The following is a 229694-nucleotide window of genomic DNA, read 5'->3' on the forward strand; positions in this document are numbered from 1 at the left end:
AGCAGCCTAATTTTAAAAAAGCCCGGTTGGAAAATTGGTGGAGTCTGGCCTTTTTTGAAACTGGTTTTCATCTTCCATATTTTCCAGCGCCATTTCATAACTATTCTGGCATCACCACTGGAAACCCCCATCTAATTCCGAGAGGCTATGATAATTGAAAGCTCATTCGCGGAAAGGCTTTTAATGGCTGACCATTGTTTTTAGCATCCGTAGGATTTACCCCATGCAAGCTTTGAAAAGCACGTGTGAAAGAGTCCGGTGAGCTGTAACCGTATTTAATCGCAAGATCAATTATTCGAATGCTGCTGCTAGTCAGCTCGAGTGCTGCAAGAGTAAGACGTCTACGGCGAATATACTCCGATAGCGAGACACCCGCAAGGAATGAGAACATTCTCTTAAAATGGTATTCCGAACAATAAGCTCGCCTTGCCACTTCTTTAAAGTCAATCTCATAAGTGAGATTCGCTTCAATATAATTTAATGCTTCGTTCATGTTCTCAAGTGAATTCATCTAAAACCTCCCTCCCACACCCTTAGATTAGCATAAAGCTGCATCCATATATCCGACATTTGGTGCACAATAACGAAGGGTCATGATACGCATGACGGATGCTTCTATCAACCTGATTATTTACAATATATATGAAATCGTATATTTGAATTATTTCTTGTAAATGATACAATATGAAAGCGATATACCTATCAATACTAAACTATTGAGGAGTTGAAACAAATGGCTGTCGATCCGTATCTTAACTTTAATGGAAATTGTCGTGAAGCGGTTGAATTTTACGCTGAGGTTTTCGGAACAGAAGAACCAAATTTTATGACCTTTGGAGACACTCCGCCTAGCCCAGAATATCCTTTGCCAGAGGAAGCGAAAAGTTTAATTATGCATACACGCCTTAACATCGTAGGAAGCAATGTGATGTTTTCTGATGTTTTTCCAGGCATGCCTTTTGTTGAAGGAAATAACATTAGCCTCGCAATCGTCCACGAGGACGTAGAAGAACTCAAGTCTTTATTTCACAAGTTGAAAGAAGGCGGCAATGTAGTCATGGAGCTTCAAGAAACGTTTTGGAGCAAATGCTACGGCAGCTTAAAAGATAAATTCGGAATTGAATGGCAATTCAACTATGACAATGGTGAAATGAACTTCTAAATGTTTCCATACAGCTAGTTTCAAAAATAGGGTATAGTCCTTTTCTTTTTTTGAAAAGCGCTGTACTCTTTTTTATTTATCCGAACTCACTCCTCGTCATCCCTCATACATGCTTGAATGTCAAATCTGCAAAAGCTCTGCCAGCGTTCTCCAGCGCACTGGAATAACGTTGCATTGGCAAAAACATATCCGGACTTTTCCTGTAGGAACAACGTGCTGGGAACCGTGGCGCGCTCCCCGAGTCGTATTTAGATAACTTCACTGCTTGATAATGCTCCAACAATAAAAGAATAGGCATCGAATGCAAGTATGGCAAACTCTAAATGCAACTGCTTGTGGATTCATTGATTTTTTTGGGGAAAATAAAACGGTTTGCAAACAAGAAAAGGAACTGCACACCGGCAGCTCCTTTTATTTGCGATATATAGCCTAATAATGAAGCCTATTATCCAACGGTCAGCTCTTCAACATCAAATCCGGCTTCTTTCCAAGCAACTGTTCCGCCGTCGATATAAGCTACGTCTTGAAAGCCCATTTGCTTAAGCAGGTAGGCGCCTAAAGCTGCTTGTCCGCCAGCACCGCATGTCACTAGGATGGAGCGATTTCTGTCTGAAAGCCGTTGATCCCGCAGATGCTCCGGCACACTTAAGTCCGCGCGGATGGGCAGCATGCCTAAGGAAATATGTGCGCTGCTTGGAATGAGACCGCATGCCCCAGCATCTACAGCATCCTGTACATCAATGACCAAAGTCTCAGGGTTAGAAAGCATTTTTTCTCTTGCTAGCTTTGAAGAAACTCCTGGTACTTGCTCCCGCGCTTCCGTTACCATATCTTTAAATGTTTTTGCCATTTTGGTTGCAGCTCCTTTTTGTATAATTGGACGATACTCTTATGCAGGGTATCCTCCGCCTGGCGGCGGCCAAGCTCCATTTATTCGGCGAAGCAGTACAATTTCACCCAAATGATAGGAATTATGTGAGGCAATATTGCGCAAAATACCTGCCTTCGTTTCCGTAGGAAAATGTTCAATCTTCTCATCCAGCTGCGTCTCTCGAGCAATCTGGCAGGCTTTATCTACTCCATTTAGAAAATGCTGAACAACCGCTGCCCATTCCTCATCATTCTCCGGACGTTCCTCATTAGGCCAACTCTCCATGACATGCGATGGCAATTCAGGCTTGCCTCCCTCCAGGAAGGTTAACAAAAAGCTTTGCCAGTAGCTCATATGCTTTAATAGCTGATAGATGGTGTAAGGTGCTTCGCCCGTTCGTTTGCCTGCTAGCTCTGCAGTAATATCAGGCAATGCTCTAGCAATTGGAATATGACCGCGCTCTCCTATTAGTGATTTCACTAGCGCTTCACCAAAAGCTTGATTGGATTCATTAAACATCATCGTTGTTTTCCTCAACCTTCTGGCAGGAATTATTTTTGACTGCGACGAGCATGTGATTCTGAGTAAGCAAATCTACGGAATAGAAGAATAGGATCATCTGAGCATTCAATCCCTGCGGTAAGAGAAGTCGGGTCAAAAACTCGCGCCTCGCACTCTTCTTCTTGATTTTCCAGTTCTGCTGTGATGGATAAGCGGCCAACCATTATTTCTTTGCGATCATCCGGCCAAGCAACGGTTGAATCGTCGGTAGGATCTCCCTCTTCACCAATCTGCAGATACAAGGCGAATTCTACCGGTGATTTGCTTAAACGCTCAGACAGTTCTATATCCATATAGTTGGCAGCGCGCTCTGCAGCTTCTTCTTTGGTTAGTGTCGCTACACCCGCAGCCGGCTCCCAGCGATAGCGAACAGGTTGACGCTTTCCTTCACTGTTTATCAAGAAGAATGCATGAATGGCATGGTAGCGGATAGTTGCAAAGCTGGCAGGAGCAAGCACTGCTTTAGCTGTTACAAGGCCCGCTTGGCTCTCAGGATGCCTTTGCAAAAATGCTTTTAACTTCTCCTGATTTGGGGTGCCCGATTCAGGGTCGATCTCAATAGAACTAAGCAAGTCAATAAAGGCTTCAGCCGTTTTGGCAATGAAAATCGGTATCGTTGCTGATACCAGATCCGTCGTGCTTCCGTCAGGCAATTGGAACTTCACAGCCATTCCTTTAACTGGTGAAAGAGCGTCCGGTAAACCAGGAATTGGAGAACTATTGGACAAACGAACAACTGCAGGTACAGGTGTTGTTTGCAAATGTGCAGCAGTAGTTAGGGAACTGGCCTCGCCCGTAGGTGTGAAAACAGCTTCGTAGCATTTTCCTTTAGCGTGAGCGCGTCGATGGCGCGGATAGGTTCCAGCAACCTTCTCGATTGCATGGATTGCCTCTTCCGCTAATTTGGTTTGTGAATTTGTTGTTTTCTCCATCTCATCATCTCCTAAATCAACCATTAAAGTCATCTTCTTCTTAATGGATTGTGTAAAATTTAATTTAATAAAATCATATTACATCGTATTTATTCCAAATGTCAAGCAAATTACACTCATAGCTCCATTATCAATCAGGCAAAAAAGAAGCATGCCCTCAAGGTTAATAACCTTGCTAGTCAGCTCCAGCTTTTCTTCATCTATAAAGCAGCATTGCCTGTACAAAGGCCCTTTTCATAGATTCAGTACAAATGTACAAGCATAAATCTATCAATCTCCATAAGATGCTATTAATTCTAATTAAGGGAGATGATCGAATTGCCAAAGAACAAAAGTGGTGGCAACAGAACTGGCGGCAACCGTACTGGCGGTAACAGAACCGGTGGCAACCGTACTGGTGGTAACAGAACCGGCGGAAACAGAAGTGGTGGAAATGTTCAACGTATCTTGTCTCAAATTGGTGTTGGTACTCCTAATATCCGTATTCACTTTGATGGAACTTTCCACACAGGCACTTTCTTAGGATTTAGCAATGGATCCGTAGTCGTTCTTGATAACGGAGCTCCGCGCTATATCAAGGTTTCAGCTGTAACTGCCGTCGATGTTGGCGTGTAAATCATCTCTAAAGGAGTGCCTGAGCAAGGCGCTCTCTACATATGCTTCTCAGCGAGCCTCCACAGCAGCTGCCATAGCGGCTAGCTTGAGGACTGTTTTCCAATTGCGGGCCGTTGCAGGCAATAGCTTCTGAAATTTTTTGGGGAGATTAGAATCGAGCATGCTTCTGCTGTAAAAGAAATAAATGTCTCTTCCATCAATGAGGTATTCGTCTTGATTAAGCTCAACTTCAGGGAGATTATCGATCACTTCTTGGGCAGGAGCCTTCTTTAAAAAGGTAAGATGAATGCTCTGTCCTTCTGTCAGCGCTGCAAAATCGAATGGGCATCTGTCGATAATGCTTGCAACCTCTGAGGACGTACGGAGAATAACAGCGATATTGAATCCGAAGTTTTTGCTGATCTCGCTCTCAATTCTCTCTTCCAGAATGCCCTCTGCTTCCTCCGATTCGAACATCACGTTACCGCTATTTATGTAGGTTTGCACACGTTCGAACCCCATCGCTTCGAACATTTTTTTAAGCTCAGCCATCTTAATCATATTGTGACCGCTGACATTAATTCCTCGCAATAACGCAAAATAAATGGTCATGCCTGTGCTCCCTCTCTTCCTTATGGAGATGTATTGGAAATCATCCTTATTATAACCTGTACACAAACGAAAGTCCTGCGGCGTTATTCGTCAAATCCTCCTATAAAAAGCCACGATCGTTTGACAGTCTTTTTCGCCGAAATGCTATATTCTTGTTTTGTTCCTATGCAAGGCGCGGCGGAAATATTCCAATTATTTTTAGAAAGAAAGAGGAGATGGATGATGCTAATTAAAAAGAAAACGGACATTGCTTTTATTTTAGAAAACTTTAACTCCTTGGCACAATGGGATGCTTCCGGCGAAAAGTTTTACTTCGTGTTTGCCGATCGCAAACGCGGAGGACAATGGACGCTCATGAGCTACCCGGAGGACCGTTTCAGTATACATGGGTTTGGACAGGATTATGTGGACGATGCCGAGTACTTTTTTGAGGAGCAAAATCAAATTCATTCCTTTCTATGGGAACACCGAGCTGCATTCAATGCTGCCTTAAAACCATCAACGATGTGCAGCTAAATGTTTTGGCTCAAATGAAACAGAAAAACACACATCCATGACGTGTGTTTTTTGCTGTTTTATAATTAGACAGCAGTTGTCCCTTTATAGCTGAGTCTTTGCTGCAGCATGGAAGCCAATTCTTCCGTCGTATCCCACACAAAGGGTCGAATCCGATGAGCTTGGACGAGCTGATCATCGACGGCGCTGCGACTCACCGTCCATATGATCGGAATATTTTTACCTAGCGCATATCCTGCTGCAAAATAAACCTCTGCAGATTGATGAGTTAAATCGGCAATCATAAGCTTGCTATCCGAAATGTCCGAAATCGAATGATGCTCGCGATTATCCTGTTCGGATTGAACAAATAAACGCGGCAAATACCCGCATTGCTCGACTCTCGGGAAGATATTCTCCAGCCAATCGTTCCGCAGCTCGCTATCCTCTGGCAGAAGCACGAAGCAGGACTTTAATCTCCGGCCTCCAGCTCTAGCTGCTGCCTCGCTCCACCCTTTCTCCGTCAGCTTAAAGGTCATCCCTTCCCTAGCGACTAGCTGCGACTCTTTCAGCGTCTCAATGATGTATACGAGCTCCTGCAAATTCGGCGAATAGGTCAAGTTATAATTTTGCGATAACGGATGGATGACAACAGGCTCTAAAGGCCCATCCGAGCGCCTATATAAAAATTGAAGCAGACGACCAGCCTTTTCTTCAACGGTCACCGGTATTTTCGGAGAATTAACAATCGATTCTATATCATCGCTTGACAGTTTAACCAACTCGCCGCAATCGCTTTGTTCCCGAATATATGCGGATAAGACCGGAAATTGCTTGCTTTTCTTCTGATACGAAATTGAATTAATCGCAATATAGCTGCCCCTCAACAGACTATAACCGCCGTCCGGCGCGCAGTAACAGCCCAAATAATGATCAAGCTCACCCTTCGCCTCAATTGGCACGATCTCAGAACAGAACAAGCATCGTTTCTTTTCCATAATCGCAACTCACCCCTATACTGTATCTTTCGCACATCTTAACGGATATTAGGGGCAATGTGCGATTAATATTCTTTAATATGGGGTGGTAATATTTTCATTGCATGAGCACCTGCTCTCCATGCGATCACATTTGCAGCAATAATAGGGATAAAGCTCGAATTCATGATTTGGCACTGCTTCAACGATCATATTGTAAAGCACGTCGGCTTCCCCATGCTGAAGCTCCATATCACGATAGATGTCGCTTAAAGGCGGTGGATTCTGATTGTGAAAAGCAGATAAAGATACCGGTCCTATCTCCCAGCTGTTTGCAGCATATTTTTTCAATCGGCGCGGTGTAGGCTGGATTTCGCTATTTATTCGCACAATAATGATTAGAATTAACGATGATACAAGCATAACGGTTCCTGATTTCCAAGAATCCGTTAGTCCGAGTACAAGAACAGAGAAAATAATGGCTGGAAAAATAAACAGGAGCGAAAAAAGAGCGACAGTAAGCTTCACTAATATTCTCCCTATTTCGTCCATGGCTTACTCCTTTTTAATGAAACTAATGACTTTAACTCATAATATGCAGCAACAGGTTATCCCTATTTTCAGTTTTTGCATATGTCTTCTATGTGCTGAATCGAAACAAAACAGGCCACAGCGAATAAACCGCGGCAGCCTGCTTGAATCTTAATTCGCATCCAAATTTCAACCTATTGCTACCAATCCACGCCCCATGCTGACTCATATCCTTTATTCGCGGAAGTCTGCGGCCTGGAATGAGCGCTTGATTCTTTGACAACCCGATCCGTACCCATAAAGCTTGCAAAATGTTTGCTTTCCTGTCTGCGGATCCGTCTTGCCTCCTTACGCTCTGGCGCCGTTTCATACAATAATCGCTCCTCGTCCGATTCCGCGATTACTCCCGGCACCTCCGTCGGCTTGTCGTCTTCGCCTAGAGCGACAAAGGTCAAGAAAGAGGTTGCGCATACTTTGCGTCCGCCTGTTAACAAATCCTCGGTCACGACGCGCACAAATACTTCCATAGAGGTTTTATGCGACCAAGTGACGAATGCGTTCAAGCTTACGGCATCGCCTTTTTTAACGGGATAAAGAAAGTCTACCGAGTCGGTTGAAGCCGTAACGACAGGCCGACGAGCATGCTTAGTTGCGGCAATCGTAGCCACATCATCTATATAAGCCATTAGCTTGCCTCCAAAAATCGTACCGTGATGGTTCGTATCCGGAGGAAGCACGATAGCCTCTTTTATGGTGAGTGAAGCTGATGCAGGTCTTGTTTGCAAGGGTAAAGCTATTTTTTCCAACATGTTCATGGTAACACCTTTTTTCTTTATTAAATTTTTCGATAACGTTAAGTTTACACCCGAATCACATATAGGTAAAATACATATATCGAATAGTTTTCATTCCTTTTCATTATACTTCCTCATTCTGTTGCATATAAACGATTGCTGCCCACACTAAGGAGGCTGCCCCGATGGATCTTAAACATTTGAATTACTTTGTCGCCGTTGCTGAAGCCGGCAGCTTCACGCAAGCGGCACGCAAGCTGCATGTCACCCAGCCTTCTTTATCCAAGATGGTACGTCTACTGGAGGAAGACCTTGGGGTTCAACTAATCGACCGCTCCACCAAACAGATCGAATTGACGGATGCCGGCGTGACCATTCTTCGTTCTGCCAAGCATATCATCCAATCATTCGAGCGTATGTCCAGCGAGCTAGAGGAGGTCGTCAAATTAAAAAAAGGAATGCTTCGACTCGGCATTCCCCCAATGGTAGGCAGTTATTTTTTACCGTCCATTATTGAAAAGTTTTTGACCCATTATCCGCAAATTCGTCTGCAGGTCATTGAACAAGGCGGAAAAAGCTTAGAGCAGGATATTTTGCAAGGCGATCTCGATTTCAGCATGGTCATTCTCCCGGTCAAAGATGTGGAGAAATATCATGTCCTCCCCTGTATCAATGAAAATTTGCGGCTTGTCGTACATGCCGGGCATAAGCTGGCTTCTCTTCCATCCATCCGTATGAGTCAACTGAAGCAAGAGCCTTTTATTATGTTTCGAGAGGACTTTACGATCCATCACCTGATCAAAGACCAATGCGCTGCTGCTGGCTTTGAACCAAAAGTCGTATTTGAAAGCTCCCAGTGGGATTTTATGACGGAAATGATTGCTGCAAAATACGGCATAACGCTGCTGCCTGAACGAATATGCCTACAGCTTGATCCCAAACGGTTCGCATCCTTAGCCGTTGTTCAGCCATCAATTCCGTGGCAATTATCGATGATTTGGCGAAAAGACAAGTACATGAGCTTTGCCTCCAGAGAATGGATTCGCTTCATGGAATCGGAGCTGCCGAATACAAATAATGAACTGCCCGAATAGGCCTTTCTGCCTACTTTATCAGATTGCGCAACACGTTCACATGAAACCGATACCTTGTGTCTAAAATTGATATTAAAAAATTAAACTGTTGATAATTTGCAACACTTAAGTAAAATAGGTATGTAGACATATATATCCAATAAATTGAACCTCTTATCATAGGAATCAAAGGAGGCTTAAACCTATACAAGGCATATTTGGAGACAGATGATATTTTACAGACGAGGGAGTTTAGGTGATGAGTACTCGGCAAAATGTACAGCGTGCTGCAGAATTGATAGCTTTACTAGCTGCTTGTTGGTTAGCAGTGTATGCAAACAACGGAACAAGCGGTGTATGCGTGCATTTATTTTATTTTCCTACGATTTTGGCAGCAAGGTTCTGGGGTTGGCAAGGCGGTGTAGTTGTTGGTTTTTTTGGAGCGATTACAATAGGACCTTGGATGCAGCAAAATATTGATATGAACATAGATCAATTAACTTATAATTGGACGACTCGCATCTTTTTCTTTATCGCTTTTGGTGCGTTAACCGGGGTATTGTTTTCCTCATTAAAAAATAGCAGAAACAAAATTCTGCTCCAAAATGCCGAGCTGGAACAAATGAACAAGGAAATCGTCAGTCAAAAAAACGATATCCTTCAGCAGAAAAATGATATTGAGCTGCAGCGCAATGAAATTGAGACTACGAAAAACCAAATCAAACAGTTCGGCACGGAAATCATCAAAGCGCTGGCGCAGGCCATCGAAATTAGAGATCCATATACAAGCGGGCATTGTCAGCGTGTTGCGGAGCTTGCCTATATCATCGGTGAGCGTATGGGACTGAGTGAACGCGAGCTGCTGAGCTTAAAGTGGTCAGGCCTCGTACATGACGTTGGGAAAATAGGCATACCCGAGCATATTCTCAACAAAGATGGACGATTGACCGATGACGAATACGAAGCGATGAAACAGCATCCCGAGCTTGGCGTGCGCGTGCTCACCGGCATTCAATATGCTGAGGATGTGATAGATGGTGTTCTCCATCACCATGAGCGATTGGATGGCAGCGGTTATCCCGATGGGTTAAATGGCGATCAAATCACATTGCAAGCTCGCATTATCGGAGTGTGTGATGTTTGGGACGCGCTTACCTCCAACCGATCTTATCGGAAGGCAATGTCAAATGAAGAAGCAATGACGATTATGAATGCCGGAAGAAACATCCATTTCGATGCTGAAGCACTCGATATTTTGATGGATTTTGTTAGCGAACAAGCTGCAAGTTAAAATCGTATTTTATGTACATACCTATTGAAATGGGCTGCGGCCAGCAAGTCATACTTGCTGGCCGCATTTTATTGAAAAGGATTAGGTTGATCGAATAATCCGCTTCTCTTTCGCAGCCTTCAGCCAGCTTGGAAACTCATTTAACAGCTGATCATACAAGATTTCATCTGATACTGCAGCAATATCATCCAGATGAATGAAATTAGCATTATCTACGATTCGACCTTCCATACTATCAAGCTGCCTCAGGACTTCAAAGTCAGAATGGCCGATGCCAACGAACTGCCAGAAGATAGGTTGAACCGTTGCGTTGAAAATGACCTTCTTGATTGGCTTCACTACGCCGCCATCATTAATGAATATAATAAAAACGGGAGTATCACTATCCTCTTCCACCGTATATTTACGGATGACATCCTCCATAACCGGCGGCTCGTTATTGCGGCTAAACTTATGAATGGCATCGTTGTTCATAATCTGATTTTGAACATAGTTCCCAAAGTCCTGTTCCGTTACCGATGGCAGCCGGCTAAAATGTGTATCGTACACCCATACGTCCAATGTCCCATTATCATCAAATTTGCTGGCAACAGCCAAAATACGTTCGACCACTTCCTGAACGGTTCCATTTTTGTATAACGGCAGCATGGAACCTGTTATATCTAGCACGATTCCGACTCTCGCTGTGACGTTCGTAAGCTTCTTTTTCTCCAACGTCATTTGAACGAGCTTCTTTCGCAAATCGATCGGTGTTAGGACCGCCTCTTCAATCGCAGCGGCAGCTTCCGAGTTATCTGCTTCGATTTCTAGCCCGAAGCTTGTACATAACGCTGCTAAGCCGCCATAAAAGCCGCCGCCAATCGCATTAAACTTCCATTCACCGTTATATCGATACAGCTCGCCGACCACAACAGCCGTTTCCTTCGTAAATTCAGATCCGTAGTCGTACCGGAACAATTCTTCTCCCGTGCTGTTATTGATAAGGCAAACGTACAAGTCTGACACATCCTGCATAAAATAACCGTTGCGCTCCCCTTCATGAATCGTGACGGTAAAAGCGATTTTTGAAGTTTGCTGCGGCAATCGGTTCAAAGAGATCGTGACTGCTTCCTTTTCTATAGAGCTGGCATTCTCCACGTGCATCACAGACCCATCGCGCGCCATCGGATTGCCATAAAAAATAAAATCCTCATCTCTCTCGCAGCGGTTTTGATCCGATAATAGAAAGGCAGCCGCATCAATACTCATAGAGGATTGACTCGCCGTCCAACCAAAGCGCAGGCTAATCGTAGTTAGCGCTCGTCCTTTCGTAACGTCAATCTTTTGTCCTTTTAAAAGCAGCATACAGCCAGCCCCATTCATATGCTAGATTATTATTATTTGAAAGTCTCAGCTCAGATGAATACGAATCTACGAATTGATACCAAAAAATGACTCCTACTCCGATATTAATTCAATCCGTATGAGATATCAATATTATGCTTCTGAACGGACTTGGCGCTCACCTTTGGCTATCCAAAAAATCCTATCACCCAAGGTGTCGCAAGCAGCGTAACGAAGGCTGTGACCATCATCGCAATGCCTGCAACGGAGCCGGTAACCGCATCATATTCGAGCGCTTTGCTGATGCCGGCCGAATGAGCGCTTGTTCCAAACAGGACGCCTCGCGCAACCGTTCCACTCGTAGATCCGGTCATACCTTGGCGCCTTGCCATGGTTTGGAAGCGGACAGGCTATCTCTCTTTGGCCACAAGAGAATGGATTTCGTTTAATAAGGAGCGTTTTGCCAAGCTTTAGCTTTCTATTAATATCTTAAATCTATGGCTAAAGCCCCCCTCCTATATATCCAATTCTTTTTAAGATTTCGTTTACAAAAGGACTATTTTATTATAGAATTCTTAATAACGAACGATCGGTTCGTAATTGATTATTGTCCGGGGAGGTGTTGATGTCATGCCCAAATTCCACAAAATCTTATGTCTGACTCTGCTGATAAGCGTATGTATGTTCCCGGCTTCCGCATTCGCTTCATCAAATAATGCAGCTTCAGAAAATAAGAAAAGCTTTCTATCCAATATTTTATCCGTGTTCTCAGGGTCAAAGAGCAATAGCAGCAACAATCAAAATAATAATAATTATAAACAGAATAACAATCATTCCAATCGATCCAATAAGCATAAGGTCGATAAAGATTGGGACTCCAAAGGTTGGTATGATCGGTGGGATGATGATGACTGGTGGGATGACATCTGTTGGTGGGATAAGAACAAAGGCGATTCCTACAAGCTTTGGGAGCGATTTTATTGTTATTAAACCGTCATTGTAGGTGAAACCGTTGGCTAAGGCCAGCGGCTTTCTTTATTCCCAATGCATGGAAGGTTACAAAGAAAGCGGCATAAGCCCCCTAAGGCTATGCCGCTTTCTTTGTTCGGTATTAAACGAAGCTATTCTAATCGATAGGCTTTGCAGTGCAATCTAACACCTAAGACAGCCACCCAATCGTCAAAAGCCCTCATCATTCGTCCGGTCCGTTTCTCATTCTTATAGCCGCGGTAATCCTTTAATAATGGAACAAGCCAGCTGCTGAGCGGTGATGCTGCATTTCCAATTGAATATCGGACCAAACAGCCATTAGCATGCGGACTAAGCTCATAATCATTGCGGTACCACCAGCCTCCAAATACCGTAAAATGCCCGTTTGCAGCATCGATATCCATATACGCGATACGAATGGCAGTTGACTCGTCGCCTGTATAAATCGTAAATAGCTGAGGGCCTCCTTTTACCTGCAAAGCCCCCTCTCTTCCGCTAGCACCTGTCAAGATAAGCGGCAAATGATTTGCCGTTATCCGTCCTGTAGGCATCGTAGATAAATAGCTGACAACCTCGTCATATGGTTTCTCTATCATTCCCGTGTAACTTATTATTTCTTTCAATGCGATAGCCCCCCATATGCATATATATCCTCATTTTGACACATATGATTAAGCTTACACTCGCACCTCAGCTCGATTTTCACTCCGTCTAAAGACTGATCTATTCAAAAAAGAAAAAAACCGTCCGAGCTTTAGCGGTCCAATGGCAATAATCGTAACGATCGATATCGAGCGCAAAATGTTAATGATATTTGCCGTATTAAGAAAATTGTCCGTAGCAGTGCCAAAAAACACGACCAGCAGCAAAACGGTAAACAGCGTGCCATAACCGTCAATATAAAGATACCAACTTACATCCAAAAAAATGATAATATATAATGGGACAAACAGAAAGGCGGAGATTATATGGTACATAGCTTCATTATTGAGCCAATAACGTACATTGCCTTCGAAAACGAAGCAGAGCACATAGAAAAATGCAAGGAATGGGGCTTGCTGTCGGATAAGGCATCGAAGACCAAAGCTTTTTACTACAAAGGGAACGGGATGAACCTGCCCTGCACCATTATGGGTCATGTCGATAAGATGACTGCCGTTATCGCATTTGACAACGAGCAAAAGCATTGCATCCATCCTTCCTATCTGAAGGAAATGCAGGCATCGAATTATGGTCAGAAGAACGTGGCTGCCGCTGAGGAGATTTCGGGTACAGAACTAGAAGTGCAAGCAGTAATTGTGAGCAGTGAGGTTGAGCTCGTTTTGCCTGAATCAGAGCTAGAGCCGCTGACGGAGACAGCTTCTCCTGCGGAAGAAGCTAAACGCCAAGAGCCTGAACCAGAGCCTGCAGCTCCGCTAAAAGGAAAAGCAAAAAAAGAAAAAGCGCCTAAGCTGCAGCTTCCAGAGGAGAAGGTTAAAATGTCCGCTACGGTCAAAGATTTTACGACTGTTCCGAACAATTTCTCAGATACCGAGGATGAAGTGGTCATCTATGAAGCGGTATCGATCGCCGATCCTGCAGCCGATATAGGGGAAGCATGGTCCAGCCATAGCGCCACGCTCAAAAAATTAGAGCTTGAAATCGGGGATACGATCCATTTTGAAGGAAAAATAGTAGCTAAGAAGCTCACGAAGCACTCCATCCCTTACAAAATTAACAATCCTGCAAAAATACAAAAAGAAACATCCGAATCGTAAATGGGGCTGTCCCAAAAGCTGTATGCTCGCTCGGAAAATAGCTCGCTTTTGGAAGTGAAAAAATAGCGGTACAGGGGGCTATTCCTGTACCGCTATTTTTCTATTCAGGTCAATGGTTGCTTGGCTTCATGATATTGCGGGCAAGCGAAAGTCTCCCCATCTCCAGGCTCACCCATGGCAAGCCACGGAGCAGAAATCGGCGACAGCCCATCTTTTATCATCCAACGCCATAAGTGACTTTGCGGACTAAATAGTCTAATTTCTCATTCATACTTTCAATGCTATTGCCGATCGAATTGAGGGCCATCGGTATTCCGAGCTTGGTATGAGCTTAACGAATTCGGTAGCTAAGATCGTTCCAACGAAGCTCATTGCGAATTCCGCGAACCGTCGAATGCTTATCGATGACAACGGTTTCGATGCCAACTTGATCAGCCCAGTCCACAAGCTGCTCAGTTGTTACAACATACGAGAATACAGTATGGTGCGCGCCGCCGGCATAGATCCAGCTTTCAGCAGCATCGCGGAGCGATGGCTCCGGCTTCCATAATACACGAGCAACAGGAAGCTTCGGCATATTGTGAGTCGGTTTAACCGCATCTACTTGGTTAATGATCAAGCGGAAACGGTTGCCTAGATCAATGAGCGAAGCGTTAAGCGCTGAACCGAAGCGTCCGTCGAAAACGATACGCGCTGGGTCGGCCTTGCCGCCGATGCCAAGCGGGTGAACCTCGATTTTTGGACGGCTATCCGCAATCGTAGGACATACCTCAAGCATATGCGAGCCAAGAACAAGCTCATTGCCTTCCTCAAGGTGATACGTGTAGTCCTCCATGAAGGAAGTACCTTTGTTGCTTGCGATCAGCTTCATCAGACGGGTAAGCGCAGACGTTTTCCAGTCGCCTTCGCCGCCGAAGCCATAGCCTTGCTCCATCAAGCGTTGAACCGCAAGACCTGGAAGCTGCTTCATGCCGTGCAAATCTTCAAAGGAAGTTGTAAATGCAGAGAAGCCGCCCTCTTGCAGGAACCCTTTAAGACCAAGCTCAATACGAGCCTGCTCGCCGATCGATGCCCAAGATGCTGCATTGCCGCGCGTCTCCATTGAAATGTCGTACAGATCGCTGTACTCTTCCAGCAACTGCTTCACTTCTGTATCCGAAACCTCGTTCATGCGGGCAACGAGATCGCCAATGCCGTAGCCGTTGATCGACCAGCCGAATTTAATTTGCGCTTCGACCTTATCGCCTTCTGTTACGGAAACTTGACGCATGTTATCACCAAAGCGAGCAACCTTCAAATGGCGTCCTTCATTTACAGCAATAGCGGTACCCATCCAGCTTGCAATACGCGAGCGGGTAATGCCATCCTCCCAGTGGCCTGTTACTACTTTGCGCTCGAGGCCAAGGCGGGAGAAAATATGGCCATACTCGCGGTCGCCATGCGCCGATTGATTCGTATTCATGAAGTCCATGTCAATCGTTTCCCACGGAATATCGCGATTAAATTGCGTATGGAGGTGAATCAGCGGCTTGCGAAGCTCCGATAAGCCATGAATCCACATTTTAGCCGGGGAAAAGGTATGCATCCATGTGATAAGGCCCGCACAGCTCTCGTCCGCTTTCGCTTCTATACAAAGCTTATAAATTTCTTCAGGAGTTGTAACTACAGGTTTAAATACGATCTCGGACGTAAAAACAGAATCTTCATTCAATGCCGCCGTAATGATGCGTGCATGCTGTGCGACTTCCTCTAATGTTTCTGGACCGTACAAGTGTTGACTGCCGGTAACAAACCAAAATTGATATGGCTTAACTTGCAACATGGGATCGGTTCCTCCTTAAGTATACGCATAAATGCATAACGCACGCATTAACTTGTACGGACATTAGTGCTAGTTATCACGGGAATTACGGAGAACTTGTACATACAACTTGACGTACGTTTATCATATACCGAAAGGTTGAGGTTTTCAATATCATTCCTTATTAAAATTAAAATCCGTTCTTATATTTGCTCCAAACGATAGGTGTAGCCGCAGAAGGAACAGCGAAATAGAACGCTTTTGTCGCCAATCGTAAAGGTTAACCGCTCGTCGTCCTCAATCTCAATATACTCTCTTCCCTGCTCGTCCCGATCTCCGGTTGCAAACATTAACGTCTTATTTCCGCATTCGCATTCAAAGCTCATCATGATAAGGTTGCTCCTTTTTTGTTAGGGATGGCATTCAAAAAAATCATCATCATCAGGCTGATCACGGCAATTCCTGCCGTACCTTTCCATTGCTTAAGAATAAATACCAGGCTCCATTTGCTTCGGTTTCATTGCTTCATCGTGTTAGCTTCGATATAATTAGCGATGACATTATTATATTACAAAAACAACGTCAAGGAAGGGTTACGAAAAACATGTACATAGCAGATAAATGGGTCGATTACGAGGTAATAGATACAGGAGACGGAGATAAGCTTGAGCGCTGGGGCAACTATACCCTTAGGCGTCCTGATCCGCAAATTATTTGGCCAATTGCAAATGAAACAGGTCTTTGGAAAAAAGCAGACGGTCATTACCACCGCAGCAACTCCGGCGGTGGTCAATGGTCGTTGAGTCCCGCGCTTCCTGAACGTTGGACGATTTCATACGGCGAGCTTAACTTCCACATTAAACCGACAAACTTTAAGCATACCGGCTTATTTCCAGAGCAAGCCGTTAACTGGAGCTGGATGATGGACAAAATCAGATCGGCAGACCGTCCTATCCGCGTGCTGAATCTATTTGCATACTCAGGCGGAGCTACCGTTGCTGCTGCCGCAGCAGGCGCTGAAGTATGCCACGTAGACGCAGCAAAGGGAATGGTTCAGTGGGCTAAGGACAACGCTCAGCTGTCTGGGCTTGAATCCGCTCCCATCCGCTTTATAACAGACGATGTATTTAAATTTGTTCAGCGCGAGCAGCGCCGGGGCAAGCAATATGACGCGATTATTATGGACCCTCCTTCCTATGGACGCGGCCCGAACGGCGAGACGTGGAAGATTGAAGAAAACCTGTTTCCGTTTTTGCAGTCATGTACGTCTATTCTATCCGACAATCCTCTGTTTCTGCTCATCAACTCCTATACAACCGGCCTATCGCCTTCCGTGCTGCACAACCTGCTGCATATGACGATGAATGCCAAATACGGCGGCGAAATTAATTGCGGCGAGATCGGATTGCCGATTACAAAGTCCAGCTTAAACCTGCCTTGCGGTATATTGGGACGGTGGGAGTCTAAGTAATGGCCATTACCGTTTTATATGAAGATAATCATCTGCTGGCTGTCGTGAAACCACCAGGCATTCTCTCGCAAGAGGATGACACAGGCGATGCTGACATGCTGACGCTGCTTAAGCAGGATTTAAAGGAAAGACACAACAAGCCGGGAAATGTATTTCTCGGCCTCGTTCACCGTCTTGACCGCATGGTTGGCGGCGTAATGGTTTTTGCCAAAACCTCGAAAGCAGCCTCCAGATTGTCCGAATCCGTTCGCAGCCGCCATTTTGGCAAAACATATGTGTGTGTCGTTCAGGGTGTCCCAAGCAAGCCTCAAGCCCGTTTGAAGCATTATATTCGCAAGGATAATAAGCATAATCAGGTCACTGTCTATAACAAACCAGCGGATGAGGCGAAGGAAGCTGTATTAGATTATGAGGTCGCAGCAGTTAACGGTCGTTATGCCTTAATTGCAGTCAAGCTGCATACGGGAAGACCGCATCAAATACGAGCACAGATGGCGCATATCGGCTGTCCGCTCATAGGCGATCTGAAATATGGCGCAAAGCCAGCTGGCGGAATGAGCAACATCGCGTTGTGGTCAACCTCGGTATCCGCTCCACATCCAGTCACAAAGGAATGGATCAGCTTCCGTTCTATCCCAAGCGGATCGGATGCATGGACCTGGTGGTCTTCTGAGCAGCTTGAGACTGCCTCCAAAATGTTAAGCGATGCCTTACAGGAAGGACGATCGCCAGATGCACCGTAAAAGAAACCGAAAAATACAAGCCGTTTTATTGGCATTAAGCTTAATTGGTTTGCTCATTATTTTTTTGATGCCGTCCATTGCCGACAGAGCTTCTCCACCTGCTGTTCCGGAAGCGACCACTGAAACAGCGGAGGATGAGCAGGCTGATATCACGCCATCGCCTTTGCCTTCTCCATCCCCTTCCCCTTCCCCTTCCCCCATACCGACGGAGCCGCCAAAGCCCGTATTTGCAGACGCGGTGTGGATGGCAGTAGGCGATGTCATGATGCATACGCCGCAGCTTCCTGGCGCTTATGACAAAGTCTCAAATCGCTACAACTTTGATCCTTTTTTTGCAGAGGTTAAACCTATTTTGGAGCAAGGAGACTGGGTCATCGCCAATCTTGAGACGCCGATTGCCGGTGTATCGTATGGCTATACCGGTTACCCGTCCTTCAATGCACCGATTGAGCTGGGCGAAGCGCTTAAGAATGCTGGTTTTAACTTGATCACCAACGCCAATAATCATTCTCTCGATAAAGGCGAATCTGGCGTGCTGCGGACACTTGAGAACCTGAAGGCGCTTAATATTCCGTCTAAGGGAACAGCCTCATCGCAAGAGGAAGCGGAAAGTCTCTTATTATCGGAGAAAAACGGCATTGTTATGGGATTGCTTGCGTACACCTACGGAACGAACGGCATCCCTGTTCCTGAAGGAAAGCCCTATCTGGTCTCGCTCATCGATGAGCAAAAAATGAAAGCCGATATTTCCAAGCTTCGGGAAGCGGGTGCCGATCTCGTTACCGTCTCCCTTCACTTTGGCACCGAGTACCAGACTGCACCCAATGACGAGCAAAAACGTTTGGCAAGAGCGCTTGTCGCAGCGGGTGCGGATATTATTGCTGGCTCCCATCCCCATGTCGTACAGCCGTACGAGGTCGTAGAATCAGCAGAAGAGAATGGCCATGTAAGAAAAGGACTTATTATTTATTCTATGGGTAATTTCATTTCCAATCAGCGGGGCGAAACGAAGGATTACGGGGTTATTTTCAAAGTAAATGTTCGTAAAAATTTGACGGATGGTACCGTTGACCTTACCGAAATCGAATCGATTCCGACATGGGTGCATCGCTACAAGCCGGATCGTTCATTCCGCTATCGCATTTTGCCAATCGAAGAAACGATAGCCGCGGCAAGCGACACCTTGCTAACACAAGCCGATTACGATATGCTTCAAAAAAATTACGATTTGCTGCGCAATCGGCTTAATTCCATGAAAAAATAAATGAGTTAGCGGCAGACTTACAAATTCGCAACTTTGCCAAGCAAGTATACGAGCAGCTGTTGATTATGAGAAGAAATGCGGTCCAACGATTGTTCGATCATTTCGGTCCGAATCGTTGTACCGCGCTCCGCTTCCGCTTTGCCCTTCTCCGATACCGAGACCCAAACGATTCTTCGATCATTATCATCCCTTGTGCGTTCAATAAGCCCATTTTTCTCCATACGGTCAAGCAGCGTAGTGATCGCAGCAGGCGTGGTCGCTAAATACTGTAGCAAATCCGATGGTTTCATTGGCTGATTCTGCAGCAGCAGATCGAGCACATTCAGCTGCCCTTCCGTCAAAGGAGCAAGCGAATGCTCCAAATTGTTTTTCCAATCACGCGAAAGCTTCGTCCATAATCGTGTAAATTCTCCAGATACCATAGCTTCACACCCGCTCCCTGTCCATTTACATCTATTTGTTATTCATTATATCAGTCTTTAATGTCGAATTAAAGATTAACCCAATTAATAATTTGCGATATTAATCGATACAATAACGAACATTATGACAGCGTTAGACATACAATGTGGCGAAGGCCCAGAGCTATGTCTATTTTTGCTTAAACAGAAAGGAGCGTGAACCCAGTGGACGAAAGAAAAGCGATCATCATGCAAAAAATTAAAAGCTACGGCATCATAAAAGACCCACAATGGCTGGACCGCCCGGATGAGCTGGTACCATTGTGGGTCATGCTTGAAGCCATATTGGAAGTGATCGAGCGTTTTGACCCGCCTAATCGCCCTTTTGATTAGAATCTAACAGGGAGCGTGCTAGCGTATTCGTGATCACATCATTTTTCTCTACCGGGAACATGAGCTTGCCTATCGCTTTACGCTCTTCGATTGGCGCTTTGTCTGAGGTTGCAACCAGTCTCGCTCCAGATGTCGTAATCGCCACGATTTCCTTGTCTTCTTTGCAATAATAAGCTCCGACTAATGACGCGCCGTTTGGACGCACGCGCTTGCCTTCTTTGAACTCGAACGTTTGAACGCCTTTGCCGCCTCTTCCCTGAATAGGATAATCCAGCAGAAGCGACCGTTTGCCATATCCAATATCGGTAATGACGAGCACTTCGCCCTCATCCTCAGCAACTCGTTCCGCAGCAATAATCTCATCGCCATCCTTGAGCTGGATGCCTCTTACGCCTGTTGCCACTCTGCCCATCGGATTAATCTCGGATTCTGCAAAGCGGATGCACATGCCTTGCTTCGTAATGAGCATGATTTGCTTTGTTATATCGCTAAGCACGACGCGAATAACCTCGTCGCCCTCAGAAACCTTGCATGCTGCAATTGCAGTCGATCTCGTTGTCGCGTATTCCTTAAGCTCCGTTCGCTTCACTTGGCCTTTTTTGGTAATGAAGAACAACGAAGCGCTCGATGCTGCAATATCCTTAATTGGAATGACACTCACAATCGAATCGTCCTTCGGCATTGGAACGACGTTTACAATGGCCGTTCCCGTGTCCTTCCACTTAAATTCCGGAATTTGATGGACAGGCAATAAATAATATTGGCCTTTCTTCGTAAACAGCAGCAAATTGTCAATCGTATTGACCTCAAGCAGCTCTCGTACGAAGTCGCCTTCCTTCACTCCTGCGTTTTGCCGCTCCCCGCCTGATCTTGTGAAGGATAACATGCTTGTCCGTTTCACATAACCGTCTTGGCTAAGCGTAACGAGAACATCCTCTGCCGTAACTAGCACTTCAAGGTTGACCTTCAGCTCCTCGATTTCTCCGCGCAGATCGGAACGGCGTTCAATGCCATATTTGGTTTGAATTTCAAGCAGCTCGTCTTTAATTACGCCAATCAGCTTCTTTTCGCTTGCCAAAATCGATTTCAAGTAAGCGATCTTCTTCATCGCTTCCTTCAGCTCTTTCTCAAGCGTCGTAATTTCCAAATTCGTTAATCGATAAAGCTGTAAAGTAAGAATCGCATCCGCTTGGCGTTCGGTGAAGCCGAACTTCGCAATAAGGTTGGCCTGCGCATCCGCACGATTCTTGGACGCTTTGATCGCCGCGATGACCTCATCCAAAATATTGAGCGCCTTAACGAGGCCCTCGACCACATGGGCCCGATCCTCTGCCTTTTCAAGATCGTATTTGGTACGGAAGGTCACTACTTCCTTCTGATGCTCGATATAGGCCGACAATATTTGCTTCAGTCCAAGCTGCATTGGCGTTTTGTTCACGATTGCGACCATATTGAAGCTGTAAGCGACCTGCAGATCGGTTTTCTTGAACAAATAAGCGAGTATGCCCTGCGCATCGGCATCCTTCTTGAATTCCACTACGATGCGAAGACCGTTGCGCCCGCTCTCGTCACGCACCTCTGCGATGCCTTCGACCTTCTTCTCCAGGCGAATGTTTTCCATTGCGGTAACTAGTCTGGATTTTACGACCTGATACGGAATATCGGTGATGACAAGCTGCTGCTTGCCTCCGCGCATTTCCTCGATCGCGGTTTTGGAACGTATATAAATACGCCCTTTCCCGGTTGCGTAAGCGTCCCGGATGCCTTCTTCACCCATGATGATGCCGCCGGTAGGAAAATCCGGACCTTTCACGTAAGTCATAAGCTCCTCAAGCGTAAGCTCAGGGCTTCCCATAAGCGCGATACAAGCGTCTATAACCTCTCGCAGGTTATGGGGCGGTATTTCCGTGGCAAAGCCGGCAGAGATGCCGCTGGTCCCGTTAACGAGCAGGTTAGGGTACCGCGACGGCAGCACAACCGGCTCCTTCGTCGTATTATCGAAATTATCCTTGAATTGAACCGTTCTTTTCTCGATATCACGAAGCAGCTCCATCGCGATTGGCGATAAGCGTGCTTCCGTATAACGCATAGCCGCTGCAGGATCATCGTCCTGCGAGCCCCAGTTGCCGTGACCGTCAACGAGCGGATGACCCATCTTCCAAGGCTGCGCCATCCGAACCATACCCTCATAGATGGATGAATCGCCGTGCGGGTGATAGTTGCCCATAACATCGCCGACCGTTTTAGCCGACTTCCGGTACTGCTTATCCGGCGTGTTGCCTGAATCGTACATCGCATACAGAATACGGCGCTGCACAGGCTTTAGACCATCGCGAACGTCAGGAATGGCACGATCCTGAATAATATACTTTGAATAGCGTCCGAAGCGGTCTCCTACAACCTCCTCCAAAAACGCCGGTAAAAACTGTTCCAGCATACTCATGCAGAATTCCCCCTATTCCTCATACTCCATAAAGTCGACATTTTCAACGATCCAGCGCTTGCGCGGATCAACCTTATCACCCATAAGCGTAGATACCCTGCGCTCCGCTTTGGCTGCATCCTCGATTTGTACTTGCAATAGAGTCCGTTTCTCCGGGTCCATCGTTGTCTCCCACAGCTGATCGGGATTCATCTCGCCAAGTCCTTTATAACGCTGAAGCTCGTAATTTTTTCCGTATTCCTTCAAATAGTTTTGCAGCTGCTCGTCCGTCCAAGCGTAACGAATCGTTTCCAGCTTTCCTGATTTACGAGTAATTTTGTACAATGGCGGCTGAGCGATATATACGCGTCCCAAATCGATTAACGGCTTCATATAACGATAGAAAAAAGTGAGGAGCAGCACTTGAATATGGGCACCGTCTGTATCCGCATCCGTCATAATAATAATTTTATTATAGTTGCATTCCTCGGCCGCAAACTCCGAACCTACACCCGCGCCTATTGCCGAAATAATCGCTTTATATTCGTCGTTTTTCAATATATCGATCAGTTTCGCCTTCTCCGGGTTCATCGGCTTGCCTTTAAGCGGCAGCAGCGCCTGATATTTCGAATCGCGCCCCTGCTTGGCAGAACCGCCGGCCGAATCTCCTTCCACAATGAACAGCTCCGTGCGCGTATAGTCTTTTGACTGCGCAGGAGTCAGCTTGCCATTAAGATTCGAGCTCTCGCTTTTTTTCTTGCCGCTGCGAATTTCCTCGCGCGCTTTGCGTGCCGCTTCACGGGCTTTCGACGCTTGAAGTGATTTCTTCAGCAGCATTTGCGCGATTTGCGGGTTCTCCTCGAGAAAAACCTGCATTTTCTCGGACACAATCGCATCTACTGCGCTCCGAGCCGATGAGCTTCCAAGCTGATCCTTCGTCTGCCCGACAAATTCCACCTCGGACATTTTGATATTGATAACGACCATCATGCCCTCTCGCAAATCATTGCCCTCAAGGTTTTTGTCCTTTTCCTTGAGCATTGCCGCTTTGCGGGCATAGTCGTTCATCACGCGGGTATATGCTGTTTTAAAGCCGGTTTCATGCGTACCGCCGCCGCGCGTCGGAATCGAGTTGACGAATGAAGCGATCGTCTCGGTATAACCATCGTTATACTGAAGAGCGACCTCCACTTCAATCTCATCGCGCTCGCTCGCAAAATGAATCACATCATGCAGAACCGTCTTGTCCTCATTCAGAAACTGAACGAATTGACGTGCTCCCCCTTCATAATGAAACACATCCTGCTTGCCGTTGCGATCGTCTTTGATCGATACCTTTAGGCCAGAGTTCAAAAACGCGATTTCCTGCAGGCGTTCGGCAAGCGTATCGTAGCTTAGATTTGTACCGTTCTGGAAGACTCGTCCATCGGGCTTGAAGGTAACCTTCGTGCCTGTCCGATTCGTAGTCCCAATTACCTCGAGACCTCGAACCGGCTCCCCGACATGCTCCCGGCCAGCCTCATCCACCCAATATTCAAAGCGCTGCCGATGGATTTTTCCGTCGCGATAAATATCGACCTCAAGCCATTCCGACAAGGCATTCGTAACCGATGCGCCTACGCCGTGCAAGCCGCCGGATTTTTTGTATCCCCCGCCGCCAAACTTTCCGCCCGCATGCAAAATCGTAAATACGACCTGCGGCGTCGGTATACCGGTCTTATGCATGCCGGTTGGTATTCCCCGCCCATTATCATGAACGGTTACTGCGCCATTCTTGTGCAGCGTTACTTCTATTGCCGAACAAAATTTAGCCAAATGCTCATCAACCGCATTATCGACAATTTCCCATACAAGATGATGCAGTCCTGAACTGCTTGTACTGCCTATGTACATCCCTGGTCTTTTGCGTACAGCGGTTAAACCTTCAAGCACCTGTATATCATCGGCCTCGTAGTTCCTGTCTGCGGCCGCTGTATTTGCAAAGAGATCTGTTTGCTCTGACATGAGCGTCCCCCAATCTGTAATCACGTTTCCGTATCTTCAAGCTATTTTAATTCAAGATGTCCTGTTTCGTAAAGACGCCAAAGGACAAGACTACCGCAACAATGCCCCAAATCGCAAGCACCGCAAGGGAAAACGGCAATGACATTCCTTCTATGGGCGGCGGTGAACCATCCAGATAAGCGGTAAGCTTCAGATTCACGGCGAACAAATATTTGGCGCTTGTCCATGATGAAGTCATTCCTGATAAAATCGTACCCGTAATGACAGCTGCCATCATCGTGACCATGCTGGCAGTCGTGCTGCGAATGAGCACGGATGCCATAAAAGCCAGCAGCGCAACCGTCATCGCGGAAAACCACGCTAAACCCGATTGCATCCATATATAAATCCACTGGGGCACTGCATGCGCATAAGACGAATCAATTGTTGATCCAATCATTTGGAACCCGGTAAACACAGGCATCGTCCAGCCCGAGTAGCCAAAGAACAAGCCGGAGAGCAAATAACATAATAAAGCGGTTATGACGATCGTAAGCGATACATACAAGGTTAACACAATAAGCTTGCTTAGCAACACCTTCCACCTTTTAACGGGCCTTGTGAGAAGCATTTTAATCGTGCCCGACGTCCGTTCGCTCGATACGATATCGGCTCCGAGCGCCAAGACGAGCATCGGAATAAACAACGTAACCGCGTTATCGAGAAAGCTTCGAGTAAAGGTTGCACCGTTTGGAGCGCTTGGATTGACATCATGATCCAAATAATATTGCAGCTGCTGCACGGCAGCTCGTCTGCTCCGTTTCCACTCTTCCGGTATGCGGTCGCTTGAGAGCGTATTCTCCAAATCGGTTATTTGCTGCAGTACTTGATTGCGCCAATCTGCAAATTTTGCTTCGTTGTTTTGGACAACCTTCAGCTCAGCGTAAGTAAAAATCGGAATAAGCGCAAGCAAAATAAGGACGATTACGAAAAATCTTTTTTTCTTCCACACTTTCAGCATCTCGTTTTGGATGAGCGGCATTAGACTAACCACTTGCTTCACCCTCCGTCAACGTTAAAAAAAGCTCCTCCAGCGTAGGCGCTATTTGATGAACGGACATCACCCCAATATGCCGCTCAACAAGCTGCTCAACACTTCCTGGTATTTGATCCGCAGCCATAACAGTAATAAAGGCATTCGGCATATTTGCCAGCATACTCTCGTCAAGCAACTGGGAATCCCGCTTAATAAATACAATTTCCCGATTGCCCGCAAGCACCTGCTTGCCTAGCTCCGGCTTATCAAGCTGCCAGATCACATAGCTGCTCGCCTGCTCTACAAGATCGGCCACCTTGCCTTCGGCAAGCACAAGGCCTCCGTTGATAATAGCCACTCGATCGCATAAAAGCTGTATTTCGCTAAGCTGATGGCTGGAAATAAAAACGCTCATTCCTTGATCCGCAAGCATTCGGACAAATTCACGCAGCTCCTTCATTCCTTTTGGGTCAAGCCCATTCGTCGGTTCATCCAAAATAAGCAGCTTTGGCCTGCCCAGCAGCGCTTGCGCGATTCCAAGCCTTTGCCGCATGCCAAGGGAATAGGTTTTTACCTTTTCATGAATTCGCCCCTCCAGCCTAACGATACGAATGACCTCCCAAATGCGGGCCTCATCCACCCCTTTTATCATTCGCGCAAAATATTCAAGATTTTCGAAGCCGGTCAAATACGCATACACCTCTGGATTCTCAACGATGCAGCCAACAAGCGCCAACGCCTTCTCCGGTTCCTTCTGCACGTGATAACCGCCAATATACACCTCTCCCGCGGTTGGTTTTATGAGATCAACCAGCATCCGGATTGTAGTCGTTTTGCCGGAGCCGTTCGGTCCAAGGAAGCCAAATATTTCCCCTTCATTCACTTCGAAGCTTACGTCATGAATAATCGTTTTACCGCGAATTTTTTTGTGCAGCCGATTGACGGATAGAACGGGTTTCATCATGATCTCCTCCTGTTGGGGCATTTCGTACCAGCTATGTCCACTCTTGAGCGCAATAAAACCTTCTAATTCAAGGAATCCAAAATACGCGAAGCTATTTTCCCGTAACCTTGATGATTGGGATGAAAATGATCATTAGAAAGATAATCGCCGATTTTTCCCTCAAACAAATCATAGGTTGGAATCATGATCATATTCGGATAGCTGTGAAGCAGCGTATAGGCCTCTTCATTCCACTGTTGCACCTGAATGCTTCCGATACGCAGCTTCTCAATATCGTAGAACGGATTGTATAAGCCGACGTAAACGATTTTCGCAGTGCTGTTGATCTTGTGAAGCACCTTAATGACCCGCTCGAAGCGATTCAACACAGCAGGAAGCTCCTTCGTTCGATCAAGCATGGTGAAGGCCGTAAGCTTGCGTCCCGCATTCCTTGTACGCGCATGATGAAATAAATCGTTTCCTCCAATCGTCAATAGGATCAAGTTTGCACGCTTCAGCGCATAGGCAAAGCCGCTGTCACTTTCTAGACGTTCTGCAAGCTCATCGGCACGCAGCCCGTTTATGGCAAGATTGTTTACGATTGTTACCGGTTTATTCCACTCACTGCGAAGACCTTTGGCTACTTGCTTCACATACCCTTCGCCCGTATGATCGCCAGTTCCCTTTGTAAGCGAATCGCCAAGTGCAACTATTCGAATTTCCGCCGCATCTTTAAAGGAGTGAAATGCTGGAAGAGCGCCCTCTTGCTTCCACCCATTCGTATTCATCTCTTGCTTCAAATCAGGATAAAGGGTATCTTTGACTGCCCACCCGAAGCCAATGAACAGCAACGCTGTAGCGCATATCGACGATACGGCTAATAAACGCCATAGCATAGCAGCTTTCAAGTGAAACCTGCCTCCTCCCTTTAGCTGTGCAAGCATGCATGGCTCTAATAGTTGTTGTTAGCATGTTTTGCAGATAAATGGGATTTATGTATGCGTCGCTAAAATTTATTTTAAAAGTCGATGCTTTAGCGACTTCCTCTTTCTCGATCATTGTTAGAGTTTGACATATCTCGACTACCTTTTGTAATATGTATTACGATTAATAAACATAAAATGATATGATGAGGTAGCCAAATGAACGCAAATGAGCGTATAGATTGTATGAAATGCAGGCATTTCTACGTCACCTGGGACCCTGGCTCGCCCAAAGGCTGCAAGGCATTTGGCTTTAAGACGAAAATGCTTCCGAGTACAATCGTTCTACAATCCTCAGGCAAGCCTTGCTTGCATTTCGAGACTAAGCAACAGCAGCAATGTTAATGAACTTTTAATGTGACTCAAAAATGATGCCATTCCTCAAATTTCCAAGCAACTTTTCCCGTTAACAGGATTTACAGACAATAAAACAAAAAGCACCCAAAGGGTGCTTTTATAAAGCCATGCGCTCGAATAGGCAAGCTTATCCAACTGCTATTTGTGTTTAGACCAGTTCGGATCGCTATTTTCAAGCAAATACGAGAAATCATTTTCCAGACGTTTTTGCTCTTGTTTCTTCTTCTCTTCTTCCTGCTTGCGAAGATCCTCCTTGCGTGATGCTTCCGCTTGCTTCATCTCGTCCGCTTGGGCTTTGAGCTTGCTGAGCACGTCGCTGCCCAGTAAATCCTTAAGCGTCAGACCATTGTCAGCCTCTTTCTTTGGAGCTGCCTTTGGCGGTGCCGACGCTGCTTTCTTCTGTTTCTTGCCCATTGCGATTACACCTGCCTTAAGAATTCATACGGTTCGTCATTCATGCATACAGCATTATATGCTAAAAAATAATCGTTAATAATAATAGCTTTCATCTGCTCACCTTGCAAGTATCAACTGAATTTTATTCGATATCATGCTAGCAAAAAGGAGCTGTCCCAAAAGCGTTCGCACGGAATGGGAACATCTTATCACAGCATACAGCATTCATTGTTCTAACCCGTAAGTTTGAAATAAAAGGCTATCTCAAATCCAGTTTTTGTGGAACTAACAGGAAAAACTCCATCTATTTTCCTGATAAGACGTCAGTTCGTTCATTTAGCTGGAAAACCTCCCGTTAATCGGAGCACTTTCACCGAAATAGGGTCAAAAGCGAGATATTAACGGGAGAAAATCCATCTAAACCTGATTTTTGCAAAAAAACGCCTATAATAACGGGAGTTTTTCCCGTTCATGCTGCCTCATGAGGGCTCCGCCCCATGAATGATTGAACCCGAGACTACAGAAGAACGGGGGATTCCGCCGATTTCTGTTTCGTGGCTTGCCATAGGTAAACCTGGAGGTGGGGAGACTTTCGACTTTCGCCTGCCCATAATCTCATGAAGCAAGCAACCATAGACCTGAATAGAAAATAGCAGTACAGGAATAGCTCCCTGTACCGCTATTTGTTCATGTCTTCCAACATTCCATGCAAAGCGAGCTAGCTTCCCAGCGAGCATTCTACTTTTGGGACAGCCCCCTCTTATGGACTACTTATTCGTTGCCATACTCGATAAAGAGCGATTCAGCTGCTTTCCTTGCCAAATCACGCGCTTGCTCGACGTTTGAAGCAGAGCTAAGCGCGACCGCCATGCGCCGTCCAACCTTCGTTTCTGGCTTGCCGAATAGTCGTACCTGCGTGTTCGGTACCGACAAGGCCTCCTCAATGCCGCCTATGCGGAAAAAGCCGCTCTCCCGATCTGCTTTGAGCGTGTGCGAAGCGCCGGGCGTCAGCAGGCGAATCGTCGGAATCGGAAACCCTAGAATGGCTCTTACATGCAGCGCAAACTCAGATAAATCCTGAGTAGCCATCGTCACCATGCCCGTATCATGCGGACGAGGCGACACCTCGCTGAATAATACGCCGTCCTTCGTAATGAACAGCTCTACGCCGTAAATGCCGTAGCCGCCTAGCTCATCCGTAATTCGCAGAGCAATCGCTTCCGCTTGTGCGATTTGCTGCTCCGTCATTTCATGCGGCTGCCAGGATTCAATATAATCGCCGTCCTTCTGAACATGACCGATCGGCGGACAATAGCTCGTACCGGAGACAGATCGCACAGTGAGCAGCGTAATTTCGGATTCAAACGTAATGAAGCCCTCAACGATAATGCGCTGCTTCTTCGCACGTCCGCCCTCCATCGCATAGTTCCAGCAAGCTTCAAGCTCCGCTTCAGAGCGGCAAACGCTTTGCCCTTTGCCTGAAGAGCTCATGATCGGCTTAATGACGCATGGGAATCCAAGTGCTTCGGCCGCTTGTCGCAGCTCGTCCAGCGTGTCCGCAAACTGATAAGGTGCAGTCGGAAGCTCAAGGGTTTCAGCAGCAAGGCGGCGAATACCCTCGCGGTCCATCGTCAGCCATGCAGCCCGTGCCGTTGGAATGACGCGATGCCCTTCCTTCTCCAGCTCCAGCAGCGTTTCCGTCGCAATCGCCTCGATCTCAGGAACGATAAAGTCCGGCTGCTCCTTCTCGATAATACGGCGAAGCTCTGCTCCGTCAAGCATGTCGGTCGTATAGCTGCGATGAGCAACCTGCATTGCCGGCGCGTTTTCATAACGATCTACGGCAATCGTCTCGATACCAAGCCTTTGTGCCTCCAGCACAACCTCTTTGCCAAGCTCGCCTGAGCCAAGCAGCATTATTTTACGAGCATTCGATGATAACGGTGATCCATACATAAAGAAAAAGAACCTCCTGGAAGCAAATCGAATCGTTATCCGCAGCTGCAGCTGGTTTGGACAAGCGCTTCGGTTCGTTTTTTCTTCCATTGTGGAGGTTCCTCGGTTAAAAATCAACCATTTTATGTTGACGATTATAGAAAACGGTACTGTGCTTCTATCAAGCCGTTGTAAACACCGCGCTTAGCAATAAGCGTCTCATGATTGCCCTGTTCCACGATTTGGCCATGGTCAAGCACAATAATTTCGTCAGCGTGGCGAATCGTCGATAAACGGTGTGCGATCATGAAGGATGTGCGCCCCGCAAGCAGCGCTTTTAACGCTTCTTGAATCTTAAGCTCCGTTTCCGTATCGATGCTTGCTGTCGCTTCATCCAGAATCAAAATTTGCGGATCGGCTAGCAGCGCGCGCGCGAATGACAGCAGCTGTCGTTGTCCCATGGAGAGCACATTGCCTCGCTCCTCAACCTGCGTGTCATACCCGTCAGGCAGTCCCATAATGAAATCATGGGCATTGACCGCTTGTGCCGCCTTCACAACTTCCGCGTCTGTCGCGTTCAGACGACCGTACCGGATATTGTCGCGGATCGTGCCTGCAAAAATAAATGTATCCTGAAGCACGATGCCGACCTGGGAGCGCAGGCTCTCTATGGAGACATCACGGATATCGATGCCATCAATGAGCACGCGTCCTTCAACAGGATCATAGAAGCGGCATAGCAGATTGATGATCGTGCTTTTGCCAGAGCCGGTATGACCGACGAGCGCGATGGACTGACCCGCTTTTACGTCAATCGTTACGCCCTTCAATGCCGGTCTGCCCTTCTCATATTCGAACACGATGCGGTCAAACTTCACTTCGCCTTTAATTTTTGGCAGCGGCTTCGCTTCCGTCAATTCGGCTACAGTAGGCTCTTCGTCGATAAATTCGAAGATTCGCTCTGACGATGCCATCGCAATGAGCAACTGGGAATACATTTGGCCGAGACGGTTGATCGGGTCCCAAAAGTTGCCGATATAGTTGGCATATCCGACTAGCAAACCGACTGTGATCGCTTCCGTTTGAATGAGATGTGCGCCGTACCAGAACAAAATAAAAGTTCCGATTGCCGAAGTGATCTCGATTACAGGTCCAAAGGCTTGGTTTAGCGCAGAGGCTTTGTTCCAAGACTTCACATTGATTGTATTCATATGATCAAAGAAGCTCATATTGTCTTTTTCTTGGACATATGCCTGTGTTACTTTCATCCCTTGAATGCTTTCATTCAAGTGGGAGTTGATGCGGGATTGCTTCATCCGCACATCCTGCCAAGCAAAACGGATTCTTTTGCGCAGCGTCGTTGATACGAGGAACATAAGCGGCACTGTAATCATGACCGCAAGTCCCAGCTTAAAGTTCCATACTAGCAAAATGATGACGATACCAAACAGCTGGACACAGTCCATCAGCAGGTTGACGACCCCGTTCGTGAATAGGTCCTGCAGCGCATTGACGTCGTTCGTAACCCGAACGAGCACTGAACCTGCCGGTCGTTTGTCGTAGAAACGGAAGCTCAGCTTTTGAATATGCTGGAACAAATGATTTCTAAGATCGTAAATGACGCTTTGACCGATAATATTCGTATATTTGATCCGGTACGTATTGGATGCCCATTGGATAACATATAAAACGAGCATGATTCCAGCAAAGATGAGCAGCTTAGGTACGCTTGTAGCTCCATTCTCGGGAGCAATTGCTTCGTCGATTGCAAGGATGACGAGCGCAGGAACGCCTAGGCGTGTCATCGTACCTAAAATCATCATAAATATGACAGGCATTAATTGCTTGGAGTATGGCTTCATGTACATGAACAAACGGCGTAATTGTCCCCAGTTAAACGGTTTTTCAATAAGCTCGTCGTCTTGATAGATGAAGCGTTCGTTTTTATTGCTGGCCTTTGCTTTGACACTCGTGCTCATTATACGGTACTCCCTTTCCGATCATGCGCTTGCTCGACCAATGTAGAATCATCAAGCGGATAGTCAGCATATTGAATGTTGTAAGTATCGCGGTACGGCCCCTGCTGCTTGATCAGCTCTGCATGCGTACCCCTTTGAACGACATGACCATTATCCAGCACGACAATTTCATCGGCGTGTCTGAGCGAGGATATCCGGTGCGCGATAATAAAGGTAGTGCGGCCGGCCATCAGCTCCTTGAAGCCTGCTTGAATTTCGTGCTCCGTTTCCATATCAACGGCGCTTGTAGCATCGTCCAAAATAAGAATGCGCGGGTTTTTGATCAGCGCTCTTGCAATTGCGATCCGCTGCTTCTGGCCGCCGGATAAGCCCATCCCTCTCTCGCCGACGATCGTATCATAGCCAAGCGGCAGCTCCATAATGAAATCATGCGCTTTGGCAAGCGTTGCTGCATACTCGATTTGTTCCGGCGTTACATCCTTCACCCCGTAAGCGATGTTGTCACGGATCGAAGCCGAGAACAAGAACGTCTCTTGGAATACAGGTGCAATCAAGCGGCGCAGGCTTGCGACATCCAGGTCGCGAATATCGATGCCATCGAGCGTAATCGTACCGTTTTTGACGTTATAGGCTCTCATGAGCAATTGAATGATTGTTGATTTGCCTGAGCCCGTTGCACCAAGAAATCCGATAACAGAGCCTGCTGGCGCATCGATTACAAGATCGGTTACCGCAGGCGATTTGTCGGGATAGCTGAAGGTGACATGATTAAAGCGAACATCGCCTTTCACCGATTCATTCGTAACTTCAATGGCATGCTCCGTGTTTTTGACATGAACATGCTCGTTAAGCAAGCCAAGCACCCGCTCGCCTGATGCTTTGAACTGCGTGTAGTTGTTGATATGGAACCCAAGGCCCCACATCGGACCGATAATATACCAAATCAAGCTGAAAAATGCGACGAATTCGCCGAGCTTCAGTGAACCGTCAATAACAAGAATACCGCCAGTAACAAGCAGAATGACAGCGCTTAAGTTGGCGACAAGCTCCATAACGGGGAAAAATTTAGCCCAAATCTTGGCAGCGCCGACTTGGTTCGTCTGATAAGCTTCGCTGCGCAGTGAGAATTTCGACACCTCATGGGATTCGCGAGCAAACGATTTGACCGTTCGAACGCCTGTAATGTTCTCTTGAACCGCTGTCGTTAGGTTGCTCATCGCTTGACGCATTTCACGGAATGCAGGGTGAATGTTGCGTTCGAAACGAATGGCCGCAAAGCCGAGAAGCGGAATCGTCACGAGCGTGATGAGCGTGAGCTGCCAATGGATCGATAGCATCATTGCACCGCCAAACACGATCATAAGCACCATGTTCAAAATTTGCGCAAAGCCGAAGCCGATAAAGTTGCGGATCGCTTCCAGATCCGCTGTCAGGCGAGACATGAGATCTCCCGTCTTCGCTTTGTCATAATACTGAAAGGAGAGCGTTTGCAGCTTGTCATACAAAGCGTTTCTCATACGGAAAGCTACTTTGTTGCCAAGGCGTCCGCCAAAAAATCCGTGTAAAAACTGCATGCAGCCTTTAAAGCTGACTACTCCTACTACCGTAAATGCAAGCGCCGGAACTAATTCGAATTTCTCTGGCATGATGACATCATCAATGAGGTATCGCAGCAAATTCGGATAGACAAGTCCGAGCGCCGTAGCGCACATTAAGCATAAAATGGAGGAGAATAAAAATTTTCGCTCCGCCCAATAGAATGCTTTCAACTGCCTTAAAACGTCCAAGTAAATCCATCTCCCCGTATCTATTTTGTAAGTATGAATGAATATTATCAGCATCGTGAAATGCGAGCAAACAGTATAAATATGCATATATGTGATAGAACCCGCTTAAATCCGCATTATGGAAATTGGAAACGGTTAATGCTCCCAATTGGTCCTAAATCATGACAAATATGTGCCTATTGCTCACTTTTTGCACGGAAACACACTAAAATAAAAAATGCTTTTGCAGGCGCGATTAGCACCGGCAAAAGCATTCAGCTAGTAATGCGATAGAACGATCGACATTCATTGACGATTAGAGATGAATCAATTGATTATAGAGCAGCTTGAGTTCAGTCGTATCCGCGTTTCCAGTCAGCGAGCTGCGCTTGCCGCTTTCGTATGCCAGCATATCCTCCTGCAGCTTGCCCCCAGCTTGAACCGCAGCCTGCTGCCAAATTTGCTCGTAAAGCGATGTCCAAAGCGCCGTTTGCTCGGCCATCCATCCATTTAGCGAAGGAGCAAGCAGCGTCTCAAGCTCTTTGCGAAGCAAGGACTTGCCCTCGCCTTCAAAAAATTGCCGAGGCGATTTAAAGCGGCTCCAAAGAAGCTTCGAATCGATCGCGTCTGCTTCCCATGCAGCAGGCTGCTCCGGTGTTGGCAAAGCAGATGCAACATAAGGGATTGCGCTGTAAGCGGCGATTGACGCCTCCAAGCGCTGCGCTGTGCTGAAGTACAGCTTCTGAAGCAGCGAATGAACGCCTCGCTCCATCCGCAAGGACGTGGCCAGCATCTCCTGCGAGAGCTCCAGCTGGACAAGCCGCTGCAGCTCAAGCCACGATGTCCAAATCGCTTTGCGCAAATCACGCCCATCATCCTGCAGCGACGCAGGGTTGAACGCAAGATTGTAAAACTCGCCAAAGCGATATTGAATACGCTGCACGACATAATACAAGAGCTCGCTCAGCTCCTGCTTAAGCTGCTCAGGCATAGCTCCCGACTGCAGCGCTCCGATCTCGCTCGTCGCATCGTTAACAGCCTGTTTAAGCGTACTTAGCTCCGCTTCCCTCGCTGCCGCATCGCCCTCAGCGCTTTGAAGCCAGCCTGCAACGGTTGCAGCCGCACGTTTCAAATCCTGCTCTGCTGCATCGATAGCAAGTCGACCGAGGTCGTTCTGAATAAAGGAAAGGAATGATTGCTCGAATTCCTCCATGCCAGAGCGTCCGAGCAGCTCAGCGTCGCCGCTAAGCTTGCCGTCAAGCGCCTGCAGGCTTGATACAGGGAATAGGCGCGGCGAGCGAATCGCATGCTGCAGCAGATTCGTTTCCACGTGCTTCAATACGCCGTCAAGCTCCTCTTGATCCGCTGCCAAATCGGCCGCGTTCACGAGGAAAAACATTTTGTCGAGCTCGAACTGATCCTTTACCCTGCCAAGCTGCATCAGAAACTGACGGTCGGCTTGGGAGAAGGCATGGTTGTAATAGGTTACGAACAGAACGGCATCCGCGTTCTTGATATAGTTGAAGGCTACGCCCGTATGTCTGGCATTAACCGAATCCGCGCCAGGCGTATCAACGAGTACAATGCCTTGCGCCGTTAGCGCGCAATCGTAGTGAAGCTCGATCTCGCTGACGAAGCAGGAACGGGATTCCTCTGCGACGTAGCGCTCATACTCCGCTTGGTCGACCGATAGCTGCTGTCCAAGCAGCAGCTCATGCTCTGCCCAGCCTGCGCGGGCTGCGCGCAGGAAGCTAAAGTGCGGGCGGCCGCCAGCCCCGATGGAATCGGGGGTTAGCCGGTCAATCGCCCGCATTAGGGCTGCGGCATCCGGCAGATGCTCGGTGCCGGCCTTCTCGCCGAGCAGCGCCAAGGAATAGCGCAGGTCGTCTTCAATCGCGGCGCGCGTCTTCATGACGATGCGCGCTGTGCCGTGGCCGTGCTCCGCCGTAGGGGGCACGAGCCGGTTGATCGCGGCGGTCGTCGGATTAGGCGAAACCGGAAGCACCGGTTCGCCGATCAGCGCATTCGCCAGCGATGATTTGCCTGCGCTGAAGGCGCCGAACAAAGCGATGGTGAAGCGGCTGTCCTGCAGACGCTTCGCCTTATCGCGCATCGCATGCGCCGCAGAGGAAAGCGAAGCGTGCGGCGCCAGCAGCTCCGCTGCGCTCGTTAAGCGCGCAGCAGCGCTGTGCTGCTGCGCCAGCGCGGCTCCGCCAGCCAAGGCGCTCCGCCCTGCTGCCTCGCGCCTAGGCGCTGCTGCGCTGCCGCGTCCGCTTTCGCTCGCGAGCGCTTCCCGCGCCGCCGCCACAGCGCTGGCCGCGGACACACCCGCACCCGCACCAGCTGCGCGCGGTGCAGGCAAAGCCGGCCTAGCCGGCGCCTCAGGCATCGCTGCCGCCAGCCGCGACTCATGCTCATCAGCGCGCTTCGCAAGCGCAGACAGCGCACCAATAGCGCCAGCCTGCGCGCGAAGCGCTGCAAGCTGTGCCTGTGCCTCAGCGGCGGATGCTTCGCCTACCGCCGCCGCATGATCCGCCAGCGCATCGATCAGCTCAAGCGCCCGCTGGCGATAAACCGACTTCACATCCGCGGCTAGGTCGCGGCTATACGTCATCGTATACTCGTTCCCGACGACGGCTCCAGCTTTAACCCGCGCCAGCAGCCATTCCGAATCCGGCAGCCAAGCAAGTGTCCGTGCGAGCTCTGCTTCCAGCCGCTCGCTGTCAAACCCGATACGCTCTGCCTCCACGCGCAGCAGATGCTTCACATGCCAATCAATTGAAGCGCTGATTAAGCTGTTCAATTCGTCGCTGAACGCCTGCAGGCGCCTTTCCTGCTCCGCAGCCGTCTTCGCAGCCGCGAACAGCAGCCCCGCCTTAAAGCCGGGCTTGCGGCTCTCCAAAAACGTCTGAGCCAAATCACGCAGTCCAGCAGGCGTAATATTCGCATTATCGAGCAGCGTCTGCAGCTCTTTGCGAAGCTGCCCGCGATAGACTTCTTTTTCATTTGCTATTTTGCCAATAAGCTTCTGCAAGCGGTCCATTTCACTCGTTACAAGGGCAGCAGCCTCTTCGCCGCCTGCTTCCTCGAGCAGCCGTTCCCGCTCAGGCTCCCGCTGCAGCTCGCTCCACTTCAAATGGCCCGCCGCGACATGGCGCAAGGAGGCATCTACGCTGTATACGCTCAGCGGCCCCCGAATCGTTTGAAGCAGCTCCAGCAGCTCCAGCAACGACTCCCATTCCTGCTCCGGATGTTCTGGCTCGCGCAACGACAAATAAACGATCCCCGCTGGCTCCAAATGCCAAGCGTGAAACGCATCTTGTACGCTTTGCCGATAGCTGGCGAAGGAGAGCTCGCGATCGCGGTGCTTATCAATCTGATTCACGATAAAGTATAGAGGCTTGCCCCAATCCTTCAACTGCTTCGCAAACGAAAAATTGATTTCCGATTGCACATGATTATAGTCCATCACATAAAACACGACGTCTGCAAGATGCAGCGCCGATTCCGTAGCCATTCGATGCGCGTCGTCGGTCGAGTCGATGCCCGGAGTATCGAGCAGCACGGTATGATCGCCTAGCAGCTCGCTAGGGTAAACGATAGATACCGATGTGAACTGTTCTCCGTCTACGCAATAACGGTCCAGCTCATCGATTGGAACCTCCGCTTTTGTTGCTGCGCCGCCGCGAAGCGTCTCTACTGCCGCGTAAGCCCGATCGCCTCCGCGAATCGATACAACGTTGGCGCTGGTCGGAATGGGGCTTGACGGCAGCAGCTTCGCTGCGCATAAACGATTGATCAAGGTTGATTTGCCAGCCGAAAAATGTCCACAAAAAGCGACAGTAAGCCGACCGTCGGTCAGCTTACTGTTTAACTCCTGTGCTTGCTTGGCATGTATGGTATCTCCTGCAGCTCCCATTAAGCCTGCTGCCTCGGATATAGCTCTTGCTATGCTTTGCACCGTTGATTCTGTCATTTGCTTCTCCTTAAACGGCTTGCTCTTCTTCAGACGGCAGGCAAATTTCAAAAACGTTGCCATGCTGCAAAATCATAATGTTGCGCTCTTTATCTCTCATCACGACAACCTCTGGCTTTACGCGCATACGCTCGATGTACTGTTCAGGCACGTCGCCGGAGCCGCTCACTGTAATGCCTTCCACTACTAGATCTTCGTTCTCCTCTGGCGGAGACTCAAGCACCTGCTCGTAAATATCGGAAAAAAGCTCGAAATTGTTTGTGTAAACGGAAATACAGTTCATTTTCATCATCCTTCATTGGCTATTTTAGGTTTTATACTCTTATTTTTTGTTTTAAAGCCTGGCTTCATACGTTGTTTTCCTTCTTTGCACAAATCAAGCAGCGGACAAATCGGACACTGCGGGCTTTGCGCTTTGCAATGATAGCGGCCAAAGAAGATAAGCCTATGGTGAGTCAAGGTCCACTCCTCGCGCGGCACGAGCTTCATCAGCTTCTTCTCAACCTCCAGCACCGTATCCTCCTGCTTGGCGAACCCAAGCCTCTTCGACACGCGATCCACATGCGTATCAACGGCAATGGCTGGAACGCCAAAGGCGTTGGACATGACGACGTTAGCTGTCTTGCGGCCTACGCCTGGAAGCTCAGTCAAGCCCTCATGGCTCTCCGGCACTTCTCCGCCATACTTATCGATGACGATGCGGCATAGCTTTTGTATATTGGAAGCTTTGCTGCGAAACAAACCGATGCGGCGAATGTCTTGCTCAAGCTCCTCCAGCGGTACGCTCAAATAATCCTCAGGACTCTTATATTTCTCGAATAAAGACACCGTCACTTTATTGACCGTTTCATCCGTGCATTGCGCCGACAGCAGAACCGCTATCGTAAGCTCGAACGGATTGCTATGATTAAGCTCGCAGTGCGCATCTGGAAACATGTCCGCAATGATGTCCAGTACATGACGCATTTTCTGTTTCGCGCTCATCGTCCTCTCCCCTAATCAAACACTATCGTTCAAAGTGTAGCGAAATTTGTCACGCTTCGCAACCGTAATCAAGCATATTCTATAAAAAAACTGCCCCTAAGGGCAGTTTTTTCACAAAAAATAAATATCTCGGGCTGTTATCGCCGCATTTTTACGTATTTCTTTATTTGACGATTGCAATCACATTGTTTCTAAAGCTGTAAATCGTAATCTTATCTCCTGCTTTAAAAGCCGTTACCGCAGCCGCATTTCCGTTCACGATATATTTGGTGTTGCTCATGACATTAAAATAATTGCGGTTATCCGTCGTTGATGTAATTTCCGTCCAAATTTGAGCTGTAGTCGAATTGTAGCTTGTAAATACGCGGCTCTCGCCGATCGCAGCCGTAATTTGAGTTTTGACGCCATCCGGCTTCTGAATCTCAACATAATCACCTACAGCCAGCAGGCTTGTCGCATTGCCTTGAGAAGTTCCCTTGATGATCTGAAAGCCTGCATCGCCATTAAAAGCTAAGGTTTGACCTGCAAGATCCACGATCGTTACGCTGTTTGCTGTAATGGACTGTATCTTGCCAAAAGTAACAGGTACTACTCTTGCTGATATCGCTTGTTTTCCGATATAGCTTACAGTGATCATTGAGCCTGGGGCAACTTGATCCACAGTCAGCTTAGCGCCTACTTCGTTCACCAGCTCCGTACTGAGTACTGACAAATCAAAAGCTGGAGTCGCAGCATTTTTAATACGAAGTCTTTTGTATACCGTATCGATAGATAAAACCTCATACTGCGTATTCGAATGAACCTTAATCGTGGACACTCGATCCTGCGTGCTGCCTAATTCAAGCGTAAGCTTATCACCCGCTTTTAAATCACTATAGCCTGCATTATTAATAGCTGAATGTTCTACAGTTGCGGTGTTGTAAGGAACAGAAATTGAAGCACCGCCATCCAATTTCACCGTCATCAAATTGGAGTTGGCATTCAAAGAGACAAAAGCACCTACATACTTCGTTACGAATTGAAGCGATATAATCGAGTTGCCTGTGTAACTAATAACGATTTTACGGTTTTGCGTCAATAGGCTGCTTGCAGAAGCCAATGTTAACGTGCTGCCATTGTACTCAATCTTTGTCTTATCTGTAAAATACAACGCTTGGGCGTTGCTGCCTTCCGCGTCAAGGACGGTCAGCAGTTTTTTATCATAAAGAAAACCTGCTATTTGTGCTCCTGCAATCATTTTTACATTGCGCTTCGCAACTTTTACTTTCGTAACCTGATCCTTATCATCAAAGGTAACCTCAACTTCATCGGCTCCCTTGATCAGATCTTGAACGGACGCGCCTACTACACCATCTATTTCTACGGCAACCGTTTCAGCCATAAATTTAGATACAAGCTCGGTGTCTGTCTTAATCGTGATGAGCTCGCCGTCAGTCCCATAGAACGTGCCGCTCGCTTTTGTCGTTGACGCTTGCGGGGCAGCAACAATTTTAATGGCCAGCGGCGTTTCACGGAAATTGTCCTGGACGATGCTGATTTGACTGTCTCTCTTAATTGCGCTTAATGAGAGAGCATTGCCTTCCGTGTCAGCAACCGTTAGCGAGTCGTTATAAAAAACTTCAACCGGCTTATTGTCTATCCAAATAAATATTTTTTTCTCAGCTGCAATTAGTCGATCAAGCGTCCCCGTAATGGTTTTTGTATATTGCTTGTCACCTTTCACTTCCACGTATTTCGCTTTGCCGTCTTTGGCAATGACCGTTACATCGCCATACTCTACCAATTGCTGTTTCGTAATCGGTGTCTCTTTATCGGCATGATAGAATAGCGTATCTGCATCAATGGTGTAGCTTGTTTCCTTCTTATCGCTATAGATCGCAATTGATGAATCCGTAATATGGGAAGCGATTCCGGTTGCTTGTCCTTCATAAGCTACAGGAAATAGCTTTTCTGCGCGAGAGAACATCGTTGCAAGACTCGCCCGGTTCACATTCACTTTCGGTTCGAATTTTGCCGGCGTGACGCCTTTGACAAGATCAAGCTTTAAAGCCGCATTCACATATCCTTTATAAATCGAACTAATTTGTGAATGATCCGAGAAGGCAGAATCAGTATTCTGAAGCAGCACGGCTTCCTCATCCTTCTCAATCGCACGAACCAGCAGCTTCGTTACCCATTCGCGGGAAGCTGGCTTCGTGCCCCAAGCTGCTTTAGAATCCTGCGCAGCGAGCTCGAACTCCTCTTTCTGATCGAGCAAGCCTTCCTCGAAGGCAAGCGTCACATACGCTTTAAAGAAATTGCTTACTGCAAAGGAAGTCGGGAAGCCGATAATCGCGCTTTGATCCGCTTTTTTATCCAAGCCAGCAAAGCGCAGCGCCATGAGTACTGCTTCCTGTTGGCTTACATTTTCGCTTGGACGGAAGACGAAAGAGCCGCTGGTCGTTGTGTACCCTTCAATAATTCCTTGCAAAGCAAGCTTAGCGATATGCTTCTCAGCCCAGTGGCCGCTGCTGATGTCTTTAAATGGTGTTGAAAGTATGGAGGTCGCAGCATTAATCTGCGAAGGAATGATTACACCGCTGCCAACAACCAGCGAAAAAGCCAGTGCTCCGATTAAGATCTTTTTGCCTGCAAATTGCAATGTCATAGAACAATATTCCCCCTGAGCGTTTATAATGATTCATGCAGAAACGACTTCGCTAACCTTATGCAGGGGCGGAGCCGTTTCCGAAATAAATATAATGAGGTGAACAATCTGCTTTGTAACACATAAAGCTATTGGTTGCTTGCCGCTTCTTCTCGCTTCATTGGATGCTCTAATTCAACATGTCCCATAAGCGTTTCGATCTTCGCGCCATCAACCAGCAGCTCAATGGCTTGTACAAAATCGAATTGGAACAATGTTTTTTGGAGCGTCTCCAAAACCAACTGCTCGCCAGGAGCTCCAAGGCGTGCCTCGTCCGGCAAATGAATATCGAGCGTAACCAGTCCATCAGCTAGTTCTACGGATTTAATTTCAATAGGTTTCCATAATACCAGTTCATGCTCGCCTGCATCCTTTTGCAATTCAGCAAGCGTTGCCTTTACTAAATCAATATCCTCTTCATAAGACAGCTTAACGGAATGCTCAACTGTTTCACTAAGCTCAACATCGGTTAAGTAAATGGTAGCTTCGCGTTCGTTTAAAGCCGGTGTTGGCTCTGGAGAAGGCGATGCCGTTGGTGCTATTGTACTCCACGGGTTATTATCCGGCTTGTTTTCGGGGTTATTTTCTGGCTTGTCCTGTACACCACAGCCTACAATTGCAGCAGATAAAATGATGACAGCAAGCAGCCCGCGTGCTTTGAAATTTTTCATTACACTGAACACCTGCTTTCTATTTTACGTTTAAGTACTCTTTTATTCCTGCTACTAATTCTGCAGCGATACGGCTCTGAGCTGCATCGTTAAAAAGGATTTTTGCATCGGAGGTGTTGGATAAAAATCCGGCTTCAATTAATACGGCAGGCATAGTGGTTTGCTTAATCACTTTATAAGCTTCCTTCTTGACTCCGCGGTCTTTAATGCCAGTTCCCGCTATCAAATGCTTATGCATGACATTAGCAAGCGACTTGCTGTTTTCCCGGTAATAGTATGTTTCGGCGCCGGATGCTGAGCTTCCTCCGCTATTGGCATGAATGGACAAAAACAAATCTGCCTTCAGGTTCTCTGCAAACTTTATGCGGTCATCCAAGGAAGGATATGTATCGCCTGTTCTCGTAAAATGCACCTTGATTTTGCTTTCTTTCTCAAGCAGCGCCTTCATTTTCAAACCAACACTTAAATTAAATTCTTTCTCCCATTTGTTCAATACGCTTTTCGCGCCAGGGTCCGAGCCCCCATGACCAGGATCGATAACGACGTCAAATACGTCATTGGAAGCTGGCGGATTTACAATCGGAGCGTTAGGATCGGCTGGAACATCCGAAATGGCCATAAAGCTCATTTGGATTTTCCCTAAATCTTCTGTCAGGACATAGCCCGCGTTTTCACCGATTTCAATAACCAATCTTGCTGTTTCCGGCGAGCTTGAAAATAAGGAGTAACGGAACTTTTGCAAATAGGTGCTGTCTGATACATTAACCTCAATTTGACCGCTCAGAAGCTGTGTAGCCAAATCCGTAGAATATGCTGTGTTCGGAAAATCAAATACGACACGCTTAGGATTTTCGAGCAGCATCGGCTTGTTTGCTTTGACGACGCCTTCATAATTAATCGTCAAGCTGCCGCCGCCATCATAAGCTACCTGTGTAATCCAACCTGCAGTTTGGTCGTTTACAGGAGGCACTGTCGGATCTGTCGGATCTGTCGGATCTGTCGGATCTGTCGGACCTGTAGGCTCCGTCGACTGTTCATACATATGTACTTCCTTCTCGGTAGCTTTCCACTCAAAATTGAGGCCAAACTGCTCGCCTATAAATCGAAGCGGAACTAACGTCGTGCCTTTAATGATTGATGCAGTGGTATCCATTTGTACCATTTGGTCATTTACCATCGCCACTTTGTCATTCAGCTTTAGCTTTATAACATCATTGCCATGATTGACCGTCGCTGTTTTGGCCGTATTATCCCAAGAAATTTGAAAGCCTAAGCCCTCTGAAACCGTCCGCACAGGAACAACTGTCGCATTGTTTATGATTTGCGGATTGACATCAGTTTTTAACAGCTGGCCATTCAGAAAAAGCTTTGGGACGACCTCTGCAGCTTGTCCTACAGAAGCGAACATCGTGAATAAGACCGACATAAACAACAACATGGATACAGATTTCTTCATTTCCCACCTCGATGACTGGAATTGCCCGCATCGAATGAGTGCATTCGACTTTAACAGACTAAATTATAGACGCAGCTTGTCAGAAAAAGTTGCGTGAAAAGGAAAAAAGAGGACGATCCGCCTATACCGGCTGGATCGTCCTCTTTGCTTCATTAAATTAGCCTAAGCGAGCTGCATGCTTCTGCTCGTATGCCGTAATTTTGTCTTCATGTTGAAGAGTCAAGCCGATATCATCAAGGCCTTGCAGCAAAAATTGACGACGGTGCTCATCTAGGTCAAAGTCGATCGTTAAGCCATGCTCATCGGAAAGCTGTTTGTTTTCCAAATCAACAGCAAGCTTGTAGCCATCGTGCTTAGCCGTGCGCTGGAAGATCTCTTCCACTTGCTCTTCGCTTAGCTTGATTGGCAAAATGCCGTTTTTGAAGCAGTTGTTGTAGAAAATGTCCGCATAAGACGGAGCGATGATGACTTTGTAGCCATAGTCAAGAATGGCCCAAGGCGCATGCTCACGGGAAGATCCGCAGCCGAAGTTCGCACGGGATACGAGTACAGAAGCGCCCTCGTAGCGTGGTTTGTTCGGTTCGAACTCCGCGTTCACATCACCGTTCTCGTGAAAACGCCATTCAAAGAATAGAAACTGGCCGAAGCCGCTGCGCTCAATGCGCTTCAAAAATTGTTTAGGTATGATTGCATCAGTGTCGACATTGACCCGGTCGACCGGGGCGACGATGCCTGTAAGTTGTTTAAACGGTTCCATATCGGTTATACCCCTCTCTCGCGTTCAATTAGTTCAACACTTCGGATTTAATTTCCCAATCGCGTACGTCTGTGAAATGACCTTTAATCGCTGCAGCAACTGCCATAGCAGGAGAAACAAGGTGCGTACGTCCGCCGCGGCCTTGACGGCCTTCGAAGTTACGGTTGGAAGTCGATGCGCAGCGCTCGCCCGGTTTCAATACATCCGGATTCATCGCAAGGCACATGGAGCAGCCAGCGTCACGCCATTCAAAGCCTGCCTCTGAGAAAATTTTGTCCAAGCCCTCTTTCTCGGCTTGAATTTTTACGCGGCCTGAGCCTGGAACGACGATAGCCGTTACGCGGTCGTTAACTTTGTAGCCTCTAGCGATTTCAGCTGCTGCGCGCAAATCTTCAATACGGCCATTCGTACATGAACCGATAAATACATAATCAATTGCGATTTCGTTCATTGGCGTACCTGGCTTCAAATCCATGTACTCAAGAGCGGCTTCCGCAGCTTTACGCTCATTCTCTGTTGGAAGATCAGCAGGGAATGGAACTTTAGCTGTAATGTTTGTTCCCATACCCGGGCTAGTTCCCCAAGTCACTTGCGGGATTAGCGCATCTACATCGAAGTGAACGACAGTGTCGTACTCTGCGCCTTCGTCAGTAGTAAGCTGTTTCCAAGCTTCAACCGATTCGTCGTAGTTAGCTGGCGCATATTGACGACCGCGAAGATATTCAAAAGTTGTTTCGTCCGGAGCGATAAGGCCTGCGCGAGCGCCTGCTTCGATAGACATGTTGCAAACGGTCATACGCTCTTCCATCGTCAAGCTTGTGATCGCTTCGCCAGTAAACTCAATGACGTAGCCTGTTGCAAAATCCGTTCCATATTGCGCGATAACGCCAAGAATCAAATCCTTCGCCGTTACGCCCGGCTTGCGAGTGCCGTTGAAGCGAACCTCAAGCGTCTTCGCTTTCGATTGCTGCAAGCATTGCGTAGCCATAACGTGCTCAACCTCGCTCGTACCGATACCGAACGCCAAAGCGCCGAATGCACCGTGAGTAGAAGTATGGCTGTCGCCGCAAACAATCGTTTTGCCTGGGTGCGTAAGTCCGAGCTCAGGGCCCATAACGTGAACGACACCTTGGTCGATGCTGTCTAGATCAAATAGCTTTACGCCGAAATCTTTACAGTTTTGCGTGAGCGTGTCGATTTGCTGCTTCGAGATCGGATCTGTAATGTTGAAGCGATCCTTCGTTGGTACATTATGATCCATCGTAGCGAAAGTAAGGTCCGGACGACGTACTTTGCGCCCCGACAGGCGCAAGCCTTCAAACGCTTGCGGCGACGTTACTTCGTGAACGAGCTGCAAATCGATATAAATAACACTTGGCTTGCCTTCTTCTTGATGAATGACGTGATTTTCCCAAATCTTCTCAAACATTGTCTTTTTCGTCATTATATTCACCCCATCGTTTCATTAAATCTTCTGCTTTTCTTAACTGAACCTACTATAGCATTTCTTTCTTCATTGATCCAAGATATAATATCTATAACGACTATAGGTAATAACTATAATGGAATTTTCGTTGATCTCGAATAAGTATAGAAGGGAAATAAATATGGAATTAAGACAATTAAATTATGTCATCCAAATCGCCTTGGAGAAAAACTTTTCTCGCGCTGCGGAGAAGCTGCATATTGCACAGCCCTCTCTGAGCCAGCAGCTGTCTAAGCTGGAACAAGAAATTGGCGTGCTGCTCTTTCGCCGAACGACCAATTCCGTTGAGCTGACACAGGCCGGTCAAGTATTTGTCGACAAGTCGCAAGCTATTCTAGATGCCGTCGAGCAGCTCAAGCAAGAGATGGACGATATGGCGCAAATGCGGCGGGGTCGCCTTGTCGTAGGCACGCTGCCCATTACAGGCTCGCATATCCTGCCGTTAGTCCTTCCGGTCTTCGGCGCGCAATACCCGCAAATCGAGGTTGTACTTGTCGAGGATACGACAGCCAAGCTGGAGCAGCTTACAGCGAGCGGCGGAACGGATTTAAGCCTGCTGTCCCTGCCTCTCATCGACAGCTCGCTAAGCTATGAGCCTTTCTTGGAGGAAGAAATTTGCTTGGCCGTCCCTCCCCAGCATCCGCTTGCTAAGCGCGTGGATCCAATCGATATCTCAGAGCTGCAAGAGGAACCGTTCATAGGACTCAAGCGCGGTCAAGGCTTCCGCCAAATTACGGTTGATTTATGCGAGCAGTCAGGCTTTTCTCCGCAGATCGTGTTCGAGAGCAGCAACATTGAAACGATACAATCGCTTGTAGCCGGCGGTATGGGAATTGCCTTTGTCCCGCAAATGCTGACGCGAATCAAAGGCTCTGAATTTGCGCCCGCTTATTTGCCGTTAAAGTCAAAACCGACTAGGACGCTGGTGGTCGCTAGCCGGAAGGGACGCTATCTATCGAAAGCTGCCGATGCCTTTATCCGTACATTGAACAAGACGATCAGCAGCATCCATAATTAAGCCTCATATATAGAAGGTCTACGATCTTCAAATACCGGAATTTTCGAACGAACCGAATCAACTAATGACAGATCAATATCCGCATAAAGAATCGTTTCCTCTTCGCCGGCTTCCGCAATCGTCTCTCCCCATGGGTCAAGGACAAGCGAGTGTCCGAAGAAATGAGCATCGCCGCTTTTGCCCATTCGGTTGCAAGCAATAACGAACATTTGATTTTCGATGGCGCGTGCTGTAAGCAGAGTACGCCAGTGATGAAGGCGCGGATGCGGCCATTCTGCGGGTACGAACAGCAGCTTGGCTCCGCCCAGCGCAAGCTTCCTTGCAAGCTCCGGGAACCGAATATCGTAGCAAATCATCATCCCTGCGTCTGCGCCTTCGATTTCAAGCCTCCCCAGCTTTTCCCCTGCTGCCAAATATTTCTCTTCATCCATAAGACGGAATAAATGAATTTTGGAATAGTCGGCTACGACGTTGCCTTCGCGATCGAAGGCATAAATCGTATTAAGCACTTTATCTTTCTTCAGTTCCGCGATCGAGCCACCAATAATGTGAACGTTATGCTTTTTGCTGAATGCAGACAAAAAGGCTTTCGTTCTTTCTCCTTCATGATCTGCTATCGACTGGATTTCTATTAATGCATACCCCGTATTCCACATTTCCGGAAACATAATGATATCCGGCTTAGGCAATGCGCTAACTGCTTCCTCCAGCATGCTCGCCAGCTTCGCGAAGTTCGCTTCCGGATTTCCCGCCTCTATATGCATTTGCAGCAGTGCAAGCCGCAATTGATTACTCATCTGCCATTCCTCCAGTATACCTTTTTCATCTAAGATAATTGCTTATTTTCCCTAATGATACCCTGTCATGGTTCTGTGTCAAGATGGGAAACGTAACAACAAGCTCTTTACCACATTACAATAGAGAAGGAGAATGTCTGTTATGCTTCCAAAACGAATAGCCGCGATGCTTGTGGCATGCTGCTCGCTTTTTCTGTTTGCCCAAGTTGCTGCCGCCCATCCTGCCCATGTCGCACCCAGCTCTGAGGTTGGTCTCAAGCCTGTACAGGTATTCGATGTAGCTGCCGGCAAAGTGATCAAAACGATCCCGAATGATGCAGAGTATCAATCCTTAGCAGGTTCATGGATCGGTTCCATTACGGGACTCGCACCCCAATTGACAAGCGACGAAAGCTGCAGCTATGTATACCGGGTGCCGCTTGAGAAAGCAGTGACGATTAAATCGGGCAACATTACGGTTACTTCCGATGATCTGTTTTTATTTTACTGCAAAGACAAACCGCCGCTGCTGCTCGTATTTGACGAGAAGCGCAGACCGTATTTGTTCTTGTTCAAGGCAGATATCAAACCGTTTATTAAAAAGATCGGCGTTCCCGCTACTTAGGGCATAATGCTTCTCATCTCCCCACATTCGTGCTACATTAAAGCTATTGTCTAACTAGATAGCGATTTTTCATGTGGAGTGTGAGGGAATGGAAACACAAATCGGGCAACACCTTATTCAACCTGCAGATCGGATGAATGGACTTCCGACGCAATTTTTTGCCAAGCTGGTCGCCAAAGCGAATGCCCAAACGGCCAAGGGACGCGATGTCATCAATTTGGGACAAGGCAATCCGGATCAGCCGACCCCACCCCATATTGTTGCGAAGCTGCAGGAAGCTGCTGCTAATCCGCTTTACCATAAGTATCCGCCGTTTAGCGGCTACCCTTTTCTCAAGGAAGCTGTTGCTAAGCGTTACAAAGAAGATTATAACGTAGATGTAGATCCAACGACTGAAGTTGCCATTTTGTTTGGCGGCAAAACTGGACTTGTCGAAATAAGCCAGTGCCTTCTGAATCCCGGCGATGTATGTCTTGTGCCAGATCCCGGCTATCCGGATTATTGGTCGGGCGTCGCGCTTGCGGGAGCCGAAATGGCCTTTATGCCATTAACGGACAAAAACGACTATTTGCCGGATTACGATGCCATAAGTCCAGAGCTCGCTGAACGAGCCAAGCTGATGTTCATGAACTACCCGAACAATCCGACAGGCGCAGTCGCGAATGCTGCATTTTATGCGGAAACGGTGGAGTTCGCCAAAAAGCACGGCATTGTCGTAGCAAGCGATTTCGCTTACGGCGCTATTGGCTTCGATGGAAATAAGCCGTTAAGCTTTCTTCAAACGCCAGGCGCTAAGGAAGTTGGCGTAGAATTTTATACGCTATCCAAAACCTATAATATGGCTGGCTGGCGCGTAGGCTTTGCGATTGGCAATTCAGAAATCGTCAAGCTTATTAACTTAATACAGGATCATTACTACTGCAGCTTATTTGGCGGTATTCAAGAGGCTGCCGCACTTGCTTTGACCGGCCCGCAGCAATGCGTAACCGAGCTTAAAGCAATGTATGAACGCCGTCGCGATGCTTTATTCGCCGCGCTTGATCGTATTGGCTGGGAAGCCGCTCGTCCGGGAGGCTCTTTCTTCTGCTGGCTGCCCGTAGCCGAAGGCTTCACCTCTGAATCGTTTGCCGATTTGTTGCTGCAGGAGGCAGACGTCGTGGTTGCTCCAGGCGTAGGGTTCGGGACGCATGGCGAGGGGTTTGTTCGTCTCGGCTTGCTTACGAATGAAGCACGCTTAGAGGAAGCGGTCGAGCGGATCGGAAAGCTGAATTTATTTTAGTACAAATCGGCCATTTGACTTTCTTTACAGCGGCATTGGATCGTGATATGCTTGTAGGAATTGAACATGAAACGTGATGACGGGACAATTAAGCAAGATGGGTCGCGATCAGAGAGTAAATTCCATGGGCTGCGAGAATTTACCGAAGGCCGCTTGCTGAACCTACCTCCGAGCGGCCGGCGATGAGCCGGACAGCGCCTTCTGTTACAGGCTTAAGCTGGACGATCCTACTTGTAGAGATCGTCAACAAAGGTGGTACCGCGGAAGCTAAGACTTTCGTCCTTTATGGACGGAAGTCTTTTTTGTTGTCACGAAACAAGCATAGGATGGGATTAACAATGACAGAACGTATAGTCGTAAAAATTGGCAGCAGCTCGCTCACGTCTGAGGAAGGCGGCTTAAACCGCGAACGCATTCATTATTTCGCTTCGGAACTCGCGATGCTTCACCAAAGAGGCAGCAGCGTGATGCTCGTGACATCCGGCGCAGTCGCAGCAGGTTTTCGTCAAATCGGTTATAGCGTTAAGCCGAAGATAGTGCATGAGAAGCAAGCCGCGGCCGCAGTCGGTCAAGCGCTGCTTATGCAGGCATATCAGGAAGCTTTCGGCGGATACGGCATCGTAGCCGCACAGATATTGCTGACGCGGGCTGACTTCTCCAATCGCCGCCGCATCCAAAATGCGCTGATGACAATTGAAGAGCTTTTGCGTCTTGGCATCATCCCGATCATCAACGAAAATGATACGGTTGCAACAGACGAGCTTGTCCTTAAATTTGGAGACAACGACAACTTATCCGCACTAGTCGCGGCCATGACGAAAGCTGCCCAGCTTGTGATCATTACCGATATGGACGGCTTGTACACCGAAGATCCGCGCAAAAACCCGCAAGCGGTCAAAATCGAGCGCGTTGACCAAATTTCCGACGATATTATGAAGCTTGCTGGCGGCGCTGGCTCCTCAGTCGGCACAGGCGGCATGCGATCCAAAATCGAAGCTGCGCGGATTGCCATGCGAGGCGGCGTGCATGCCTTTATCGGAAAAGTGCAGAAGGAAGGTGATTTGGCACTCGCCGTTGAAGGAAATGGCCGCGGCACCTATTTCGATACGAAGCTGAACAGCCTGCCGATGAAGAAGCAGTGGCTTGGCTTTCATTCGATGCCGCAAGGCAAGGTTGCCGTCGACGATGGCGCAGTGAACGCTCTGCTTGAAGGCGGCAAGAGTCTCCTGCCCGCTGGCGTTACGGATGTTCAAGGCGAGTTTCTGCCTGGCGACGTTGTTGAAGTTACCAATCGCCATGGCGAAACGCTTGGCCGCGGCGTCGTGAATTACGCCGCTTGGCAAATTCAAGCGGTTGCCGGTCTGACCACGGAGGAAGTGAAGCGCAGGGTCGACGTTTCCCGTATCGAATTTATTCATCGCGACGAATGGATTACATTGAAATAATAAGGAGGCTTCCTATTATGACCAGCGAAGTTAGACAGAAAGCAATATTAGCACAGGATGCAGCAGCCATTATGAATCGATTGACAACAGAACAAAAAAATACAGCGCTTATACATATGGCTGACGCCCTGCTCGCCAAGCAAGCTGCCATTATTTCCGCAAATGAGCTTGATTTGCAGCGCGGACGCGAGCAAGGCACAAGCCCTTCCCTGCTCGACCGACTCGCGCTTAATAGCGACCGTGTAGCCGCAATTGCTGAAGGACTTAGGCAAATCGTAGAACTGCCAGACCCTGTCGGCGAGCTGCTTGAGCATTTTGACCGTCCAAATGGGCTGAAAGTTGAAAAAGTAAGAGTGCCGCTCGGCGTTATAGGCATGATCTATGAGGCGCGTCCGAACGTAACCGTCGATGCAGCAGGCCTTTGCCTGAAGACCGGAAACAGCGTTGTCCTTCGCGGCGGATCGGCGGCAATCGAATCGAATCGCAAAATTGTAGAGGTTCTCAAACATGCGCTTGCCGCAACAGCAATGCCAGCCGATGCCATTCAGCTTATCGAGGATTCAGATCGCGCTTCGGTTAACGAAATGCTGAAGCTCAACGGTCTGCTCGACGTTGTTATTCCGCGGGGCGGCGCTTCGCTTATTCGCAACGTAGTTGAAAATGCAACGGTCCCTGTCATCGAAACAGGCGCTGGCATTTGCCATACATTTGTGGATGCAAGCGCCGATTACAATATGGCTGTCGAAATTGCCTTTAATGCAAAGGTACAGCGCCCTTCTGTATGCAACTCCCTGGAAACTCTGCTTGTTGAGGAATCTTTTGCCGATAAGCATCTTTCACAGCTTGCTGATCGCTTCATTCAGGCTGGTGTTGAGCTTCGCGGCTGCGAGAGAACCGTTGCTCTGATTTCTGGCGCCAAGCCTGCTACGGATGAGGATTATAGCACAGAATATAATGACTATATTATGAATATACGTGTCGTTCCGCATCTTGACGCTGCTCTTGCTCATATCCGGCGGTTCGGCACCAAGCATTCCGAATGTATCGTAACGGAAAATGCGCAGCATGCTGACCGTTTTATTCAAGAAATTGATGCTGCAGCCGTTTATCATAATGCCTCCACCCGCTTCACCGACGGCTTCGAATTCGGCTTCGGTGCGGAAATCGGCATTAGCACGCAAAAGCTGCACGCACGCGGACCAATGGGCTTGCCTGCCCTGACTTCGACTAAATACCGGATTTATGGAACTGGTCAAATACGAGGTTAATGCTGCCTGCACAACGGCAAGCTAAATAAAATTCAAAATGAAATGACGGAGGTATACAACAATGACCCTACTGACACAAGCTGGCATTGCCAGTCTGCAAATCTGCTTCTATGGCGCCGGATCGATGGCCGAGGCGATCGCACGAGGATTAATAAACAAAAAGCTGGTTGAACCAAGCCGCATCTCCATGCTTAATCGGCAAAATGAAGAGCGACTTAACGAGCTTAATGAGACTTATGGCGTACAAACGATCGTTCAAGGCTCAAGCAACGAAGCTTACTTGCGTGAAGCGGATATTATCTTTTTGGCGATGAAGCCGAAGGATGCAGCCGCTGCTATCGCTTTTATTCAGCCTTTGGTTTCGCCAAAGCAGCTCATTATTTCGGTAATCGCAGGCTTGTCCATTAACGCAATCGAGAAGCTTCTTGGCGGGAAAGGTGCAGTTGTCCGGGCAATGCCGAACACTTCAAGCACGATAGGTCTTGGAGCTACCGGGATCAGCTACTCGAAGAGCGTAACTTCGCAGCAGCAAATCGTAACGGAGGCGATCTTCAGCTCCATCGGCATCAATGCCGTCGTTGATGAATCGCTGCAGCAGGCCATAACCGGCGTGTCCGGAAGCGGACCTGCCTATGTGTATTTTTTCATGGAATCCATGATTGCATCTGCTATCGAGCTTGGCATCTCCGAGGCTTCGGCTAAAGAGCTAGTCGTTCAAACTGTTCTTGGTGCGGCGGAGATGGTCCGATACACTGGCGAAGAGCCTGCAGAGCTGCGCCGTAAAGTATCATCGCCTAACGGCACGACGCAAGCTGCCATTGAGCTGATGGCCGAGAACCATTTCCTAGAAACGATCAATAAGGGCGTTAAACGCTCTGCCGAACGCGCAGGCGAGCTCGGAGCAGATATTGAGAGGAGCATTAAGGAATGAACGGAGTATGTATCGCAACCTATCGTTCCTATGACGATAAAGCCGATTTTAACAAAAAGGCGCTTTCGATAGCAGTCGGTTTGACGGTTGGCAGCTGGACAGAGCTTCCCGAAGCGCAAAAAGCGGATATGGAGAAGCATCTTGGCAAAGTGCTGTCCGTTAACGTGCATGAGCCGGAAAACGCATTGCCAGGCGAGCGTTATGCTGACATTCGGATCGCTTATCCTGACATTAACTTCAGCTGCGATCTGCCTGCCCTTCTCGTTACCGTGTTCGGTAAACTTTCGATGGATGGCAAAATCAAGCTGCTTGACCTTGATGTATCAGAGGATTTTGCTTCTGCTTTCCCTGGACCGAAATTCGGCCTAAACGGTGTTCGTGACCTGCTTGGCGTTGCGGAACGGCCGCTTCTGATGAGTATTTTCAAATCGGTTGTCGGCTACGATCTTGCAAACCTGCAGGATCAATTCTATAAACAAGCGCTTGGCGGAGTTGATCTGATCAAGGATGATGAGATTCTGTTTGAAAATCCGCTTACGCCGCTTGAGAAGCGTGTTGAAGCTTGTATGGACGCCGCACGCCGCGCGGAAGCGGAAACAGGCCAGAAGCTGCTCTATGCGGTTAATTTGACCGGACCTACGTCTCAGCTTGCCGCGAATGCACGCAAAGCAATAAATGCTGGAGCCAACGCGTTATTGTTCAACGTTCTTGCATATGGCTACGATGTGCTTCACGAGCTTAGCAGCGACAAAACGATAAATGTACCAATTGCAGCGCATCCCGCAATGGCAGGCGCTATGTACCCATCGCCGCATTACGGAATTAGCGCCTCGCTCCTGCTTGGGAAGCTCATGCGTCTAGCAGGTGCAGATCTCGTCTTGTTTCCGTCCCCTTACGGCTCAGTCGTAATGCCGAAGGAAGAAAATTTGGCAGTTAAGGATGCTTTGCTTGAGCCGCTTCATGGCCTGCGGGCCAGCTTCCCTGTACCGTCTGCTGGTATTCATCCCGGTCTTGTTCCGCTTATTCTAAAAGATTTCGGAACAGGTGTAGTCGTTAATGCCGGCGGCGGCATCCACGGCCACCCGATGGGCACGGCTGCAGGTGGACAAGCCTTCCGCCAAGCTATCGCAGCTGCATTAAACAATATGCCGCTTCGCGAAGCTGCAGCACAATCAGGCAATGAAGCGCTGCAAGCGGCTATAAACGCTTGGGGGATCAAAGAGTAATGAGTGACATCAATTCAACTAAGAAACGCATTGTGTTCTGTGATTTTGACGGCACGATTACTGTTAATGACAACATCATCGCTATCATTAAACATTTTAACCCAGAAGGCTGGGAGAAGATTGCTGAGCAAACGATTTCGCAGGAGCTGACGATCAAAGATGGTGTCGGACAATTATTCCGCCTTCTCCCTGCTTCCATGCAAAAGGAAGTCATTGCATTCAGTATATCCAACGCGCGGATTCGGGAAGGATTCCGTGATTTTCTTGCTTTTTGCAAAGAGCAGGAGATTGAATTTTTCGTTACGAGCGGCGGCATCGACTTTTTTGTTTATCCGATTCTTGAACAGTTCGGCATTCCAAGTGATCATATCTATTGCAATGGCAGCGACTTTAGCGGCGAGAGAATTGAGATATTGTGGCCAAATCCATGCGATGAGCACTGCAGCAACGATTGCGGCATGTGCAAAACGACCATTATGCGCCGCTTTCCGGCCGATCAATTCGAGCGTATTATTATCGGTGACAGCGTAACTGATTTTGAAGGTGCAAAGCTCGCTGATGTTGTGTTCTCACGTTCCCATCTGACCGTGAAATGCAAGGAGCTTGGGCTTGTGCATCATGAATATGAAAATTTCCATGACATTATCCAATTTATGAATGCTGAAAGGACGACTTCGAAATGAGCTTTCAACAAATCGCCTTAGAAGATAAACAACGTGCGCTTTCCGAGCTTCGCGACGTAAAGGAGTTATTCGCCTCGCGCGGCTGGTTTCCAGGAACAAGCGGCAATCTATCGATTCGTGTCGGTGATTTCAAGCCCGATGATTTTCAATTCGCAGTTACGGCAAGCGGCAAGGATAAAACCGTTCATACGCCAGAAGACTATTTGTTCGTTGACCAAGACGGCAAGCCTTGCGAGGCTACTCGCCTCAAGCCATCGGCAGAAACGCTTATCCATTGCGAAATCTACAAGCTGACTGGCGCAGGCGCCATTTTTCACGTTCATACTGTCTTCAACAGCGTTATCTCTGAATATTTCTGGGATCGCAAGTCAGTTCCGGTTGACGGCGTTGAGCTCATTAAAGGCTTTAACATCTGGGATGAGGAAGCGCATATCGATATTCCAATCGTCTCCAACTTCGCTCACATCCCTTCTATCGTACCTGAGGTTACGGACCGCATCATTCCTAACATCCCTGGCATCTTGCTGCGCAAGCACGGCATTTATGCTTGGGGCGCCAATGCTTTTGAAGCAAAACGCCACCTTGAAGCGTTTGAGTTTATTTTTGAATATGTATACCGTTTGGAGCTGCTGCAGCGCGGCAATCGCTAATTTTTCAGAACAATACTAGTAGTAAAACAGGCGTCTCATCAGCATGTTTGGTGATGGGACGCCTGTTTTTTTATAACTGCTGCAATCCAAATAACCCCTTCTGGCTGCAGAACAAAGTAACTCACCTGCTCAACAAAGCAACACACTGCACAAACTACAATAGAAACCTTACATGACTCACAAATTGAAGAGCTGCGTTGCAGAAACGGCAGAAACGCAGCAGAACCCGCTCATTAGTAGTATACGAGGCTGCATTAATGGATTCTGATGCACAAATTGCAACGTTTATCGAGCAGCTAAGATACCGTCCAAACATTGCATCATCGTCATCATCGCACTGTCGCTAGCCATTTTCACTCTTTTACAATTGAATCTTTGCTCTCTATTTCAACTATTTCAACAAATTGCTGCGGACAAGATCGAATATAGGAGGCGATTAGCTTCAACGAATGAGGAGCGGCCTCTAGGAAACGCTCAAATAAATTGTTTACAGCGCTTAGCAGTTCTTCATCACGATCCACATCGCTTAACGCGGCGGCACTCCATTGCAAGCCCAGCATGGCATTTCGCGCCCCAAGAACTTTTTTCGTGTCCTCAAGCAATTCAAGCATAGGTGCATCACCAAAGAATCGAAGCCCACCTGTCACTCCAGACCAGTAACTCGGCTTATCCAGCAAATACGATATCCAGGCATAATACTCACTTCTCGAATGTTTGGCATGATCATACATCACTCTGAACATGCACAACGCCTGCTGTCCCATAGTGAGCTGGGAAATTGCAGCCGTTTTAACTGAAGCATCTTTTCCACGAATTTGTTGAAAAGTAGGCTCCATGCATGCCCATCCCAATCTTTCATCATCCAATGAATCGAATTCCTTCTTTCCAATTGCAACTAATGTCATTCAATCTCTCCTTTTCCATTAACTAACTTCCTGACATCCTATGCATAATTGAGGTCTTACACCGATGTCACTCAAAAGAATACGACAGAAATAATCAGTTGTAAATAAAAGGATATTCATTATTAACCTCGCTCAGTATAATTACATATTGACTTTGACGTAACGGAAATGTTCATAATGGCATGAGGGGGTTGATCGGTTTGAAGGTGCATGAGGCTGCCAAGCAGCTCGGCGTTACGCCGCGCACGCTGCGGTTTTACGAAGAAAAAGGGCTAATTAGTCCTAACAAAGCTTTAGAAAATAATTATCGATCCTACTCCGATGGAGATCTTATTCGGCTTCGCTGGATTATTTCGCTGCGAGAGCTGGGGATGCCTATAGCGGCAATTCAAGAGGCGCTATCTGTCTTGCATCAGCCGGAAGCCTTTATACGCAAAGTTGACGGAGCACGTGCCCAATTGTATGAACAATGGATTACGACGACTAAATCGCTCCAAGCACTAGACGAAACGATCATGGCATGGCAGAGAGGCGGCGAAGCCATTCTTACGCAGGCGGAGTGCGCTGCCGAGGAAATGAAGCATAACCGCATTCTGCGAGCGTCCTGGAGCGATCAGTGGAATTATGATGAACTGGCGCTCAGCTACGGCTACAACGCGCCAATGGTGTCGCTTGAAGGTGTACTGTCAGAAGAGCAATATCACCAAACGCTCTTAAAAACAGTCGAATGGCTGGATCCTCGCGCAGAAGAGCTTGGCCTCGAATTAGGAGCAGGCAGCGGAAACCTATCCGTACTATTAGCTTCAGTCTGCTCAAGGCTAACCGTCGTAGAGCAATCAGCAGAAATGCTCGCGATACTGAGAGAGAGGCTGCCTCAAATCGATGCGAAGCAGGGCAATTTACTCGCCCTTCCATTAGCTGCTCAAAGCTATGCCTTTATTGGCTGCAGCTTCGCCATGCACCATTTGACTCCATCTCAGCAGCTGCTGGCTCTGGAAGAGATGGACAGAGTGCTTCTAAACGGTGGGCGTCTTGTCATTAGTGGACTAATGGCTCAGTACAATGAATGTCAGTCTGATTCGAACAATCAGCTCTCCGCTTTCCCTGCCAACTGGACGCAAATCTTTGCTCCAGCTCTTGTTCACTGGCTTGAAGAAAGAGGATATTCAACGGTTACCAACAGCATAAGTCCGAGTTCATGTCTCCTATATGCCAGCAAGCCATAATTCTGCTCATGAATCATTTATTCCAATAAAAAAGCTAAGCCTCATGGCTTAGCCTCTTCCTCCGCGAAACTTTTGCGCATGAGCGCGCGCCTCATCGGCATTCGTCACCCGATTGCGGCTCCATTCAATCAATATCCGGTCAATGTATCGCAAGCTTAGCTTGCCGGCGAAGACCGCTTCTTTGAGCGCAAAACGAATGATTTCATCGGTATAACGATCATGATCAAGCCAGCCGGAAATCGTCTCGCATTCAATTGGGGACAATAGTCTCCCAAACTCTTGCTCGAAAACGCTAAATAAATCCGATGATGACACGGCTTGCGGCTTCAAAGGCTGACGCTCAGCCTTCTTCGTCTCCCGCTTCTGCTCCGCTGTCAAAGCAGCAGCTTTCAGCAGCCAGCCCGTCCAATTGTAGCGCTCCGACTGCATGCCTGTCCCGATGTCGACATATTCATCAATCGTCAGAAAATCATCCTTCATGAGCCGCCCAAGCATTTGGCCAACCTCTCGGCCTGTCAGCCCCATCCGATCTGCCAGCTCCTCCGGCGTCGGAAAATCATTCCTATCCGCTTCCATATATACCATGATTTGAAGCAGCATCATCGCCTCAGAGTCCGACAAATCAAGCTGGCGGTATGTGCGCAGGAGCATCGCAGATACATGAACGCCGCCCTCCTGCAATGCAGCGGCCATTCCATGCGAATACGCCTTCCATATCTCGTTGTTCACTGCCGGCTGCCTCCTATACTAACCTTTATGACAAGTTCGCTTGGCGAACAAGATTGTACGTATCTCTCGCGATTAACAGCTCTTCGTTAGTAGGAACGACAAGCACTTTTACGCGTGAGCTGTCCTTTGTAATTTCACGCGCATCCTTGCGGCGTTCAGCGTTGCGTTCTTCATCAAGCTCAATTCCAAGGAATGAAATGCCTTCGCATATTTCTTTGCGCAAAGCTGCTGAATTCTCGCCGACGCCAGCTGTAAACACGATGGTGTCCACGCCGTTCATCGCGGCAGAGTAAGCGCCGATATATTTTTTCACCCGATAAGCATACATGTCGAAAGCGAGCCTCGCATTCTTATCACCGTCAAGCATCGCCTCGGTAACCTCGCGCATGTCGCTGCTTATACCGGAAATAGCCAGCATCCCGCTATGTTTGTTAAGCATAGAATTAACTTCATTTAATGTCAATTCTTCTTTATTCATCACGAATGGCACAATTGCCGGATCGATATCGCCGCTTCTCGTACCCATCATTAGCCCTTCCAATGGAGTCATGCCCATGCTCGTATCAAATGATTTTCCGTCTAAAATAGCCGCTAAGCTTGCGCCATTTCCGATATGGCAAGTAATCATTTTGAGCGATTCCAACGGTTTCTTTAAATAATCGGCAGCCTGAGCGCTTACATAAGAATGCGAGGTTCCATGAAAGCCATATCTCCGAATTTTGTGACGGCGGTACAATACCGTCGGGATCGGATACAAATAAGACGTGTTCGGCATCGTCTGGTGAAATGCCGTATCGAATACGACTGCTTGAGGAACATTAGGAAGATTCGTTTCTACCGCAGTAATCCCCATCATATGCGCAGGATTATGCAGCGGAGCAAGATCGAACAGCCTGCGAATTTCAAGCTTTACATCCTGCGTAACAAGCACCGAGTTGCTGAATACTTCACCGCCGTGAACGACGCGATGGCCAACGGCATCAATTTCATTCAAATGACTGATAGCACCAAACTCTGGATGCGTCAGCATATCCACTACGCGCTTAACCGCGGTAACATGATCCAATATTTCACTTACATGGCGCACCTCGGGCTTGTCGATTGGTTCATGCGTGACGATGGAGGAATCCATCCCGATGCGCTCTACTCGGCCGCTCGCAAGCACCGATTCATCCCGCATGTCGTAGAGCTGATATTTTAACGAGGAGCTTCCTGCATTGATGACTAATACTTTCATTAGATCCGATCCCCATCCTTATCGTATTTGAAGAAGCCGACGCCAGACTTGACGCCAAGATGCCCGGCACGGACCATTTTTTTCAGCACGATGGATGGACGGTATTTAAGCTCGCCATACTCGCGGAACATACGGTCCAGCGCTGCCAGCACAGAATCAAGGCCAAAGCGGTCGCACATTTCAAATGGACCATGCTGGAACGAATAGCCGATCCGCATTGCATTGTCAATATCCTCCGCAGATGCAACGCCCTCCTCAAGCACATGCAGCGCTTCATTAATGAATAAGCAGATGAGGCGCGACGTTACGAAGCCCGGGGATTCGAATACCATGACACCTTTTTTGTTAATAACCTCTTCTACAAAATGCTTCGTATGTATAAAGGTTTCCTCTGATGTCTTCAGACCTCGAACAATTTCAACCAGATCAATTTTGAATACCGGATAGATAAAGTGCATGCCAATAACACGTTCAGGGTGCTTCGTTACACTGGCAAGCTCCGTCAGGCTCAGCGTAGACGTATTGCTTGCAAGAATAACAGCAGGTCCGCATATATGGTCGATATGCTCGAATACCGCTTTCTTCAATTCCAAATCCTCTGTTATCGTTTCAATGACAAGCTCGCACTCGGCTAATCGATCATAGCTGGTTGTTGCCTCAATTTTATTCATGATCAGCTTCTTCTCGGATTTCGTGAGCGCCCACTTCTCGATTTGCTTATCCAGACTTAATTCTATCATTTGTTTACCATACTCAAGACGCTCATCCGAGTGCTCGATGATGATAACATCCAATCCTTTCGAAGCAAGCATCTCTGCAATGCCTTGCCCCATTGTTCCTACCCCAACCACGCCTACTGTTTTTATATGCAATGTAATAGCTCCTTTAAAATGGTGAGTTTGCCTCGTAAAGTAGAAGCATTCTCTGCAAATATAGTTCAACCTTATTATAACGGTTTTCATCAAAAAAAGAAGGCGGACAGACACTCCGCCTTCAAATTGTAATATTGTAAACGCTTTATGCTGCTGAGTTTGACTTAAAGAGGCTTCTAAACTCATCTCCGCTTAGTGTTTCCTCTCGAAGCAGCGTTTCTAGCGATTGTGTAAAGATAGCACGCTTCGACTCAAGCGTCGCTTTCGTTTGCAGCATCAGCTCATCTAGAATCTCGCGGTTGATGTTCGCATAAGCCTCCTTGGTTATCATCGATGCATCAATGATGCCAAGATCCGTTAATCCGGATTCAACCAGCGTTTTGACAATGCTCATCGATTGCTCAAAGTCGCCTCGCGAGCCTGTGCTTCGACCGCCGTAGAACATTTCCTCTGCAGCAGCTCCGCCTAGCGCAATCATAATTTGACCATTGAGGAACTGCTTCGTATAAAGATACTGATCCTGCTGCGGGTTGTGGCGTACATAACCTAGCGCTTGTCCGCGCGGCGATAACGCAACCTGCGATACGCTTCCTGGTCGAACAACCTCAGCCATAATGGCATGTCCAAGCTCATGGAGCGCGATGCGCTCACGTTCTTCCTTCGTAGCTTCCCGATCCGTCTTCTCGCCCATCATGACTTTATCTATGGCCATGGACAGATGGTTTTCGCCTATTTTGTCGCTGCTTTCCCGCATCGCATAAATCGCCGCTTCGTTCATCACGCTCTCAAGCTGAGCGCCCGAGAAACCAAATGATTCTTTTGCAATACGATCCAAGTCAACATTCTCGTCAATTGGTTTATTTTTTGCATGGATGTTCAAAATATGCAGCCTGCCCTTCTTATCCGGCAAATCGACTCCAATATGGCGGTCGAAACGGCCTGGACGCAAAAGCGCGCTGTCGAGCATTTCCTTGCGGTTGGTAGCCGCTATCAACAAAATACGTGGCGACTCATTTGCATAGATGCCGTCCATCTCCGTCAATAGCTGATTTAAGGTTTGGTCATATTCACGCTGCTGGCCGCCGTCTCTTTTGCCGCCAATAACCTCAATCTCATCGATAAATATGACCGCACTGCTTTTTTTCGCTTTATTCGCCTTCGTGCGGGCATCCTTGAACAAATCACGCACGCGTCCCGCACCTACGCCGACATACATCTCTACGAACTCACTGCCCGAGGCAGCCAAATAAATCGAATCCGTATACTGCGCAGCCGCCTTTGCAAGCAGAGTCTTGCCTGTTCCTGGAGGACCTGAAAGCAAAATGCCTTTCAGAGGCCGGATGCCGAGCTTAGCAATCTGCTCTTGATGGACAAGAAAATCAAGCGCCTCTACAAGCTCCTGCTTTGCCCGCTCCTGCCCTCCAATTTGATCGAAGGTTAGTGGTGTCGACTTCGCCTCAGTGCTTCGCTTTTGGCTCGACATAGCCGTTAGCTTGCCTTTGCCTCGCGCTGCATAGACTACCACAAAGCCCAATACGCCAAGCATCAGTATGGGAAAGACATTTTGGCCAATAAAAATTAAAAAAGCAATGAGTACAGGTACAATTCCGATTGCGATTTCCACTCCGTATTTTCTCATATTACCATGCCTCCAATTGAGCTGGCGTACGTGGAAGCACAACATATTTTACTGCTTCTTTATTCGTAATCGTTATATATACGTTGTTGTCATCCATCACTGTTGCAATTGTTACATCCTTCATCGCTTTTGCTGCTTTGTTCATTGCTTCTGGAATGCTCGAATACGTTTTTGTTTCCATCGCTTCTGCAACCTCGAACATCGAGGAATACCATAGATCATCCAGCTGCTTGCTGGATTTTTCTTTTATATCCAGCACTAGCTTGCGGTCACCAAACACGTTTTTGCCGTTTTCAGAAATATTCTCGTATATATCTCGGATGTTAGCATTTGGCGCCAACTCCACCTGAATAGTCACTTGTTCGCTGTCCATTACCGGTTTGCCAGACGATACTACGCCTTGCACTTCATTAACAACCTGCTCCAATGGCGCTGCTACAGCAACTTGATTATAAATGGCCCAGCCGCCAAACAAAACGGAAGCCGAAATTGCAGCGGTAATGATTACCGGCATCACACGTGGTTTTATCATAATGAAATTACCTCCCGCAACTATATATTGATCTTTCCGTATATCAATTCCGCTATACGAAAGTATATCATGTTAAGCTGCGAGATTCGTCCATCAATATAAGGAAACGGAGCCTTAGGGCTCCGTTTTGGCAGGCAATTTATAAGAATCAATGAAGGTTCCGTCATCAAAGCTATAGAAATCGTAAAAGGAATGCAGAGGCTTCTGGCCATCATCATAATAGACTTCCCAAATCGGTTTTCCACCAAACAGGCCAGGTTGAATTCGTTTAATATTCGCGTCTGGCTTCTCATTATTAAACGAACTTTTCAGCGTTTGCTCCGACACGGCATCATCCGCATTAATGATCTTGGGCAATTGATCTTCGGTCAGCCATACGAATACCTTATCATCCGCTTGATTTACGCCTTCAACAACCCAGCTCTCTTTGCTCCATATATGATGATATACATTATTAATAGAAGCTAGATCAGCCGCTTTTGTTGCTTGCTCCTTGGCATCCTTTATGGCTGACCACTCTGGACCTTGTATATCGCGAAAATAAATAAAGAAAAAGGTGATCAGCAGCAAAAGACTAGCGACGATCAAAAACAACCATTTCTGCAGCGTCATAAACGGCGGACGTTTTCTAGCGATTACGCGCATTAGGCTTGCAGCAAGCGATCGAAGCTCGCTTGCGCCTCGTAACGAATTTTCTGCTCATCGAGGAAGGTGCATTCGCCGTCTTTGAGTACTTGCCGCCCGTCAATCCATACATGCGCAACGTCGCGTCCGGATCCGGAGTAAACCAAATGCGAGATCATATCCGTCTTCGGATAGAAATGCGGCTGCTCGATGTTAATAGCGATAAAATCAGCCTTCATTCCTTCTTTCAAGCTGCCGATTTGATCCTGCTGCCAAATGGATTTGGCTCCGTAGACAGTACCCAGCTTTAATGCCTCAATTGCCGGAATTGCGGTTGGATCGCCTGACACGCCTTTGTGCAGCAGAGCAGAGAACCGAATTTCCTCAAACAAATCCAAATTATTGTTGCTTGCGACACTGTCCGTTCCAAGCGATACGGTCACGCCGGCACGAAGCAGGTCGGGTACGCGCGCGATGCCGCTCGCAAGCTTAAGATTGCTTACTGGGTTATGCGATACCGCTACCCCCTTGGCAGCAAGGATCTCGATCTCAGCATCGTTTAGATGCACGGCATGCGCAACGAGCGCTGGGCGCGAGAAGAAGCCAAGCCGCTCCAAATGCTCAACGGGACGAACGCCGTAATCCCTAACATTTTGCTCAACCTCAGCTAATGTTTCGGACATATGCGTATGCAGCGGCAAGTTGTAATCATGTGCTGCCTGGACAAACCGTTCAATATAATCCGGCGGACATGTATAAGGCGCATGCGGAGAAATCATCGTTGTAATGCGGCCATCCGCTTTGCCGTTCCAATCGCGCGCGAATGCGATTGCCTCAGCAAGCTTTGCCTCTTGAACGTCCGGCGGGCATAGGCCAATTACACCTCGTGTCAATACGCCGCGGATACCGCTCTGTTCTACCATTTGTGCAACCTGATCCATCCGATCATACATATCGACAAAAGCCGTTGTACCCGAGCGGAGCATTTCAACAATAGCAAGAGCGCTGCCGGCACGCGTATCCTGATCGACATATTTTCCTTCCATCGGCCACATTTTCTGCTCTAGCCATACTTGCAGATTCTGATCATCGGAGTATCCCCGCAGCAGGCTCATCGCCGCGTGGCCATGTGTGTTAATAAGGCCTGGCATAAATGCCAGCTTGCTTCCGTCGATTTTTTGGACGCCTTCTGAAAGCTGTACAGGCGCTTCCGTACCTATATAGGTAATCCGGTCATCCGTAACGACCATATGTCCCTTAAACGTTGGATTTGCATCATCCATCGTAACAAACAAACCATCTTCAATCCAAATCTGACTCATCCTTGGACTCTCCTTCTCTAACTAAATAGTAGGCTAAGCTAAGCAGCTCCTTCGTGAAATCCGCGTTATGTATTCGAATCTCATCCGGAACACGCAGGATGGCAGGCGCAAAGTTCAATATCCCCTCTACGCCTGCCTCCACGAATTGATTGGCGACATTTTGTGCTTCAAAAGCCGGCACCGTTATAATGCCAATTCTAATCTTTTGCTCCGAAACGGTATTCGCCAATTCGCTCATAGGCAGCACGATCAAATTGTTAATGCTCGTTCCGATTTTGCTTGGGTGCACGTCGAATACGGCCGTAATTTGCATGTTGTCCTTCGAGTATTTATTGTAATTGCATAAGGCATGTCCTAAATTGCCGGCTCCCACCAATGCAACCTTAATCGTCTGATCAACCTTCAAAATCTGCCGTATCTTTTCAATTAAATAAACGACGTCATAGCCGACACCCTTGCGCCCAAAATCACCGAAATAAGCAAGATCCTTACGGATTTGAGCAGGATTTAGATCAAGCTTCACGCCTAATTCTTGTGATGAAACGGTTTGAATTTCGCGATTATGCATTTCGTTCAATACTTGGAGATAAATCGGGAGCCTTCTGACTACGGCCTCCGATATTTTCGTTTGCTTCATCGCTTCTCCTCCTCAGCACTAGACGCAGCTTGACTCAACTGCGGAACTTCCTGCTTTTCTTCCGACAACCATTCCCGCATCCGTACAATCATTTGATCCGTATGCATCGTTTCGATTTTTGGACCCGGCAAGGAATATAAGAAATGCTTCCCATAGTACGTATCAATTACCCTCGTATCATATATGATTACAATACCCTTATCCTGCGATGTTCTTACAAGCCTTCCGAAGCCCTGTTTAAAGCGTATAACCGCTTGAGGAATAGACAGCTTCATAAATGGGTTTTGCTTTTGACGCTGCAGCATTTCAGCCTTGGCCTCTGCTAATGGATGATTCGGCGGCTGGAATGGCAATCGAACGATAGCCAGGCAAATCAAAGCTTCGCCAGGAATATCTACACCTTCCCAGAAGCTGCTCGTACCAAGAAGAACAGACTCAGGCGTCTGGCGGAATCGTCTAGTGAGCTTTGTACGGTTGCCGCTGTCGATGCCCTGTCCGAGTACTTGAATGCCTGCTGCGCTTAATTGATCCTTAAGCGGCTCATATACCTGCTTAAGCATCCGGTAGGACGTGAACAGCACGAGCATTCTGCCGTTCGTTTCCTTTGCAGCGTCAGCGAGCGATTTTACAAGCATATCCAAGTAAGAATCATCTACAGCAGCGCCTCGCAGCGCCGGAAAATTACGAGGTATGACAACGAGTGCCTGCTCCCTATAGTTGAAGGGCGAGGGAAGCTGTACGGTTTTAAGCTTTCCTTGCTCTTCATAGCCAGTCAGCCCGAGCTGCTCTGATGCATATTGAAATGATTTTTGCACCGATAACGTTGCTGACGTCAATACGATGCTCTCTTTTACATCAAAGAAGTACTTTTGAAGCTGCGCGCTTACATCTACAGGAACGCCATACAATTGTACAGACCGATGACGGTAAGTGCTGCTCGCCTCGATCCAAAATACCGAATCCGCAAGATCAAGCTTTATAAAGGTCCGCAGCTCATCCTTAAGACGCGATAAATCGCGAACGGCTCCGTTAAGATCGGTAATGATCGCCTGTACGCCAGAATCGTCTACTCGGTCTTTAATATCGGTAACCATCTTGTCGACAGTGCGAACTACACGGTTAAGCTCGGTATGTAAATTCTCTTCAACTGTAACGCCATCTTCCCAGCTTGCTGGAAGCTCGTTTTTCTTAAGGCGGCACACAGACTGCCCATTCTCGGTTGGACTATCCGAAGAGGTAGACGTAAAGCTATAAAGCATTTCAAATAGTTTATCCCAGTGCTCCTTAATCTCTTGAAAAATAGGAATAACCGTATCAATCGTCTCCAGCCAGGAAGCTTGGTGAGCGTCATCCTCGTACATAAGCTTCTGACGCAGCGCAGGCAAAAGCCCTGAACGATTGTCCTTGAACAAGCGAAGCACAGCCTGTGTCAAAGAAAAATAATTGATTTGCATGCCGAGATGCTTGCCAGCCACCTCTTCAACATGATGCGCTTCATCAATAATAAGATGAGAATAGGCCGGAAGCAAACGATGATCGGCTTGAACGTCCGTAAACAGCATCGAATGATTCGTTATCGTAACGTCCGCAATATTCGCTTCATGCTTAGCACGGTGATAGAAGCATCGCTTGAACCATGGACAAGCCCGATTCAAGCAAGAATCCGTGTCGCTTGCTACCGTTGACCAAAATTCGGCGCCTTTGTTGCCAAAGTTAAGCTCCTCCTGATCGCCTGTCTCCGTCTCGCCAAGCCAGACAACCATCTGTGCTGCAGTGACCGTGTCCTCAATTGGCGAAACAAGGTCTTTGGTATTTACTTTTCCTTCGAATTTGCGCAGACATAAGTAGTTGCCTCTGCCCTTGAAGATAGAAGCTCTAAATTCGAATGGCAAAATGTCCTCGAGAAGCGGCAAATCACGCTGTCTCAGCTGCTCCTGCAAGTTGATCGTATGCGTACTGACGACAACCTTCTTGCCGTTCTGAATGCCATAGTAAAGGGCAGGAATTAAATAACCGAGCGATTTTCCTGTACCTGTTCCCGCTTCGATAAGCAAATGCTGATTTTGATTGAGCGCGCCGAACACTTCTTTAAACATCGATACCTGCGCTTCACGCTCTTCATAATTTTCGAACTTTTGCTCAAAGCGCTGCCTGACGTCAGCCAAATAATTGTCGAAAGATACATCCGTTAATGGCAAAGCGTCGCTGCTGCCTGTACGGGCAGGCTGCTCATCGCTCCATTCTCTTACCTTCATCGCAAATTGATTGAAGTAATCGTATTCATTCGATTCAAAGACGGTACGATACTCCATCTGCTGCTGCGTATGCTTAATAAACCAGCACAAATCGCTGCCATCGTCTACAAGCGCAGATAGCCGCTGCAAAGTGAGCAGCGGCAGTTTGCGAAGCTTTGTAATCGTTTCGATAAGCAATAGCGCGGTTGCCCTTGCATCGCTATCGGCACGATGATGCTGATCATGCGGTATTCCGAAGAGCTCAGAAACGGCTCCGAGCTGATACGTATTTATTGTAGGATATAAAATGCGAAGCAATTCAATCGTATCCAGCCTTCGGCCGTTAAGGGCACGCATGCCGCAGCGGGCTAGCGCTTGATTCAAAAAGCCGGCATCGAAGCCGACATTATGAGCAACTAGCACTGCATCATCCAATAACGGAACAAGCTTGGCGATGACCTCTTTAAGCGTTGGCGCATCCGCAACGACCGTTTCATCAATGCCTGTTAATTGTGTAATGAAAGTCGGTATTGGGATGTTAGGCCGAACAAAGGAGCTAAACGTATCGATGATTTCAAGCTCATCAGAAACGATGACCAGCCCAACCTGCAAAATGTCATCCTCCGAGCCATTTCCCGTCGTTTCTAAGTCCAATACTGCAAATTTCATTCATTCCCCGATCCTCTCACAAACAGCACAGCTCCGTGCTTCCGAAATATAACGATAATTGCTTGGGTGTTTCTTGGCAAGACTTCAAATTGTTAAGCGGATCTTTGAAGCTTGGACATACATCGTAAGCCTTCATGAATAATTGCTCCGCTTGCGCCAAATTCATATGCACCGCTTGAATGCACCCTAGCGCATTATAGCCCATAGCCAGCCATTTGGGGAAGTCCGTCAACGCAATCAGCAATTGAAAATGGCGCTGTGCTTCACTCCAATTTTGAAGATGCATCTGGGTCATCCCCAAAAATAGTCTAGCCAAATTACATTCCGGCGATTGCAAAATAGCCGTTTGAAATTGTACCGCTGCGTGCGAGAACATAAATAACTTATAATAGCCTTGACCTTTGGATATAATTGCTGCAAGCTCATTTGGTATTTCTAATTCGGCTAAACTACAGGGTACTGCTGATGAAGCAGGCAGGCTTTGCTCTGCAGCTTCCATCTGTGGCTTCGGAGCTGTGGCAAGATCACTTTGCTGCTCCTTGAAGACAGCAAATTTCTCCTCGAATTCAAGCCACTGCTCAATAAATGTATCGCTAACTTTTTTCAATTGTACCATTTGTTCTTCATAATGCTGCTTTTCCTTTGCACCTGCACCCTCATACTGTTCAATAATTTGATCAAGCATGTCGTTCATGGATGAAAACATATGCTGGAACATACCGCATCCCGCCTTCGCCAGAGAATTTAGGAGTGTTATGTTCATTTTTTGTTTAAACGTCGCTTTTCATACGGTGTCCCAATCGTTACATAACGGAGGGATTAACGTTGCCATTTCGCAAATTACAGGATTGTCGCATGCAGTTCTTCATTCAAAATCTGCAGAGGATGATTATTGGCATCGAGAATGGTGACGATTGGCTTGTGCTGCTTAGCTTCTTCATCCGTCATCATCGCATAGGAAATAATAATAACCTGATCGCCTGGCTGTACCTGCCTTGCGGCTGCTCCATTCAAGCAAATAACGCCTGAGCCGCGTTCGCCGGTGATGACGTAAGTCTCGAAGCGCGCACCGTTGTTGTTGTTAACGATCTGGACCTTTTCATTTTCCCATAGGTTGGCTGCATCCATCAAATTTTCATCGATCGTAATGCTACCTACATAATTCAGGTTCGCTTCTGTAACGGTTGCCCGATGCAGCTTGGATTTCATCATCGTTCTGAACATGCTCATTCACCTCCGCTGCCTGTAGTAATTGATTATCTATAAGACGAGTTGCGCCAAATTTAACGGCAAGCGCCAATATTAAAGGCTGATTAATGGATGCGATAAGAGCAGATGCCACCGGTGCCTGCAAGGAAGGATAATAAAGCAGTTCCACATAATCGATTACCGCTTCGCTTGCTTTGCTCAATTGAACCTTTACCTTTGCCTGAAGGCGTTCAACCGTCAGATCCGGCTCCGCCATCCAATCAGAGGCTTCCTGTAGCGTTCTGGACAAAATAACGGCCTGACTGCGCTGCTCGGCGTTTAGGTAAACATTCCGAGAGCTTAGGGCAAGACCATCCGGCTCGCGCACGATTTGGCAAGGTACGATCTGGACTGGGAAGTTAAGATCATGGACCATTTGTTCAATAACCGCTACTTGCTGCGCATCCTTCATGCCAAAGTAAGCCCGATCTGGCGAAACCAAATGAAAGAGCTTGCTGACAACCGTTCCTACTCCATCAAAATGCCCTGGTCTTGACGCCCCGCATAAACGATCTGTAACATGATTGACGATGACCGTCGTGAGCGGCTTGTTAGGGTACATTTCCTCGACGGAAGGCATAAATACAATATCAACACCGCATTCCTCAGCAATAGCCAGATCCCGTTTCTCATCGCGCGGATAGCGATCCAAATCCTCATTTGGCCCGAATTGCAGCGGATTAACGAAAATACTCAGAACAGTAACATCACATTCAGATCGTGCTTGACGCAATAGCGAGGCATGACCCTCATGCAAAAAACCCATCGTTGGAACAAGCCCAACATTTTTATTCTCTTTGCGGAGGCTCGTCAATTGCTGCTTCAGCTCTGCTTTCGTTCGGCAAATGATCATGGCAGTGGAACCTCCTTCTTTGGCTGGCTGTTATCAGCTTGCCCATCGTTCTTCGCATTGGAGTCAGCACCGCCGTATAAAGAAGGTAGCGCTGCTGCAGGCTTTGCTGTGAACACATGCTCTTCTGCAGGGAAAGTACCCGTTTTTACTTCATCGACATAAGCTTGAATGGCATTTCTAATTGTGGTACCAATATCTGCATAAGTTTTCACGAATCTTTTCTCAAAGTATGGCGATGAATATTGCAAAATATCATGATATACGAGCACCTGGCCGTCACAGCCGCGTCCTGCCCCAATTCCGATAACCGGTATGGTGAGAATATCGCTGATCATGGTGGCCAGTGATTCGGTTACAAGCTCAATTACGATACTGAAAGCACCCGCTTGCTCCAGCGCCTTCGCATCCTTGATAAGCTGCTCGGCTTCCGAATCAAGCTTGCCTTGCACCTTATAGCCGCCCAGCTGATGGACGGATTGAGGCGTAAGACCAATATGGCCCATTACGGGAATGCCTGCTTTCACGAGCGCTGCTACGTCAGAAGCGATCTCTTCGCCGCCTTCAAGCTTTACCGCTTGAGCGCCGCCTTCTTGCATAATCTTTGCTGCATTGCGCAGCGTTGACTCGCGGCCGATGCCATAAGTCATAAACGGCATGTCGGCTACGATGAACGTTTGCTGGGCTCCCCTAGCAACCGCTCTTGTATGATAAACGATATCGTCGATCGTTACGGGTATGGTCGTATCATAGCCAAGCACGACATTCCCGAGCGAATCGCCAACCAAAATAACATCGATTCCTGCTTCTTCAGCAAGCTTGGCTGAAGGATAATCATAAGCTGTCAATACGGAAATCGCATTGCGGTCCTGCTTCATCTTCTTCAAATTCGTAATTGTCAGTCGTTTCCTCATCAGCTTTCATCCCCCGTTCAATGATAGGATAAACACAAAAAAACCTTTTAGCCGCTGCTAAAAAGGTCCCCAAACTGAAAAGGAAACGTTTGCTTGTTGTGCTTCCTTCTGTCTCGGTCCCTTCGGCTCAGAGCAGAGTGTGCATTCCCAACCATTTACTTATTTTTTTGTTCGTCATCAGTGCAGCTTCCATTGAATACCGCCTGATGAATATAGTTTACCAAACTTTTTGCAATTCGTAAACGTTCTGAAATCCACTATAGAGGTTCACCCATTTCTGCTGAGAATACAGGCTTCACCGTACCATCCGACAGTTCGATTCGAATAGCGCCGCTTTCATCAAGACCAATAGGAATGCCTGTAATATCCCCTTGCGGCGTTATGAGCCGTGCTGGCTTGCCAAGCGATACCGACAACGCTTCCCAAAGCGTGATAATTGGACTAAAGCCCTGCTCCTGGTAAAGAAAATAAAGCTGCTCCCACTCCTTCAGAAAATCGGCGATGACATCCTCACGTATCCACTTGTGCCCAGCATTAATGCGAAGAGACGTTGCCTTCTCCAGCAATTCCGCAGGATAATCGTCTTGCTCTAGATTAACGCTAATGCCGATGCCGGCGATTACGTATCGAAGCCGTTCATCCTCAGCAGCAGATTCAAGCAAAATTCCGCTAATTTTTTTGCCTTCGATGAGCAAATCGTTTGGCCATTTGATGCCGATAGGCAAGCTGGTAATCCGCTTAAGACTTCTGCATAGCGCAACAGCCGTCAACAAGGTTAGCTGCGGCGCAAAATGAATCGGCACGGATGGTCGCAGCACCATGCTCATCCAAACCCCTTTGCCGCGGGGCGATACCCAATTGCGTCCCATCCGGCCACGTCCGCTCAATTGCTGCTCAGCGAGGAACAGCGTCCCCTCTGCCGCTCCTTCTTCAGCTGCGGCACGCGCAAGATTTTGCGTTGACTCAACCGTTTCGAAATAATGAATCGTTTTACCAAAAACGCTTGTTTCCAAGCGATTAGTCAACTGCTCTACTGAAAGGTAATCCGGAACGCTAACAAGGCGATACCCAAGCCGTCTGGACGCTTCAAATTGATATCCCGCTGCTTCTAGCTTGCGGATCTGCTTCCAAATCGCGGTTCTGCTCACGCCGAGCTCTTGGCTCATGCTCTCTCCTGATATGTACTCACCCGGCCTGTCCTCAAACAATCGAAGCAAGGATTCATGATTCAAGTTATTCCACCTCCTATTGAATTCACAGCAGGACTGACTCCTTAGTCCCTCTCCTTATTCCACAGCGTTGCTTGCTGAAGAAGGGCTGCCTTATTATTATCAAGCTGTTCTAGAGCTGCCATAAGCAGCAATCGACCCAAATAATCGCTTACCCAAGGCCCAGCTTCCCTTTGCAAATGATTCGTTAAATCTCTACCGCTTATTTTAAGCTGTTTGAGCGTTGATACAGGAATTGCTTCAAGCCAGCCGTTCAAACGGCTTAGAAGGTCAATTGAGAAGGTCTGAGAAGCTGGATCGACCTTGCGCAGGATCTCAAGCCATTCACTCGCATGATGCTTCCCGTAACGGATAATGACATCCGACCAACGGGCATGCAGCTCGCGTTCATTTACTTGCTGTGAGATGCTTTGCATGGCCTTGTGGATCTCTACGATCGTTGAAATCACTTTGCTGCGCGTATTCGAGAATCGAAGCACTTGAAGTGCTTGCCTTGCAGCATCGATTGACAATCGCAAGCCAATAGCAATCGCAGCCCAGCGCAAATCGACCGACTGCAGCTCATGCAGCCTACTATACAGCCTCTTCGCTTCTGCTGTACGATCAGCTTCCTTCAATGCGAATGCTGTTTCATCGAGCAAAGGTTCCTTTATGTGAAAAAGCAATCCGCTAGCAGCCGCATAATGAAGCGCTCTCTGCGGAGCGGCTCCTGCGAGCATTTTATCAAGCTCGACCTGCACGCGTTCCATTGCGATAAATTTCAACAATTCGCGATGGCGTATGATGGCTCTCCATGTTCGAAAAGCAGGCGTAAGCCCATATACACCGATGAAACGAACGGCTCTAAGCATGCGCAGCGCATCCTCTTGGAAGCGAGCCTCCGGATCGCCCACCGAGCGGAGCGTTTTATTTTGCAAATCATAAATTCCGCCATACGGATCATAAAGCTCCCCGTCCTCGCCAAGCGCCATAGCGTTCATCGTAAAATCCCGCCTTAATAGATCGCCATCCAGCTCCGTAATATAAAGCACGCTCTCTGGTTTGCGATGCGCCTCATAAGCGGACTCCTGCCTAAACGTCGTGACTTCATACGGAATGTCGCCTTGGATAACCGTAATCGTACCATGCTGCAAGCCCGTCGGTATGCAGCGCTCAAAGAGCTCGAGCACCTGCTCCGGACGGGCTGAAGTAGCGATATCGACATCTTTAATGGTCAAGCCTAATACGGTATCCCGCACTGCGCCGCCGACAAAGACGGCTTCGAAATGTTGCTCTCGAAGCCGCTGAACGATGGGCAATGCGGATAAAATCGGTTCTGGAAACGAAAGCCGCATAACACTCACCTTCCTTGGCAGCAGCTTATCGATTAATCGCTGCACACAGCAATCGGCAAGTCTGCCTCAATGCCAAGCACCCGATAATAAATTTGCTCATATTGCGTAGTAATGACATCGTTGCAAAACTCATTTCTTGCTCGGAACATGCAGGCTTGTTTAAACTGCTTATGAAGCTTCTCGTCAGTAAGCAGCCGCTCGACATTTTTGGCCATATCCTCTACGTCGCCGATAGGCGACAAGAAACCGGTCTCCCCGTGCGTAATAAGCTCAGGAATGCCTCCTGCATCCGAACCGACCGTCGGAACGCCGCAGGCCATCGCTTCAAGCGCTACTAAGCCGAAGCTTTCCTTCTCTGAAGGAAGAAGCAGCACATCTGCCATCGAAATGACCTGTGCAACATCCTCCTGCTTCCCAAGGAAATGAACCCGATCTTCAAGGCCAAGCTGCATGATCCTGTGCTGAATTTTGGACAGCTCCGGACCTTCGCCTACGAGCAGCAGCTTTGACGGAACCTTCTCCGTTACGCGGGCGAAAATATCGACCACATCGCCAACACGCTTCACTGGGCGGAAGTTAGAAATATGCATTAAAATCTTCTCGTTTGGCGCCGCGTAGTTAGCACGAAGCGAAACCGCATCACGTGGATAATACACGCGCTTATCGACAAAATTATACGTTAAATCGATAGGCGTCGTAATATCGAGCAGCTGCCTTGTTTCATTGATTAGATCCTTCGACACGGCTGTAACAGCGTCGCTTTGATGAATGGCAAGGCGAATCAGATTTTTTAACGATTCATCCTGCGCCAGCACAGTTATATCGGTACCATGCAGCGTCGTCACCGTCTTAAGCCCATCCCCGTTCATTTGCTTCGCCAAATAGGCACAAACCGCATGGGGTACTGCATAATGTACATGAAGCAGATCAAGCTGCTGCATTTTTGCCACCTGCGCCATCTTGCTAGCCAAAGCTAAATCATACGGCGGATAACGGAACACATAATAATCATTGACCTCAACTTCATGGAAAAAAATATTTTTATTAAAGTGACCTAAACGAAAAGGAATACTGTGTGTTATAAAATGAATTTCATGGCCGCGTTCAGCCAGAAGCTTGCCTAATTCGGTAGCCACGACTCCCGAACCGCCCAAGGTGGGATAACAGGTTATGCCTATTTTTAATTTTCTCGCCACGGTTGTCGCGCCTCCTGTGTTCATCACGTATAACTATTGTATTACACAAGAGCTGTACGAATTGTCAAAAAAATTGTACGGCGTGAGGGCGTTTCAAAGCAAAGCCCTCGGCATACGCCCAGCCTCTTGCTTGTCCAAGCAGCGAATCACGCGCTTCCACACGCTCCACATAACGATTTGTGAGCGGCGTCGCCACACGATCTGATCCGGCTGCTGCATCAAATTGCGAACGATAAGCTAATAGCGCGTTACGCTTAGTTTCATGGAAATCACTAATATCAACGATTAAGGACACTTGGTCCGCGTCATTTATATAATAATAAATAAGCTGCGAGACTTGCACCGCAGGCAGCTCAGGCAAATACCGTCGAAGCTTAGCATTAAAGACGGCCTCCTCAATCAATTGGCTGGCTGCCATATGATCAGGGTGACGGTCCACCCAATATGGCGCAAATACGACACGCGGTTTAAGTGTACGAATTTCAGATACAATTAGCTCAATTTGATTTCTGGAAGGCTCTAAGCCTCGATCCGGCAGTCCAAGATTTGACCGCATGCTAAGCCCAAGTACGCTTGCGGCGGCAGCCGCTTCTTGCTTGCGCAGCTCCACCGTACCGTTGGAGGACATTTCGGCCTCCGTTAAGTCACACACGCCAACCTTGAAGCCAGCTTGTACATGCTTTGCGATTGTCCCGCCCATTCCAATCTCGGCATCGTCCGCATGAGCGCCAAAAACGAGAATATCAAGCGCTTCTGTCATTCTTCGATACCGGGTTTATATTTGTGAACAAGCTCGCGCCATCCGAAATCGCCGCGCTCAAGCGCCTTGACAAGCAATTCCGCTGTCGCAACGTTAGTCGCAACCGGAATGCCCTGTACGTCGCATAGACGAAGCAAAGCGATAATGTCCGGCTCATGAGGCTGAGCCATTAGAGGATCGCGCAAAAATATAATTAAATCCATCTCGTTCTGTGCCACTAACGCTCCGATCTGCTGGTCGCCGCCGAGCGGACCCGACATGAACCGATGGATGGACAAGCTTGTTTGCTCCATAATGCGAGAACCGGTCGTACCAGTCGAATAAAGCTTATGCGGCACAAATACTTTCTCATATGCGATTACAAAATTTACGATTTCCTCTTTCTTGCGATCATGTGCAATAAATGCAATGTTCAACATGCCGTTCCCCTCTCCTGCTGCCTGATAAAACTAATCCATAATATGTTCGAAGCCGTAGATTAAACCGCTGTAAGTCATAACCTTCTTCACCGCTACATTGACGCCTGGCATATATCCTGCGCGATCATATGAATCATGGCGGATCTTAAGTGTTTGACCGTTGCCGCCAAATACAACCTCCTGCTGTGCAAAAACACCTGGAAGCCTTACGCTATGTATACGGAATCCATTATAGTAGCCGCCGCGCGCGCCTTCTATTACTTCTTCCTCCTGTGGATTGCCTTGACGCAGCTCCTTGCGCACCTGCGAGATCAGCTCTGCTGTTTTGATGGAAGTGCCTGAAGGCGCATCCAGCTTCTGATCGCCGTGATACTCGATAATTTCCACATGCGGCAAATATTTTGAAGCCTCAGCCGCGAATTTCATCATTAATATTGCTCCGATAGAGAAATTTGGCGCGATTAAGCCGCCGATCCCTTTCTCTTGGCAAAGCTCGTCCAGCTCTTCGATTTGTTCAGGCGTAAATCCGGTTGTCCCGATAATTGGACGAACGCCAAATCCAATTGAAGTTTTAGTATTGCTGTAAGCTGCCTGCGGTACCGTAAAATCAACCAGCACATCGGCTTGCGCACTGCTGAGCGCTTCTTCAAGCGTAGCGCTTACGATAACTCCGGTATTAGCCTTTCCGGCAAACAAACCTGCATCAACAGGACCGGCTGAAGGAGCGACAGCCGCTACCAATTGAAGCGTCTCGTCCTCCAGCACCATTTTGACAACCTCGCGCCCCATTCTCCCGCTTGCGCCAGCTACTGCTACTCGTATTTTTTGTGTCGTCATGCTTATCACCTGTTTCTTTTTCTTTTTTGAACATTTATGCGCATATGCAGCATGCGCCGCTTTCGATTTACGTCGGCAAACAGCCTTCTAGCTGCCGAATGGCTTGGATCAAGCCGCATCGCTTCTCTTGCGTTGCTTGCCGCCTTATCATATTGATTAAGCGCAGCATATATCACACCAAGCGTATAGAACGCATCAAAGCTCAAGGGGTCAAGCGTACTTGCACGATCCAAAAGCTCCGCCGCTTCGACCAGCTTAGGCGGTACCTTCGCTAACAGAAGATCCGCTTCAGCAAGAAGGATTCTAGCTTCAACCGTTTGCAAATGATATTTGTATTCGGCATGCTCGGGATCGAGCCTTAATGCAGTCTCCGCGTACTGCATGGCTTTCGCCCATTTTCCGCTGCGCGCGCATGATACGGCGCATGTATGATAATAAAAAGCATTGTCTGGCTCAGCTTCTATCGCTTGCTCGAACCAATATATCGCTTGCTCGAAATCGCTGTTAAAGATGAATTCATAAGCTCTCTTGATGCAGCTCTCTCCATCCATCCGCCCATCCTCCTTGTACACAGGTTGATGGTACAGCATATGTTGGGAGCTTGTTTACAGTTCGGTTATTTTCTTCGTCCACCGATTTGCATCGCGAGTCGCAAATTTATGCATAACTTTATTATGCGCTTCCGTTAAATCAATATTGAGCGAATTTGCAAAGCAAGAAAGAATAAATAATATATCGCCCAGCTCCATCTCAACGGAATTATCCGCCTCATCGGCCTTTTTGGGCTTTTCCCCATAGAAGTGGTTCACTTCGCGAGCAAGCTCTCCTACTTCCTCTGACATTCTGGCCATCAGGGCAAGCGGGCTGAAGTAGCCTTCTTTAAATTGAGAAATGTAATCATCTACTTCTCGCTGAATATCTGACAATGTTTTTTCCGACATCGATACATTTCCTTTCTGTCGATAGCTATACTCCCTTATGTTAACGTAAAGACATATTTAAAATCAATGTTTTTCGAATGACGATATTAAGCCATACTACTTGTAAGTAAATGTTGACCAGTCGCTAATTGCATATGGTTACGATAAGGATTCATATCTGTACGGAATAGGAAGTGGTCCGGAATGGCTAAAATGCTGCAGCAATTGCGTTTGATAATACCCATAATGATCGGCACCGCAATCTATGCTTTCGGACTGCATTATTTTGTCATTCCGAATCAATTAATGGAGGGCGGCGTAACAGGCATTGCCATTCTGCTCAATTATGCGGCCGGCTTCCCTCTTTCCGTCTCGACACTAGTACTTAACATCCCCTTGTTCTTTCTCGGCTGGAAGGCGCTTGGACGCGGCCAAATGATGTATACTCTGATCGGGGTCGTCTCATTATCCTTCTTCCTCGCGCTCATTGAGCAGCTGATTAACCGCAACTGGATCGTTCCATTCCACAGCACAAATGATTATATGCTCGTTGCTCTCTATGCTGGCGTATCGCTGGGCATCGGCCTTGGAATCGTTTTTCGTTTTGGCGGAACGACAGGCGGCGTAGACATTATCGCTCGGATCATTTCACGGTCAAAGGGAATGAGCATGGGACAAATTATTTTGTCATTTGATGCTGTTATCATTGGTATTTCTTTGTTCTATATTACAATCGAGAAGGTCCTTTATACGCTTGTAACCGTGTTTATCGCATCAAAGCTGATTGACTTCATTCAAGACGGCGCATATGCAGCCAAAGCCTTTTCCATCATATCTGAGCACGGAGAAGCGATTTCCAAAAAAATTACGATAGAGCTGGATCGCGGCGTCACTCTTATTCCAGCAAAAGGCGCTTTCTCCGGCCAGCAAAAAGAGGTCGTCTATTGCGTCGTCCAGCGGCAGGAAATTCACCGTCTAAAAACGATTGTTCGCAATATCGACCCCAGAGCTTTTATCGTTATAAATGAAGTGCATGATGTGCTTGGCGAAGGGTTTAAAGAAGATTAACCTTCCCTACTTCGGTACCTTCTTTACGCCAAACGGATTTGCTTTATATTTCCTCCAACCTGAATAGGTGAGTATGGCGGATATAAGAGCACCTAAAAAAAGCGTCCAGCTAAGAGGATTGGAGGTTGGGATTGCTGCTACAGTCGGCAATGCATCCTCTCGCCCGCTCTGATCAAACAAGCGAATGAGCGATTCCTTTAGCGCCGTCAGGGAGCGGTCAATCATCGCTTCGTTTGTAATATTATGAATATTAGCTTCCAGCAGCTTATTTGTATATTGTATTCGTTCAGTCAGCTCTGTCTCCCGCTTGCTGCCATAAAGCATGTCCATCGCCGGTTCAATCCGCTTGGCATGCTCCTGTAAGCTTGAAAGTGTTGCGCGAGCCGCTATCGCTCCATCGTTCGATTGGCGTTTCCACGCTTTCTCTACTCGCGATAAATCATCCAACATGACTCGCTCGTATTGCAGCCATAAGGCATGCTCAGGCCGAATGAGCGCATCTGCAGCCAATCTTATGCGAGCCGCTTCCATTAACCAGCTTGTCCTGCCTGCACCGCTTACAAGCGTTTGCTCGATCGCGTTTAAATCCTGAGCGACAGCTGACCAGCCTTCTGGATTTCCTGCTGCTTGCTTTAGCCCGCCTTCAATAATGAGCTTGAGCTGCTGAACATATTGAAAGCTTGTCTGACGGTTATTTGTGTAAGCTGCTTCATATAATGAGCTTGCCATTTCATCCATTCGCTGCAGCTGCTTGTATGGACTTGATGATAACAGAGGCGCATTCAGGCTAATCGATGCGCTGCTGCCCCATACTGAACCGGCATAACCAATCGTCATGACGATACATATGACGAATGGAACAATAATTCGTATCTTCATGGACATCCCCCCATAGATCAATCTATGAGGGGATGTAGAGCGTTATACCTTCTTTCTAAAACGCCACACAAGCAAAGCAGCGCCTAGGCTAAAGAGGGATAAACCATATGTAAAAGCACGTACAGCTGGCAGATCATCATGCAATTGTTTCGCTAGATAGGGGAAGATATCAAACGTATAGTCCATCGTATCATTTAGAAGCAGCCAGCAAGCAGCCACGATTAGAGACAAAACCCCCGCTTTCATAAAACGGAAAAAGAGCAAAGCTTCGAAAGCCATACCCAAATGGGAGGCAATGAGCATGTAATGCTGCCAGTTCAGTTCAGCGCCCTGCCACGCTCCCGCTGCGATCATGGAGACAGCCCATATGCCGTATTTAACAGAGCATACGACAGCCAATGCTTCTATAATACTGCGGCCGATCCGTACAACACCATATGGCTTATGAGGCGGAAACAATAAATAGAGAAGAGCAATCGTGAAAAACAAGCTTGCCGTCGGGGAATCGGGAACGAACACAATTTGCCATAGCGGATGGTTATCCAGCGTATCTATAAGTTGAGCTTCGTACCATATGTATCCATAGATCGTCCCGCCTAAATTGACAAGAAAAAGCAGCCATAAAAAAGGACGGCTAAGCAAAAATTCGCGGCTCCAGAAATAACTGAGCAAGATGAACCACTACTCCTTCGACATAAGCTGGATTGATCAATTCGAGAAAAAAACCTGACCGTTTAATACGATCAGGTTTTTATAAACGGTTTATTCTGCAGCCGCTTTTTGTTTGGAAAGCCAAGTCGCTAGCTGGTCGATTTCTTCAGCAGACAACTTTTCTTTAAATGAAGGCATCGCGCCATTGCCGCGACCATTCGTAATCGTATCAACGAGCTGCTCTTTAGATAGTACATCGCCAACGCCAACTAAGCTTGGTGCATTGCCTTGACCTTTCAGATCAGGAGCGTGACAGCCAATGCATTGTGCTTGCTTAGCGATGTCCATTGCTGGATCATTCGCATCAACAAGTGAAGCTTCAACTGCTGGTTTCGTGTAGTTAGGACGCTCTTTACCTGCTTCTGCAGCTTCGCGAGCTTTCTCTTCACGTTCATGATGCTCTGGCACTTGACCGTTGATTTCCAGCTGGTGCTGGTAGTGGTCCCAAGAAATAACTGTCAAGTACACGCATGCGATAAGCGTTAGCCCCATTAATGAGGATGCTATTGGACGACGGTAGAAGCGACGCTCCTTGCCTGTGTCCAAAAACGGTGCAAGCAGCAATGCGCCGAACATAACACCCGGTATACCTACCGTACCAAGCAAAATGTAATCTTGCGATACATATGGGTATTTCAAAAATTGATACAAGAACAAGAAATACCAGTCCGGCATCGGTATGAAAGCCGCATTCGTTGGATCTGCTGGATAGCCAAGCGGAGCCGGCTCTGCAATAACCCATACTAGAAAGCCGACCAACACAACGCAGCCAACCATCCATTCCTTAAGCAGGAAGTTCGGAATAAATGCTTCCGATTTACCTGGGAACGATGTATAGTCCGGAGGAATATTCGGATGGTTGCTTTTCTTAACACGCGAGTCGCCTACAAAGACAACCTTCTCATTCGAATTATGACCATGCGCCATAAGTAAGCCTCCCTTCGCTTAAAGTGGTCCCGAAATACCTTGTTTCCGAATCATGATAAAGTGCGCTGCCAACATGGCAATCAACGCGCCAGGCAAGAAGAATACATGGATCGCGAAGAAACGAGTTAGCGTCTGCGCGCCTACGATATCGCCCCCGTATAGGAAGGAAGCGAGATATGGTCCGATTACCGGTACGGATTCAGCAATTTGGACACCAACTTTTGTTGCGTAGTAAGCTTTGTTATCCCAAGGCAGCAGGTAGCCTGTGAACCCAAGGCCTAACATAATGAAGAAGATCAGCATTCCGACAACCCAGTTCATCTCGCGCGGTGCCTTGTAAGAACCGGTAAAAAATACTCGAAGGGTATGTAGGAACATCATTACAATAACTAAGCTTGCCCCAAAATGGTGCATGCCTCGAACGATTTGACCGAATGCAACCTTGTGCTGCAGGTAATCAACGCTCGCATAAGCGTTAATGATGTCTGGAACATAATACATCGTCAAGAACATGCCGGACAAAATTTGAATAACTGTGATGAAAAACGTCAAGCCGCCGAAACAATAAACGAACGCAGAGAAATGATGCGCCGGGTTGACGTGCTCAGGCACTTCATGGTCAGCTACATCTCTCCATAGCGGCGTAATGTCAAGACGTTCGTCGATCCAGTTGTATACACTTTTAAACATCTGCAATACGCCCTCCTTACGTTCTTGTATTCGGCATTACTGGACCCAAGTATACGAATCCGTCTTCAACCTTCACTTCGTATTCATCCAATGGATTTGGTGCAACCGTAATGTTTTTCCCATCTTTCGTGTAGCGGGCATCGTGACAAGGACAATCGTATTCATTTTGACCCTTCGTGTTCCAGCCAATTGTACAGCCCAAGTGCTTACAAACTGGAGAAAGTGCAAAAATTTTACCATTAGCATCCTTTGAAATCCAAGCTGCAAGCTCAGGATCACTTACGTACCAACCATCGACCTGATGAATTTTAAATTTAAATTCTTGCGGTTCGTTCGTAATTTTGCTCTCTTCCACAACTTTTACGTAAGTACCCTCACCCTTCTTCACAAGGAGTGGGTCCACTGCAAAACGAACCATTGGCAATACCGCGCCACCCATCATAAATGCAGTTGTGCCGCCGAGCGTATATGACAAAAATTGACGCCGGGACATTTCTTTGCGCTGAACCGGTCGATGCGCGGTCTCGTGTTGTTCATGGTTACTCATCTTCTGTTCTAACCCCCTTTGCCAACCATATCTCGCGTCTTGCCGCAGGGCAAAAACACATGACGAACTAGGACATAACTTATAATAGCCTAGGTGCTTGGGAGCGTCAAGAATATGGCTTCATATTTGAACGTTTATCAATTTATCGTTCAATAATTTGTTATCATTTTGTCACATTTGACCTTGTCTGGCATTTGTTTTCCCCAAATTTTGATCATATTATACGGCAAATTCAAGAAGTTTATGTAGCTTGTCCGCTCCATAATGATCGAATACTATTCGATACATCCGCTTGAAGCGGCAATTGGCCTTCATCTGTCGGCCGAAAGCATAGATCAACAGACGGACTAACGACGACGAGCTCCATATTTGGCGTAACTACGATGACGTAACGGAAGCCTGCCTGCTTCACCGATGCGCACCACTGCTCGACATGAGCTGCAAAATTTTCGCTATCGCAAACGTAATGCCAGGCTGGATAAGTGACCACTCGTCCTTTAAACGGTATTTCAATTAAATCGAGCAAATCCCTAAGCCGCTCAAGCCGCTCTGTCGCCTCGTAAGGCTGCATAGGGTCAACCATTCCGGTTACCGGCAGCAGGCAGGTGTCCAAATAGGGACTAAGCTCCTCCCACTGCTCCTTCGAAATTTCACTGAACTTCATCCTTTAACACTCACTCCTTACATAATAACAGCATTCACCAACATGACTGCTTCTATGTTAACTTTATTTCTGTGGATTGCCAAATGCTATATTCCGAAAAAAAAGCTTTCCTGCCCATGAAGTGAACGAATACGTTCACTTAGGAAGGAAAGCTTATTGCGATCATCGCCAAAAAATAGTCTAGTACGACGAACGCTATTTTTTGAGAGCATTCAACTGTTTCGCGAGACGGTAAAACGTATCCTCGTCACCTGCGGCCAGTGCTTTGTCTATTGCCGTATAGATTTGATTGGTTTGAAATTTCAATACCGCATCGTCCAGCACAAATTCTGCGGCCAAACCTAGCATCGCTTCATACGCTACTTTCATTTTGTCCATAGGATACACCTCCAAACCGGCGTTAAGAGATCCTATATTCTATTCCCTTTGTCACGTAGCTCTCCATCGTCTTTCTCATGCGCTGTAGATCGTCCTCTGTCAATTCTCTTACGACTTTGGCGGGTGAACCGATAGATAGAGTATAGGGTGGTATTTTTTTATTCTCTGTAACAATCGAACCGGCTCCTATTAAAGCATATTCACCAATGTCTGCGCCGTTAAGTACGATTGCCCCCATTCCAATTAATGTGCCTTTGCCTATCGTGCAGCCGTGTATAATAGCGGCATGTCCGATAGATACCTCATTATCTAGTATTAAAGGCTGATTTGTATTCAAGTGACCGACGACACTATCTTGTATGTTGCAGCTGTGACCAATCTTTATAGGAGCGAGATCTCCCCGCAGCACCGCATTAAACCAAACGGTGCTTTTCTCCCCGATCGAAACATCGCCAATAATCTTGGCGCCTTCTGCTATGTACACATCATCATGAATGTTTGGCATTATGCCTTTGTAAGGTATCAACATCTTTTTATCCGCTCCTCTGCTCCTTCAAATATAAGTAGTACGCCAAGCTTTATCCTAAACTCTAGCTTATATTTGAGTGTACACCAAGAGCGGATAAAAAAGTCATCGCAGCGTTATCGGTCCGGATTCCTCTATGCTGACGCCAGACACGATGGCTCTGCCCGCTTTCGTCATTTTCACAACAGTCCCATAGACGGGATGCTCGCCAAGCCGCAGCAGTCCTAAATGAACCATCATCGTCATGACGCGCTGTTCCAGGATCGTATTTGCATCGTCATAATAGTAAGGCTTAATGAACGGAACGAGCACGCTTCGCAGCGATTCCACAGTCACCCATTCGTCTGCAAGTGCGTGGATCCAATGTACGAGTGATAGCAGATGCGTAATCGGTGACTTATATAGCTTCAGCCAAAACCGATAGATATGCTCTCCTTCGCCAGAAGGCTTGTTTAATATGCGTTCCTCTCCAGCACCGGTGACCGTCAGTATCGATTCATTCTCGCTAATATAATTAGCGTAATAGCAATAATCGTAGATGAAAGACATTCGATTCGGATACTGGTTGAAGTGCCTGCCATAGCCAAAGCGCCAAGCTCCTTTGGCCGGAAGCTCCTCCTGAACGCCGAACTGATCAAGCAGCTGAATCGTAAATCTTTTGTACATCGAGCCATCTGCCGTTAGCTGAACTTCATTGTGCCGTATGTAATGAAGCAATTGTGTCATATCTTCTTGAAGCAGCATTTGCTCATCCCGGTAAACAGGCGGCTCGTCGGTGTATTGCAGGTTCGCGGCAAATCGCTTTGCCAGCGTATTGCGAAACCTGGCTTTCATATCGATGGGCACTTGGAACAAATACCTGCTCGGACCACTGAATCCGTTAAACAACCAGCCCTGGTGCTTAAACTTTGCAATCATTTCCCTTGGACTAAGCGGTTTATCGACTGCTTCCGCCTGTTTTTTTGCTCGTTTGGATTTTTTGGGCGGCTCTGGCTCCGGTTTAACAGTTTCTTCCCCGAATCTGCTTTGCTGAACACGAGCGATCAAGTCCTCCAGACTAAAGGAGTTTCGCGCTTCGAACAGCAAGGAATTCAGGAAACGTAAATCCTCCAGCTTCATGCTGCTTATTTGCGCTTCAAAGACATCATTCCGACTTACGGTAGAGAGAATGGACTGTATCAAATCGTTTTTGGAATTTCCGTTGCACTCGCAACGGTAAACATCAGCAATTCTGCTAAGCTGTTGAATGTCTGCATAACCTAGCATATCCGATAAATTCATAGCTCTCTCCTTTCTGCAAAAGCCGCTTTATCTGCTGCTATTGGCCCGAATCGTAAGCGTAATGTGTAATGGATAAGCGTCAATTAATATCATTATGGGAAAATATCTATTTTTTTATAACCTAGTTTGCGCGGAGTTTGAACAAAAAAAAGAGTCTCGCCTTCATAGTGATGAAGTCGAAACTCTTTGACGATCCGTTTATGGATTTAAATGCAAGGTGCAGTTGTAGAGCTGCGGATGCCATTTCTCATTCCTATGCTCTAAAATCGAGTAAGAAAGGTTGGATAAATGCTGATCTTCAAGCTCTGTGCAAAGCTCTGCCAGCAATTGCGCAAGGAAGCTGCCATGAGATACAACGAGCAAGTTCCGGTCAGGTTGCTCAACCTGCCATTGTTGTAGTGCGCATATGCCGCGGGCTCTAACATCAGCATCCGGCTCAACACCCTCAGCTGCGTTTCGCCAATCCTTGCCCCAGCGAGCATGGCGCTCCTGCTCCTTCGTTCCTTCAACCTCACCAAAGTAACGTTCTCTAAGTCGCGGATCGCTATCCAGCAATGGCAGCTCCAGCTTCTCCGCTATGATCTGCGCGGTCGCGTATGCGCGCAATAGATCGCTGGACACGACAGCATCCCAAATTCGTTCTTCACCGCTAAGCCGCTCTGCTAATGCGATGGCTTGCGCTATTCCCTCTTTATTAAGCGGTATATCGGTCTGTCCTTGAATTTTCCCTTCGGCATTCCAATCCGTCTTGCCATGACGTACTAATCCAATCAACAATTCTATATCCAGCTCCTTATCATGATAGATACAACAAAAAGCTCCCGAAGGAGCTTTACGAAAAACACCATTAACTGCGTGTTCTTGACAGCCAATTTAAAATAAGCAGCGTCATAATAATGCCGAGCAATGACAATGCCACGTAGTATTGCGGAAAGGCGGGCATAACCTTTAGAACAAATGGATCACTGATGCTGGCAACTGGAACCTCAGCATAAAATCCAGCAGTCACTACCCCTTCGCCAGAAGCGTTCGCCGTATCCATCAACCCGCTTAGCTCGGCAACTTCCGCTAGAGAGCCTCCCTGGTTATCAAATATGAATACAAAAAATGCACTCGCAAACATAGCCATGCAAGCTGCAATGATTAACGCAAGATTTCGACGGAATGATTTGGAGAAATGATAGCTTTTGTGCGAAACAGGCATCAACCAGGATTCCTCCGCATAAATGCGATCCATTACGCTGCGATTTACATGCTCGGTCGGACCTAAAGTATCCTCTTCCTCCGAAAGAAAGCGGATCATATCTTCGCTCTCTTCCCAAAGACGGAACTGTTCCGCACATTCCGTGCATTCCTGCAGATGAGTGTCTATCGCCAGACGATCTTCATCATGCTCAGATAAATCCCAATATTCGCCGAATTTGTCTTGCGCATCGTTGCAATTCATCTCGTATTCATCCCTTCGAATTCTTCCATCATCGGCGTTTGTCCGAAATATGGCTCTAGCTGCGTCTTTACGCTTGCTCTGGCTCGGAAAAGCAATGATTTAACAGAACTGACCGTTTGCCCCAAAATATTAGCGATTTCTTGATAGTCCAGCTGGTCATATTCCCGAAGAATAAGTGCTGAGCGTTGTTTCTCTGGCAGATTGTTTATCGCTTCGCGTACCATTGCCATTCGTTCATTCCGCAAAACATGCTGCTCCGGTACCGCATCAAGCGCAGCAACAGGCTCGAATCCGGATTCATCGAGCGATACATGTGCTGATTTTTGCTTGCGGAGCTCGCTGAGCACCGTATTTCGAGCTATCGTATATAGCCATGTCGAAAAAGAAGCATCCAGCTCACGAAACGAATGTAGACTGCGATAGGCTTTATAAAAGGTTTCGGAGCACAAATCCTCAGCCAGCAGCTCAAGCTTCGCACTCTTCAGCATATGATATATAAAAGCTAATATTTTACGTTGATAGCGCCGCATAAGCTCGGAATACAGCTCGACATTGCCATCCTTTATCTCACGTATTAATTGGGAATCAGTCATGACAGGCGAACCTCCTCCACCTGCGGATTATTCCCGGACCGCCATATTACATTGTACCGGCCGGGGAACGAAAAGTTGCGGTCATTATCATAAAAAATTCTAAAAATACGAGTATACATATTATTCGTGTCTCAAAGGCAAATTCCTGCTTCATTCGACAAAAGGATAAAATACAATATTTTTACAAAAAACGATTAGCTTTTGTTCATTTCCTTCCCCCTCAGGCAGACGCATTACCCTTAAAAAGTATAATAGCCTTACAACCTATGTATGCCTTTGTAAAGATAAAAAAACGTTCATGAGGAGCTTGACGACCCTGAGACCTGTCAGTCGCCGCGGGATCAGCGATCATCCGAGCAATTCAAAATGTAAGGAATCATACCTAACGGATTACAAATCCTTACAAAGATGATTAATTATTTTGCATAAATTAGACGTAATAAATCAATAATACCAAGGAAATCTAATACATTTCTTTGGAGAGAAGGAAGATTACCATTATCCGTTTCTTTAAGAATAAACAAAAAAAAATGATCCCTCAGTCTGCCACAACATTAGATTTTGATAGCCCTGTTGAGTATTTAAGCCAAAATATTGTTGAGAATGAGACGCTCTTTAAAGATGTATTTCGCAATTGCTCCGACATCCAGCTCCGCCCTATTCAGATCCATGAACAGTTGAAGATCTTGATCATTTTTGTAGAAGGTCTAATTGACGTTCAGACTCTGGATAAAATCATTCAAAAACCGCATTTATTCCAAGATAAGATGCAAGGTGATATCGCTGAAGAAATAAAGAAGGAAGCGACCGCAATTGCTTCAACCAAAACAGCAGCAACGACATCCGAAATCATTAAAGCGATCTTAAAAGGAAATGTTGCCATTCTGATTGATGGTGAAGCAACCGCATTGCTTGCTGATATCGCAAGCTCTGAGAAGCGAGCTATTCAAGAGCCAAGCTCCGAGGTAACTCTCCGCGGACCGAGGGAGGGGTTTACAGAGTCACTGCGGGTGAACACAAGTCTTGTCCGAAGAAGAATTCAATCACCGCGCCTGAAATTGGAATCCATCATTATCGGAGAGCTATCCCAGACGGTTGTCTCAATCGCTTATATTGAGGGGATTGCCCAGGAATCAATCATTGATGAGGTGCGGGAAAGACTGTCTAAAATTGAAATTGATGCCCTTCTTGGGTCAGGATACATTGAAGAATTTATTGAGGATGCCCCTTTCTCCCCGTTCCCGCAGGTGCAAAATACGGAACGGCCCGATGTGACTGCGGCCGCCCTGCTGGAAGGTAAAGTTGCTATTATGGAGGATGGCTCTCCTTTTACGCTAATCGTTCCAATGACGTTCTGGGTGTCGCTGCAATCGGCTGACGATTACTATGAGCGGTTCTTCTATTCGACGGCCATTCGCTGGATCCGCTATGTTCTATTATTAATCTCGCTGTTATTGCCTTCAACTTATGTAGCGATCATTTCCTATCATCCGCAGCTGATGCCGACAAATCTACTGCTCAGCATCGCCGTCGCAAGGGAACCAAGTCCATTTCCAGCCGTTATTGAGGCGTTTATTATGGAATTTACATTCGAAGCCTTGCGTGAGGCAGGAGTTAGATTGCCAAGAGCTGCCGGCTCAGCAGTCAGCATAGTTGGTGCGCTGGTCATCGGGCAGGCTGCTGTACAAGCAGGCATCGTCTCTGCACCTATGGTTATCGTTGTAGCGGCTACTGGTATTGCATCATTTACAATTCCGCGCTACAACTTTGGAACCTCGTTCCGTTTGCTCCGTTTTCCGCTCCTGATTTTATCGGGAATGATGGGGTTTTTCGGCATTGCATTCGGAATACTTTTTGTGCTGATTCATCTTGTCAACTTAAATTCATACGGCGTACCGTACTTCTCTCCGGTTGCTCCCAGGTATAATGGCGATTTGAAGGATGTACTCGTTCGCGCGCCGCGCTGGGCTATGTTTAAACGTCCGGCATTCTCAAGAAAAAACAAAAAACGTCTTTCGCCAAGTCCGATGCCAAATACGAAGCCTGCTCAAGACAACGAATGATGCATCTCACTACAGGAGAGAAGGAATAAAAGTGAAGAATATGAGTTTATCTGGAAACCAGCTTTTTTGGTTGATCTTTACGATGCAAACGGGAATGTGTCTGCTGCTTAGCATCACACCGACCATCAGTCATGCTCATCAAGATGCTTGGATTTCCGTTTTGGTCGCAGGCTTAGGATCATTAATCGTAACCTGGATTACAGTCACGCTGTGCATGCGCTATCCGAATTTAACACTGATCGAATTTAGCCGCACCATACTCGGAAAGTGGTTAGGAAGCTTGATTGTCATTCCTTACTTGATCAAATGGTATTCTATTTTAGGCGCTATTTTGCGGCAATGTTCCGACTTCCTGCATTTGATGTTGTTTGATAGAACTCCCTTTTGGGTTTTGATCTTAATGATCGTAATACTGCTCGTATACGTTACGATCACAAGAGGTGTAGAAACCATCGCGAGATGTGCAGAAGTCATTGGGCCTCTCCTGATCGTAACCTTGTTAATTATTTTTATCCTTTCCTTCAAGTACATGGATTGGCACAAGCTGCTCCCGGTCTTGGTTGATAACAAGGCTATCGATATTTGGAAGGGATCGCTGCCTCCGATGAGTTTTTTTGCCGAGTCCACTATTCTGACCATGTTGATTGCATTTATGACCAAACCAGCTGCTTCTATGTCAAAAGCACTTCGTGGTTCAATTGTCGCCTTTATGATGATATGGATCATTACGATATCTGTTGTCATTTCATTTGCCCAATTGGCTGGAGGAATGAGGTATCCTTTTTTTGTAATGACCGGCTTTATTTCAACCATGGAGTTTATTCAAAATATTGACGCTTACGTTGTAATTATTTGGTTCTTCAGTGTATTTATTAAATTGGCCTTGTATGTTTTCGCTGCAAGCTACGGTACGGCGCAATGGCTGGGCATTAAAAATTGGAGAGCGGTAATATGGTTCGTCGTAGCGGTCGGCTATGTTATTGCGGTCTCTTTCAAAAATGTCGATCAATCCTCCATCGATTATCCGACTATGTACAGAATCCCATTTGATTTTCCAATTACGGCAATCGCCATCCCTGTTCTACTGCTTGTGGTGAGCCTTTTTCGCAAAAAAACGGCAAAAGAAGGAGGTTGACCTGCTTGAGAAAAGTCATGGGATTCGCCAAGCTGCTTCTCTGCATATCTATGATCTCTTTAACCGGCTGCTGGGATCGCAAGGAGCTTAACGATCGTGCAATCCTACTGGGATGGGGAATGGACTACAAGGATGGCAGTTACCATGCTACAGCTCAGCTAGCGACAACATCTCAATTCAGTGCAGAACAAGGAGGAGCAGGTAAAGGAAGCTCATTTGTCACTTCGGTTGGAAAAGGAAAAAATATTAGATCTGCCGCTGACGATATGGATTTAAGGCTGTCTCGTTCTTTGTTTGCGGGACATCGGAGATCGATCTTGATTGGTGAAGATCTTGCTAAGCATGGAATTGCTAAAGTTATCGACGAATATTCGCGCTATATTATCGTGCGCTTGCGTACCGATATATTTATCGTAAAGGGCGGAACCGCTAACGATATACTTAAACAGCAATATCCATTCGAACGGGTTCCTGTTTTAGGTATTTTCAAGATCCACTCTCATCTCGTCGCAGGAGCCGAAACCGCTTTGCGGGATTTTTTGATTGCCGCTTCATCGGAAGGAAGTACCCCGGTATTGCCGGTGCTCCAGATATTGAAAAATGTAGAAAAAGAAAATAAAAAAAATAAAGCGAATGAATCAACTATTCTTTTTGCCGGGATCGCAGCATTTGATGATGAGTTGAAATTAATCGGATATCTGGATGCTAAAACTAACGCAATGCGGCATTGGATTATGGGGAATATAAAGGATTTATCTTTGACGCCTGACGTTCCAGAACAAAATGGCAACATGTCCGTCGACTCTAGGCAATTAAAGAGTGATGTCTCAGTTGCACTTAATGGAGATAACGCTACCATCAAAATTCGGCTTTCTGGCAACGGAAATATACTCGAGAACAACACGGATCTGGATCTCGCTAAGTCTTCCAATATTTTGCTCATGCAAAAAGCTTTAAACAAAGATATCGAAAAGGAAGCGTTGAAGGCGGTCCAAAAAGCGCAAAAGTTAAATGCTGATGTTTTCGGGTTCGGTCAAATCGTACATCGAAAATACCCGCATCGCTGGAAAACGATGCAAAAAGATTGGAAACAAACGTTTGGCCGAGCAAAGATTGAGGTTACCGCGAATATAGTCATTAGGAAGACGGGGCAAATCGGCAAACCTCTTCGTTTGAAACCGGAGAAGCATTAATGCATGCTGACCGCTTATAAAATCCGACCATTCAGACGATTGGAATCACGCTGCCATTTCAATATAAACCGATAAAGGGCAGCTCCGCAAAATGAAACGGGCTGCCCTTTTTTAGTACAATTTCCATTTCGATTTACGAATGTTTACAATTTGAACGTATTTGCCTGAAGTCAGTTGAACTGTTAGCCTCCGTTGATGATAAGAACCGGACGCCGTGACGCTGTCGTATTCTCTTTAGAAGCGATATCAGCTCCCGCATCCTCGGTCAGTCCGATTATTCGGAACGATATAATAGTGCCTGATGAACTCTTAACGAAGGAGGTAACATCCAAATCGACATAAGTCCCTCCTGAGCTCGCTGTTGCTGATCCTAAGGCCGTACCTGACGTTGTTGGCTGATTCGAATAATTAATCGTTGATTCCGTCCAAGAATTCGTCGTTATTCCTATTGCCTGCAATGGGAACGAGCTAGTATTGCTATGAAGACTGTTCACATATACCCTCAATACAGCAGAGTTCACTGCACCTGTAATGGTTGATTTATTAAATTTCAAATACGCGTTTCGATCAAAGGATGCATTCGTTGTTCTTTTCTTAATGGTGAGGGTCGCTTGAGTGCCATAATTATCTCCGCTATATGTGCCGCCTCGTACAAAGCTATCTTCCGTCACCGCAAGGCTTGCGCCTGGATTGTTAGGACCTGGAGTAGTGGTTGGACTTGGTGTTGCAGTCGGTGTTGGTGTTGCGGTTGGTTTTGGAGTCGGTGTTGCCGTTGGGGTAGGTGTATTCGTTGGACTAGGCCCTCCGCTTCCTGGTTTCCACCAGTTGCCTGAGATATAGAGCAGGTTAAGCAAGTTAAAAGAATCGCTAAAATAGCTGGATTTCGCATTCTTCATCCAGTCCCAGCCTGCGTTGACCCATGCCTGATGACTTGTGCTCGTTGTCGCAGCAGAAATCAATGGCGCGGTAAATACGGCTTCACTATACGAGTTGAGAGCTGTACCGCTTAACGTATAGCCTGCTTTAACTCCTGATGGAGAACCGCCTGTCTTGCCTTTGATCCATACCGCCATTTTATTAGCGATTGTTTTGGACCTTGTGTCTCCATAAAGAGCGTAATCCATTACGATCCGCAGTGGTACGCGAGAAGCATTATAATAGAACTGATTCGTTTCTTTAAATTCATCCAAATAATTCTCAGGTGCCGGCTTAGCTGGATTACCTACAATAAAATCAGAAATCAAACCCGTAGACGGTGAATACGTATTGCTGACTTGCGAATAAGCCGTATACAAGCTGTTAATAACATTTATCCAGGTTTGATCGCCTGTAACATCATAAAATGCGCGAAGATGACTCAGCATCCAATCAGATGGTCTTGAATTTGTTGCGCTCTTCGTATCCCAATCACCAAGATTCAGCCGATTGCCGTTTGTAACGTTGCTGGATTTGATTGCATTAATCATTTTCTTGGCTTCATTCAAATAATGGACAGAGCCGCTTGAGCCCCATTGATTATGCGCCAAAACGAGTGAGTAAGCGATGTCCAAATCTCCATCCGTTGCGGAGCCGAAATGGCCTTGCGCATTTTTGCTGTCCGCAACTACCCAGCCCATTAAGCTTGAATTGCCAGAGCTTTTGAACGCTCTTGCAGTTTTGAACATTCCGTCAAAGATAGTCTTTGCATTTGAATCATGTCCTGCCATCAATACGGTGATAACCATTCCGAAGCCCTGACCCTCAGAGGTACCCAGCGGATTGAAGCCATCCGCACTGCCTGTAATGTCTCCTTTTACGTAATATCCACCAGGAAGAGATGACAAGTTGTTTTTGACGTACTTGCCTTTCCAGTAATTATAATACGATGAGACTGAAGAGTTCATTGATGATTGACTGACATGGTTAGGTTTGATAATACCTGGATAGCTGACCTGCTGTGGGAACGGTCTCAATTCTCCAGCAGCCCGTACGGTTTCTTTGAACGATGAAGGAACCTGAGACATCCCTGCCACGATGATCGTTGCAAGCCCGATTACTGCCGCCTTCTTAATCGTACTACCCAAACGAAAAACGTTTTTGTACATCATTTCGCCTCCTTCAATAATTTAAGCGCTTTAACTTTGGTTAAAAATAAAAGCATTCTTACTGTGCTTTTTTTCTCTTCCCATTCATTTAAGCGCTTTCGATACAAAGTGTATCACAAAGTAAACTGGTTGAAAATGTCTTTTTTAATGATATTTATGAATGACATCCAATGATGAAAATAGTCATCTATCCATTGTCGGTAACTATCATTACGAGACAAATATCTTCAATTGATACTCGCGCATTTTAATAGGAATAGGGACATTGGCCAGTACGAATGATCTGTCTTGTACGTATACATACATTATATTAATACTATTAAATACAACGATAGAGGAGGTTATGCCTATTCCCTAGCAAAGCAACTGGGACGGAAGTAAGCGTGATTAACTACCTAGAGAGAAAACTTCTATCCACGAAATGAGGTTTAAGCATGCACGATTTAATGATTATCATCACACTTTGTTCCTTCCTCTTAACGATTGGCTTTATATTTTGGCGTCCCCATGTTAACGAAGCGATTCCAGCAACGATTGGCGCTTTTTTTGTTCTTCTCAGCGGCAGTGTTTCTCTAGCAGATCTTGGACAAATTACAGAAACGATAAGCGGAGCCGCTATTACCATTATGGCAACCATTGTTATGGCTATTGTATTAGAGAGCTTTGGCTTCTTTTATTGGGCGGCAGAGCTTCTTACGAGAAAAGCAAAAGGGTCCGGCATTCGTCTGTTTTGGTTAACGAATCTATTTTGTTTTCTCATGACCCTCTTTGTCAACAATGACGGAAGCATATTAATTACAACACCTATTTTATTGCTTTTGCTTAAAAATATGGGACTAAAAAATGCGCAAAAAATACCTTATCTATTATCAGGCGCTTTAATTGCGACAGCATCAAGCGCTCCCATCGGCGTTAGTAATATCGTAAATTTGATCGCATTAAAAATCGTTCATATGGACCTTTACATGCACACAGCGATGATGTTTGTCCCAGCATCTTTAGGGCTTATCCTTTTGACCTTGCTGCTCTTTCTTACGTTTTACCGCATTCTCCCCAAAAAACTGCCAGAGGTTAAGAAATGGAATTTGATCCCTGGAAGCCATCCTTTAAAAGAAGTCGTCCAACTTGAGAACCGCAACAAATTTATGCGCAACATCCTCATTTTCGTATTTTGTGTTCGAATTAGCCTATTTGTTGCCTCCTATCTCCACTTCCCGATCTCGTTAATGGCAGTAGTCGGATCATCCTTGTTGTTAATATGGCGCTGGTACTATTTGAAAATCCCACCATCCGATATGCTGAAAAAAACACCATGGTATATTCTCCTCTTCGCCTTTAGCATGTATGTAATCATTTTCGGCTTAAACAATATCGGATTAACAGAGTGGCTTGTTGGGCTTTTACAGCCATTTGTATCAAGCAGTTTGCTGAATGCTAGTGTATTTATGGGTATTTTGTTAAGTATTCTATCGAATCTATTTAACAATCATCCTGCTTTAATGGTGGGAACGTTAACCTTGATGGATATGGGACTTGATCCATTAACGCTAAAAATCGCTTATTTAGCGAGTGTAGTGGGCAGCGATATCGGTTCACTTCTATTGCCAATCGGAACGCTTGCTACTTTAATGTGGATTCACATCGTTAGAAAAGGCGGAGTAAAAATAACCTGGGGTCAATATTTGAAGGTCACTGCGCTCGTCATCCCCATTACCGTCATTATCACTTTAGTCCTCTTGTCGTATTGGGTTTCATGGATGTTTTAATGAAGAAACTTAACGTAATAACCTTTGTTTCAGTACCCTCAAGCCATGCATCCTATTTTATAGATAAAAAAAAATGACCTCCCAATAAGGAAGAAGTCATCAAAAAGAGGTTCTATGCACATCTTATTTTATGCGAAAAGGAATGGAAGAGTATGGGTTCTTTGCGTGATTCAATAAATCAATTAAAAAAATACGATTGTATAGCTGATTCCAAACAACAGCCCGCCAAGCGCAAATGCACTTGACGGGCATATTCAACTTGCGAATATGCCGTATATAGGCTACGACTGGCATATATTCCCTATGCATTTTCTTGTGCAAATTTTCTTAATCGCATTCAACTCTTCGGATCTCAGCTTTTTCAAAGCCCCTGTGCACCAAGCCCAATTTTCTTGAGAAGTTGGATCAACTGAAGCTTCTCCTCGTTATCGATAAATGAAATGTTTTTGGATATAATCTCAACATGCTTGGGGAAAATCTCATTAAATAACGCTTCACCCTTCTCCGTAAGGGTGACATTTGAAGTCCTTCGATCCGTGGGACTTGGCAGTCGTTTTACAAAGTCGTTTTTTTCCAGCTTATCTACCACATAAGTAATACTTCCGCTTGGAATCGAGAAAATTTCACTAATTTTTTGGATAGGATGCGGCCCTTTGTTGTAGAGAAGTTCAAGTATCATAAAATGGTCAGGACTGATTCCGTGACTTTCAATATCCCGCTGTACATTATCAAATATTGCTTTGGATGCTTTAGTCCAAACCCGGAAGAGTCTTAAATCGAGCTCGCTTTGTTCGTCTCCTTGGTACATTAGAATACCTCCTTTAACCTATTCATCATCTGATCGGATAAGGAGAGATTAGTTGCTTAATCCTTATCCAAAAGATGCATTCCAATTCAAAATGAGGACAATTAAGGATAAAATCATCAAAATGATGGGCATACCCGTTTTGGCTATCGGATCCTTTACTCGTAAATGCGTAACAATAGCTCCAACCATAATAATGGCTAGCACTATTCCAGCGATAGCTGCCAGCATGTGATTCCAAATTCCTGCTATGATGAGTGCAGCACCGCCTATTTCGAGCAAGCCTGTTAACATTCTAAACCATTGAGGCAAGCCATAACGCTTAAATTCATCAACCATTTGCTTGGAACCGAGCTTAGAAGCTCCAAAAACCAAAAAACCTAAACCTAAAACAATTTGAAGCACAATCGATACCATATTCATTTTATCTCACTCCTTATTATTTTCCTACTAGTAGATATACTAATATTATATATCTTATGTTTAGGATAATATTTATCCTAACATTAGAGTAATTAGCTGTCAACTACTTTCGGATCTGACATCGATTTCCTCCCAAATCTTAATAGTGTTTTCTCAGACGAACCTGTAAAAATTTGTTTAATCGTCCAGTATCTTGGTAATATATTCCAGTTTTACCTATTCCGATTGGACAGATGGTTAGGGTACAAATATGTAATTTGTTCGATCACCGAATGAATATGTTATTTACGCTTTCAAAAAAGTTGTAATAATTCGATAAAAAATGCCCCCTGACCGCTATGGTCAAAGGACACACGTTTTCGCTCTGATAAGTCAGCAACAGCAGTTGATGTCTCTCCTTCCTCAAAGCTGAGCTCACGATACTGATGAAGCTTTCTTCGTAGATCGATTATCTCGTTCTCGATTGCTCTACCCGCATGAAGGAGATCATATTTAGCGTTAATAGCCATCATCCTTCTCCTTCATAACAGCATGAGAGTTCTTTCTATCCTTTGCCAGCTGTTCGATGATTTGTTTCCCAGTTGGCGTTTGTTCCAACCCTCCTCCAGCCGTTTCACGATGAATGTCCGGCATGGCGCTCCCTACTTCAAGCATAACTTGTATGACCTCGTCCGAGGGAATGACGCTTCTTACGCCTGCAAGCGCCATATCGGCGGCAGCTAGCGCATTCACTGCCCCAAACCCATTGCGGACAATACATGGGATTTCCACCAAGCCGCCAACCGGATCGCAAATCAGGCCAAGCGTGTTTTTTAAAGCGAGACCGACTGCGTGAACCGCTTGTGCTGGCGTCCCTCCTTTCAGCTCAACAAGAGCACCCGCTGCCATGCCGATTGCAGAGCCGATCTCTGCCTGGCATCCGCCTTCTGCTCCGGATATAAAAGAGTTGTTCGCGATGATATAGCCTATCGCTCCGGCACAAAACAATCCGTTCACCATATGATCGTCTTCCCAGCCAAACCGCTCCTGGCTGCTGACGAATACGCCGGGAATGACGCCGCAAGACCCGGCAGTCGGCGTGGCGACGATACGCCCCATTGAAGCATTCACTTCAGAGACCGCAAGGGCATATGCCATTGCTGATCCAGCGAACGGCTCCAAAGAAGCCACTGGCTTTCGTGTATATGCATACACCCGTTTCGCGTCTCCGCCAGTCAGACCGCTGCGGGACGTTTTTTCCGATGAGATTCCTTTCACTGCGGCATCCTTCATGATGCCGTAATACTTCATCATTTTGTCCCATTCCTGCTCCTCCGTCCGGCCGGATTCCTTCGCCTGGTCCTCCAGCATGATCCGGTAGATCGGCTTGCCTTCATTTTCGCATACGAGCGCCAGTTCCTTTAAGGTTCTGAATCTCAAAGCGGAACACCACCATTCAAATCGATGTAATTAAGGCTATTCACATAATCCAGACGGTTGATCCTCACAAGCAGATCCTCCCGCAATTCGCCATCTGTCTCGATAACGGTCGCGGCTTGCCCGAGCCTGCCTTTGCGGTCCACATCCATATAGCCTATATTGACATTGGCCTCGCTCAGCAGCCGCGTGATGTTCGCAAGCACACCGGAATGGTCGAGATGATAGATGATAAGTGTCGGATAATTAGCGGTAAATTTGAGATCAAAACCGTTAACTTCTACCACTTCAATATTTCCGCCGCCGATTGAGCAGCCTGTCATTTGAGAACATTTCGTTCCTGAAAGCAGCTTAATCGACAAGGTGTTCGGATGAACGGCAGGCCCGCTGCCCGTCTGAAAAGTGACCTTCATCCCAAGCGAATCGGCTAGCTCAAGCGAAACTGGAATCCGATCGTCATCCGTACTGAACTGAAGCAGTCCCGCAATTACCGCCAAATCCGTTCCGTGGCCGCTGTAAGTTGCTGCCAATGAGCCGTAGAATAATATATCTGCTTGCTCAGGCTGTTCATCAAACAGCCCGCGTGCCACTCTGCCCAATCGGACGGCACCCGCCGTATGCGAGCTAGAAGGTCCGATCATGCCAGGTCCAATGATGGAAAACACATCCTTAAAACGCATATCACATTCAATACCTCCTATGAAAGCCGGCTGGGGCGCCATCTTGATTGCTACGACAACGGGAATATCTGCGAATGACCGCCAGAAATCGAAGCTTCCTTTAGATTGATCTCATTCATTATCAGTCTTGCCAAAAAGAGCGAGCAATAGCATTTTTTTCATTTCATAACCCCTTCCTTATGCTTGAAGTTCGTAGCCGATTCCCTTTGTACGAGGCAAAACGGCTGCATGGGCATATGACCTTGATTAAATGTATAGGGTACAAACATCCAATCATCGCTAACCCATTCAGCATAATCTACAGGGTACTCAGTATCAGGGAGGTGAAAGTTTAATGTCTGGATTCGTTGGTGGTGCAAATAATAGTATTGGTTTTATCCTTGTCCTCTTCATCTTGCTTGTGATTATCGCTTGTAGCTGTGGAATTGGTGGGTTTGGTGGGTTTGGCGGTTGCTAATCGATAAATAAATATTAATCCCGCTTTGGGCTAATGACAGTAACCAAATATCTCTGTAACAAACACCCAATCCATTCGATACACTCATGCATAAGTTACAGAGTACCCAATACGTAAGGAGGTGCAATGAAATGTCCGGTCAAGTAGGTGGTGCTTTTACAAACCTTGGGGTTATTCTGGTGCTTTTCATATTATTGGTGATTATCGCTTGTAGCTGTGGAGTAGTTGGCGGCAGCAGCTGTGGCGGTTATGGCAACAACGTCGGCGGCGCAGGCGTTGGCCCATACGGCAAAGGCTACTAATTAAACCACTGAATGTCATCCGTGCATTCAGATTGCACAACTTCTTTTAAATAGAACGCAGAAAAAGACCCCTTGTCTGGGTCTTTTTCTTTTTAAAACTATTCAGAAGCTGTATGAAAAACATGCGATTTTCCCCTACATAAATAGTTCTAGCTTTGTTTCATGGATTACCTGCTTTTTTCGCATCCATATAATCATTCTAAACGGCTTCGTTGCTAACGATATGCGTTTTCCCATATATCCGATTTAGGATAAAGCCAAACAACATGCCAAGGAAAGAAATCGCAGATATCGTTAGATAAAGTGTTTTTGCACCAAAAGACCCGTAAATAAACCCTCCTAAGTAGGAAGCGAGTATTCCTGAAATTCCGAAGAACAGAAGCGCTAGCACCGTCTGGCCAGTGGCCCGCCATTCTATAGGAACGATGCGATAAAGGTATTGAATCGCCGCTGAATAGAAGATCGGGAAAGTAAGCACTTGCATGATTTGCAAATAAGCAAGCAGATGCGGATCAGTAATCCAGGCTGACAGAAAAAAGCGAATGAAAAAGAAAATGGACGCGAATGAAATGAGCAGCATTTCCTTGCCTTTGCGCAGCCACCAGAAGCTTAAAGCAAATACAATAATCTCACTGCCAGCCGCCAAAAAAAAGGATTGTCCGATCAGCTCAGGAGTCCCTCCAAGCTCGCGAATATATATGCCGAGAAACGTGTCGTTCATCCGAGCGGGTACCGAACAAACAAAAACAAGCAAAAGAAACATGTGTGTCTCCTTATTGCTTATAAAATGTTTGAGGCTGCTTAAAGAAACCGGCTTCCCTGTAACCGGTACATCCGACATTTTCCAGCTAATAAACAAACTGATGAGACCAATGCCTACAAAGAGCATTGATAAACTATGCGCGCCGAAATAAGACATAACGTATCCTGTGAGCAGTGAGGTGACAGCATAGCCTAATGCTCCATATGTACGGATTGATCCATAGCTCACACCAGAAGCTTCGGATATCGAGAAATTCAGGCTCTCCAGCAACGGGTCGATCGGCATAAGAAAGAAGTACAGAAGCATAGCGAATAAGATAAGCATAAAAAAAGTACTGGAGTTGTACAAAAAATAACCGGTCACGCTTGAGATTAATACCAATAGGAGAAGTATTTTACGAATGGTCCTCGTTTTATCGCTGATCATGCCCCATAAAGGCTGGGTAATAATAGTTATAAAACCACCGGTTCCAATAATGAAACCAATTTGTGAGGGCTGTAAGCCCTGTTCTGCAAGGTAAACGGGGAGAAATGTAATAAACATAGAGAGCAGTGCAAAGTACAAAAAGTTAAAGCTTCGCAACCATTTTAATGCATTCATGAAATATAAAGCACCTCAGATAATGTATAGTTTGTTTGGATATCTAATTAGTATATCAGATGACGCTCGCTATTTATCCTTGATTCATTCGGATTGGGATAATTAGAATAAATAAACCATTCCATGGAACACTAATTCGGATAATTCTATACTTAGGAGGGATTTATTAATGAACGTTACTGAAGAAAAACAGCAACAAACGGCAAACACGCTTCGTGTAAAAGATAAGGTTGCGATTATTACCGGGGCTGGTTCTGGCATCGGCCGAGCAGCTGCATTGCTCTTGGCCAAGCACGGAGCTAAAGTATGCCTTATCGATTTAAACAACAACCGCAGTGAATCAGTTGAGAATCAAATCAATGAACTCGGCGGAGAATCGTTATTTATTGATACCGATGTGTCAGACCCCGATCGCGTAAATCAGGCGATTCAGTCAGCAATGAAACAATGGGGCCGCATTGACATCGTATTTGCAAATGCAGGAATCAATGGCGTCGTCTCTCCTATTGAGGACCTAACGCCGGAAGCATGGGATCACACGCTGACGACCAATTTAAAAGGAACATTCCTGACCGTTAAATATGCCATTCCGCATATGAAAAAAAACGGTGGAAGCATCATCATTACCAGCTCAATTAACGGCAGCCGTAAATTTTCCGGGTTCGGCATGTCAGCTTACAGCTCCTCTAAAGCAGGCCAGATTGCTTTTGCCAAAATGGCTGCACTTGAATTAGCGAACTATAAAATTCGGGTTAATGTCATCTGTCCGGGAGCTATCCAAACCAATATCGGCGAAAGCACGAAAGAGACGCCACAATTGGATAAAATCAAAATTCCAGTTAAATATCCTGAAGGCAGCCAGCCGCTAGAGCATGGACCGGGACAGCCTGAGCAGGTTGCTGATTTGGTTTTATTCCTTGCATCGCAGGAATCGAGCCATATTTCAGGTACTGAGATATTTATTGATGGTGTAGAAACGCTTCTATAGTTGGAGGAATGTGAGATATGATCATCCAGGTCATAATCATCTGGATGGAATTATACGAAGAGCGCTTGGTTTGCGCTCTTTTTTGTTTTTATTGAAAAAATAATATCATTTATTACCGTGTCATTCTCATAAGGTCTTTTTTACTACCTCATCATCCTTAAATAGTTTTAAGCTTGGCAACTTGGACAAGATATTTTTCTCTCGAATGAATTAGAGTCGATATCGTTTAGATAATCCAACTAGAAAACTCTCATTACTTTCGGGACAACTTATCAATTGATTTGGATTTGAGGAAATCACTTTACCAGCGTCTATCCATTTAATAGATATTTCATTTGTCATTTAATATTACTCCTATGCTTTTTCCGCAAAACTAAATGCTGGTTACGTCACTAAAGCTCCCAAACTGCCTGAAACACCACTTGCTGATGAACTTGATTGTGCAACGTCTGATTGCCATCAGGATACTTGATGTACGACAACTGCTCATCATTTATTTCATTCCTCGTTTGAAGTAAACCAGTTTCCTTGATTAGAAATGTAACTGACTTACAGTTCTCCATGCTTAACAATGTATCTGATACAAGGTGCATCGGTCTTGCTTTTATCACAACCGCATCATACATTCAATTCCTTCATTCTGTTTTCTGGATGGTTTAATATTCTGGACCAAATAAACTAAGTTATAAAAAAAGACAAAATGTCTACGTCGTAATCACCTCACTTTAATCGTACTCGCCTTACTCTTTCATCCACAGTAAATCATGTTTTTTCAGAAGCTTAAACAATTCGTTATGAAAGCTTTCTTTCTCTTCGTCCCATACCGAAAATCCTGTAATACCCATGAAATACATCATGGAACACAATGCTTCAATACGCTTGTCATGCTTTCTTTCCCGTTGTAACTGCTGCTCAGCATCTAATTGATTTGGAACAGATTCATTTAACAGGTTAGATGTCCTTTCCAATATCTCATGTGCCTTATTTCCCTTATCAACAGCGTAGAGTTCCTGGTATAAAGCACCTTGCAGTGTAAGAATAGTCCTTTCCATTTTCAATTCATCATGCATTATTCGTTCCTCTTCTTGATAAGGAACAATTGACCTTGTGTATTCATGTTCATTTCCATCCGTATCGTTAAAATAGTCAGGTATTTCAAAAGAATCACGGTTAGAAATTCGATTCAGATAGTCTAGTCTCAGCCCAATCTCTTCTATTTTCGATAATCTTTTTGAAAGTATTCTGCATCCAGATTGAATATCTTAGACAGGGCTTCTAGCTTGGCTTTTAGGATGGGTCTACGCTTACTCAGCCAGTCCGTAACCGTAGATAGTGTAATCTCCATATCCTCAGCTAATTTTTTATACGTTCCGTTGTATAACTTTACGATGAATTCTAAACCGATCATAAATATCCCTCCAAAACAATGACTTATCATTACGTCTTGGTGTAAATACATCTTTGAAATTCCGATACGTCAATAGTTTGAATATAAATATTTCATTAAAAAAAGCCACATGGAGTGTATACTCTCATGTGGCAAAAGAAATGTTATAAATAAAATTTTCGGCTCTGCTTTAAGATCAATTTAGTTATAAACTTCTTATTTATTACAATTTCAATAGTGCTACTACTTCTTTATCTGATGTTTTACTTCAAATAAAAATACTTATATATTTAGACATATTCATTCCAGATTTGATAAATATCCAAAAGTGCGTTTGTATTTCTTTCTCCCTTTATTACTGATCGCATCATATTTGAAATAATCATAATTACATCCATATCATTTTTTTTATTAAATCCATTTAATAGTGGTCGATTTACACTAACATATGATTTTGGTTTATAGACAATCCCCCATTCAATTGTTTTATGACTTTCTTTCATTACTTCACCTAAATATATGGCAATATCAAATACTATGGCCAGTGATTTAATACTCGCTTTTTGAGGTGAAATATATTCTTGAAGCCACCCACTTTTAAGCAGATACTCATCCTCTAGTTCTTTTGTCGATTTATCCACAACTTCAATTTGGCTCAGATACCATGTCCAAATAGATATTAATGACGTAATACTGAAATCCAACTTGACTTCACTATATATATTTAGCACTTCACACCGCATAGGAATCTGTTCAATAAACCATTTAAAATGAAATTCTGCTTCCTTTTTACTCATTTCCCTGAAATCTTTGAATTCAATTGGTGGTATTAAAAGGGGATAATTCATAAAAGTAACCTCCTCATTTATAAACTGTCTCAATAATATATTTTATACCATTAGCTTCTAACATGTCTAAGACAGGCTGAGTCGCTGAGGGAACGGCAAACCATTCGTCTTCATCATCCCCCTCCTCATCGACATCATTATCTGGTAACGAAGTATCTGCTGGCGAAGGTGATACATTCACTTTCCAGGCGAACAACGGTGACATTCAAGTGCCGAAAAATTCTAAAAGAATTGTTGATACTACCGCTTTTTACGAGGCCACTGAAAAAGTCCCTTAAATACATCAAAGGTACAGCCCACTCAAAAAAATGAGGAAGCTGTACCTTTTTTTCGGTATGATTAGGGTATCAATCTTGAGTAGGTGAGTGTATTGATTCAACAACAGCAATCCATGACGTTTAGTCCATATATAGAGCTCTACAATATAATCATTCCTAAGGATAATATGTTGCGCCAAATCAATGAGTTGGTCGACTTCTCATTTGTGTTCGACGAACTAAAAGAACGCTACTGTTTGGAAAATGGCAGAAATGCTATTGACCCGATTCGAATGTTTAAATATCTGCTACTGAAAGCGATCTTTGAACTATCGGACGTGGATATCGTGGAGCGCTCCAGGTACGACATGTCGTTCAAATATTTTCTGGACATGGCTCCGGAAGATTCAGTCATCGATTCAAGTTCCCTAACCAAGTTTCGCAAGTTGCGGCTCAAAGATTTGAATGTACTGGACATGCTTATTGGGAAAACGGTCCCCAGAGAATCCAGGAAGCTTCTCTAAGGAAATAGAGGCCCAGCCCGTTACACTATCGATTGCTTCTTTCTGAGCATCCGCCGGTGCCTTCAAACCGAATTCACCATAAATGATTTCGCCCCCGCGGCCGTAATTGTGACCAAACACATACAGGCTCTTAGCATATGGGTTCAGAATAGAAACGGTTTTGTCACCGACTGCAGCTTGAATCTGAGGCTTTAACTCGTTAATTTTTTTCTCCCACTGTTTAACCCAAGCCTTTGCCTCATCTTCTTTTCCATTCAGTTTGCCGAAATCCAGCATCTGATCTTTATAGTTTTTCTTTCCGTAATCCGTAGCTACAACAGGCGCTATCTCTTCAAGCTTTTCAATTCCTTCAGTACCTGTGTACACGATCATTAAGTCTGGATTAAGTTCATGGATTTTCTCAGGTGACACTTCGTTACCTATGTTTTTGACTCCATCCAGCATGCCATCAAAATACGGGTTACTCATGGCACTATCTGAAATACCAATCGGCTTAGCTCCGAGTGCCAAAAAATACCCCGTGTAAAAAGGAGGCCACTGAAAAACTATTGTTTTTTCATCCCAGTTCAATGCTGTATAGAAAAAGACGACTTTACTCCACTTTTTTTGGGGGAGAAGTCGTCTTTTTTCTTTAGTCTAGGGGTTATCTTCACTTGTCCTTGGTCAAGTGATACCAGCGATCATAAAATCGTATATGATAACCCTATATGGCACGGCCTTCCTGCGGTTAAAGCAGGCAACGTGTTTCAGTTAAATCCAAAAGCAGATACGTACAATGACCCGGTATCATTACAAGCTCAGCTTAGTTACATCTCGGAAAGTCTACTATCCGTGAAATAAACCTAAATAAAAGCTCTGACAAGCTCCCAGCTTGAAGAGCTTTATTTGACTTTTATTATTTCGTTGGTTGAAATCATATTACACTTGAACATTTAACATCAATATTCGTTCTCCTATTCGCTTACTAGCATGATCGCTACACATTATAATATTTAACTTAAAAGTTATTAATAATCTATTACCCAGACTAAATGCAGCATGTTGACAACTATACAATCGTTTTCATATACTATTTTTGAATCAAAATCTTTAAATAAATCTAATATAGTTAACTTTTTAATTAATCATTTTCAGAGGAGGATTATAATGACAACAGCAAAACAGTCCATCCAACGTCCAGAATATCCGCGTCCGCAGATGGTTCGCTCCGAGTGGATGAACCTGAACGGGGAATGGGAATTTGAAATCGATCATGGAAAAAGCGGAAAGCATCGCAATTTGTTTGAGGCCTCAGCCTTAAAGGAGAAAATACTCGTTCCTTTCTGTCCGGAGAGCAAGCTATCCGGCATTGAGAACAAAGATTTCATGCCTGCGGTCTGGTATCGTAGGGAAATAGAAATTCCTGCCGAATGGCATGGCAGCCGTATCCTCGTACATTTTGGCGCAGTTGACTACGAAACGGAGGTTTGGATAAATGGTATTTCCGCAGGCACCCATCGCGGTGGTTATGCCTCCTTTTCGTTAGAAATCACTCACCTGCTTCAAGCCGGCATGAATGTATTGACTGTATGTGCTGAAGATGATCAACGATCCGGCTTGCAGCCTCGAGGCAAACAGTCTGGTTTGTATCATTCACACGGATGCGATTATACGAGAACGACAGGAATCTGGCAGACCGTATGGCTGGAATCCGTGCCCGAGCAGTATATTCAGTCCTTCAAATTGACACCGGATTCTGATAACCAGTCCCTCCATGTTGAGGGTGAATTCGTCGGAGCTGACGGATTAACTTTTTCTGTAGGAGCACAGTTCGGCGGCAAAAGGGTAGGTTTACAGACTGCTGTAGTGAATGGCAAACAAGGTCGATTGTCGGTGAAGCTCTCAGTAAGCCATTTATGGGAAATCGGATCGCCCAACCTTTACGACCTTACATTATCCTTACAGTATAACGGGAAAGCAATCGATTCCGTAGAAAGCTACTTTGGTCTTCGCTCCGTGAAATGGGATAACAATGCGATTCTCATTAACGGTAAACCCGTTTTCCAACGTTTGGTGCTGGATCAAGGCTTTTACCCGGAAGGAATTTATACCGCTCCTACTGACGAGGATTTAAAGCGGGACATTGAATTGTCTATGAGTCTTGGCTTCAACGGCGCACGTCTGCATGAGAAGGTGTTTGAAGCTCGTTTCTTGTATTGGGCTGACCAATTGGGGTACATCGTTTGGGGCGAACATGCGAACTGGGGACTCGATATTACAAACGCACGAGGGCTGCAGCAATTTTTGCCGGAGTGGATTGAAATTGTAAAACGAGATTATAATAGTCCTGCTTTAGTAGGCTGGTGCCCGTTCAATGAAACCTGGGATGGACCACAGGGAGCCCGCCAAAATGATGAGGTGCTGCGGATCACTTATCAGGTGACCAAGTCACTTGACGCAACTCGTCCTGTCATTGATACAAGCGGCAACTTCCATGTCATTACTGATATATTCGATGTACATGATTATGAGCAAAATCCAGAAAAATTCGCCCAAAATTACAAGGCTATGCGTACTGGCGGAGAACGGTTCGTCACCTTCCAAAACCGACAGAAATACGACGGTCAGCCCTACTTCGTTAGTGAATACGGCGGCATTTGGTGGAATCCAGGTCAAGCTGATCAGAAGAGCTGGGGCTATGGCGACCGTCCGAAATCAGAAGAAGAATTTCTTTCTCGCTATGAAGGCTTAACTTTAACGCTGTTAGAAAATCCATACATCTGCGCATTTTGCTACACACAGCTCTACGATGTCGAGCAGGAAGTAAACGGCCTCCTCACATACGATCGTCATCATAAATTCAATCCTGAATTGATCCGCCGTATTAATTCGACGATTGCGGCAATCGAGAAGCAGACTGTAGACACTGCTAAAATAAAATAGACTTGGATACGTACAACAAGCCATTCCCTAGGGAATGGCTTGTTGTACGAAATTCAATGTTCATGGCTGCCATTTAGATAACTTATGATTTCATGGTTAATGCGACTCGCTTGCTCATGATTAATGCCGTGCCCTGCATTTGGAATAATTTTATAAGAAATTTGGTTCATCTCCAGTTCCTTAATAGCTGCAGGGTAATAAGACAATCGGTCGTACTCTCCAATTAAAAAAAGAGCTTTTTTCTTCAAGATCAAAAGCTCATCCTTCGTGAAATTTCTATACTTATGATACATCATCGATCTATTGTTAAAATATTTTAGCAGGTAAGTCCAATGAACCATGATATCCTCATTATTTTCAAACACCATAGAAGTATTGGGAGCACTTAGCTTTCTGAGTAATTTTTTCGTTGTTTTTTCGGATACAGGAAACAGTGCTTCAGGCAGAAAAAGCAGAAGCATCCTGATCATATTTACTTTGACTCCCCCTGCCATCGCAACTATCCTATTAACCTTATTCGGATTAGTGATCGTATAATAACTGGCAAGATAGGACCATTGGAAACGCCTGCGATATGAATCATATCAAGACTAAAATACTGAAGTAATTCGTCAATCCATGTGGCTTGGTCAAAGCTGCTATTGTAGTTGTTGTTCGGTTGGCTTTTTCCAGGTCCTCCAATGGTATCAACTGCAAAAATATAAAAATGCTTAGACAATTCAGCGATATTATAAATCCACATCAAAGCAGAATTATCACCGACCCCATGAAATAATAAAAGCGGAGGTTTTTGTGATTCTCCTGCAATAATGACATGCGTCTGACCAAAGGTTGTCGGAACTTCTCTTCCTGATAAGAAACTCCCCATTGGTTAAGCAATCTTTGATAGGACTTCAATACAAGTTCCTTACCCGCTTCCTTTTTAAATGGGTTAACCATCTTCACACACCAACCTTTGAGGGAATCATAACCTATACCTATTCTCAACAAATTACAATCCATTAGGAGCAATCTACAACAATGAATCATAGTTAATATTTTACATAAATTACACTCAATATACTTGTAGTTTTCGGCATGACAGGTATGACATTCAAGTTAATGCATATACAAAGAGGCCCCTGCGCAATAGCAAAGGCCTCTCAAGTCATTCACAGTGTTCTAGAATACTCGCGGCTGCTCCTCGTACAAAACACCGGATAAATCAATGTGAACGCAAGCGCAACGACCGACAGCAGTGCAGCTGCTAATTGGAGCGTCAACAATACATAAATCAAATAACAGATTGGAGCAAACAGCAGCAAACCCGGCATCGCAAAAAATACCGCTCCCCATTTTCGCTCATCTGTCCTCATTCGGATAGAAAGATTTAACCCAATAAGGCTGGAAAGCAACGGCCAGAGGGTAAGATAGCTTCCTCCAGGCAGATATAGCGCCATGAAAATACTTATTAATGTCCATAGCAGAAGTATTCCGGCCCACATATTTTCCATTCGTATCTTTTTTGAAATCCACCGCACCAATAGACCGATAATCATCACCGTAGCTACAATGCATCCAAGCAAAATAGTTATACTCACTTGTGGATCAAGCAAAATGATCTTTAGCTGCTCGTAAGATACGGCGGAGCGCAATAAACGCCATGTCAGGGTGATTAATCCAAACACGATAAGCAAACTAATAAGCGTGATAAAAAAACCACCGATCGTCCCCTTAACCGTCACTCTTTTGCGTCGTATGCCATGCACCATTGTAGCAATAAAGAACAAAGCACCAACGATCATCAACCACATGCCCCAGGATTGGGGATAGCTGACCATATGACTGCCAAATAGGTTGAAATATATCCGATCCTCCTGCTGTACCTGTTTTAAATCCAACTGGCCAAAGTGCTGGGACAAGCTTAACATGTATTCCCCATGATGCTGCAAGCTCGACATATCGAGATTTTCCGGAGTATCAATAGGCTGATGATAGGCGTTAAACCCCATGCCAAATGCAAAATTTAATCCTGATAGTCCTTCCTCTCTGAACACCGTCAAATCCGTGTCATTGGGCATCAGTTTATATAAGTTATAAATGACGGAGTAAGCAACAGGATCAGGAGCAGCCTTGATGAACTCTTTGATCAGCCAGCCATTCTGGTCACTTGTCTCAAACATAAAGGATGGGCCTTTATTCCCCCTCGCTTCAAAGTTAAGGACAATTCCCACATCATGAGCCCAAGGGTGATCCTCCATAAAAGCTTTTGCTCCAAACAGCCCCGTTTCTTCGCCGTCTGTCATGAGAAAGATAAGATCATTTTTTAACGGACCCGATACTTTCAGCGCACGTATCGTCTCCAGCATCGCTGCAATTCCCGCTCCATCGTCTGCAGCCCCCGGAGTATTCGTTTCACTATCGTAATGTGCAGCAATCATGACTGCTTTACTATTAGCTGTACCTGGGATTCGCGTAATAATATTTTCAATTTCCCCCGATAGAGGTGAATCAACAGCTGCTTTTTGAAGTTCAGGATTTAAGCCGAGACCTTTAAGCTCCAAAATAAGATAATCACGTACTTCATGATGTGCCAGACTTCCGACTGGATGAGGCTCCTTTGCAATCACTTCCAGCTTCTTCATCGCCCTTTCAGACGAAAAAAGCTCAAGCGGGGCATCCGATTGAACGCTTCGGGGTGCTTGTATTTGCAGCAATCCAATCAGGATCGGAACAAGGATTAGCAAGCACAATACAACCCCCTTTTTCCAAAAAGGTGGACTTGCAGGCTTCGTTTCAGTTGAAAATTCGCTATTCATAGCTTTCATATGAACTCCCCCCTTTTTCCGACATTAGCATACCAAAATAATCCATATTTCGAGAATCGACTTTAGACTAGGTTTTTACCTAGACTAAGGTCGATATTGAAACATCTGATATTTCAGATGTCATCGCTAATTACAACAATAGGTTATTACATAACCGCAAAAGAAAAAAGGGCAAATAAGTTTGCCCCTTGCTGTAACCATATATTTTACAATTAATTAGTTAGCCTAATGACTCTAGGTTCCGCAAAAGGTTCGGTATGAACCGTTTGCTTGCGCAGGCAAGGTGGAATAATCAGCCTGCTCAGAGGAGTGAGCATAGGGGCACGAAAGAACATTAAGAAGCCGCTCCATCACGCTGTAGTCTTCATGTTTCACGGCTGCCTCTAGTGCCTCTTCTACCCTGTGGTTGCGCGGAATTAAGGCAGGATTGCTGCTTCGCATTAGCTGAAGCGAGGAGGCTTTTGCTTCCTGCTGTCTGTTCAACCTCGCTTGCCAGAGCTCGTACCATGGAGACCATTCCGGTGTACCGTACAGAACCGTATCCTCCTGCCTTTCAAAAGTTAGCGCGCGGAATGTATTTGTATAGTCTGCACCGTACTTCTGCATGATCGTGAGCAGCCCTTTAATAAGAGCTTCATCCTCAGCCTCTTCATTAAAGATTCCCAGCTTCCCCCTCATTCCCGAAATCCAGTTACGGTGAAATAATTCGATAAAATCGGATATCGCATCCTCTGCCAGGCTGACAGCCTGTGACTCGTCGTCATGCAGCAGCGGCAATAGCGTTTCAGCAAATCTCGCGAGATTCCACACAGCTATATTCGGCTGATTGCCATATGCATAGCGTCCATGAACATCAATTGAACTAAATACCGTTGCTGGATCGAAGTTATCCATGAAAGCGCAAGGACCGTAATCAATCGTTTCCCCGCTGAGTGCCATGTTATCGGTATTCATCACCCCATGTATAAAACCAACGAGCTGCCATTTGGCAATAAGCTCTGCCTGGCGCTTGATCACTTCTTGAAGCAGTGAAAGATAACGGTTCCCGCTATCAGCAGCTTCTGGGAAATGTCGTTGCAAAGTGTAATCAGCCAGTGCCTGAAGATCCTCGGTAGTGCCCCAACTTGAAACATATTGAAAGGTGCCCACTCGAATATGACTGGCAGCCACGCGTGTCAATATGGCACCAGGCTGCTCGGTTTCCCGGCGGATTGCCTCACCGGTTGTGACCACCGCTAAGCTTCGGGTGGAAGGAATGCCAAGCGCATGCATAGCTTCGCTGATGATGTATTCACGCAGCATCGGCCCAAGCGCAGCACGTCCATCGCCTCCGCGGGAATAAGGCGTTCTTCCTGAACCTTTGAGCTGAATATCTACCCGCTCGCCTTGAGGAGTAATCTGTTCACTAAGCAGCAGCGCGCGACCGTCCCCTAATCTGTTAAAATGTCCGAATTGATGCCCAGCGTATGCTTGAGCGAGCGGCAAAGCTCCTTGAGGAATCTGATTGCCAGCAAGCATTTCTACGCCATCCTGACTTTGCAGTGCGAGGGCGTTCAACCCCAACGATGCTGCCAATGAATCATTAAAAATGATCAGCTTCGGTGAGCGTACAGGGTTTAGAGCCATCCTTGCAAACATGATTTCAGGCAGACAAGCATAGCTATTGTCGAAATTCCATCCTGCTTCAGTTAGTGGTTTTTTCTCCGTCATCTTATCTCCTTTTTTCTTTCTGTTACATCGTATTTTTTGCATCAAAAGATAGTCATAGGCATGATGTTAAATTAGCTATCTACTTTATATATCAACTTATGGCAGCCCTTTTCGTGCTTGCTTCTGCCCATTCATTATATCCTTTCCATTGTTTTATTCTACCCATTCATTAAATTTAAATAAAAATGGCGGATTATTCAACTATGCTAACCGTAAAGTGAAAATTCATCTTTAATTATGTAAATCTTATTTAACAACAAGATAATGCCGACAACTCAAAAATAATAATTGTCGGCATCTCTCTCATAAAGTGATTAGTTTACGACAAATTCGATGACAATTGGCGTCCCAAGATCGAGCGTATCACCATCAGGAATGGTAATAGCCGTTGTTGTAACAGTTGAAGTGTCTGCTGTTTGAATCTGCCCATTAATATAAAGATTGTAGTAAGCTGGCGCAGTTGGAAAAGCTGTGGCAGCAACTCCGGCGTCATTGGTAGTAGCAGTGGCAAGAATATTAAATGCAACACCTACTCCCGTTCCGTCTGCAATAGTAGCACTAAATTTTCTGGATGCCATAAAGGGTTTTGTAATTGGCATTTATATCACCTCTCTTCTCTCAAGTAGCTTATGCAAATGATAGAGAAAGGGAAGGGCCATATTCAATTATTTACCATATTAATATGATCAAAGCTCGATTTTAGCGGAAAATGTGATGATTTCCACAATAATTGACGTCCCCGAAAATATAGTCTGATTGTTGGAATTAATATTCAAAGCATTTTCAGTTAAAAAATATACGCTGCCTTCTTGTAATATCCCATTAATATAAAGATTGCTATAGCTATTTTGACCCATGTCAGAAAATGCGGAAATGAACGATCCATCATCATTTGTAAAAACATCAGCTGGAATCGTTACTTGAGACTGAGCATCTGAGCTCGTAATATAAAAAAATCTTTGTGCAGCAGGTAAAATGATGATGTCAGGGATGATGACAGATCCCGCACTGCCAGGAGGTCCTTGCAGTCCTTGTATTCCTGGAAACCCTTGAATACCTTGTTCTCCTTGCGGCCCTTGTCTGCCTGAATGTCCTTGAATGCCCTCCGCTCCTTGTACACCTTGCGTACCTAGACCTTGCATTCCTTGCGGCCCTTGAGATCCCTGTACTCCTTGAGGATGTGAATCGCTAGTCTTCTTTTTGAAAATAATGATCTTTTTATGTTCTTTCTTTCTTTTTAGCGGACAAGCAGCCATTTTTTTCTTTTTAGATTTTTTTCTACGAACTGGAGTAGAGTATTTCCATTTGAGCCCGGAAGGTGCACATAATTTCTCTTTAAGTAGTTGATTTCTTGTCCGAATTTTCATCTTTGTAGACATTGTTCTACCCAAGCTAAATCAACCCCCATTAAAATAATCTATATATGATATGATACGATCTGTCTGAGGTATGGACTATAAATCAAGGAAAGTTAGGTTGGAAACTATTTTTAATAAAATTAGGTATGTGATATATAGTGAAGACCCACAGCACCGATTGCTGTGGGTCTCTTATTTCCAAATGAATGATTAGTTTACGTTATCGTTTCTAGCCATTTGCCTTATATGCCCGGCAAGCTCCTCGATTAATTCAGCGGGCTCTACAACCATAACATAGCTGCTATAGCTTAAAATACTGCGAACCGCCCGCTCCTTAGAGGAATAGTGGGCAACGACCGTTAAAGTGCCGTCTGGTTCGTCTGAAATCTCATCAAAGCCAAATTCATCTCTTACCCTCGTCTTCATTTCAGGCTGGAAGCGAAGTACTGCCCTCACCTTTTGAAAATTAGCTTTCCCCATAAATTGCTGTTCAACGTCCTGCAGGGTGTAGGGACGACGAATAAAGGTATCCGATAAGCTGCTTATATGAAGCATGCGGGAGAGCCGGAATACGCGAATATCGGATCTCGTGAGGCAATAACCGTATAAGTACCAGACATCCTGCATGGTATTTGCCCAGCGCGTATTCGTTAAACGATATTGGAGATCATCAAGCTGTGCCTGCGGTATATCGATATGAAATGGGCGAATTATGGTAGAATATATGTTATGAGTTAGGCAAATACGGCAATGTGATTGTCATAATGGTTCCTTCACCAAGTTCACTTTGAATGTCCATATGTCCATGATGAGCTTCAATAATTTTGAAACAAACCATCAAGCCTAGACCAGTACCTTTTTCTTTCGTGGTGAAAAATGGTTTTCCAATATTCGCTAGATGCTCTTCGTGGATGCCCGAGCCATCATCACTCAACACAATTTGCAAAAATGAAGCATCCTTGGCAATAACCTTCAAATTAATGGTTCCCCCGGATGACATTGCTTCGATTGAATTTTTGATCAGATTTATAAAAACTTGCTTAAGCTGATTGGGCTCGCAAAACACATGTGAATCCATCGTATCCATCTTGAAGTTCACTTGAACATTATATAATATGGCCTGAGGCTGCATCATAAATAAGACGTTTTCAATCAGCTCTTTTAGATCCGTTTCTACAAACTTATCAGCATGAGGCTTGGCCATACTCATAAATTCATTTACGATCTGATTTATTCGATCGATTTCCACTAGCATAATATCGACGTAAGCTATTTCTTTTGATCTCAAAAGCTGTAAAAACCCTTTTATCGCCGTTAATGGGTTGCGTATCTCGTGTGCTATTCCAGCAGCTAATTCACCCACAATTGAAAGTTTTTCTGCTCTACGAATAATGTCCTCGGACTTTTTACGTTCTGACATATCTCTAATGACGGTTTGGATGACGGGATCTCCAACATGTTTATGTATATAGATAGAAGAAACCTCGGCGTCTAATAATGTCCCGTCCAAGCGTTTCAGTTCAAGACTTGTAAACTCCATAAAGCCATCTGTTTCCATAACTAGATTTAATCTTCCCCTAAGCGTCTCATGGTAACTGGGACATATAAATTCGTAAATGGATCGTCCTACAAGATCATCTGTTGTTTGGCCGTTAAACAATTTTAATCCCATATCATTGACGAAAGTAATGATCGAGTTCCTATGCAGTACAATAGGCTCAGGAGATAGCTTCAGTACACGACTATATTCGCGCTCTCTTTGAGCAAGCTCAAAAACTGCTTTTTTTCTTTCTGTTATGTCTCGAAATAATAGCTGCACCGATCTATTGCCTTGAAATTGAAATGGTACGGCCTTGACTTCGATATGGATAATTTCTCCATCCAACTTTATTAGCCTTTTATCCAAAATTGAAGCGGCTTGATTTGATGTAAACAACTGATTCATTTCGCCAAGCAGCATATCTAAATCATCTGGATGAAAAAAACGAGCAACGTTTTCACCAATAAGTTCATCCGGCTTCGAAACGCCAATAAGAATCATGGCTGCAGGATTTACGAAAGTAATGATATGGTCCTGAAAAACCACAATAGGCTCTGGAGAGTTTTCGATCAATATTCGATAACGCTCCTCACTTTCTTTTAACTGCTCTACTGCCAGCTTCTTTTCGGTTATATCCCTCTCAACGCCAACGAATGCAACAACCTCTCCCCAATCATTCCTCATTGCAGAAATGGTTACATTTGCATAAAAAGTACTCCCATCCTTTCTTAGCTTTATAAGCTCACGACCGTTGTATTCTTCCCCTAGAATAATACGCTCATATAATTCAAATACCCCGGCCCTACGATTCTCTGGCGTCATCGGCAAAATTTTTCCAATGATTTCTTTCTCGGACCAGCCATGAAGTTCCTCGAATTTCTTGTTGATACCTAGGACCCTTCCTTCTCTATCAACAATAACTACACCGTCGGAGGTAATATTTAGGAAAGATAAAAATAGTCTGGATTTATTTATAGTTGAAAAAAAATCTTTAATAGATATCACCCTATTTCAATATTGTAACTAGCATATATTTCTTCTATTTTTGCATCATAGCTCAAATTAAAAATAAAATAAATGGGTGATCTGCGCTTTATCCAAAAAAATAGAAAACAAGGTTATTTTTTTACAAAAACGCGATTTTTATATGCATATTCGACAGGAATATCATCGATTTTCAATTTTAAAAAAAATCATGATGACTTAGGGTGGGGGCAATTACTCCCATTCAATTTCAATGTAAGAAGCCATCGGTTATGGAATATATCTCACCTTGAAGGGAATCATATTCTTCGTACACAAAATGGTTGAGGAGTAGAAATATGGACGGAAACCGAATGTTGGAACTTCTACCTTCTAGAACGCAGCGACCGTATAAGGGGGATTTTTTCGTATTAGGCTTTCATACCTTCGATAATAGCTTTATGGCCGGCTTGAACATCGAAGGTGAAGTTCATCCAATCGGAACCTTTATCCACGGTATGAACAAGGAAGAGCAACAATCATTGCTGGAAATTATTCAGTCCAATCCCCTGCGAACCCAACATCCGATGATTTGGGTCACCCCCGGCATTTGTGTCGAACTGACCTTTGATGCAATCATAAACGACCGACTTGTTAAACCTACCTTTCAAGCGTTCCGTTTCTCCATCGATTGGAAGGCGTGTACGTGGAGTAGATTGATAGTTGAGAATGCACCTGTTCCCGTTCAGGTCAAACTCACACATCCCGATAAAATCATTTGGGATTCGCCTAGAATCGATAAAGAAAGCTTCATTTCCTATTTGATACAAGTCTCAAAGTTTATGCTTCCCTTTTTGCAGGAAAGAACGTTAACGACGATTCGTTATCCAAAAGGCATAGCTGGAGAATCCTTCTACCAGCGTAATTGTCCGGATTATGCTCCGGATTTCATTAAAACTGTGGAGAGGAACGGGATTACTTATATCGTATGCGATGATTTGTCGACACTGATCTGGCTGGGCAACCAATTGGCAATCGAATATCATATCCCCTTCCAAACGGTTGAAACGGACCTGCCCCTGGAAGTTGTTATCGATCTGGACCCGCCAAGCCGGGATCATTTTCCGCTTGCCGTGAAGGCGGCTTTAGAATTGAAAGCTGTGTTCGATAGCTTCGGGATCGTTAGCTTCCCCAAGCTGTCTGGCGGAAAAGGTCTGCAAATCCATATCCCGATTCCAAAGGGCGCTTCATTAACCTACGACGACACAAAAATTTTGACGTCCTTTCTGGCCGAATTTTTGGTACAAAAGCATCCGGATGATTTTACGATTGAAAGGCTGAAAAAAAACCGAGGTGCAAGGCTCTACATCGACTACGTCCAGCATGCAGCCGGTAAAACGATCATCTGCCCTTACTCCACAAGAGGAAATCATGAAGCGACGGTAGCAGCCCCCTTGTATTGGCATGAAGTGAATGAACAATTAAGCGTCGAGAAATTCAACATTCCTTATGTATTAGATCGACTTGCAAACGGGGATTGCCCGATGAAGGATTTTTTTAGAATCGACAACAACTCGCTGCCCTCTGTCCTATCACTCCTGAAAGAGAAGAAACGACTGATGTGAAAAGCAAGCATCCATGACGTTAATCCAGATTCCATAAACCAACAAAAAAAAAACCACCCCGAAGGGTGGTCCGCACTCATGATGAGTACTATAGGATTTGGATAGGAGTGGAGAGAAACCATACTGTACCTTTATTATATGTATACGCTTCCAAATTGTCAATAAGCGTTTTCATTTTTGTTTTAATTAAATTGAAAGCGCTTATATATTAAAAAAAGAACACCCGGTTAAAGGTGAACGTCATAGCCTTTTGCCGAAAGCACGGCAATCGCCTGGTCCAAATACTCCTGGCTGCGGAACGAAAGCCGTAATACGCCCGGCACGTCTTCCCTGCTCTCGATAATATGGATATTGCTGAGGTTGATTAGGCTGTTCCCTAGCTCGCTCGTTATTTTACCGATAATACCTGGGTGATCCGGAATATCGACATAACAATCAAAGGCGGACTGAATCATCCCTTTGCGGCGCTCAGGCATCTTGCTGCGGAATTCGCCTGCTGTTTCGAAAGCAGCAGCTATCGCATCCCCATCGAGGCTCTCCAGCATCGCAACAAATTTATCCGTTTCCTTGCTCCAATCGCGGAGCAGCTCAAGCACGACCTTGCGATTATTAATTAATATGTCACGCCATATAATCGGATCGCCCGAAGCAATACGTGTAATATCACGGAAGCCCCCTGCAGCAAGCGATTCATAAAGCCCATTTTCCTCATTATAGCCGCGAATCTGGTTCACAAGCGAAACGGCAATGATATGCGGCAAATGACTGATTGCACCCGCAATTTCATCATGCTCCTTCGCGTCGACCTTTACAATGTTCGCTTTCGTATAGCTAAGAAGCTCTACTAATCGTCCAACAGCTTCCTCTGGCGTATCCTGATCTGGCGTCAATACGTAGAAGGCATTCTCATATAAATGCGAGGATGCAGCTTCAACGCCAGTACGCTCAGATCCGGCCATCGGATGCCCGCCAATAAATGTAGCTTCGCCAAAATCAAGCGATTTTGCACAGGCCATAACAGAAGCTTTCGTGCTGCCTGCATCCGTGACAATGCAGCCCGGCTTTAAATTGAAATTGCTCAGCTTCTCCATATATTCCTCGATATTTCCTACCGGTACGCATACAAAAATAAAGTCGGCTTGCTCCGCAGCCTCTTGCATTGAAGTAGTCGCATAGTCAACGACGCCGCGCTGCAAATACTTCTCAACCTGAGACTGCCGATTCGAATGGCCGATTACGGTTATATCTGGTTTTCCTTTAAAGCAGAGAGCGATCGAACCGCCGATCAGCCCTACCCCAAAAATCGCTACAGTAGTCATAACTTTATCCTTGCACCGCCGCTTCCTGCAAAACCTGCTCAAGCGCCGCGATAAACTTTGCATTTTGCTCCTGAGTGCCTACTGTAATCCGAATATGATTCGGATAATAAGTCCAGCGAGGTCTTGAAATAATTCCTTTGCGCAGCAATCCATCAAATACCTCTGGTGACGAGCGCTTCGTATCGACCATCATAAAGTTTCCGTATGCTGGGAAGTAGGTTAAGCCAAGGCGGTCGAATTGCTCGGACAAATACGCAATGCCTTGCTTGTTTTGCTCCCTGCAGTAGGAAATAAAAGATTTATCCGCTAGTGCTGCTTTCGCTGCTGCTTGCGCTGCACGTGAGGTGTTGAATGGCTCACGCACTTGATTCGTGAAGCGAATAACATCGGGATGACCGATTCCATAGCCAATCCGCAGTGCCGCCAAGCCATATATTTTCGAAAAAGTACGTAAAACGATCAGATTGCGGTGCTCTTTAAGCAGCTTGATGCCATCCGGGAAAGCAGGATCGTCAATGTATTCACCATAAGCTTCATCCAGCACAACCAGCACATTCGCAGGAACCTGCGTTAAAAATGCGGACAATTCCGGCAAGGTTACAATCGTTCCAGTCGGATTATTTGGATTGCAAATCCAAATGATTTTGGTACGGCTGTTCACTTTAGCCAGCATCGCAGGCAAATCATGCTTCCCCTCTTTTAGAGGAACCTCTACGATACGGGCATTCTCGATTTCTGCGTTATGCTTGTATTGAGGGAATGTTTCATTCGCCATAATCGTTTCATCGCCAGGAACGATAAACGCTCTATTAATCATAAGTATGATTTCGCTGGAGCCTGTACCAAAAATAATTTGATTCGACTCCACGCCAAGCTCTTCTGCTAGCGCAGCTGTAAGCTCAACGCTCGCGCCATCGGGATAAATATTTAAATGTGATAATTCTTCAATAATCGCAGTTTTAGCCTGTTCGGAGCAACCGAACGGATTTTCATTCGATGCAAGCTTAATAACTTCCTTTAATCCCAGCTCCCTCTTAACATCCTCAACCGGCTTTCCTGGTTGATAAACGGGAAGGTGGACGATATTACCTTTGGGCTGCATGAGCCGCTCACCTCTTTTATTATGGACTAGTCTAATTACTTGAACCATTGTCTCATATCTGTTTAAGGTTTTAAAGTTTTTTTACGTCAGAAAAGCCCCGCGCAAAATGCAAGAGGCTCTTCTTCTAATAGTCTTTCCCTCAGCCCTTAAGCTGAGCGACAAAATCACCGATTTGCTTAAGTCCTGCTTCACGTTTGTTTGGATCTTGCAGAAGCGGAATAGCTTCCTCAATCGTACGTACGATAGCGCTGCCTACGATCACGCCATCGCATTGCTTCTCGAAGCGTGATACCTGCTCGCGGTTTGAGATACCAAAACCAACCGCAATCGGCAAATCAGTCGCCTCACGAACCGTAGCAAGAAACTCATCAATGCCAGTATGAAAATCTGCTCTAACACCCGTTACGCCAAGCGATGAAACGCAATAAACGAAGCCTCTTGCTTTGCGCGATATGCGAGTAACGCGATCCTTCGAGGTTGGAGCCACCAGCGGGATGAGATGAACATCTGCTGCTTCCGCAAGCTGCCGCACTTCCTCATCCTCTTCGATCGGCAAATCAGGTATGATGAGACCGCTGATCCCTTTGCTTTGGACGAGCTCGAAGAAAGCCTTCAATCCAAACTGGAATACGGGATTATAGTAAGTAAACAATATAAAAGGAATGGTGACGCCGACTTCGCGAGCCCGCTCTGCAACGTGAATGCAGTCCTTTAATGTGATGCTGTTATGGAGCAAGGCGCGCTCGGATGCACGCTGAATAACAGGACCGTCTGCAAGCGGATCGGAATATGGAACGCCAAGCTCGATCATATCTGCGCCAGCTTTCTCCAGCGTTTGGATGATCGCGACGGACGTGTCCAGATCAGGGTCTCCCATCGTCAAAAAAGGAATAAGCGCCGTCTTGCCTTCTGCTTTCAAGCGTGCAAACGCCGTATCAATGTGATTCATGCTTCTCTACCCCCAGATAACCCATAATCGCCTCTACGTCCTTGTCGCCGCGGCCGGACAGGCTCACAACGACAACCTTGTCTTTATCAAGCGTTGGAGCAAGCTTAATCGTCTGAGCAATGGCGTGCGCAGATTCAAGAGCCGGAATAATGCCCTCGGTGCGTGACAGCAGTTGAAGCGCTTCGAGTGCCTCTGCATCGGTTATAGGCACATATTCGGCGCGTCCAGAATCTTTTAAGTAAGCATGCTCCGGTCCGATACCCGGATAATCAAGCCCAGCGGATATCGAATGTGCAGGCTGAACCTGTCCATGCTCGTCTTGCAGGACGTAGCTCATGGAGCCTTGGAATATGCCGTGACGTCCTTTAGTCATCGTTGCAGCGTGCTCAATCGTGTCGACACCGCGGCCTGCTGCTTCAACGCCAAGCAGCTTTACGCTGTCATCGTTAACGAAGGGATAGAAGATGCCCATCGCGTTGCTGCCGCCGCCTACTGCAGCTACAATGTAATCCGGCAATCTGCCTTCTTCAGTCAAAATCTGCTGACGAGCTTCATCCCCGATAATACGCTGGAAATCACGAACCATCATCGGATAAGGATGGGGACCTGTAACCGAGCCTAAAATATAATACGTATCGTCAACGTGACTAACCCAGTAGCGAAGCGTTTCATTGCAAGCATCCTTAAGCGTTCTTGTACCGGATAATACGGGTACTACCTCGGAGCCGAGAAGCTGCATGCGGAACACGTTGAGCTGCTGACGCTTCATGTCCTCCTCGCCCATAAAAACTTTGCATTCAAGGCCAAGCAAAGCAGCGATTGTAGCAGATGCTACACCATGCTGTCCAGCGCCGGTCTCTGCAATAATTTTAGGCTTGCCCATGCGTTTTGCAAGGACACCTTGTCCAATCGTATTGTTGATTTTATGTGCGCCCGTATGGTTCAGGTCTTCACGTTTTAAGTATATTTTGGCTCCGCCAAGATGCTCGGTTAGACGCTCTGCATAATACAGCGAAGTTGGTCTTCCCGAATATTTGTGCAATAAATAACGAACCTCGTCCTGAAAGGCTTGGTCCTTCGAATAATGAGCATAAGCTTCCTCCAGCTCAAGCAATGCTGTCATTAATGTTTCCGGTACATATCTTCCGCCAAAAGCTCCAAAGCGTCCATTTTTATCTGGTACATGTGTCATGCTTCCATCACCCTTCTTACAAATAATCGGATCTTGTCGATATCCTTGCGACCATCCGTCTCTACTCCGCTTGAAACATCAATTCCGCCAGGAGCGTAGGTTCTAAGCAGCTCCTGCACATTGCCCTCATGCAATCCGCCTGCTACATAAAGCGTTAAGCCAAGCTCTTCCGCTGCTTTATTATAGTCTTCTATCGCTTCCCAGTTGAACGTTTGGCCTGTTCCACCGCCTGGAGCATCAATAAGCGCCGCATCGACAGCTCCTTTGTAGGGTGATAAACGCTCTATCGCAGAATCAAGCTCATTTCCATCAGCATCCTGCTTTACGGAAAACACTTTCCATACTTGCACCTTCAGCTTATCGCGTACCGCCTTGCAAAACTCAGCCGATTCACTGCCGTGCAGCTGAACGACGTCAAGCGGAGCTTCTGCTATAATCTCTTGCAGATTCTCGAGCGTTTCATTGACGAACACGCCTACCGTCCTCGGGCGTACCCCGCCTGCAGCCTGCAAAGCAGCAACGGCTTCAATAAGCTGCGCTGCAGTCGCCTTATCTACCTGCCGCTTGCTCGGGGCAAACACGAAGCCGATTTCGTGAATGGGCAAGCCATCCATTGCTTCGATGGTTTGGACATCCTTTAGTCCGCATATCTTAATACGCGGCTGCAGCTTCATCGCGCCCCCACTGCGCCCATCAGGTCGTCTACTGCTTGGCCCACATTCTCATGGCGCATAAAATGCTCGCCAATCAGTACGCCGTGCGCGCCTATTGATTGCAGATAGTCCATATCGGATTTGCCGGCAATGCCGCTTTCGCTGATTACGGTCACATTTTTGGGTATATGTCCTATAAGCGACTCGGTAGTTTTCAAATCGGTAACGAATGATTTCAAGTCACGATTATTGATGCCGATCAGCGTAGCCTTATTAAGCGCAAGAACGCCTTCAAGCTCCTCAAGGTTATGAACCTCTACGAGCACATCCATTCCGATAGACTTAGCAAGATCATGAAACTCGCCAAGCTGTGCAGGCGTCAATATGGCAGCGATGAGCAAAATCGCATCGGCGCCGATCAAGCGTGCCTCATAAATTTGACGGTGATCGATCGTAAAATCCTTGCGCAAAAGAGGAGCCTTAACTGTCTCGCGTACGGCGCTCAAAAATTCATTCGATCCTTGGAAATAGTCACGGTCAGTCAATACAGAAATGCAATCGGCTCCAGCGGCCTCATAGGCTGCAGCAAGCGTAGTCGGCTCAAAATCGCTGCGGATCAAGCCTTTGGACGGCGATGCCTTCTTAACCTCCGCGATAAGACCCATGCTTCTGTTGCGGCCAGCGTCCGACAGTGCAAGCTCAAATCCCTTACAAGCTGCCATAGCTGCAATTTGCTTCTCAACCTCTGCCAGCTCAAAGCGAGCAGCGAGCTCTTCAACCTCTGCCCTTTTTGTTGCTACAATTTTATCTAGAAACATGTGCCAACTCTCCTGTCGTTTGAATAAGACGAACAAGCTTTTGCTGCGCCTCTCCAGAATCGATTACTTTGGCTGCTATCGTTACACCCTCGCTGAGCGAAGCTGCCAGCCCGCCTACATAGATGCAAGCACCCGCATTCGCGAGTACGATATCTCGATAAGCTCCTTGCTGTTCACCGGAGAAGATCGCACGAATCAGTGCTGCGTTCACTTCCGGTTCACCGCCCATCACGTCCGCGATCGGCCAGCGGTCAAGTCCCAGCTCTTCAGGCGTAATATCATAAGTGTGTACCTTGCCATTTAACAATTCTGAAATTTGCGTTGGAGCAGAAATACTTATTTCGTCGAGTCCGTCATGGCTGCTCACGACCAGCGCCCGCTTCAATCCGAGCTCCCTAAGCACCTCAGCTACGGTCGAGGTTCGGGCGCGGTCGTACAAGCCTAGAAGCTGTCTGTCTGCTCCTGCAGGATTTGTAAGCGGCCCAAGCATATTAAAAATAGTCCGAATGCCAAGCTCGCGGCGAGGGACGGCCGCATGGCGAAGCGATGGATGGTACAGCTGCGCGAACATAAAGCAAATTCCGATGTCATTCAAGCATTGCGCTGCTTGCTCCGGTGAGATCGTGATTTGAACGCCAAGCGCTTCCAGCACATCGGCACTGCCTGTTTTGCCCGACATGGCGCGATTGCCATGCTTGGCTACTCGAATGCCTGCTGCTGCTGCGATGATGGAGGATGCCGTAGAGATATTGAATTTATGAATACCCGATCCGCCGGTTCCGCATGTATCGAGCAATCCCTCCTGCTCCGTATGGAGATGGCTTGAATGTGTACGCATCGCCTCAGCGAATCCAGTTATTTCATCCTTTGTCTCGCCCTTCATTCGCATTGCGGTTACGACGCCGGCAATTTGAGCTTCTGTCGCTTCCCCGCTCATGATGATGTTCATGACCGCATTTGCTTGCTCTCTTGTGAGATCCGATCCGCCAATTAGCTGACTAAGCGCACGCTGCATCGTTATCGCTTCAATCGCTTGCATTATTGACCAAGCCCCTCTCCGGCCTTGACGTAATAATCCATATTAATGGAATTGAAACTTTCCTGCGGGCTCTTAGGCTGTCCGAAAATCGCTTCCGCCGCACGGATCGCTTTAAGCATCCCTTTGGCTTTGTTCACCGTCTCCAAATATTCGCTCTCCGGCACAGAATCCCAAACGATGCCCGCTCCAGCCTGTACATAAGCTTTGCCGTGTTTGAAAATAATCGTCCGAATCGTAATGCAAGTATCCATCGATCCACCGAAGCCTAAGTATCCGATTGCTCCCGCATACGCGCCGCGCGCTTCATTTTCCAGCTCCGCTATAATTTCCATCGCTCTGAGCTTCGGTGCGCCCGAGACGGTGCCGGCAGGCAGACAGGATACAAATGCATCAAAGAAGTCCTTGTCCTGATGGAGCTTGCCTGAAACGTTGGAAACGATATGCATAACATGCGAGTATCTTTCAATTTCCATAAACGAATCGCATTTAACGGTACCAAACTCCGATACGCGTCCTATATCATTACGGCCGAGGTCCACAAGCATCAAATGCTCTGCGCGCTCCTTCTCATCTGCAAGCAGCTCGAGCTCTAACGCTTTATCCTCTTCCGGGGTTTTGCCGCGAGGCCTTGTTCCAGCAATTGGCCGAGTCTCCACGCGATCGCCGTTAACCTTCACTAGCGCTTCAGGCGACGTGCCCACGATAACCTCTTCGCCCATTTTTAAATAATACATATAAGGTGATGGATTCATCGTGCGCAGCACTCGGTACACATGAAGCGGATCAATATCGGTATCGATGCTGAAGCGCTGGGACAGCACCACCTGGAAGATGTCGCCGGCACGAATATACTGCTTCGCCTGATCGATATTCGAGATGAACTGCTCCTTCGTTACATTCGATTGAATATCTCCAAGCTCTTGATCAAACGAGATGGATCCGCCTGCCGTTACTGGAATCGTTACAGGCTGCTGCAATCGCTCGATCGTCGCTTCAATTTTGGCAACTGTCGCTTCGTAGCTTCGTGCAATTTCTGCATCGGTTGCACCGTCAGCAATATGAACGTTGCCGACAATTTGCAGCTGCTGCTTAAAATGGTCAAATACGATAATTTGATCACAGAACATAAATTGCATGTCATTCATCTTCAAGTCGTCGATACGGTGTGCAGGAAGCTTCTCATAATATTGCAGCAAATCGTATCCGAAAAACCCGATTGCACCGCCTGTGAAGGGCGGAACCTCTGGAAGCGACGGACTGCGGAAGGAACGCAAATGAGCTTTGAGCAGCTCTATCGGCTTATCGTTAAGCACATGCTTCTCGCCTCTGTGCTCCAGCACCATCTCGCCATTTTTACCATAAAGCATCATAAAAGGATCTGTTCCGATGAACGAATATCTCGCCCATTTCGCGCCGCCCTCCACGCTCTCCAGCAGAAAGGCATGATCCTCCTTCGCAAAATGCTGAAACAGCCGGATTGGTGTTTCCGTGTCAGCCATCATGTGACGAACGATCGGAATTAAATTGTATTGACTGGCAAGACGCGTTACTTGCTGAAGCTCATCTGACATCCGCACAACCCCCTGTTTTATAGATATAGCCATTAATGTGCACAAAAAAAAGCTCCTGCATGAGCAGGAGCGTTGGTTTAGATGATGACGGAAGTGTGTAAGCGGAAAAAGATACAATTGTAGGTACGGCGAAACAGCACTTTTACAATTCTATGCGCCTATGCGCAAAGAACCATTCAGCTCTTTCCATCTTTCCGTACAAATAACTGCTCTACTCTGCTTCTCTCAACTAGTCTATACTCATCTCAACTAAACTCATTACTCAGCTCTGCTACTCTCACTTACGTTACTAAATATACAACAACGAACGGCCGTACGTCAACACAGAGATTTAATTGAATATGGGCATATGAGACCTTAAGCATTGGACAAGTCAGGACGAAGCGCTTTCGCGCCGCTTAAATAAACATGACGAATTTCCGCTTGTGTTTTGTCCGTGTTAATCAGTACCATCAGTCTGATGCAGCGCTCCAGACTGCCTTTAACCGGCACCTCCAGCGCGCACATAAGGGGCACGAGCTCCCAGCCGTTCATTTGACGAATCGCACGAGCCGGAAACGTCTCGTCAAGATCGCTTGTAACCGTCACGAAAACACTGCAAATATCGTCCGGCACGATCTCATTGTCAGCTACAATCGCATTCAACATCTCAATCGTCGCTGTCAAAATCGGCTGCTCTTCGTTTGCATCTACCGTAATCGCACCGCGAATTCCTCTTACACTCATTACAGCTCCGCCTCCTGTTTTAATTGCTCCACAATTTCTCGTACCCATTCCACGGGAACATTGGGTTTTATTTCGACAACGCCGATTGCAGTTGGCACTACAAAAACCATCGTACCCTCCGTGAATTTCTTATCATGCATCATCGCTTCCATAATCTTGTCTACGTCAATGTGCTCCGGTAAACGTACAGGCAGCCCGCATTTCGCAAGAACCCTCTTCGTTGCAGCATATACCTCTTCCGGAGCGCCATAGCGGAGGCCAAGCTTAGCTGAGCCAATCATTCCGATTGATATCGCTTCGCCATGCGTGAACTCGCCATAACCGGCAACCGCTTCGATCGCATGCCCAATCGTATGGCCTAAATTCAAGATCGCTCGCAGATCGTTTTCCCTCTCGTCCTTCGAAACGACAGCCGCCTTCACGCTGCAGCCTTTGTAAAGCCCATAGCCAAGCGCCTCTGGATCAAGCGCCAACAGCTTCTCCGCATTCTCCTCGCACCAAACTGCAAATGCTTCATCCCATATGAGTCCATGCTTAACCATCTCTGAAAGCCCGCCGCTTACATCTCTAGGTGGCAGCGTTTGGAGCGTATGCAAATCATATAAGACAAGCTCAGGCTGATGGAAAGCTCCGATAATATTTTTGGCAAGCGGATGATTAACAGCGACTTTGCCGCCCACGCTGCTGTCATGCGCCAGTATCGTAGTTGGAACCTGTACGAATTTTATGCCTCGCATGTACGATGCTGCTGCAAATCCGGCAAGGTCGCCAACAACGCCTCCGCCAAGAGCAACGATCGCCGATTTACGGTCCAGTCCTTCCTCCAATGCTTTGGTAACAAGCGACTCCAGCATCGTTAGCGATTTCGAGCTCTCCCCTGCGGGAACGACGATGCTCGATGTCTGGAAGCCTGCGCTTCTTAGCTCCGATTCAAGCGTATGCAAATGAAGATCGGCTACATGGCTATCCGTAATGATCAAGAGAGGAGATTTCTTGCTTATTCCATGCTTGACGAAATAGGAGGAAGCCTCCTTCAGAAGGCCTTCCCCGATATAAATAGGATAAGAGCGGTCACCTAATTCGACTGTAAGCTCACGCATCCTTAGTACCGGCCTAGCTGTTCAAGGTAATTGTTCAAGTTAGCGCGAATTTCCTCGATCGAATCGCCGCCGAACTTCTCAAGAAACGCTTTGGCAACTTCCCATGCGACAACATGCTCCATTACGACGCTGGCAGCAGGCACCGCACAGCTGTCTGAACGCTCAACCTGAGCGGTAAACGGTTCCTTCGTATCGATATCTACACTTCGAAGCGGCTTATAAAGCGTCGGAATCGGCTTCATTACGCCTCGAACGACAATTTGCTCGCCATTGGTCATACCGCCCTCAAAGCCGCCTAAACGATTCGTTGCCCGATGATAGCCGCGTTCAGCCTCATACATAATCTCATCATGCACCTGCGAGCCGCGGAGCTTAGCTGCTTCAAAGCCGATGCCGATCTCGCAGCCTTTGAATGCATTGATGGACACGACCGCCTGCGCAATCCGTCCATCCAGCTTGCGGTCCCACTGAACGTGGCTGCCAAGTCCGATCGGCACGCCCTCGATGATGCATTCCACGATCCCGCCGATGGAATCGCCCTCTGCTTTAATTTGATCGATATAATCTGTCATCTTCTGCTCGGTTTCCTTGTCTACGACACGAACGGAAGACTCCTCGGTCAATCGGATCAATTCATCAACTGGCAGCTGATTGGCAGGTGCTTCAATCTCGCCGATGCGAATAACTTGCCCAGCTACTTTAATGCCGAACTCCGCCAGCAATTGACGCGCAACTGCACCAACAGCTACACGCGCGGCCGTCTCGCGGGCGCTTGAGCGCTCCAATACATTGCGCAAATCCTTCAGATCATATTTCAAGCCGCCGTTCAGATCCGCATGACCTGGACGCGGGCGATGGACGCGGCGCTTCTCCTCATCGCTGCCTTCAATTGGCTCAATATTCATAACGGAAGTCCAATGCTTCCAGTCATTGTTCGCAACGATAAGCGCTACCGGAGCGCCAGTCGTTCTGCCGTGACGCACGCCGCCGACAATGTCAGCGGTGTCTTTCTCGATTTGCATCCGGCGTCCACGACCGTGACCCTTCTGGCGGCGGTGCAGCTGGAAATTCAGTTCCTCAAAATCAATAGTCAAATTACTTGGCAAACCTTCAATTATAGCGGTTAATTGGGGGCCATGTGTCTCGCCCGCTGTCAAATATCTTAAACTCAAGCAAAGCTCCTCCTTCTGGGGCAAGCCTATAAGCGGCCTGCTATGCTTTACAGCACTAAACATCTTTGCTCATTATAGTACAGCCCTACCGGTTTGACAAGAATTTGAACCCCGCGGATGTTGGATCCGCAACATAAAAACAGGCTGCAGCAATTGTCCTCATGAAAGACAATTCCTACAGCCTGTTCTGCATGCCGCCTGTTAACTATTAACTGATTTTTTCTCGAGCAGCGACGCACTATCATTCGTTAGCATCGGGTCTATAACGAGCCTTGCCATTTGTCCACTGTCTACTCCAATAATTTGCGCGCATTCTTGAATCGAAATAAAACCACGCTTGTAGGCGGCAATTACCTTACGCTTATCCATCTGTTGCTTCATCCTCCAAGTCGTACACATTACCATTAGTATAGGAGAAGATAGAAAACGGTATACATTCCGTTTAGACTTTGCGGTAAAAAAAGGTATCTGCAGTCTCAAAGCTGTATTGGGCTGGCGAGAAAATCTGCTCCGTGCTTCCAACAAAAAGCAATCCGCCAGTCTTTAGCGCCTTAGAAAATTTGTGATACAGCAAATGCTTGGCTTCTTCCGTAAAATAAATCATAACATTTCGGCATACGATTAAGTCAAATGAGCTGTCGAATGTATCATGTAGCAAATTTTGCTGCTTGAATTGTATAAATTGCTTTAATGTGTCCGAGATGAGATAAGCGCCGTCCTCTTGCTTAAAATATTTTCCCCGGCATGCCGGCGGAACGTCGCGCAGCGAGCGCTCCAAGTAACTGCCTTCCATTGCCTTCTGCAGCACATTTGAATCCAAATCCGTCGCGAGGAGCGAGGACCGCTGAAGTGCGCCAAGCTCCGATAAAATCATAGCTAGCGTATAAGGCTCTTCTCCAGTCGAGCAGGCTGCGCTCCACACTTTAAGGCGATTTGAGGCACTCAGCATCTCTGGAAAAAATCGTTTTTGCAGAACCTCCCACCTTGATGGGTTTCTCCAAAATTCGGATACATTGATTGTCATGCGATCCAAAAACTCATTCAGCATGCTGCGATTTTGCTCGATCGCTTTCCAATACTCCTCGAACGTTTGAAAACCGTGCTTCATTCGCAGTGTAATCAGCCTGCGCTTCATTTGGGCTTCCTTGTACTGCGACAAATCGATGTCGGTCTTTTGCTTTATCCGAGCTATAAACTGTGCAAAATCACGATCCTCAAGCATAGGTGCCTCCATCGTTAGGTGGTTAAATTAAACCCACCGTTGAATAGTATGTTCATAATTAACTAGCTCGGATGGCGAGAAGTATAGGCCGATCTCTCTTTCAGCGTTTGCTGCTGAATCCGAGCCATGAATCAAATTAAAATTCGTATGTACAGCAAAGTCTGAACGGATCGTACCTGGAAAGGCTTCGAGAGCATCGGTTTTGCCAATTAGCGCACGAGTGAGCGCGATAACGTTATCGCCTTGCCATACCATAGCAAATACTGGACCGGATGCAATGAATTCAAGAAGCGGCTCATAAAACACCTTGCCCTTATGCTCTTCATAGTGACGCTCCGCAAGCTCCTGATTGATCATCATAAATTTGGCTGCTGACAGCTGCAGTCCCTTTCTTTCAAACCTTGAGATGATTTCACCAATCAAGCCCCGTTGAACGCCATCCGGTTTAATCATTAGAAAAGTTCTTTCCATCTACATCCATTCCTTTCGAATTCGCATAATTAATAATTACGTTTGCCAATAAAGTGAGCGAGATCGATCAAGTTCTTTTTCGCTGCAACATTCGGTAAACCCTCTAATGCTTGTAGAGCTTTTTTAATATACCTATTTGCGAGCTGATCTGCAAGCTCTCCGCCATCGCTTTTCCGAATTAATTCAATGGCACGCCCCGCGTCCTTTTTGCCCCCATGCTCTCTGATGATTGCGATTTCCCTTAACAGAGGATCACGTATGCTAGTGTCCTGCAGAGCAAGCAGCACTGGAAGCGTAATGTTGCCTTGACGCATATCAGAGCCAGGCGGCTTTCCGATTTGCTTCTCGGTACCATAAAGATCAAGCAAATCGTCGCCAATCTGAAAAGCCATGCCAACATTATAGCCGTATCGGTACAAACGATTCGAGGTCTGGCTATCGGCGCTTGCGGCTACTGCCCCAAGCTGACAGCTGATTGCGATCAGCAAAGCCGTTTTGCGTCTTATACGAAGCAAATAGTTCCGAATCGTTTGCTCGGTATTAAAGAAATCGCGAATTTGCTCCATTTCACCGATACACATCTGTACGAGCGCATTTGACAAAATTTGATGAATCTGTGGATCGGGCAGCTGGGCTGCAATCGTTAATGCTTTGCCGTGAATGAAATCACCCGTGTACATCGCAATGCGATTGTCCCACTTGGATTTGACGGTTAGCTGACCGCGCCTAGTTTCCGCATCGTCAATGACATCATCGTGTACGAGTGAAGCCATATGTATAAGTTCAAGAGGTACTGCAACCCGCTTCATCACATCAAGTCGATAATCGCCAAACTTGCCGGCAAGCAGGACGAAAACGGGTCTGATCCGTTTCCCTCCAGCTTTGAGCAAGTGCAAAGAAGCCTCACCGAGCAGCAAGTGGTCATCTGACACGCTCCGCTCGAGCTCCTGCTCGATCTGATTTAGGTCGCCTTTCATCTTTGCATACAAGTCTAGTAGTTTCATTCTTTCACCTATTGGGCAGATTGGTCTTCAAAAAAAGTAAGCTCCACGTCATTCGACAGCAATCCTAACTGCTTTGAATAATCGAAATATAACTTAAGTCCTTCTTGCAGCTTGCTCCCAAAATCATATTGAAGCGAATGAAAGTACATCTCCCAGTATGTCGATACTCCCCCAAGCTGTGAACAGGCTTGTTCAATTAGTGGATCAAGATGAGCCTTATTATATTGTTTGCTCGCAATTAACGTCTTATATACAGCCTGAACGGCTTCTGGTGCTGATAAAGCTGCTTCCTTGCGTGCCGCAACTACGGCATAAGTCATTCCTAGTCCCGTCCACTCATTCCACAATTGCCCCAAGTCAATGACATGAAGCCCGTGTTCTCGCCAAGAGGCTTGGATAGCCTGGTCGCCAATAATAAGCGCGCCATCGGCTGTTTCCAGCATACGATCAAGCTCGGGTGCTGCGGTAAAATAAGTTGGATTGCACTCAAAATGCAAAGCCATCATGATTTTCAACAAATTGACTGAAGTAGCCGAAGTGGTCGTTACGGCAATTCGTTCAGGCCGTTTGCGCTCAATTGGCTCCTTCAAGAACAAAAGGATCGAGTTTACCGCTCCAACAGAGCCTACCGATAATTCCGGCAAAAGTACATAGTCATTCGCGTTTTGTCCATAAGAGAAGGACGATATTGCCGATATATCCAGTTCACCAACCTGAAGCATTCGGTTTAACTCAGAAGGTACGCGCTTTATCACTTCAAAGCTATCCCGATCAGCTCGTTCCTCGAACTGATGGAATAGCGGCCAAGCATTTGCGTAATCAATTCTTCCAATGGTGATTGGGCGATTACTCATGCCCATTATGCTCATCTCCCCATCTTCTGTACAAATCATGGTCGATTGCCATATTATCAAGCACCTTGCCGACCAAAAAATCAATCATTTCATCCATTGACTGCGGTTTGTAATAAAAAGCCGGCATTGCCGGAATCATTCGAACGCCAAGGCGCGCAAGCGTCAGCATGTTCTCAAGATGAATCGCGTGAAGCGGCGTTTCTCTAGGTACGATTAACAGCTTCCGATTCTCCTTTATCATCACATCCGCTGCTCGAGTCATCAAATCATCGGAAATGCCGTGCGAGATTGAGGCAAGCGTCCCCATCGAGCACGGCACAATAACCATTCCTTGTACGCGGTAAGAGCCGCTTGCAATGCTTGCGCCGATATCCGCATTCGGATGGAACACAAGCCTGTTAGTCGAAATAGCATCGCCAAAGCGTGCCTCTAGAGCCGCTGAGCGACGCGTTGTCTCCCAGCCAAGCTCTTCCTTCAGCACCCTCCAGCCTGCTTCTGTAACGACTAGATGAACCTCATAATCCATTTGAAGCAGCACCTCGATAAGCCTAATGCCATAAATCGAGCCGCTAGCTCCTGTGATGCCGACCACCCATCGATTCGTCCAATTCGATGGGCTGACAGCCAAGCTTCCTTCTACCATTCGTGAATGACCAACAAATCAACGATTGTAAATAAGAACAGCACGACACTCAGTGTGCCATTCATGCCAAAAAACGCGGTTTGGACACGTGACAGATCGTTTGGACGTACGAGCCAGTGCTGGTAGAACAATAAGGAAATCGATATTAACGTCCCAAGCAGATACATCCAGCTTAAGTCCGTGAGCCAGAACAATATAACAAAGCCGATTGCCGTCACGATATGCAGGGCACGCGCAATCCAAAGGGCGCCTGCGATGCCAAAGCGAGCCGGGATGGAATGCAAGCCGACATTTCGGTCATACTCGAAATCTTGCGTAGCGTAGATGATGTCAAAGCCAGCGATCCATAAAGCTACCGTTATATACAAAATCCATGCAGCCGGATCAAAGCCGCCGGTAATCGCAACCCAGCCGCCAAGCGGAGACAGTGCAATCGTAAAGCCAAGGAAAATATGGCATAACCATGTAAAGCGCTTCGTGTAAGAATATAGGACAAGCATGACTACGGCAATCGGCATTAATTTAAGCGAAATAGGCTCCAAATTCGCGGTTGCTATGAAGAGAAGAACGAATGAAACGATAATAAACAGTAAAACCTCAGCTGATTTTAGCAATCCAGCCGGCAGCGCCCGCTTCTCTGTTCTCGGGTTGCTCAGGTCAATCGCCTTATCGATAAGCCGGTTGAGGCTCATTGCCGCGCTGCGAGCGCCGAACATCGCAAGCGTAACCCATCCGATCTCGCTCCAAGAAGGCAAACGCTGCTCCATCATCACCGCTCCCAGAATTGACCCCATAAAGGCGAAGGGCAGTGCAAAGATGGTGTGCTCAAACTTAATCATTTCTAAAATAATACGTAATTTGCGAATCATTGCTATTTCTTCTCCTTTGTCCCCATATGCAGCGCAGCTACTCCGCCGGTCAGAGGATATGCCTTCACCTGATCAAGACCCGCATCTTCAAACAGCTCAGCAAGCTGCTGCCGACCGGGGAACATTTTAAGCGACTCCGGAAGCCATTTGTATTCTTGAAAGCTCTTCGCTACAAGCTTGCCCATTTGCGGCAAAATACGCTCGAAATATAAGTTGTACATCGCTTTAAACGGCTGCCAGGTAGGCTTGGATACCTCTAAGCATACGACAAGGCCGCCAGGCTTCACGACACGCTGCATTTCCTTAAGAACCTGCAAATAGTCGGGCACATTGCGAAGGCCGAAGCCGATCGTTACGAAATCGAAGGAGCTGTCCGCGAAGGGCAGGCTCATCGCATTGCCTTGGACTAATTTAATTTGCTTATTCAAGCCAAGCTTTTCAATTTTGAGGGCACCGACATCGAGCATGTTTTGGCTAAAATCAAGGCCAACAATTTCCCCGGTGCCGCTGGCGTCCGCCAGCGCGATCGTCCAATCACAGGTGCCGCAGCATAAATCCAGCGCAGTTTGCCCAGGTAATACGTTCATTTTCTTCATCGTAAATTTCCGCCAAGCTTTGTGCCTGCGAAAGCTGATCAGATCGTTCATCAAATCGTATTTTGGAGCTATCTTCTCAAATACGCCATGTACATGGCTTTTAGAATTCGTATCCATCCCTCAAGTCACCTCGTCTCGTTGAGTGCAGGCGTGTAACCGGGCATTTCGTTTAACAGAGCATCGACGATAGATGTCAATTCACCGAGCAACTTGTCCGATTCCAGCTTCCCAGCCAAAGCCTTTACGGCATCAGCCGACTGCTTCAGCTTAGTCATAAGCTTGCTGCGCACCTTATATTTTTCTGTCAAGCTCTGAACGAATGCAGGCTCCTGCATGCGCTGGGAGAGCTGCTGCCGTTCATCGTCGGTTCCCTCCTGCATGAGATGCCAGTAGGCCCAGCTCTTATCGAACCGAGCCGAACCTTCACTGCGTGCTATCTCATCCCGTACAACCTCGCAGCGGCTGATGCCCATCAAAATTTCTGACCAGGCCTTTGCGAGGGTCCCTTCCAGCACGTCAGTAAAAATGTAAAACAATGTGCTTCTAATCTGCACCGTGCTGCTCAATAATTCTTCTGCGGTCATTTTGAGCTGCCTCATCCGAACGTATAAATTCACTTTCAGTCTGTTAACCTCGGAAACCGCGCTGCTGATTTTGGATATCATATCAATTTGGCCGGCTTGCGAGAGCAATTGATAAAAAGTCGCGCTAAAGTAATCCCCTGCCAGCACCTTGAGCTGTCTTGACCGCATCTCCGGCTCAGTACGCTGCTCTACATCCGTATCGATTAAATCATGCGTATCCATTCCTAACTGAACCAGAGATATGACTAGTGTATAGAGCTCGCTGTTTGGCCTCAAGGACTGCTGCTCGTTTAGGAAAGCATGAAGCATTCGCAATCTTGCGTCCGATAAGTCAGGCAGCGCCGTATGCGCTTTAATCATGTCATAATCTACATACTTTTGAGCTATTTCAGGTATACGGTACGTTTTCATGGGGTAAGCCTCCGAACAGAGAAGCGCAAATCGCCGCTCAATAATCTAAACTATTATAGCACAACTTTTTCTAAAGAGCATACGATTCAACCTGCTTGTTCAACAAATTGCAACATCCATGCCATCTAATCTTGCGAAATAGACGAAGGCTTTACTGTAAAACCAGATACTGGTCCAAACCGATCTTCCCAAGCCGAGGTAAAGCTTACCCTTAGTCTTTTTCGCCATAGCTCGTCATGGATGGGATCAGCCTGAGCAAGCCCATCCATCTCGTGGATGAGCCATTCATCCGTCTTCCTCACATCGACAGCAGCAAGCAGAGCTTCGCCATCTTGCCTATCCTCAACCATTCGGATGAGCACCCGCTTCACATTTTCAAGCTGCAGGAACGATACGCGCACCAGCTTCTCTACATCTGCAAACCAGACGGTTGGCCTCCCCTTGCTTGTAATGATGCGCATGTCAACGGACAATATCCCGTTGCTCCACTCGGCCTTATTCATTCGTTCATTTAGCTGAGCAGCAATTAGTACATCCACTAAGTTGCTGTTTGTAAGCCGAACGGCCGGCGTTGTTCGAAACACGGCTATCTCATGGCCATCTGCTGAACGCTTCGATGCCAGATGAGGCAGCCAGGTCAATATTAATGTGACAGCTAGAGCAGTCACGCATGCGGTTAAGAGTGGTTTTCCGATTTTCACCCTGCACCTCCAAATAGTAGCCCATCCACAGAAAAGAGACTCATACTTCATTGTACGAGCGTTTGTGTATGTTTATTCGGAACGCAACAGGCAAAAAAAAAGCAGGCTTAGCCTGCCTTGCACGTTTGCTGCTACTGATCGGTTTCCATCGTCCCGTATTTCGTCATGACGACCGCTTTACCCCGTATTTTAATAGCTGAAGTATGATCAGTAAATTGGCAAATCAAGATTTCGTTTTTGTCCAATTTTTCCGTATGATGAAATTTTGTGTCCAGTCCGCGTGTTAAACCGATGACTTGAACGCCTTGGTCCTTTGCTTTTATAACAATATACTCGCTTTGTGTAGGCTCCACCATTATCCCTCCGCTTCCGAAATTCCAACTATCCATGTGAATTATAGTGGAAGTACGACATTTGTGCAATCTCTTCCCGCCTGCGGAGCAGCAAAAGACGCCCGAACGGTGGACCGTCCGAGCGTCTCATAATCAAAATATAACCATTTATAAGGTTGACCCTTATCTATTGCTTATATTTCGATGTGCAAATTGCCTTTGCCGCCGAAGTCCGTCAGCATCAGCCGTTTACGCTTTCCTATGCTTAATTGGATACGAGGTCCTTAAGTGATTTTCCTGGTTTAAAAGCAGGCGTTTTGCTAGCTGCAATCTCGATTGGATCTCCCGTTTGCGGGTTGCGGCCTTTACGGGCTTGACGCTCGCGAACTTCGAAGTTTCCAAATCCAACCAACTGCACTTTATCTCCGCTTTGCAAGGCATCGGAAATCGCATCAAAAACAGCATCAACCGCTTTTGTTGCATCTTTCTTCGAAAGATCAGTCAATTCAGCTACTTTGCTAATCAAATCTGTTTTGTTCATTGTTTCACCTCCTCCAAAGTGCTGTATAGCATCATTTTGTTATAAGCATATAAACTCTCATCTTATCCCTCTTATTAACGGAAATCTTCAAAAATATACCTTTTGACCGAACAAACCTATAGTAATACAGCCGTTTGCCAATTTCAAGTACTAACCGGCAATTCCTCCAAAACAAATAAGCCGCTCCCTGTTTGGCAGCGGCTTATTCGATATGCTAGATTCAATACTTACAGGATGATCGCAATCAACCCGCCTGAGCCCTCGTTGATAATGCGTCCAAGCGTCTCTTGGAGCTTGTAGCGCGCGTTGTCCGGCATCATCGCAATTTTCCCTTGAATGCCCTCTCGCACGATGGAATGAAGGGAGCGACCGAATATATCAGACTCCCAAATCTTGATTGGATCATTCTCGAAGTCTTGCATTAAGTATCTAACCAGCTCTTCGCTTTGCTTCTCCGTGCCGATTATCGGAGCAAATTCCGATTCCACATCGACGCGGATCATATGGATGGACGGTGCTGTAGCCTTCAGTCTGACCCCAAAGCGCGAGCCTTGGCGAATGAGTTCCGGCTCGTCGAGCGCCATTTCCGCAAGGGACGGTGCCGCGATGCCGTATCCGGTCGTTTTGACCATTTCCAGCGCCTCTGCAAAACGGTCATACTCTCTTTTGGCATGAGAGAAGTCCTGCATAAGCTGCAATAAATGGTCTTTGCCCCGAATTTCGACACCAACGACCTCCATAAGGATGCGGTCGTACAGCTCATCTGGAGCGTACAAGTCGATTTCTGCAACACCCTGCCCCATATTCATGCCGCTGAGTCCTGCCCGAGCAATGAAATCATATTCCATGAACTGGGTAACTACGCGATCGACGTCCCGCAGTCTTCGAATATCTTTAACCGTGTCGCGTACTGAGCTTTCATAGTTGCTGCGAAGCCAGTGATTGTCGTTCAGCACCATAACCCAGCTCGGCAAGTTGACATTCACCTCATGAACAGGGAACTCGTAGAGGACTTCCCGCAGAACGGAAATAACCTCCTCTTCCCCCATCGTCGCCACGCTTAGCGTCATAACTGGAATATCGTATTTCGCCTGAAGCTCGCTGCGCAATTGAAGCGCTTCTTCACTCTTAGGGCGAGTGGAGTTTATGACGAGCACAAATGGCTTGCCGACTTCCTTCAGCTCGTTGATGACACGCTCTTCAGCAACAACATAAGAGTTGCGCGGAATCTCAGCGATTGAGCCGTCTGTTGTGACTACAACACCGAGTGTAGAATGCTCTTGGATAACTTTACGCGTTCCAATCTCAGCCGCCTCTTGGAAAGGAATCGGCTCATCGAACCATGGAGTCGTAATCATGCGCGGACCGTTTTCGTCCTCATAGCCTTTCGCGCCTTCAACTGCATATCCTACGCAATCGACCAGTCTCACGTTTACCTCAAGTCCATCGGTAACCCTGAGCTGTACCGCTTGATTCGGAACGAATTTAGGCTCTGTTGTCATAATCGTCTTGCCTGCGGCACTTTGAGGAAGCTCGTCAATGGCTCTCACGCGGTCTGATTCGTTAGCGATGTTCGGAAGAACAACCGTCTCCATAAACCGTTTAATGAATGTTGATTTGCCCGTCCGGACAGCCCCGACAACCCCGAGGTAAATATCCCCGCCGGTTCTTTCGGCTATATCCTTGAAAATATCTACTTTCTCCACTGAATATCCCCTCCCAATTGATTTTTCCGGTTCGCCGCCATCCACCGGTCAATAGGGCAGGCCAGCGACGCAACTCGTACATGCTTTGTGGACTAGTAACATCTTATGTGCCGGCTTTCCGATTATGCCGATTCCTTCTGCGAAATCTTTTTTTGTTCGTCTGCGAGCTTCCCTTCCAAGATTGAAATATATGAGAATAAGAGCATATCTATGACCCCAATAGGCAAAAAAAAACCTCTCCAAGACGAATAGTCAAGGAAAGGAAACATGAAAAGGATAGATTTATTCTGGCTTGTCCTACTGCTTCACGGCCTGGGGCTCATTGTTCACCAAATGATAGGACGGCGCTTTAACGGGAACAAAATCCGATCCATCGACCAGCAATTTCCGCAAATCAAAATTCGCATCGTAATCGAATTTGCCGCTTTTTTGCACGAATTGCATAATATCTATACCATAATCGGAGTAGACAACGCCATTTTCATCCACTAAGGCTTGAATGGTTTGACCTGAGAACACGCTGCGGATAACCGGCGCTTCCTTCTTCATCGCCTTGTAATCGAGCTGATAAAAGCCTGGATACATTTGCTCCCCCTTCGGAAGCACGCTATTCGTTTGAACATAGGCCGTAACCCAGCTCTGGATATCGTTGATCTTCTGGAAGGCTAAGATGTCAAGCAGCTTTACGCTTGGCTTCGTCTCTTCATCGATGACAAGGAAACTAAAGTTTCCGCCGTTCTCAAATGCTGCGGTTGGAATATCGGTTAAATAGCCTGTCCGGCCGAGTTTAGCGAAATCAACGTAAAACTTTTCGTATCTCGGCGTTTCTGCTGTACTGTTTTTGATCGGAAGCATACCCGTCTCCGCTTGATATTGATCAATCGCGGCCTGAACATTGCGAACAGCCTCTTTGGGTACGACTTGGTTTTGCTTGAGCTGGTCCTTCGGATAAAGGCATCCAGACAAAGAAAGCAGCATGATGAATAAAGCAACAAACGCCGCCGTTTGGCGTGTATGACGGCGCAGCCCCCTCTTATTAAAGCGATTCATATCTTTCCTCCTCACGTTACCATAAACGATCGTCTTCCTCCGCTTGCCGTGCGAGCTGTCTCGCAACCGCCGCGCGAAGGGGATCAAGCGGAATCTCCACATCAACCTTGCCTGCCACTCTCGCTTGACAGGACAGCCTGATATGATCGCCGTCCAAGCCAGAGAGCTTATGTTTCTCATTGTCTCCAATTGGCTGCAGCTCGCTTCCAGGCATCACAGTGACCTTGCACATGAAGCAGGCTGCTTTGCCCCCGCAGCGCGTGCGAATCGGTATATTGGCGCGTCTGGCGGCGTCTAGCAGCGTCGTACCTGGTTTAACCTTAATTTTACGGCCAGAAGGCCAGAACGTAACCTCACCGTCCATTACAAGCCACCAGCCTCTCGAACCGACATCAAATGATGCAGGCTCCGCTTCGCTTCTAAAGTTAATGCATTGCTTGCTTCAATGGCTTGAAGCGCAGCTTCATGTCTTGCTGGCGCCTCCGCAAAAGCTTGAATAATAAGCTCTACCCGGTCCAATCGGCTGCGGAGAAAATTAAACCAAAGCTCGTGCGCGAGAGGAGCGATAAATGCTGGATTTGCCCGTTCAATCCATTGTATTTGCTCGGCATGCGGAATAAGCAGCTCGCGAACCATAGTCTCATAATGATTGCCGCGAGCATGCACATGAAATCCTCCGACCAGCTCAACTTGAACGTCATGTATGAGATAATGGCTCAAGTTAGAACGGTACATGTCCGTTATGCTTAACGTTGGCTCATCAATCGCAAAAGTCTTAAGCGATTCATATAGGGATGCAACATCCCGTTCATCGCAATAAATGTCCAAATCTCGCGGCTCTGCGGATAATGGAAGTCCTCGAAGCATTAAGCTTGCGCTCCCGCCGACAATCCATTTCGCCTTGCTTGATTCCGTGGCTTTCATGACGGCAGCCAGCGCCTTATGAATGCGATCATGTTCTGTCATCGCCGGCACATCCTTTTTATTCAAGCGTAATATTCCATTAAAAATAAGGCTTGTTAGCAGCTGCTATCTTTGCATCAGCCTGTTTGACAATCGCTTGGCAGCCGAGGCGATAGCCCTCTTCGAACTCCTCCGGCTCAAGCCGATCCCATTCCTCGTCCGTTATGCCTTCCAGCTGGTCTGCCCCTTCGGTTATCAAGCAGCGACAGCGGGCGCAGGTTCCCCGAGCGCATGAAAAGCTCCAATCGACGTTATGCTTCAGCGCAAGATCAAGCAGCGACAAGCCTGCTTCCCCTTCTACTACTGCTGTTTTTGTCCGACCTTTTAACTCAATCATTATATGTCAAAGTCTCCCTTTCTGTTAGCTTCTTTGTACCCTCGTATGTATGTTGGACTAAATAATGGAAATAAGGCCGCAAATAAATCCGATGATTAACACAATAAAGGCAATCAGCGAAAGGACAAATTTCAGTACACCCTTCGTTTTCAAGCGAGCAAACGTAATTAAAAGGGCCGCAACCGCCATCATCCCAATGCCGAATAGCGAAACCCACATTTTTGTCATTGCATCCATAGTAATTCCATTCTCCTAATCTATATCATAATGAATTCTCACCCATTATAACATCGCATAAAAAAAAGGACAAAAGCTGACAAGGTACATCACCGAATGCGAAAATTCGGAAGTACCCCTAGCTTTTGCCGATAAGCTTTATTTTTTGATCATCATTTTCATGAGAGTTTCCATGCTGTTTGCGCTCATGCCGCTGGCCTTGACTGCTTTGACAATATCGTTGACCGTCGATTCGGTAACCTTGACATTAGCCATATCCGATACCTGCTTGATCAGCTTGCGCAGCTCGGCTTCGTCTTTTATCGTTTCTGCAGTAACGCCGCTTGCCAGTTTTTTGACCGAGTTTTCCGTTATATTCTTGCCGGTTTTTTTGTTAATCGAATTAAGGATGTCTTTGGAAAAGTCCTTCGCCATGCCCTACACCTCCAGGATGCGCTAGTGTCTTGCTCCATGCATCATATGAGGTGGACGTAGGTTTGGTGTAGGCGCTGGTCCTTAGCCTATTTCTTCGATTTCATGCGTGCGAAGCCTTCCCATTAAATGCTCGACAGCCGTTCGCGGTGCTTTATTCGCGAATAAAACATCATAGAGCTCGAACGTGATCGGCATCTCTACCTCATACTGCTTCGCCAGATCAAATGCGGCGCGCGTCGTTCGAACGCCTTCGACAACCATTCCCATGCGGGTGAGCACCTCATCCAAAGGCGAACCGTCAGCCAGCATATAGCCCGCACGCCAATTACGGCTATGCTTGCTCGTGCACGTTACGACAAGGTCGCCAACGCCTGCTAGACCCGCAAAGGTAAGCGGATTCGCCCCCATTGCTGCACCTAGTCTGCCGATCTCGGCCAAACCTCGGGTAAGGAGGGCTGCCTTGGCATTATCGCCAAACTGAAGGCCGTCCGACAATCCCGCTCCAAGCGCAATGATGTTTTTGATCGCCCCAGCTACCTCTACGCCAACGACATCATTGTTCGTATAAACCCGGAAATGCGTATTCATGAGCGCATCCTGTGCTTGCTCCGCCGCTTGAATATCAGTTGAAGCAACAACGACTGTCGTAGGCTGCTTCAAAATCACTTCTTCCGCATGGCTTGGGCCTGACAGCACAACAAGCTGATCGAGCGGACGCCCTAACTCTTCTGAGAGTACGGTCGTCATCCTCTTCAGCGTATCCGTTTCAAAGCCCTTGGTTGCATGTACGACAAGCGTGTCGCTGTGCAGGAACGGTGCAGCTTGCTTCGCTACCTCGCGCATTGCACCCGATGGCGCAACGAACAAGGCGAGCTCAGCATCCTGCAGCGCATGCTTCAAATCCGTCGTAGCATGGATAAGCTCAGGCAGCTTTACGCCTGGCAAAAACTTGCTGTTCTCATGGTTTTGATTAATGCCTGCCGCCTGCTCCGCGCTTCGCGTCCAAAGCTTAACCTGATAGCCATTATTTGCGAGCACAGAAGCAAGCGCCGTTCCCCAGCTTCCCGCAACCAGCACAGCCGCAATTTTCGTTGTTGATGGGTTGCTCATTGTCATCCGACGCTCACTATCCTTTCTTAGCACCTAGCTTGTTTTCCGTTCCTTTGAACAGCTTTACGATATTCGTCCGATGACGTACGAAAGCAAAAATACAAATCAGAACACTTGCACAAAGTAAAGGTACGGAAAAATAAAAGATAGAGATGAATAATGGCGTTAGAGCAGCAAACAGCAATGAGCCGAGGGACACGTACCTCGTTAAAGCAATCGTCACAATAGCAATAATACCAGCGCATAGCGCCGGCAAAAATGCAAGCGTCGCCACAACGCCAACCGTTGTGGCAATTCCCTTGCCTCCCTTGAAGCGGAACCAAATGGGCCAATTATGTCCTATGATGGCCGCAAGACCGCATAGTACTGGAATCCATTCGTTATCGCCAAGAACGCGGCCGATTAATACGGCTGCGATGCCTTTGGCGATATCGAGTACAAATACGAGTATGCCCGGCCCTTTGCCGAGCACCCGCAATGTATTCGTCGCGCCAGCATTACCGCTGCCATGCTGGCGTATGTCGATACCCTTTACCCATTTTGCGATAACGATGCTGAATGAAACTGAACCTAACAAATAGCTTAAAGCAACCGCGATTACTCCGTATAACAAGCTACTTCTCCCCTAATCTTCTTCGGACTTACGACGTGAGAATATTCGTATCGGTGTCCCCTCAAAATTAAATGCAGCACGAATCTTATTTTCCAAATAGCGCTCATACGAGAAATGCATAATTTCCGGATCGTTAACAAAAACAACGATCGTCGGCGGTTTCGTAGCTACCTGTGTAACGTAGTTGATGCGCAGACGCTTGCCCTTGTCGGATGGAGGCGGATTGATCGCCACAGCATCGGAAACAACATCATTAAGCAGATGCGTCTGAATACGCATAGCATGCTGCTCGGATACATGCTTAACGACAGGCAGCAGCTTTTGTAAGCGCTGTTTCGTCAAGGCAGATAGATAAACGATTGGCGCGTAGGACATAAACAAGAAATGATCGCGGATATTTTGCGAGAAATTTTGCATCGTTTTCTCATCCTTATCGACGATATCCCATTTGTTCACAACAAATATCGATGCTTTTCCTGCTTCATGCGCATAACCTGCGATATGCTTGTCCTGCTCGATGATGCCCTCTTCTCCATTAATAAGAACAAGAACGACATCTGCGCGCTCGATCGCTTTCATCGCACGCATAACGCTGTACTTCTCAGTTGATTCATACACCTTGCCGCGTTTGCGCATGCCTGCCGTATCGATCAGAACATATCGCTGTCCATCGCGCTCGAAAGGCGTATCAATTGCATCGCGCGTCGTGCCTGCAACGTCGCTTACGATTACACGATCTTCGCCAAGCAAGGCATTGACTAGCGATGACTTTCCGACATTCGGACGTCCAATAAGGGCAACACGAATGACATCCTCGTCATAGCCGTCATCTGTCAGCTCCGGCAAAAGCTCGACAGCAGCATCAAGCAAATCGCCGATTCCAAGTCCATGCGAGCCGGATATTGCGATTGGCTGGCCAAAGCCAAGTCCATAGAACTCGTAAACCTCGTCCATACGGCCTTCATTATCCACTTTATTAACTGCCAGTACGACAGGCTTGCCAGAACGAAACAGCATTTGAGCAACTTCATCATCCGCATGCGTCAAGCCAGTTTTCGCATCGGCCATAAAGATAATCACGTCTGCCTCTTCAATGGCAAGCTCGGCCTGCATACGAACAGATTTCATAATTTCATCTTCGCCATCAATCTCGATACCACCGGTATCAATAATGCTGAACGATTTTCCATTCCATTCTCCGGTTCCGTAAAGCCTGTCACGAGTGACTCCCGGTTTATCCTCAACAATTGCTAGACGGTCGCCGATAACCCGATTGAATATGGTGGACTTACCCACATTCGGACGACCGACGATAGCGATAACGGGTCTTGCCATAGTTTGTTTTCCACTCCTTCAAAAATACTCACGATAACCATCATAGCAAAAAAGTACGTTCTTGGCTAACTTTTCATATTATCGATGATCGACCAGTATGATTGTGCCATTCTTTAAATCATGCGCGCTTGCATCCAAAATCTTCTCCAAAAGAAAGGAGGTTTCCTCTAATTTATTTTCATTTTCCGCAATAAAAATAGGCGCTCCACCCCCAACCGACTCAGCCCTCAAGGATACGACAGCTACGATTTTAGCCATTCTCGCCTGCCTCCTTCTTGTTTACGGATGCTTCAGACGGCATGCGAACGGCAGATTCCAATATCGGTACCCGCAAAATAACTTCTTTGCCTTTAACCGAATCAAGCTCCTGCGGCAAAATGAACACGGCTAACCGCCCATCCTTGATGTCAAGCTTGGCCATCGGTATTAGTGCAGGTTCCCCGTCGTCCCGGTATACGCCGAGAATAGTAGCCAAATCGTACAGGATCGCTTGACGCTGACCTAGATTGCTCAATGTAACCTTTCCGTTTGAATTGAAGGGAGTCAATATGTATCCCATTCCTCGCTCAGCAATAATTTCTTGATTTGATTTCAAGCCCACATTCATAATATAAACGTCTCCGACGAACAAATCCGGCCCGTCAATCTTAACCTGAGCCGCTTGCACAGCAGCTATATGAGATACGGCTTTTCCTGATTTTAGTTTCTCAACAATAACGAGCGACAAAATTCCGGCTAAAATTCCGATCCAAATATTCACTAATATAGCAAATAAGCTAGTAAGCAATGCTGTCATAATGACTAAGTAATTCCGTCCCTCGAACACCATGGCAATACCCTCAATATAAGTTGAGCCTCGCCCTACAAGCTCCATGCTGTCAATTTTGGTTAATGTCTCGCGCTCCATCTTCCGAACATCTCTAAACTGCTGCGCAGCGAGCGTTAAGAAAGTAATGGCCGTATAATCCTTATTGAATAAAGCAGGAACTGCAACGGCACCAAGTGCCGCTGCAATGACCCCTAAGGATATATGGATAATCTGGCCATGCGGGTAAGTCGGATACTGTCTATAATCCGTCCTCAGCATGAGCAATCGCGAAATGATGCCAAAGGCGATACCTAGCAGCACGCCAATCAAATATTTATTTTCGACCAGATAATGCTGCATTATGAAGGACGTCCTCCTTTAATTTGCCATAGCATAACGCTTAGCTTGGATGTGCCTATCCGAATCGCCTTGAGCATAAGGCTGAACGCTCTGGCTGCAGCCAAAGCAATCCAAAAGCTGTCCCACCAAGATAAAGAACCAAGATGGGCTGTATACGCCCCAGATTGCAGCAGTACATTCAGCGTCTCCCCAAGCACCGCTCCCCAAACGATCATTCCGAATTGATGCTTCACTTGGGAAGTAAATGCGCCGCAAAAAATGCCGGTAAGCAATGGACCATCCCAGCTTGGGTCTATCCAATAAAAGACTGGATCAAAGCTGTACATTTTCCGAATGAAACCCCAAATGGCGGCGATCATCAGCGTACACAAAATCAAATATCCGTAATAGCTCCATTCATCAGATCCTTTATAAGTTAGCAGGCTGGAAATGATAAGGAAGAAAACACTGACATGAATCTCGACCTGAATATGTTCTGAAAATGGTGACCACCAAATCGACATGGTTAGCAGCAAGCCCGTCACGATTCCAAAAATCGCCAGCGAACGACGGCTTATTTCTGGTACAAGATAAGACTTCCAGCCTGTTGCAATCAGGATGAATAAAATTAGAACAATCCACAACGAAATAAATCCAGGATTCATGATATCACCTCTTGTAACCCCTATTATGCACCAAAAAAAAGGAGCTATTCCTGCGATGATTCGCAGAAATAGCTCCTTTGAGTATGAAAGAAATTTATTTAAGGTTTTTAAGCTTATCGCCGAAACGCTCTGCAAGCGAGTAGCTCATGCTCTCGTTGCTCAAGCTTACGTTCGGGTTGTCGATTTTCTCGATTTTTGGCGAACGTGGAGCTCTTTCAGGTCTAGCGCTAGGAGCAGCTTGCTCAGGCGCTTCTTCTGTTTCTTTGATGCTTAGGCTAACGCGTTTCTCAGCCGGGTTAAAGTCAAGAACTTTCGCTTGAACCTCTTGCCCTTCTTGAAGAACTTCGTTAGGAGTCGCAATATGGCGGTGTGCGATTTGCGAGATGTGAACAAGACCTTCAACGCCAGGAGCGATTTCAACGAAAGCTCCGAAAGGAACGATACGGCGAACAGTACCTGTTACGATATCTCCAATTGCGAATTGGCTGCCAGCAGAATCCCAAGGACCTGGTTGAGCGGCTTTCAAGCTAAGGCTGATTTTGCCAGCTGCCGGATCAACTTTAAGTACTTTAACACGGACTGCTTGACCCTCAGCTACAACATCCTTCGGATGTGCAACATGCTGCCATGAAAGCTCCGATACGTGCACAAGGCCGTCAATGCCGCCGATATCAACGAAAGCGCCGAATGGTGTAAGGCGTTGAACTGTACCATCAAGCTCTTGACCAACTTCAAGCGCAGCGATTACTTGTTTCTTGCTTTGCTCGAAATCAGCGTCAAGCACTTCTTTTTGGGACAGGATCACTTTGTTGTTTTCACGGTCGATTTCTTTAACCTTCACGCGAAGCGTGCGGCCTTTGTAATCGGAGAAATCTTCAACAAAGTGGCGCTCAACCATAGATGCAGGAATAAATCCGCGTACGCCTACGTCAGCCACAAGTCCGCCTTTTACGACGTCAGCAACGGCAACTTCAAATACTTCGCCGCTCTCAAAACGTTGTTGAAGCGTATCCCAAGCTTTTTCGCCGTCGACTTGACGTTTGGAGAGAACAAGCTTCTCTTTCTCGTCGTCGATGCTTACTACTTTAAGCTCAACCTCTTGACCGATTTGAACAGCGTCCGTAGCGTTGTCGATCTGCACAGCAGAAAGCTCACGAATAGGAATAACACCGTCATATTTATATCCAAGGCTTACATAAGCTTGGTTATCTTCGATTTTGACGATCGTACCTTTAACGGAATCGCCTTTTTTCAAAGACACGAAATTATCCAAAGCGTCTTGGCTTACTTCTTCCGCCACGGATTCTTGCACATTAGTTTCTTCTGACATTGAAATAACCTCCTCAGTTCTAACCCCAACTTTATTTAAATCCGCAATCGCCTAGAGCGAAAGCAGCATTTAAAACATAAATTAACGATTGCTTGCAGCTAGTTCACGAATGCGAACCATAATAGCGTCTGTTACTTGTTCAAGCATATCTGGCGATGATTCTTCAATAATTGCGGTAAGATCAATAGGCTTGCCATAACAAACAACGATTTTGCTAAATGGCTTATACTTCCCGATTATCGCAACGGGAACGATCACCGCACCGCTTCGTATTGCAATCATTGCAGCGCCCTTCTTAGCCGCTCCAGATTGATTGTTGCGCGAGCCCTCCGGGAATATCCCCATCACATTGCCTTCCTTCAGCATCGTGATTGAAGACTTGATCGCATCCTTGCTCACACCGCCGCGCTTGACCGGAAATGCGCCAAACGAACGAAGGAGAGGACCGAAGACAGGAATTTTGAACAATTCCTCTTTTGCCATAAAATGCACCTTGCGCTTCACTTTGACACCTACAGTAGGCGGATCAAAGTTGCTCAAGTGATTCGAGGCGAGGACGACTGGACCAGTGGCTGGAATATTTTCCGTGCCTCTAGCTTCCAACCGGAATAAAAGCGTGTAAAGAACTCGCAGTATAAAACGGAAAAACACATATGACATAGTTTACTTCGCCTCCGCCATTTTGGTTCGGCTTAATTTCACAATTGATGCAATTACTTCGTCAATTGTCATGGCGGTGCTGTCGAGAACAACCGCGTCAGAAGCGCAGATCAGCGGTGAAATGTCGCGTTGCTCGTCCAAGCGATCACGTGCAGCAATCTCTGCTTCCAATTGGTCAAGCGTGATCGTCTGGCTGTCCACTATTTCACGGTAACGGCGAAGTGCCCGTTCCTTAACGGATGCGGTTAGAAAAATTTTCAATTCCGCGTTAGGCAGTACGTGTGAACCAATATCCCGGCCATCCATGACGACGCCCTTGCGCTCGGCAAGCTTGCGCTGCATGACTCCGAGTACTTCACGTACCGTTTCATTCGCTGCAAAATAAGACACCTGAAGCGTCACCTCGCGCGAGCGAATCAATGCGGTTACATTTTCTCCATTCACAAATACCGACTGACCTTGCTCGCCTGGTGCAAGCTCAATCTCTAAGGATCTTACAAGTTCAGCTAGTTTGGCAGTCTGCTCCACCGTTACGCCTGCTCTCTGCGCGCTCAGTGTTACTGCGCGATACATTGAGCCCGTATCGATATACACATATCCTAGCTGCTCGGCGACTTTTCGCGCGACCGTACTCTTGCCCGCGCCTGCCGGCCCGTCAATGGCAATGTTCATGCGGTCGCTGTCACCTTCGTGATGCACCACCTAAGGTCAACCCCCTTTTAGTAGAGACAGTTGGCCGAATGCACGTAAGAATGCGACGCAAACCTCTCAAGAAAAAAGCAGGCTTTGCCTGCGAACGTGAAAATTATACCACACTATAGAAGCAGATGCAAAAGCCGCGCGTCAGTTCAAGCGGGTTCCTTCCCACTGATCCACGCCCGTTAACCAATGCCGAACAGCATGATTTTGCAAAGCTGCTTGTGAAAATACTAATAAAATGATGAGCCCAATAATGATTTTCCGCAGCAACCGGCTGACTTCCTCCGTCAAATTCAGCATTTGCTTGCGGCTTCTTTTTTTACGTAACAACCGTTGCAGCACATGGCTCGCTCCCTTCCTGTTTCAGGGTAGTTTTCCATGTTTCCCAACAATTATTCATCGATTGCGAAATTCTAGCTGCTTCTCAAAGCAGTACCTTATAACCTTCTGCCGCTCAGAGTCATTGATGCTGGCATATTTGACCATCGCCTGCTTCTTTCCTGACTTAAGCTCGACAACCCGTACAATTTCTCCTTGAAAAAAAGCATGTTCAATCGCGCCGTTTTTATAGGGAACAAGAAGCCAGCAATCCAGTACCTGCTCAGGTGCCAGCTGCCATTTGCTATCGCAAATAAATGATATTCCTCCGCCGCCAACATCATCGGTTTCACAGACGAACCTTACGTGAGTAGACAATTTTACCGCGATTTCAAGCTCAGCCGATACGCGGAGGAAACTACGGCGCTGTACCTTCGTTATGCGGTCTAGTTCTGGTCTGCGGATTTTGATTAGCTTGATGCCATCCTCCATAAAACCGATAACATGCGAATCAAAATAATGTTTAATTCCATCTGCAGAAATAAAAAAAACAGAAAGCTCGTCACCTAGAAAAAGTCGTTTGTAGCGTCCAGATTTCTCATTGATCGGTATCTCTATAAGTAAGCCGTCCTCTTGCTCATCGGCTATCCGCGACTTATATTCAATCGCTGCTTCCTCTTCGTCCGAAGAAGCAATTTGATAATGCAGCATTTGATTCAATTTAGGCAACAAATTGGCTCCCCCCTATTTACATGCATTATAACACGTCGAATTGTGGGGAGCCATATCGTTATTTGTCGGATGCTGCCTTTGAATCGTAAGTAGACATTTCCTCGATCGATTCTTCTACGCCAGTCTGCGAATTTATATATACGCGGTAGAGTGAACCATTGATTTTGCCCATGTACTCGTAGCACAGCACTTCTTCGCCCAAATCATTGTCAATCAGCGCCAGTTGCTCATTTTGAACTTTCATCTCCGGGTTTAATGCTTTGCGCGCATCGGCTTTCGAGAGAATCGGACTTGGCAGCTTGCGCTTGTGATGCTCATAAACATAATCATTGGCCTGCAAGCCTACCGTTTCGCCATTATCGAGCGCGACCTTGACCGTTAGCTTATCGGGGTAAATCAGAACGCCGCTTTGCACATTGACATAGGTGAATGCACCCATATTTTTGAACAAATCGTAGCTGATCGCTTTCATACCGTTAAAGCCGTGTTTATTGAGGAAGGTATCCGCTGATGCTTGCGCCTTCGCCAAATCAACCTTTTTCTCTCCAATATCGCGTGGATTCATAAACCAAATGAGCTGTCCGCCTTTTTTCGTAAAATCCATTTGCAGCTTGTTGTTGCTGCCTATGTTTACGGTAGCGGAATACGAAGAATACTCTGTCCCTTTTCCGTTCTCCACGACGCGGATTTCCGCATCCTTTGCTTCCGTGAATTTTGCGGCAAGCTTTTTGATATCCTCTTCGGTTACCATTTTACCGCCCAGCATTTTGATTGTGCGCTTCTGGTACATGCTGCTGACCGATGGACCCCAGTTGATTTCAGGATACTCGCTGACCTTCTTGTCCACAGTCTTGAAGCCGTCAATGATGACATTGTCTTTGTTTGACTTCTCGGAGGCAAGCGCAATCTCGACGTCCATCCAGCGCAAATGGTTAGCCAGCACTTCTTTTTGCATGCCGGCCAAACTTTTTGATATTTGCTCGGAATTGGCATAGAGCGTCTTCATCGTCTTGAATTCATCTGGCGTAAGCGGCTGCTTCGTCAAATCGCGTACAGCCGTTTTGTACGAGAAGTTAGCGATTCTCGACAAGAAATCTCCCGCTTCATTGAAAGGAAGCAGCGTGAGCGGAAGCTGGTTGATTTCGTTTTGCGCCTCGCTAGTTAAACGCCAGACGTTAACAAGCCCTTTGCGATGATAGCTTTGCGAGGTGGAATTGACAGCAAGCGTATTGCCAAGCTGTTGATGCAGCTGCTCGACATGATAAGTTAAGTCGTGGAACGCACGTTGATACTGGTTTTCAGCTTTTATCAATATCGAGTTTTTTTCTTGATGCTCTTGATAGCCCCAGTAAATTGCGCCGAGAAAAAGCAGGGACATAACCGGAAACAGAATCGAGCTGAGTCGATGGTACATAATACAAAAGCTCCTTTCTTGTGCAAAACCTGGTTTTAGTTTGGTTTGCCCAAGGGAGCTTTATGCATCCATCTATTTAATTGTAATAGCAGCTTTCATTTTGATTAAAATGCATGCTCTTCGATTTCAAGATCGTTTGCGTTATTGCAAATGCATTGCTTGAAGCCAGTATCAATCGAGTCTTTGTCTCTGCGTCCGCGCAGAACAAATTTCTCTCCGCACACGTTGCACCGGATCGTAACCTTAATCCTTGCAGCCTCCATATGCCCCTCCTCAGCCATTATTCGAACGCCATCGTTTCAGGCATTTCTATATAATGTAAGTATGGACGGATCAGCTACAGTTTAATCTCATCCTCGCGTACAAGAAAACGAAAGGGAGAACGGGAATTCGCATGATTCATTTTGCGCAGTCCCCATATCCAAAGGACGATCATAAACGGAATGATGAACCACATCCAATTGGTGCGTACCGTTATCATAATCCAGTCATACGTGCCATGCAGCAATACCGGAAGCACAAGCGATATCGCTAAAAAATATTTGCTCAAATGCTTAGGAGCAAACTTCGCTTTGCCTAAGTAGTAGCCCATCATGATGCCGAACAAGGCATGGCCCGATACTGGAAGGAGCGCTCTTACGAGAAGCGTTCCGAAAGTAGCCGGCGAGTAAATCGCATATAGAACATTTTCGAGCGTAGCAAAGCCTAGCGAAATCGATGAGGCGTACACGATACCGTCATATGGCTCGTCAAACTCGGTATGGTTGTATATGACATGATACAGAACAAACCATTTCACAAATTCCTCGACCCCTGCCGATTCGCCAAATGCAAACCAAACCGAGTGGTCCCCCAGCCATAGCTGCAGACCGCGTTGAATAACCATAATTGGCACGACGACAAGTATGCCGAGCACAAACATTCTGGCAACCATATGGATTGGCTCCGCCTCGTAGCGGTCCCTCAAATATAAATAAGTAAGCAGCGAAACGCCAGGCGCAACGGCCGCAGTCAAAACGGAAAACAAAAGCATTGCGTCCCTACTTTCTTACACCCAGCCACGATAACGAACGGCCTCGGCCATTTTTCGCACGCCAGCCATATAAGCGGCAAGACGCATATCGACCTTTCGAGTGCGGTGTATTTCGTACACATGATTGAAGCCGCGGACCATCATAAGCTTCAGCTTATCATCCACCTCTTGCTCATCCCAGTAGTAGCCTTGATTATTTTGCACCCATTCAAAATAGGACACGATAACGCCGCCGCTGCTCGCGAGCACGTCCGGTATCAGCAGCACGCCTCTTTCGGACAAAATGCGCGTAGCTTCAAGCGTAGTAGGTCCATTCGCAGCCTCTACGATGATGGATGCTCGAATAAGAGAGGCATTTAGCTCCGTAATTTGATTCTCGATTGCCGCGGGCACAAGAACATCGCAATCAAGCTCCAACAGCTCTGAATTCGATATCGTCTTTGGAAATAAATTCGTCACATTGCCAAAGGAATCTCGTCGATCGAGCAAATATTCGATATCAAGCCCTTCTTCATTATACAATGCTCCGTTCACATCGGAAATACCTATTACCCTCGCACCGGCCTCATGCATGAATTTGGCAAGATAGCTTCCAGCATTTCCAAAGCCCTGAATCACGATGCGCGCATCTTTCAGTTCAATCCCTTTAAGGCGAAGCGCCTCGGAAATCATGATGACAACGCCGCGCGCCGTCGCGGTCTCTCTTCCCTTGGAGCCGCCAAGAACAAGCGGCTTTCCGGTAATAAAGCCGGGCGAGTCAAATTCACGGATGCGGCTGTACTCGTCCATCATCCAGGCCATAATCTGCGAATTCGTCATGACATCCGGTGCTGGTATATCTTTGCTTGGCCCAACAATTTGACTGACAGCTCGTACATAACCTCTGCTTAATCGTTCCACCTCGCGGAAGGACATCGTTCTTGGATCGCAAATGACGCCCCCCTTGCCGCCGCCGTAAGGCAGGTCAGCAATTCCGCATTTCAAGCTCATCCATATGGATAAAGCTTTAACTTCGTTTTCCGAGACGTTTGGATGAAAGCGCACGCCGCCCTTCGTTGGTCCAACGGCATCATTATGCTGAGAGCGATATCCAGTGAAAACTTTAGTTGTACCATCATCCATTCTTACTGGAATACGTACGGTCAGCAGCCTCATCGGCTCCTTTAATAGGTCAATCATATCTTGATCATAGCCAAGTCTTCGCAGCGCTTGCTCAATTACGATTTGAGTAGATTTCAGCACATCATTCGCTTCTTTATCACTCATTACATCCACCGCCTTTGTTTACATCTAATACATCTAATATGAACGCCTTTTCTCTACTGTATTCCCTTTTTCATTTAAGTCAATATACAAGAAGAGCATCGTGCAGACAAGATTCAGCCTGCAGATGCTCTTAACATGTTGTTCGCTTAAAATTTAAAATGATTACATATTTCCCGTACCGCTGACTCGGGCATAATCACTTTCCCATATTCTTCAAGCATCGCATAGGTTACTGAAGTCGCTTCACCATACTCTGCAAGCAATGCGATAACAGCATTGTGCCTGGAAACATCGATCAATGCTGGCTCTAACGCTAAAATATACTTGCCATTATAGGAATACAAACGTCCATCCTCGGTGAGAGTGGAGCTTTGCAATTGCTTGCATACCGAGATGACATCCTCAAATTCTCGAAAGGAATACATCACGACATCGCTTTGCTCAAGCGTAACTTCCATCTCATATATTTCATCTTCCGTGTCGTCATCTTCGGTTGCCCGATCAACTGCATGACTGTTCATTTTGCCACGGGTGACAATCACTACCATACCTTGAGCGGGGAGGGCAAACACTTCGACCGCTAATGGGCCGCTGGCATCGAATCCAAGTTCACTATATGCTTGATCCATCATTTCACTGAATAGTTCGTGTACTTTTGGAATTTCGCGCCACATGTCGTCCTTCTGGATCCCCCGTTCCAGCAGGTCGTCGAACGTCAGGAAAATCCGTATCTTATCCTGGCTCAGTCGTTCGATCTTCATGACAGGATCCTCCTCTGCAGCATCTGTTGTAATAACGTATGAATTTTTTAGAAAGATGTGATCAAATTGACCAAATCATACTATGTAACTACTTTATCATTTCTTTTCTTCGAATGCACTAATATTGAATGAAAAAAAAGAATCGTTTGGCCGTTTTGCATCACTGCTTAACGTCCAACGATTCAGCTATCTTGCTGTGTTTTTTAATGGGCAACTGCCGACGATTCCGCCTTGATTTTATCCGTTTCCCGCTTGAGGGCGGGGTCACTATTTACAATAGTTTCAATTTGTCCCCAAGCGGCATCTGATTTTTCGGCGGTATCGTCTGAATGCTTTGGGGCTAGATTTACCGCCTCTTCTTTAAACGATTTGCTCATTATTTTCGAGACCGATTTGCGGGCAACCGACGAGCAAGCATCCGATAATGTGTTTGCTGCCCATGCCACAGCTCCAGGCTTCCTGCGCGAGACATACACGGTAGCAGCCGCACCAATTAATCCACCGACCAAAAAACCACTCAACTTCATGATCACGAACACCTCTTTCCTAGATCATCTTGTGTATTCAGGTGTTAGTTTGACCGTCAGAACAGACCCTCATTCGATATAAAATAAGGAAATCATTCTAGCCCTTTGATTAGGCAAGTATGATACAATGATGTCGATTTAGCTTGAATGACAATTTGCCATGGAGGTCCATCACAATGAAGCGAATCACTCTAACGATCAGCATCCTGCTAATTGGTGCAATGCTGGCATCCTGCTCTGCACAGCAGCCTGACGAGAATTTTCCTGCTTCAGGAGAAGCCGAAGCGACGATGCAGCCTGCTGCTTCACCAGCTCCTGTAAGGCTAGAGGATAATGGAAATACGCCGGAAACGATACAGCCTGCTGAAACGAATGCTCCTGTCAGCAAGGATGAGACGCTGAATGCTCCTTTATATCGAATGAACGAAGCCTATCGCCTCGTACCGATCGAGGAAAGCACACCGAGCAAGGTCGTATTGCTGACCTTTGATGACGGACCGAAGGATGAAGCGGTACTGACAAGCATACTAGACACGCTTGATAAGCATAAGGCGAAAGCTATCTTTTTCGTTAACGGCTATCGGATCAAGCAAAACCCTGAGCTGCTCCAACTCATCAAAAATCGTGAACAGGCAATCGGGAACCATTCCTGGGACCATATTAATCTAAAAGATGAAAACAAATCGGTCGTTGAAAAACAAATCGGTGACGTTCAATCTGATATTGATAACTTAATCGGACAAAAACCTGTATTTTTTAGACCGCCCTACGGCTCAGGCGGAGAAGTCGTGAAGGAAACAGCAAAAAACCACGGCATGCTTTACATGACGTGGTCGAATGGTTCCCTTGATTGGGATAAAACGGCTAAAGATAAGCCGGATGTAGTCATCAAAAACGTGCTCGAGCAGCTCCATCCCGGAGCCAATATATTGATGCATGAGCTGCAATGGACAGCAGATGCGCTTGAGGAATTGTTGACGACACTAGAGAGTAAAGGCTACGGGTTTATTGACCCAGCTGCAATAGAGCTTATTCGCTAAATTTTAGGCCGTACCAGAACAAGCCCCCCACCAGACAAACGAACAATAAAAATAAAAGATTATAATACCATTTTGTTACTTTATTAATGCTGGAAGGATGTTTTCTCCGCCTTGGCGGCAGAGCCTCACCTTCATTGGAATCCGTTCCGATGATTGACGGCTCCGCCGTCATTTCTGGCTGCCTTGCCACCCTCGGGCTTCCAAATTTCTCTTTCCTGCTCATGACTCCCTCCTGAATCGTATAATTAACCCCATTATGAAATCAATTAGAAAATGCGCGATAATCGGTGCCAATATAGAACCAGATTGTATATAGATCCAACCCAAGCCGTAGCTAATCGAGAAAACGAGACCTGTTGGAATCCAGTGCTTTAAATACCTTACATGTATCGTAGCAAAAATAATGCTTGTCCAATAGGGACCAATGGCATGCTGCAGCGCCCCGCGAAATAGAAGCTCCTCGCATACCGCGACTACGAATGAAAGAACAGCAATATGCCAGATTGGTCGAGTTCGGAAAATTCGGTCGTTGACACCGCCGTCGTCAGCCGCTTCTTCTGGAACAAAACGGGAAATCAGTAGATCCACAACGATAACAGCGGCAGCGAGCCCAAGTCCCCAATATACAAATGCAAGCTCTTTAGGAGGCGTAAATAATCGGATCACATTTTGATGCTGAAATAAAACCCATATCAAACCGATAATAAAAGTAACAGCCTGTGTAGTATATAGATTGATAAGGAGCATACGGTCATCTAGATCATCCACGGACACCTTGCGAATGCGAATATTGCGAATATCAAATTTCTTCATAGCTTCCCGCCTGTCTGAATCATTCATATTTTCTTTTTCGACCTTTTCACCTATACTGGTAGAGCAATTCGACAGCATAATTTTTTTACATAGAAGGAGATAAAGGAAGAGATGGAAAAAAGATTAACGACCACCGCAATGCTATTTAGTATTGGATTTGTGTTTATGCTTATTTGTACGGTTGGAGCGTTCTTTTACGGCGTTCAAATCGGTACAGAAAAGACAGAAGCAAAATACGTGACCAAGGACGATGGCTCGAAGAAGGCGACTGCATCTGTAAACCCTTATCAGCAGCAAGATCTAGTTTCTTTCTATCATACTGTATTTTTGCCTTATCGTGAATTTCAAAACGAATGGTTCGCAGCCATGAATAAATTGTCGCAAGGAAAAACAAGCGAAGCAACTTCCATGTTCAAGGATTTGGCCAATCTTGCCAATGCGAAATCAAAGGATGTGAGCTCGGTTGACATGCAAAAGTCTCCTCTGCTTGGACAATCACAGGTTAGCTACATTCGCAGCCTAAAGCTGTTTGAAGAAGCAGCAGACAAAGCGGCGATCAGCGCAAAAACATTGTCGTTCAACGAGCTTAAGAAAAATGTTGAGCAGGAGAAAACCTATCTCTCCGCCTCTCAGTTTGCGCTTAGCGCGCAGCAAGCCTATTATTCAGCTATGCTGAAGTGGTCAGCAACGGTTGATCTTAATATTCCTGGGGATTTCAAATCTCCCGCGCTGCTAGAGCTAAAGACGTGGAAAAGCCTTCCTATTACGATAAAAAACAAGCTGATAGCCGATCAGCTCATGACGCGCAAAAAGCTGACTCCCTACTATCCGCAGGATTTGACCAGCCGTGTTGACGAATTCGTCCTATCCGGACAAGCTGCAAAAATGAAGATGCGTACCTTGTCAGCGGTCGTTGATCTCCTCATTAATACGGAGGCCGTGCGCACTGGCGATTTTATGGAGAGCAAATCACGACTATACCAGAAGGCCCTTCTGCCTCAGCTTCCGTTTTTCTATCCAGAAACCAAATAGCCATTCTAAAGGATGCAACGATTAATCGTATTGAAATCCTTTTAACGAGGCTATAGCTGCCATCCCGCCTTCAACGTTGTGGAGGCCGCTGTAGCCTTGTTCTTCTAAGTAATTGCAAACCGCAGCACTGCGAACCCCATGTGCGCAAACGATGTAAATAGGCTTTGAATCATCAATTTCGCCTATGCGTGCCGGGATCGAATTCATCGGGATCAACACCGAAGGCTCCAAATGATAAATATCCCATTCAAACGCTTCTCTCACATCTATGATTTGTTTCCCGTCAACTTGTCCATTCTCCAGCAAATCAAGCAGATGTTGAGGAGTCATATTTTGCCAATTATTCATGCATAATGGCCCCCTATGTCATATTATGTTGTTAATGATGCTTGAATCATAACGAAATTTTCACAATTCAGCAAGTTTGAGGATTGCTTTTGTCCACTGCCTTGCATTAAAATAGTAAAGTCTGAGATCGATGATCAAACTCTCGTCCCGCTGCTGCATATCGGTGCCGGTAAGAGGGTTTTTCTGTTCATATTCAGCGAGGCGTCATAGCTTCGCCCCAATTAGGAGGCATACTTCACATGTTTAAAGTGTTAGTTTCCGATCCAATCAGCGATTTGGGCATTCAGCAGCTTGTTGATGCGTCTGATGTCGCAGTCGACAAAAAACCTGGACTAAGCGAAGACGAATTGGTTGCCATTATCGGCGAATACGATGCATTGCTTGTTCGCAGCCAAACGCGCGTAACACCAAAAATTATGGAGGCCGGCAAGCAGCTCAAAGTTGTTGGACGTGCAGGCGTCGGCGTTGATAACATCGACCTTGAAGCCGCAACTCAGCGCGGTATCATCGTAATCAATGCACCAGACGGCAATACCATTACGACTTGTGAGCATACTTTTGCGATGATGATGGCGGTTGCTAGGCATATCCCGCAAGCGTACATGAAAACCGTTAATGGGACATGGGATCGCAAATCGTTCCTAGGCGTTGAGCTTCGCGGCAAAACGCTTGGCGTACTTGGCATGGGCCGTATCGGAAGCGAAGTTGCTAAACGCGCTAAAGCTTTCGGCATGGAAATTATGGGCTACGACCCGTTTATGACGGAAGAAAGAGCGGAGAAAATCGGCGTTAAGCTAGCTAGCGTGGACGAGATCGTTCGCAATGCTGATTTCATGACGGTACATACGCCGCTCACTCCTGAAACTCGTCATATGATCGGCAAAGCACAATTTGAAGTAATGAAGCCTGGCATGCGTATCGTAAACTGCGCACGTGGCGGCATCATTGATGAAATCGCATTGGTTGACGCTGTAGATGCTGGAATTGTAGCTGGCGCAGCATTTGACGTATTTGAGGTAGAGCCTCCTGCAGAGGATCATCCTTTCCTTACTCATCCTAAAATTATCGTAACACCGCATCTTGGCGCATCTACTGTTGAAGCGCAAGAGAACGTAGCGATCGATGTATCGGAGCAAGTGCTTCACATCCTTCGCAACGAGCCGTTTATCAATGCGGTTAACATGCCTCCGATTCCGGCAAATCTGCAAAGCATCCTTCAGCCTTACTTTACGCTTGGCGAGAAGCTTGGCAGCTTCATTTCACAATCGACAGAAGACGCAGTAATCGAAATCGTAGTTGGGTATGCAGGTGAGCTTGCAGAGGTTGATACTCAGCCGCTTACACGCCATATCGTTCGCGGTGTTCTTGCTCATCACCTTGGCTCAGAGAATGTCAATGTGGTTAACTCCTTGCACCTTGCGAAAGTACGCGACGTGAATATCGTTATTCAAAAGTCGCATGCTTCGAAGGACTTCACAAACCTTGTAACGGTAGCCCTTCGCACGAAGAGGGAAGAGCGCGTTGTATCGGGTACATTGCTGACGGGCTACGGTCCTCGCATCGTACAGATCGACAAGTTCCCTGTCGACGTTACACCAGAAGGAAACCTGATTCTTATCTCGCATAACGATAAGCCTGGTATTATCGGACGCGTAGGAACGCTGCTTGGCAATAATGACGTTAACATCGCTACGATGCAAGTAGGTCGTCAGCTTGTTGGCGGATCTGCCATTATGGTGCTGAGAGTCGATAAGGCTACGCCTAAAAATGTGCTTGAGCAGCTTACGAGCATGCCTGAGCTGAATACAGCTAAAGAAATTACACTATTTTAGTAGTAGGTAACAAAATGCTTAAAAGAGCCAATCGGGTGACCGATTGGCTCTTTTTGTTTCACGAACAACAAGAATTATCTGCTGTATTCTACAAAAAAAGCGTTCCCGAAGGAACGCCGTGACAACTATTGATGCGCTTCGACAGGAAGCAGAAGCGTAAACGATGTTCCCGAACCGGAACTGCTTTCGACAACGATACGTCCATGATGGAGATCAATTAAGTTTTTGACGATGGCTAGTCCTAGTCCAGTCCCGCTCGAAGCTCCCCGTTTGCGTGCTTTATCTGCCTTGTAGAAGCGTTCAAATATATAAGGAACGTCTTCGCTAGGGATGCCTTGTCCTTCGTCTCTAACACTCAGCTGAACATATAAGCTGTCATTTACATTTTCAAGCTGTCCAGCTAGTGTAATGGACTTTCCTGAAGGCGTATGCCTTAAGGCGTTATCAAGCAAATTTGTCAACACCTGCTCAAGCCGATCTTCGTCAGCTTCCTTGACGATAAGAGGCTCTAGCGGCAGCTCTGCCACCAGTTTAACCTCGCGCTCCTTCGCATACACTTGGAACTTCCGATGCACTCGCTTTAAGACATGCTTCAAATCAACCTCTTGAAAATTCATGCCCACATGTCCAGCTTCCATACGAGCGATATCCAGAAAATCATTGACAAGCCTGCCCATTCGAAGCGATTCATCATAAATGACTTGAACGAGCTCCTTGCGGTCTTCCTCGGATACAACGATATCGTCAAGAAGCGCTTCGCTGTAGCCTTGCAGCATAGACAGAGGCGTCCTAATCTCATGCGAGATGTTCGCGACAAAGTCACGCCTAAGCTTCTCCAGCTTATGCTCCTCCGTCACGTTCCGAATAACGGCAACCGCTCCCCGAACAACGCCTTTGGATTGCAATGGCGCCATAACAACGGACCATACATTGCTGAGCACATGAATCTTATCCGTCGCGTCGCGCCCCTCTTCCATGACGCTCTGAAACAAATCGCGCAGCGGCATCGGAACTTCAGAATTGGATGAATAGCTGTCATACATATCCTCTTGCCAAGCAAGCTCTACACCAGACCATTGATTAATTAGCAAATGTCCGCTTGGATTCGTAAGAATCACCTTGCCATTCGCATCGAACGTCATAACCGAATCACCCATACTCCGTAAAATGCTGGCAAGATGGTTTTTCTCATGATTCAAGTCATGAATAAGCTTATCCAGCTGCTCTGTCATATGGTTAAACGTATTTGCAAGCTCTCCGATCTCATCGCTGGAGCGAATATTCACTCTGGTCGAATAATTTCCTTGAGAGATCGAAACAGCGGCATCCTTAAGCTGCAACAGCGGCTGTTGAATCTTTTTGGATAAGAAGAAAGCAAAGAATGTCGATAATAAAAAACCAACAATCGCCGTAAGGACAAATAACACTTTTACTTGATGAGAGCTGCCATGCGATTTATCATCAAACCAAATATCGACATACTGGAGAAGAAAAACACCTACAATAAGCAATACGACTGCAACGAGCAGCATAATCGTCGCCCAAAGCTTCCCGACTACACTGCGCCACAGCTTTCCGATCAAGCGATGCCACCACTTCATTTACTTAGGCACCTCAAGCTTGTAGCCGACACCCCAAACCGTCGTTATCATCGATGCAGCATCGGGCGATACTTTGTTCAGCTTCTCGCGAAGACGCTTCACATGCGTGTCGACCGTTCGCAAATCGCCAAAAAACTCATAGTTCCAAACATCCTTAAGCAGCTCCTCGCGCGAGAAAACCTTATCTGGCGATACGGCCAAGTAATGAAGCAGCTCATACTCCTTAGGTGTTAAGCTTACTTCCTGACCGCCTGCTGTTACGCGGTGCGCATCATGCTCAATCACAAGATGCGGAAATACGATGTTGTTGCTCGAATTAATTTCTTTCGTAAGAAACGCTGTAGCCGATGAACGTCTCAATATCGCTTTTACGCGGTAAATGACCTCGCGAGGGCTGAACGGCTTTACGACATAATCATCCGCTCCAACCTCAAAGCCTTGCACTCGGTTCATCTCTTCGCCTTTTGCGGTTAGCATAATGACAGGAGTTGCCTTCACTTGGCGCAGACGCGAGCACACTTCAACCCCATCGATTCCCGGAAGCATCACATCCAGCAAGATGAGCGCATAATCGGTATTCGAGGCAAGCCTTAGCGCGGTTTCACCGTCTTCCGCCTCGTCGATTGTGTAGCCTTCCTTCTCTAAATACATTTTGAGCAAACGACGAATGCGTTCTTCATCATCTACGACCAAAATACGGCTTGAATAATCAGACATAGGGCACTACTCCTCTCAATCTATATTCTAAACACCCGAATATGAATGTAAACCCGCTATAACGAGGTTGACCCCGACAAGCGTGAACAATACCACAACAAAACCGATTACCGCAAGCCAAGCGGAGCGATGGCCCTGCCAGCCGCGCGATAGGCGGAAATGCAAATATGCACTGTAATACAGCCAAGTAATGAGCGCCCATACTTCCTTCGGATCCCAGCCCCAGAAGCGGCCCCAAGCTATATTGGCCCAGATCATCGCGAATATTAAGGCGCCCAGCGTAAAGATCGGGAAGCCAATAGCAATCGAGCGATAGCTGATTTCATCCAAATCCTCCGGATCGATGCCTTCCATTACGGGGTGAATGACTGCGCCCAGCGGCTTGCGGAATACGAGACGCATCAAGCCATAAAGCAAGGTGCCTGCAATGATGGACCATACGACCGTATTTAGCTTTCGGCCGGAATTCGCGCCCGTCATCCAATATGGAGCTTCGAAGATTGGTTCCTTCATGCCAAGAAACGAATCAAATTTCACAATTTCGCTGTTATAGGGCTTAACGATTGCCGGCAGCGTATAAATGACTGTCTCCGTCGTTGTTGACTCAACGCCCTTTGCGTCAATGTTCGATTTTTCTTGAATAAATTGCGCTTCGTAGCCCATACCGCGGAACGCAAACACGGCTACGATAAAACCTACGATAAGGATAATGGAGTATAACGAAAATTCGACCCAGAACTGCGATCTTTTCGCTTCCTTCGTTTTCCCTTTAAAATCCACTACGCGCAAAAGGTACATAAGTCCAGCAGCAAATCCAACTGCAAAGAAGGCTTCGCCTAGAGCAGCTGTCGTAACATGCACTTTGAGCCAATAGTTGTTGAGAGCCGGTATTAACGGCTGCACCTCCTGTGGAAATACAGATGCGTATGCAACGATAATAACGGTGAGCGGCAATGAGAACATGCCGAGCAATGGTTTTCTATAGATGCTGTAAACGATTGTGAATGCGATCATAATCGCCATACCGAGGAAAGTCATAAATTCATACATATTGCTTGTTGGAATTTGACCGCTTCCTGCCCAGCGGGTGAAGAAGAAGGTCATATGCGATGCTAATCCTAGGCTGGATGTGATGAACGCGATCCGACCCCATCGTTTCTCATGCTGCTTGGGGTCACGATTGCTCCATTTCTTGCCCGCAATCGCGATCACATAAAACATAAATGCAAAACAGTAAAGGAAAAATGCGACGATAAATGCGTCGCTGCTAAAATCGACTAAACTCACGCGTTGTTCCCTCCGTTATCAAGCGACTTCGGATCTACGGTTATCCCTATTTTTTGAAGCGCTCCCGCAACATCTGAACGCATACCGTACCAGTTTTTATTCGTATGTGCGCCTAATGAAAGCTCATTGCCATCAACACGCAGCCATATGCGGCGGTGCTGCCAATACGATCCCATTAACAGGCCGACCATAGAGAAGGCTGCTCCAACCCATACATAAGGCAGCGCTTTATCCATACGGACATTCAAGTAAGTGGATGCTTCGGAAAAGTCTACGTTTTCCATCCCGTCGACCCGGATTTCAATTTTATCCGCAATGCCATGATTAATGGCGTCCTGCGAAAATTTCACCTTGTCCTTCTGCATCGGGAAATACATATACGGCTCGCCGTCTGCCGCGAGTCCCGGTCCTTTAACCGTAAATACAAACGCCGGAGCAATCGGATCACGAGATAAGGTAGTCGGCTCGCCGTTGTCGCCAATCGCAAATTCCATGTAATTGGCATATAAGTCTAGTGTGTATGGTCCAAGCTTATGCTGAAGCGCCGAGTCCTTCATCGGAAGATCAAACGGACCATATTTTTCACCTGTTTGTTTATTTACAAGAACGGGATGAACCGCATTCAAACGAGGTGTCGTATCAAAATCGAATTGGTATAGCTTTAGCCCCTTGTAATCTAGCGGCTCGTTTACGATAATATCGTGACGCTTCACTTCCTTGAGCTCCGGCTTCTTCGATTGATCGCTGCAGTTGCTTACGCATTCATATAATACCGCTTTCGTTTCGAAGAGCTTGGCTCGAGCTGTTCCCTTAAGCTTATCAGGCAATTCCTCATCCTTGTAATACTCAACGGTAAACTTTTCATTTTTGACAAAATAATGAGTATCCGCAATTTGTACGGTGTCGCCATCGGGAACCGTAATGTAGCTATCCATCTGCCAGCTTGGTATGCTTCTAGCCAATATCGCCAGCAGAAACAGGATAAGACCGATATGATTGATATAAGGTCCCCAGCGGCTGAAACGATTCTTCTCGGCAAGAAGCGCCGAGCCGTCGCGATGAATACGATAGCCCTTGCGCTTAAGCTGTGCGCCGAATTTTTCTACCCATTCCTCAGAGTCGCCATCAATCGTATGCTTGTACACCGTTTTTTGGCGATGAATGAACTGCAAATGCTTCCGAATTTGCTGCTTGCTTAGTGCCCGGTAAAGCGGCAGCACCCGATCAAGACTGCAAATAACGAGCGACGTGCCGATCATCACGAGCAAGCCGATAAACCACCAGGTTTCGTAGGTGTGCGACAAGCCGAACAAATAATATAATTTGCCGGGCAAGCCGTAGGTTTCCTCATAATAAACGGATGGATCAAAGTTATTTACAAACGTGTTTTCTTGGGGATATATCGTTCCCAGCATCGCAGTCAAAAATGTGATAACGATCAAGTAAATAGCGATTTTGACGGACGAGAAAAAATTCCAAATTTTATCGATGTAGTTCGGATTGCTCTTTTGCGATCTGCGGGCTACCCCGTCATATCGCATTTCAAGCGGCAGATCCGAAATATCATTGTATTCGAGCGGCTTGCCGCAGCTCTCGCAAAGCACGGTGCCGACTGAGTTTTGATGTCCGCACTCGCATTTTGTGTTTTCAACTACCAACACAGTAAAACCTCCTACATTTGAAGAAGCCGTTCAATCCGTTCGTCAATTTCCACCTCAGTCATACCGCCTACTTTTATTTCCATTATCGAACCGTCCGGTTTTATGAAAAAAGTAGTAGGATATGACTTTAGCCCATAACTGCGTTCTGTTTTGCGGTTCACGTCGCGCAATATGGGATAATTCAAATCAAAGCGGCGAACAAAATTGTTCACGGTTAACGTGTCCTCGCTTAAATTAATCGCCAAGATTACGAGGCCTTGATCTTTCCATTTCGCATATTGTCGTTCAAATTCCGGCATCTCCTTCACGCAAGGCGGACAGAACGTGCCCCAAAAATTGACGACGACAGCTTTACCCTCATAATCGGTTAATTGCTGCGTTTTTCCTTCCAAATCAACAAGCTCAAACACCGGCGGCTTGCTGCCTTCCTTCAGAGGGCCTTTATCATCCGCGGCAAATAAGGTAGATCCTATCGCATATCCGCCAATTATCAAGACAGCAATCAATATGACGATTTGTACCGTCTTGCGCGATTTTCCCATCATTTAATTCACCACCAGCTTCTTTCTATACAGCCACGAATATTACCATTATAACGAAAAGTCGACGGCAATTACTGCCGCCGTCGATTACTTTTTATGAACTTTATGTGTCTTGTTTTGCGCTATTGCCAGCAGCTCTTTGATTTCCTGAGGCGTCAAATGGCGATACTTTCCTCTGCCTAGATTCTCTAGTCCAACCTCGCCAAATCGAATGCGCTTCAGCCTGATTACCTTATGTCCAATCGCTTCAAACATACGGCGAACCTGACGGTTGCGGCCTTCAAAAATCGTAATTGTAATCGTCGCTTCATTACCTTCCGTATCCACATCATGATACTCTACCTCGGCAGGAGCGGTCATGCCATCCTCCAGCTTGATCCCCTTCTGAAGCTGCTCAAGCGCAGTTCCATGAGGAACACCTTTGACGGTAGCGCGATAGGTTTTCGGTACGTGATGGCTCGGATGTGTCAACAAATTGGCGAACTCGCCGTCATTTGTTAGAATGAGAAGTCCTTCCGTATCGTAATCCAATCGACCGACGGGATATACTCTCTCTTTGATGCCTGGCAAGAAATCAGAAACCACTTTGCGTCCTTGCGGGTCTTTGGCGCTTGTGATGACTCCTTTGGACTTGTTAAGCATGAGATAGAGCTTCTTCTCGCTCCGGATCGCTTTGCCGTTAACCGTTATGGCATCGACAGCAGGATCTGCTTTGACGCCAAGCGTCGTAACCTTCTCACCATTAACCTCAACCATGCCGGCCAAAATCATTTCTTCACATTTGCGACGGGATGCAACTCCCGCAGCGGCTAATATCTTCTGTAAACGTTCCAATGCTTTCACCTCAATCTCCATCATAACGATATGAAGAACAAAGTACAAGCTTCACTATCCGAATATGTATAAGCAAATGAAAATCGCGGCAAAAAAACCGACCAAATCCGAAAATAATCCTACTTTTAAAGCATAACGCGTTCGACGAATGCCTATAGCGCCAAAATAAACGGTGAGCACATACAAGGTAGTATCCGTGCTGCCTTGTATGGTTGATGCGATTCTGCCAATCATGGAATCCGGACCGAACGTCTGGATGAGATCGGTCGTGAATGCAAGTGAGCCTGCGCCTGTAAGCGGGCGAAGAATGCCGAGCGGTAACACTTCGCTTGGAATGCCCACATAATCAAATAAAGGCCTGACTGCTGAAAGCATCAAATCTAATGCACCCGATGCGCGGAACATGCTGATGGCGACCATCATGCCAACCAAATGCGGAATAATGTTGATCGCTGTCCCAAAGCCGTCCTTGGCGCCTTCAACAAACGTTTCATATACCGGCACCTTGCGCCTAAGCGCTGCATAAAGCGGAATAAATACAATTATGGCTGGAATCATCCACGCAGATAAGCTTGTGAACATACTATACAACCGGCTCACCTCCAGCAGCAGGGAGTGCCCCCTTCATTTTCGCGGGTCCTGAGAGTGTCGGAGTTATTGGCGGCGGGGGAGATTTTCTTCTGTACCAACGATCGGCAAGTATAGCTGCGGTAGTTGCAACAAATGTTGCTGCCAGCGTCGTGCCGATAATCTCTGCTGGATTAGCTGAACCATAATTCATCCGTATCGCTATAAGCGTGGTCGGAATAATCGTTATACTCGATGTATTAAGTGCTAACAGCGTACACATCGCTGGAGTTGCAGTGGAGGGATCCGGATTCAGCTTTTGCAGCTCTTGCATCGCTTTTATCCCCATTGGCGTGGCTGCATTCCCGAGCCCAAATAAATTAGCGCTCAAATTACTCATGATGTAGCCAATTGCCGGATGATTGCGGGGAACGTCAGGAAACAGCATGCGCACAACCGGCCCCAGCATGCGAGCCAATTTTTGCAGCAATCCAGCGTCCTCCGCAATTCTCATCATCCCCAGCCAAAATACCATAATGCTGATTAAGCCAAAGCTCACGGTGACGCCTGATTTGGCTCCCTCGAAGGCAGCTTGCGTCACCGCATCCATCTTGCCGGTTGCCGCAGCCACAATTACGCTCGCTACGATGAAAAACAACCAAATCCAGTTAACCATCTATGCCGCCTCCCCATTTGCAACATCCCTTTTATTAACATTAAAGCGTCTCCCGCGCTCCTCATGCCCTAATGATCAAATAATGCATCCAATACCTTCGATAAGGACTCAGTCAACTTTCCGCGATCATCCAGCGAAGAAGCTTTTTTAAATTCCTCTAACGATTGCATCGCATTTAAAGATTTTGTCGGCAGCTGAAGCCTGCTGCTAGAGACTTCATACACCGGAACAGCACCAATGCGATTGTCATTCATGTACCACTCCATAATACCCCGCTCGCCTAGCATGTAGCGTGTCGTATCCGCATTGTACAGCACCAATCGCGATTGAATCGCATCAGTCTCATTCTCAGCAACAGGATACTTGAACGATTGGCCAATTGCATAAGGATAACCTGCGATCGATTGGCCTTTAGATGCAATTTCCTGAAGCGGATAATGGCCAAAGCCCCAATCGAGCATTTTTCGATGATCTGACCAATCATCGCTGTCATTGATCGTTACGGCAGCAAGCTGCTGGCCATTCCTTGTTGCCGAGCTTACTAAGCAGCGCAGCGATTTTTTTGTATAGCCCGTCTTTACGCCGTCTGCACCTTCATACATCGTAAGCATTTTATTTTTGTTCGTATAGCTGTACTCCCACTTCTCATGAGGGTTTGGCACCTTTTTCACTTTTGTGCTGACGATTTCTGCGAATACATCATTTTTCAAAGCATAAGCTGTCAGCTTGGCCAAATCATTTGCAGAGGAAAAATGCCCGTCCTCATCAAGTCCATGCGGATTTTTAAATTGCGTTTGTTTCAGGCCAAGAAAGGTCGCCTTTTCATTCATTAAATGAACGAAGCCATCCTCAGAGCCGCCTACATGTTCAGCTATTGCGGTCGCTGCATCGTTGCCGGATCTTAACATAAGACCGTAAAGCATGTTAAGAAGACTCATTTCCTCGCCAAGCTGAAGATAGATCGAGGACCCTTCCTTGCCTACCGCACGCTTGCTTGTTTTCACCATATCCGTCAGCTTCCCATGATCAATAGCCACGATTGCTGTCATTATTTTTGTTAAGCTTGCAATTCTCATCGATGTATCGCCGTTGCTGCTATACAGCAGTCTTCCCGACTCAACATCAATTAGCGCAGAAGCTCTCGCATTCGTATGCAACGGACTGGGATTGGCGCTTGCAGCAGTCATTCGGCTTGTCCCAACCACTAAGATCGCCAATAAACCAATCATGGCAAACCGTTGTAGCTTTTTGAAATACATGTGATAACTTTCCCCTCTCGCAGCGTTAGTAGATAAATCATCTTGTATATTCCAGTATATGCCTGTACACGTTGCTCTAGACGAAATTCAGCTAACTAAAAATGAAAAACTGCCCTCTCGGGCAGTTCTGTCATAAGAGGTGATCGTTTGCTTCTACTCGTCCGCTGATAATAGTGGAATTCGGATCGTTGTATGCTGCTGTGCTTGATGGCTGCTTCATCATCGATTGAAGCTTCTCGAAGACATGCGGAGCAGAATCGATAACCCGCTCGAGCAGATGCGTTTGATTATCGAGCGGAACAATTTTCACTCCGTGAGTGCCTACGACCAAAAACGCGATTGGCGTAATCGATACGCCGCCGCCGCTGCCGCCGCCAAATGGCATCGATACGGAAGCATGCTGCGCATCAGAATTTGCCCCATGCTTATGATCGGCATCATCCAATCGAATGTCGCTGCCCCCTGCCACAAATCCGAAGCCCACCTTAGAGATCGGCATAATAATGCTGCCGTCCGGCGTTTGAACAGGGTCGCCCACGATTGTATTGACGTCAACCATTTCTTTAATATTTTCCATTGCGGTTTGCATTAAGCCTTGAATAGGATGTTCTGCCATGCTTTGACGCCTCCTTTCCATATCCTCATCCGAACTGAAAGCTGCAGCCCGGCAAGAATAGCATAACCGAAGCGGATTTGAGCTATGCATGACCACTCTGTTCGAAAGGCAGATCCGATGTAAATGGGCTGAACAATCAATTTGGGCTCAGCCTTTAGCTTAACCATTTGAGAAAGCACGCCAATAATCGATGTCTTCACTGACCATACCGCACCCGTTGCCATGGCTGTCCACATTGCGTCACCCGTCCCGACTGACGTTGACCAATTCCATTCAATAAGTCTAACCTTCGATAGCGTTTGCCTTACCCAACCCTTTAGATTTCGAGTTATTTCCAATATGTACTTGAATTTATCGATGCCTTTCATGATTTTATCTGCGTCAATATCCTCGTAATACTGCGACCAAGTGTTCTCTGATATGTTCGTTTTTGAAACCTGTTCCTTCAGTTGGACAGAAGTACCGGTAAATTGAATAATAGGCACCTTTAATTTGTATCGGATTATTCCGTATAGTGCTTTTATATTCAACTCAACATCATCATTGTCTCCCAGCCTCCGCAGATGTCCTGCTACAACAACCTGAGAGCTTAGGATAACTATTAAAATGAGCAAAAAAAAGAGACCGGCCGCCGTAATCCAACCGTAAGGGTAACTGAGCACCATCATGCTTCCTCCGTTTCCCTCATATGGGTTGAATATAGTATGACCCGGCGGTCAAATCTCATTCTTTAATTTCTTCAATTGTCATCTGCCGACCGTCTAAACGCTCGAACAGCAGCTGCGTTTGTTCCTCAAGAGCATCGTCCAAATCAACATTCCCTGGCTCTGGGAGCTCCTTGATCGAAGGCAAGCCGAAATAATCTAAAAATGATTTCGTTGTACCGTACAAAATCGGCCGACCGATCTGCTCGGCGCGTCCGACCTCCTCGATCAAATCCTTGGATACGAGCGATTGTATCGCTCTATCGCTCTTCACACCGCGAATTTCTTCGATCGATATTCTTGTAATAGGCTGACGATATGCCACAATGGACAACGTCTCGAGCGCTGCCTGCGAGAGCTGTGAACGGGTTGGCGTATAAGCCATTCTCTCAAAATAAGGCGCATGCTCCAAATGCGTCGTCAGCCGAAAGGATCCGGCGACCTCGGCGATTTGAATGCCGCGTTCCTCGCGCTCCAAGTCACGCTGCAAATCATAAACCAAATCAGAGGCAAGCTCGGCATCCAGCTCCAAAATATCGGCAAGCTGCCGCTTCGTCAGCCCCTCATCGCCTGCCATGAACAGCAGGCCCTCAATAATCGTCTTCAACTTCTGATAATCCAATTTCTGACGACTCTCCTTTCCAGTGAATGACGATGTCGTCAAACAGCTGATGCTGGAAGCAACGAATATGCTTCATCTTCATTAGCTCCAGTATCGCTAGAAAAGTGACCACGATTTCATGCCTGTCCATATTTTCACGGATAAGCTTCGAGAAACGAACCGTTTCAAATTGCTTCAACACAACGACAATATCCCGTATCCGGTCCTTGACCGAAATCTCATCGCGCTGTACCGTCGCAACTACATTTCGCCGTGAGGCTCTGCGAAGCGCCTTTTGGAAGGCAACGATTAAATCCGATAAATGCAAGCCCTCCACCGGATTAACCTTTTCTTCCTTCAAGAAAGGCGACATATCCTCAGGCTCTCTTGAATAGACGAGGCTGCGCTCGAATTCCTTCTCGCGCAGCTGCTCGGCAATTTGTTTGAATTTCCGGTATTCGACGAGCTTCTGGATGAGCTCATCGCGCGGATCCAGTCCGTCATCTGGCCAATCCTCGTAATCATCCTCAAATACCGGAGGCTTAGGGAGAAGCTGCTTGCTTTTTATCGCCAAAAGGGTAGCCGCCATGACCAGAAACTCACTCGTAACCTCAAGCTCCAGCTCCTTCATCGCATGCAAGTAATCCATATATTGAATCGTAATCTCGCTGATAGACACTTCATGGATATCGATCTCGGCCTTGTCGATCAAGTGAAGCAATAGATCAAGCGGTCCCTCAAATGAATCCAGCTTATAAAGCACCGACACTTACATTTCCTCCCGCCTAGCCTTAAACTTTGCTGCTTAGCCTTGCAATTGCTTTGTCAAATTCGCCATTTCAATTGCGCTAGTTGCAGCTTCATAGCCTTTGTTGCCTGCTTTCGTACCGGCACGCTCAATGGCTTGCTCAATCGAATCAACCGTCAGTACGCCGAAAATAGTCGGAATACCTGTTTTTAATGCAATTGCCGCTACGCCTTTAGCTGCTTCGTTGCATACAAAATCAAAATGCGGAGTTGAACCGCGAATGACGGCGCCAAGCGTGATAACAGCGTCATACTTGCCGCTTTCAGCCATTTTTTGCGCGATTAACGGAATTTCGAAAGCTCCTGGTACCCAAGCTACTTCAACTTCGGAATCCTGCGCGCCGTGACGCTTGAACGCATCAAGCGCTCCGCCAAGCAGCTTGCTTGAAATAAACTCATTGAAACGACCAACTACTACTCCATATTTTAAACCTTCTGATACTAAATGTCCCTCATAAATTCGTGTCATTTGTCATCTTCCTTCCGATATTTTAAATGATATAGTCAATATCTTCAAAGCTTAACAAGTGGCCAAGCTTCGTTTTCTTCGTGCGGAGATAACTTTTGTTATCTTCATTTTCGTCCATTTGAATGGGAACACGCTCTACCACCTCGAGTCCGTAACCCTCTAGTCCTTTAATTTTGCGGGGATTATTCGTTAGCAGGCGCATTTGGCGGACACCAAGATCCTTCAAAATTTGCGCTCCTATCCCATACTCGCGCAAATCGGCCGGAAAGCCAAGCTTTAAATTCGCATCAACCGTATCAAGGCCTTGCTCCTGCAGCTCATAGGCTTTTAACTTGTTGATCAAGCCAATGCCTCTTCCCTCTTGCCGCATGTAGAGAAGGACGCCGCTGCCCGCTTCCTCAATCTGCTTTAGCGCGGCTTCAAGCTGCGGACCGCAATCGCAGCGATGCGAATGGAATACATCGCCGGTAAGGCATTCGGAATGTACGCGCACAAGCAGCGGACGCTCAGGATCGATGTCGCCTTTAACGAGTGCGATATGTTCTTTATTGTCCACGATGTTCGTGTAAGCTATTGCGCGGAAGGTGCCAAAATCAGTTGGCAGCTTCACATCAACCGCACGCTCAACGAGCTTTTCCTTTGCATTGCGGTACTGAATCATCTCTTGAATGGTAATCAGCTTCAGATTGTGCTTTTCCTTAAAGACAAGCAAATCCGGCAAGCGAGCCATCGTACCGTCTTCGTTAATGATTTCACATATAGCTGCACCTGGAGCAGAACCGCACATGACTGCAAGATCGATCGCTGCCTCCGTATGACCAGCGCGACGCAGCACGCCGCCCGACCTTGCTATAAGCGGGAAAATGTGTCCCGGCCGGCGGAAATCCGCTGCCTTTGTCGTTGGGTCGACAAGCGCTTTGACCGTTTCCGAACGCTCATACGCCGAAATACCGGTCGTCGTTCCGATATAATCTACCGATACGGTAAAAGCCGTGCCATGGTAATCGGTATTATGCGACACCATAGGAGGCAGATCCAGCTGTTCCGCACGTTCCTGCGTAATCGGAACACATACAAGGCCGCGAGCCTCCGTTATCATGAAATTGATGACTTCCGGCGTTGTTTTATCTGCGAGCGCGATGAGGTCGCCCTCGTTTTCCCGATCCTCGTCATCAACGACTATGATCGGCTTGCCGAGTTTAAGGTCTTCGAGCGCTTCCTCGATTTTATCAAATGTAATTTTATCTGTTTGTTCCATATGAGTTTCCCTCCTTTGTGACAACCAAACCATCGTAAACAACCAAACCTTTGTAAGGCTTCTACCTAACCTTCAAAAGCTTTCTACCAAACCTTTAAAGGCAGGCTTTTAACCAAACCCTTAAAGGCTTTAAAACCAATACCAAACCTTAAAGGCTTTTAACCAAACCTTAAAAGGCTTTAATTCCAAACCTTAAAGGCTTTTCGAACCCGCCCAAACCCTCCCTTCCAAGGGAGGGCCCCAAGGACTGCGTCCTCTGGACACCTGCAAGTGGACTAACGTTGAAGGGAATCAGTCGGTTGTATGCTGCTTTTTCTGTAGGAACGCTACCGTCCCTGCGGGACACGCTTTACTTTTAATTCTACTACCAAGCCTTCAAACATTTTATATAAAACCTTCAAAGGCTTTAATTCCATACCTTCAAAGGCTTTAGTTCCATACCTTCAAAAGCTTTAGTTCCAAACCTTTAAAGGCTTTTCGAACCCGCCCAAACCCTCCCTTCCAAGGGAGGGCCCCAAGGACTGCGTCCTCTGGACACCTGCAAGTGGACTAACGTTGAAGGGAATCAGTCGGTTGTATGCTGCTTTTTCTGTAGGAACGCTACCGTCCCTGCAGGACACGCTTTCTGGTTGAGCGCTTATGTCACTTAAGTGACTTAACACCTGAATAACTTTTGAGTTAATGAGTTGATATGCTGCTAAGTTTACCCTTGGCTCGCTTTCGTCCCTGCGGGACACGCTTTCTGCTTGCTCAAGATATTGGTTACTGGAAAATCTTCATCTAATTAGCTTGTTCATTAGCTTATTTACAGTATAGATGGAACTTCTCCAGCTAATTTGCTTGTTCACTAGCTTTTTTACAGTTTAGATGGAATTTCTCCTTCTAATTCGGGCATTCCACCTGAAACAAGCTAATTTCTTATTATTACATGGAGCTTTTCCTGTTAAATGCATTTGGTTAAGACATTTTCATTAATTAACGTGAGTTTTTACCGTTATGATTAAAGTAGTGACAAAAAATACTCTTTTTTGAATTAACTGCATATCGTCCTTAAAGATGCAAACTCACTCACCATATTATTATAAGAATCCATTTTCCATTAAAAATGATGTGGTGAGCTTGGTGCTTGCTTTTGCAGCTTCAGGCTGCTTGAAATGGAGCAGGTGATCGACGTATTTGCCGATTACATCGCACTCTATATTGACGGAGTCGCCCGCGTGTTTGTGCTGCAGTGCTGTTTCGCCAAGGGTGTGCGGGATGATCGATACGGTAAACGAACCGGAGCCTGTATCAACCACCGTAAGACTTATTCCGTCTATCGTAATGGATCCTTTCGGAATGACGTAACGCAGCATATCAGCATCATCTAGCTGTACTTTGTACACTACTGCATTCGCATCTGTTTCACGATTGAGTATCTTTCCGGTTCCATCGATATGTCCTTGTACGATATGACCGCCAAACCGTCCGCCCGCCTGCATCGCGCGTTCTAAATTCACACGCTCACCGGCACGAAGCTGGTGGAGGTTCGATTTGCGATATGTTTCAGGCATCACATCTGCCGAGAATGAAGACCCGTCAAAGGACGTTACCGTAAGACATACGCCGTTAACCGAAATACTGTCTCCAAGCATGACGCCATTCGTCACATGAGTGGCCCCGATGACAAGGCGCATCGCTTCACCCTGCTTCGTGATCCCTTTCATCTTTCCCACTTCTTCCACTAATCCGGTAAACATGGGGTTCCTCCTCAAACACCTTAATAAACGGGATAACCCGAGACGCAAATGTCTTCGCCGGCCATTTCCACGCTCACATGCTCAAGCTGTATGGCATCTGCCATTTTCTCGATTCCAGCGAAGGTGAAGGTGCCAGGAGCATCTGCTCCTCCGATAATTTTGGCTGCATAGTAGAGTATAATTTTATCGATAAGGCCTGCCTCAAGCATCGCACCGTTTAATTGACCGCCGCCCTCGAGCAGGATCGAGCCGATCTCAAGCTCTCCGAGCTTCTTCATCGCTTCGACTAAATCCACCTTTGGCCCTGTTCCGCAAATGACAACTTCAATACCAGCGGCCTCTAAAGCTTGTCGGTTTTCCCCGTTTGCCTCGCTCGAAGTCAATACGATGGTCCTGATAGACCGATCGGTTACTACGCGTGCATCTAGCGGCAAACGCAGCTTTGAATCTACGATGATGCGTACCGGGTCGATAGCTGGGACGGAAGCGCGTGTATTCAATAAAGGATCGTCCGCAAGCACTGTACCGATTCCGACCATAATCGCTTCATGCTGATGACGAAGGGTATGAACCTGCTCGCGTGCCGCAGCTCCCGTCACCCATCTGCTGTCGCCTGTACGCGATGCAATTTTGCCATCAAGCGTGCTAGCTGTTTTCAAAGTGACGAATGGCAGCCTTGTCGTAATATACTTATTGAACTTTTCGTTCATTTGCTGAGATTGCTGCTCCATGACGCCAACGGTAACATCAATTCCTTCTTCACGCAGCCTGGCGATGCCGCGGCCCGATACCTCGGGATTGGGATCACCGCTGGCGACCACAACCCTCGCCGCTTTCGCAGCGATGATGCGCTCGCAGCAAGGAGGCGTTTTGCCAAAATGACTGCATGGCTCCAGCGTTACATAAACAGTGGCGCCCTCTGCCTCATCTCCTGCCATCTGAAGGGCATGCACCTCAGCATGGCCGGTACCTCGCTTAAGATGCGTTCCGATTCCGATAATGCGACCATTCTTCACGACAACACATCCGACAACAGGATTAATCCCCGTTTGGCCTGAAGCTTTTGACGCCATGTCGAGCGCTAAACCCATATAATATTCATCATTTAACACGTCCATATACAAAAATCACCCCTATCGGCAAACGATCCGACAGGGGTGATGAGTGAGTGATCCGAGAACTACGACAAAACCAATAGGCGTTGTCGGCTTTAATATCCGACTCCATCCTATTCCGCAAAAATTGCGAAAACGGTTTGTAAAATACGCTAAAAAAACAAACCTACTTTGTACGTGAAATAAAACACACATACAAATAAGCTGATATTATAGCTGTCGAAGCATCCCCTTCTCCCATCCAGACTATACTGTCGGTCCCGGATTTGCACCAGGTCCACCGTTCCAATCACCTTTGCATCTCAATAAATCAGAAAACAAAGTTTCTTAGACCGGGTCACGGACTGACGACAAGCACAGAAGTTCGGTTAACCGATCCTCCTGTACCTGCCGATCACCGCCGGTTAGGAATTTCACCCTACCCCGAAGGAAAGCTGCACTTACATAATTATAGTTAGTATCTTATCACTAAATCGTTTCAACTTCAACCTTTTCCATTTTGTCTCCGCCTTTGAAAGCATCAACAAACTCCATACCCTTCGAAACTTTGCCGAATACAGTATGACCGCCATCCAAATGCGGCTGTGGAGCGTAACCGATATAGAATTGGCTGCCGCCAGTGTTACGGCCAGCATGTGCCATAGCTAAAGTGCCGCGTTCATGCTTGTTCGGGTTGATTTCACAATTAATTGTGTAGCCAGGACCGCCTGTACCAGTTCCGTTCGGGCATCCGCCTTGTGCAACGAAACCTGGGATAACACGGTGGAACGTAAGACCATTGTAGAAGCCTTCTTTAGCAAGCTTCTCGAAGTTTGCTACTGTGTTCGGCGCGTCTTGATCGAATAGATCGATTAGAACTTCTCCGCCGTTTGCTAGTGTGATTTTTGCTTGTTTTGCCATTGCTGCATCTACCTTTCTTTTATCCAGATAAGACTACGTTACCAATATCGCCCTTATTTCGCAAGCGGTGATTTTTGCAGTCTTGCCGGAATGACGTCATTGCATACGATATTTTCAAGCGATTCGCGCTTAACAGCAAGGTCAGCCTGACCGTCTTTTACAAAAACGACTGCCGGACGACGGATGCGGTTATAGTTGCTCGCCATTGCATAATTATAAGCACCTGTGCAGAAAACAGCAAGCAGGTCGCCATTTTCGGCTTTAGGCAATTCCAAATCCCAAATCAGCATATCGCCGCTCTCGCAGCATTTGCCGGCAACAGAAACCGTTTCTTCTGCTGCATCATTCGCACGATTTGCAAGCACTGCCTCGTATTTCGATTGATAAAGCGCTGGGCGAGGGTTGTCCGTCATTCCGCCGTCAACAGCGATATATTTGCGAACACCAGGAATGTTCTTGCTCGTACCTACCGTGTACAAAGTCGTTCCTGCATCGCCAACCATGCTGCGGCCTGGCTCAACCCAAATTTCAGGAAGCGGGAACTCGGCATTTGTGAAATTTGTAATAATTGCGCCAGTAATAGCTGCTACATATTCACTGATTGGAAGCGGAGTATCGCCCTCAACATAACGAATGCCGAAGCCGCCGCCAAGATTGATGACTTTAAACGCAAGGCCAAGCTCGTTGCGAATCGAAACCGCGAAATCAGCAACCTTGTCCACAGCCATGCGGAAGCCTTCCACTTCAAAAATTTGCGATCCAATATGGGAGTGAACGCCCAAAATAACAAGGTTTGACAAAGCAAGCGCTTCTTGAATAGCTTGTTTCGCTGCGCCATTGCCAAGGTCAAAGCCGAACTTTGAATCCTGTTGGCCAGTTGAGATGTAATCATGCGTATGTGCTTCTACGCCTGGCGTAATACGAAGCAAAATATTCACTTTCTTGCCCTTGTCGCCTGCAAGTGCATTCAACAGCTGAAGCTCCATGAAATTGTCTACTACGAAGCAGCCGATGCCTGCATCAAGCGCCATGTTGATTTCTTCAGGCGTTTTGTTGTTGCCGTGGAAGTGAATGCGCTCCGCCGGGAAACCGGCTTGCATAGCTGTATACAGCTCGCCGTCGGACACAACATCAAGCGATAGTCCCTCTTGCTCCGCAATCGCACACATTGCCATTACGCTGAACGCTTTGCTTGCGTAAGCGACTTGGAAACGAAGTCCGGAAGCTTTGAAAGCTTCAACATACTCGCTCGCGCGCTGACGTACGAGAGCCTCGTCCACAATATATAGCGGCGTTCCAAACTGTGCTGCCAAATCAGCTACATCGCAGCCGCCAATTTCCAAATGTCCTTGAGTGTTAATTTTACTAGTTCCATGCAGGTACATAATTTCCCCTCAGCTTTCTTCTATCTGCATGCAGATAGAACGGATAGAATTTGCATCAATAGCATCAGTATAACGCAATCTACCCGCGCTGCGAAATGGATAAATCCACATTTCATTTGCATTTTATGAATTTACTCGGTGCTTGGCATCTTATCGCGCTGCTGCGCTCTTAGATTATTTGGACGCGTCCGATTGTACAGCACCGGCTGGCGGATGATAATGCTCCATAGCGCCCTCATGTCAAAGGGGATGAATGGCCACATATATGGACGGTTGAACGAACGCTCCATCGTCAGCATCAGTATTATGGCTGTCGTCGCAATGACGAAGCCGGGCACACTGAAGGCAGACACCGATATGATTAGGACAAGCCGTACGATTCGGTTCGCAAGTCCAAGCTCGTAGCTTGGCGTTGCGAACATGCCGATAGCCGCTACGGCCATGTACAAAATAACCTCATTGACGAAGATGCCTGTCTGCACCGCAATATCGCCGATCAAAATCGCAGCAACCAGCGACATGGCCGTCGCAAGCGAGGTCGGCGTATGCACGGATGCCATCCGAAGCAGGTCGACGCCTATTTCAGCTAGAAGAAACTGTACGACTAACGGCAGCTTGGCTGTTTTATTGGGACCGAGAAATTCAAGAGCAGGCGGCTTTAATTCAGGATGCATAACGAACAGCAGCCAAAGCGGCAGCATGAACAACGAAGCGAATATGCCAATGAATCTTACCCATCTCAAATAAGTACCGATAAATGGGGTTTGACGATTTTCCTCCGCATGCTGCATGAGATCCGCATAAGTGGTCGGAAGAGTCATAACGCTTGGCGAAGTATCAACGAAAACCGCAACATAGCCTTCAAGCAAGTGAGCAGCAACCGTATCGGGCCTCTCCGAATATCGAACCATTGGAAAAGGATTCCATCCTCGCTTTACAGTTGCCTCCTCAAGCTGCTTGTCCGCAAGCGGCAAGCCGTCTATCTTCACCATGGAAATTTTGTCTTTAATCGATTTGAGAAGCTCCTTGTCGACTAAATCATCGATATAAGCGATACACACATCCGTTTGCGTTCTTTCGCCTACTCTTACGATCTCATAACGCAGCTGTGGGTCGCGCAATCGTCTGCGAACAAGTGAAACGTTAACCATCAGCGTCTCTACAAAGCCGTCCCTGCTGCCGCGAACAACCTTCTCAAGCGAAGGCTCCTCGGGTCCCCGTGCCGGGAAAGCCTTCGCGTCTATCATGATGACACATTGTTCACCGTCGATAAAAAAAGCAGTGCCGCCGGACATCACGCCGGTCAGCATGTTGTTCCAATCCTCCTCCTTCGTCGCCTGCGCAGCAGGCACGTACAAATCAAGAAAAGAATGAAAGGCATGAACCGACAGATCCTCAGGCTGCAGATAGGTCAACCGTTTCAGCACTTCTGTCAGTACGGTGTCCTTCACCAATCCGTTCATGCAAAGCATAGCCGTTCGCCGTTCGCCAAACGTCATCTCTCTTACGACTACATCAAAGCTTGTTTTATACCCAATCTCATGTTCCAAACGAGACAGCACTTCATCCAGCTGATCTGGAATCGGCGTTTTTTCCTTTTCCCCAGCTTGATGCGAAGCTGAGCTCCCTATCCTTGGCCTCTTTCTTGCATGTGAGATGGAAGCCTCATCTAGTGCTAACCCCGACTCCTCCTGCTGCTGCTGTTCTCCGGCATTCACTGCGTTAGACGCCACATGGTTATCCTGATCTTCATGACCCTGCTCTGAATGATGATCCTTCATATACCCTCACCTCGTCGTTAATAAGCTACCATTGAAAAACCAGCCAATCGAATAATGAGCCAAGTGTTTTCCCCAGCACCATCGCCATTACGAGCCCAACCATATACGCCGATAGATTCATTCTCTTGGCCAAAATAGGCAGCACGTTCATAACCTCCGTCAATGCGGCGGCCAACATGCCGATGAACATGCCATCAATCAAACCCGCGGCGCTCAATAATAAGCCCGAAGGCAGCATTAATCGCCAATTCATAAAATCAGCGAACGTCCAGTACAACGAGCCGCATATGACAGCAGACTCAAACCATGCAGACAAGCGATATGCATTGGCAACCTGTGCCAGACGCGGAATAAGGTCAAGCACGATAAGCAGAGCTACCAATCCGCTGCCTACCGCAAGCCCGCCCGCCAAGCCTAGCAGCGCTACAAAAACATTTGCTAGCGAATTAATCATGCTTGTTACCGTTTGTCTGGTCGAAATCCGACTTTTTGCGCATTTCATCGGCGATGACGTAGGCATTCACATTTTCCTGATACATATATAGCTCAACCTCAAGCGGGTTCGGCTCCTCATTGAACCGTTTGCGGAATAAGTGATTGAAGAACAATACCATTCCAAGCCCGATTCCGAGCGAATAAGGGATTTGAAACCAAAGCGGATGCTCCGTTCGCTTTCCCGTAATCAGCTCAACAATCCGAATATGAACCTCCTTCATGCTGACATCTGTATGAAAGTTCATAATGGCGAGACCCGCTCCAAAAAACAAAAGCAGCCATGCCAGGATGAGTACCGAAATGCGCGGCTTAACCGGTTTCTCCGCAACCATAACCAGCACCTGAGGATCTCCATAGGCTTCTACTGCCATATCCGGCTCCTGCTGCCGTATGGCTTTGACGATCTGCAACAGATCGATGACGACGCGATTGCCGTCCGCACTCTTGTGCTCGTACAGGACAAGCTCCTTCAGCCGCCTCTCAAGCACATCATCCTCAGCTAGCAGCCTCGCAGCTTGCCCCAGAGTGACCCGTTGATTCGGCTTCGTGTAAATTCGTTTTTTCAAACGCAGATAGAGGACCGAATGCTTGGATGCTGCCATCTGTCAGCTTCCCTTCTGCTTATGCTTTGGTGTTTGTTTCCCTTTTAGTATGAGAAAAGGAGGATTCGGATACTCATGCAAAATGAGGTAAAAAATAGAAAAAAACCAAATCGCCTCAAAGGGCGATTTGGTCTCTAATCGATTGCAATATTTTTTTCTCAAGCCGTGATACTTGCACTTGTGAGATTCCCAGCCTGCTGGCCACCTCGGATTGCGTCTTGTCTCGATAATAACGCAGATATACGATTAACCGCTCGCGCTCACTCAATCCTTCAATGGCTTCAACCAGCGCTAGCTTGTCAAACCACCGATCCTGAGATTCATCCGCTATTTGATCCATCAGTGTGATGGGGTCGCCGTCATTCTCAAACACCGTTTCGTGAATGGATGTCGGAGGCTTATTCGCTTCCTGAGCGAAAACAACATCCTCAGGGGTAATGCCAAGCCGCTCCGCAACCTCGCTAATGGTGGGCAAGCGTCCTAACGTTTTGGAAAGCTCATCCTTCATTTTACGCACCTTATTGGCGGTTTCCTTAAGGGATCTGCTAACCTTCAACGTACCATCATCGCGCAAAAATCGTTGGATTTCCCCAATGATCATCGGTACTGCATAAGTGGAAAACTTCACATCATAGGACAAGTCGAATTTGTCTACTGACTTTAGCAATCCGATGCAGCCGATTTGGAACAAATCCTCGGGCTCATAACCACGATTGATAAATCGCTGCACGACCGACCAGACAAGCCGGATATTGCACTGAACGAGTGTATCCCTTGCAAGCGTATCGCCTGACTGACTTAACGCAATGAGCCGCTTTACTTCTGCGTCATCCAAATATGGCTGGGCCGTCTGCTTTAGATTGACATCCATGAGGTTCAACCCCTATACGCTAATTGTAGAGCGCTTTTTTCGATTCGATTCGTTTCAGCATCGCCACGCGAGTTCCGCCATCTACCATACTTGTAACCTCAAAATGGTCCATAAAATTTTCCATGATCGTAAAGCCCATGCCTGAGCGCTCTAGCTCCGGCTTCGACGTATAGAGCGGCTGCCGCGCCAGCTCAAGATCTTCAATGCCCTTGCCGTTATCCGATACGGTGATGGAGACGGAATCGCCCTCGATTTTCGCCTCGATCGTGACCTTGCAGGAAGAATCGCTTTCATAGCCATGTATGATCGCGTTAGTAACCGCCTCGGACACAGCCGTCTTCAAATCGTTCAGCTCCTCGAGCGTCGGATCAAGCTGTGACACAAATGCAGCGACCGCAATTCGTGCGAAGGCTTCGTTCTCCGATCGGGCGCTGAAGGAAAGCGCCATTTCATTCGATCCGTTCATGACACCACCTCCAAACTGGAAATTGCAGAACGTTCATTCTCGTGAATGGTCAATATTTTGAAAAGGCCCGACATCTCGAATAAGCGATGAACATTCGGATTTACGTCGCAGACGACCATTTTACCGCCCTTGCTCTTTACTTGCTTGTACCTGCCCAGGATAACGCCAAGACCGGAGCTGTCCATAAACTGCAGCTCCTTCAAGCTGAGGATGACATGCTCGCTGCTGCCTCGAAGGAGCGCCTCCTCCATCTTATAGCGCACGACATCGGCTGTATGGTGATCCAGCTCTCCCCTTAGCCTTACGATCAGCACATTGCGGTATTGCTCCAATTCTGCTTGCAGACTCATTATGCTGTTCATCTCCTTCAGGTTTTTTCAAACATAAGAAAGAATAAGCGAAGCCAGTATCCTTTCCTTACATTTTCACCGTGTAACGTACGATGATCAACAGACGATCATAATCAAACGTTTACACTTGCCGAGATAGAACTAGCAATTCTCCGCTCCGGCGACCATTTCCTGCATGCCGACAAAACTAGAAGCATACCGCTAACAGCTGACAAAATACGAGCAAGAAAACAGATGCAAACGCGCTGTATATTGCTCTATGCAAACAATCCTGAGAACGACCGCTTCAGCAATTTCCACCAGCCTGCCCGTTCAACCGAGAGCGGCGCATCTACATCGAACTCCTTCAGCACCTGATCGCCTTGATAGACGACAAGCTTGCCGATAGGCTGACCAATTTGAACAGGCGCCTTTAGGGGACCGTCAATTTTCAGCTCGTAGCGAATATCCTTCGTTTGGCTTCCTTTTTTGAGCAGCACGCTATAAGCATGCTTGGCGACAAGCGGAAGCTCAGGCGCAGTGCCCTTCTCAATTTTGAGCGTACCCATCGATTCGCCTTCTTTGATAATCGAGTGGTTCATGTATTGCGCGAACGTGTAGTCAAACATTTGTGATACTTCAGCATTTCTCGTTTTCGTATCCGGCTCACCCATTACGACGGCGATGACTCGCATGTTATCTCGCTTCGCTGTAGCCGATAAGCAGTATTTCGCTTCACTCGTAAAGCCCGTTTTCAGACCGTCCGCCCCGCTGTAGAAACGCACCAGCTTGTTCGTATTTACGAGCCAAAATGGCTTCTCTGACGTTTTGCGCAAATAATCCTGATACAGCCCTGTATATTTCGTAACTTCCGAATGCTTGAGCAGCTCTCTTGACATCACTGCAATGTCATGTGCCGATGAGAAATGATTGGCTACGGGCAAGCCGTTCGGATTGGAAAACTGCGTGTCGTTCATGCCCAGCTGCTGCGCGCGCTCATTCATCATCGCTACGAATTGCTGCTCCGTGCCTGCCAGCTTCTCTGCCATCGCCACTGAAGCATCGTTGCCTGAAGCGAGCGCAATCCCTTTGATCATATCGTCAACGCTCATCTCTTCTCCCGGTTCAAGGAAGATTTGGGACCCGCCCATTGAAGCAGCATACTCGCTTGTCTGCACTTTATCTTCCAGCTTGATCTTGCCGTCATCAAGCGCCTCCATGATGAGCAGCAGGGTCATAATTTTGGTAATGCTTGCAGGGGGGAGCTTATCATGGCTATTTTTTTCATAAATAACCGTTCCGCTATCTGCATCCATTAAAATGGCGGAACGAGCCGAAGTTGCCAAGTTGGGAGCTGGCGTTTGATTAGGAGCCTGCTTCTGATCGGGAGCAGGTGTTGGCTCCACTGCGGCAAACGCTGCAGCAGGCAGCGCAATCACTAATGCGAGAATAAATAAACATAGCTTGATAGAACGATTTTTCAACTAGATCTCCTCCTGAAAGTTTATTGCGGCATCATTCGCTTATATTTCTCTTTTCAGTGTTGACTCTTAAGTTGGAAATTATTCCATTAGCTAGAGCTAATTGCGCAACAAAAAAATCCGCCCCTTCGTTCGGGACGGATTTCGAATTGCTTATTCATTAATTGTAGCGTGTAATCCCATCTGCCGTAATGACGGAGAGCAATAACGGACGAGGCTCAGGCCGATCCGCACGAATCGTATACGCTAGACGCACTCGTTCAGCAACTTCTTGTGCCGATGCGTTTGCCTCTCGAACATGAAGAAGCGCAAGCGTCTCGCCTGCATCCACTGAATCGCCAACCTTCTTGCGAAGCGTGACGCCAACCGCATAATCAATCGATGCGTCTTTTGTGGCTCTTCCCGCTCCAAGCAGCATGGCTGCAAGACCTAGCTGCTCAGCTTCAATCGCATTTACAAAGCCGGAAGCAGTGGCCGTCACCTCAACGATGGCTGGTGCTTGCGGAAGTTTGGAATAATCCTCGACAACAGCTGCGTCTGCGCCTTGTGCGGCAAGAAATGCTTTGAACTTCGCCAAGGCTGCACCGTTTGCAATCTGATCTCGCAGAAGCTGCTTCGCTTCGTCAACAGTGTCAGATTTCCCGCCTAATACAACCATATGAGCGCCTAAGGTCAAGCAAAGCTCTGTAAGATCGTCTGGCCCATTGCCCTTGAGTGTTTCAATCGATTCCTGAACCTCTAGCGCGTTCCCAATTGCGAAGCCTAAAAGCTGATCCATATCGCTAATGACTGCGGCCGTATTTCGGCCGACTTCAGTTCCAATATTAACCATGGCCTGCGCGAGCTGCTCTGAATGCTCCAGCGTCTTCATAAAGGCGCCGCTGCCCGTTTTGACATCAAGCACGATCGCATCCGCGCCCGCTGCAATCTTCTTACTCATTACAGAGCTTGCAATAAGCGGAATGGACTCTACAGTAGCTGTAACGTCGCGAAGAGCATAGAGCTTCTTATCCGCTGGCGCGAGATTTCCGCTTTGGCCGATAACGGCAAGTCCAATTTCGTTTACTTGGGTCATAAACTTCTCGCGCGAGAGCTCCGTACGGAAGCCTTCGATCGATTCAAGCTTATCGATTGTACCGCCGGTGTGGCCTAAGCCGCGACCGGACATTTTCGCAACGGGGATACCGACTGAAGCCACTAAAGGCGCAAGAATTAACGTCGTTTTGTCGCCTACGCCGCCTGTACTATGTTTATCTACTTTAATTCCGCTGATAGGACCAAGATCAACCTGGTCGCCAGAGTTGGCCATTGCAAGCGTCAGAGCCGCTGTCTCCCTAGGACTCATTCCTTGGAAAAACACAGCCATCGCCCATGCAGACAGCTGATAATCGGGTATATCACCACGAGAGTATCCGTCAATCAAAAATGTTAACTCCGACGCGGTCAGCTCGCCGCCATCTCTCTTCTTCTGTATAAGATCTACCGACCGCATAGTTCTCTCTCCATTCGCCAAACCGTTATTGATCTGTTTATAACGCACGTCGTTCTCTTTGCACCTGAACAATAATCTCATCAAGCGATTGGCTTAGCACGAGCACGTCCAAATGCTGAAGGCTTTCATTCAACAGAGCTGTTTCAATCATCTTTTTACGCAACTGCTCCATCTGCGTGAGTAATTGCTTGTCCATGTTTTTGTCCACTCCATCTTTCTTTAATCATGGACATTATACGACGAAACGTAAAAAAAACACTGTCATATTGAGTCGACGCAAATATTACAATTGTGTTACAAAAAACATTACACAGCAGCAATTAATGAGGTAACTAGTCCCAAAAATTGGGACTTGACGCGTTCCGTCGTTTCCATAACTTCAGCATGCGACAACGGTTGATCCAAAATACCCGCGGCCATATTGCTAATACAGGAAATGCCAACAACTTCGATTCCCGAATGACGAGCTGCTATTACTTCGGCAACAGTCGACATTCCGACAGCATCGGCGCCAATTACTCTCAGCATTCGAATTTCTGCAGGTGTCTCATATGTTGGTCCAAGCAGACCCGCATATACGCCTTCACGAAGCGTAATTCCTTGTGCTTCTGCAATATCGCGAGCGATGGCGCGAAGACGCTTGCTGTAAGCTTCCGACATATCGGGGAATCGCACGCCAAGCTCATTGTCGTTTGGACCAATCAGCGGATTTTTACCGGTCATATTCAGATGATCGGAGATCAGCATCAAATTGCCCGCTTCATAATCGGTATTCACGCCGCCAGCTGCGTTTGTAACTAGCAATGTTTTTACGCCCAGCGCCTTCATCACGCGAACCGGAAATGCAGTCAGCTCCGGACCATAGCCTTCATACATATGAAAACGTCCGCGCATCAGGATGACCGTTTTGCCCGATAATGTTCCGATCAGCAGCTCACCTGCGTGGCCTTCGACCGTAGAGATGGGAAAGTGCGGAATGTCATGATACTGAATCGTAACCGCATTTTCCAAATAATCTCCCAGTACACCTAGTCCCGAACCCATAATCAATCCGATTTCCGGTCTTTGCTCCGTTTGTGACTCAATAAATTTTGCCGCTTCTTTAATATAAGCTGCTGTTAGTCCTGCTGCTGTTATCGTACTCATCGTAATTCCTCCTAAAGTGAACTAATAAACGTAATTTAATCTTATGAAAGACTGCTCTTCATTAAAGCTCAGACAGAAAGCTTGTACCATTCGGAGGCGCTTGAATCCCGAAATTATCGGCGATTGTCGCTCCAAGATCAGAGAAGGTCGAACGTGTGCTCAGCTGTCTAGGCTGCTTAAATGATGGGCTATACAATAAAATAGGGACATATTCACGGGTATGATCAGTTCCAGGATGAACGGGATCATTCCCGTGATCTGCGGTAATAATCAACAAGTCCCTCTCGCCAAGCTGTCGCTCCAAATCGGGAACAGCACGATCAAACTCCTCCAATGCAGCTGCATAGCCTACAGGATCACGGCGGTGGCCGTAGAGTGAATCAAACTCGACGAGATTAGTGAACAACAATCCTTTAAATGGCTGCTTTAGCTGCTCAAGCGTTTTTTCGATACCGTCTGCGTTGCTTTTTGTAGGCAAGGAGGCTGTAATTCCTTCTCCATCGAATATATCGTTGATTTTTCCTACAGCAATCGAATCAAAGCCTGCGTCCTTCAATGCATTCAAGACGGTTGGCTGAGGCGGCTTCACCGCATAATCATGACGATTCGGCGTACGCTTGAAATCGCCTGGCTGGCCGAGATACGGCCGTGCAATAACGCGGCCTACGGTAAATCGCTCATCCATCGTAAGCTCTCTCGCAATTTCACAAGCACGGTACAGCTCCTCAAGCGGAATAACATCCTCATGCGCCGCGATTTGAAATACGCTATCTGCGGACGTATAAACGATCCATGCGCCTGTTTCCATTTGCTCTGCTCCGAGCTCATCCAAAATGTCGGTGCCGCTAGCGGGCTTATTGCCGATTACTTTGCGGCCTGTACGCTCTTCGAATGGACCGAGAAGCTCTGGCGGGAAGCCCTCGGGAAACGTTTGGAACGGTACGGTCAGCTCCAAACCCATCAGCTCCCAATGGCCCGTCATTGTATCCTTGCCAACGGATACCTCGGCCATTTTACCATAATAAGCTGCTGGAGCTTCCTTAGGCGGCTGCCAATCATGAATAGCCGCTATACGATCAAGACCCCATCTTCGCAAATGGGGAAGCTTTGTTCCAGGCACTCTCTCCACAATATGTCCAAGCGTGTGCGAGCCTGCATCACCAAATGCTGCTGCATCAGGCAGCTCGCCTATTCCAACGCTGTCCAAGACGATAACGGCAATACGATCAAATTTCATATGTATAACTCCCTCCTTTAGCATTGGATGCGCCTCGTATGCCGATCAGGCACGCGGATGCGCGCGGTTGTAAGCTTCCTTCATGCGCGTTTTGGGAACCTGTGTATATTTGAGCGTTGTCGAAATGTCCGCATGCCCAAGCAGCTCCTGAACGGCACGAATATCCGCGCCATTATCCAATAAATGCGCCGCAACCGAATGCCTAAGCGTGTGAGGCGTAATCTCCTCAGCAATCCCGGCTTCCTTTGCGTACTTCTTTATCGTCTTCCAAAATCCTTGCCTTGTCAATCGCGTCCCCAAATGATTTAGAAATAACGCCGATTGCGACTCTCTGAGCGTCATCAATTCATCTCTGCCCGAATGCAAATAATCTGTCAATGCTTCTGCAGCAAGCCGCCCGAAAGGAACGAGCCTTTCCTTCTGATTAGATCCGATGCATTGCACAAAACCCAGCTGCATATTGATATGTTCCACATTAAGCGATACTAGCTCCGTAACTCGTATGCCTGTAGCATAAATAAGCTCCAGCATCGCTCTATCTCGCTTGCCGGCAGCATTTTCAATGTTTGGCATTTCAAGCAGCGTGCTTGTGGCATCGACGCTCAATATGCTTGGCGGCTTCTTCTCTTGTTTCGGCGCTTCCATATAAATAGAAGGATTATTCGCAATAATCCCTTCTGTTAGCAAATAGTGAAATAAGGCACGAACAGAAACGATATGACGCGACAGCGTTGCAGCCTTCCTTCCCTGTTCCTTCAAGTGCAGCATATACCTTGAAATATGATGCCTTTGCACTTCGGCAAACTCCGATTGGCCATGATCTTGCATATATAGGATGAATTGATTTAAGTCCCTTTCGTACGATGAAAGTGTATTTGCCGACAACCCTCGTTCCAAGCGTAAATATTGAATATAACGAATTAAATGAGCTTTCATTGGACTTCCTTTCACATTTGACACGTTTCTGACTGGCTTATCTACAAAACCATTCAACATTCGACGCTAAAAATCCTGCTTGCACCCATTTTCTGTGCAGTCTGCATCATGCAAGCGCTACTCTCCGTACCAGTAAAACCAGCGCAATCGATCAGCAGCATTTTTGCTGTCAGGCGAATTTGGATCGGTAACAAAAACTTTTAGGGCAGCACCTTTAGGCTCCCTATAAGGATGGATTGGAGATATGGCATCAGCTAGCCAGCGATAGCCGCCTGTAACGACAAGCAGCAATACGGTAAAAACAACAATAAAAACGATGCGGCTCGTCCATCTCCGAATCGAGAAAACCATACAAACCAGCCTCCTTATGATGTCAATACGATTGTCCATCCGTATCACCATATGAGGAGGCTTATCCGAATATGCCATCAACTCTGAAGACTGTCTTAAGATACACTGTTCAACCATATCTCAAGCGATGTGTATGGCAATTGCACAGCGCTCGCGACCGGCTCGTAGGTCACGTTGCCAGCATGCGTATTGACTCCTTTTTGCAAAGGGATGCTTTTGCGTACAGCTTCCATGCCATGATTGGCCAGCTCTAATGCATAAGGAATCGTAACATTGGTTAACGCGAATGTTGAGGTGCGCGGCACGGCACCTGGAATATTGGCTACTGCATAGTGAACGACTCCGTGCTTCACATAGATCGGGTCTGTATGGGTAGTCGGACGGTCTACGGTAGCGATTGAACCGCCTTGATCAACGGCAACGTCTACGATGACCGATCCTTTCTTCATATTTTGCACCATTTGCTCTGTCACCAAATGAGGGGCTCGCGCGCCTGGTATGAGAACAGCTCCGATCAGCAAATCCGCTCTGGAGACGGCTTCGGCTATGTGATAAGGACTTGACATTAGCGTCCGGACTCTTCCTCCGAAAATATCATCCAAATACCTCATACGATCCGCGCTTCTCTCTAATATGATGACATTGGCTCCCATGCCAAGCGCAATTTTTGCCGCATTCGTACCGACTATGCCCCCGCCAATAATAACAACCTCCGCAGGCGGAACGCCCGGCACACCGCCAAGCAGGACACCTCTTCCACCTTTAAACGCTTCTAGAAATTGTGAGCCTACCTGTACAGACATTCTGCCCGCAACCTCGCTCATCGGGGTAAGCAGCGGCAGACTCCCATTTGCGAGTTGAATCGTTTCGTAAGCAATGCCTGTTACTCCTTTATCAACCAAGGCCTTCGTCAAATCAGGCGCTGCTGCCAAATGCAGATACGTAAACAGCAGCAAGCCTTCGCGAAAATAGCCAAACTCCTCGGAAAGCGGCTCCTTAACCTTCATAATCATTTCCGCCCTAGCCCATACCTCTGCAGCCGTGCTGATTAGCTCAGCACCCTCGCGCTCATAATCACTATCCTCGAAGCCGCTCCCGTTCCCTGCTCCCGACTCAACGAGCACCTTATGGCCTGCCGCTGCCAGCATCGTAACACCTGCAGGGGTTAAAGCAACGCGGTATTCGCTTTGTTTAATTTCCTTCGGCACTCCTACGATCATGACCATTTCCTCCTCCATCGCATTTTTCGCTTTCGCTCACTAATATTCTCTTTCTATGTTGTATGAACGATCGCCTTGGAATGATCGTCCTTTTTTGTATCTTTTTGCGGAGAAAAACAACTCCATTGCAGCCATCCTTTTTATGGTTTGTTATATTTCAAAAAATATGTGCGATTCTGGCTATCACCCATACGGAAACGCAGTTTCTGCCATAAACTGGTTAAGGAAAATGCCGGAATAGGGGGTTCTTTGTCCATTGTCTAATCTTAGAGCCATATTAAAAAGTTGTGCGACATGCAAACCTTCTAAGCATACTTATCGAAAGCTCATTACGTTTCGCTCAGCGAATGCCTATAAGCGCTGCCTAAAGCAACTGAATGCAATTGGAATCAAACCATTCAAAACCGTTTCACGCAGCCGGATCATTGGTTGCCATTTTCATAAGAGCCTTTCATGGCAAGCCTTAGCGAGCCATCCTGAGGTCAAGCTAATAGAAAAAGACTTCAAAATCCGCGCTCATGGCGCATTGCGAAGCAAGCCTGTCAAGCTGGGCGGCATGTCGATCCCATTGCTGATGCCCGCAGCGTCGCCTGCCTATGTTACTTGGAATATAAGACGCGTTAAAGCGCCTGAAGCGTGGGCAACTGCGAGAGGCAAATCAATAAAAGTCGCCATCATCGATTCCGGGATCGCCAATCATCCGGATTTGCAAATAGCAGGAGGAATCAACACCATTAACGGGGGCTCATACGCGGATGATAATGGACATGGTACCCATGTAGCGGGAATCATAGCTGCTGCTGGCAAAGGAGGAAAAGTAATAGGCACTGCCCCAGAGGTAAATTTGTATGCGGTCAAAGCGTTGGATCAATACGGAGATGGATTTGTATCTGACATTATCGATGGCATCAACTGGTGCATCACAAACCGAATGCATGTCATAAACATGAGCTTTGGCATTCTCGACTCGAATAGCAGCGGTACTTTGCATGAAGCAATCAAGCGTGCAGCAAAGCAAGGCATAGTCTTAGTTGCCTCAGCCGGTAATTCCGGAAAATCATGCAAGCAAATAGATGTTCCAGCTTCATTTAAGGAGACAATCGCCGTTGCCGCTTCCACTAAAGCGAATAAAGTGACTGACTTTAGCAGCAGAGGCAAAGGAATAGGACTTACAGCACCAGGTGATCGTATTTTGTCTACATGGTTGAACGGTAAGTATGAGAGGCTCTCCGGTACAAGCATGGCAGCTCCGCATGTTGCAGGCGGTGTCGCCTTGCTGCTGGCAGCAAAATCAGGCTTAAGCGCAAGAGCGGTCAAAAGAAGGCTGAAGTCGCGGGCGCTCAAGCTGAAAAAATTCAAATCACGAGCGCAAGGTGCAGGTCTGATGCAGTTGGATCACATTTTTAAAGCCAAATAGTATCTTATAAAATGCCAAAACGGCTTTGCCGTCCAGTTATGCTGGGCAGCCAAGCCGTTTAAGATTGATTTTCAGTTGGTGGGTTTGCGATATCGTTCTTCTCTTTGCAGCGGCGACAAATGCCTTGGAAATCAAGGCGATGATCGACTACAAAAAATCCATATTCCTGCTCTAGCCGCTCTTCTAAGGGCAAAAGCCAGTCTTCCTTGATCTCATCCATCGATCCGCATTGCACACATATTAAGTGATGATGATGATGCTTGTTGCTGTCCGTACGCAAATCGTAACGTGCTACACCGTCGCCGAAATTCAATTTTTCGACAACATGCATTTCACTTAGCAATTCCAATGTCCGATAAACCGTTGCAAGTCCGATTTCTGGAGCTTTATCCTTAACTAGCATAAATACATCTTCTGCGCTCAGGTGGTCGTCTTCATTCTCTAGCAAAACACGTACCGTTGCTTCCCGCTGCGGGGTTAATTTGTAGCCCTGCGACTGCAACTGTTGTTTAATCTTCTCAATCCGGGCTTCCATGATTTCCCCCCTACCACATGTCTGCGCCTTTTTCAGGAAACGTTTGCTTTCATTATAGGTGTTAACCTGTAATAAAGTCAAACATTTTGGTGTCATATTGTGGCGTTAGCAGACGAAAGAAGAGGGGAAACCCAAGCGATTAGAGACGGCGAAATATAAGCTTCAAACAGCGCTGCGCCTGCAAAAAGAATCAGCATCAGCATGGCGGTCGACGTGAAGGAACCAAGCTGAGGAGCTAGCTCTCCTGTCTGCCGAAGCAGCCTGTTTTTGATCACAAAAATGGAGAAGGAAATGGCAGCAGCACTCGCTATGATCATCGCTGGTACTGCTATGATGTTTTGAGGTGCGATAGACACCAGCGAGAAAAGCACTCCCTTCCATGCATATTGATTGATCAGCGTTCCTACTGAAAAGCCGACCAACGCTCCCTTTAAGAAATTAAGCGCAAGCACCCCCGGTATTCCAACTACCGTAATGCCAAGCAGCCATAAAACGAGCAGCCATTTGCTATGGAAAAAAAACCGCTCCCAGAACGAATGCGCTTCTCCAGTGCCAATTCCCTCGCTCATCAGCTGAACATATTGATCCACGTCCAGTGCGAGCTCCTGCTGCTGCTCAAGCGTAAGAGCGTTGACCATGAGTGCCCCGAATATGGCGCCCACCACAAACAATACTGAGACGAATACATATAGCGATAATTGATTTTTGATCATCGTCACCGATCCTTTCAGTTGCTGCAACCCTGTAACCCTTGATTGAAGGGTTTCTACCTTGCCTTCAAAGGGTTTTATTTTAATGGCAACTTCTTTAAAGCTACTTTCTTCAAACAATAACCTCTGAACCCTAGACCCTTAAGGGATTTTCGAACCCGCCCAAACCCTCCCTTCCAAGGGAGGGCCCCAAGGGTTGCACCCTCTGGACACCCGCAACTGGACTAACGTAACAGGAATGGAGATGGTTGTGAGGAGGATATTGTTTAGGAGCGCTTTCGTCCCTTCGGGACACGCTGGAAGTCTGTGCTCCCGGGTTACCTCCTAAATATCCGAGAAACGTTGGCTTTCTAGAGTCGGTAATTGTTTAGTTTGTGTCGGAGCGCTTTCGTCCCTTCAGGACACGCTGGAAGCCTGCGCTCCCGGGTTACCTCCTAAATATCCGGGAAACGTTGGTGTTCTAGCTTCGGTACTGATATGACCGCGAATAGCTCTTCGGACTGACAAATTGATCCAATAATTAGATTTATTTATCAAGGATGTTTGAATGGTGACAATATAGGTTTAAAAATGAGATCAATACAAATAAGAATTATCTAAATTGATCAACTCAATAAGTTGGATTATTTATCCAGAGAATAGTGAGTGGCGCTTCCATAATTAGGGTTGTCTTACTCTTGTATTGTATGAGGGGTTTCAATGAGGTATGACGGGTATGTTGAGGAAGACAGGGCCGGCTAAAGCCGACCTGTCAGAATATAAAGTTTCCATGCGTAGACAGCTAGAATGGTTTTGGCATCGCTGATACGGCCTTCCTGTATGTAGGCTTCAGCCTGCTCTAAGGTAATCGCTTCCACCTTCAGATCCTCATCCTCATCTGGATTCTGGACGCCTTGCTCGACCTTGTCGGTGAAATAGATGTAGAGCTTCTCGTCGGCAAAACCAGGTGAGGTATAGAATGCGCTAAGAAGCTTCAGATCGTTTGAACGATAACCTGTCTCTTCCTCCAGCTCGCGAGCTGCTGCGGTGAGCGGGTCTTCGCCGGGATCAAGCTTGCCTGCCGGAATTTCAATTTGAAATTTTTCGAGCGGCTTGCGGAATTGCTCAACGACAAGCAGCTTGCCATCTAGCAATGCCATAACTGCAGCTGCACCCGGATGCTTCACTATTTCTCTAGTAGCGGTTCTACCATCTGCCAGAGCAACCGTGTCTACCTGCAGCGTTATCATTTTACCTTCAAAAATCGGTTCGGTCTTAATGGTTTCCTCACGCCATAGCGCAGCTGGTTGTTGTTCTTCCAATCTTGATCGCTCCTTTTAATATTGCATGTATACACTCGCATAACTTGTCCTGCACCTGCATAACTATCATTATATCAAAACGACAGGGGCGAATAATATGAAACAATATGTTGCGGTTAATCATTTGCGTTTAGTAGGAAAAGGCTGGGAAATTCGTCATCAGCTGCGCAAGCTGTCTGCTTCTTCCCTTTCCAGAACACCAATGTCCGAATATACAAACGTCATCAGCGTCCGCCGACTTCCCCTGGATAAAACGAATTAATCGCGTGCACATAATCGTCAATATTTAGACAAAAAACCCTCCATCCACCTTCAGCTTAAGCTGAGCGCTCGGATTGAAGGGCTTTCTGTCATGCAGCGGCATTTCATGCCGTCACAGCATCGACTTGTTACTCTACTGTCGCCGCTTGTTTGATGATTTCAACGACGAGCTCGGTCGTTTTAACCAGATCCTCAACTTTTATCTGTTCTTTGGTCGTATGAATATGCTCATAGCCAACAGCCAAATTGACGGTAGGAATGCCTAAGCCGTTAAAAATATTCGCATCGCTGCCGCCGCCGGAATGGAATGTGCGAGGCGTGCGACCGATCGCGACGATCGCTTTTTTCGCCAGCTGTACGACGTGATCCTCATCGTCATACTGATAGGCTGGGTAAATAACTTCGCTTTCCAGCTCGCCGCGTGCTCCAAATTCCTCTGCTGCGCTTTCCACTGCCTTGCGCATCGCCTCGATTTGACTGTCCAGCTTATGCTGAACGATACTTCTTGCTTCTGCATCCAGCTTCACAAAATCGCAAACGATATTGGTGGCGCCGCCGCCCTCGAACCGGCCGATATTGGCAGTCGTTTCATTATCAATGCGTCCAAGCGGCATTCTCGCGATCGCTTTGGCTGCTACCTGAATCGCACTAATGCCATCCTCCGGATTGACGCCTGCATGCGCGGAACGACCGTACATTTTGATCGATACCTTCGCTTGCGTTGGTGCTGCTACCGCAATATCGCCGATCGCTCCGTTTGAATCCAGCGCATAGCCGAATTCCGCCTCCAGCTTCGACGCATCAAGCGATCGCGCCCCAAGAAGACCCGATTCCTCGCCAACCGTGATGACGAATTGGATGCGTCCATGCGGAATAGATTGCTCCTTAACGACACGTATTGCTTCAAAAATAGCTGAAATCCCTGCTTTGTCGTCGGCGCCAAGAATAGTCGTGCCGTCGCTTCTAATATAGCCGTCCGCATCAAGCTGCGGCTTAATGCCAACGCCTGGCGTTACGGTGTCCATATGGCAAGTAAAAAAAATCGTCGGCGCTGCAGCGTCCGCACCCTCTGCTTCCCAAATGGCAAACAGATTGCCTGCTCCATGCCCCGTCTTAGCTGCGGCATCATCCTCGCTGATTTCCAAGCCAAGCGCTTCGAATTTTTGCTTTAGCACACGGCTAATTTCCTGCTCATGCTTCGTTTCGCTATCTATCTTCACCAATTCCATAAATTCATTTACTAAACGATCTTTTTCAATCATTACGTTTCCTCCGTACATTACTTTCGTATACAATAGAATAAATGACAAGCTCTAATTGAGCTGTGATGTTCCAAATCATGAAAGGGGTTTTCCTTATGCGCAGACAACGATTGATTCGAATTGTTGCCATTTTACTCGTATCCGCACTTGTTTTATCGTCATTGGTGGCTGGACTTGGTTCGCTCTTTCTATACTAGGTCCGTCTCACACTTAAATTCTTTCACAAAATGAGGGAGCAGTTCTTTAGCCGCTTCCTCAACCGATAGCTCGAGCCCTGTCAAATCATTAAAGGAGGTCACGCCGAATTGCTGAATGCCGCAAGGTACAATTCCGCTAAAGCCTTCCGCAGCTATCCCTGATTTGATGTTAAGCGCAAATCCATGACTTGTTATAAAGCCCCGGCGTTGCCGGGCTTTATTAAATTTCACCCCGATGGCTGCAATCTTCAGATCGCCTGCCCATACTCCAGTATATTCTGGTTTTCTGCCCGCTTCTATCCCATACTCGGCTAGCCAATTAATAATGACTTGCTCCAAGCTGCGCAAATAAGCATGCAAATCAAGTCCCTCCGCTTCCAGATAAAGCAGCGGATAGCCCACGAGCTGCCCCGGTCCATGATAGGTAATATCACCGCCGCGGTCGATTTGGAACAAAGTAATGCCACGTTCCTTAAGCTCCGCTTCATCCAACAGCAAATGCTCAGGATGCTTGTCAGAGCCCATCGTATAAGTAGGCGGATGCTGAAGAAGGAGAAGCGACTGCATGCGCTCCTCCTGATCAATCTGCTTTACATATGCTTTTTGCAGCTCCCACGCCTGCGCGTAGTCGAGCATGCCTATATAGTGGGCATCCAGCCGTCTTAAGCCATTTGCGTTAGCCGCTTCAGCCATGATGGTGTTCCCCTTTTCTAATACAATTTGCTTTCCAGATTAAAGCTCTCCAAATTATCCTTCACACGCTGCAAGAAACGTCCGCATATAACGCCGTCCAAAATCCGGTGATCAAGCGATAGGCATAAATTCGCCATCGAGCGAACAGCGATCATGTCGTTAATAACAACGGGACGCTTCACGATGGATTCAAATGTGAGAATAGCTGCTTGCGGGTAGTTAATAATCGGATACGACAAAATCGAACCAAAGGACCCGGTATTGTTGACAGTGAAGGTTCCGCCCTGCATATCGGACAGCGTCAGCTTGCCTTCTCTTGTCTTGCGGGCAAGCTCTTCGATTTCTTTGGCAAGACCGGCAACGTTTTTGTGGTCGGCGTTCTTGATGACAGGTGTATGGACTGAGTCTTCCGTACCGACGGCAAGCGCGATGTTAATATCCCGCTTCACGATAATTTTATCAACCGCCCACATGGAATTCATAATCGGCACATCTTTGATCGCATTGACGACTGCTTTGAGCAGGAAGGCCAGATAGGTCAAATTGATGCCTTCGCGCTTCATGAAATCATCCTTAAGCTTGTTGCGAAGTAGAACTAGATTCGTTACATCCACTTCAATCATCGTCCATGCATGCGGAATTTCACTAACGCTCTGCCTCATATTGCGGGCAATTGTATTCCGAATTGGCGTTACATCAATAAAGCTGTCTCCTCGGCCGGCTCCTGTAGCGCCTTCCACCTCGATTTTTGGAAATCTAGGCGTTTCGGTCAAATGAAGACCGGAGGAACGAACCTGCGCAGCCGCATCAACCTTGTGAGCCGCTGGTGCTGCCGCGTTGCCGCCAGACGTGATGCCAGCTTTAGCCGCACCTGATGCAACGTAAGCGAGCACGTCCTTGCGTGTAATGCGTCCGCCAAGCCCTGTTCCCGGAACATCGGTCAAGCGAATCGCATGCTCTGCTGCTAGCTGCTGTACGGCCGGCGAGAAACGATTGCGCATAGGAGCGTCTTCCGATTCGACCTCGACTGCCGGTGCTGCAGCTGCTGCTGACGGGGTTTTTGCCGTTGCGTCTGCGGAAGGCGCAGCCGAGCCTTCGACTTCGATGATGCAGACTGGCGTGCCAACTGGAACGGTCTCACCATTGCCAACTAAAATTTGCACTAGCTTGCCTGCTACCGTTGATGGCAATTCCGCATTAACTTTATCCGTAATAATTTCACAGACAGGCTCGTAAATATCAACCCAATCACCTGGCTGCTTCAGCCATTTTTCTATTGTGGCCGATACGAGCGATTCCGCAAGCTGCGGCACGACGATTTCCGTCATTGTTTTCATAGATCACATCTCCCTACTGGCCCAAGGCGTAAACGGCTACCGCCGTCCTCTGGCGGCGCAGCATACGTTTCGCGGTAAATATAAGCCTCGTATAAAATCAACTCTTATACTTTCTTATATTCTAATAAAGTGCTAATTGCCGCATGGCTTCTTTCACTTTTTCTTTGTTTAGCATAAAAAATTTCTCGCCTGGCGGGTTAATCGGCATTGCCGGTACATCCGGCCCGCAAAGACGCATGATCGGTGCATCAAGCTCATAAAGCAGCTCTTCTGCAATAATTGCCGACACTTCGGCGCCTACGCCGCCCGTCTTATTGTCCTCATGGATAATAAGCACCTTTCCCGTTTTGCGAACAGCTTCAAGAATACCCTCTTTATCAAGCGGTTGAAGCGTCCGCAAGTCGAGAATATGCGTGCTAATGCCCTCACCTGCAAGCTCGGCAGCAGCCTGCTCGACAAAATGCAGCGGAAGGCTATAGCTGATAACGGTAATGTCTTCGCCCTCGCGCAGAACGTTCGCAACGCCGATCGGAACGATATAATCATCATCCGGAACTTCGCCCGTAACGAGCTTATAGCATTTTTTATTTTCAAAATAAAGGACAGGATCTGGATCGCGAACGGCCGCCTTGAGCAAGCCCTTCGCGTCGTAAGCCCGGTATGGAGCAACGATCTTTACGCCTGGCGTGCCGAAAAAAACGGATTCCGGACATTGCGAATGATATAAACCGCCAAATACACCGCCGCCGATTGGAGCGCGGATAACGAGTGGACAAGTCCAGTCATTGTTCGAGCGGTAACGAATCTTGGCAGCTTCGCTGATGATTTGATTGGTCGCCGGGAACATAAAGTCGGAATATTGCATTTCTGCGATCGGTTTCATGCCATACATTGCTGCACCAATCGCTACGCCGGCAATTGCAGACTCCGCAAGGGGCGTATCAAGTACGCGCGACTCGCCGAATTGTTCCTGCAGACCCTTCGTTGTCGTGAAGACGCCGCCTTTGAGACCTACGTCCTCGCCAAGCACAAAAACGTCCTCGTCCCGTTCCATTTCTTCCTTCATCGCCTTGCGAATAGCATCAATATATTCGATTACCGCCATTATTCCGTTCCTCCTTGCTCAGCATCATCCGCATATACGTGCAGCAATGTTGATTCCGGCGTCGGGAATGGCGCTTTATCGCCATATTCGGTAGCCTCGTCAAGCAGCTTGCGTATTTTAGCTTGCAGCTCCACTTCGAGCTCTTCGGACCATATACCGCAATCGATCAGGTACTGCTTATATTTAGGTATGCCGTCTTTCGCACGATTGAGATCAACCTCTTCCTTCGTACGATAAGCGAGATCGTTATCGGATGTCGAGTGAGGCGAAATGCGGTACATTAGCGCTTCAATAAGCGTTGGACCATCGCCTGCGATTGCGCGCTCGCGCGCTTCCTTTACCACTCGGAACACTTCAAGCGCATCGTTGCCGTCTACCTGATAGCCAGGAAAGCCATAGCCTTGCGCACGATCAGCGACCGTACCTCCTAATTGCTTGTGAATAGGCACGGAAATTGCATATTGATTGTTTTCACACATAAAAATGACTGGCAGCTTATGTACGCCCGCAAAGTTGCAGCCCTCATGGAAGTCTCCCTGATTGCTCGATCCTTCTCCGAACGTGACAAAGCTGACTAGCGGCTTATTTTTCATTCGCGCCGCAAGCGCAATGCCAACCGCATGTGGAACCTGCGTCGTTACCGGGCTTGAGCCCGTAACGATCCGAAGCTTCTTCGAGCCGAAATGGCCCGGCATTTGGCGTCCGCCCGAATTCGGGTCCTCCGCCTTCGCGAACACCGACAACAGCAAGTCGCGCAGCGTCATGCCTACTGAGAGCACAAAGCCGTAGTCCCGATAATAAGGCAGGAAATAATCGTTATCGCGATCAAGCGCATAAGCTGCCGCTACCTGAGCGACCTCTTGGCCCACACCGGAGACGTGGAAGTTGATTTTGCCAGCACGCTGCAGAAGCAGCATACGCTCGTCAAACTTGCGTGCAGTCACCATTGTTGCATACATATCGATTGCTTGCTCGTTGCTAAGCCCGAGTTCCAAATGACGAACATTTTGCCCAGTAGAAGCAGGTTGGGTCACAAGGTGTTCCTCCTTTTTTTAAGCATGATTATAACCTGGTACTAAGACTTGATCATATACATTATAACTCCATTTGTTCCAAAAAGAAAACTCTCTTGCTCAGAACGAAATGGCTTTGCCGTCAACAGCCAGCATTGCTTCTCCGAGCGCCTCTGCAAGCGTCGGATGCGGATGGATCATTTGTCCGACTTCCCAAGGTGTTGCGTTAAGCACGCCTGCCAGCGCAGCTTCAGAAATAAGATCCGTCGCATGCGCCCCAATCATATGAACGCCAACGATATCATTTGTCTTCCGATCGGCAATAACCTTCACGAAGCCGTCCTTCTCTCCTAGCACGAGCGCTTTGCCAATCGCTTGGAACGGAATTTTTCCCGTCTTGATGTCATGTCCCCTCGAGCGTGCTCCGTCCTCAGTCAACCCGTATGAAGCAATCTCAGGACGTGAATAGATACATCTAGGAATCAAATGCGGCTCAATAGCAGCAGGCTTCTTGCCGCTAATATGCTCAGCTGCGATTAACCCTTCATGTGCGGCTGCATGCGCGAGCTGAACACCGCCGATTACATCGCCAATCGCATAAATATGAGGCTCGCTCGTTTGGCCGAATGCATTCACTTCAATTGCACCGTTAATTGTACGAATATCTGTATTTTCAAGACCGATGCCTTCCACGTTCGGCTCGCGTCCTACTGAAACGAGCAGCTTCTCCGCTGTCAGAACGACATCACCGTCGGTCGTTACGGCAACGATAGAAACCTCACCATTTTCTCCCTTATATTGATCCGTTTGCAGCTGAATGCCTGTCAGAACGCGTACTCCGCGCCCTCTCAGTATTCTTGTCAACTCAGCGGAAACCTCAGTGTCTTCGCCAGGCAGCAAGCGGGAGCCCGCTTCCACCAGCGTCACCTGAACGCCAAAATCATGCAGCAGCGATGCCCACTCAACACCAATTACGCCGCCGCCTACAATAAGGATAGAGGTTGGCAGCTTGTCCATCACAAGCGCTTCATCGCTAGTCAAAATATATTCGCCATCTGGCGTCAAGCCCGGCAGCAGGCGAGGTCTCGATCCAGTAGCAATAATCAGATTGGTCGAAACCACTGACTCCATTTCCCCATCTGGAAGTTCAACAGCAAGAGAGCCGCTTCTCGGTGAGAAAATCGAAGGACCGATCACTCTGCCCTTGCCTTGAATGATCTGAATGCCATTTTTTTTCATTAAGCCTTGGAGCCCCCGGTAAAGCTGATCTACCGTTTGATCCTTGCGCTCTTGTACTTTATCATAATCGAGCGAAATAGCCCCTTCAGCAACCTGAATGCCGTAGGAGCTTGCTTGAAGAAGCGTCGAGTATACCTCTGCGCTGCGAAGCAGCGATTTGCTTGGAATGCAGCCTTTGTGCAAGCATGTGCCGCCGAGCTTGTCCATTTCGATAATCGCAACCGTCTTGCCGAGCTGAGCAGCCCGTATAGCTGCCGTATAGCCGCCAGGGCCGCCCCCGAGTACCGCTACGTCCACCTGTATAGCCATAAATATCATCCTTCCGTAATAGCCCTCAATATATGCTGGTAAAGCCTATTCGTTCGAGTCTCAAGCTTGCCCATTCGCATTGTAACATGACATTCATTCCTATTGTACCTGTTTTTACCGATCATAGCATCGTCCTTTTACGAAATAGACACTCTACTTCTAAAAAGGTATGATAGAGCTAACTGTATATTTTGACCGATAAGGAGACACCGTATTTATGAAATTAGTTGCTGCCCGTTTTATCGCGATCCTCATGCTCGTTATTCCAGGCCTGCTCGCATGCTTCGGCTTTCTCAAAATGAAGGATTCCGTCTTTGTCTATTTCTCCGATTTTGGAAATGAAACGATTACTCCCGACTTCGAATGGTTGAAATTTCTGCTCGGATTTATTATGTTCGCCGCTGGCGCAGGCTTCATTGCCGGTTGGACCTTTTTCCGCGACCGCAAGCGTAATTATGTAGCGCCTCGGTTTAAAGAGAAACGTCCGCGCCCGCCAAAACCGCAAAGCTAGTCAGAACCTATCAATTAAAGTACGCTCGCAGCTCAGCATACATAACCGCAGTGCAGCGGATCAAATCCGATTCATGCACTGCGGTTTTTTTGCATTCTCTCCTATGCGTGCATGCAGCTTATTCCACGTAATCGAGCATTTGCATATACGCCCTCGGCACCATATAAGAAGCAGCCAGCTCTGTCTTATCGGACATCAAAAACATTCTTACAAGTGAGCTGCTTGTTTGCATATAATGCGTATAAGGAGATAAATAGACCGTATCGGCCATCGTCGTATTGCGAATATATTGCTCAAGCTGAAGCTCGTATTCAAGATCCGTTGCATTACGAATTCCCCGAATGACAACATTGATATCATGCTCATTAATATAATCCGCAACGATACCCCCATAAGGAATGATCTGAATTTTTTCATCCTGCTGAATCGATAAAGCGACAAGCTCCGTTCGTTGTTCTATCGTAAAATGGTGCTTCTTTGATCGATTATTGGCGACGATAATATGTACCTCGTTAAACAAATGGAACGCTCTCTCGATAACAGATACATGTCCAAGCGTAATGGGGTCAAAGCTGCCTGCATATACGGCTTTCATCCTGTCACCTCAACTCAATTATTTTACATTGCGATAATGCTTTTGATATAAAATTACATTCATCCTGATTTTATTTTATCATTCCATAATACAATTTCACTATGATTAAAACATCAAAAGAAAAGAGGTGAGCACTTGAAAATTGTTTTTGACGTTACCGTAGACGGAAAAGTAAAAGAGACGATCCAACCGAAAAGCCAACGCTTAAAGGAAATCCGCAGCTTTATACAAACAGAAGCTTCCGGATTAATCGAGAAATATGGAAGCAACGTCTATTTAAACCGCAGAGTCGTTTACAACTGAGGCATCCAATGATGGCCTTTTTTTTTTTCGATAAACAATCAAACCTCCTCCCTTCTTGCCCTCCTCCTTCTACTGGACAAACGAGCGAGCTCCAATCGGACGCGGAAAAAAATACCACCCCATTTCCGGCATTTAATCACCGATAACGAAGTGGTATTATGAAAAATACTTTAAGAAAAGATTTGCTACTCGATCAGTAATTTAGCTACGATCGCAAGATCCTCCAGGCCAATGCTGCCGTTGCCCGATACATCTGCTGCTTTTATTTGCTCCCAATCTGGGCTGGCATTAGTCTTCCCGTAATTAGCGGCAATGATCGCCAGATCACCAATTGATATTTTGCCATCCTGATTGATATCGCCTGATACGCCAGGCCCTATTTTTATCAATAATGTGCTCTAATCGTTAAATAATTGACTCCTGTCTATGATCGCATATTCTTGTCTATAGCTAGTCCCTATACGCAGTGAGGTGAATCATTTGAAACCGTTGTCGTCATTAGAGTTCTCGTATAGCACGCTTTCCCATTCCCCTAGTTCAGTTGCGATTAAATTTATGTTTTTTGTACAAGATGTTGGCTGGTATGTATGTAAACCTGATTATTCCATTAACCGTTCATTATCCCATTATCAAATCAAATATGTTGTCAGAGGCTCAGGGTATTTGGAGTTGAATGGCAGAACCTGCAAGGTGAACGCAACCGAGTTGTTCATTTTGGACTTAAGTCAGATGCACCGATATTACGCTGATCCGGACGATCCATGGGAATTGCTTTGGGTTCGTTTCGGCGGCTTTCAGACTCCTTATTATTTTGACTTGCTTCAAGCAGCAGAACACCCCGTCATCCAAACGAGCAACTCCGAGCTTTTAAACCAACTTTTCCAACAACTTTATGATTTGTTTCGTCTCCGCCCGCCCGGACTTGAATTCATGGCATCGTCTCTGGTAACACAAGTTCTGACAGAGCTGATCATGGCACGCCAAGATATGAATAAACCTGAAGCTGTGACTCAAAATCCAGCATATCCAGTGGAAATACAACTGGCTCTTGAATTTATCGAAACACATTATCACCTAGATATTAAAGTTGAAGATGTCGCTCAATTTGTTCATCTAAGCCCGTACTATTTCTCGCGTTTATTTAAACGACACACCTACCATACCATCATCGAATACATCATCAAATATCGACTGATTATCTCCAAACAGCTGCTTATCTCGACGTCCAAATCTATCGGGGAGATCGCTGATCATGTCGGCATGTGCAATCAAAGCTATTTTTCGATGATCTTTAAAAAACAGGAAGGAATTACGCCTAAAGAATACCGACAATATATTCGTTCCTCCACTGACATAACGAAAATTCATTGAAAAGCCAACTGATTTGTTCGCGTTCCAGCCGCATGGTAAACTATTGGAAATGTTCGAATAAATGGGGGTAGACATCCATGAGTCGCAGGAAATTGCAGGATAGACTCAAATTAAAAAACGTTGAAACTCAGCATGGCGAGCAATTCAACAATTTATTGCGTTATGTTTTTCAAGTAACCAATCGCGACTTGCAAACCTTTGGGTGGGAAAACAGGGAAATCGCAAAATCCAAGCTGCCGGTTCTCGTCCATGCCGACGTTCTAGGCTGGTTTGACGGCGAGAAGCTCATTTCTCAGCTTGCCGTTTACCCGTTTCAGGTAAATATTTTTGGACATATCTTTGAAATGGGCGGACTGACCGGAGTTGGGACCTACCCCGAATATGCTAATTTGGGATTGATGAACAAGCTGATGCTGACTGCTTTAAGTAAAATGAGGGATCGGAAGCAATCCATCTCGTACCTGTATCCATATTCGATCCCCTATTACAGACGAAAAGGCTGGGAGATCATATCCGATAAAATTTCTTTTGAAGTTCCTGATACCCAGCTGCCTAAGCTCAAGAACGTGTCGGGCAATGTGGAGAGAGTAACCATAGAGCATCCTGATATTAAAACGATCTATAAGCAATTTGCTTTGCTGCATCACGGGGCTATGCTTCGGAACGAGCTGGCATGGGAAGAGTATTTGCGCTGGGATTTGGATGATATGACCGTTGCTATCTATTATGACAGCAGCGATTCCCCAATGGGCTACTTGCTGTATTGGATCGCAGAGGAAGTATTTTATATAAAAGAGATGGTATACATCAATGAAGAGGCCCGGACTGGGTTATGGAACTTTGTCAGTGCCCATTTCTCCATGATTACGCTCGTCAAAGGTGATATCTATAAAGATGAGCCGCTAGCATTCATGTTAGACGATGGTGATATTAAGGAAACGATTGCCCCTTACTATATGGCACGAATTGTCGATATCGTTTTATTCATCGAGCAGTATCCGTTTCTAAGCCAAGAGAAAGAATGCCAGCTGGTTATTAATTTGCATGATCCGATGCTGGAGTGGAATCAAGGAATATTCACCTTAACGGTAGACGGATATGGAAAAGGAATCTTAAAGCAAGGGGGCATCGAGCCGAGTGTTGTGATTGACATTCCCACGCTCACGGCCATGTTAATGGGTTACAAACGTCCAGCTTATCTTGCTCGCATCGGCCGCATCCAATCGGACGACGATTCTATCCGTTTACTTGAACAAATGATCAATCAGGAGAAGCCGTATTTTTCGGATTATTTCTGAAAATAAAATACCACTTATTTTATGGTTTGAAGAAACCATTAAATAAGTGGTATGCATGGAGTGATTATACAGAACAGAAGTCAATCGGGTAGAAAAACGAATCCGTTAATCTCCCCCCTTTCAGCTAACTTTATGCTCGATACGCAGCTTGTCAGCCACCATCGCGATGAACTCGCTATTTGTAGGCTTCGATTTGCTGATATTGATTGTATAGCCAAACAGGTGAGAGATGCTGTCAATATTGCCGCGTGTCCATGCCACTTCAATTGCGTGACGAATTGCGCGTTCAACGCGGGAAGGCGTTGTTTTGAATTTTTCGGCAATGGCCGGATAAAGTGTTTTTGTAATTGCACCCAAAATTTCGATGTTGTTATACACCATTGTGATTGCCTCACGCAGGTATTGATAGCCTTTAATATGAGCAGGCACTCCAATTTCATGGATGATGCTCGTAATATTAGCATCCAGGTTTTTGCCTTTGGCAATCGGCACAACATTCGATTTGAGTGAAGAGGAACCCGATGTGAAGCTTCCCGTTGAAGAATAAGTCGGATTGCCAACAAGCTGACGAATGCGATTTGCTAAAATATCCATATCAAATGGTTTCAAAATATAATAAGAGGCGCCAAGTTGTACCGCTTTTTGAGTGATGTTTTCTTGGCCAAATGCGGTTAACATAATGATTTTGGGCATTGGCGACATGTTCATTTCTTTCAGACGCTCGAGAACACCTAGTCCGTCTAAATGAGGCATAATAATATCAAGGATAAGTACGTCTGGAACTTTTCTTGATTCTTCCAAATGTCTTAGAACCTCTTCTCCATTATACGCGACTCCACTTACACTCATATCACTTTGTTCGGATATGTATTCCGATAACAGGTTAGTAAATTCACGGTTGTCATCTGCTAATAATACTTCGATTTTATGCAAGTTGTTAGTCCTCCCTTAAATGTGTTGATGTTTTTCGCTCACTAGTTGTCTGCTTAAAGTTTTCGACATGTGGAGTTGAATTCCTTCTGTCGAAAATTATTTTTATAGATTTTTTTACAGGATTTCGATATAATTAAAAATTTATTACATGTAACGATTCCGTTCGTTCTTCTTCGACAAAATTCATCGCTCTTTACCTTGGCAACGCGTTTTTTAGTTTTTAGCGTGAAATTAAAAAACGTCTGCTCCAGCCTATGTTCAGCTTAAGCAGACGTCCACTAATGCAAATACACTAATGAAAAACTTTATGCAGCATCCCCTAGCCAGCCATTAGCCGATTTCAGTAATACGCCTGCATCCTGAAGCATCCACTCGATAAAGCATCCATATCCCGAAGATGGGTCGTTAACAAATACATGAGTGACTGCTCCGACCAATTTGCCATCTTGGATAATCGGACTTCCTGACATGCCTTGAACGATGCCTCCGGTTTTGCTAAGCAACCGCTTATCTGTAATTTTAATGACCATTCCCTTGGTTGCTGGACCGGATTGCTTCGATACATGAACAATCTCGATATCAAATTGCTCAACCTTTTGTCCATTCACAACAGTCAAAATTTGTGCAGGCCCTTCTTTGACATCTTCGGCAAATGCTACCGGCAAAGATTTTTCACTATAACTATGCGTAGGGACCTCATTCATTTTGCCAAAAATGCCAAAAGGAGTATTCCGCTCAACGTTGCCTAAAATTTTGCTTTCTTTCACAAAATGCGCTCTTTTTTCTCCCGGCTCACCATTTTGACTCTTGTTAATGGACGTTACGCTTGATTGCAGTATTTGCCCTTCGCCTACATCGATTGGAGTCTGGGTGTCCATGTCCGTAATAACATGCCCAAGTGCTCCATATACTCCTTGATCAGGAGCATAAAAGGTTAGTGTACCTACACCTGCCGCTGAATCGCGAATGTACAAGCCTAGCCGCCACGCTTTATCCTCTGCATCGAAGACAGGGTTTAGCTGCGTCTTGTTCAATTGTCCATCACGTTTATAAATGACTTCTAGCGGCTTCTTGTCGTTGCCAGCCTTCTCACTTAGCTCTGCAATCCTGTGTACTTGGTTGATCCTCGTCCCATTGATCTTGACAATCAAATCGCCTAGCCGCAGTCCTGCGGCCTCACCGGGCGATTGCTTCATGCCATTGCTGCCAGCAACCTGATGATGTCCGACAATTAAGATGCCTGATGATTTAACCTTGACTCCAATCGTTTGTCCACCTGGAATAACACGAAGATCAGGCACAACATTTACTTTAACTGTCTTGAATGGAATTTTACCAAATAATTTCACTTTCATCTTGGTTTGACCGCTTTGACTTGACTGCAGTGACAATGGTTCGTTCAAATTTACGGATAATGAATGACTTGTTGATCCGTTTATCTGAAGCATTTGAGGATCGACCGTAACTTCTGCATGAACGGGCACTCCATATTGTAGTCGTTTCAGTTGCCCGGAGAATAAACGAAGTTCATTCGGGATTGCGGCAAAGTGTTGAAACGGGGTGGAGCTTCCGATCATGCAAATGAAGAAAACGAGAACTAGGCCAAACCATCGCTTCCTTTTACTGGAGTTCAATGATTTCACGCTCCCTGTTATTCCATCGCTTGACGTAGAAGGCTATGTCGCCATTGGCGTACCTTTAAGTTACCCTCACCCGGTCGTTTTATGTCCGCAAAAACATTCCCTAATTGGCTTCCATTACGCTCCCTTTTGCCTGTGAGCCAAATCAAGCATTTCTTGTGCGTGATGCCTTGTTTTTTCTGTAACTTCCACTCCGCCAAGCATGCGTGCAAGCTCTTCGATCCGAACAGTTCCCATTAACTCAGATACAGATGTAGACGTCCTTGCTTCAATAACCTGCTTCCGAATCTCATAATGATGATCAGCCATGCATGCTACCTGTGGCAAATGCGTAATGGAGAATACTTGGCACTTCAAGGCCAGCTTGGACATTTTCTCTGCAATAGCTTGTGCTGCGCGGCCGCTTACGCCTGTATCGACCTCATCAAATATAAGGACAGGAACTTGATCGATTTCCGCGAAGATGCTTTTAAGCGCGAGCATGATCCGTGACATTTCTCCTCCGGAAGCAATTTTGCTAAGCGGCTTTAACGGTTCACCCGGATTGGTGGAGAGCATAAATACGGCTTCATCCATACCGTTTATGTGCAATCGAATTTGCTTATCGTTGTCGGCGCCTCCGACCGTTCTGTCGATTTGAACACAGAACTTGGCTGAAGGCATTTGAAGCTGAACTAGCTCATTCTCGATAGCTTCAGACAGCTTTGTAGCCGCATGCTCGCGCAGCTGGGATAGTTCCTGCGCTAATTGCAAAGCCTGATCATACAGTTGCAGTTCTTTATTTCGAAGCTCCTCGAGCAATTGATCGCGATTTTCAATTTTGTCTCGATCTGCAATCGTTCGATCCAGGTAAGCTAAAATATCAGGAATGGATTCCCCATATTTGCGCTTCAAGCCATTGATCAAATCCAGTCTGTCATCAACCTGTGAAAGCTGATCAGGATCTGACTCGATTCCGTCGCGGTAATCACGAAGCTGGAATGCTGCGTCTTCCGCTTGATAAAATGCAGATTGCAGCTGCTCCAGCAATGGACCTAGCTTAGCTGCATCGTAGGATTGGATATCGATCAGCTTTGCAACCGCTTTGCTGACCATATCAAGTCCTTTCCCACCGTATAAGAGCGAATATGCTTCAGACACGGCATCCATTCTTTTCCCAGCGAACATTAGCTTGCGCCGCTGTTCAGTCAGTAATTCATCCTCCATCGGCTTAAGCTGGGCGTTTGTAATTTCTTCAATTTGAAAACGGTACAAATCAAGCATTTGCACATTTTGCCTCGTTGAATTTTCCAGTTCGCGCAGCGACGTTCTTGCTTGCTGCAGCTCGCTAAATATCGAACGGTAATTTTGCTTGCGTTCAATTAACAGATCCCCGGCGAACAAGTCCAGCCATTCCAGATGCTGCTCCGTCCGAAGCAGAGATTGATGCTCATGCTGACCATGAATATTTACAAGGCATTCGCCGATTTCTCGAAGCATCGTCATCGTTACAAGCTGTCCGTTGACACGGCTGCTGCTCTTCCCATGCGAAGAAAGCTCGCGCCTTATGACGAGCATCTCCTCGGAGAAGGCATGTACACCAAGCCTGTTCAACACATGCCAGACGGGATGGCTGACGGAAAGATCGAACATAGCCTCCATCTCGGCTTTGTCACAACCGTACCGCACCATGTCTGCGGAGCCTCTGCCGCCAACCAGCAAGCTTAGCGCATCAATAAGTATTGATTTACCTGCACCTGTTTCTCCAGTCAAAACATGAAATCCATGATGAAATGTAACGTTTACTTCTTCGATTACCGCTAAATTCCTAATAGACAACTCACGCAGCATGGTTGAATACCCTCCCTAATTTAATAGCTCAAGCAATCGTTCTACAATTTCTCCGCTCTGCTTCTTCGTGCGACAGATCATTAGAATCGTATCATCACCGCAAATTGTTCCCATTACCTCTGACCATTCCATATTATCGACCAAAGCACAAATTGTATTAGCCGTTCCTGGAAAACATTTCATGACGACAAGATTATCGGTAAAATCGATATGTACAAAATGGTCAAGCAGCGCTCGCTTAAGCTTGTGGATCGGGTTAGGACGCTGTTGCTCTTGCGGAATCGAATATTTATATCTTCCTTCGCCAGCGGGCACCTTAATGAGCATCAGTTCCTTCATATCGCGCGATACCGTTGCCTGCGTTACTTGCATGCCGGAATCACGGAGCGCCTCTACAAGATCCTCTTGCGTCTCGATTACTCGGTTTGTAATAATTTCCTTGATTCGAAATTGGCGAATCCCTTTCATGAATAAACCTCCAATAGATATTAGTCTGAGATGTGAAAAGTAATTTTACGGATGATCTTTTCCCTTGCGTCTACAAACAATACGCCTTCGCACTCAGGCAAAAGCAGTGAATAGACGAGCAATCGATCTCTAACTCCGCTGGCCGTCCAATCCATTGGCATCCGATCACGTGCTGTTTTCACGATATACGTACTATTATCCATTACCGCAATATAATCAATATATAACCGACTTCCCTTGCCAAGCGGCACATCGTCCAGCTTGATCGGAATCGGTACCAAATGCTTTCCTGAGCTTACTTCATATCCCGCCTGCTCCAGCAATCGAATGTTCTCATCATCTGCAGCGAGCACGCCTCCTTTGCCAAGCTTTAGGCGATTTACGCTTGCCGGCTCATGCAGCCAACGATGAAACATCTTAAACATCCAGAATACAAGCAAACAAGCGGCAACCAGCATAATGAACCAGTCTCCGTACGTACCCACCAGCATCCCCCATTCGCAAATGGATTGTTTCTTTAATCGTTCGCTATGTTGGGGGCATATTCCTGTTTGTCTCTCCTACCGAACGTTTGTTTGCTTTTCTATAGTTTATCAAAACGAGCAGGCCGCTGTAAAGAAAAAAAGATGCCGGGCAGCTATATCTCTGCTCGACACCTTCCTGGTTTCATCAACTTACTTGCTTGTCGTAAACGTTTCGTTCGCTTGTTTGACCAATTCCGCCAACGCTGCGTCATCTGGAAATGCTGCATTCGGCTTCGCTGTCCATTTCCAATAAGCCAAAAATTCGATATTGCCTTCTCCGCCCGTAATCGGAGAGAATGTAATATCCTGCAGCAAATACCCAATCTCTGCTGCCGCACTCAGAACCGTCCTTAGCACTTCTCTATGCACGGCTGAATCACGAACAACGCCGGATTTGCCAACCTTCTCGCGGCCAGCTTCGAATTGCGGCTTTATGAGAGCTACAATTCCGGAGTCAACTGAAAGCAAATTAGATAATGCCGGCAAAATAAGCTTCAATGAAATGAACGATACGTCAATGGAAGCAAAGGTTGGCGAAGGCCCAGCCAAATCCGCCGGCTGCGTGTAGCGAAAGTTGGTACGCTCCATGACATGAACGCGCTCATCTTGCCTAAGCGACCAATCAAGCTGATTATAGCCGACATCAATCGCATATACATAGGATGCGCCGTTCTGAAGCGCGCAATCGGTAAAGCCGCCAGTTGACGCGCCAATATCGAGCATGACGCGTCCCTTCAAATCGATATCGAATTTCCGTATGGCTTTCTCAAGCTTTAAGCCGCCGCGGCTGACATAAGGATGCAGAGCTCCCTTTACTTTAATATCTGCCGTACGCGGTACTTTCATACCGCTTTTGTCGACAGGCTCGTCATTTACAAGCACTAACCCCGCCATCAAAGCTGCTTTTGCTTTTTCTCTGCTTTCATAAAACCCGCGCTCCACAAGCAGCACGTCTATCCGTTCCTTCGGTGTTGTTGTCATCTTTCTCCCTCAAAACGTTACTGTTTTCCAGTAACTCGTTTCATGCGCTTCGGCTGCATGGCTTTCATCTCGGCAGCCACTCTCTCCGATGTCAAACCAATTTCTTTTCGTTGCTCCTTGATCGTACCATGCTCCACAAATATGTCCGGCACGCCAATGATACGAATCGATAAGCCAAAAATACCTTTGAGTGAGAAGAACTCAAGCACAGAGCTTCCCAATCCGCCGAGCTCCGATCCTTCCTCCAGCACAATCATATGTTTCCCTTCAGAAGCGAGGGATAACAGCATCTGCTCGTCGAGCGGCTTAATAAACCGCGCGTTCACGATTTGAATGTTAAGACCTTCGCGCTTCAGCAGTTCAGCTGTTTCCTCAGCAACCTGAAGCATAGGGCCTATGGCCAAAATAACGCCCGAATCGCCTTCGCGAATCGTCTCCCATAAGCCGATTGGCAGAGCTTGCGGATTAGCTTCCATCTCAACGCCTAGACCAGCAATCCGCGGATATCGAACGGCAATAGGCCCGTCATCATAATCAACCGCAGTTTTAAGCATTTGCCGAAGCTCATTCTCATCCTTAGGCATCATAATAACCAAATTCGGAATATGTCTTAGGAATGCAATATCATAAACGCCATGATGGGTCTCGCCATCCGGGCCAACGAAGCCCGCACGGTCGATCGCAAAAATAACGTTCAAATTTTGACGGCAAATGTCGTGAACCACTTGGTCATACGCACGCTGCAGGAAGGTCGAGTAAACCGCAAAAACGGGTTTCATCCCTTCGATTGCAAGCGCTGCAGACATCGTTGCGGCATGCTGCTCGGCAATTCCCACATCGATCATACGGTTAGGGAACCTCGCAGCAAATTTAAGCAAACCGGATCCGCCCGGCATTGCAGGAGTGACGGCTACGATCCGATCATCCTTCTCTGCCAATTCAATCAGCGTTTCGCCGAATACATCCGTATAAACAGGAGGACCGACCGCTTTCAGCACTTGACCGGATTCAATCTTGTACGGCGTAATGCCATGCCATTTGAACGAATCCGCTTCAGCAGGCGAGTAGCCTTTCCCTTTCACCGTCAGTACATGAACGAGCACGGGACCCGGCATCGAATCCGCTTGACGCATAATATCAATTACCTGCTCGATATCATGGCCATCAACGGGACCAAGGTAAGTAAGTCCAAATTGCTCGAACAAAATGCCGCTTACGAGCAAATATTTCAAGCTATCCTTGAAGCGCTCAGCCGTCTTGGCAAGCTTTCCTCCGATAGCCGGTACTTTGTTCAACAATTGCTGAAGCTCGTCTTTAGCCTTATGATAATGACGATCTGTACGTATCTTCCCTAAATAATGATGCAAAGCGCCAACATTCGGTGCGATAGACATTTCATTGTCATTCAAGACGACAATCAAATCTTTCTTCTCGTGTCCGATATGATTAAGTGCTTCCAGTGCCATGCCGCCTGTTAGGGCGCCATCACCGATAACCGCTACTACACGATTATTCTCACCTTTAAGATCACGGGCAAGCGCCATGCCCATAGCAGCAGATAAGGAGGTGCTGCTATGTCCGGCTTCCCAGACGTCATGCTCGCTTTCCGCGCGTTTGACGAAACCGCACAGCCCTTTGTATTGCCTTAGCGAATCAAACCGGTCCATGCGGCCGGTTAAAATTTTGTGTACATATGATTGATGCCCGACGTCAAAAATAAATTTATCCTCGGGGCTGTTGAATAAATAATGCATGGCTAGGGTCAGTTCTACAACTCCTAAGTTTGGAGCGAGATGACCACCCGTAACGGAAAGCTTCTCAATAAGGAACTGACGGATTTCACCAGCCAGTTGCTCTAGCTGAGCGGTTGTCAAAGCTTTCAAATCTTGAGGTCCGTTAATCTGGTCAAGCAGCACGTTACTTTCCTCGCTTTCGCGGACAGCCTTAACTGCCGTCCCTTGTACATCTACATTTCACCTATTATAGCATACAGAGCTATGTTTCCCAACCAAAATGGAAAAAGCATTGCATTCTCAATGATCGCGACCAACGAGATAGTCCGCAATTTCAAGCAGTCGCTCTGGCGCAATAAACGCTGCTTCCAGCACGGCTGACTTTGCTTCCTGTGTCAATCGCTCGACCTGAGCCTTGCTCTCTTCTATTCCGATAAGGAAAGGATACGTTACTTTATTTTGCTCTACATCGCTATTTGTTTTCTTGCCAAGCTTTTGCTCATCGCCAATCAAGTCCAAAATATCATCCTGGATTTGAAAAGCAAGACCGATATTGCGGCCATAACGGGCCAAAAGCTCAAGCTGCCTATCGTTTGCACCACCGATTCTGCCGCCTGCTGTTACAGAGAAAACAATCAGATCACTTGTTTTGTGAAGGTGGATATATTCAAGCTCGGCGATGGAAGTAATCCCTTGTTCGCCAAGCATATCGGCAACCTGCCCGCCGACCATGCCAGGAGCGCCTGCAAGCTTTGCCAAATCCTCAACGATAGCAAGGGCGACCTCCGCTGAAATCCCCCCCTGACGAGCCGCCTGAGAAATCAAATGGAATGCGTGCGTGAGCAGCGCATCACCAGCTAATATAGCCATTGCCTCGCCAAAAACTTTATGGTTGGTAAGCTTGCCTCTGCGGTAATCGTCATTATCCATGGCGGGCAAATCATCATGAACTAATGAATAAGTGTGTATGAATTCGACTGCGCTGGCAACCGGCAAAGCAGCATCGAAGGCTGACGATTTGCCTAATACAGCTTCGGCAGCCGATAATACGAGCGCTGGTCTCAGACGCTTGCCGCCTGCTTCAAGCGAATACTGCATCGCTTCACGCAGTCGCACAGGAACATCCCATGAGCTCGGAAGCGATTGTTTAAGCGAAGCTTCGATAAGCCCCGCGCATTGCGATAAATACACTTTTATTGCCGCCCTCTCGTTCAAGCTTATTCCCCTTTATCTTCGTTCACATCCGCAAACGGTTTTTTCTGAAAGCCTTGCTCCGTTTCGATCAACAGTTCGATTTTGCGCTCGACTTGCTCTAGCTTGCCTCCGCATAGCTGGGACAGCTTCATGCCTTCCTGGAATAGCTCAATTGCCGTCTCAAGAGGCACATCACCATTTTCAAGCTTAGTCACGATAGAATCAAGCCGCTCCATCGCCTGTTCAAAAGTAAGCTCAGGCTCCGTTTTTTTTGTTGCTGCCATCGATTTGATCTCCTCTCAATGAATCTACATGACAGTCAAGTTGACCGTCAGCTACCTTCACCTTAACGATGTCGCCAATCGTCACATCGTGAATCGATTTAATTAATCGTTGTTCTTGCTCATCATATACAAGGCTGTAGCCGCGTGACATCACTTTTAATGGACTTAAAGCATCCAACTGCCTAATCATGCTGTGCAGCCTGTGCTTTCGTTCTTTGACATTCATATTCATCGCTTGCTCAAGCTGCTTATTAGCAGACTGCAGGCGCTTTGCCGCGAATGCCGCTCGATCGCCGGGATGATGGCCAGCTAGCGTCGTCTGCAATCTTGCAAGACGTGTATGCCCGCGTTCTGCAATTCGTTTTGTCCGCTGCTCAAGCTGCTCCGACAGCCGGTCAAGCCGCTCTGCTTGCTCCAGCAAGTATTTGCGCGGGTATAAGAAGAAAGGCGAGCGCCGAAGGCGTTGAAGCTTCTTGTTCTCATCCTGAACGCGGTAACGAATGCTTTGAACAAGGCGCTTTTGCTGGCGTTGCAGCTGTTGCTGTAACTCAGTTATGCTCGGAACAGCAAGCTCAGCCGCTGCAGTCGGTGTAGCAGCACGCAAATCAGCTGCAAAATCAGCAATCGTGAAATCCGTCTCATGACCGACTGCGCTTATTATCGGAATGCGAGAGGCAGCAATGCTTCGAGCGACCGCTTCTTCATTGAACGCCCATAGCTCCTCGAGTGATCCTCCGCCGCGCCCAACAATTAATACGTCGGCTTCGCCGAAACGATTCATTGCTTCAATCGCTTTCACAATCGCTGGCGCCGCCTGGGTTCCTTGTACGAGAACGGGGTAAACATAAACAGGGATTAAAGGGTAACGCCTCTGTAAGGTAATAATAATATCCCTAACCGCAGCTCCAGTTGGCGAAGTGATGACACCAATAGCTCGTGGAAAAATTGGTATTAGGCGTTTGCGAGACTCAGCGAACAGCCCCTCAGCACTCAGCTTGCTCTTTAGCTGCTCGAACGCAAGATATAAGCTCCCGATACCGTCAGGCTGCATGGAGTTGACATAAAACTGATAATTGCCATCTCGTTCGTAGACCGATATATTCCCTCTAGCTATTACTTTAGCGCCTTCTTTCGGAATGAATGGAAGGCGCTGGTTATGGGATGCAAACATAATCGACTTTATTCGGCTGTCGCTGTCCTTCAGCGTAAAGTACATATGCCCGCTGGAATGATGCGTGAAATTCGATATCTCGCCGCGCAGCCAAACATCGCCGAGCAGGGCATCCGACTCCATCTTCATTCTAATATATCGATTAAGTTCTTTTATGGAATAAATTCGAGGCTGATCCGCCATGCCTGTCCTCACTCCTTAATTCCGTTTGCCCTTTTTGCAGCTGTAATCGTATTTTTCATGAGCAGCGTAATCGTCATTGGTCCAACTCCGCCCGGTACCGGTGTAATGTAGCCAGCTGTATCCAAACAATCGTCAAAATCAACGTCTCCCGCTAGTTTGCCGTCAGGCAGACGGTTAATGCCTACATCAATGACTATAGCGCCTGGCTTAACGAATTTACTGTCAATCGCTTTTGCTTTTCCAATTGCAACAACAAGAATATCCGCTTGCTTCGCGATCTCTTCCATATTTGCAGTGCGGGAATGACAGATCGTAACCGTTGCATTCTCGCGCAAAAGCAGCATCGCTACCGGTTTGCCGACGATGTTGCTTCTGCCGATAACGACAGCATGCTTCCCGGATATATCAACACCGCTGCGCTTGATAAGCTCAATGACGCCAGCTGGCGTACATGGCAGCAGGCTGTCATCGCCAATAACCAAATTGCCTACGCTTTCCGGATGGAAGCCGTCCACATCTTTATCTACATGTATGGCATCAATAACCGCCTTCTCGTTAATGTGCTTAGGCAGCGGCAATTGCACGAGAATACCATTGATAGTCGCTTGCTTATTCAATCGGTTAATTACGGCAAGCAGTTCTTCTTCGCTTGTGTCTGCCGAAAGACGGTGAACCTCGGAGTAGAAGCCAAGCTGCTGGCACGCTTTTTCCTTAGAGCCTACATAAACTTTAGAAGCAGGATCCTCGCCTACGAGTACCACTGCCAGTCCTGGAACAATTCCTTTTTCTTTTAAGGCTGCAGTTTCCGTAATCATTTCCTCACGGATAAGGTCGGATATTTTCTTTCCTTCAATGATTTGTGCGCACATAGCTCCAGTCTCCTTTTGCATCGATGAATGTTTGGGTTGCTTATGATCTAAAGGCTATTAAGATTTCAACTCTTCAATTTCAAGCAGCAATTTCCCGAGCACGCCGTTAACAAATTTGCCGGATTCCTCTGTGCCAAAATGTTTGGCAAGCTCAATCGCTTCGTTAATGGTTGCTTTTGGCGGTACATCGTCACGGAATACCATCTCATAACAAGCCAGTCGCAGTACTTGACGATCGACCCGCGATAACCGATCGATATGCCAGCCTGTCAAAAACTGCTGCAGCATGCCATCAATGGCTTGCTTATGCTCCATAACGCCTGAAACAATCTCACGAACGAATTCGTCAGTGCTGCCGATCTCCGATGGGTCTGCACCAATTTCGTTTTCTTGACGAAGCTCGTCCATCAGCATATCAACCGCTTCTGCTGCCGAAACCTCATTCATTTCCATTTGGTATAAGCTTGATACCGCAATTTCTCGTGCTAATCTACGTTTCATGTGACCTCCGCGGCAGCTTTCTGCCGATAAAATGGTTAAATTCTTGTAAACTCGTCATTCCAAAAAAAACCTATGATCTCCTCCCTGCCCCGAATTAGCGGCTTTCCGAAATCCGGAGTACGGAGGAGACCACAGGATCATTTAAACGGTCGAAATCTTTCTAGCAATGCATACCAAAGCCGCTGCCAAGGAAAGATAGGCCCGTTGCTTGTTTCCTTCTGCAAGCCGATCCAATAACCAATTGAGACAAGCAGCCCTACAAAGAGCATGTCCCAAAAACCGACAAAACAATAAAGCAACCCGAAAAACAATCCTATCGCAGCGCCAGCAGCACGCTTCCCATAGATGGCTAAGAACTCCCTCCACATGAGCAAACCCACCTCTATTCCACGCGGCTCTTAAATGTCCCCGTTTGAATGATGTTCGCAACATAGACCGCAACATTCGTTACCGGAATGCCGGCAATATCCTCGACATGCTCTTTCACGGTGCGCTGAATTTCCTCAGTCAGCACAGGTATGGAGCTTTCACCGTCAACAACCGCGCGAATAACGATATCGAGCCCGGCATCCGTCGCACGTATGCGAGCGCGCAAATCTTTGACGCCGCGCTGGCGGGAAGCCGCCTTCAATGCCAAATTCTCGATCGTTTCAAGCGAAATGCGGATGTCGCCAAAATCCGTTCTTTGGTCAATAGACGGAGCGGAAGCCGAACCGCGATGAAGCGATACAATGACAAATCTTATGCTGAGAATGAAGAAGATGACAGCCGTAACGATAAGCGTGATTTGGAAAGGATCATTGCTGTATAATTCGCTAATCCAATCTCCCAATAGATCTTCTGTTATCCCGCCAAATCCAATGGCTAGCAGAAATATGGAAAAACAACCAATTACGATGCTGTACAAAAACAAAAGCAGCTTGTCCACGACTTTAACCAACGTAGCGCCTCCTCCTGCCAAGCCGAATGAAAACCCCCTTGCGCCGAGCGGCATGCCCATTCACGAGGGGGTTGTACGGAATTAGATTAATTAATCTTATATTTATTTTACGCGGTTTTGAATCTCTTCTTCTTCCGGTTTATCAGGCGTCTTGAAATGTACATCGTGAATATGTACGTTCACTTCAACAACGTGGAGTCCCGTCATCATTTCGATAGAACGTTTCACATTGCGTTGAATCTCCGAAGCGATCTCAGGAATACGGTTGCCGTACTCAACGATAATGGACACATCTACCGCAGCTTCTCGCTGACCGACTTCAACCTTGACACCTTTGGATAAATTTTTGCGGCCAAGAAGCTCAACGATGCCTCCTGCAAAACCGCCGCTCATTCCAGCGACTCCATCTACTTCAATCGTCGCTAGTCCAGCGATTACCTCAATAACTTCAGGTGCAATTTGAATCGTGCCAATATCCGTTCTCTCATACTCCGCAGCGATTGTACTCATGATGGCTGTACACCTCCTTAAAGTTGCGCGTACTTGACTTTTAAGCCAAGCAATAAACCGCATCTTGTTAATATACTATAACATTCGGCAAGAAATATGACAAACGATACTACTTGTTCACATCTTTGTCGTAAATCTATTCTGGAGCATTAATATCATGCTCTTCAAGGAACTTAATGTCGAAGTTTCCGCTTATGAATTTGGGATGATTCAGCAGCTTCAAATGGAATGGAATCGTCGTCCGAATACCCTCAATAGCAAACTCAGACAATGCCCGTTTCATTCTTGCGATCGCTTCCTCACGAGTTGCGCCCCATACGATAAGCTTCGCAATCATCGAATCATAGTGCGGTGAAATGGTATAACCCGGATATACCGCGCTATCTATACGAACACCCGCGCCGCCTGGCGGCAAGTAAAACGGAATGTTGCCTGGCGAAGGCATGAAGTTCCGCTCGGAATCCTCCGCATTAATTCGGCACTCAATGGACCAGCCATTGATCTTCAGGTCGCTTTGAGCGAAGGAAAGCGGATTGCCTTCTGCAACAGAAATCATTTCTTTAATTAAATCCACGTTCGTGATCATCTCGGTTACAGGATGCTCAACTTGAATGCGCGTATTCATTTCCATGAAATAAAAGTTCTCGTCAGGCCCTAGCAAAAACTCTAATGTTCCTGCGCCAGAGTAGTTGACGGCCAGCGCTGCACGGACAGCTGCCTGTCCCATTCTCTCGCGAAGCTCGGGAGTGAGGACCGAGCACGGTGCTTCTTCAACGAGCTTTTGGCGTCTGCGCTGAACCGAGCAGTCGCGTTCGAACAGATGAACCGCATTGCCGTGCTTGTCGGCCATAATTTGAATTTCAACGTGCTTCATGCCCGTCAAATATTTTTCTAGATATACGCCGGCATTGCCGAAAGCCTTCTGGGCTTCCTGCTGAGCGGTCGTAATTTGCGCGACAAGCGTCGACTCGTCATCCGCAATCCGGATGCCTTTGCCTCCGCCGCCTGCTGTCGCTTTAATAATGACGGGATAGCCGATTTCACGTGCAACGCTGATCGCTTCGTCCATGCTCTCGACAAGACCGTCGGAGCCCGGGATGATTGGCACGTCGGCCGTTCTCATCGTCAGCTTGGCAACCGCTTTGTCGCCCATCTTATTAATCGCTTCTGGAGATGGACCAATAAAAGTAATGTTGCATGACTCGCAAATTTCTGCAAAGTCGGCATTTTCAGCGAGAAACCCGTATCCCGGGTGTATCGCATCACATTCGGTTATTGTAGCCACGCTCATAATATTCGTTAAATTTAAATAGCTGTCTTTCGATGCAGTCGGTCCGATGCAATAAGCTTCATCGGCTAGCCGCACATGAAGCGAATCGCGATCCGCTTCCGAATAAACAGCGACAGTGCTAATACCAAGCTCGCGGCAAGCGCGAATAATTCGAACCGCAATTTCGCCGCGGTTTGCAATTAATATTTTGTGAAATTTCACGTAGGAACCCCTTTCAAGCGACAGTTTCCCTGTTCGGACGTTAACTCACTTCATTATTCAGGCTTAACAAGAAACAAAGGCTGGCCATACTCGACAAGCTGACCGTTGGAAACCAAAATTTCCACGATCTCGCCGCGTACTTCTGCCTCAAGCTCATTCATCAGCTTCATCGCTTCCAAAATGCATACGACGCTCTTATCGCTGACGCGATCTCCGATTTTGACGAATGCAGCTGCTTCCGGTGTTGGCGAGCTGTAGAATGTGCCGACCATAGGCGATACGATTTGGTGCAGATGATCTGTCGAAGGACGTGCTGGCGCCGTTTCTTGCACGGCTTGTGGCTGCGCTGCAGGAGCAGAAGGCTGAACTTGCTGTGGTGCAGGCGCGTATGTATGCGTAATTGGGGCTGCTTGCACATTGACCACTTCTGTTTTGCCAGGCTTGCGGATGAGCAGGCGAGTCCCTTCGTTTTCGATTTCCAGCTCATGAACGGAAGTTTGATCAACCAATTTGATCAACTCTTTGATCTCGCTCAATTTGAACATGAATATTTTCACTCCTTAAATTTGCGATAGCACGATGGCTTCCATAACGTGAAATCATAAATAGTTTCCATACTAATATAAACAATTCTTTCACATAACGTTTAACATTATATCATAAACAAGGCTGAACACGAATCATTTTTTGTTTAACCGAATGGTCAGGCACAAAAAAAGACCTTGCCGCCCCCCGCCATCATGCTGGGAACGACAAAGCCTAATTGAAGGGCTAACCCTTATTTATCCTTTAGGAATATAGCGAACGGATACTTGATCAGCGCCCACATCAAGCGTGCTCATCACCAATTTAATGATTTCTGCCGCTTGCTTCTTCTCCAGCTTTTCGCTTGATACGACGACATTGAACTTGTCGTTCGCCTCATCAATGACTACATTTTCAAATTGCTTCTGCAGCTCTGATTCAATGCCGGTTAGTTTCGAGTATTTCTCTTCCAGCATATCAAGCTCGGCAACCGCAGCCACGGATTCCTCTTCTTTTGTTGGCGTTTCAGCAATTTCCGCCATTATGCGATTCTCTTCCTCCGTATTTTTCATTTCCCGCTTCGCGAGCAGCTCGCTGAACAATCCGCCTGCCGCAAGCCCCTGCTCCTCAACGAGGTTCAGCGCCTCTTTATCAGCTTCGCTGAGAACAGCTCCATCAGTTGGCTGCTCCACTTCATTTACGACAAGCGCGTCACCATTTGTTGCCGCCTCAGTCGCATTTTGCGTTGCTTGCTCCGTTTTGGTGCCGTCAGTCAGCACTTCCGGCGTTTCCACATCCTGCGTAAATAAGTAATAGGCGGACAATACCACCATCAAGCTGAGCATTGATACGAGCCATACCGTTTGTCTTTTCGTGTTCATGTGAACACCCTCCCCAACAATTGAATTTGGTTTATTGCTTGCTTGGCACTACCGAAATTCGATTAACCGGCACATTGATGCCCTTCTCGACCGCGTTGACGATGAGACGCCTGACCGTCGCATTTTCAGCGCCTTTGGCGACAATTAGAATACCGCGTATGCGCGGGTTAATCGTTTTGGTCACGATGGGCTTCTGGTCTCCCGAAACCTCATACAGTACGACCCGTCCGTCTTTCGTTATCGAGGTAATATGCCGCCTGCCGCCATTAGGATCATTCTCGTCGGTTACCTGCTGCGAATCTTGACCTTCCTTCTCGACGACTATCTCTTCCGTAGAATCGACCGTGACGAGCACGTCAACCGTGCCTACCCCAACAATTTTCTCCAAAATCTCTTTCAGCCTAGTCTCCATCGTATGCTCGATCACGGCAAACACCGATCCTGACGATGAAACCGAACCGCTCCAAGCTTCTTCCGTCTGAGGCGGCGGATTCGGGTCCTGTGCCGAGGGTTCTACTTGCTTATAGGTTAAAAATGAATTCATTATCATTAGCGCCGCGCCAATCCCCCCAACGATTAGCAAAATTCGCAGCGTCCGCACACGCTTCGGACCACTGGGACCGCCGCCAACCGCTGATTCTATGCCTTCCAGCCATTTGGCCACCGCGCCTTACCTCCTCTCCATGCCTAGCCTCTCACCTCGCCGTCTTCTGCTGCGCCGGATGTCTTACGACAATCTGATCCGCATCAACACCCCATCCTTTCGTAATCAGACTGCTGATCGAGGAAGCTATGGCAGGGTCTGCTCTAGACCATTTGCCCTCCGCTTCCGCTGCTTCCTCAGCTTTTCCGGTGTCGCCTTTTGAATTCGAATCGTTGCCGCCCGGAGCTGAAATCTCGCCGTCAATCGGATCGATCTCTACATCAACGATAACCGGCTGAACCGCTTCTACAGCTGATCCTTTCGCTGATCCGCTTTTATCATCCACTGCATTGAGCGTGACTACAACTTGACTGATGTAAGGCGTTTGCTCCCCCGATACCGTTGCCCATTTCAGCACCGCGTCTACCTCTGCCACCTGCGCTTCCGTATGCTTGCTCAGCTCATTTTGGATTGATGCCTCGAGCGTTCTTTCGGTTAGTCTTGCAGCATCGAGGCTGCGCTTCTGACGCATCGCCTCAGCATCCCGCGTAATTTGGTTCAATCCGGTCATCTTCACTTCCTTCGACACAGCGGTTTCACTCCAGCTCTTCATTCCTTCATCCAGCTTCGTTCCTATATCGCTTTGAATGAGCTTCAATATCGGAGAGAGTATCGTCAGCAAGATGAACAAGCCGACCACGAGCCGCGCATAACGCTGCATCGCTTTGTTTGGGAGCAGCAGCTCGACGAACACCGCCAGCAAAATGATAGCGATGATGTCTCTCAGCCAGTCGCTTAACCAAGCCATCACAGCTCTCGTCCCCTTCCTTACCTCACCATCAAAGCCGCATTTCCTGCAGTCAAAATGATTGTAACCGCGAGGAAAAACATGAGACTGACAGCAGCCAAGGCTGCAAAAACATAGATCATCGTCTTGCCAATCGTCGTGAGACAGGTTACTATCGGCGAATCACCCAGCGGCTGCATGACTGCAGCGGCAATGTTGTAAATAAGCGCCAACGTCAATATTTTGATTGCAGGAAACGCGCTGATGAAGAGCAATATAATAACGCCAGCGAGGCCGATCGCGTTTTTGGCTAGCATGGATGCCGAGATGACCGTATCCGCCGCATCGGAGAACATCCGTCCTACGACGGGGACAAAATTGCCTGTAACAAACTTGGCCGTTCGCAGCGTTACACCGTCAGTGACCGCGCCAGTTGCCCCTTGTACCGATATCACTCCGAGAAAAACGGTCAGCAGAACACCCAGTACGCCAACGCCAATGTTGCGAAGCAGATTAGCCAGCTGCGTAACCTTGAATTTCTCCGACAACGCACTCGTAATATGGAGCACCGCCGAGAAAAACAGAAGCGGAAACACGAGCGTATAAATGAGCGTGCCGACAGCATGGATCATAAAAATGATAAGCGGATGCAGAACGGAAACCGTTACGACGTTGCCCATCGAGGCAAGCAGCGTAAGTAGCAGGGGCACCATCGCCAGCATGAACTGGATCATGCTCTCTATTGCTCCCTTGGCATACCCCATTGCGACGTGAAAGCTGTTGACCGCTATAATGATAAGCACCATATACGTGATAGAATAGGCAACCTTGCTGACTGCATTTCGCTCGAAAGCGTTTTGCATCGTCTCCAGCACCATGCTGAACACCGTCAGCATGACGATGGTAACGAGCAGCTTTCCATTGTAAAGCACCTCATGCCACAAGTACTTCACTAATCCTTGCGCCATATCGGTAAACTTTAACCCTTCACCGCCCGGAACGATCATCTCCATAAAACTAGGAATTCGCTCCTCCGGAAAGTAACCGCCATATTCGCTTTGAAGCTTGTTCCAATAAGACTCGACTGCTTCTGTCTCTAAGCCTCCCAATTGCTCGGTTGCCAGCTCCTTGGAAAGCTGATCGGCTCTAGCTTGATCGTCCGCTTGCGGTACTGTACTTTCTCCGTTTAACGCATAACCGAAAGTAGGAGCAAAGGAGAACAGAAATGTCGCTGCAAGGATGAAGAGCAGCAGCTTGGCCCGGTAACCAGCAGGAGTGAGCTTGATCATACGCTTCAGCCCCCCTCCGGCAGCAGCCCGATAACCGTCTCGACAATTACGCTAATAATCGGAACAGCCATGACGAGAATAAACACTTTTCCGGCAAATTCGATTTTTGATGCGATGCTCTCTTGGCCTGCGTCTCTGACAATTTGCGCTCCAAACTCCGCAATGTACGCTATCCCGATTATTTTCAAGATCGTCTTCAAGTAAATGGAAGGGATGCCCGATCGATTAGCTAGATCCTCAAGTACCGAAATGACGATTTCGATTTTGCCGATCAAATACAGGAAGATGAACAAGCCCGTAAATGCGGCGAGCAAAAAAGCGAACATCGGCTTTTGCTCCCGAACGACAAGTATGAGTATTGTAGCCATCAGACCTAGACCGACGATTTGAATCATTTCCATTTCGCTCACCTGCTTGCCTGCACGTCCGACTGAAGACGTCTACTGGAACAAAAAAATCGTTTTAATTTCCTGAAACAATTCATTCAGGAGCCGAACGACCATAAACAATACAACAACAAAGCCAATGACCGTAACCCAATGCGCCATATCTTCCTTTCCCATTTGCTTAAGCACCGAATGTATCATTGCGATAACAATTCCGATTCCGGCAATTTGGAAAATGGCGCTCACATCCATGTCCATCTATGCGGCACCCCACTACACCATCAAAATGACGACCAGCACAGCGATCAATATACCGAGACTTTTCCACATTTTCTCGTAACGCCCCTGATCGTCTCTCGCTGCGTCCTCCTCAGCCTTCAACTGCAATAACGCTAGATGTATGTGCTTCATTTGATCTTCCTTATCGCTGATTCCAAGTGTTGAGCCCAGCCTAATGAGGACGGCCTGTTCGTTTTTCCGCATCGAAGTCGCATCCCATTGCGATTGAATGGCCGACTCCCAGCTGTCACGGAAAGTAAAGCTCTCTGTCTCCCAAATGCCGCTTGCCGCTTTGCGAAAAATCGTTGCAAGCGGTTCAGGCGTTGCCGATGCGGTTCTCTCGAGCGCCTCCGGCAGCGGGGTGTGCCCGTAGCCAATTTCCGTCTCCAGCCGCTGCAGCGCATGCGCCAGCTGCCTTAGCTGCCTAGGCCGCTCTGCGAATTTCGCCGCTTGCTGGAAGCCGATCATCGTACCTGCAAACAAGACCAGTACAGCGCCCAACAGCTTGATCACGGGTCATCAACTCGATGCCGACCAGCGATGGCATGCGCCGTTTCCGAACGATGCGGGGAGGAGAGATCACGGGCGGTCCGTAAAGCAATCGTTTCAGCAGGCACAACACGGTGCATAATGCCCTGATCCGTGCGCTTTAGTTCAACAACGTACGTAAAAGCTCCCTCTTCCAGCAGCTTGAGCAGCACGGGCCTGCCTCTTGCATCCTGCAAATCGTAGGCATGCGCAGTGGCGACGACACTGATGCCAGCATGGCTAGCCTCGCGAATGGCTTCCCCGTCCTCCGGCCTGCCGATCTCATCGGCGATCAGCACCTCTGGCGACATCGATCGCAAAAGCATCATCATGCCCTCCGCCTTCGGGCAGGCATCCATTACATCCGTTCTCGGTCCTACGTCGAATGTCGGGATGCCGCGGACGCAAGCCGCAATCTCTGATCGCTCATCAACGATGCCTACCTTTCTTCCTTGCCAGCCGCTTGCTTCAAGCGTAGGCCACAAGCCATAGCTGACCGATCTTGCAATGTCACGCACAAGCGTTGTTTTACCCTGCTGCGGGGGAGCTAGTATTAGCGTCGAATGCAGCGTTTTTCTCGCCCTGTCAATCAGCTTGGGAAGCAAATGGGTGCTTGCGCCAATCACTTCTCTGGCTACCCGTATATTAAAGGCGCCAATATCGCGAATGCCGCGAACCACACCGCTGTCCAAGATTGTTCTGCCAGCCAGTCCAATCCGATGGCCTCCCGATACGGTTATAAATCCTCTGCGCAGCTCCTCCTCCATTGCGTACAACGAATAGTTGGTAATGCGCTCGAGAAGCTTGCGGCAAGTGTCTGCCGATGGCTTGTATGCTCCGTCGGCAGCTTGGTGCAG

The 229694-nt window shown here is 46.9% G+C and carries 244 protein-coding genes, 6 pseudogenes and 1 riboswitch (1 of these 251 running past the window's edge); of the genes and pseudogenes, 42 read left to right on the top strand and 208 right to left on the bottom strand.

Annotation, left to right across the window (positions count from 1 at the left end):
- Positions 1-148: 148 nt before the first annotated feature.
- Positions 149-511: pseudogene (locus AC2TDN_RS02770) on the bottom strand (helix-turn-helix transcriptional regulator); the annotation flags it as partial.
- A 222-nt stretch (positions 512-733) separates the two neighbouring features.
- Between AC2TDN_RS02770 and AC2TDN_RS02775 the strand changes: the two are divergent.
- On the top strand, positions 734-1162 hold the full coding sequence (locus tag AC2TDN_RS02775; protein ID WP_482065762.1) for a VOC family protein: 429 nt from the start codon (positions 734-736) through the stop codon (positions 1160-1162).
- 103 nt (positions 1163-1265) lie between these two features.
- Here AC2TDN_RS02775 and AC2TDN_RS02780 read toward each other — a convergent pair whose 3' ends face one another.
- The 4 genes from AC2TDN_RS02780 to AC2TDN_RS02795 form a co-directional block, all read right to left on the bottom strand.
- On the bottom strand, positions 1266-1460 hold the full coding sequence (locus AC2TDN_RS02780) for a DUF7002 family protein (RefSeq protein WP_484687178.1): 195 nt from the start codon (positions 1458-1460) through the stop codon (positions 1266-1268).
- Between the two features lie 147 nt (positions 1461-1607).
- Positions 1608-2012 carry a rhodanese-like domain-containing protein gene (locus tag AC2TDN_RS02785; RefSeq protein ID WP_484686947.1) on the bottom strand — a complete coding sequence of 135 codons (405 nt, stop codon included), beginning with the start codon at positions 2010-2012 and terminating at the stop codon, positions 1608-1610.
- A gap of 39 nt (positions 2013-2051) precedes the next feature.
- On the bottom strand, positions 2052-2552 hold the full coding sequence (locus AC2TDN_RS02790; protein ID WP_484687179.1) for a DinB family protein: 501 nt from the start codon (positions 2550-2552) through the stop codon (positions 2052-2054).
- Between the two features lie 32 nt (positions 2553-2584).
- On the bottom strand, positions 2585-3550 hold the full coding sequence (locus tag AC2TDN_RS02795; protein WP_484686948.1) for a catalase family peroxidase: 966 nt from the start codon (positions 3548-3550) through the stop codon (positions 2585-2587).
- Between the two features lie 294 nt (positions 3551-3844).
- Between AC2TDN_RS02795 and AC2TDN_RS02800 the strand changes: the two genes are divergently transcribed.
- Complete coding sequence (locus tag AC2TDN_RS02800) at positions 3845-4141, top strand: hypothetical protein (protein WP_484686949.1); 297 nt, start codon at positions 3845-3847, stop codon at positions 4139-4141.
- Positions 4142-4189: 48 nt separating this feature from the next.
- On the opposite strand, the gene AC2TDN_RS02805 is transcribed toward AC2TDN_RS02800, so the two are convergent.
- Positions 4190-4732 (bottom strand): DUF1697 domain-containing protein, encoded by a 543-nt coding sequence (locus AC2TDN_RS02805; RefSeq protein ID WP_484686950.1) that lies wholly within the window; start codon positions 4730-4732, stop codon positions 4190-4192.
- Between the two features lie 219 nt (positions 4733-4951).
- On the opposite strand from AC2TDN_RS02805, the gene AC2TDN_RS02810 reads away from it, so the two are divergent.
- Positions 4952-5248, top strand: a complete 297-nt coding sequence (locus AC2TDN_RS02810) for a hypothetical protein (RefSeq protein WP_484686951.1) — start codon at positions 4952-4954, stop codon at positions 5246-5248.
- A 65-nt stretch (positions 5249-5313) separates the two neighbouring features.
- Here the strand turns inward: AC2TDN_RS02810 and AC2TDN_RS02815 are convergent, their stop codons facing one another.
- The 3 genes from AC2TDN_RS02815 to AC2TDN_RS02825 all read right to left on the bottom strand — a co-directional run bounded on the left by AC2TDN_RS02815 (position 5314) and on the right by AC2TDN_RS02825 (position 7544).
- A complete protein-coding gene (locus tag AC2TDN_RS02815) occupies positions 5314-6225 on the bottom strand; it encodes a hypothetical protein (RefSeq protein ID WP_484686952.1) in 912 nt (303 codons plus the stop codon).
- 75 nt (positions 6226-6300) lie between these two features.
- Positions 6301-6756: a hypothetical protein gene (locus tag AC2TDN_RS02820; RefSeq protein ID WP_484686953.1), complete on the bottom strand. Its 456-nt coding sequence runs from the start codon at positions 6754-6756 to the stop codon at positions 6301-6303.
- A 179-nt stretch (positions 6757-6935) separates the two neighbouring features.
- Positions 6936-7544, bottom strand: coding sequence for an acyl-CoA thioesterase (locus tag AC2TDN_RS02825; protein ID WP_484686954.1), 609 nt, complete (start codon positions 7542-7544; stop codon positions 6936-6938).
- A gap of 170 nt (positions 7545-7714) precedes the next feature.
- Between AC2TDN_RS02825 and AC2TDN_RS02830 the strand changes: the two genes are divergently transcribed.
- Entirely contained in the window at positions 7715-8623 is a 909-nt protein-coding gene (locus tag AC2TDN_RS02830) for a LysR family transcriptional regulator (protein ID WP_484686955.1), read from the top strand.
- A gap of 238 nt (positions 8624-8861) precedes the next feature.
- Complete coding sequence (locus tag AC2TDN_RS02835; protein ID WP_484686956.1) at positions 8862-9893, top strand: HD-GYP domain-containing protein; 1032 nt, start codon at positions 8862-8864, stop codon at positions 9891-9893.
- An 81-nt stretch (positions 9894-9974) separates the two neighbouring features.
- Here AC2TDN_RS02835 and AC2TDN_RS02840 read toward each other — a convergent pair whose 3' ends face one another.
- The 3 genes and pseudogenes from AC2TDN_RS02840 to AC2TDN_RS02850 form a co-directional block, all read right to left on the bottom strand.
- Positions 9975-10613 (bottom strand): vWA domain-containing protein, encoded by a 639-nt coding sequence (locus AC2TDN_RS02840; RefSeq protein ID WP_484687180.1) that lies wholly within the window; start codon positions 10611-10613, stop codon positions 9975-9977.
- 105 nt (positions 10614-10718) lie between these two features.
- Positions 10719-11255, bottom strand: a pseudogene (locus AC2TDN_RS02845) (TerD family protein); the annotation flags it as partial.
- A 149-nt stretch (positions 11256-11404) separates the two neighbouring features.
- Positions 11405-11608, bottom strand: coding sequence for an LrgB family protein (locus AC2TDN_RS02850; RefSeq protein ID WP_484686957.1), 204 nt, complete (start codon positions 11606-11608; stop codon positions 11405-11407).
- Between AC2TDN_RS02850 and AC2TDN_RS02855 the strand changes: the two are divergent.
- Positions 11568-11690 (top strand): annotated as a pseudogene (locus tag AC2TDN_RS02855) (LysR family transcriptional regulator); the annotation flags it as partial. The gene AC2TDN_RS02850 and the pseudogene AC2TDN_RS02855 overlap by 41 nt on opposite strands.
- A gap of 156 nt (positions 11691-11846) precedes the next feature.
- Entirely contained in the window at positions 11847-12206 is a 360-nt protein-coding gene (locus AC2TDN_RS02860; protein ID WP_484686958.1) for a hypothetical protein, read from the top strand.
- A 131-nt stretch (positions 12207-12337) separates the two neighbouring features.
- Here AC2TDN_RS02860 and AC2TDN_RS02865 read toward each other — a convergent pair whose 3' ends face one another.
- Both AC2TDN_RS02865 and AC2TDN_RS02870 read right to left on the bottom strand, forming a co-directional pair.
- Positions 12338-12829, bottom strand: a complete 492-nt coding sequence (locus tag AC2TDN_RS02865; protein ID WP_484686959.1) for a hypothetical protein — start codon at positions 12827-12829, stop codon at positions 12338-12340.
- A 138-nt stretch (positions 12830-12967) separates the two neighbouring features.
- Positions 12968-13096, bottom strand: a pseudogene (locus tag AC2TDN_RS02870) (ABC transporter permease); the annotation flags it as partial.
- Positions 13097-13174: 78 nt separating this feature from the next.
- Between AC2TDN_RS02870 and AC2TDN_RS02875 the strand changes: the two are divergent.
- Positions 13175-13963, top strand: a complete 789-nt coding sequence (locus AC2TDN_RS02875; RefSeq protein WP_484686960.1) for a hypothetical protein — start codon at positions 13175-13177, stop codon at positions 13961-13963.
- Positions 13964-14294: 331 nt separating this feature from the next.
- Here the strand turns inward: AC2TDN_RS02875 and araA are convergent, their stop codons facing one another.
- Both araA and AC2TDN_RS02885 read right to left on the bottom strand, forming a co-directional pair.
- Positions 14295-15785, bottom strand: a complete 1491-nt coding sequence (gene araA / locus AC2TDN_RS02880; protein WP_484686961.1) for an L-arabinose isomerase — start codon at positions 15783-15785, stop codon at positions 14295-14297.
- A gap of 182 nt (positions 15786-15967) precedes the next feature.
- On the bottom strand, positions 15968-16153 hold the full coding sequence (locus tag AC2TDN_RS02885) for a hypothetical protein (protein ID WP_482065745.1): 186 nt from the start codon (positions 16151-16153) through the stop codon (positions 15968-15970).
- Between the two features lie 215 nt (positions 16154-16368).
- Between AC2TDN_RS02885 and AC2TDN_RS02890 the strand changes: the two genes are divergently transcribed.
- Genes AC2TDN_RS02890 through AC2TDN_RS02900 form a run of 3 tightly spaced genes read left to right on the top strand, consistent with a single transcriptional unit; the run spans position 16369 to position 19242 of the window.
- A complete protein-coding gene (locus AC2TDN_RS02890; RefSeq protein WP_484686962.1) occupies positions 16369-17235 on the top strand; it encodes a class I SAM-dependent methyltransferase in 867 nt (288 codons plus the stop codon).
- Positions 17235-17978, top strand: coding sequence for an RluA family pseudouridine synthase (locus AC2TDN_RS02895; protein WP_482065743.1), 744 nt, complete (start codon positions 17235-17237; stop codon positions 17976-17978). The genes AC2TDN_RS02890 and AC2TDN_RS02895 overlap by 1 nt, the downstream gene beginning before the upstream one ends.
- A complete protein-coding gene (locus AC2TDN_RS02900; protein WP_484686963.1) occupies positions 17968-19242 on the top strand; it encodes a CapA family protein in 1275 nt (424 codons plus the stop codon). The genes AC2TDN_RS02895 and AC2TDN_RS02900 overlap by 11 nt, the downstream gene beginning before the upstream one ends.
- Before the next feature lie 17 nt (positions 19243-19259).
- On the opposite strand, the gene AC2TDN_RS02905 is transcribed toward AC2TDN_RS02900, so the two are convergent.
- Positions 19260-19664 (bottom strand): MarR family winged helix-turn-helix transcriptional regulator, encoded by a 405-nt coding sequence (locus AC2TDN_RS02905; protein WP_482065741.1) that lies wholly within the window; start codon positions 19662-19664, stop codon positions 19260-19262.
- 204 nt (positions 19665-19868) lie between these two features.
- Here AC2TDN_RS02905 and AC2TDN_RS02910 point away from each other — a divergent pair, with 204 nt between their 5' ends.
- Positions 19869-20036: a hypothetical protein gene (locus AC2TDN_RS02910; RefSeq protein WP_482065740.1), complete on the top strand. Its 168-nt coding sequence runs from the start codon at positions 19869-19871 to the stop codon at positions 20034-20036.
- On the opposite strand, the gene gyrA is transcribed toward AC2TDN_RS02910, so the two are convergent.
- From gyrA to leuC, 17 genes are all read right to left on the bottom strand, one after another.
- The gene (gene gyrA / locus AC2TDN_RS02915) at positions 20017-22479 is read right to left on the bottom strand and encodes a DNA gyrase subunit A (RefSeq protein ID WP_484686964.1); all 2463 of its coding nucleotides are present in this window, start codon (positions 22477-22479) and stop codon (positions 20017-20019) included. The genes AC2TDN_RS02910 and gyrA overlap by 20 nt on opposite strands.
- 12 nt (positions 22480-22491) lie before the next feature.
- The gene (gene parE, locus AC2TDN_RS02920) at positions 22492-24462 is read right to left on the bottom strand and encodes a DNA topoisomerase IV subunit B (RefSeq protein ID WP_484686965.1); all 1971 of its coding nucleotides are present in this window, start codon (positions 24460-24462) and stop codon (positions 22492-22494) included.
- 46 nt (positions 24463-24508) lie between these two features.
- Positions 24509-25495, bottom strand: a complete 987-nt coding sequence (locus tag AC2TDN_RS02925; RefSeq protein WP_482065737.1) for an ABC transporter permease — start codon at positions 25493-25495, stop codon at positions 24509-24511.
- Positions 25488-26441: an ABC transporter ATP-binding protein gene (locus tag AC2TDN_RS02930; protein WP_484686966.1), complete on the bottom strand. Its 954-nt coding sequence runs from the start codon at positions 26439-26441 to the stop codon at positions 25488-25490. The genes AC2TDN_RS02925 and AC2TDN_RS02930 overlap by 8 nt, the downstream gene beginning before the upstream one ends.
- 62 nt (positions 26442-26503) lie before the next feature.
- On the bottom strand, positions 26504-27328 hold the full coding sequence (locus AC2TDN_RS02935; protein WP_482065735.1) for a GDSL-type esterase/lipase family protein: 825 nt from the start codon (positions 27326-27328) through the stop codon (positions 26504-26506).
- A 570-nt stretch (positions 27329-27898) separates the two neighbouring features.
- Positions 27899-28174, bottom strand: coding sequence for a YqkE family protein (locus AC2TDN_RS02940; RefSeq protein WP_482065734.1), 276 nt, complete (start codon positions 28172-28174; stop codon positions 27899-27901).
- A gap of 753 nt (positions 28175-28927) precedes the next feature.
- Positions 28928-30112, bottom strand: a complete 1185-nt coding sequence (gene purT, locus AC2TDN_RS02945; RefSeq protein ID WP_482065975.1) for a phosphoribosylglycinamide formyltransferase 2 — start codon at positions 30110-30112, stop codon at positions 28928-28930.
- A 134-nt stretch (positions 30113-30246) separates the two neighbouring features.
- Positions 30247-32070, bottom strand: coding sequence for an ABC transporter ATP-binding protein (locus AC2TDN_RS02950; protein WP_482065733.1), 1824 nt, complete (start codon positions 32068-32070; stop codon positions 30247-30249).
- Positions 32070-33857, bottom strand: coding sequence for an ABC transporter ATP-binding protein (locus AC2TDN_RS02955; protein ID WP_482065732.1), 1788 nt, complete (start codon positions 33855-33857; stop codon positions 32070-32072). The genes AC2TDN_RS02950 and AC2TDN_RS02955 overlap by 1 nt, the downstream gene beginning before the upstream one ends.
- A gap of 295 nt (positions 33858-34152) precedes the next feature.
- On the bottom strand, positions 34153-37812 hold the full coding sequence (locus AC2TDN_RS02960; RefSeq protein ID WP_484686967.1) for a dynamin family protein: 3660 nt from the start codon (positions 37810-37812) through the stop codon (positions 34153-34155).
- Positions 37813-37822: 10 nt separating this feature from the next.
- Positions 37823-38095, bottom strand: a complete 273-nt coding sequence (locus AC2TDN_RS02965) for a hypothetical protein (RefSeq protein ID WP_053376335.1) — start codon at positions 38093-38095, stop codon at positions 37823-37825.
- 5 nt (positions 38096-38100) lie between these two features.
- On the bottom strand, positions 38101-38796 hold the full coding sequence (gene nth, locus AC2TDN_RS02970; protein ID WP_482065730.1) for an endonuclease III: 696 nt from the start codon (positions 38794-38796) through the stop codon (positions 38101-38103).
- A gap of 163 nt (positions 38797-38959) precedes the next feature.
- The gene (locus AC2TDN_RS02975; protein ID WP_484686968.1) at positions 38960-41443 is read right to left on the bottom strand and encodes an S-layer homology domain-containing protein; all 2484 of its coding nucleotides are present in this window, start codon (positions 41441-41443) and stop codon (positions 38960-38962) included.
- Between the two features lie 128 nt (positions 41444-41571).
- Entirely contained in the window at positions 41572-42153 is a 582-nt protein-coding gene (locus tag AC2TDN_RS02980; RefSeq protein ID WP_484686969.1) for a GerMN domain-containing protein, read from the bottom strand.
- Between the two features lie 19 nt (positions 42154-42172).
- Positions 42173-43609 carry an N-acetylmuramoyl-L-alanine amidase gene (locus AC2TDN_RS02985; protein ID WP_484686970.1) on the bottom strand — a complete coding sequence of 479 codons (1437 nt, stop codon included), beginning with the start codon at positions 43607-43609 and terminating at the stop codon, positions 42173-42175.
- Positions 43610-43766: 157 nt separating this feature from the next.
- Positions 43767-44366, bottom strand: a complete 600-nt coding sequence (leuD, locus tag AC2TDN_RS02990; protein ID WP_482065726.1) for a 3-isopropylmalate dehydratase small subunit — start codon at positions 44364-44366, stop codon at positions 43767-43769.
- Between the two features lie 28 nt (positions 44367-44394).
- Complete coding sequence (leuC, locus tag AC2TDN_RS02995) at positions 44395-45810, bottom strand: 3-isopropylmalate dehydratase large subunit (protein WP_484686971.1); 1416 nt, start codon at positions 45808-45810, stop codon at positions 44395-44397.
- 163 nt (positions 45811-45973) lie between these two features.
- On the opposite strand from leuC, the gene AC2TDN_RS03000 reads away from it, so the two are divergent.
- Positions 45974-46870, top strand: a complete 897-nt coding sequence (locus AC2TDN_RS03000; RefSeq protein WP_484686972.1) for a LysR family transcriptional regulator — start codon at positions 45974-45976, stop codon at positions 46868-46870.
- Here the strand turns inward: AC2TDN_RS03000 and AC2TDN_RS03005 are convergent.
- Positions 46867-47667 (bottom strand): carbon-nitrogen family hydrolase, encoded by an 801-nt coding sequence (locus tag AC2TDN_RS03005; protein WP_484686973.1) that lies wholly within the window; start codon positions 47665-47667, stop codon positions 46867-46869. The genes AC2TDN_RS03000 and AC2TDN_RS03005 overlap by 4 nt on opposite strands.
- Before the next feature lie 142 nt (positions 47668-47809).
- On the opposite strand from AC2TDN_RS03005, the gene AC2TDN_RS03010 reads away from it, so the two are divergent.
- The 8 genes from AC2TDN_RS03010 to mtnB all read left to right on the top strand — a co-directional run bounded on the left by AC2TDN_RS03010 (position 47810) and on the right by mtnB (position 55753).
- A complete protein-coding gene (locus AC2TDN_RS03010; protein WP_484686974.1) occupies positions 47810-48271 on the top strand; it encodes a hypothetical protein in 462 nt (153 codons plus the stop codon).
- An 88-nt stretch (positions 48272-48359) separates the two neighbouring features.
- Complete coding sequence (locus AC2TDN_RS03015) at positions 48360-49550, top strand: aminotransferase class I/II-fold pyridoxal phosphate-dependent enzyme (protein WP_484686975.1); 1191 nt, start codon at positions 48360-48362, stop codon at positions 49548-49550.
- A 338-nt stretch (positions 49551-49888) separates the two neighbouring features.
- Entirely contained in the window at positions 49889-50995 is a 1107-nt protein-coding gene (proB, locus tag AC2TDN_RS03020) for a glutamate 5-kinase (protein ID WP_484686976.1), read from the top strand.
- A gap of 17 nt (positions 50996-51012) precedes the next feature.
- The gene (locus AC2TDN_RS03025) at positions 51013-52263 is read left to right on the top strand and encodes a glutamate-5-semialdehyde dehydrogenase (protein ID WP_484686977.1); all 1251 of its coding nucleotides are present in this window, start codon (positions 51013-51015) and stop codon (positions 52261-52263) included.
- Positions 52264-52324: 61 nt separating this feature from the next.
- Positions 52325-53194, top strand: coding sequence for a pyrroline-5-carboxylate reductase (gene proC, locus AC2TDN_RS03030; protein ID WP_484686978.1), 870 nt, complete (start codon positions 52325-52327; stop codon positions 53192-53194).
- Positions 53191-54420, top strand: coding sequence for a 2,3-diketo-5-methylthiopentyl-1-phosphate enolase (locus AC2TDN_RS03035; protein WP_484686979.1), 1230 nt, complete (start codon positions 53191-53193; stop codon positions 54418-54420). The genes proC and AC2TDN_RS03035 overlap by 4 nt, the downstream gene beginning before the upstream one ends.
- Complete coding sequence (locus AC2TDN_RS03040) at positions 54420-55103, top strand: 2-hydroxy-3-keto-5-methylthiopentenyl-1-phosphate phosphatase (protein WP_484686980.1); 684 nt, start codon at positions 54420-54422, stop codon at positions 55101-55103. Before AC2TDN_RS03035 ends, AC2TDN_RS03040 begins: the two co-directional genes overlap by 1 nt.
- The gene (gene mtnB / locus AC2TDN_RS03045; RefSeq protein WP_482065715.1) at positions 55100-55753 is read left to right on the top strand and encodes a methylthioribulose 1-phosphate dehydratase; all 654 of its coding nucleotides are present in this window, start codon (positions 55100-55102) and stop codon (positions 55751-55753) included. The genes AC2TDN_RS03040 and mtnB overlap by 4 nt, the downstream gene beginning before the upstream one ends.
- A 353-nt stretch (positions 55754-56106) precedes the next feature.
- Here mtnB and AC2TDN_RS03050 read toward each other — a convergent pair whose 3' ends face one another.
- A complete protein-coding gene (locus tag AC2TDN_RS03050) occupies positions 56107-56658 on the bottom strand; it encodes a hypothetical protein (RefSeq protein WP_484686981.1) in 552 nt (183 codons plus the stop codon).
- A gap of 206 nt (positions 56659-56864) precedes the next feature.
- Here AC2TDN_RS03050 and AC2TDN_RS03055 point away from each other — a divergent pair, with 206 nt between their 5' ends.
- A complete protein-coding gene (locus AC2TDN_RS03055) occupies positions 56865-57884 on the top strand; it encodes a MerR family transcriptional regulator (protein ID WP_484687181.1) in 1020 nt (339 codons plus the stop codon).
- Positions 57885-57932: 48 nt separating this feature from the next.
- Here AC2TDN_RS03055 and AC2TDN_RS03060 read toward each other — a convergent pair whose 3' ends face one another.
- From AC2TDN_RS03060 to AC2TDN_RS03160, 21 genes are all read right to left on the bottom strand, one after another.
- Positions 57933-58613, bottom strand: coding sequence for a DnaD domain protein (locus AC2TDN_RS03060; RefSeq protein WP_484686982.1), 681 nt, complete (start codon positions 58611-58613; stop codon positions 57933-57935).
- A 25-nt stretch (positions 58614-58638) separates the two neighbouring features.
- Entirely contained in the window at positions 58639-59850 is a 1212-nt protein-coding gene (locus tag AC2TDN_RS03065) for an acetate/propionate family kinase (protein ID WP_484686983.1), read from the bottom strand.
- Complete coding sequence (locus AC2TDN_RS03070; RefSeq protein ID WP_482065711.1) at positions 59850-60722, bottom strand: 3-hydroxyacyl-CoA dehydrogenase family protein; 873 nt, start codon at positions 60720-60722, stop codon at positions 59850-59852. Before AC2TDN_RS03070 ends, AC2TDN_RS03065 begins: the two co-directional genes overlap by 1 nt.
- A 145-nt stretch (positions 60723-60867) precedes the next feature.
- Positions 60868-62361 carry an AAA family ATPase gene (locus AC2TDN_RS03075; RefSeq protein ID WP_484686984.1) on the bottom strand — a complete coding sequence of 498 codons (1494 nt, stop codon included), beginning with the start codon at positions 62359-62361 and terminating at the stop codon, positions 60868-60870.
- A gap of 1 nt (position 62362) precedes the next feature.
- Positions 62363-62893 carry a hypothetical protein gene (locus tag AC2TDN_RS03080; RefSeq protein WP_484686985.1) on the bottom strand — a complete coding sequence of 177 codons (531 nt, stop codon included), beginning with the start codon at positions 62891-62893 and terminating at the stop codon, positions 62363-62365.
- Positions 62894-63007: 114 nt separating this feature from the next.
- Positions 63008-63538 carry a cell wall elongation regulator TseB-like domain-containing protein gene (locus AC2TDN_RS03085; protein ID WP_484686986.1) on the bottom strand — a complete coding sequence of 177 codons (531 nt, stop codon included), beginning with the start codon at positions 63536-63538 and terminating at the stop codon, positions 63008-63010.
- Positions 63538-64839: an amidohydrolase gene (locus AC2TDN_RS03090; protein WP_484686987.1), complete on the bottom strand. Its 1302-nt coding sequence runs from the start codon at positions 64837-64839 to the stop codon at positions 63538-63540. Before AC2TDN_RS03090 ends, AC2TDN_RS03085 begins: the two co-directional genes overlap by 1 nt.
- On the bottom strand, positions 64820-65476 hold the full coding sequence (locus tag AC2TDN_RS03095; protein WP_484686988.1) for a redox-sensing transcriptional repressor Rex: 657 nt from the start codon (positions 65474-65476) through the stop codon (positions 64820-64822). Before AC2TDN_RS03095 ends, AC2TDN_RS03090 begins: the two co-directional genes overlap by 20 nt.
- On the bottom strand, positions 65473-68379 hold the full coding sequence (gene dinG, locus AC2TDN_RS03100; RefSeq protein WP_484686989.1) for an ATP-dependent DNA helicase DinG: 2907 nt from the start codon (positions 68377-68379) through the stop codon (positions 65473-65475). Before dinG ends, AC2TDN_RS03095 begins: the two co-directional genes overlap by 4 nt.
- A gap of 16 nt (positions 68380-68395) precedes the next feature.
- A complete protein-coding gene (locus AC2TDN_RS03105) occupies positions 68396-69097 on the bottom strand; it encodes a hypothetical protein (RefSeq protein WP_484686990.1) in 702 nt (233 codons plus the stop codon).
- A 122-nt stretch (positions 69098-69219) separates the two neighbouring features.
- The gene (panD, locus tag AC2TDN_RS03110) at positions 69220-69603 is read right to left on the bottom strand and encodes an aspartate 1-decarboxylase (protein ID WP_482065703.1); all 384 of its coding nucleotides are present in this window, start codon (positions 69601-69603) and stop codon (positions 69220-69222) included.
- Positions 69530-70480, bottom strand: a complete 951-nt coding sequence (panC, locus tag AC2TDN_RS03115; protein WP_484686991.1) for a pantoate--beta-alanine ligase — start codon at positions 70478-70480, stop codon at positions 69530-69532. The genes panD and panC overlap by 74 nt, the downstream gene beginning before the upstream one ends.
- Entirely contained in the window at positions 70477-71391 is a 915-nt protein-coding gene (panB, locus tag AC2TDN_RS03120; protein WP_484686992.1) for a 3-methyl-2-oxobutanoate hydroxymethyltransferase, read from the bottom strand. The genes panC and panB overlap by 4 nt, the downstream gene beginning before the upstream one ends.
- 257 nt (positions 71392-71648) lie before the next feature.
- Entirely contained in the window at positions 71649-72623 is a 975-nt protein-coding gene (locus AC2TDN_RS03125; RefSeq protein ID WP_482065700.1) for a biotin--[acetyl-CoA-carboxylase] ligase, read from the bottom strand.
- Between the two features lie 41 nt (positions 72624-72664).
- Positions 72665-73954, bottom strand: coding sequence for a CCA tRNA nucleotidyltransferase (locus tag AC2TDN_RS03130; protein ID WP_484686993.1), 1290 nt, complete (start codon positions 73952-73954; stop codon positions 72665-72667).
- Positions 73955-73986: 32 nt separating this feature from the next.
- Positions 73987-75150: an N-acetyl-alpha-D-glucosaminyl L-malate synthase BshA gene (bshA, locus tag AC2TDN_RS03135; protein WP_482065698.1), complete on the bottom strand. Its 1164-nt coding sequence runs from the start codon at positions 75148-75150 to the stop codon at positions 73987-73989.
- A 64-nt stretch (positions 75151-75214) separates the two neighbouring features.
- On the bottom strand, positions 75215-75910 hold the full coding sequence (gene bshB1 / locus AC2TDN_RS03140) for a bacillithiol biosynthesis deacetylase BshB1 (RefSeq protein ID WP_482065697.1): 696 nt from the start codon (positions 75908-75910) through the stop codon (positions 75215-75217).
- Positions 75907-76329 (bottom strand): methylglyoxal synthase, encoded by a 423-nt coding sequence (gene mgsA / locus AC2TDN_RS03145; protein WP_482065696.1) that lies wholly within the window; start codon positions 76327-76329, stop codon positions 75907-75909. Before mgsA ends, bshB1 begins: the two co-directional genes overlap by 4 nt.
- Before the next feature lie 30 nt (positions 76330-76359).
- Entirely contained in the window at positions 76360-77166 is an 807-nt protein-coding gene (dapB, locus tag AC2TDN_RS03150; RefSeq protein WP_482065695.1) for a 4-hydroxy-tetrahydrodipicolinate reductase, read from the bottom strand.
- A 5-nt stretch (positions 77167-77171) separates the two neighbouring features.
- A complete protein-coding gene (locus tag AC2TDN_RS03155) occupies positions 77172-77717 on the bottom strand; it encodes a tetratricopeptide repeat protein (RefSeq protein WP_482065694.1) in 546 nt (181 codons plus the stop codon).
- Between the two features lie 54 nt (positions 77718-77771).
- Positions 77772-78107: a nucleotide pyrophosphohydrolase gene (locus tag AC2TDN_RS03160; protein ID WP_169081701.1), complete on the bottom strand. Its 336-nt coding sequence runs from the start codon at positions 78105-78107 to the stop codon at positions 77772-77774.
- A 183-nt stretch (positions 78108-78290) separates the two neighbouring features.
- Here AC2TDN_RS03160 and AC2TDN_RS03165 point away from each other — a divergent pair, with 183 nt between their 5' ends.
- Complete coding sequence (locus tag AC2TDN_RS03165) at positions 78291-79154, top strand: YitT family protein (protein WP_482065693.1); 864 nt, start codon at positions 78291-78293, stop codon at positions 79152-79154.
- A gap of 6 nt (positions 79155-79160) precedes the next feature.
- On the opposite strand, the gene AC2TDN_RS03170 is transcribed toward AC2TDN_RS03165, so the two are convergent.
- The 12 genes from AC2TDN_RS03170 to AC2TDN_RS03225 form a co-directional block, all read right to left on the bottom strand.
- Positions 79161-80033 (bottom strand): sporulation protein YpjB, encoded by an 873-nt coding sequence (locus tag AC2TDN_RS03170; protein WP_484686994.1) that lies wholly within the window; start codon positions 80031-80033, stop codon positions 79161-79163.
- A 42-nt stretch (positions 80034-80075) separates the two neighbouring features.
- On the bottom strand, positions 80076-80708 hold the full coding sequence (locus AC2TDN_RS03175; protein WP_484687182.1) for a DUF1405 domain-containing protein: 633 nt from the start codon (positions 80706-80708) through the stop codon (positions 80076-80078).
- Between the two features lie 87 nt (positions 80709-80795).
- The gene (locus AC2TDN_RS03180; RefSeq protein ID WP_484686995.1) at positions 80796-81671 is read right to left on the bottom strand and encodes a c-type cytochrome; all 876 of its coding nucleotides are present in this window, start codon (positions 81669-81671) and stop codon (positions 80796-80798) included.
- Positions 81672-81689: 18 nt separating this feature from the next.
- Complete coding sequence (gene qcrB, locus AC2TDN_RS03185) at positions 81690-82361, bottom strand: menaquinol-cytochrome c reductase cytochrome b subunit (RefSeq protein ID WP_053376377.1); 672 nt, start codon at positions 82359-82361, stop codon at positions 81690-81692.
- 16 nt (positions 82362-82377) lie between these two features.
- Positions 82378-82908 carry a Rieske 2Fe-2S domain-containing protein gene (locus tag AC2TDN_RS03190; RefSeq protein ID WP_482065690.1) on the bottom strand — a complete coding sequence of 177 codons (531 nt, stop codon included), beginning with the start codon at positions 82906-82908 and terminating at the stop codon, positions 82378-82380.
- A gap of 241 nt (positions 82909-83149) precedes the next feature.
- Positions 83150-83572, bottom strand: a complete 423-nt coding sequence (locus AC2TDN_RS03195; RefSeq protein WP_484686996.1) for a DUF2487 family protein — start codon at positions 83570-83572, stop codon at positions 83150-83152.
- 195 nt (positions 83573-83767) lie between these two features.
- On the bottom strand, positions 83768-83950 hold the full coding sequence (locus tag AC2TDN_RS03200) for an IDEAL domain-containing protein (RefSeq protein WP_169081707.1): 183 nt from the start codon (positions 83948-83950) through the stop codon (positions 83768-83770).
- 22 nt (positions 83951-83972) lie between these two features.
- Positions 83973-84479, bottom strand: coding sequence for a gamma carbonic anhydrase family protein (locus AC2TDN_RS03205; RefSeq protein ID WP_482065688.1), 507 nt, complete (start codon positions 84477-84479; stop codon positions 83973-83975).
- 102 nt (positions 84480-84581) lie between these two features.
- A complete protein-coding gene (locus tag AC2TDN_RS03210; protein WP_484686997.1) occupies positions 84582-85757 on the bottom strand; it encodes a hypothetical protein in 1176 nt (391 codons plus the stop codon).
- 198 nt (positions 85758-85955) lie between these two features.
- On the bottom strand, positions 85956-86534 hold the full coding sequence (locus AC2TDN_RS03215) for a histidine phosphatase family protein (protein ID WP_482065686.1): 579 nt from the start codon (positions 86532-86534) through the stop codon (positions 85956-85958).
- A gap of 70 nt (positions 86535-86604) precedes the next feature.
- Positions 86605-87204, bottom strand: a complete 600-nt coding sequence (locus AC2TDN_RS03220) for an anti-sigma factor (RefSeq protein WP_482065685.1) — start codon at positions 87202-87204, stop codon at positions 86605-86607.
- Positions 87201-87797, bottom strand: coding sequence for an RNA polymerase sigma factor (locus AC2TDN_RS03225; protein WP_169081711.1), 597 nt, complete (start codon positions 87795-87797; stop codon positions 87201-87203). The genes AC2TDN_RS03220 and AC2TDN_RS03225 overlap by 4 nt, the downstream gene beginning before the upstream one ends.
- A 530-nt stretch (positions 87798-88327) precedes the next feature.
- Between AC2TDN_RS03225 and AC2TDN_RS03230 the strand changes: the two genes are divergently transcribed.
- Genes AC2TDN_RS03230 through AC2TDN_RS03240 form a run of 3 tightly spaced genes read left to right on the top strand, consistent with a single transcriptional unit; the run spans position 88328 to position 92188 of the window.
- Entirely contained in the window at positions 88328-89860 is a 1533-nt protein-coding gene (locus tag AC2TDN_RS03230; protein WP_484686998.1) for a spore germination protein, read from the top strand.
- A 40-nt stretch (positions 89861-89900) separates the two neighbouring features.
- Positions 89901-90995 carry a GerAB/ArcD/ProY family transporter gene (locus AC2TDN_RS03235; protein ID WP_482065972.1) on the top strand — a complete coding sequence of 365 codons (1095 nt, stop codon included), beginning with the start codon at positions 89901-89903 and terminating at the stop codon, positions 90993-90995.
- Positions 90996-91000: 5 nt separating this feature from the next.
- A complete protein-coding gene (locus AC2TDN_RS03240; RefSeq protein ID WP_482065683.1) occupies positions 91001-92188 on the top strand; it encodes a Ger(x)C family spore germination protein in 1188 nt (395 codons plus the stop codon).
- A gap of 182 nt (positions 92189-92370) precedes the next feature.
- On the opposite strand, the gene AC2TDN_RS03245 is transcribed toward AC2TDN_RS03240, so the two are convergent.
- Positions 92371-92859: a CBM96 family carbohydrate-binding protein gene (locus tag AC2TDN_RS03245; protein WP_484687183.1), complete on the bottom strand. Its 489-nt coding sequence runs from the start codon at positions 92857-92859 to the stop codon at positions 92371-92373.
- 141 nt (positions 92860-93000) lie between these two features.
- Positions 93001-94164: pseudogene (locus AC2TDN_RS03250) on the bottom strand (family 8 glycosyl hydrolase); the annotation flags it as partial.
- Positions 94165-94706: 542 nt separating this feature from the next.
- Here AC2TDN_RS03250 and AC2TDN_RS03255 point away from each other — a divergent pair.
- The gene (locus AC2TDN_RS03255) at positions 94707-96038 is read left to right on the top strand and encodes an ArsB/NhaD family transporter (protein WP_484686999.1); all 1332 of its coding nucleotides are present in this window, start codon (positions 94707-94709) and stop codon (positions 96036-96038) included.
- A gap of 361 nt (positions 96039-96399) precedes the next feature.
- Here AC2TDN_RS03255 and AC2TDN_RS03260 read toward each other — a convergent pair whose 3' ends face one another.
- The 5 genes from AC2TDN_RS03260 to sdaAB form a co-directional block, all read right to left on the bottom strand.
- Complete coding sequence (locus tag AC2TDN_RS03260; RefSeq protein WP_482065681.1) at positions 96400-96846, bottom strand: MarR family winged helix-turn-helix transcriptional regulator; 447 nt, start codon at positions 96844-96846, stop codon at positions 96400-96402.
- 63 nt (positions 96847-96909) lie between these two features.
- On the bottom strand, positions 96910-97266 hold the full coding sequence (locus AC2TDN_RS03265; protein WP_484687000.1) for a DoxX family protein: 357 nt from the start codon (positions 97264-97266) through the stop codon (positions 96910-96912).
- Positions 97267-97559: 293 nt separating this feature from the next.
- Positions 97560-97778 carry a hypothetical protein gene (locus AC2TDN_RS03270; RefSeq protein ID WP_484687001.1) on the bottom strand — a complete coding sequence of 73 codons (219 nt, stop codon included), beginning with the start codon at positions 97776-97778 and terminating at the stop codon, positions 97560-97562.
- Positions 97765-98685, bottom strand: coding sequence for an L-serine ammonia-lyase, iron-sulfur-dependent, subunit alpha (sdaAA, locus tag AC2TDN_RS03275; RefSeq protein WP_484687002.1), 921 nt, complete (start codon positions 98683-98685; stop codon positions 97765-97767). The genes AC2TDN_RS03270 and sdaAA overlap by 14 nt, the downstream gene beginning before the upstream one ends.
- Positions 98682-99362 (bottom strand): L-serine ammonia-lyase, iron-sulfur-dependent subunit beta, encoded by a 681-nt coding sequence (sdaAB, locus tag AC2TDN_RS03280; protein WP_484687003.1) that lies wholly within the window; start codon positions 99360-99362, stop codon positions 98682-98684. The genes sdaAA and sdaAB overlap by 4 nt, the downstream gene beginning before the upstream one ends.
- A 334-nt stretch (positions 99363-99696) precedes the next feature.
- Here sdaAB and AC2TDN_RS03285 point away from each other — a divergent pair, with 334 nt between their 5' ends.
- Together AC2TDN_RS03285 and AC2TDN_RS03290 are read left to right on the top strand one after the other, a co-directional pair.
- On the top strand, positions 99697-99819 hold the full coding sequence (locus tag AC2TDN_RS03285) for a YjcZ family sporulation protein (protein ID WP_482065676.1): 123 nt from the start codon (positions 99697-99699) through the stop codon (positions 99817-99819).
- 131 nt (positions 99820-99950) lie between these two features.
- Positions 99951-100121, top strand: a complete 171-nt coding sequence (locus AC2TDN_RS03290) for a hypothetical protein (protein WP_482065675.1) — start codon at positions 99951-99953, stop codon at positions 100119-100121.
- A 199-nt stretch (positions 100122-100320) separates the two neighbouring features.
- Here AC2TDN_RS03290 and AC2TDN_RS03295 read toward each other — a convergent pair whose 3' ends face one another.
- Positions 100321-101484 (bottom strand): MFS transporter, encoded by a 1164-nt coding sequence (locus AC2TDN_RS03295; RefSeq protein WP_484687004.1) that lies wholly within the window; start codon positions 101482-101484, stop codon positions 100321-100323.
- Between the two features lie 169 nt (positions 101485-101653).
- On the opposite strand from AC2TDN_RS03295, the gene AC2TDN_RS03300 reads away from it, so the two are divergent.
- The gene (locus AC2TDN_RS03300; RefSeq protein ID WP_484687005.1) at positions 101654-102472 is read left to right on the top strand and encodes an SDR family oxidoreductase; all 819 of its coding nucleotides are present in this window, start codon (positions 101654-101656) and stop codon (positions 102470-102472) included.
- Between the two features lie 740 nt (positions 102473-103212).
- Here AC2TDN_RS03300 and AC2TDN_RS03305 read toward each other — a convergent pair.
- The 3 genes from AC2TDN_RS03305 to AC2TDN_RS03315 all read right to left on the bottom strand — a co-directional run bounded on the left by AC2TDN_RS03305 (position 103213) and on the right by AC2TDN_RS03315 (position 104707).
- Entirely contained in the window at positions 103213-103542 is a 330-nt protein-coding gene (locus AC2TDN_RS03305; protein ID WP_484687006.1) for a hypothetical protein, read from the bottom strand.
- Between the two features lie 143 nt (positions 103543-103685).
- Positions 103686-103880 carry a helix-turn-helix domain-containing protein gene (locus tag AC2TDN_RS03310; protein ID WP_484687007.1) on the bottom strand — a complete coding sequence of 65 codons (195 nt, stop codon included), beginning with the start codon at positions 103878-103880 and terminating at the stop codon, positions 103686-103688.
- A gap of 269 nt (positions 103881-104149) precedes the next feature.
- Positions 104150-104707, bottom strand: coding sequence for a hypothetical protein (locus tag AC2TDN_RS03315; protein ID WP_484687008.1), 558 nt, complete (start codon positions 104705-104707; stop codon positions 104150-104152).
- Between the two features lie 370 nt (positions 104708-105077).
- On the opposite strand from AC2TDN_RS03315, the pseudogene AC2TDN_RS03320 reads away from it, so the two are divergent.
- Positions 105078-105461, top strand: a pseudogene (locus tag AC2TDN_RS03320) (transposase); the annotation flags it as partial.
- Here AC2TDN_RS03320 and AC2TDN_RS03325 read toward each other — a convergent pair.
- Positions 105393-106058, bottom strand: a complete 666-nt coding sequence (locus AC2TDN_RS03325) for an ABC transporter substrate-binding protein (protein ID WP_484687009.1) — start codon at positions 106056-106058, stop codon at positions 105393-105395. The pseudogene AC2TDN_RS03320 and the gene AC2TDN_RS03325 overlap by 69 nt on opposite strands.
- 576 nt (positions 106059-106634) lie before the next feature.
- On the opposite strand from AC2TDN_RS03325, the gene AC2TDN_RS03330 reads away from it, so the two are divergent.
- Positions 106635-108410 carry a glycoside hydrolase family 2 protein gene (locus AC2TDN_RS03330; RefSeq protein WP_484687010.1) on the top strand — a complete coding sequence of 592 codons (1776 nt, stop codon included), beginning with the start codon at positions 106635-106637 and terminating at the stop codon, positions 108408-108410.
- A gap of 53 nt (positions 108411-108463) precedes the next feature.
- Here the strand turns inward: AC2TDN_RS03330 and AC2TDN_RS03335 are convergent, their stop codons facing one another.
- The 8 genes from AC2TDN_RS03335 to AC2TDN_RS03370 all read right to left on the bottom strand — a co-directional run bounded on the left by AC2TDN_RS03335 (position 108464) and on the right by AC2TDN_RS03370 (position 116830).
- Positions 108464-108880 (bottom strand): alpha/beta fold hydrolase, encoded by a 417-nt coding sequence (locus AC2TDN_RS03335; RefSeq protein ID WP_484687011.1) that lies wholly within the window; start codon positions 108878-108880, stop codon positions 108464-108466.
- 29 nt (positions 108881-108909) lie between these two features.
- Positions 108910-109278 (bottom strand): alpha/beta fold hydrolase, encoded by a 369-nt coding sequence (locus AC2TDN_RS03340; protein ID WP_484687012.1) that lies wholly within the window; start codon positions 109276-109278, stop codon positions 108910-108912.
- A 283-nt stretch (positions 109279-109561) separates the two neighbouring features.
- Entirely contained in the window at positions 109562-111217 is a 1656-nt protein-coding gene (locus AC2TDN_RS03345) for a M20/M25/M40 family metallo-hydrolase (RefSeq protein WP_484687013.1), read from the bottom strand.
- A gap of 234 nt (positions 111218-111451) precedes the next feature.
- The gene (locus AC2TDN_RS03350; RefSeq protein ID WP_484687014.1) at positions 111452-112927 is read right to left on the bottom strand and encodes a protein adenylyltransferase SelO; all 1476 of its coding nucleotides are present in this window, start codon (positions 112925-112927) and stop codon (positions 111452-111454) included.
- Positions 112928-113241: 314 nt separating this feature from the next.
- Positions 113242-113526 (bottom strand): DUF4183 domain-containing protein, encoded by a 285-nt coding sequence (locus AC2TDN_RS03355; protein WP_482067162.1) that lies wholly within the window; start codon positions 113524-113526, stop codon positions 113242-113244.
- Between the two features lie 87 nt (positions 113527-113613).
- Positions 113614-114318, bottom strand: a complete 705-nt coding sequence (locus tag AC2TDN_RS03360; RefSeq protein WP_482067161.1) for a DUF4183 domain-containing protein — start codon at positions 114316-114318, stop codon at positions 113614-113616.
- Positions 114319-114495: 177 nt separating this feature from the next.
- Positions 114496-114912 carry a helix-turn-helix transcriptional regulator gene (locus AC2TDN_RS03365; protein ID WP_484687015.1) on the bottom strand — a complete coding sequence of 139 codons (417 nt, stop codon included), beginning with the start codon at positions 114910-114912 and terminating at the stop codon, positions 114496-114498.
- 100 nt (positions 114913-115012) lie between these two features.
- Positions 115013-116830 carry a PAS domain S-box protein gene (locus AC2TDN_RS03370; protein WP_484687016.1) on the bottom strand — a complete coding sequence of 606 codons (1818 nt, stop codon included), beginning with the start codon at positions 116828-116830 and terminating at the stop codon, positions 115013-115015.
- Between the two features lie 317 nt (positions 116831-117147).
- Here AC2TDN_RS03370 and ligD point away from each other — a divergent pair, with 317 nt between their 5' ends.
- The gene (ligD, locus tag AC2TDN_RS03375) at positions 117148-118413 is read left to right on the top strand and encodes a DNA ligase D (RefSeq protein ID WP_482067159.1); all 1266 of its coding nucleotides are present in this window, start codon (positions 117148-117150) and stop codon (positions 118411-118413) included.
- Positions 118414-118640: 227 nt separating this feature from the next.
- Here the strand turns inward: ligD and AC2TDN_RS03380 are convergent, their stop codons facing one another.
- The 47 genes from AC2TDN_RS03380 to AC2TDN_RS03610 all read right to left on the bottom strand — a co-directional run bounded on the left by AC2TDN_RS03380 (position 118641) and on the right by AC2TDN_RS03610 (position 156599).
- Positions 118641-119732: a prephenate dehydrogenase gene (locus tag AC2TDN_RS03380; protein WP_482067158.1), complete on the bottom strand. Its 1092-nt coding sequence runs from the start codon at positions 119730-119732 to the stop codon at positions 118641-118643.
- Between the two features lie 4 nt (positions 119733-119736).
- Complete coding sequence (gene hisC / locus AC2TDN_RS03385) at positions 119737-120834, bottom strand: histidinol-phosphate transaminase (RefSeq protein WP_484687017.1); 1098 nt, start codon at positions 120832-120834, stop codon at positions 119737-119739.
- Between the two features lie 139 nt (positions 120835-120973).
- Positions 120974-121783, bottom strand: coding sequence for a tryptophan synthase subunit alpha (gene trpA, locus AC2TDN_RS03390; protein ID WP_484687018.1), 810 nt, complete (start codon positions 121781-121783; stop codon positions 120974-120976).
- A complete protein-coding gene (trpB, locus tag AC2TDN_RS03395; RefSeq protein WP_482067155.1) occupies positions 121770-122975 on the bottom strand; it encodes a tryptophan synthase subunit beta in 1206 nt (401 codons plus the stop codon). Before trpB ends, trpA begins: the two co-directional genes overlap by 14 nt.
- The gene (locus AC2TDN_RS03400) at positions 122972-123649 is read right to left on the bottom strand and encodes a phosphoribosylanthranilate isomerase (RefSeq protein WP_484687019.1); all 678 of its coding nucleotides are present in this window, start codon (positions 123647-123649) and stop codon (positions 122972-122974) included. The genes trpB and AC2TDN_RS03400 overlap by 4 nt, the downstream gene beginning before the upstream one ends.
- On the bottom strand, positions 123646-124446 hold the full coding sequence (trpC, locus tag AC2TDN_RS03405) for an indole-3-glycerol phosphate synthase TrpC (protein ID WP_484687020.1): 801 nt from the start codon (positions 124444-124446) through the stop codon (positions 123646-123648). Before trpC ends, AC2TDN_RS03400 begins: the two co-directional genes overlap by 4 nt.
- Positions 124433-125485 (bottom strand): anthranilate phosphoribosyltransferase, encoded by a 1053-nt coding sequence (gene trpD / locus AC2TDN_RS03410; protein ID WP_484687021.1) that lies wholly within the window; start codon positions 125483-125485, stop codon positions 124433-124435. Before trpD ends, trpC begins: the two co-directional genes overlap by 14 nt.
- Positions 125485-127056 carry an anthranilate synthase component I gene (gene trpE, locus AC2TDN_RS03415; protein WP_482067151.1) on the bottom strand — a complete coding sequence of 524 codons (1572 nt, stop codon included), beginning with the start codon at positions 127054-127056 and terminating at the stop codon, positions 125485-125487. Before trpE ends, trpD begins: the two co-directional genes overlap by 1 nt.
- Positions 127057-127413: 357 nt before the next feature.
- A complete protein-coding gene (gene aroH, locus AC2TDN_RS03420) occupies positions 127414-127782 on the bottom strand; it encodes a chorismate mutase (protein WP_484687022.1) in 369 nt (122 codons plus the stop codon).
- Positions 127782-128882, bottom strand: a complete 1101-nt coding sequence (gene aroB / locus AC2TDN_RS03425; RefSeq protein WP_484687023.1) for a 3-dehydroquinate synthase — start codon at positions 128880-128882, stop codon at positions 127782-127784. The genes aroH and aroB overlap by 1 nt, the downstream gene beginning before the upstream one ends.
- 2 nt (positions 128883-128884) lie before the next feature.
- Positions 128885-130054, bottom strand: coding sequence for a chorismate synthase (gene aroC, locus AC2TDN_RS03430; protein WP_484687024.1), 1170 nt, complete (start codon positions 130052-130054; stop codon positions 128885-128887).
- 201 nt (positions 130055-130255) lie between these two features.
- Positions 130256-130423 (bottom strand): hypothetical protein, encoded by a 168-nt coding sequence (locus AC2TDN_RS03435; RefSeq protein ID WP_482067147.1) that lies wholly within the window; start codon positions 130421-130423, stop codon positions 130256-130258.
- Between the two features lie 73 nt (positions 130424-130496).
- The gene (locus AC2TDN_RS03440; protein WP_482067146.1) at positions 130497-131276 is read right to left on the bottom strand and encodes a CheR family methyltransferase; all 780 of its coding nucleotides are present in this window, start codon (positions 131274-131276) and stop codon (positions 130497-130499) included.
- Between the two features lie 27 nt (positions 131277-131303).
- On the bottom strand, positions 131304-131747 hold the full coding sequence (gene ndk / locus AC2TDN_RS03445; RefSeq protein ID WP_484687025.1) for a nucleoside-diphosphate kinase: 444 nt from the start codon (positions 131745-131747) through the stop codon (positions 131304-131306).
- 29 nt (positions 131748-131776) lie between these two features.
- Positions 131777-132751, bottom strand: a complete 975-nt coding sequence (locus AC2TDN_RS03450; RefSeq protein ID WP_484687026.1) for a polyprenyl synthetase family protein — start codon at positions 132749-132751, stop codon at positions 131777-131779.
- Positions 132752-132759: 8 nt separating this feature from the next.
- The gene (locus AC2TDN_RS03455) at positions 132760-133611 is read right to left on the bottom strand and encodes a menaquinone biosynthetic enzyme MqnA/MqnD family protein (protein WP_484687027.1); all 852 of its coding nucleotides are present in this window, start codon (positions 133609-133611) and stop codon (positions 132760-132762) included.
- Positions 133598-134248, bottom strand: coding sequence for a UbiX family flavin prenyltransferase (locus AC2TDN_RS03460; protein ID WP_482067142.1), 651 nt, complete (start codon positions 134246-134248; stop codon positions 133598-133600). The genes AC2TDN_RS03455 and AC2TDN_RS03460 overlap by 14 nt, the downstream gene beginning before the upstream one ends.
- Positions 134242-135117 carry a UbiA-like polyprenyltransferase gene (locus AC2TDN_RS03465; protein WP_484687028.1) on the bottom strand — a complete coding sequence of 292 codons (876 nt, stop codon included), beginning with the start codon at positions 135115-135117 and terminating at the stop codon, positions 134242-134244. Before AC2TDN_RS03465 ends, AC2TDN_RS03460 begins: the two co-directional genes overlap by 7 nt.
- Before the next feature lie 2 nt (positions 135118-135119).
- A complete protein-coding gene (locus AC2TDN_RS03470; protein ID WP_484687029.1) occupies positions 135120-135830 on the bottom strand; it encodes a demethylmenaquinone methyltransferase in 711 nt (236 codons plus the stop codon).
- An 8-nt stretch (positions 135831-135838) separates the two neighbouring features.
- On the bottom strand, positions 135839-136708 hold the full coding sequence (locus AC2TDN_RS03475; RefSeq protein ID WP_484687030.1) for a heptaprenyl diphosphate synthase component 1: 870 nt from the start codon (positions 136706-136708) through the stop codon (positions 135839-135841).
- Between the two features lie 125 nt (positions 136709-136833).
- On the bottom strand, positions 136834-137409 hold the full coding sequence (locus AC2TDN_RS03480) for a hypothetical protein (protein WP_484687031.1): 576 nt from the start codon (positions 137407-137409) through the stop codon (positions 136834-136836).
- Between the two features lie 131 nt (positions 137410-137540).
- Complete coding sequence (gene mtrB / locus AC2TDN_RS03485; protein ID WP_482067137.1) at positions 137541-137765, bottom strand: trp RNA-binding attenuation protein MtrB; 225 nt, start codon at positions 137763-137765, stop codon at positions 137541-137543.
- A gap of 241 nt (positions 137766-138006) precedes the next feature.
- Positions 138007-138282 carry an HU family DNA-binding protein gene (locus AC2TDN_RS03490; protein WP_056627940.1) on the bottom strand — a complete coding sequence of 92 codons (276 nt, stop codon included), beginning with the start codon at positions 138280-138282 and terminating at the stop codon, positions 138007-138009.
- A gap of 227 nt (positions 138283-138509) precedes the next feature.
- Positions 138510-139988 carry a stage IV sporulation protein A gene (spoIVA, locus tag AC2TDN_RS03495; protein WP_169081824.1) on the bottom strand — a complete coding sequence of 493 codons (1479 nt, stop codon included), beginning with the start codon at positions 139986-139988 and terminating at the stop codon, positions 138510-138512.
- 297 nt (positions 139989-140285) lie between these two features.
- Positions 140286-141038 (bottom strand): hypothetical protein, encoded by a 753-nt coding sequence (locus AC2TDN_RS03500; protein WP_482067135.1) that lies wholly within the window; start codon positions 141036-141038, stop codon positions 140286-140288.
- 16 nt (positions 141039-141054) lie between these two features.
- Complete coding sequence (locus AC2TDN_RS03505; RefSeq protein ID WP_482067134.1) at positions 141055-141402, bottom strand: 2Fe-2S iron-sulfur cluster-binding protein; 348 nt, start codon at positions 141400-141402, stop codon at positions 141055-141057.
- Positions 141402-142004 (bottom strand): nucleotidyltransferase family protein, encoded by a 603-nt coding sequence (locus AC2TDN_RS03510; RefSeq protein WP_484687032.1) that lies wholly within the window; start codon positions 142002-142004, stop codon positions 141402-141404. The genes AC2TDN_RS03505 and AC2TDN_RS03510 overlap by 1 nt, the downstream gene beginning before the upstream one ends.
- A 37-nt stretch (positions 142005-142041) precedes the next feature.
- Positions 142042-142338, bottom strand: coding sequence for a 2Fe-2S iron-sulfur cluster-binding protein (locus tag AC2TDN_RS03515; RefSeq protein WP_484687033.1), 297 nt, complete (start codon positions 142336-142338; stop codon positions 142042-142044).
- A gap of 57 nt (positions 142339-142395) precedes the next feature.
- A complete protein-coding gene (locus AC2TDN_RS03520) occupies positions 142396-142575 on the bottom strand; it encodes a DUF2768 family protein (protein WP_482067131.1) in 180 nt (59 codons plus the stop codon).
- A 138-nt stretch (positions 142576-142713) separates the two neighbouring features.
- Positions 142714-142989, bottom strand: a complete 276-nt coding sequence (locus AC2TDN_RS03525) for a stage VI sporulation protein F (RefSeq protein ID WP_482067130.1) — start codon at positions 142987-142989, stop codon at positions 142714-142716.
- 81 nt (positions 142990-143070) lie between these two features.
- A complete protein-coding gene (locus AC2TDN_RS03530; protein ID WP_482067129.1) occupies positions 143071-144105 on the bottom strand; it encodes an NAD(P)H-dependent glycerol-3-phosphate dehydrogenase in 1035 nt (344 codons plus the stop codon).
- Between the two features lie 10 nt (positions 144106-144115).
- A complete protein-coding gene (gene plsY / locus AC2TDN_RS03535) occupies positions 144116-144712 on the bottom strand; it encodes a glycerol-3-phosphate 1-O-acyltransferase PlsY (protein ID WP_484687034.1) in 597 nt (198 codons plus the stop codon).
- A 12-nt stretch (positions 144713-144724) separates the two neighbouring features.
- Complete coding sequence (der, locus tag AC2TDN_RS03540) at positions 144725-146047, bottom strand: ribosome biogenesis GTPase Der (protein ID WP_482067127.1); 1323 nt, start codon at positions 146045-146047, stop codon at positions 144725-144727.
- A 78-nt stretch (positions 146048-146125) separates the two neighbouring features.
- Complete coding sequence (locus tag AC2TDN_RS03545; protein ID WP_482067126.1) at positions 146126-146305, bottom strand: capping complex subunit for YIEGIA; 180 nt, start codon at positions 146303-146305, stop codon at positions 146126-146128.
- Positions 146298-147215 (bottom strand): YIEGIA family protein, encoded by a 918-nt coding sequence (locus tag AC2TDN_RS03550; RefSeq protein WP_482067125.1) that lies wholly within the window; start codon positions 147213-147215, stop codon positions 146298-146300. The genes AC2TDN_RS03545 and AC2TDN_RS03550 overlap by 8 nt, the downstream gene beginning before the upstream one ends.
- On the bottom strand, positions 147215-147859 hold the full coding sequence (locus AC2TDN_RS03555) for a YphA family membrane protein (RefSeq protein WP_482067124.1): 645 nt from the start codon (positions 147857-147859) through the stop codon (positions 147215-147217). Before AC2TDN_RS03555 ends, AC2TDN_RS03550 begins: the two co-directional genes overlap by 1 nt.
- 94 nt (positions 147860-147953) lie before the next feature.
- Positions 147954-149189, bottom strand: coding sequence for a 30S ribosomal protein S1 (gene rpsA, locus AC2TDN_RS03560; protein WP_482067123.1), 1236 nt, complete (start codon positions 149187-149189; stop codon positions 147954-147956).
- 81 nt (positions 149190-149270) lie between these two features.
- Complete coding sequence (locus AC2TDN_RS03565) at positions 149271-149849, bottom strand: lysophospholipid acyltransferase family protein (RefSeq protein WP_482067122.1); 579 nt, start codon at positions 149847-149849, stop codon at positions 149271-149273.
- A gap of 3 nt (positions 149850-149852) precedes the next feature.
- The gene (gene cmk, locus AC2TDN_RS03570) at positions 149853-150521 is read right to left on the bottom strand and encodes a (d)CMP kinase (RefSeq protein ID WP_482067175.1); all 669 of its coding nucleotides are present in this window, start codon (positions 150519-150521) and stop codon (positions 149853-149855) included.
- Between the two features lie 171 nt (positions 150522-150692).
- Entirely contained in the window at positions 150693-150890 is a 198-nt protein-coding gene (locus AC2TDN_RS03575; protein WP_482067121.1) for a hypothetical protein, read from the bottom strand.
- A gap of 54 nt (positions 150891-150944) precedes the next feature.
- Positions 150945-151598, bottom strand: coding sequence for a flagellar brake protein (locus AC2TDN_RS03580; protein ID WP_482067120.1), 654 nt, complete (start codon positions 151596-151598; stop codon positions 150945-150947).
- 58 nt (positions 151599-151656) lie between these two features.
- Positions 151657-153012, bottom strand: a complete 1356-nt coding sequence (gene ypeB / locus AC2TDN_RS03585; RefSeq protein WP_484687035.1) for a germination protein YpeB — start codon at positions 153010-153012, stop codon at positions 151657-151659.
- 104 nt (positions 153013-153116) lie between these two features.
- On the bottom strand, positions 153117-153275 hold the full coding sequence (locus tag AC2TDN_RS03590) for a hypothetical protein (protein WP_482067118.1): 159 nt from the start codon (positions 153273-153275) through the stop codon (positions 153117-153119).
- A 74-nt stretch (positions 153276-153349) separates the two neighbouring features.
- Positions 153350-154045, bottom strand: a complete 696-nt coding sequence (prsW, locus tag AC2TDN_RS03595) for a glutamic-type intramembrane protease PrsW (protein WP_482067117.1) — start codon at positions 154043-154045, stop codon at positions 153350-153352.
- Positions 154046-154060: 15 nt separating this feature from the next.
- Positions 154061-155311 carry a Glu/Leu/Phe/Val family dehydrogenase gene (locus AC2TDN_RS03600; protein ID WP_482067116.1) on the bottom strand — a complete coding sequence of 417 codons (1251 nt, stop codon included), beginning with the start codon at positions 155309-155311 and terminating at the stop codon, positions 154061-154063.
- 146 nt (positions 155312-155457) lie between these two features.
- Positions 155458-156072: a genetic competence negative regulator gene (locus tag AC2TDN_RS03605; RefSeq protein ID WP_482067115.1), complete on the bottom strand. Its 615-nt coding sequence runs from the start codon at positions 156070-156072 to the stop codon at positions 155458-155460.
- Positions 156073-156275: 203 nt separating this feature from the next.
- Positions 156276-156599: a hypothetical protein gene (locus AC2TDN_RS03610; protein ID WP_484687036.1), complete on the bottom strand. Its 324-nt coding sequence runs from the start codon at positions 156597-156599 to the stop codon at positions 156276-156278.
- Positions 156600-156775: 176 nt separating this feature from the next.
- On the opposite strand from AC2TDN_RS03610, the gene AC2TDN_RS03615 reads away from it, so the two are divergent.
- On the top strand, positions 156776-157639 hold the full coding sequence (locus AC2TDN_RS03615) for a polysaccharide deacetylase family protein (protein ID WP_484687037.1): 864 nt from the start codon (positions 156776-156778) through the stop codon (positions 157637-157639).
- Here AC2TDN_RS03615 and AC2TDN_RS03620 read toward each other — a convergent pair.
- Positions 157629-157862: a hypothetical protein gene (locus AC2TDN_RS03620; RefSeq protein ID WP_484687038.1), complete on the bottom strand. Its 234-nt coding sequence runs from the start codon at positions 157860-157862 to the stop codon at positions 157629-157631. The genes AC2TDN_RS03615 and AC2TDN_RS03620 overlap by 11 nt on opposite strands.
- A complete protein-coding gene (locus AC2TDN_RS03625; protein WP_484687039.1) occupies positions 157859-158452 on the bottom strand; it encodes a CPBP family intramembrane glutamic endopeptidase in 594 nt (197 codons plus the stop codon). Before AC2TDN_RS03625 ends, AC2TDN_RS03620 begins: the two co-directional genes overlap by 4 nt.
- 111 nt (positions 158453-158563) lie before the next feature.
- On the opposite strand from AC2TDN_RS03625, the gene AC2TDN_RS03630 reads away from it, so the two are divergent.
- On the top strand, positions 158564-159484 hold the full coding sequence (locus tag AC2TDN_RS03630) for a hypothetical protein (RefSeq protein WP_482067110.1): 921 nt from the start codon (positions 158564-158566) through the stop codon (positions 159482-159484).
- A gap of 21 nt (positions 159485-159505) precedes the next feature.
- On the opposite strand, the gene AC2TDN_RS03635 is transcribed toward AC2TDN_RS03630, so the two are convergent.
- On the bottom strand, positions 159506-159832 hold the full coding sequence (locus tag AC2TDN_RS03635; RefSeq protein ID WP_484687040.1) for a rhodanese-like domain-containing protein: 327 nt from the start codon (positions 159830-159832) through the stop codon (positions 159506-159508).
- Between the two features lie 239 nt (positions 159833-160071).
- On the opposite strand from AC2TDN_RS03635, the gene serA reads away from it, so the two are divergent.
- Complete coding sequence (gene serA / locus AC2TDN_RS03640; protein ID WP_484687041.1) at positions 160072-161664, top strand: phosphoglycerate dehydrogenase; 1593 nt, start codon at positions 160072-160074, stop codon at positions 161662-161664.
- A 125-nt stretch (positions 161665-161789) separates the two neighbouring features.
- Here serA and AC2TDN_RS03645 read toward each other — a convergent pair whose 3' ends face one another.
- The 33 genes from AC2TDN_RS03645 to ald form a co-directional block, all read right to left on the bottom strand.
- Positions 161790-163265 (bottom strand): HAMP domain-containing sensor histidine kinase, encoded by a 1476-nt coding sequence (locus AC2TDN_RS03645; protein ID WP_484687042.1) that lies wholly within the window; start codon positions 163263-163265, stop codon positions 161790-161792.
- Positions 163266-163982 (bottom strand): response regulator transcription factor, encoded by a 717-nt coding sequence (locus AC2TDN_RS03650; RefSeq protein ID WP_053376699.1) that lies wholly within the window; start codon positions 163980-163982, stop codon positions 163266-163268.
- Between the two features lie 27 nt (positions 163983-164009).
- Positions 164010-165269 carry a cytochrome c biogenesis protein CcsA gene (ccsA, locus tag AC2TDN_RS03655; RefSeq protein WP_484687043.1) on the bottom strand — a complete coding sequence of 420 codons (1260 nt, stop codon included), beginning with the start codon at positions 165267-165269 and terminating at the stop codon, positions 164010-164012.
- The gene (gene resB / locus AC2TDN_RS03660; RefSeq protein WP_484687044.1) at positions 165266-166930 is read right to left on the bottom strand and encodes a cytochrome c biogenesis protein ResB; all 1665 of its coding nucleotides are present in this window, start codon (positions 166928-166930) and stop codon (positions 165266-165268) included. Before resB ends, ccsA begins: the two co-directional genes overlap by 4 nt.
- A gap of 11 nt (positions 166931-166941) precedes the next feature.
- Positions 166942-167475 carry a redoxin domain-containing protein gene (locus AC2TDN_RS03665; protein ID WP_482067104.1) on the bottom strand — a complete coding sequence of 178 codons (534 nt, stop codon included), beginning with the start codon at positions 167473-167475 and terminating at the stop codon, positions 166942-166944.
- Positions 167476-167559: 84 nt separating this feature from the next.
- On the bottom strand, positions 167560-168306 hold the full coding sequence (locus AC2TDN_RS03670) for a pseudouridine synthase (protein WP_482067174.1): 747 nt from the start codon (positions 168304-168306) through the stop codon (positions 167560-167562).
- 54 nt (positions 168307-168360) lie between these two features.
- Positions 168361-168888 (bottom strand): spore maturation protein, encoded by a 528-nt coding sequence (locus AC2TDN_RS03675; protein ID WP_482067173.1) that lies wholly within the window; start codon positions 168886-168888, stop codon positions 168361-168363.
- Position 168889: 1 nt separating this feature from the next.
- Positions 168890-169549, bottom strand: a complete 660-nt coding sequence (locus AC2TDN_RS03680; RefSeq protein ID WP_482067103.1) for a nucleoside recognition domain-containing protein — start codon at positions 169547-169549, stop codon at positions 168890-168892.
- A gap of 68 nt (positions 169550-169617) precedes the next feature.
- Positions 169618-170808: a D-alanyl-D-alanine carboxypeptidase family protein gene (locus tag AC2TDN_RS03685; RefSeq protein WP_484687045.1), complete on the bottom strand. Its 1191-nt coding sequence runs from the start codon at positions 170806-170808 to the stop codon at positions 169618-169620.
- A 130-nt stretch (positions 170809-170938) separates the two neighbouring features.
- A complete protein-coding gene (gene ytfJ / locus AC2TDN_RS03690) occupies positions 170939-171424 on the bottom strand; it encodes a GerW family sporulation protein (protein ID WP_482067101.1) in 486 nt (161 codons plus the stop codon).
- Positions 171397-172092, bottom strand: a complete 696-nt coding sequence (locus AC2TDN_RS03695; RefSeq protein ID WP_484687046.1) for a DUF2953 domain-containing protein — start codon at positions 172090-172092, stop codon at positions 171397-171399. Before AC2TDN_RS03695 ends, ytfJ begins: the two co-directional genes overlap by 28 nt.
- 55 nt (positions 172093-172147) lie before the next feature.
- Entirely contained in the window at positions 172148-172750 is a 603-nt protein-coding gene (gene scpB / locus AC2TDN_RS03700) for an SMC-Scp complex subunit ScpB (RefSeq protein WP_482067099.1), read from the bottom strand.
- Positions 172719-173498, bottom strand: coding sequence for a segregation and condensation protein A (locus AC2TDN_RS03705; protein WP_484687047.1), 780 nt, complete (start codon positions 173496-173498; stop codon positions 172719-172721). The genes scpB and AC2TDN_RS03705 overlap by 32 nt, the downstream gene beginning before the upstream one ends.
- A gap of 36 nt (positions 173499-173534) precedes the next feature.
- Positions 173535-174005, bottom strand: a complete 471-nt coding sequence (gene ribH, locus AC2TDN_RS03710) for a 6,7-dimethyl-8-ribityllumazine synthase (protein WP_441960079.1) — start codon at positions 174003-174005, stop codon at positions 173535-173537.
- Positions 174006-174027: 22 nt separating this feature from the next.
- A complete protein-coding gene (locus AC2TDN_RS03715; RefSeq protein ID WP_484687048.1) occupies positions 174028-175263 on the bottom strand; it encodes a bifunctional 3,4-dihydroxy-2-butanone-4-phosphate synthase/GTP cyclohydrolase II in 1236 nt (411 codons plus the stop codon).
- Positions 175264-176342: 1079 nt separating this feature from the next.
- A complete protein-coding gene (ribE, locus tag AC2TDN_RS03720; protein WP_482067096.1) occupies positions 176343-177002 on the bottom strand; it encodes a riboflavin synthase in 660 nt (219 codons plus the stop codon).
- A gap of 20 nt (positions 177003-177022) precedes the next feature.
- Positions 177023-178120, bottom strand: coding sequence for a bifunctional diaminohydroxyphosphoribosylaminopyrimidine deaminase/5-amino-6-(5-phosphoribosylamino)uracil reductase RibD (gene ribD, locus AC2TDN_RS03725; RefSeq protein WP_484687049.1), 1098 nt, complete (start codon positions 178118-178120; stop codon positions 177023-177025).
- 222 nt (positions 178121-178342) lie between these two features.
- A riboswitch (FMN riboswitch) is annotated at positions 178343-178552 on the bottom strand.
- 33 nt (positions 178553-178585) lie between these two features.
- A complete protein-coding gene (locus AC2TDN_RS03730) occupies positions 178586-179017 on the bottom strand; it encodes a peptidylprolyl isomerase (protein ID WP_482067094.1) in 432 nt (143 codons plus the stop codon).
- Positions 179018-179070: 53 nt separating this feature from the next.
- Positions 179071-180402 (bottom strand): diaminopimelate decarboxylase, encoded by a 1332-nt coding sequence (gene lysA / locus AC2TDN_RS03735; RefSeq protein WP_484687050.1) that lies wholly within the window; start codon positions 180400-180402, stop codon positions 179071-179073.
- A gap of 131 nt (positions 180403-180533) precedes the next feature.
- Entirely contained in the window at positions 180534-182183 is a 1650-nt protein-coding gene (locus AC2TDN_RS03740) for a spore germination protein (protein WP_484687051.1), read from the bottom strand.
- Positions 182184-182208: 25 nt separating this feature from the next.
- Entirely contained in the window at positions 182209-182637 is a 429-nt protein-coding gene (locus tag AC2TDN_RS03745; RefSeq protein ID WP_484687052.1) for a stage V sporulation protein AB, read from the bottom strand.
- Complete coding sequence (locus AC2TDN_RS03750) at positions 182630-183280, bottom strand: stage V sporulation protein AA (RefSeq protein WP_484687053.1); 651 nt, start codon at positions 183278-183280, stop codon at positions 182630-182632. The genes AC2TDN_RS03745 and AC2TDN_RS03750 overlap by 8 nt, the downstream gene beginning before the upstream one ends.
- A gap of 115 nt (positions 183281-183395) precedes the next feature.
- Positions 183396-184151, bottom strand: a complete 756-nt coding sequence (gene sigF / locus AC2TDN_RS03755; protein WP_053376717.1) for an RNA polymerase sporulation sigma factor SigF — start codon at positions 184149-184151, stop codon at positions 183396-183398.
- 19 nt (positions 184152-184170) lie between these two features.
- Positions 184171-184617 carry an anti-sigma F factor gene (gene spoIIAB / locus AC2TDN_RS03760; RefSeq protein WP_482067089.1) on the bottom strand — a complete coding sequence of 149 codons (447 nt, stop codon included), beginning with the start codon at positions 184615-184617 and terminating at the stop codon, positions 184171-184173.
- Positions 184614-184967 carry an anti-sigma F factor antagonist gene (spoIIAA, locus tag AC2TDN_RS03765; RefSeq protein WP_169081868.1) on the bottom strand — a complete coding sequence of 118 codons (354 nt, stop codon included), beginning with the start codon at positions 184965-184967 and terminating at the stop codon, positions 184614-184616. Before spoIIAA ends, spoIIAB begins: the two co-directional genes overlap by 4 nt.
- A gap of 257 nt (positions 184968-185224) precedes the next feature.
- The gene (locus tag AC2TDN_RS03770; RefSeq protein WP_484687054.1) at positions 185225-186430 is read right to left on the bottom strand and encodes a D-alanyl-D-alanine carboxypeptidase family protein; all 1206 of its coding nucleotides are present in this window, start codon (positions 186428-186430) and stop codon (positions 185225-185227) included.
- A gap of 157 nt (positions 186431-186587) precedes the next feature.
- Entirely contained in the window at positions 186588-187919 is a 1332-nt protein-coding gene (locus AC2TDN_RS03775) for a pyrimidine-nucleoside phosphorylase (RefSeq protein WP_484687055.1), read from the bottom strand.
- A gap of 37 nt (positions 187920-187956) precedes the next feature.
- On the bottom strand, positions 187957-188115 hold the full coding sequence (locus tag AC2TDN_RS03780) for an aspartyl-phosphate phosphatase Spo0E family protein (RefSeq protein ID WP_169081870.1): 159 nt from the start codon (positions 188113-188115) through the stop codon (positions 187957-187959).
- A gap of 110 nt (positions 188116-188225) precedes the next feature.
- The gene (locus tag AC2TDN_RS03785) at positions 188226-189065 is read right to left on the bottom strand and encodes a purine-nucleoside phosphorylase (protein WP_484687056.1); all 840 of its coding nucleotides are present in this window, start codon (positions 189063-189065) and stop codon (positions 188226-188228) included.
- Positions 189066-189126: 61 nt separating this feature from the next.
- Positions 189127-190302 (bottom strand): phosphopentomutase, encoded by a 1176-nt coding sequence (gene deoB / locus AC2TDN_RS03790; protein WP_484687057.1) that lies wholly within the window; start codon positions 190300-190302, stop codon positions 189127-189129.
- 45 nt (positions 190303-190347) lie between these two features.
- The gene (gene xerD, locus AC2TDN_RS03795; RefSeq protein ID WP_484687058.1) at positions 190348-191298 is read right to left on the bottom strand and encodes a site-specific tyrosine recombinase XerD; all 951 of its coding nucleotides are present in this window, start codon (positions 191296-191298) and stop codon (positions 190348-190350) included.
- Positions 191299-191355: 57 nt separating this feature from the next.
- Positions 191356-191589: a DUF4227 family protein gene (locus AC2TDN_RS03800; protein WP_482067083.1), complete on the bottom strand. Its 234-nt coding sequence runs from the start codon at positions 191587-191589 to the stop codon at positions 191356-191358.
- Positions 191590-191684: 95 nt separating this feature from the next.
- Positions 191685-192809 (bottom strand): alanine dehydrogenase, encoded by a 1125-nt coding sequence (gene ald / locus AC2TDN_RS03805; protein ID WP_484687059.1) that lies wholly within the window; start codon positions 192807-192809, stop codon positions 191685-191687.
- A 256-nt stretch (positions 192810-193065) separates the two neighbouring features.
- On the opposite strand from ald, the gene AC2TDN_RS03810 reads away from it, so the two are divergent.
- Positions 193066-194226, top strand: a complete 1161-nt coding sequence (locus AC2TDN_RS03810) for a S8 family peptidase (RefSeq protein WP_484687060.1) — start codon at positions 193066-193068, stop codon at positions 194224-194226.
- 58 nt (positions 194227-194284) lie between these two features.
- Here AC2TDN_RS03810 and fur read toward each other — a convergent pair whose 3' ends face one another.
- From fur to AC2TDN_RS03825, 3 genes are all read right to left on the bottom strand, one after another.
- The gene (gene fur, locus AC2TDN_RS03815) at positions 194285-194761 is read right to left on the bottom strand and encodes a ferric iron uptake transcriptional regulator (RefSeq protein ID WP_482067080.1); all 477 of its coding nucleotides are present in this window, start codon (positions 194759-194761) and stop codon (positions 194285-194287) included.
- Between the two features lie 92 nt (positions 194762-194853).
- Positions 194854-195474: a stage II sporulation protein M gene (spoIIM, locus tag AC2TDN_RS03820; RefSeq protein ID WP_484687061.1), complete on the bottom strand. Its 621-nt coding sequence runs from the start codon at positions 195472-195474 to the stop codon at positions 194854-194856.
- A 734-nt stretch (positions 195475-196208) separates the two neighbouring features.
- A complete protein-coding gene (locus AC2TDN_RS03825; RefSeq protein WP_317618279.1) occupies positions 196209-196772 on the bottom strand; it encodes an NUDIX hydrolase in 564 nt (187 codons plus the stop codon).
- 97 nt (positions 196773-196869) lie between these two features.
- Between AC2TDN_RS03825 and mciZ the strand changes: the two genes are divergently transcribed.
- Complete coding sequence (mciZ, locus tag AC2TDN_RS03830) at positions 196870-197034, top strand: Z-ring formation inhibitor MciZ (RefSeq protein ID WP_082198572.1); 165 nt, start codon at positions 196870-196872, stop codon at positions 197032-197034.
- A 127-nt stretch (positions 197035-197161) separates the two neighbouring features.
- Here the strand turns inward: mciZ and AC2TDN_RS03835 are convergent, their stop codons facing one another.
- From AC2TDN_RS03835 to lpdA, 6 genes are all read right to left on the bottom strand, one after another.
- Positions 197162-198295: a M20/M25/M40 family metallo-hydrolase gene (locus tag AC2TDN_RS03835; protein WP_484687062.1), complete on the bottom strand. Its 1134-nt coding sequence runs from the start codon at positions 198293-198295 to the stop codon at positions 197162-197164.
- Positions 198296-198483: 188 nt separating this feature from the next.
- Entirely contained in the window at positions 198484-199185 is a 702-nt protein-coding gene (gene lipB, locus AC2TDN_RS03840) for a lipoyl(octanoyl) transferase LipB (protein WP_482067077.1), read from the bottom strand.
- A 17-nt stretch (positions 199186-199202) separates the two neighbouring features.
- Positions 199203-200522 (bottom strand): dihydrolipoamide acetyltransferase family protein, encoded by a 1320-nt coding sequence (locus AC2TDN_RS03845; protein WP_484687063.1) that lies wholly within the window; start codon positions 200520-200522, stop codon positions 199203-199205.
- Between the two features lie 121 nt (positions 200523-200643).
- On the bottom strand, positions 200644-201627 hold the full coding sequence (locus tag AC2TDN_RS03850; protein WP_482067075.1) for an alpha-ketoacid dehydrogenase subunit beta: 984 nt from the start codon (positions 201625-201627) through the stop codon (positions 200644-200646).
- Complete coding sequence (locus AC2TDN_RS03855) at positions 201627-202661, bottom strand: thiamine pyrophosphate-dependent dehydrogenase E1 component subunit alpha (RefSeq protein WP_482067074.1); 1035 nt, start codon at positions 202659-202661, stop codon at positions 201627-201629. The genes AC2TDN_RS03850 and AC2TDN_RS03855 overlap by 1 nt, the downstream gene beginning before the upstream one ends.
- Positions 202662-202760: 99 nt before the next feature.
- Positions 202761-204188: a dihydrolipoyl dehydrogenase gene (gene lpdA / locus AC2TDN_RS03860; protein ID WP_484687064.1), complete on the bottom strand. Its 1428-nt coding sequence runs from the start codon at positions 204186-204188 to the stop codon at positions 202761-202763.
- Positions 204189-204405: 217 nt separating this feature from the next.
- Here lpdA and AC2TDN_RS03865 point away from each other — a divergent pair, with 217 nt between their 5' ends.
- Positions 204406-204699: a DUF2627 domain-containing protein gene (locus AC2TDN_RS03865; protein ID WP_482067072.1), complete on the top strand. Its 294-nt coding sequence runs from the start codon at positions 204406-204408 to the stop codon at positions 204697-204699.
- Between the two features lie 118 nt (positions 204700-204817).
- On the opposite strand, the gene coaD is transcribed toward AC2TDN_RS03865, so the two are convergent.
- Positions 204818-205294, bottom strand: coding sequence for a pantetheine-phosphate adenylyltransferase (gene coaD, locus AC2TDN_RS03870; protein WP_484687065.1), 477 nt, complete (start codon positions 205292-205294; stop codon positions 204818-204820).
- 135 nt (positions 205295-205429) lie between these two features.
- On the opposite strand from coaD, the gene AC2TDN_RS03875 reads away from it, so the two are divergent.
- Entirely contained in the window at positions 205430-205597 is a 168-nt protein-coding gene (locus AC2TDN_RS03875) for a mechanosensitive ion channel protein MscL (RefSeq protein ID WP_482067070.1), read from the top strand.
- A 185-nt stretch (positions 205598-205782) separates the two neighbouring features.
- Here AC2TDN_RS03875 and AC2TDN_RS03880 read toward each other — a convergent pair whose 3' ends face one another.
- On the bottom strand, positions 205783-205986 hold the full coding sequence (locus tag AC2TDN_RS03880) for a dockerin type I domain-containing protein (protein WP_484687066.1): 204 nt from the start codon (positions 205984-205986) through the stop codon (positions 205783-205785).
- Between the two features lie 166 nt (positions 205987-206152).
- Between AC2TDN_RS03880 and AC2TDN_RS03885 the strand changes: the two genes are divergently transcribed.
- Together AC2TDN_RS03885 and AC2TDN_RS03890 are read left to right on the top strand one after the other, a co-directional pair.
- On the top strand, positions 206153-206968 hold the full coding sequence (locus tag AC2TDN_RS03885) for an AraC family transcriptional regulator (RefSeq protein ID WP_484687067.1): 816 nt from the start codon (positions 206153-206155) through the stop codon (positions 206966-206968).
- Positions 206969-207045: 77 nt separating this feature from the next.
- On the top strand, positions 207046-208266 hold the full coding sequence (locus AC2TDN_RS03890; RefSeq protein ID WP_484687068.1) for a GNAT family N-acetyltransferase: 1221 nt from the start codon (positions 207046-207048) through the stop codon (positions 208264-208266).
- Positions 208267-208386: 120 nt separating this feature from the next.
- On the opposite strand, the gene spo0A is transcribed toward AC2TDN_RS03890, so the two are convergent.
- The 25 genes from spo0A to spoIIIAA form a co-directional block, all read right to left on the bottom strand.
- Entirely contained in the window at positions 208387-209199 is an 813-nt protein-coding gene (gene spo0A / locus AC2TDN_RS03895) for a sporulation transcription factor Spo0A (RefSeq protein WP_482067066.1), read from the bottom strand.
- A gap of 305 nt (positions 209200-209504) precedes the next feature.
- Positions 209505-210833 carry a SpoIVB peptidase gene (spoIVB, locus tag AC2TDN_RS03900; RefSeq protein ID WP_484687069.1) on the bottom strand — a complete coding sequence of 443 codons (1329 nt, stop codon included), beginning with the start codon at positions 210831-210833 and terminating at the stop codon, positions 209505-209507.
- A gap of 123 nt (positions 210834-210956) precedes the next feature.
- Complete coding sequence (gene recN / locus AC2TDN_RS03905) at positions 210957-212669, bottom strand: DNA repair protein RecN (RefSeq protein WP_484687070.1); 1713 nt, start codon at positions 212667-212669, stop codon at positions 210957-210959.
- Positions 212670-212684: 15 nt separating this feature from the next.
- Complete coding sequence (gene ahrC, locus AC2TDN_RS03910; RefSeq protein WP_482067063.1) at positions 212685-213137, bottom strand: transcriptional regulator AhrC/ArgR; 453 nt, start codon at positions 213135-213137, stop codon at positions 212685-212687.
- 20 nt (positions 213138-213157) lie between these two features.
- Entirely contained in the window at positions 213158-213622 is a 465-nt protein-coding gene (locus tag AC2TDN_RS03915; protein ID WP_484687071.1) for a hypothetical protein, read from the bottom strand.
- A gap of 189 nt (positions 213623-213811) precedes the next feature.
- Positions 213812-214642, bottom strand: coding sequence for a TlyA family RNA methyltransferase (locus AC2TDN_RS03920; RefSeq protein ID WP_484687072.1), 831 nt, complete (start codon positions 214640-214642; stop codon positions 213812-213814).
- A 17-nt stretch (positions 214643-214659) separates the two neighbouring features.
- Positions 214660-216558: a 1-deoxy-D-xylulose-5-phosphate synthase gene (dxs, locus tag AC2TDN_RS03925; RefSeq protein WP_484687073.1), complete on the bottom strand. Its 1899-nt coding sequence runs from the start codon at positions 216556-216558 to the stop codon at positions 214660-214662.
- A gap of 117 nt (positions 216559-216675) precedes the next feature.
- Entirely contained in the window at positions 216676-217590 is a 915-nt protein-coding gene (locus tag AC2TDN_RS03930) for a polyprenyl synthetase family protein (RefSeq protein ID WP_482067059.1), read from the bottom strand.
- A 2-nt stretch (positions 217591-217592) separates the two neighbouring features.
- Positions 217593-217853 carry an exodeoxyribonuclease VII small subunit gene (gene xseB / locus AC2TDN_RS03935; RefSeq protein WP_169081897.1) on the bottom strand — a complete coding sequence of 87 codons (261 nt, stop codon included), beginning with the start codon at positions 217851-217853 and terminating at the stop codon, positions 217593-217595.
- Entirely contained in the window at positions 217825-219207 is a 1383-nt protein-coding gene (gene xseA / locus AC2TDN_RS03940; protein ID WP_482067058.1) for an exodeoxyribonuclease VII large subunit, read from the bottom strand. The genes xseB and xseA overlap by 29 nt, the downstream gene beginning before the upstream one ends.
- An 8-nt stretch (positions 219208-219215) precedes the next feature.
- The gene (folD, locus tag AC2TDN_RS03945) at positions 219216-220076 is read right to left on the bottom strand and encodes a bifunctional methylenetetrahydrofolate dehydrogenase/methenyltetrahydrofolate cyclohydrolase FolD (protein ID WP_484687074.1); all 861 of its coding nucleotides are present in this window, start codon (positions 220074-220076) and stop codon (positions 219216-219218) included.
- A gap of 57 nt (positions 220077-220133) precedes the next feature.
- Positions 220134-220577, bottom strand: a complete 444-nt coding sequence (gene nusB, locus AC2TDN_RS03950; RefSeq protein ID WP_482067056.1) for a transcription antitermination factor NusB — start codon at positions 220575-220577, stop codon at positions 220134-220136.
- A gap of 137 nt (positions 220578-220714) precedes the next feature.
- On the bottom strand, positions 220715-220945 hold the full coding sequence (locus AC2TDN_RS03955) for a DUF2273 domain-containing protein (RefSeq protein ID WP_169081901.1): 231 nt from the start codon (positions 220943-220945) through the stop codon (positions 220715-220717).
- 14 nt (positions 220946-220959) lie between these two features.
- Positions 220960-221517 carry an alkaline shock response membrane anchor protein AmaP gene (gene amaP, locus AC2TDN_RS03960; protein ID WP_482067055.1) on the bottom strand — a complete coding sequence of 186 codons (558 nt, stop codon included), beginning with the start codon at positions 221515-221517 and terminating at the stop codon, positions 220960-220962.
- 102 nt (positions 221518-221619) lie between these two features.
- On the bottom strand, positions 221620-222027 hold the full coding sequence (locus AC2TDN_RS03965) for an Asp23/Gls24 family envelope stress response protein (protein WP_169081903.1): 408 nt from the start codon (positions 222025-222027) through the stop codon (positions 221620-221622).
- Between the two features lie 136 nt (positions 222028-222163).
- Positions 222164-223519 (bottom strand): acetyl-CoA carboxylase biotin carboxylase subunit, encoded by a 1356-nt coding sequence (accC, locus tag AC2TDN_RS03970; protein ID WP_482067054.1) that lies wholly within the window; start codon positions 223517-223519, stop codon positions 222164-222166.
- A 53-nt stretch (positions 223520-223572) separates the two neighbouring features.
- Complete coding sequence (gene accB, locus AC2TDN_RS03975) at positions 223573-224064, bottom strand: acetyl-CoA carboxylase biotin carboxyl carrier protein (RefSeq protein ID WP_482067053.1); 492 nt, start codon at positions 224062-224064, stop codon at positions 223573-223575.
- A gap of 237 nt (positions 224065-224301) precedes the next feature.
- Positions 224302-224925: a SpoIIIAH-like family protein gene (locus AC2TDN_RS03980; RefSeq protein ID WP_482067052.1), complete on the bottom strand. Its 624-nt coding sequence runs from the start codon at positions 224923-224925 to the stop codon at positions 224302-224304.
- A 31-nt stretch (positions 224926-224956) separates the two neighbouring features.
- A complete protein-coding gene (gene spoIIIAG, locus AC2TDN_RS03985; RefSeq protein ID WP_482067051.1) occupies positions 224957-225589 on the bottom strand; it encodes a stage III sporulation protein AG in 633 nt (210 codons plus the stop codon).
- A 31-nt stretch (positions 225590-225620) separates the two neighbouring features.
- On the bottom strand, positions 225621-226376 hold the full coding sequence (spoIIIAF, locus tag AC2TDN_RS03990; protein ID WP_484687184.1) for a stage III sporulation protein AF: 756 nt from the start codon (positions 226374-226376) through the stop codon (positions 225621-225623).
- 20 nt (positions 226377-226396) lie between these two features.
- Positions 226397-227644 carry a stage III sporulation protein AE gene (gene spoIIIAE, locus AC2TDN_RS03995; protein ID WP_484687075.1) on the bottom strand — a complete coding sequence of 416 codons (1248 nt, stop codon included), beginning with the start codon at positions 227642-227644 and terminating at the stop codon, positions 226397-226399.
- A gap of 5 nt (positions 227645-227649) precedes the next feature.
- Positions 227650-228045 (bottom strand): stage III sporulation protein AD, encoded by a 396-nt coding sequence (spoIIIAD, locus tag AC2TDN_RS04000; protein WP_484687076.1) that lies wholly within the window; start codon positions 228043-228045, stop codon positions 227650-227652.
- A gap of 39 nt (positions 228046-228084) precedes the next feature.
- Positions 228085-228288, bottom strand: coding sequence for a stage III sporulation protein AC (gene spoIIIAC, locus AC2TDN_RS04005; protein ID WP_138753401.1), 204 nt, complete (start codon positions 228286-228288; stop codon positions 228085-228087).
- A 15-nt stretch (positions 228289-228303) separates the two neighbouring features.
- Complete coding sequence (gene spoIIIAB / locus AC2TDN_RS04010; RefSeq protein ID WP_482067048.1) at positions 228304-228822, bottom strand: stage III sporulation protein SpoIIIAB; 519 nt, start codon at positions 228820-228822, stop codon at positions 228304-228306.
- Positions 228819-229694: the 3' portion of a stage III sporulation protein AA gene (gene spoIIIAA, locus AC2TDN_RS04015; RefSeq protein ID WP_484687077.1), read on the bottom strand. It continues 165 nt past the right edge of the window; only the last 876 of its 1041 coding nucleotides appear in the window; its start codon lies beyond the right edge, outside the window — the gene reads right to left on this strand; it ends in the stop codon at positions 228819-228821. The genes spoIIIAB and spoIIIAA overlap by 4 nt, the downstream gene beginning before the upstream one ends.

This window comes from Paenibacillus sp. Y660 (assembly GCF_057221575.1).

What these genes read in the sequence shown, in the direction of transcription:
- AC2TDN_RS02900 (WP_484686963.1), top strand. Translation starts at nt 17,968, where the DNA reads ATGCACCGTAAAAGAAACCGAAAAATACAAGCCGTTTTATTGGCATTA.
- AC2TDN_RS03920 (WP_484687072.1), bottom strand. Translation starts at nt 214,642, where the DNA reads ATGACAACAACACCGAAGGAACGGATAGACGTGCTGCTTGTGGAGCGC.
- mtrB (WP_482067137.1), bottom strand. Translation starts at nt 137,765, where the DNA reads ATGGTGGAGCCTACACAAAGCGAGTATATTGTTATAAAAGCAAAGGAC.
- AC2TDN_RS03330 (WP_484687010.1), top strand. Translation starts at nt 106,635, where the DNA reads ATGACAACAGCAAAACAGTCCATCCAACGTCCAGAATATCCGCGTCCG.
- AC2TDN_RS02860 (WP_484686958.1), top strand. Translation starts at nt 11,847, where the DNA reads ATGCCCAAATTCCACAAAATCTTATGTCTGACTCTGCTGATAAGCGTA.
- AC2TDN_RS02940 (WP_482065734.1), bottom strand. Translation starts at nt 28,174, where the DNA reads ATGGGCAAGAAACAGAAGAAAGCAGCGTCGGCACCGCCAAAGGCAGCT.
- trpB (WP_482067155.1), bottom strand. Translation starts at nt 122,975, where the DNA reads ATGACACATGTACCAGATAAAAATGGACGCTTTGGAGCTTTTGGCGGA.
- AC2TDN_RS03835 (WP_484687062.1), bottom strand. Translation starts at nt 198,295, where the DNA reads ATGATTGAAAAAGATCGTTTAGTAAATGAATTTATGGAATTGGTGAAG.
- AC2TDN_RS03845 (WP_484687063.1), bottom strand. Translation starts at nt 200,522, where the DNA reads ATGAAAACAATGACGGAAATCGTCGTGCCGCAGCTTGCGGAATCGCTC.
- AC2TDN_RS02795 (WP_484686948.1), bottom strand. Translation starts at nt 3,550, where the DNA reads ATGGTTGATTTAGGAGATGATGAGATGGAGAAAACAACAAATTCACAA.
- AC2TDN_RS03080 (WP_484686985.1), bottom strand. Translation starts at nt 62,893, where the DNA reads ATGATAAAACCACGTGTGATGCCGGTAATCATTACCGCTGCAATTTCG.
- AC2TDN_RS03130 (WP_484686993.1), bottom strand. Translation starts at nt 73,954, where the DNA reads ATGCGGCTTTCGTTTCCAGAACCGATTTTATCCGCATTGCCCATCGTT.
- AC2TDN_RS03455 (WP_484687027.1), bottom strand. Translation starts at nt 133,611, where the DNA reads ATGGGCATGAGTAATCGCCCAATCACCATTGGAAGAATTGATTACGCA.
- AC2TDN_RS03095 (WP_484686988.1), bottom strand. Translation starts at nt 65,476, where the DNA reads ATGAAGCAAACGAAAATATCGGAGGCCGTAGTCAGAAGGCTCCCGATT.
- AC2TDN_RS03340 (WP_484687012.1), bottom strand. Translation starts at nt 109,278, where the DNA reads ATGGGGAGTTTCTTATCAGGAAGAGAAGTTCCGACAACCTTTGGTCAG.
- AC2TDN_RS03470 (WP_484687029.1), bottom strand. Translation starts at nt 135,830, where the DNA reads ATGGATACGAATTCTAAAAGCCATGTACATGGCGTATTTGAGAAGATA.
- spoIIIAC (WP_138753401.1), bottom strand. Translation starts at nt 228,288, where the DNA reads ATGGACATGGATGTGAGCGCCATTTTCCAAATTGCCGGAATCGGAATT.
- AC2TDN_RS03490 (WP_056627940.1), bottom strand. Translation starts at nt 138,282, where the DNA reads ATGAACAAAACAGATTTGATTAGCAAAGTAGCTGAATTGACTGATCTT.
- AC2TDN_RS03675 (WP_482067173.1), bottom strand. Translation starts at nt 168,888, where the DNA reads ATGTTCACAAGCTTATCTGCGTGGATGATTCCAGCCATAATTGTATTT.
- AC2TDN_RS03740 (WP_484687051.1), bottom strand. Translation starts at nt 182,183, where the DNA reads ATGAAGGATCATCATTCAGAGCAGGGTCATGAAGATCAGGATAACCAT.
- proB (WP_484686976.1), top strand. Translation starts at nt 49,889, where the DNA reads ATGACAGAACGTATAGTCGTAAAAATTGGCAGCAGCTCGCTCACGTCT.
- bshB1 (WP_482065697.1), bottom strand. Translation starts at nt 75,910, where the DNA reads ATGACAGAAGCGCTTGATATTCTCGTTTTTGGCGCTCATGCGGACGAT.
- AC2TDN_RS03715 (WP_484687048.1), bottom strand. Translation starts at nt 175,263, where the DNA reads ATGGAACAAACAGATAAAATTACATTTGATAAAATCGAGGAAGCGCTC.
- AC2TDN_RS03170 (WP_484686994.1), bottom strand. Translation starts at nt 80,033, where the DNA reads ATGAAGATACGAATTATTGTTCCATTCGTCATATGTATCGTCATGACG.
- AC2TDN_RS03955 (WP_169081901.1), bottom strand. Translation starts at nt 220,945, where the DNA reads ATGTGGAGGGAGTTCTTAGCCATCTATGGGAAGCGTGCTGCTGGCGCT.
- dinG (WP_484686989.1), bottom strand. Translation starts at nt 68,379, where the DNA reads ATGAAATTTGCAGTATTGGACTTAGAAACGACGGGAAATGGCTCGGAG.
- AC2TDN_RS03510 (WP_484687032.1), bottom strand. Translation starts at nt 142,004, where the DNA reads ATGACAGAACATGATCGCATTCATAAGGCGCTGGCTGCCGTCATGAAA.
- AC2TDN_RS03745 (WP_484687052.1), bottom strand. Translation starts at nt 182,637, where the DNA reads ATGATTAATTCGCTAGCAAATGTTTTTGTAGCGCTGCTAGGCTTGGCG.
- hisC (WP_484687017.1), bottom strand. Translation starts at nt 120,834, where the DNA reads ATGCAGCCCAAAGGTAATATCGTCCACCTTCCCGTTTATCAACCAGGA.
- AC2TDN_RS03335 (WP_484687011.1), bottom strand. Translation starts at nt 108,880, where the DNA reads ATGATCAGGATGCTTCTGCTTTTTCTGCCTGAAGCACTGTTTCCTGTA.
- AC2TDN_RS03295 (WP_484687004.1), bottom strand. Translation starts at nt 101,484, where the DNA reads ATGAATGCATTAAAATGGTTGCGAAGCTTTAACTTTTTGTACTTTGCA.
- proC (WP_484686978.1), top strand. Translation starts at nt 52,325, where the DNA reads ATGACCCTACTGACACAAGCTGGCATTGCCAGTCTGCAAATCTGCTTC.
- mtnB (WP_482065715.1), top strand. Translation starts at nt 55,100, where the DNA reads ATGAGCTTTCAACAAATCGCCTTAGAAGATAAACAACGTGCGCTTTCC.
- AC2TDN_RS03165 (WP_482065693.1), top strand. Translation starts at nt 78,291, where the DNA reads ATGGCTAAAATGCTGCAGCAATTGCGTTTGATAATACCCATAATGATC.
- parE (WP_484686965.1), bottom strand. Translation starts at nt 24,462, where the DNA reads ATGTCAGAGCAAACAGATCTCTTTGCAAATACAGCGGCCGCAGACAGG.
- purT (WP_482065975.1), bottom strand. Translation starts at nt 30,112, where the DNA reads ATGTATGGATCACCGTTATCATCGAATGCTCGTAAAATAATGCTGCTT.
- nth (WP_482065730.1), bottom strand. Translation starts at nt 38,796, where the DNA reads ATGAGCGCGAAACAGAAAATGCGTCATGTACTGGACATCATTGCGGAC.
- AC2TDN_RS03615 (WP_484687037.1), top strand. Translation starts at nt 156,776, where the DNA reads ATGAAGCGAATCACTCTAACGATCAGCATCCTGCTAATTGGTGCAATG.
- AC2TDN_RS03350 (WP_484687014.1), bottom strand. Translation starts at nt 112,927, where the DNA reads ATGACGGAGAAAAAACCACTAACTGAAGCAGGATGGAATTTCGACAAT.
- AC2TDN_RS03010 (WP_484686974.1), top strand. Translation starts at nt 47,810, where the DNA reads ATGCTTCCAAAACGAATAGCCGCGATGCTTGTGGCATGCTGCTCGCTT.
- nusB (WP_482067056.1), bottom strand. Translation starts at nt 220,577, where the DNA reads ATGAAACGTAGATTAGCACGAGAAATTGCGGTATCAAGCTTATACCAA.
- AC2TDN_RS03605 (WP_482067115.1), bottom strand. Translation starts at nt 156,072, where the DNA reads ATGAAGATCGAACGACTGAGCCAGGATAAGATACGGATTTTCCTGACG.
- AC2TDN_RS03530 (WP_482067129.1), bottom strand. Translation starts at nt 144,105, where the DNA reads ATGACAATGAGCAACCCATCAACAACGAAAATTGCGGCTGTGCTGGTT.
- spoIIIAF (WP_484687184.1), bottom strand. Translation starts at nt 226,376, where the DNA reads ATGGCTTGGTTAAGCGACTGGCTGAGAGACATCATCGCTATCATTTTG.
- spoIIAB (WP_482067089.1), bottom strand. Translation starts at nt 184,617, where the DNA reads ATGAACGGATCGAATGAAATGGCGCTTTCCTTCAGCGCCCGATCGGAG.
- ald (WP_484687059.1), bottom strand. Translation starts at nt 192,809, where the DNA reads ATGATCGTAGGAGTGCCGAAGGAAATTAAACAAAGCGAATACCGCGTT.
- AC2TDN_RS03155 (WP_482065694.1), bottom strand. Translation starts at nt 77,717, where the DNA reads ATGGATGGAGAGAGCTGCATCAAGAGAGCTTATGAATTCATCTTTAAC.
- AC2TDN_RS02980 (WP_484686969.1), bottom strand. Translation starts at nt 42,153, where the DNA reads ATGAAAAATTTCAAAGCACGCGGGCTGCTTGCTGTCATCATTTTATCT.
- AC2TDN_RS02950 (WP_482065733.1), bottom strand. Translation starts at nt 32,070, where the DNA reads ATGAGCACGAGTGTCAAAGCAAAGGCCAGCAATAAAAACGAACGCTTC.
- AC2TDN_RS02890 (WP_484686962.1), top strand. Translation starts at nt 16,369, where the DNA reads ATGTACATAGCAGATAAATGGGTCGATTACGAGGTAATAGATACAGGA.
- AC2TDN_RS03160 (WP_169081701.1), bottom strand. Translation starts at nt 78,107, where the DNA reads ATGTCGGAAAAAACATTGTCAGATATTCAGCGAGAAGTAGATGATTAC.
- AC2TDN_RS03465 (WP_484687028.1), bottom strand. Translation starts at nt 135,117, where the DNA reads ATGATTCGCAAATTACGTATTATTTTAGAAATGATTAAGTTTGAGCAC.
- sigF (WP_053376717.1), bottom strand. Translation starts at nt 184,151, where the DNA reads ATGGATGTCAATCTAAAGCAGACGGCCCAGCCATATTTGGATGACGCA.
- AC2TDN_RS03210 (WP_484686997.1), bottom strand. Translation starts at nt 85,757, where the DNA reads ATGAATTTATCGGATATGCTAGGTTATGCAGACATTCAACAGCTTAGC.
- AC2TDN_RS03550 (WP_482067125.1), bottom strand. Translation starts at nt 147,215, where the DNA reads ATGCAGCATTATCTGGTCGAAAATAAATATTTGATTGGCGTGCTGCTA.
- AC2TDN_RS03780 (WP_169081870.1), bottom strand. Translation starts at nt 188,115, where the DNA reads ATGGACAAGCAATTACTCACGCAGATGGAGCAGTTGCGTAAAAAGATG.
- AC2TDN_RS02810 (WP_484686951.1), top strand. Translation starts at nt 4,952, where the DNA reads ATGATGCTAATTAAAAAGAAAACGGACATTGCTTTTATTTTAGAAAAC.
- AC2TDN_RS03380 (WP_482067158.1), bottom strand. Translation starts at nt 119,732, where the DNA reads ATGACTACTGTAGCGATTTTTGGGGTAGGGCTGATCGGCGGTTCGATC.
- xerD (WP_484687058.1), bottom strand. Translation starts at nt 191,298, where the DNA reads ATGTTGAATGGTTTTGTAGATAAGCCAGTCAGAAACGTGTCAAATGTG.
- AC2TDN_RS03265 (WP_484687000.1), bottom strand. Translation starts at nt 97,266, where the DNA reads ATGAATATGGTATCGATTGTGCTTCAAATTGTTTTAGGTTTAGGTTTT.
- cmk (WP_482067175.1), bottom strand. Translation starts at nt 150,521, where the DNA reads ATGAACATTGCCATTGACGGGCCGGCAGGCGCGGGCAAGAGTACGGTC.
- AC2TDN_RS03040 (WP_484686980.1), top strand. Translation starts at nt 54,420, where the DNA reads ATGAGTGACATCAATTCAACTAAGAAACGCATTGTGTTCTGTGATTTT.
- spoIIM (WP_484687061.1), bottom strand. Translation starts at nt 195,474, where the DNA reads ATGATCAAAAATCAATTATCGCTATATGTATTCGTCTCAGTATTGTTT.
- AC2TDN_RS03440 (WP_482067146.1), bottom strand. Translation starts at nt 131,276, where the DNA reads ATGCTTGAGGATCGTGATTTTGCACAGTTTATAGCTCGGATAAAGCAA.
- AC2TDN_RS03635 (WP_484687040.1), bottom strand. Translation starts at nt 159,832, where the DNA reads ATGAATAATTGGCAAAATATGACTCCTCAACATCTGCTTGATTTGCTG.
- ypeB (WP_484687035.1), bottom strand. Translation starts at nt 153,012, where the DNA reads ATGTACCATCGACTCAGCTCGATTCTGTTTCCGGTTATGTCCCTGCTT.
- AC2TDN_RS03775 (WP_484687055.1), bottom strand. Translation starts at nt 187,919, where the DNA reads ATGCGGTCGGTAGATCTTATACAGAAGAAGAGAGATGGCGGCGAGCTG.
- AC2TDN_RS03310 (WP_484687007.1), bottom strand. Translation starts at nt 103,880, where the DNA reads ATGATCGGTTTAGAATTCATCGTAAAGTTATACAACGGAACGTATAAA.
- AC2TDN_RS03035 (WP_484686979.1), top strand. Translation starts at nt 53,191, where the DNA reads ATGAACGGAGTATGTATCGCAACCTATCGTTCCTATGACGATAAAGCC.
- araA (WP_484686961.1), bottom strand. Translation starts at nt 15,785, where the DNA reads ATGTTGCAAGTTAAGCCATATCAATTTTGGTTTGTTACCGGCAGTCAA.
- AC2TDN_RS02905 (WP_482065741.1), bottom strand. Translation starts at nt 19,664, where the DNA reads ATGGTATCTGGAGAATTTACACGATTATGGACGAAGCTTTCGCGTGAT.
- lysA (WP_484687050.1), bottom strand. Translation starts at nt 180,402, where the DNA reads ATGTACCTGCATGGAACTAGTAAAATTAACACTCAAGGACATTTGGAA.
- AC2TDN_RS03800 (WP_482067083.1), bottom strand. Translation starts at nt 191,589, where the DNA reads ATGGTTTTCTCGATTCGGAGATGGACGAGCCGCATCGTTTTTATTGTT.
- leuC (WP_484686971.1), bottom strand. Translation starts at nt 45,810, where the DNA reads ATGACGAAAAAGACAATGTTTGAGAAGATTTGGGAAAATCACGTCATT.
- AC2TDN_RS03630 (WP_482067110.1), top strand. Translation starts at nt 158,564, where the DNA reads ATGGAAAAAAGATTAACGACCACCGCAATGCTATTTAGTATTGGATTT.
- panD (WP_482065703.1), bottom strand. Translation starts at nt 69,603, where the DNA reads ATGTTCAGAACGATGATGAAATCCAAGCTGCATCGGGCAACCGTTACA.
- AC2TDN_RS03685 (WP_484687045.1), bottom strand. Translation starts at nt 170,808, where the DNA reads ATGTATTTCAAAAAGCTACAACGGTTTGCCATGATTGGTTTATTGGCG.
- aroH (WP_484687022.1), bottom strand. Translation starts at nt 127,782, where the DNA reads ATGAGTGTAAGAGGAATTCGCGGTGCGATTACGGTAGATGCAAACGAA.
- serA (WP_484687041.1), top strand. Translation starts at nt 160,072, where the DNA reads ATGTTTAAAGTGTTAGTTTCCGATCCAATCAGCGATTTGGGCATTCAG.
- AC2TDN_RS03450 (WP_484687026.1), bottom strand. Translation starts at nt 132,751, where the DNA reads ATGAAACTACTAGACTTGTATGCAAAGATGAAAGGCGACCTAAATCAG.
- trpC (WP_484687020.1), bottom strand. Translation starts at nt 124,446, where the DNA reads ATGTTTCTAGATAAAATTGTAGCAACAAAAAGGGCAGAGGTTGAAGAG.
- accB (WP_482067053.1), bottom strand. Translation starts at nt 224,064, where the DNA reads ATGTTCAAATTGAGCGAGATCAAAGAGTTGATCAAATTGGTTGATCAA.
- spoIIIAE (WP_484687075.1), bottom strand. Translation starts at nt 227,644, where the DNA reads ATGATCAAGCTCACTCCTGCTGGTTACCGGGCCAAGCTGCTGCTCTTC.
- AC2TDN_RS03980 (WP_482067052.1), bottom strand. Translation starts at nt 224,925, where the DNA reads ATGAACACGAAAAGACAAACGGTATGGCTCGTATCAATGCTCAGCTTG.
- AC2TDN_RS03075 (WP_484686984.1), bottom strand. Translation starts at nt 62,361, where the DNA reads ATGAGAAAATACGGAGTGGAAATCGCAATCGGAATTGTACCTGTACTC.
- AC2TDN_RS03195 (WP_484686996.1), bottom strand. Translation starts at nt 83,572, where the DNA reads ATGAAGTTCAGTGAAATTTCGAAGGAGCAGTGGGAGGAGCTTAGTCCC.
- rpsA (WP_482067123.1), bottom strand. Translation starts at nt 149,189, where the DNA reads ATGTCAGAAGAAACTAATGTGCAAGAATCCGTGGCGGAAGAAGTAAGC.
- AC2TDN_RS03620 (WP_484687038.1), bottom strand. Translation starts at nt 157,862, where the DNA reads ATGAGCAGGAAAGAGAAATTTGGAAGCCCGAGGGTGGCAAGGCAGCCA.
- AC2TDN_RS03460 (WP_482067142.1), bottom strand. Translation starts at nt 134,248, where the DNA reads ATGGTAGAAGGAAGCTTGGCTGTCAGCCCATCGAATTGGACGAATCGA.
- AC2TDN_RS03225 (WP_169081711.1), bottom strand. Translation starts at nt 87,797, where the DNA reads ATGACTGATTCCCAATTAATACGTGAGATAAAGGATGGCAATGTCGAG.
- AC2TDN_RS03235 (WP_482065972.1), top strand. Translation starts at nt 89,901, where the DNA reads ATGAGTTTATCTGGAAACCAGCTTTTTTGGTTGATCTTTACGATGCAA.
- AC2TDN_RS03085 (WP_484686986.1), bottom strand. Translation starts at nt 63,538, where the DNA reads ATGCGCGTAATCGCTAGAAAACGTCCGCCGTTTATGACGCTGCAGAAA.
- AC2TDN_RS03645 (WP_484687042.1), bottom strand. Translation starts at nt 163,265, where the DNA reads ATGAAGTGGTGGCATCGCTTGATCGGAAAGCTGTGGCGCAGTGTAGTC.
- AC2TDN_RS03365 (WP_484687015.1), bottom strand. Translation starts at nt 114,912, where the DNA reads ATGCAGGATGTCTGGTACTTATACGGTTATTGCCTCACGAGATCCGAT.
- AC2TDN_RS03105 (WP_484686990.1), bottom strand. Translation starts at nt 69,097, where the DNA reads ATGTTCCAGCATATGTTTTCATCCATGAACGACATGCTTGATCAAATT.
- AC2TDN_RS02835 (WP_484686956.1), top strand. Translation starts at nt 8,862, where the DNA reads ATGAGTACTCGGCAAAATGTACAGCGTGCTGCAGAATTGATAGCTTTA.
- AC2TDN_RS03000 (WP_484686972.1), top strand. Translation starts at nt 45,974, where the DNA reads ATGGAATTAAGACAATTAAATTATGTCATCCAAATCGCCTTGGAGAAA.
- AC2TDN_RS03650 (WP_053376699.1), bottom strand. Translation starts at nt 163,982, where the DNA reads ATGTCTGATTATTCAAGCCGTATTTTGGTCGTAGATGATGAAGAACGC.
- trpA (WP_484687018.1), bottom strand. Translation starts at nt 121,783, where the DNA reads ATGAATCACATTGATACGGCGTTTGCACGCTTGAAAGCAGAAGGCAAG.
- AC2TDN_RS02805 (WP_484686950.1), bottom strand. Translation starts at nt 4,732, where the DNA reads ATGACCATTTATTTTGCGTTATTGCGAGGAATTAATGTCAGCGGTCAC.
- AC2TDN_RS02960 (WP_484686967.1), bottom strand. Translation starts at nt 37,812, where the DNA reads ATGACAGAATCAACGGTGCAAAGCATAGCAAGAGCTATATCCGAGGCA.
- AC2TDN_RS03400 (WP_484687019.1), bottom strand. Translation starts at nt 123,649, where the DNA reads ATGAAGCTGCAGCCGCGTATTAAGATATGCGGACTAAAGGATGTCCAA.
- ytfJ (WP_482067101.1), bottom strand. Translation starts at nt 171,424, where the DNA reads ATGGCAGAACATCCTATTCAAGGCTTAATGCAAACCGCAATGGAAAAT.
- AC2TDN_RS03600 (WP_482067116.1), bottom strand. Translation starts at nt 155,311, where the DNA reads ATGAGTGATAAAGAAGCGAATGATGTGCTGAAATCTACTCAAATCGTA.
- coaD (WP_484687065.1), bottom strand. Translation starts at nt 205,294, where the DNA reads ATGAAAGCCGTATATGCAGGCAGCTTTGACCCCATTACGCTTGGACAT.
- AC2TDN_RS02875 (WP_484686960.1), top strand. Translation starts at nt 13,175, where the DNA reads ATGGTACATAGCTTCATTATTGAGCCAATAACGTACATTGCCTTCGAA.
- AC2TDN_RS02975 (WP_484686968.1), bottom strand. Translation starts at nt 41,443, where the DNA reads ATGACATTGCAATTTGCAGGCAAAAAGATCTTAATCGGAGCACTGGCT.
- xseB (WP_169081897.1), bottom strand. Translation starts at nt 217,853, where the DNA reads ATGGCAGCAACAAAAAAAACGGAGCCTGAGCTTACTTTTGAACAGGCG.
- fur (WP_482067080.1), bottom strand. Translation starts at nt 194,761, where the DNA reads ATGGAAGCCCGGATTGAGAAGATTAAACAACAGTTGCAGTCGCAGGGC.
- spoIIAA (WP_169081868.1), bottom strand. Translation starts at nt 184,967, where the DNA reads ATGAGTCTGCAAGCAGAATTGGAGCAATACCGCAATGTGCTGATCGTA.
- AC2TDN_RS02895 (WP_482065743.1), top strand. Translation starts at nt 17,235, where the DNA reads ATGGCCATTACCGTTTTATATGAAGATAATCATCTGCTGGCTGTCGTG.
- AC2TDN_RS03750 (WP_484687053.1), bottom strand. Translation starts at nt 183,280, where the DNA reads ATGGCAGCATCCAAGCATTCGGTCCTCTATCTGCGTTTGAAAAAACGA.
- der (WP_482067127.1), bottom strand. Translation starts at nt 146,047, where the DNA reads ATGGCAAGACCCGTTATCGCTATCGTCGGTCGTCCGAATGTGGGTAAG.
- AC2TDN_RS03525 (WP_482067130.1), bottom strand. Translation starts at nt 142,989, where the DNA reads ATGGCGAAGGACTTTTCCAAAGACATCCTTAATTCGATTAACAAAAAA.
- AC2TDN_RS02840 (WP_484687180.1), bottom strand. Translation starts at nt 10,613, where the DNA reads ATGACGTTGGAGAAAAAGAAGCTTACGAACGTCACAGCGAGAGTCGGA.
- ahrC (WP_482067063.1), bottom strand. Translation starts at nt 213,137, where the DNA reads ATGAAAGGGATTCGCCAATTTCGAATCAAGGAAATTATTACAAACCGA.
- AC2TDN_RS03680 (WP_482067103.1), bottom strand. Translation starts at nt 169,549, where the DNA reads ATGGTTAACTGGATTTGGTTGTTTTTCATCGTAGCGAGCGTAATTGTG.
- AC2TDN_RS03200 (WP_169081707.1), bottom strand. Translation starts at nt 83,950, where the DNA reads ATGGACAAAATGAAAGTAGCGTATGAAGCGATGCTAGGTTTGGCCGCA.
- ndk (WP_484687025.1), bottom strand. Translation starts at nt 131,747, where the DNA reads ATGGAAAGAACTTTTCTAATGATTAAACCGGATGGCGTTCAACGGGGC.
- AC2TDN_RS02790 (WP_484687179.1), bottom strand. Translation starts at nt 2,552, where the DNA reads ATGTTTAATGAATCCAATCAAGCTTTTGGTGAAGCGCTAGTGAAATCA.
- AC2TDN_RS03435 (WP_482067147.1), bottom strand. Translation starts at nt 130,423, where the DNA reads ATGGATAAGCGTAAGGTAATTGCCGCCTACAAGCGTGGTTTTATTTCG.
- lipB (WP_482067077.1), bottom strand. Translation starts at nt 199,185, where the DNA reads ATGGCTGAAGCGGCTAACGCAAATGGCTTAAGACGGCTGGATGCCCAC.
- AC2TDN_RS03565 (WP_482067122.1), bottom strand. Translation starts at nt 149,849, where the DNA reads ATGTCATATGTGTTTTTCCGTTTTATACTGCGAGTTCTTTACACGCTT.
- prsW (WP_482067117.1), bottom strand. Translation starts at nt 154,045, where the DNA reads ATGCTTTTGTTTTCCGTTTTGACTGCGGCCGTTGCGCCTGGCGTTTCG.
- AC2TDN_RS03555 (WP_482067124.1), bottom strand. Translation starts at nt 147,859, where the DNA reads ATGAATCCTGGATTTATTTCGTTGTGGATTGTTCTAATTTTATTCATC.
- leuD (WP_482065726.1), bottom strand. Translation starts at nt 44,366, where the DNA reads ATGGAACCGTTTAAACAACTTACAGGCATCGTCGCCCCGGTCGACCGG.
- AC2TDN_RS03025 (WP_484686977.1), top strand. Translation starts at nt 51,013, where the DNA reads ATGACCAGCGAAGTTAGACAGAAAGCAATATTAGCACAGGATGCAGCA.
- AC2TDN_RS03625 (WP_484687039.1), bottom strand. Translation starts at nt 158,452, where the DNA reads ATGAAGAAATTTGATATTCGCAATATTCGCATTCGCAAGGTGTCCGTG.
- AC2TDN_RS03890 (WP_484687068.1), top strand. Translation starts at nt 207,046, where the DNA reads ATGAGTCGCAGGAAATTGCAGGATAGACTCAAATTAAAAAACGTTGAA.
- AC2TDN_RS02885 (WP_482065745.1), bottom strand. Translation starts at nt 16,153, where the DNA reads ATGATGAGCTTTGAATGCGAATGCGGAAATAAGACGTTAATGTTTGCA.
- AC2TDN_RS02850 (WP_484686957.1), bottom strand. Translation starts at nt 11,608, where the DNA reads ATGGCAAGGCGCCAAGGTATGACCGGATCTACGAGTGGAACGGTTGCG.
- AC2TDN_RS03610 (WP_484687036.1), bottom strand. Translation starts at nt 156,599, where the DNA reads ATGAAGTTGAGTGGTTTTTTGGTCGGTGGATTAATTGGTGCGGCTGCT.
- AC2TDN_RS03255 (WP_484686999.1), top strand. Translation starts at nt 94,707, where the DNA reads ATGCACGATTTAATGATTATCATCACACTTTGTTCCTTCCTCTTAACG.
- AC2TDN_RS02965 (WP_053376335.1), bottom strand. Translation starts at nt 38,095, where the DNA reads ATGAACTGTATTTCCGTTTACACAAACAATTTCGAGCTTTTTTCCGAT.
- gyrA (WP_484686964.1), bottom strand. Translation starts at nt 22,479, where the DNA reads ATGAGTATGCTGGAACAGTTTTTACCGGCGTTTTTGGAGGAGGTTGTA.
- ribD (WP_484687049.1), bottom strand. Translation starts at nt 178,120, where the DNA reads ATGGACGTGTTAAATGATGAATATTATATGGGTTTAGCGCTCGACATG.
- AC2TDN_RS02985 (WP_484686970.1), bottom strand. Translation starts at nt 43,609, where the DNA reads ATGAAGAAATCTGTATCCATGTTGTTGTTTATGTCGGTCTTATTCACG.
- AC2TDN_RS03305 (WP_484687006.1), bottom strand. Translation starts at nt 103,542, where the DNA reads ATGCATGATGAATTGAAAATGGAAAGGACTATTCTTACACTGCAAGGT.
- AC2TDN_RS03505 (WP_482067134.1), bottom strand. Translation starts at nt 141,402, where the DNA reads ATGGACGGTGAGGTTACGTTCTGGCCTTCTGGCCGTAAAATTAAGGTT.
- panC (WP_484686991.1), bottom strand. Translation starts at nt 70,480, where the DNA reads ATGATCATTTGCCGAACGAAAGCAGAGCTGAAGCAGCAATTGACGAGC.
- sdaAB (WP_484687003.1), bottom strand. Translation starts at nt 99,362, where the DNA reads ATGCGTTTTAAGGATGTGTTTTCCATCATTGGACCTGGCATGATCGGA.
- deoB (WP_484687057.1), bottom strand. Translation starts at nt 190,302, where the DNA reads ATGAAATTTGATCGTATTGCCGTTATCGTCTTGGACAGCGTTGGAATA.
- AC2TDN_RS03005 (WP_484686973.1), bottom strand. Translation starts at nt 47,667, where the DNA reads ATGAGTAATCAATTGCGGCTTGCACTGCTGCAAATGCATATAGAGGCG.
- AC2TDN_RS03355 (WP_482067162.1), bottom strand. Translation starts at nt 113,526, where the DNA reads ATGCCAATTACAAAACCCTTTATGGCATCCAGAAAATTTAGTGCTACT.
- AC2TDN_RS03965 (WP_169081903.1), bottom strand. Translation starts at nt 222,027, where the DNA reads ATGAGTACAATCGCTGCGGAGTATGAGAGAACGGATATTGGCACGATT.
- AC2TDN_RS03515 (WP_484687033.1), bottom strand. Translation starts at nt 142,338, where the DNA reads ATGATTGAGTTAAAAGGTCGGACAAAAACAGCAGTAGTAGAAGGGGAA.
- trpD (WP_484687021.1), bottom strand. Translation starts at nt 125,485, where the DNA reads ATGCAAGCGATTGAAGCGATAACGATGCAGCGTGCGCTTAGTCAGCTA.
- AC2TDN_RS03285 (WP_482065676.1), top strand. Translation starts at nt 99,697, where the DNA reads ATGTCTGGATTCGTTGGTGGTGCAAATAATAGTATTGGTTTTATCCTT.
- AC2TDN_RS03665 (WP_482067104.1), bottom strand. Translation starts at nt 167,475, where the DNA reads ATGATGGGAAAATCGCGCAAGACGGTACAAATCGTCATATTGATTGCT.
- AC2TDN_RS02825 (WP_484686954.1), bottom strand. Translation starts at nt 7,544, where the DNA reads ATGTTGGAAAAAATAGCTTTACCCTTGCAAACAAGACCTGCATCAGCT.
- AC2TDN_RS02830 (WP_484686955.1), top strand. Translation starts at nt 7,715, where the DNA reads ATGGATCTTAAACATTTGAATTACTTTGTCGCCGTTGCTGAAGCCGGC.
- AC2TDN_RS03230 (WP_484686998.1), top strand. Translation starts at nt 88,328, where the DNA reads ATGATCCCTCAGTCTGCCACAACATTAGATTTTGATAGCCCTGTTGAG.
- AC2TDN_RS03090 (WP_484686987.1), bottom strand. Translation starts at nt 64,839, where the DNA reads ATGAGTCAGATTTGGATTGAAGATGGTTTGTTTGTTACGATGGATGAT.
- trpE (WP_482067151.1), bottom strand. Translation starts at nt 127,056, where the DNA reads ATGTCAGATGAGCTTCAGCAAGTAACGCGTCTTGCCAGTCAATACAAT.
- AC2TDN_RS03050 (WP_484686981.1), bottom strand. Translation starts at nt 56,658, where the DNA reads ATGACATTAGTTGCAATTGGAAAGAAGGAATTCGATTCATTGGATGAT.
- AC2TDN_RS03190 (WP_482065690.1), bottom strand. Translation starts at nt 82,908, where the DNA reads ATGAGTAACCATGAACAACACGAGACCGCGCATCGACCGGTTCAGCGC.
- AC2TDN_RS03015 (WP_484686975.1), top strand. Translation starts at nt 48,360, where the DNA reads ATGGAAACACAAATCGGGCAACACCTTATTCAACCTGCAGATCGGATG.
- AC2TDN_RS03290 (WP_482065675.1), top strand. Translation starts at nt 99,951, where the DNA reads ATGTCCGGTCAAGTAGGTGGTGCTTTTACAAACCTTGGGGTTATTCTG.
- spoIIIAD (WP_484687076.1), bottom strand. Translation starts at nt 228,045, where the DNA reads ATGGAAATGATTCAAATCGTCGGTCTAGGTCTGATGGCTACAATACTC.
- lpdA (WP_484687064.1), bottom strand. Translation starts at nt 204,188, where the DNA reads ATGGCTATACAGGTGGACGTAGCGGTACTCGGGGGCGGCCCTGGCGGC.
- mciZ (WP_082198572.1), top strand. Translation starts at nt 196,870, where the DNA reads ATGAAACAATATGTTGCGGTTAATCATTTGCGTTTAGTAGGAAAAGGC.
- AC2TDN_RS02820 (WP_484686953.1), bottom strand. Translation starts at nt 6,756, where the DNA reads ATGGACGAAATAGGGAGAATATTAGTGAAGCTTACTGTCGCTCTTTTT.
- AC2TDN_RS03065 (WP_484686983.1), bottom strand. Translation starts at nt 59,850, where the DNA reads ATGAAAGTATTAGTCATCAATGCAGGAAGCTCCTCGTTAAAATATCAG.
- AC2TDN_RS03220 (WP_482065685.1), bottom strand. Translation starts at nt 87,204, where the DNA reads ATGAATTGCAACGATGCGCAAGACAAATTCGGCGAATATTGGGATTTA.
- AC2TDN_RS03345 (WP_484687013.1), bottom strand. Translation starts at nt 111,217, where the DNA reads ATGAAAGCTATGAATAGCGAATTTTCAACTGAAACGAAGCCTGCAAGT.
- AC2TDN_RS03300 (WP_484687005.1), top strand. Translation starts at nt 101,654, where the DNA reads ATGAACGTTACTGAAGAAAAACAGCAACAAACGGCAAACACGCTTCGT.
- recN (WP_484687070.1), bottom strand. Translation starts at nt 212,669, where the DNA reads ATGCTGCGTGAGTTGTCTATTAGGAATTTAGCGGTAATCGAAGAAGTA.
- ligD (WP_482067159.1), top strand. Translation starts at nt 117,148, where the DNA reads ATGGACGGAAACCGAATGTTGGAACTTCTACCTTCTAGAACGCAGCGA.
- AC2TDN_RS03695 (WP_484687046.1), bottom strand. Translation starts at nt 172,092, where the DNA reads ATGATGGTGCTCAGTTACCCTTACGGTTGGATTACGGCGGCCGGTCTC.
- qcrB (WP_053376377.1), bottom strand. Translation starts at nt 82,361, where the DNA reads ATGTTTAAAAGTGTATACAACTGGATCGACGAACGTCTTGACATTACG.
- ribH (WP_441960079.1), bottom strand. Translation starts at nt 174,005, where the DNA reads ATGACACGAATTTATGAGGGACATTTAGTATCAGAAGGTTTAAAATAT.
- AC2TDN_RS03500 (WP_482067135.1), bottom strand. Translation starts at nt 141,038, where the DNA reads ATGAATCGCTTTAATAAGAGGGGGCTGCGCCGTCATACACGCCAAACG.
- AC2TDN_RS03885 (WP_484687067.1), top strand. Translation starts at nt 206,153, where the DNA reads ATGTTTTTTGTACAAGATGTTGGCTGGTATGTATGTAAACCTGATTAT.
- AC2TDN_RS03785 (WP_484687056.1), bottom strand. Translation starts at nt 189,065, where the DNA reads ATGAGTACGATAACAGCAGCAGGACTAACAGCAGCTTATATTAAAGAA.
- AC2TDN_RS02815 (WP_484686952.1), bottom strand. Translation starts at nt 6,225, where the DNA reads ATGGAAAAGAAACGATGCTTGTTCTGTTCTGAGATCGTGCCAATTGAG.
- AC2TDN_RS02780 (WP_484687178.1), bottom strand. Translation starts at nt 1,460, where the DNA reads ATGCCTATTCTTTTATTGTTGGAGCATTATCAAGCAGTGAAGTTATCT.
- AC2TDN_RS03590 (WP_482067118.1), bottom strand. Translation starts at nt 153,275, where the DNA reads ATGGAGGCTGCAAGGATTAAGGTTACGATCCGGTGCAACGTGTGCGGA.
- AC2TDN_RS02930 (WP_484686966.1), bottom strand. Translation starts at nt 26,441, where the DNA reads ATGATGAAACCCGTTCTATCCGTCAATCGGCTGCACAAAAAAATTCGC.
- AC2TDN_RS03730 (WP_482067094.1), bottom strand. Translation starts at nt 179,017, where the DNA reads ATGGCAAAACAAGCAAAAATCACACTAGCAAACGGCGGAGAAGTTCTA.
- AC2TDN_RS03180 (WP_484686995.1), bottom strand. Translation starts at nt 81,671, where the DNA reads ATGGCGCATGGTCATAATTCGAATGAGAAGGTTGTCTTTGTAGGCGAC.
- AC2TDN_RS03205 (WP_482065688.1), bottom strand. Translation starts at nt 84,479, where the DNA reads ATGTTGATACCTTACAAAGGCATAATGCCAAACATTCATGATGATGTG.
- aroB (WP_484687023.1), bottom strand. Translation starts at nt 128,882, where the DNA reads ATGCGTGAGCTTACAGTCGAATTAGGTGACCGCTCTTATCCTATTTAT.
- AC2TDN_RS03520 (WP_482067131.1), bottom strand. Translation starts at nt 142,575, where the DNA reads ATGGATGCAATGACAAAAATGTGGGTTTCGCTATTCGGCATTGGGATG.
- AC2TDN_RS03475 (WP_484687030.1), bottom strand. Translation starts at nt 136,708, where the DNA reads ATGAAAACGTACCGTATACCTGAAATAGCTCAAAAGTATGTAGATTAT.
- AC2TDN_RS03260 (WP_482065681.1), bottom strand. Translation starts at nt 96,846, where the DNA reads ATGTACCAAGGAGACGAACAAAGCGAGCTCGATTTAAGACTCTTCCGG.
- AC2TDN_RS03315 (WP_484687008.1), bottom strand. Translation starts at nt 104,707, where the DNA reads ATGAATTATCCCCTTTTAATACCACCAATTGAATTCAAAGATTTCAGG.
- panB (WP_484686992.1), bottom strand. Translation starts at nt 71,391, where the DNA reads ATGAGGAAACGACTGACAATTACGAATTTGAAGAAGATGAAGCAGGAC.
- AC2TDN_RS03270 (WP_484687001.1), bottom strand. Translation starts at nt 97,778, where the DNA reads ATGATGGCTATTAACGCTAAATATGATCTCCTTCATGCGGGTAGAGCA.
- mgsA (WP_482065696.1), bottom strand. Translation starts at nt 76,329, where the DNA reads ATGTTGAACATTGCATTTATTGCACATGATCGCAAGAAAGAGGAAATC.
- dapB (WP_482065695.1), bottom strand. Translation starts at nt 77,166, where the DNA reads ATGACGACACAAAAAATACGAGTAGCAGTAGCTGGCGCAAGCGGGAGA.
- folD (WP_484687074.1), bottom strand. Translation starts at nt 220,076, where the DNA reads ATGTGCGCACAAATCATTGAAGGAAAGAAAATATCCGACCTTATCCGT.
- AC2TDN_RS02785 (WP_484686947.1), bottom strand. Translation starts at nt 2,012, where the DNA reads ATGGCAAAAACATTTAAAGATATGGTAACGGAAGCGCGGGAGCAAGTA.
- ribE (WP_482067096.1), bottom strand. Translation starts at nt 177,002, where the DNA reads ATGTTTACCGGATTAGTGGAAGAAGTGGGAAAGATGAAAGGGATCACG.
- AC2TDN_RS03865 (WP_482067072.1), top strand. Translation starts at nt 204,406, where the DNA reads ATGAAATTAGTTGCTGCCCGTTTTATCGCGATCCTCATGCTCGTTATT.
- AC2TDN_RS03545 (WP_482067126.1), bottom strand. Translation starts at nt 146,305, where the DNA reads ATGGCTAAAATCGTAGCTGTCGTATCCTTGAGGGCTGAGTCGGTTGGG.
- AC2TDN_RS02775 (WP_482065762.1), top strand. Translation starts at nt 734, where the DNA reads ATGGCTGTCGATCCGTATCTTAACTTTAATGGAAATTGTCGTGAAGCG.
- AC2TDN_RS03850 (WP_482067075.1), bottom strand. Translation starts at nt 201,627, where the DNA reads ATGGCGGTAATCGAATATATTGATGCTATTCGCAAGGCGATGAAGGAA.
- xseA (WP_482067058.1), bottom strand. Translation starts at nt 219,207, where the DNA reads ATGGCGGATCAGCCTCGAATTTATTCCATAAAAGAACTTAATCGATAT.